Genomic DNA, 230,686 nt, shown 5'->3' on the forward strand with positions numbered 1-230,686 from the left:
ATGATCAAGCCGGACTCCTCTCGTGGCAGCTCTCGCGAGCAGTACATGCTGGCTTGGGGCTACCGCGGTCGTAGCGAGTAAAACGAGGTTTTTTGGCGGGGTGATAGGTTTTTCGTATTTCGCCCCGCGCGCATAAGCGAATATTGTGTAGAAAGTGTTTCACAAAGGGTTACAGACGGCGCCTGCCAGAGCTGTAGGTAATGTAGTAAGTTAGGCCGGTGAATATCATGCGAAGCGCGCGCCAGTAGCGGAGCTTGCTTCAGAGGGTAGTTAATTGAACGATATGGCAAAGAATCTGATCCTGTGGTTGATCATCGCGGCTGTCCTGGTGACGGTGATGAACAACTTCTCCAGCCCTAACGAGCCGCAGACCCTCAACTATTCCGACTTCATCCAGCAGGTCAAGGATGGCAAGGTCGAACGCGTGGCCGTCGACGGCTATGTGATTACCGGCAAACGCAACGATGGCGACAGCTTCAAGACCATTCGTCCGGCAATCCAGGACAATGGTTTGATCGGCGATCTGGTCGACAACCACGTTGTTGTCGAAGGCAAGCAGCCTGAGCAGCAAAGCATCTGGACCCAGCTTCTGGTGGCCAGCTTCCCGATCCTGGTGATCATCGCGGTGTTCATGTTCTTCATGCGCCAGATGCAGGGCGGTGCGGGCGGCAAGGGCGGGCCGATGAGCTTTGGCAAGAGCAAGGCGCGTCTGCTGTCCGAAGATCAGGTGAAAACCACCCTGGCTGACGTTGCCGGTTGCGACGAAGCCAAGGAAGAAGTGGGCGAGCTGGTCGAGTTCCTGCGTGATCCGGGCAAGTTCCAGCGTCTGGGCGGTCGCATTCCTCGCGGCGTGCTGATGGTCGGTCCTCCGGGTACCGGTAAAACCTTGCTGGCCAAGGCGATTGCCGGCGAAGCCAAGGTGCCGTTCTTCACCATTTCCGGTTCCGACTTCGTCGAAATGTTTGTCGGTGTCGGTGCCAGCCGCGTTCGTGACATGTTCGAACAGGCCAAGAAACACGCTCCATGCATTATCTTCATCGACGAGATCGACGCCGTGGGTCGCCATCGTGGCGCCGGTATGGGCGGTGGTCACGACGAGCGCGAACAGACTCTCAACCAGTTGCTGGTGGAGATGGACGGTTTCGAAATGAATGACGGCATCATCGTCATCGCCGCAACCAACCGTCCTGATGTACTGGACCCGGCTCTGCTGCGTCCGGGTCGTTTCGACCGTCAGGTGGTGGTCGGCTTGCCGGACATCCGTGGTCGCGAGCAGATCCTCAAGGTTCACATGCGTAAGGTGCCAATGGGTGACGATGTTGCTCCGGCCGTTATCGCGCGTGGTACTCCGGGCTTCTCCGGTGCCGATCTGGCGAACCTGGTCAACGAGGCTTCGCTGTTCGCTGCCCGTGCCGGCAAGCGAATCGTCGAAATGAAGGAATTCGAACTGGCCAAAGACAAGATCATGATGGGCGCGGAGCGCAAATCCATGGTCATGTCCGAGAAGGAAAAGCAGAACACCGCTTATCACGAGGCTGGCCACGCCATTGTTGGTCGCGTCGTGCCCGAGCATGATCCGGTCTACAAGGTGTCGATTATCCCGCGCGGTCGTGCGCTGGGTGTGACAATGTTCCTGCCGGAAGAAGATCGCTACAGCCTGTCCAAGCGTGCGCTGATCAGTCAGATCTGCTCGCTGTACGGCGGCCGTATTGCTGAAGAGATGACTTTGGGCTTCGACGGTGTGACCACGGGGGCCTCCAACGACATCATGCGTGCGAGTCAGATTGCGCGGAACATGGTGACCAAATGGGGCCTGTCGGAAAAGCTCGGTCCGTTGATGTACGCCGAAGAAGAGGGTGAAGTATTCCTCGGTCGCGGCGGTGGTGGTCAGAATGCCAGCTTCTCCGGTGAGACAGCCAAGCTGATCGACTCCGAAGTACGCAGCATCATCGATCAGTGCTACGGCACCGCCAAGCAGATCCTTACGGACAATCGCGACAAGCTCGATGCGATGGCGGATGCCCTGATGAAGTACGAGACGATCGATGCCGAGCAGATCGACGACATCATGGCCGGTCGTACACCTCGCGAGCCTCGCGACTGGTCGGGCGGTACCGGTACTGGCACGCCTCCTGTCATTCAGGGCGAGCGTCCGGAAACACCGATTGGCGGCCCGGCTGCCGACGTTTAAGGTTTGAAATGACTTCTGTACAGTCCCTGACCCGGTTGCCTTGCGGCAACCGGGTTCTTGATTTGGCCCGGACGCATGTCATGGGCATTCTCAATGTCACTCCCGATTCTTTTTCCGACGGTGGCCGATACAGCCAGCTCGATGCGGCCTTGCGTCATGCCGAAGCCATGGTTGCGGCGGGTGCAACGCTGATCGATGTGGGCGGGGAGTCAACCCGGCCCGGCGCGCGGGCGGTTTCTCCATTGGAGGAGCTGGAGCGTGTCGCTCCCGTCGTCGAGCTGATCAACCGCGAACTGGATGTGGTCATATCGGTCGATACGTCCACTCCGGCGGTCATGCGCGAAACGGCGCGGTTGGGTGCCGGTTTGATCAACGATGTTCGTTCGCTACGGCGGGATGGTGCGCTGGATGCCGCTGCTGCCACCGGGTTGCCTGTATGCCTGATGCATATGCTCGGCGAGCCTGGCGACATGCAGGATGACCCGCGTTACCAGGATGTCACCCGTGAAGTGGGTGAGTTTCTTGCCGAACGCATGGCTCAGTGTGAGTTGGCAGGTATTCCGGCCGAGCGGATCATTCTTGATCCGGGTTTCGGCTTCGCCAAAACCCTGCAGCACAATCTAAGCTTGTTCAAGCATATGGAAGCCCTGCATGCGCTGGGGCGGCCACTGTTGGTGGGCGTTTCGCGCAAAAGCATGATCGGTCATGCATTGAATCGCCCGGTGGGTGAGCGTCTATACGGTGGTTTGGCACTGGCTGCACTGGCGTCGGTGAAAGGTGCGCGTATATTGCGCGTCCATGATGTGGCGGAAACGGTGGACGTGGTGCGAATGCTCGCAGCCGTGGAATCAGCCGAATAAGAATGATGGAGCACTTATGAGCAAGAAATATTTTGGTACTGACGGCATTCGTGGTCGCGTCGGGGAATATCCGATTACTCCTGACTTCATGCTCAAACTCGGCTGGGCTGCCGGTATGGCCTTTCGCAAGATGGGTGCCTGCAAGGTGCTGGTCGGGAAGGACACGCGGATTTCCGGCTACATGTTCGAATCGGCCCTTGAAGCTGGCCTGACATCCGCAGGTGCCGATGTGATGCTGCTGGGCCCGATGCCGACTCCGGCAATTGCCTACCTGTCGCGTACATTTCAGGCCGAGGCCGGAATCGTGATCAGCGCATCGCACAACCCGCATGACGATAACGGCATCAAGTTTTTCTCCGGCAGAGGTACCAAGCTGCCGGATGAGTTGGAGTTGATGATCGAAGAGCTGCTCGACACCCCTATGACGGTCGTCGAGTCGAGCAAGATCGGCAAGGTCTCGCGAATCAACGATGCTTCCGGTCGATATATTGAATTCTGCAAAAGCAGCGTACCGACCAACACCAGTTTTGCCGGTCTCAAGATCGTCATCGACTGTGCGCATGGAGCAACCTACAAGGTCGCACCTAGCGTTTTTCGCGAGCTGGGCGCCGAAGTCGTGGTGCTGTCTGCGCAGCCTAACGGTCTGAACATCAACGATAACTGTGGCTCCACTCATATGGGGCAGTTGCAGGCGGCGGTGCTGTCCGAGCACGCTGACCTTGGGATCGCATTCGATGGCGACGGCGACCGGGTTTTGATGGTTGATCACACGGGTGCGATTGTTGACGGCGATGAGCTGATCTTCATTATTGCGCGCGATCTGCATGAGCGAGGCAAGTTGCAGGGCGGTGTGGTCGGTACGCTGATGAGTAATCTGGGGCTGGAGCTGGCTCTGGCGGATCTGGGGATTCCTTTTGTCCGGGCAAATGTCGGCGACCGCTATGTGATTGCCGAATTGCTGGAGCGCGATTGGCTGATCGGGGGCGAGAACTCCGGACATGTTGTCTGCTTCAATCACACGACGACTGGCGATGCGATCATCGCGGCGTTGCAGGTTTTGATGGCGTTGAAAGCCCGTAACGAAGGTTTGGCGCAAACTCGCCAGGCCCTGCGCAAGTGTCCTCAGGTGCTTATCAATGTGCGTTTCGGTGGTGGCGACAGCCCGCTTGAACATCCGGCTGTCAAGGAAGCCAGCAAGCGTGTGACCGAGGCGATGGCGGGTCGTGGTCGTGTGCTTTTGCGCAAGTCCGGGACAGAGCCTCTGGTGCGTGTGATGGTCGAAGGCGAGGACGAAACTCAGGTTCGTGGCTATGCCGAAGAACTGGCAAAACTGGTAACTGAAGTTTCTGCCTGATTCGGCTTGCCAGCCATGATTGTGTTGGGTAACATCTGCGCCCACTTTGACCGACGAGGTACAGCATGCGTCGCCCTATGGTAGCTGGTAACTGGAAGATGCACGGTACCCGCGCCAGCGTCGCTGAGCTGATCAACGGCCTTCGTCATCTGGCCTTGCCAAGCGGTGTTGATGTCGCGGTATTCCCGCCTTGCTTGTATATCAATCAAGTGATTGATGGCTTGAAAGGTAAATCGATTTCGGTCGGTGCGCAGAACTCTGCGGTGGAATCCATGCAAGGTGCGTTGACGGGCGAGATTGCGCCGAGTCAGTTGGTGGATGCAGGTTGTTCCCTGGTGCTTGTCGGGCACTCCGAGCGCCGCCAGATCATGGGCGAGCGAGACGGAATGCTGAATCGCAAGTTCGCAGCGGCACAGGCGTGTGGCTTGATTCCGGTGTTGTGTGTAGGGGAGACCCTGGAGCAACGTGAAGCCGGAAAAACTCTTGAAGTTGTCGGGCGTCAGCTGGGCAGCATCATCGAGGAGCTGGGTGTCGGTGCTTTTGCCAACGCAGTGATCGCTTACGAGCCGGTTTGGGCGATTGGCACCGGGCTGACTGCAACGCCGCAACAGGCTCAGGATGTGCATAAAGCCATTCGCGAGCAGTTGGCGGCAGAGAATTCTGAAGTGGCACGAGGTGTGCGGCTTCTATACGGCGGCAGCGTGAAGGCGGCCAATGCGGTCGAACTGTTCGGCATGCCGGATATCGATGGGGGGCTCATTGGTGGAGCTTCCCTGAATGCAGATGAGTTCGGTGCGATTTGTCGCGCCGCGGGAAACTGAAAAAATGCTGGAAACAGTCGTAGTCGTTTTTCATCTGCTGGGTGCATTGGGCGTAGTTGCTCTGGTTTTGCTGCAGCAGGGTAAAGGTGCGGACGCTGGCGCGTCTTTCGGAGCAGGTGCTTCAAATACTGTGTTCGGAAGCCAAGGTTCCTCTACCTTTCTTAGTAAGTTTACTGCTATACTTGCCGCCGGTTTCTTCATAACCAGCTTGGGGTTAGGATACTTTGCTAAAGAGAAGGCTCATCAGCTGACTCAAGCAGGTTTGCCAAACCCGGCAGTGTTGGAAGTTCCAAAGCAACAACCGGCTTCTGATGATGTCCCGGTGCTTCAAGAGCAAAAGTCGGCTACTCCAGCGACTGACGTACCTCCAGCTCAAGAGCAGAAGTAAGAAGGGTTTCAAACGTAGTATTGCCGAGGTGGTGGAATTGGTAGACACGCAACCTTGAGGTGGTTGTGCCCATAGGGTGTAGGGGTTCGAGTCCCCTTCTCGGTACCAATTAGTCAGGAGAGCCCGCTGTTGCGGGCTTTCTTGCAGGTGGAAGGTTACATTGACCCTATAAGGGATCGGTCGTATACTTCCGCCCCAGCTTTGTCGCGGGGTGGAGCAGTCTGGTAGCTCGTCGGGCTCATAACCCGAAGGTCGTCGGTTCAAATCCGGCCCCCGCAACCAGTTTAAGGAGCCCCTTTTAAGGGGCTTTTTGTTAGCTGGACACTTTCAACGCCGCTGTTCGACGGCGTTTCAAGGATGGGCGTTTCGCCCATTTTTTTATTTTGCATAGCATGCACATACATGCACGAGGGGGTTCAGGTGTCGAGCAAGCTAGAAGAGTTGCAGGCCTTGCTGGCCCCGGTGGTCGTGGCCCTAGGCTATGAATGCTGGGGTATTGAGTTTTCGGCTCAAGGTCGCCACTCAATGTTGCGCGTTTATATCGATAAGGAAGGCGGCGTACTGGTGGACGATTGCGCCATCGTCAGCCGTCAGATCAGCGGTGTGCTGGATGTTGAAGATCCGATCTCCGTTGAATACACCCTTGAAGTTTCCTCGCCAGGCATGGAACGCCCACTGTTCACTCTTGAGCAGTTTGCCAAATATGTCGGTGAACAAGTGAAGATCAAGCTGCGCTCGCCTTTTGAAGGTCGACGCAACTTTCAGGGCCTTCTGCGCGGTGTAGAAGAGCAGGACGTCGTGGTGCAGGTAGATGACCATGAGTTCCTGTTGCCGATCGATATGATCGACAAGGCCAACATTATTCCCAGTTTTGACTGAGACGCGGATCCCGCGGATCCAATGGCTTGCGAAAGGCGAGGCGTACGATGAGCAAAGAAGTACTGCTGGTTGTTGAGTCGGTATCCAATGAAAAGGGTGTACCGGCAAGCGTAATTTTTGAAGCGCTGGAGCTGGCTCTGGCCACTGCTACCAAAAAGCGTTTTGAAGACGAAGTTGATCTGCGTGTGGAAATCAACCGCCACACCGGTTCTTACGAAACTTTCCGTCGCTGGACGGTCGTCGAAGAGAATGATCTCGATGATCCGGCCATCGAAACCTGGCCGAGCAAGGTTGCTGAAACGCACCCTGGCGCAAAGGTTGGCGACGTCGTTGAAGAAAAGATCGAGTCCATCGAGTTCGGCCGCATCGCTGCGCAGACCGCCAAGCAGGTCATCGTGCAGAAAGTGCGCGAAGCCGAGCGCGCTCAAGTGGTTGACGCTTATCGCGAGCGCCTGGGAGAAATCATCTCCGGCACCGTGAAAAAAGTGACCCGCGACAACGTGATCGTCGACCTGGGTAATAACGCTGAAGCGTTGCTGGCCCGTGAAGACATCATCTCTCGCGAAACCTTCCGTGTTGGCGTGCGTCTGCGTGCGCTGCTCAAGGAAATCCGCACCGAGAACCGCGGCCCTCAGCTGATCCTGTCGCGTACCGCGCCGGAAATGCTGATCGAGCTGTTCCGTATCGAAGTGCCGGAAATCGCTGAAGGCCTGATCGAAGTCATGGCCGCATCCCGTGATCCGGGTTCGCGGGCCAAGATCGCTGTCCGCTCCAAGGACAAACGCATCGACCCGCAAGGCGCGTGTATCGGTATGCGCGGTTCGCGCGTCCAGGCCGTGTCGGGCGAGTTGGGTGGCGAGCGTGTCGACATCGTCCTGTGGGACGACAACCCGGCCCAGTTCGTGATCAATGCCATGTCGCCGGCAGAAGTGGCGGCCATCATCGTTGACGAAGATGCCCATGCCATGGACATCGCCGTTGGCGCAGACAATCTGGCTCAGGCCATCGGTCGTGGTGGTCAGAACGTGCGTCTGGCGAGCCAGCTGACTGGCTGGACCCTGAACGTGATGACCGAATCGGACATCCAGGCTAAGCAGCAAGCGGAAACCGGCGACATCCTGCGCAACTTCATCGACGAGCTGGAAGTCGACGAAGAACTGGCTCAGGTGCTGGTAGACGAAGGCTTCACCAGCCTGGAAGAGATTGCCTACGTACCGTTGGAAGAAATGCTCAACATCGACGGCTTTGACGAAGACATCGTCAACGAGCTTCGCGCTCGTGCCAAGGATCGCTTGTTGACCAAAGCCATCGCTACTGAGGAAAAGCTGGCAGACGCCCATCCGGCCGAAGACCTGCTCTCGCTTGAGGGTATGGACAAGGATTTGGCGATGGAACTGGCGGTGCGCGGCGTAATTACCCGCGAAGACCTGGCCGAGCAGTCTATTGACGACCTGCTCGACATCGACGGCATTGACGATGATCGTGCCGGCAAGTTGATCATGGCCGCCCGAGCCCACTGGTTCGAGTAATTAGGCGCGGCCTGAGGAGAGAAGTGCATGACGCAAGTCACGGTGAAACAACTGGCCGATGAGGTCAAAACACCGGTAGAGCGCCTGTTGCAGCAGATGCGTGAGGCAGGTCTGCCGCACACCGCCGCCGAAGAAAATGTGACTGACAGTGAGAAGCAATCCCTGCTGACCCACTTGAAAAGCAGCCACAAGGCGAAAGTGGAAGAACCACGCAAGATCACGCTGCAGCGTAAAACCACCAGCACCCTGCGTGTGGCTGGCAGCAAAAGCATCAGCGTTGAAGTCCGCAAGAAGAAAGTTTTCGTACAGCGTAGCCCGGAAGAAATCGAAGCCGAGCGCAAGCGTGAACTGGATGAACGTCGCGCAGTAGAAAATGCTGCCCGTCAGAAGGCTGAAGAAGAAGCTCGCGTTCGCGCCGAAGAAGAAGCGCGTCGCCAGCCTGCTGCGCCGTCCGCTCCTGCCGAAGCCGTCGCTGCACCTGCGCCAGTGGCCGAACCTGTGCGCGAAGCCGCGCCGGTTGTGGCTGCTGCCCCAGCTGCCGACACTCGCAAGCGTGACGAACAGCGCCGTCCGGACAAACCACGTGCCGACGACAACAACCGTCGTGGCGGTGGTGATGGCGAGCGCAAAAACGCTCCGCATCGCGCATCGGTCAAGGAAAAGGCTCCGGCTCCACGTGTGGCGCCACGCACTACCGACGAAGAAAGCGATGGCTTCCGTCGCGGCGGTCGCGGCAAGGCCAAGCTGAAGAAACGCAACGCCCACGGTTTCCAGAGCCCTACCGGCCCTGTCGTGCGTGAAGTGAAGATCGGCGAAACCATCACTGTTGGCGATCTCGCTCAGCAGATGTCGGTGAAGGCTGCCGAAATCATCAAGTTCATGTTCAAACTGGGTACTCCAGCGACCATCAACCAGGTGCTTGATCAGGAAACTGCTCAACTGGTAGCCGAAGAACTGGGCCACAAAGTGACCCTGGTCAGCGACACCGCCCTGGAAGATTCCCTGGCCGAATCCCTGAAGTTCGAAGGTGAAGCGGTTCCTCGTGCGCCGGTTGTGACCGTAATGGGCCACGTTGACCACGGTAAGACCTCGCTGCTCGACTACATCCGTCGTGCCAAGGTAGCTGCTGGCGAAGCCGGCGGTATCACCCAGCACATCGGTGCATACCACGTTGAAACCGAACGCGGCATGGTCACCTTCCTCGACACCCCTGGTCACGCCGCGTTTACCGCCATGCGTGCCCGTGGTGCCAAGGCGACCGACATCGTGATCCTCGTGGTTGCGGCGGACGACGGTGTGATGCCACAAACCATCGAAGCCGTTCAGCACGCTGTTGCTGCTGGCGTTCCGCTGGTGGTTGCGGTGAACAAGATCGACAAGCCGGGTGCAGATCTCGATCGCATCCGTAGCGAACTGTCGGCCCACGGCGTGACCTCTGAAGACTGGGGTGGCGACACTCCATTCGTTCCGGTCTCCGCGAAGATGGGTACCGGCGTCGACGAACTGCTTGAAGCTGTATTGCTGCAGGCTGAAGTTCTCGAACTGACCGCCACTCCTTCGGCTCCTGGCCGTGGTGTCGTGGTTGAATCGCGTCTGGACAAGGGCCGTGGCCCGGTGGCGACTGTTCTGGTTCAGGACGGTACGCTGCGTCAAGGCGACATGGTGCTGGTCGGCTCGAACTATGGCCGCGTGCGCGCCATGCTCGACGAGAACGGCAAGCCGATCAAGGAAGCGGGCCCGGCCATTCCGGTCGAGATCCTCGGCCTGGACGGTACGCCTGACGCTGGCGACGAGATGAGCGTGGTTGCCGACGAGAAGAAAGCCCGTGAAGTGGCTCTGTTCCGTCAAGGCAAGTTCCGCGAAGTCAAACTGGCTCGCGCTCACGCCGGCAAGCTGGAAAACATCTTCGAAAGCATGGGTCAGGAAGAGAAGAAGACGCTCAACATCGTCCTCAAATCCGACGTCCGTGGTTCGCTGGAAGCTTTGCAGGGCGCTCTAAACGGCCTGGGCAACGACGAAGTGCAAGTGCGCGTGGTCGGTGGCGGCGTCGGTGGTATCACCGAATCCGATGCCAACCTGGCACTGGCTTCCAACGCTGTACTGTTCGGCTTCAACGTGCGTGCCGATGCCGGCGCACGGAAGATCGTCGAGCAGGAAGGTCTGGACATGCGTTACTACAACGTGATCTACGACATCATCGAAGACGTCAAGAAAGCCCTGACCGGTATGCTTGGCAGCGATGTTCGCGAGAACATCCTCGGTGTGGCCGAAGTCCGTGACGTATTCCGTTCGCCTAAGTTCGGCGCCATCGCCGGCTGCATGGTGATCGAGGGTACTGTTCACCGTAACCGTCCGATCCGTGTACTGCGTGAAGACATCGTTATCTTCGAAGGCGAGCTGGAATCCCTGCGCCGCTTCAAGGATGACGCTTCCGAAGTACGTGCCGGCATGGAATGCGGTATCGGCGTGAAGAGCTACAACGACGTCAAAGTCGGCGACAAGATCGAAGTCTTCGAGAAGGTTCAGGTTGCTCGCAGCCTCTGACTCGCGCACTTCAAGGGCCACGTCGGGCCGCCGCATGCAAGTGCGCGGCACGGCGTCAGGACTCTAAACGCAACGCCCGGTCTGGCTTTTGTCAGGCCGGGCGTTTGCCGCTTTCAGACCTTGCGGGTTTCACCGCGGGGCAGTAACAGGTAACAAATCATGGCAAAAGAATACAGCCGTACCCAACGTATCGGCGATCAGATGCAGCGTGAGCTGGCCCAACTGATCCGTCGTGAAGTCAAAGACCCGCGCGTCGGCCTGGTCACCATTACCGCTGTGGAAGTCAGCCGTGACGTCGGTCACGCGAAGATCTTCATCACTGTGATGGGACAGGACAACGCCGAAGACATCGCGCAAAGCATCAAGGTGCTCAACGCAGCCGCCGGTTTCCTGCGCATGCAGCTGGCCCGCGAAATGAAGCTGCGCAGCGTGCCGCAATTGCACTTCCACTACGACGAAAGCGTCGTGCGTGGTGCGCACCTGTCGGCCCTGATCGAGCGCGCCGTGGCTGAAGACAATCAGCACGTGGCTGCGGCAGAACCCGAAGACACCAAGGAGTAACTCGGTGGCTCAGGTCAAACGTATCCGTCGTAACGTCAGCGGCATCATCCTGCTCGACAAGCCGCTGGGGTTTACCTCCAACGCCGCGCTGCAGAAGGTTCGCTGGTTGCTCAACGCCGAGAAGGCCGGTCACACCGGCAGTCTCGATCCCCTGGCCACCGGCGTTCTGCCGCTGTGCTTTGGCGAGGCGACCAAGTTCTCGCAGTACCTGCTTGATTCCGACAAGGGTTACGAAACCCTGGCGCAACTGGGCAAGACCACCACCACGGCGGACGCCGAAGGTGAGGTTTTGCAGGAGCGTCCGGTGACCGTTGGTCAGGCCGACATTGAAGCGGTTCTGCCGAAATTTCGTGGGCAAATCAGTCAGATACCGCCGATGTACTCCGCTCTCAAGCGTGATGGCCAGCCACTGTACAAGTTGGCCCGTGCAGGCGAAGTAGTGGAGCGCGAACCGCGTTCTGTTACTATTGCGCGCTTGGAATTGCTGGCCTTCGAAGGCGATACTGCGCGTCTTGCGGTGGATTGCAGCAAGGGCACCTATATTCGCACCCTGGTGGAGGATATCGGTGAGCAACTCGGTTGTGGTGCGTACGTCGCTGAACTGCGTCGTACCCAGGCCGGGCCTTTCACCCTGGCGCAGACCGTGACCCTCGAAGAGCTGGAAGCGGTACATGCCGAAGGCGGCAATGAAGCGGTCGACCGCTTCCTGATGCCATCGGACAGCGGCCTGCAGGATTGGCCGTTGCTGCAGTTCTCGGAAGCGAGCGCGTTCTACTGGCTCAACGGCCAGCCGGTACGTGCCCCGGATGCTCCGAAGTTTGGCATGGTGCGGGTACAGGATCACAACGGTCGCTTCATCGGTATCGGTGAAGTGAGCGAAGACGGGCGCATCGCGCCGCGTCGACTGATTCGGTCAGAATGACCGGAAACCGGTCTGTGTAACAGCAGGCCGGCGAGTGTGGCTGTCAACAGGCACGGTCACTACTCATTTATAGATACAGGGATTTGTCCCTGGCCTGTTGAAACTGTTTTTGAAACAGTTTCCTGATAAAAGGATTGCCTCATGGCTCTCGACGTTCAAGAAAAAGCTCAAATCGTTGCCGACTACCAGCAAGCTGTTGGTGACACTGGTTCGCCAGAAGTGCAAGTTGCACTGCTGACCGCCAACATCAACAAACTGCAAGGTCACTTCAAGGCCAACGGTAAAGACCACCACTCCCGTCGTGGTCTGATCCGCATGGTTAACCAGCGTCGCAAGCTGCTGGACTACCTGAAAGGCAAGGACGTGAGCCGTTACAGCGCTCTGATCGCTCGCCTGGGTCTGCGTCGCTAATCAGCGATTGCGCTATGAGGTTGGTTGTCTGTCAGACGTCAGCGGGTTTCCGCCGGCGTCCGGCAGGCTCCCAGCCTCAAGTTTTATCTGGATACACGTTTTACCCTGGACAGGCGTTGGGCCGATTCCCGACATTGCCCAAGAATTTCGCAAGAAACCAGTTCCCCCAAGAGCCACAAAGAAGGTAGGACACCGTGAACCCGGTAATCAAAAAATTCCAGTTCGGTCAGTCGACCGTTACCCTCGAGACTGGCCGTATCGCCCGTCAGGCCTCCGGCGCAGTATTGGTCACCGTTGACGACGACGTCAGCGTATTGGTGACCGTAGTCGGTGCCAAGCAAGCCGATCCGGGCAAGGGCTTCTTCCCTCTGTCCGTTCACTACCAGGAAAAGACTTACGCTGCCGGTAAGATCCCTGGCGGTTTCTTCAAGCGTGAAGGCCGTCCTTCCGAGAAAGAAACCCTGACTTCCCGACTGATCGACCGTCCGATCCGTCCGCTGTTCCCGGAAGGTTTCATGAACGAAGTGCAGGTTGTCTGCACCGTCGTTTCCACCAGCAAGAAGACCGATCCGGACATCGCTGCGATGATCGGTACCTCGGCTGCCCTGGCGATCTCCGGCATTCCTTTCGACGGCCCGATCGGCGCCGCTCGTGTTGCTTTCCACGAAAGCACCGGCTACCTGCTGAACCCGACCTACGAGCAGCAAGCTGCCTCGAGCCTGGACATGGTTGTTGCCGGTACTTCCGACGCCGTGCTGATGGTTGAATCGGAAGCCAAAGAGCTGACCGAAGACCAGATGCTGGGCGCGGTACTGTTTGCTCACGACGAGTTCCAGGTCGTAATCAACGCCGTTAAAGAACTGGCTGCCGAAGCGGCCAAGCCAACCTGGACCTGGGCACCTGCTCCAGAAGCCACCGAGCTGCTGGCTGCTATCCGTTCCGAGTTCGGCGAAGCGATCTCCCAGGCTTACACCATCACCATCAAGGCCGACCGTTATGCGCGTCTGGGCGAGCTGCGTGACCAGGTTGTTGCCAAGCTGTCCGGTGAAGAAGGCCAACCTTCGGCTTCCGACGTCAAAGCTGCTTTCGGCGAAATCGAATACCGCACCGTTCGCGAAAACATCGTTAACGGCAAGCCACGTATCGACGGTCGCGACACCCGCACCGTACGTCCGCTGAACATCGAAGTCGGCGTTCTGCCGAAGACCCACGGTTCGGCACTGTTCACCCGTGGCGAAACCCAGGCTCTGGTAGTCGCGACTCTGGGCACCGCCCGTGACGCACAACTGCTGGACACTCTGGAAGGCGAGAAAAAAGACCCGTTCATGCTGCACTACAACTTCCCTCCGTTCTCGGTGGGCGAGTGTGGTCGCATGGGTGGCGCCGGTCGTCGTGAAATCGGTCACGGCCGTCTGGCCCGTCGTTCGGTTTCGGCCATGCTGCCAGCCGCTGACGTGTTCCCTTACACCATCCGTGTGGTATCGGAAATCACCGAATCCAACGGTTCGAGCTCGATGGCTTCCGTTTGCGGCGCTTCCCTGGCCCTGATGGACGCTGGTGTTCCGATGAAGGCACCAGTTGCCGGTATCGCCATGGGTCTGGTTAAAGAAGGCGAGAAGTTCGCCGTCCTGACCGACATCCTGGGTGACGAAGACCACCTGGGCGACATGGACTTCAAAGTAGCCGGTACCGCCAAAGGCGTGACCGCGCTGCAGATGGACATCAAGATCAAGGGCATCACCGAAGAGATCATGGAAATCGCTCTGGGCCAAGCCCTGGAAGCGCGCCTGAACATCCTCGGCCAGATGAACCAGATCATCGGCCAGTCGCGTACCGAACTGTCGGCCAACGCTCCGACCATGATCGCGATGAAGATCGACACCGACAAGATCCGTGACGTTATCGGTAAAGGTGGCGCGACCATCCGTGCGATCTGCGAAGAAACCAAGGCTTCGATCGACATCGAAGACGACGGTTCGATCAAGATCTTCGGCGAAACCAAGGAAGCGGCTGAAGCAGCACGTCAGCGCGTTCTGGGCATCACCGCAGAGGCCGAGATCGGCAAGATCTACGTCGGCAAGGTTGAGCGCATCGTCGACTTCGGCGCATTCGTCAACATCCTGCCGGGCAAGGACGGTCTGGTTCACATCTCGATGCTGAGCGACGCTCGCGTAGAGAAAGTGACCGACATCCTGAAAGAAGGCCAGGAAGTGGAAGTGCTGGTACTGGACGTGGACAACCGCGGCCGTATCAAGCTGTCCATCAAAGACGTGGCAGCGGCCAAGGCTTCGGGCGTTTAATCACCCCGCAGCGTTAGCCCAATAAAAATGCCCCGCCGTGAAAACGGCGGGGCATTTTTTTGTCCGTGAAATATCGAGTCATTCTGCAAAGTTGCCGACCTTCAAGACCGGTGCTAGGTTTAGCCCACCGCCCGTGTAGCTCAGCCGGTAGAGCAGCGCACTCGTAACGCGAAGGTCGCAGGTTCGATTCCTGTCTCGGGCACCACTTCCCTTATTTCACCTTGCGGCTCAACTCCTCGACGGTGCGTTTGAGTTGATCCATCGCGCGATCCTGATCGTTGAGTTTCTGCTTCAGGCTGGAGATTTCGCTGTTGTTCGAGCTGGAGCTGGAACCGCTATTGCGTTTGAGGTCTTCAACCTGACGGCCGAGCGTATCGAGCTGACGATCCTGTTCCTTGACCTTGTTCTTCAGATCTTCAATCTCCCTGCCACTCGAGCTCGAGCTCGAGCTCGAACTGGAACCGCTGCTGCGCTTGAATTCTTCAATCTGACGCGACTGCTCGTTGATGGTGTCGCGCATCTTTTTCAGCTCCTCGACTCCGATGCCGCTCTTGATCACGACGTCTTTGCCGAAATCGTTGTGAATGGCGGAGATCTGGTCGCCATAGGAAGGGCTGCTGCTACTCAATTCAACTGCCATTGCGCTGGCCGGCAGGGCCAGGGTGCCCAGCAGGGCGGTCAAAGTGGTGGGGGACACAACAGAAGAAATCTTCGAAAAGCTGCGCATCACTGGGTTTCCTTGTGAACAGCGAAGGTGAGTGCCGATATGGCACATCGCTATGACTTGAAAATCCGGTTTATGTTCCGCAGGTCAACTTTTTGTGGGAGAGATGTAAAGTCCCGTGTAATTCGCTCGCCAAACGTCCTATATTCGTTGTCTGCATGAGCATCGCCCAGCAGTTTTCAGATGATCCCGAATGGTTCCGAAGGCCGGACAATCCGCGTCAGAGAGATCCTTGATGATCCACATCCATCTTCCATTCTTATGATCAGCGAGAACGCCATGACCGAGTTAACTCAAGAGCAACGCCACGAACAAGCGCTGGAAAAGTACAAACTTGATGCGCCTGAGCTGATGGACGAGATCAAGGACCTGAGTCCCGATGATCAAAAAGATCAGATCCAGTGGGCGTTCGAAGACGAAGCCGAAGCCCAGGGCCTGCAACCTTGGGAGTTGACCCTCAAGTACACCAGTACCCCTGAGGAGTTCGAGGCCAAGCGCCTGGAACTGCACAAGGAAGCGGCCGAAGTGTTGGGTGTCGAGTGGGATGAATACTGCGAGATGAACAATCTGGTGGTCTGAAACAAAAACGCCAGCCTCGAAAGGGCTGGCGTTTTTTATTGTGTGGACGACTCAGATGCTCAGGCGCATCGACAGGTCCACGGCTTTCACATCCTTGGTCATCGCGCCGATCGAGATGTAATCCACCCCGGTCTGGGCGATCGGCAGCAGCGTGCTTTCGTTGATGCCGCCACTGGCTTCCAGTTTCGCCTTGCCGCCGTTCAGGCGTACGGCTTCGCGCATGTCATCGAGGCTCAGTTCGTCGAGCATGATGATGTCGGCACCGGCGGCCAGCGCTTCTTTCAACTCCTCCAGACTTTCCACTTCGATTTCCACCGGTTTGCCCGGGGCGATCTTGTGTGCAGCGGCAATGGCCTGCGGGATGCCACCGCTGGCAGCGATGTGGTTTTCCTTGATCAGGAACGCGTCGTACAGGCCGATGCGATGGTTATGGCAACCGCCGCAAGTGACCGCATATTTCTGCGCCAGACGCAGGCCCGGCAGGGTCTTGCGGGTGTCGAGCAATTTCACCGACGTCTCGGCAACGAAGTCCGCCAGGTACTGCGCGCGGGTCGCCACGCCCGACAGCAATTGCAGGAAGTTCAGTGCGCTGCGTTCACCGGTCAGCAGTGAACGGGCAGGGCCTTCTAGATGAAACAGCGGCTGGTTCGGCGAAACCCGTTCGCCATCGCGCACCTGCCAATGCACCGCCACCCGTGGATCGAGCTGACGAAACACCGCATCGACCCAAGCCGTGCCACTGATGACGGCGGCGTCGCGGGTGATGATGGTGGCTTTGGCCAGGCGTTCGGCCGGGATCAGTTGCGCGGTGATGTCGCCGCTGCCGATGTCTTCGAGCAACGCACGGCGCACGTTGGCTTCGATTTCGGCGGTCAAATCGGCGAGACGTAGATTCGGCATAACGGGCTCCACAAACTAAGTGGCCCGATTATAGGGGCATGGCGTCGGCCAACCCAAGGCGAGAACAGCCACGCAGCGCTGCATCCGGTCGATTTTCTTTGAGCAAACCCGATTCTGTCGTGGTCACTGCAAGGTGTCGGCGCATAGGGGAAACCCTGACGGCTCTGGCGCCGGGGACATCTTTTGCAAGATAATCCGCCTTGCATTTGACGCCATGAGTTTGACGTCGGCAAATCACCGTTTCAGGAGGCTTGGATGCACAACGACGGGAATGTAGTGCCTCTGCACAAGGCCACTACCGATCAGGCGACTCACTCGCCGCTCGCCCGCCTGCCTGTGATTCTGCTTCAGGTTCGCGACAAGGCTGCCCAGCGCCTGCGCAACGGTTTGCAGGAGCTGTTCGATAACGCCGACGACACCCTGTTCGAAATGGCCGACCGGGCTCGTAACGACGTCGAGCAGAACATCTTTTTCGAAGCCATGCGCGACCTGCGCCTCAAGCGCAAGAACATCGAGCGCGGCTTTCTCGAGCAATTTTTCGATGCCTTTGTCGGCCTCACTCAATTCGATCCCGTCCCCACCGTCCTCTCTCATGCTTTGCAGAATGAGGACAGCACCGCGCGCACTGACGACATGGAGCGCAACGTCGCGGTCGAGACGATGGTCGGCCGCGTGCTGAATCGCGACGGGTTCGCCCTCGATCAACTGACCGCGCGATTCAATGCGCTGTTGGGCAAGACCCTGGACGATCAATACAACCCGCTGGGCCCGGCGATGCTTTGCGAATACTTCCTGCAAGCGGGGCGCAATCTGGGGGTGGAGATCAAGGTCAAACTGATCCTGCTCAAACTGTTCGAGCGCTATGTGCTGGCCGATACCGATCAACTCTACGCCGAAGCCAATCAACTGCTGATCGCCACGGGCGTGTTGCCCGAGCTCAAGCCGGCACCGGCCCGTCGCGCCATCGATCAGGCCGTGGCCAGCGTGCAGAGCGAATTCGAGGGCGTCGACAAAACCCAGACCGATGCCGGCGTGCAGGAGGTCTTCGCCGCGTTGCAGGAGTTGCTGCTGCACGTGCGCGGCACGGTTGCGCCGACCCTTGAACCCAGCGCCCCGGCGCAGCCGATTTCCACCCGCGACTTGCTGCGCCTGCTCTCGCACTTGCAGCAATATGTACCGGCGCTGGCGGTGCAGGACGACTTCGATCTGCGCCATCAACTTGAACAGCTGTTGACCCGAGTGAGCGTGCGCAGCGGCAAATCACGAATCGTCGGCGGGGCCGACGAGGACGTGATCAATCTGGTGGCCATGGTCTTCGACTGCATCCTCGATGATCGCAACCTGCCGGATTCGCTCAAGGCGCTGATCGCCCGGTTGCAGATCCCGATGTTGAAGGTCGCGGTGATCGACAAAAGCTTCTTCAGCCGCAGCAGCCACCCGGCGCGTCGCCTGCTCAATGAAATCGCCGAAGCGGCGATGGGCTGGGGCGAGTGCGACGGCAATGCACGCGACAGCCTGTACTTGCGCATCGAGCAAGTGGTGCAGCGCCTGCTGACAGACTTCGTCGATGACCCGGCGATTTTTTCCGAATTGCTGGCGGACTTTCTCGCGTTCACCAGTGACGAGCGCCGTCGCAGCGAATTGCTTGAACAGCGTTTGCGCGATGCCGAAGAGGGTCGGGCGAAAACCGAACTGGCCCGCCAGCGGGTCGAGCAGGCGCTGAATCAGGCGTTGCTGGGCAAAGTCCTGCCACCGTCGGTGGTGACGTTCGTGCAGGAAGCCTGGAGCAAGGTGTTGCTGCTGACCTGCCTCAAGCACGGCGATCAGTCTGCCGAATGGCAGGCCGACGTGCAGACCATGGAGCAATTGATCTGGAGCGTGCAGCGCCACGACGATGCCGAAGCCGGCCTGCGTCTGCTGGCGCTGGTGCCGGGGTTGCTCAAGTCATTGCGCGACGGCCTGAGCAGTTCGGCCTTCGATCCGTTTGCCACCAGCGGCTTTTTCAGTGAGCTGGAAGCGCTGCATGTGCGCCTGCTCGAACCGTCCACCCAGCCGGATCAGACTGCATTGCCGGAAATGATCGAAGTGTCGCAGGCGATTGTCTTGCAGATGGCCGACGACGGCCTCCAGTCTCGCACGCCGGCGCGCTTGCCGGCCGACGACGCAGGTTTGCGCCAGGTCGATCAGTTGCGCCTGGGCAGTTGGGTGGCGTTCGAAGAAGACGAAGAACACACCCTGCGCTGCAAGCTGGCGGCGATCATCGAGGCCACCAACAAGTACGTGTTCGTCGACCGCACCGGGATGAAAGTGCTGGAGCGCGACCGCACTGAACTGGCCCTGGCATTCCGTCGCGGCGCGGTGCGGACGCTGGACGACACCTTGTTGTTCGACCGTGCGCTGGAGTCGGTAATCGGCAATCTGCGGCGGCTCAATCGCGGCAAGTGATCGCGCGCCGGGGGCCGATCACGGCATACTGGTCGTCAACACAGTCGGCGTTGAAGGAATCGGTATGCAGTTGGATCCCGCAAGCGGGTGGTGTCACGGGGTGCAGGTCTGCCCTTCGCCCAACTTCAATGAACGCCCGGCGGGCGAAGTCTCCCTGTTGGTCATCCACAACATCAGCCTGCCGCCGGCGCAGTTCGCCACCGGCAAGGTGCAGGAATTTTTCCAGAATCGTCTGGATGTCACGGAACATCCCTACTTTGCCGGGATCGCCGACCTGCGCGTGTCCGCGCATTTTCTGATCGAACGTGACGGCAAGGTCACCCAGTTTGTCTCCTGTCTTGAGCGTGCCTGGCATGCCGGTGTTTCGGTGTTCGAGGGACGGGAAACCTGTAACGATTTTTCGGTGGGCATCGAGCTGGAAGGCACCGATGATCTGCCGTTCACCGATGCGCAGTATCAGGCGTTGATCCTGCTGACCCGCCATTTGCAAAAAGCGTTTCCGGCGATCACTGTCGAGCGCATCTGCGGGCACAGCGACATCGCCCCCGGACGCAAGACTGACCCCGGACCCGCATTCGACTGGGCACGCTACCGCGCCGCCCTGGCACAAGAGGAAGGACAATGAGTTTTCTGGTGTTACTGCTGGCGGTATGGATCGAGAAGTTCTCGGCCCTGCGCCAACGGGTTCAACGCGATGGCGGATGGATCCGCGAACTGCACAAGCTTGAAACCGGCGGGCTGGCCAAACAGCCGTGGCTGGTGTTGACCGTCCTGGTGCTGTTGCCGGTGGCGCTGCTGGGATTGCTGCTGGTGGTGCTGGACCCGGTGGCCTACGGTCTGCTGGCATTGCCGGTGCATTTGCTGGTGGTGATTTACAGCCTGGGGCGCGGTGATCTGCTCGGCGAACTCGGGCCGTTTCGCGACGCCTGGCGCCGCGAGGACCTGCAGGCCGCCGCCCACGTGGCCAAGCGTGATCTGAACATCTGCGCCGAAAGCGGCGAACAATTGCTGGAGCAAGTGCAACGGCATCTGTTGTGGCAGGCCTACCAGAGTTTCTTTGCGGTGATTTTCTGGTACTTCCTGCTCGGCCCGGTCGCGGCGCTGAGCTATCGCCTGCTGGCGCTGGCGGAAGAAAACGCCCAGAACCCGGCGGTGGCCGAGCGGGCAGGGCAACTGCGTCACGCCTTCGACTGGGTGCCGGTGCGCCTGCTGGCGGCGAGCCTTGCCCTGGTCGGCAATTTCGTCGCGGTCAGCCGGGTGATGCTGCACGAACTGCTGAACTGGAACATCAGCGCTGCGCAACTGATCAACAAGGTCGGGCTGGCTGCCGGAGAAATTCCGCCGGCCGCTGTCGGCCCCGAAGGCATCAACACCCTCGACTGCCTGTGGGAACTGCTGCTGCGGGCGGCGGTGCTGTGGTATGCCGGCTTCGCCCTGTGGACAGTGCTGGCGTAGGCCGTTCGCGTGACGAGGGGGGCAATCCCCCTCGTTAACCTTAAGTTACAAAACCTCCCTTCGATTTGAGCTATACAGAGATAGCGCCCGATAGTGGCTATCTGCTCTCGCCCCGCGCCTGCCAATAAAAACAAGAAAAAACCAAGGGAGACTTCCAGTGAAGAGCTTGCTCTATCCCGCCGTCTCGCTGATGAACCGCTTGAGCTTCGGCATGAAGTTCAGCCTGATCAGCGTGCTGTTCCTGGTGCCGATGCTGGTGACCAATTTCTATCTGGTGCGCGATTCCTACCGTGAATTCCAGGGCACCCGAGTGGAGCTGCAGAGCCTCGACCTGCTGGGTAGCAGCCTGACCCTGCGCCGGGATCTGGAATCCCTCAACAATCTGGTGCAGATCAACGTCACCCTCGGCCAGTCCGGCAAGGCCGGCAATGTCGAGGCGCAGATCACCAGCCTTGAGCAAAGCGTCCTGGCGCGCCTGCAAGGGCTGACGCCCATGACCGAGGATCCTGAGCAGATCAAATTCTTCGAGACCAAGCGCGATGAAATGATCGCCGCCTTCAAGGCCCAGCAAGCGGAAAACTCCCTGCAAAGCAAAAGTGCGCTGATCGGCAAACTGCTGGGCAATGCGCAGGTTTTCAGCCAGATCGTGGCCAGCCAGGCCGGATTGAGTCGCGACAATCAGGGCGACATACGCCAGCTCAGCGAGCTGATCACCGCGACCACGCCGGCCGTCACCCAGGCCTTGGGCGAAGGTCGGGCGATGGGCTCGTATTCATTGGGCCAGGGCTTTCTCAACAGCTCATCCAGCACCCGCTTCGACGAGTTGTTGGTGCAGATCGAAAAACTTCAGGCCGAATATGGCCTGAAATTGCAGGATGCGCTGGGCTCCAGCAAAGCTGCCCGTGACTCCCTGAGCACCCCGGCGGATGCCAGCAAGGCGTCGCTGAAACAGGCCAGCACCCTGATCGAAGAACAAGTGGTGATGGCCGAAACGCTCGACGCTCCATGGCAGGGTTTTTATGAGCAGGTCACCGGGTTGATGGCTCAGACCTATCAGCTCAACGACGCCACCCTGAAATTCCTCGACACCCAATTGCAGCAGCGCCTGGGGCAAAACCGTACGCACATGGTGCTGCAAGCCGTGGCGTTGTCGGTGGTGTTCGTGTTGATTTTCTATCTCTACGGCGGGTTCTACGCCTCGACTCGCGCCACCCTGAAAAACCTCGGCGCCATGATGGATAAAGTCGCGGCAGGCGACATGACAGTGAATTTCCGCGCCAACAGCCGTGATGAACTCGGCGAGTTGGGCGAAGTGTTCAACGGTACGGTGCGGAAAATCCATGATCTGATCGAGCGGGTCGGCCACACTGTTGGCGAGGTCGAGCGACAGGCGGGGCAAGTGGAAAACGTCTCGGCGCAGAGCAATCAGGCGGTGGCCGGGCAACGCACGCAGATCGAACAAGTGGCCACTGCGATGAACCAGATGTCGGCGACCTCACTGGAGGTGGCACGCAGTGCAGCGGCAGCGGTCAGCAGCGCCCACAGCGTGAACGACGAAACCATCAGTGGTCGCGGATTGGTGGAATCGCAGCAGGGCAGCATCGCGGCACTGGCGAGCGAAATCGATCAATCGGTGCTGGTGATCAACCAGTTGGCCAGCGACAGCCAGTCGATCAGCCGCGTTCTGGAAGTGATCAAGAGCATTGCCGAACAGACCAATCTGCTGGCGCTCAACGCCGCGATCGAGGCTGCGCGGGCCGGTGAGCAGGGACGCGGTTTTGCCGTGGTCGCTGATGAAGTCCGGACGCTGGCCAAACGAACCCAGCAATCGACCGAAGAAATCGAGCAGATGATCGCCAAACTCCACGGCGGCGTCGGCGCGGCAGTGAAGGCCATGGGCGTCAGCCATCAGATGGCCAACGGCACGGTGGGGCAGTCGGAAAAAGTCCAGCAGGCGCTGGAAAACATCCTCGGCGCTGTCGGCATGATCGTCGACCAGAACCAGCAGATCGCCGCTGCCGTCGAACAACAGACTGCCGTGGCCCACGACATCGACCAGAACATCGTCGAGATCAACCGTGCCGGCGAGCGCACCGCAGAAGGCGCGCATCAGACCGAGGATGCCAGCCGCGCGTTGTCGGCGCAGGTGGTCGAGTTGAAGCAGTTGATCAGCGCGTTCCGGGTTTGAATCGACCTGCCTCCTGTGAGGCAGGTTTTTTCGGAATGGTTTGTAGTACTTTTTTGCTTACATCTGTAAGCAAAATCCTGTTTTCCTCCGGGGGCTGGTTTTTCGTCTTCAATGAACCAAGCTCAGTTCATTGACCACTTGGAGGAGATCGCACATGTCCGTCGCAACCCTGGGCGTCCAGGGCCGCTGCGCCCACTGCCAGACCACGCTGCTGCTCAAACCCTGGCAGCTCAACGCCATTTCGATCCACGAAGCGTTCACCTGTGCGCACTGCCAGAAAAGCCTGGAGCTGCGCTGCCCGCAGCAGATCAAACGCTTTCGTTCGCTCGACTCACTCGGGCTACTGCGCGCTAGTGCGCTGGTGACGGTGTGCACCGCGTTGCTGGTGGCGTTGGTGATGGAATGGGTGGGTCTGCTCAGCGTTACCGAGCAGTTGAACGCGTCGCTGATCGCGATTTTCGTGTACTTCGCGGTGATTCGTTATGCCCGGCAGCGCCAGCACCTGACTCTGATTCTCGACGCGGCCAAGGCCCACGCCGACTGACTACCAGCCGAACACGTCGCAGCTGTTGGCGGTACTGGCGGCGGCGAGTTGTTGCGCACTGATGTTCATCAATGCGGCCAGTGAGTCGCAGATCGCTGGCAGATGCGCCGGCGTATTTCGAATGCCGGGGTACATGGCGGGCGCCATGTCCGGAGAGTCGGTTTCCAGCACCACCGAATCCAGCGGCAAGTCGGCCAGCACCCGGTGCATGCGCAACGCCTGCGGCCAGGTTGGCGCACCGCCAAGACCCAGTTTGAAACCGAGCTTGATGTATTCCCGCGCTTCTTCACGGCTGCCGGCGAAGGCGTGGATGATCCCGGCGCGCTTGAGCTTGAAGCGCTTGAGCGTGGCAATCACCGCCGCATGGCTGCGCCGTACATGGATCAGCGCCGGCAGTTCGAAATCCGCCGCCAGTTGCAGTTGTGCCTCGAACAGCACTTGCTGGCGTTCGCGGTCGAGGGTTTCGATGAAGTAGTCCAGGCCGATTTCGCCGACCGCGCACAGTTGCCGATGACCCTTTAGCCGTGTCAGCCAATCGCCCAGTGCAAGCAGGTCTTCAGGCCGATGCTGATCGAGATAGACCGGGTGCAATCCGAACGCCCCGTACAGATCGGCATCGCTTTGCACCAGATCCCACACCCGCTGCCAGTTCCCCTCGTAGACCCCGAGCACCACCATTCGCTGCACCCCGAGGGCGCGGCTTTCGTTCAGCAGCGCCGCGCGGTCGGCGTCGAAGTCGGGGAAGTCCAGATGGGTGTGGCTGTCGATCAGCTCCACGGCTCAGTCCCGGTGAATACGCTGCTTGAAGGTACGGGCAATGGCCTGCACGCCAGGCTGGTAGTCCGATTGCTCGACGGCTGCGAGTGCCAGTTCCAGCGCCTTGTCGGCGATCAACTGGTGCTGCTGGGCCATGGCGTTGACCGGCAGCGGCAGGAAGTCGAGCAACTGGGTGTCACCGAATGTGCCGAGGCGCAGCGGGCGGAATTTGAGCGGGAAGTCATGCAGCGCGTCGAACACGCCCTGCAGCAGCACGTAGGACGTGGTCACCAGCGCATCCGGCAAATGCCCGAGGCGTTGCAGGAGTTCTTCCATCAATTGCTTGCCGCACTCGCGGCTGAAGGATTCGGCGTGCTCGATCAGCACTTCGCCCTTGAACCCGGCCAAGGCTTGCTTGAACCCGGCCGCACGTTCCTGGCTGATGCTCAGCTCCGGACGGGCGCCCAGCAGCACGATCTGTTTCGGCTGCGGGTCGAGCAGGCTTTCGGTCAGGTGCAGGCTGGCTTCGCGGTCGTCGCTGACCACCGAGCAGAAATGCTCGGCATCCATCACCCGGTCGATGGCAATGATCGGCAAACCCTTGGCCTGCAACTGACGATAACTGTCGTCACCGGACGGAAGACAACTGGCGACGATCAACGCGTCGCAGCGTCGGGCACGGAACAGTTGCAGCAGTTGCCGCTCGCTGTCCGGCGCATCGTCGGAGCTGGCGATCAGCAGCTGATAGCCCCGCGCCCGGGCGCCTTGCTCCAGCAGTTTGGCGATCCGCGCGTAACTGGGGTTTTCCAGATCCGGCAGGATAAAACCCAGGGTCCGGGTGTGCCGACTGCGCAGCCCGGCCGCCTGTGGATTGGGGGTAAAGCCGTGCAGATCAACCACCGCCCGCACTCGCTCGACGGTCGCGGTGCTGATGCGTTGCTGTTCGGCCTTGCCGTTGATGACGTAGCTGGCGGTGGTCACGGACACTCCGGCCAACCGCGCGATATCACTGAGTTTCAACCCGGGATTTCCTTGTTTTTTCGAGCTTGCCGCGACATTTTCGCCAATCCTACCCGATTCAGGCAGGCGACCATTGTCTCAGCGCATCCGACAAGTTGGACTTCAAGGATGGGACATTATCGAGTAACGTGCCGATCAATCTAGATTAAACGTTTCAGCAAGCGTATTTTCTACGTTTTAGACGCCTTTGGCCGGTTCTGCCGTGAAACCGCCAAAACTGCCTCCTGAAAAGGATGGCCCATAGCGCCTAAGCTGCAACCATTCAAAACAATACCTGGCGCGCCACCGCGCCAAAAAGGAGATCGCATGCTCGAGCTCACTGTAGAGCAGATATCCATGGGCCAGTCGGCTGCGGATAAACCCGCCGCTTTGCAATTGCTGGCCAGTCATCTGGTCGCCGATGGTCTGGTCGCCGACGGCTACCTCGCTGGCCTGCAGGCCCGGGAGGCTCAGGGCTCGACCTTCCTCGGCCAAGGCATTGCGATCCCCCACGGCACGCCCGAAACCCGCGATCAGGTGTTCGCCACCGGCGTGCGCCTGATGCAGTTTCCCGACGGCGTGGACTGGGGCGATGGCCAGATCGTTTATCTGGCCATCGGCATCGCGGCCAAATCCGACGAACACCTGCGCCTGCTGCAACTGCTGACCCGCGCCCTCGGTGAAACCGATCTGGGTCAGGCCCTGCGCCGCGCGAGTTCGCCCGAAGCGCTGCTGAAACTGCTGCAAGGCGCGCCGCAAGAGCTGGCGCTGGATGCGCAGATGATCGGCCTTGGGGTCTCCGCCGACGATTTTGAAGAACTGGTCTGGCGTGGTGCGCGTCTGCTGCGCCAGGCCGATTGCGTGAGCAACGGTTTCGCAGGGGTGTTGCAGCAAGTTGAAGCGCTGCCGCTGGGCGATGGCCTGTGGTGGCTGCACAGCGAACAGACCGTGAAGCGCCCGGGCCTGGCGTTCGTCACGCCGGACAAACCGATGCGCTACCTCGGCCAGCCGCTCAGCGGTCTGTTCTGTCTGGCCAGCCTCGGTGAAGCGCATCAGGCGTTGCTTGAGCGTTTGTGCGCGTTGCTGATCGAAGGTCGCGGCCATGAACTGGGCCGCGCCACCAGCAGCCGCAAAGTCCTCGAGGTGCTCGGCGGTGAGTTGCCGGCCGATTGGCCGAGCGCACGTATCGCATTGGCCAACGCCCATGGTCTGCACGCGCGGCCGGCGAAGATCCTCGCGCAACTGGCGAAGAGTTTTGACGGCGAAATCCGTGTGCGCATCGTCGACGGTCAGGACAGCGCCGTATCGGTGAAGAGCCTGAGCAAACTGCTGAGCCTCGGCGCCCGTCGCGGACAGGTGCTGGAAATCATCGCCGAACCGAGCATCGCCGCTGACGCCTTACCGGCGTTGCTGGCCGCCATCGAAGAAGGCCTCGGCGAAGAAGTCGAACCACTACCCGCAGTCAGCCAACAGCGCGAAGTCATCGCCGACATCGCCGAAGTCCTGAGCGCCCCGGCCTCCGGCAGCCTGCTGCAAGCGATTCCTGCCGCCCCCGGCATCGCCATCGGCCCGGCGCACATTCAGGTCCAGCAAACCATCGATTACCCGTTGCGCGGCGAGTCTGCCGCCATCGAGCGCGAACGTCTCAAGCAAGCGCTGGCCGACGTGCGTCAGGACATTCAAGGCCTGATCGAACGCAGCAAGGCCAAGGCGATCCGCGAGATTTTCATCACCCACCAGGAAATGCTCGACGACCCGGAACTCACCGACGAAGTCGACACTCGCCTCAAGCAGGGCGAAAGCGCCGAAGCAGCCTGGATGGCCGTGATCGAGGCCGCCGCGAAACAACAGGAAGCGTTGCAGGACGCGTTGCTCGCCGAACGTGCCGCCGACCTGCGCGACATTGGCCGACGGGTGCTGGCGCAACTGTGTGGCGTGCAGACGCCCGCCGAGCCTGAGCAACCGTACATTCTGGTGATGGACGAGGTCGGTCCGTCCGACGTGGCGCGTCTGGATCCGGCGCGGGTCGCGGGGATTCTCACCGCCCGTGGTGGCGCCACCGCGCACAGCGCCATCGTGGCTCGCGCGCTGGGCATTCCGGCGCTGGTCGGTGCGGGCGCTGCGGTGTTGCTGCTGAAACCGGGCACGCCGTTGCTGCTCGACGGCCAGCGCGGTCGCCTGCATGTGGACGCGGACGCCGCGACCCTGCAACGCGCCAGCGAAGAACGTGACACCCGCGAACAACGCCTGAAAGCCGCCGCCGAACAACGCCATCAACCGGCGCACACCACCGACGGCCACGCGGTGGAAGTGTTCGCCAACATCGGCGAAAGCGCCGGTGTAATCAGCGCGGTGGAGCAGGGCGCCGAAGGCATCGGCCTGCTGCGCACCGAACTGATTTTCATGGCCCATCCGCAAGCGCCGGACGAGGCGACTCAGGAAGCCGAATACCGCCGCGTCCTCGACGGCCTCGCCGGTCGGCCGCTGGTGGTGCGCACCCTCGATGTCGGCGGCGATAAACCGCTGCCGTATTGGCCGATCGCCAAGGAAGAAAACCCGTTCCTCGGCGTGCGTGGCATTCGCCTGACCTTGCAGCGTCCGCAGATCATGGAAGCGCAGTTGCGCGCCTTGCTGCGTTCGGCGGACAACCGTCCGTTGCGGATCATGTTCCCGATGGTCGGCAGCGTCGAAGAGTGGCGTCAGGCCCGCGACATGACCGAACGCCTGCGCCTGGAAATCCCGGTGGCCGATCTGCAACTGGGGATCATGATCGAAGTGCCGTCCGCTGCCTTGCTGGCGCCAGTGCTGGCCAAGGAAGTCGACTTCTTCAGCGTCGGCACCAACGACCTGACCCAGTACACGCTGGCCATCGACCGTGGTCATCCAACCCTGTCCGCCCAGGCTGACGGCCTGCACCCGGCGGTGCTGCAACTGATCGACATCACCGTGCGCGCAGCCCATGCCCATGGCAAATGGGTCGGTGTCTGCGGCGAGCTGGCGGCGGATCCGCTGGCGGTGCCGGTGCTGGTCGGCCTCGGTGTGGATGAGCTGAGCGTCTCCGGGCGCAGCATCGCCGAAGTCAAGGCGCGCATCCGCGAACTCAGCCTGACTCAGACGCAAACCCTTGCTCAACAAGCCCTGGCCGTGGGCAGCGCCAACGAAGTGCGCGCATTAGTGGAGGCTCTGTAATGGCCAAGATTCTCACCCTGACCCTCAACCCGGCGCTGGACCTTACGGTGCAGTTGCCACGTCTTGAGGCCGGTCAGGTCAACCGCAGCGACGAGATGCACACCCACGCCGCCGGCAAGGGCGTCAACGTCGCGCAAGTGCTGGCCGACCTCGGTCATCAACTGACGGTCAGCGGCTTTCTCGGCGAAGACAATCTGCAAGCCTTCGAAACCCTGTTCGCCAAACGTGGCTTCACCGATGCGTTTATCCGGGTGCCCGGCGAGACCCGCAGCAACATCAAGGTCGCGGAACAGGACGGACGCATCACCGACATCAACGGCCCAGGGCCGGTGGTCGGCGTGGTGGCGCAACAGGCGTTGCTGGATCGTCTGGTGCAGATCGCGCCGGGGCATGACGCGGTGGTGGTCGCCGGCAGTTTGCCGCGCGGAGTCACTGCACAGTGGTTGCGCGAACTGGTCGAGCGCTTGAAGGCGTTGGGTCTGAAAGTCGCCCTGGACACCAGCGGCGATGCCTTGCGCGCGGCGCTCAAGGCCGGCCCGTGGCTGATCAAGCCGAACACCGAAGAGCTGGCCGATGCGCTGGGCTGTGAAGTGGTGTCCCACGCGTCTCAGGTTGAAGCGGCCAATCGGTTGCACACCCAAGGCATCGAGCATGTAGTGATTTCTCACGGCGCCGATGGTGTGAACTGGTTCAGCGTCGGTTCGGCGCTGCATGCCACGCCGCCGAAGGTCAGCGTCGCCAGCACGGTCGGTGCCGGCGATTCGTTGCTGGCCGGCATGCTCCACGGTTTGCTCAGCGCCGACACGCCGGAACAGACCCTGCGCACGGCCACGGCGATCGCGGCGCAGGCGGTGACCCAGATCGGTTTCGGTATTCACGATGCTGCGCAACTGGCGCAGCTCGAACAGGGCGTGCGCGTGCGCCCCCTGACAGAACAATAAGAGGGTTTGTCATGAAGTTAGCCATTGTCACGGCCTGCCCGAACGGCATGGTCACCAGTGTGCTGTGCGCCCGGCTGCTGGATGCCGCGGCCCAGCGTCAGGGCTGGAGCACCAGCGTCGAAGTGGTGGATGCGGCGCACCCGGAACGCGAGTTGTCGGCGGCCACCATCGAGGCCGCCGAGTGGGTGTTGCTGGTGGCCACGGGGCCTGTGGACATGAACCGGTTCATCGGCAAGAAAGTCTTTCGGATCGCGCCGGCGCAAGCCCTGCAGGATGTCGAAGAAGTACTGCGGCGTGGCGCCGTCGAGGCCGAGGTTTACGTCGCTGCCGAAACGTTGCCCGTGGTTGCCAGTGCTCAAGCGCCGCGACTGGTCGCAGTCACCGCCTGCCCGACCGGCGTCGCCCACACCTTCATGGCCGCCGAAGCCTTGCAGCAAGCTGCCAAGCGTCTGGGCTACGACCTGCAAGTCGAAACCCAGGGTTCGGTCGGCGCGCGAAATCCGCTGAGCGCGACAGCCATCGCCGAGGCTGACGTGGTGCTGCTGGCGGCTGACATTGAAGTCGCCACCGAGCGTTTCGCCGGCAAGAAAATCTACCGCTGCGGCACCGGCATTGCCTTGAAGCAGTCCGAAGCCACGCTGAAAAAAGCCCTGGCCGAAGGCAAGCAGGAAAGCGCTGCGAGCGACGGCAAGGCCCCGGCCAAACAAGAGAAAAGCGGCGTCTACAAACACTTGCTGACCGGTGTGTCATTCATGCTGCCGATGGTGGTGGCGGGCGGTCTGATGATCGCCTTGTCGTTCGTGTTCGGCATCACCGCGTTCAAGGAAGAAGGCACGCTGGCGGCGGCGCTGATGCAGATCGGTGGCGAGACCGCGTTCAAATTGATGGTGCCGTTGTTGGCCGGTTACATCGCCTGGTCGATTGCCGACCGTCCCGGGCTCGCGCCGGGCATGATCGGCGGTTTGCTGGCGAGCACCCTGGGTGCCGGCTTCATTGGCGGGATCGTTGCCGGGTTTATCGCAGGCTACGCGGCCAAGGCGATCAGTCGGTATGTGGCGCTGCCGCAAAGTCTGGAAGCGCTGAAACCGATTCTGATCATCCCGTTGTTCGCCAGCCTGTTCACCGGGTTAGTGATGATCTACGTGGTGGGTAAACCGGTGGCCGGGATGCTTGCGGCGCTGACGCATTTCCTCGACAGCATGGGCACCACCAACGCGATTCTGCTCGGTGTGCTGCTGGGCGGCATGATGTGCGTCGACCTTGGCGGGCCGATCAACAAGGCCGCGTATGCGTTCTCGGTGGGGCTGCTGGCCTCGCAGAGTTATGCACCGATGGCCGCGACCATGGCTGCCGGCATGGTGCCGCCGATTGGTCTGGGTATCGCCACGTTCATCGCCCGGCGCAAGTTCGCCCAGACTGAGCGCGAAGCCGGTAAAGCGGCGCTGGTGCTTGGGTTGTGCTTCATCTCCGAAGGGGCGATTCCGTTTGCTGCGAAAGACCCGTTGCGGGTGATCCCGGCGAGCATTGCCGGCGGTGCGCTGACCGGTGCGTTGTCGATGTACTTCGGTTGCAAACTGATGGCGCCCCACGGTGGCCTGTTCGTGCTGGCGATTCCGAATGCGATCAACCATGCGCTGCCGTACCTGCTGGCAATCGTCGCGGGCAGCCTGCTGACAGCGGTGGTGTATGCGCTGGTCAAGCGGCCGGAGGCCGTGGAACTGGCGCTGGAGCCCGCGAAGGCGTGACACTGCGAAAACTTGTGGGAGCGAGCTTGCTCGCGAACGCGGTTTGACCTTCAACAGATGTGTTGACTGATCCGACGCTTTCGTCGGATCGCCGCCCGGACCAAGCTCGCTCCCACAGGGAATGTGTTGTCATCCCCAATTCATGATCCCGTGCTTAAGTTTTCCTTTTTTCAGGGAGAACACCATGAGCGATTTCAATCCCGGTCGCCGGCGCGTGATGCAAGCCGTCGGCGCCGGACTGCTGATGCCGGGGCTGGCGCCGGCTGTGATCGCGTCGGTCAAGGATCGACCGCAACTCACTGACGGCGTGCAATCCGGCGACTTGCAGGGCGACCGCGCGATGATCTGGAGCCGCGCCGACCGCCCGGCGCAGATGGTGGTGGAGTGGGACACCCGCAGCCAGTTCCGCCATCCGCGCCGGGTCGTTTCCGCGCTGGCCGACGCTCGCAGCGATTTCACCGCCCGCGTCGAACTCACCGGGTTGCCCGCCGATCAGGCGATTTTCTACCGCGTGTATTTCAAGGACGCCCGCACCGGCGTCGCCAGCGAACCGTGGCTTGGCCACTTGCGCAGCGCACCGACGGCACGGCGCAATATCCGCTTCGTGTGGAGCGGCGACACCGTCGGCCAGGGCTTCGGCATCAACCCCGATATCGGCGGTATGCGCATCTATGAAGCCATGCGCATGCGCCTGCCAGACTTCTTTATCCACAGCGGCGACACCATCTACGCCGACGGCCCGGTGCCGGCGCAACTGACCACGGAAGGTGGCCGGATCTGGCGCAACCTCACCACCGAAGCCAAGAGCAAGGTCGCCCAGACCCTCGACGATTATCGCGGCAATTATCGCTACAACCTGATGGACGAAAACGTCCGCCGCTTCAACGCCGAAGTGCCGCAGATCTGGCAGTGGGACGACCATGAGGTGGTCAACAACTGGTCGCCGGGCAAGCAGCTCGACGAGCGCTATCAGGAAAAAAATATCCACACCCTGGTCGGCCGTGCGCGTCAGGCCTGGCTCGAATATTCGCCGATGCGTTTGCAGGCAGCCGATGGCGGCGGGCGGATCTATCGCAAGCTGAATTACGGGCCGATGCTCGATGTGTTCGTGCTCGACATGCGCAGCTATCGCGGCGCCAACGACGACAATCTCGGGGCGGAAAAACCGTTCCTCGGGCGCGAGCAATTGAACTGGCTCAAGCGCGGATTGAAGGCCTCGAAAGCCCAGTGGAAAGTCATCGCCGCCGACATGCCGATCGGTCTTGGCGTGCCGGATGGCGAGGTCAGTCCCGGTGTTGCGCGCTGGGAAGCGGTGGCCAACGGCGACCCAGGTCCGGCTCAGGGACGTGAACTGGAAATCGCCGAGCTGCTGGGCTTTTTGCGCGCGCAGCAGGTGCGCAATTTCGTGTTCCTGACGGCGGACGTGCATTACTGCGCGGCACATCACTACCACCCGGATCGCGCGGCGTTCCAGGATTTCGAACCGTTCTGGGAGTTTGTCGCAGGGCCGTTGAATGCCGGCAGTTTCGGCCCCAATCCGCTGGACAAGACCTTTGGCCCGCAAGTGGTGTTCGAGAAGGCGCCGGCAGTGCAGAACGCCTCGCCGTTTGCCGGATTTCAGTTTTTCGGTGAGGTGAATATCGAGGGGCAGAGCGGGGAGATGAGCGTGGTGTTACGGGATCTGGAGGGTGTTGCGGTGTTCGAGCAGAAGCTGTCACCGGCCTGAGTTCACCGCAAACAATTTGTGGGAGCGAGCTTGCTCGCGATAGCGATGTAACAGACAACGAATGTGTTGAATGTAAAACCGTCATCGCGAGCAGGCTCGCTCCCACATTTGTTGTGTGTGGTCAGTAAACGTCGCGGCGATAGCGACCCTGTTCGATCAGGCGTTCGACTTCGGCGGCGCCCAGCACTTCATTCAGCACCTGATCCACGCCTGACGCCATGCCTTGAAGGCTGCCGCAGATGTAGATCACCGCACCGTCCGCCAGCCATTTCTTCAACTCGCCGGCCGATTCGCGCAGGCGATCCTGCACGTAAATCTTTTCGGCCTGATCCCGAGAGAACGCCAGATCGAGGCGTTCCAGATCGCCATTGATCAACCACTCTTCCAGCTCTGCACGACAGAGGAAATCGTGCTCGCGATTGCGCTCGCCGAACAGCAGCCAGTGACGCTGTTGGTTGTCGGCAATCCGTGCCTTGAGCAAGCTGCGCAGGCCGGCAATGCCGGTGCCGTTGCCCAGCAGGATCATCGGCACCGGAGCGTTCGGCAGATGGAAACCGCTGTTGCGGCGTACCCGCAGGCTGATGCTGCCGCCGACCGGAGCATGCTCGGTCAGCCAGCCGGAGCCGATGCCGAGGCTGCCGTCGGCATGCTGTTCCTGACGCACGATCAGCTCCAACACACCGTCGGCGGCAATCGAGGCGATCGAGTATTCGCGCATCGCCAGCGGCACCATCGCATCGACCAACGCCTGGGCGTGCAGGCCCACCAGATGCGCGCGATGCTCGGGCAGCTGGCGGGTGGCGAGGGCGACTTCCAGCGACTCTTCCAGGCCGTTCACCTTCACGCTGGTTTCACCACGGATGCCGAGGCCGTCGAGGAAATGTTCGATCGCCCACGGGCAGTTGCGTGGCAGCACTTCCACCAGATCGCCGGCCAGCCAGCTGCGGGAGGTCGGCGCGGTTAGGCCGAGCAGGAAGACGGGGGATCCGCTGCTGTCCGGGTTCATCAGCTCGCGGCGCACCAGCGTCCAGTTCTCGTAGCTCGGCGCTTGCCAGGTGTCGACCGGCGCTTGCCCGGTGATCAGGCCGAGTTGGGTCTGCCAGTGGCGCAGGGCGTAAGGATCGCCGCTGTCGACTTCCACCGGGGCGAACAGGGTCTTGCCGCCATGCTCGCCCAGCCATTGATGCAGGCGTCGGGCGAAGCCGCAGAAGTGTTGATACTGACGGTCGCCGAGGCCGAGCACCGCGTAGTTGAGGCTGTCGAGGGTCGAGGCGTTCTTCAATACCTTGCGCTCGAAACCGCGAGCGCTGTCCGGCGCTTCGCCGTCGCCGAAGGTGCTGACCACGAACAGCGCGTTGTTCGATTCGCGCAGATCCTGCTCGCTGACATTCGCCAGCGGCTGCACCTTCACCGGCAATCCGGCTGCCTGCAACTGGCCGGCGGTCTGCCATGCCAGTTGCTCGGCAAAACCGCTCTGACTGGCGAAACCAATCAGCCACGCCGGTGTATCGCCGGCCGGTTGGTCGAGGCCTTTGCGGGCATCCTTGATCTGCTTTTTCTTGCGTCGGCGATCCAGGTACAGCAACCAGCCGGTGATGAAGAACAGCGGCATCAAGACGGCCGCGACGGTGACGATGATCCGCCCGACCAGTCCGAAATAGCTGCCTACGTGCAACGCATAAATGCTGGTCAGCAACTGCGCCTTGAAGCTTTTGTCGGCATAGCGGTCGACACGTTTGACGACGCCGGTGACTGGGTCGAGGGTGATCTGGTTCAGCGCGCGGTCGTGGGGCGAGCTGTCGAGCAGATAGAACACGGTCGCCGGTTGGCCGGCCACTGGCGGCATGCGAATGTTGTAGGAGGCGAGGCCCGGGCCTGCGGCGCTGTAGATGCTGACCCACATGGCGGCGTAATCGCCGGTCGGCGCCGGACCTTCAGGGGCCGGGCCGCGACCGCCGCGCACGCGTTCGTTTTGCGGCGCATCGGAAAGCAATCTGGTCAGGCCCTTGTTGTACCACTCGTAGGACCAGGACAGTCCGGTCAGTGCCAGCAGCAGGTAAACCAGCATGCACCAGGTGCCGAACACCGAGTGCAGGTCCCAGTTGAAGCTGCGGCCCTTTTTCTTCCAGTCGAGGGTCAGCCACACGCGCCAGCTGTTCCACTGGCGCGGCCAGCGCAGGTACAGGCCGGACAGGCAGAAGAACAGCAGCATGAGGGTGCAGGCGCCGGTGATGTTGCGGCCGGTATCGCCCATGGCGAGGAACCGGTGCAGTTGCAGCATCAGGCCGAAGAAGTCCTGGCCGGTGGCCTCGCCCTTGAACTCGGCGGTGTAGGGATCGAAGTAGCGCATCTCGCCCCGGCGCTCGCCTTTGGGCGGGGTGAACCAGACGCGCCCGGCGCTGCCGCTTTCGGTCTCGACCGAGAGCATCGAGACTTTCTTGCCCGAGGCTGCTTCGATCTGCGCCACCAGATCGGCGGGCGGCAGGACGCCGGCGACCTGTTTCTCGACCTGCAACACGGAGGGGTTGAGGGCTTTGAGAATTTCGTCCTGAAACGAATAGGCAGCGCCGGTGATGCCCATCAGGGCCAGCACCAGCCCGGCAGTGATGCCAAAAAACCAGTGCAACTGGAACAGGGTTTTCTTCAACACGTCGCTTGCCTTGTCCGTTCGGAAATTGTGTTCACGGCGTGCATTATGCCGTGGCTTATCGAGAAACGTTCTTTATTACGCACAAAAGCCCCGCTCAAATGAATGAACGGGGCTCTGTACTTCCCTCTTCGATCAGAAGTGGAAGTTGGTGCTCAGCAATGCCGTACGGCCCGCCGCCTGGTTGGCGAAGTGAGTCGAGAAGGCCTTGTCGTAGTAGGTTTCGTTGGTCAGGTTCTGCACGTTCAGTTGCAGGTCGACGTTCTTGCTCAGCTTGTACGCCGCCATTGCGTCGTAGCGAACGTAGGAATCGACCATGGTGGTGTTGGCCACGCTGCCGAACACGTCATCCACGTAGAACGCACCGCCACCGATGGTCAGCTTCGGCGTGACCTGGTAAGTGGTCCACAGGCTGGCGCTGTTTTTCGGCGTGTTAGGCAGCTCGTTACCGTTGTTGGCCTTGTTGGCCGGCAGGTCACCGCCGTCAACCTGTTCGCTGTCCATGTAGGCGTAACCGGCGAACACTTGCCACTTGTCGGTGATCTTGCCGCTGGCGGACAACTCGATACCTTGTACACGAGTCTTGCCGGCGTTTTCGTACGAGGTGGTATCAACCTGGACACGCGCGTTTTCTTTCTCGGTGCGGAAGATATCGGCGGTCAGCGACAGGCGATCGTTCAGCAGATCCCACTTGGTACCGATTTCGTAGTTCTTGGTGGTTTCCGGCTCCATGTCGCTCTTGAGCAGGTTGCCGTTACGATCTGGCGTGCCGCCCAGCGGGTTGCCTTCCTGACCTTCACCCAGGGTGTTGCCCGGCGGTGTGGCGGAGGTGGCGTAGGACGCATAGATGCTGCCGTTCTCTGCCGGTTTGTAGACGACGCCGAACTGGCCGGTGACGAACTCGCTGGCGTCCGAACCCTTGGAGGTGGTGCGGCCAGCGTTGGTGTACGTCTTGTAGCCGGTTTCGAAGTGGTCGTAACGCAGGCCCATGTTCACCAGCCATTGCTCGGACAGCTCCAGTGTGTCGAACGCATACAGCGCGTAGGTATCGGACTGGGTGTCTGTGCCGGCGTAGTTGCGCGAGATCGCGCCGTTCCACGGATCGTTCGGGGTCGGGTTCGACAGCGAGGTGCAGTTGTAGCCGCTGGCGGCGCCGATCAGGCCCGGGTTGCAGTTGGTGGTCACGGCCGAGGTACGCGGCGTGGTGTCGGTGTTGACGTTGTACGAGGATTTGCTGCTTTCCTCACGAGTGTATTCGACACCGGTGGAGAAGCTGTTCTTGAAGCCGGCGACGTAGAAGTTGCCGAACAGATCGGTCTGGTTGGTGGTGGTCTCGGTGTTGCTCACGCGAGTGTTCGCACGACGCCAGACGCTGCCGTTGTTGACGTTGCCCTTGCTGTCGTCCGGCTGGGTCAGGATGTAATCCTGCATGCTGGTGCCGTGACGCAGGGTGTTCTTGATAGTCAGCGAGTCGCTCAGGTCATGCTCGATGGCGAAGGTCGCGGTGTCGGTGCGGCCCTTGCGGAAATCGCGATCCAGACCGTAGAAGTTGCTGTGATCGCCGCCGGCGTACGGCTTGTCCGGGTTGGACTTGGTGCGCGCCGCCGAGCCACCGGCCGGAATCGTGTAAGGGATGCCCGAATCCGGCGTGTCGTTGCTTTCGAGATGGTAGTAGTCGAGGTTGACGCGGGTGTCGGTGCCCAGGCCGAAGGCCAGGGACGGCGCGATGCCCCAACGGTCATAGTCGACCTTGTCGCGACCGGCGACGTTGCTCTCGTGGCTCATCAGGTTCAGACGGCCGGCAGCGGTGTCGCTGAACTGGTAGTTGCCATCCATCGTGTAGCGCTGGGTCTGGTCGGAGCCCCAGGTGAAACCACCGTCGAAGGAGTTGCCCAGGTGGGCTTTCTTGCTCACCAGGTTGATGCTGCCGCCAGCCGCGCCGCGACCGCCGATGGCGGAGTTCGGGCCCTTGCTGACTTCGATGTTTTCCACGGCGAAGATTTCGCGGCTCTGCGAACCGGTGTCGCGCACGCCGTCGAGGTAGGTGTCGCCCTGGGCGTCGAAACCACGGATGAACGGACGGTCGCCCTGCGGGTTGCCGCCTTCACCGGCACCGAAGGTGATGCCCGGTACGGTGCGCAGCGCGTCCTGCATGTTCAGGGCGCCGGTGTCTTTCAGAACTTGTTGCGGGATAACGGTGACCGAGCGCGGCGTATCAACCAGCGGTGCGGTGTACTTGGGCGAGGAGGCTTTCTCGACCTGGTAGGACGTCGAGTCCTGGGCTTCGCCGGTGATGGCGGTGGCGTCCAGGGCGATGGCATTGCCGGTGGCTTTGCTGTCGGTTTTTTCGGCGGCGAACACCATGTGGCCTGCGGAGCCGGCGGTGATTGCCACGCCGATGGCGGAAGCGAGCAGACGTGGTGAGCTGACCGGTAATTGTGCTTGTTGACGTGCCATTTTTATTCCCCTCCCCAAGGATTTGAGGCGGCGGAATATAGGGTAAACAGGTATTCGTATCAATTGCGAAACATTGTTATTCGCACTGAATTTACATTCTTTACAATTTAACCTTACGGTTTTTGCCAGTTCATTCGTCTAGCGGGTTTTACACAGCCAATAAGAATCAATACCATTGCCGCCTCTTTGCCATCAGGTGACATTGCCATGCTGCTGCACATCCCCGGGCTGTTCGCGAAAGAAGAAGTGCAGCGCATCCGCGAGGCTCTGGAACAGGCTGACTGGGCCGATGGCAAGATCACCGCCGGCTATCAATCGGCCAAGGCCAAGCACAATCTGCAGCTGCCGGAAGGCCATCCGCTGGCCAAGGAAATCGGCGCCGCGATGCTTGAACGCCTGTGGAAAAACCCGCTGTTCATGTCGGCTGCACTGCCGCACAAAGTATTTCCGCCGTTACTCAACTGCTACACGGCGGGCGGCAGTTTCGATTTCCACATCGACAACGCGGTGCGCCAGCCAAAGGGCAGCATCGAGCGCGTACGTACGGATCTGTCGGCCACGCTGTTTTTCAGCGAGCCGGAGGACTACGACGGCGGCGAGTTGGAAATCCAGGACACCTTCGGCACCCAACGGGTGAAACTGCCCGCCGGCGACATGGTGCTGTACCCCGGCACCAGCCTGCACAAGGTCAATGCGGTCACTCGCGGGGCGCGTTATGCCTCGTTCTTCTGGACGCAAAGTCTGGTGCGCGAAGACAGCCAGCGTGCCTTGCTGTTCGAGATGGACGGTGCGATCCAGCAACTCACCCACGACATGCCCGATCACTCGTCGCTGATCCGCCTCACCGGCACCTATCACAACTTGTTGCGTCGCTGGGTCGAGGTGTAAGTGGCGGACTTTCGGTTACGCCGCGAAGAAGTCCTCGACGGTGAACGCCTCACCGCCATGCTCGAAGAAAGCCCGGCTCGCGCGGCTCAGGCAATTCTGCTGGCGGCGGGTGAGGGGGTGCTGGAAGCGCAGGCGCTGCTCGGGCAGATCCTGCTCGATGGTCACGGTATTGCTCAGGATCAGCCGCTGGCATTGCGCTGGTTTGAAATCGCCGCAGGGCAAGGTCATCTGATGGCGCGCAACATGCTCGGCCGCTGCCATGAACACGGATGGGGTTGTGTGGCCAGCGCCGAACTCGCCGCGCGCCATTACCAGACGGCCGCCGACGCGGGGCTGGATTGGGCGATGTACAACCTGGCAAACCTGCACGCCACCGGGCGTGGAATACCCGAGAATCAGGCGCAGGCCCTTGCCCTGTACCGCCGCGCTGCCGAGTCGGGACATGCCAAGTCGATGAACCTGTTGGGCCGGTATCTGGAAGAGGGGCGTCACTGTCCGCAAGATCTGCCAACGGCACGTGACTGGTATCGGCGTGCGGCCGAGGGCGGCGATTTTCGGGGGCAGTTCAGCCACGCCGCGGTGCTTGCCGACGAGGGGCGCATCGATGACGCACTTGGCTGGCTACGCAAGGCACTGGACGCGGGCAATGTGAATTTCCTGCGAGTCGCCAGTGTGTCCTTGTTGAATGCACAACATCCGCAAATCCGCGCCATGGCCGACGCTTATAAATTTCGGCTGGCAGAGTTAGTTGCTTTGTAATTATTTATTCTGCGGTTAGTTGGTTTTATCAAGTTTATATGGCTGTTCTCGGATAAGTATTCGGGTGAGTGGCTTGTTTGTCTTGATTGCTAATATTTGAATGCTTGTTGATTGTTGTCTTGCTGTCCTAAGGTTGTTTTGCGATGTCGGCGCTCAAGTTGAAATGAGTCGAAAGATGATGTCGTATCTAAAATGACTTTTATTAAATATCCGAAGAAGACAAGGAGTCTCTTATGGAATTCAAGATGGACAGCAAGATTGTCGAGGCCGCCGCAAAAGCGCCTCGGATGTTTGTAAGTGCTTCGCTCGGCGAGGGTGAAGAATACAATCGGGAAACCGGTATTCAATTAACCAAAGAGCAGATTATCAGCCTGCGCAAGTATGAGGTTCTGGGGCTGTCGCTTCCGGTTCGGCTGGCGGACGTCGTTGCTTATCTGAACTATGGCGCCGGGGATGCAGGGGGCGTTGGTCTCAAGGCAACAGACTTCCTGCGGACATTCACGTACACCTACGACCACGCGAAGCGCTGGTCCCCGCTGCGTGAAAAAATCATGCTCACGGGTACCGATCTGAAGATTTTTGCCGGCAACATCATTCGTACGGGTAAGGGCATCGTAGCAATCTACGATGACCTGAAAGCCTCCAGATACCTGGAAGAATTCGATATCAATACGCCGGAAGAGTATCTGCAGCTGAAGCGCACGATTCCGGGGCTTCCCGACCTGGGCTTGCCGTCCGGCGATGTTCCGGAAATCAAGGCCTACCTCAATGACATGCTGGACAAAGTCATGAAGTGCCACGCGAAGGCCGAGGATGTCAGGTCAGAAATCGACAGTTTCGGCGCTGACATGCGCGAGATCGTGTTGCCGGAAATCAAGCTGCGACTGGAGTTCGTGTCGCGCAATACCTATCAGGCAGACATCCAGGTCCTGCAGGGCGAAATCGATCAGCGCTCGAAAGAAATCGATGAACTGAACAAACAATATGATCAGTTGGTTCAAGAAGCGATCAGGTCGGCAGCGACCCTGAATATCGGTGGTTTGATTCTCGGTATTTATCAGGGAGTCAAGGCTGAAAAGATCCGTAAGGAGCGAAACCGGTTGAAGGCGGAACAACAGACCTCCAACCAGGTAATGGCCAGCAAAAACCAGACGCTGAGTTCCCTGAACAAAGTGCGCGATGATTTGCAGAACCTCAGCTATGTAGCGATCGAGGCTGAAGTCGCTACGCAAAACCTGATGCTGGTATGGAATGCGCTGAGCACCTATATATATGCCTCTGTCAAAGAAGTTGATCTGCTTCAGGAGGCAACGTCCCTGAGGAGGTTCAAGAACCAGATTCTCGGCATTATTGATCCGTGGGAGCAGATCAGGGCGAGTTCCGATCAACTGCTGGGCGTGTTCGCGGCGGCAGATAAAGAGTATGGAAGCAGTTTCACGATGTTCAGGAGTAAAGCAGTGATGTTCTCGCTAAATAATAATCCAGCCGTTTCGGATTTTGATGGCGCTGCGTTACGCGCTCACGCTGCGGCTGTTCAAACAAGTAATGTCACTGCTCAAATGCTGGGCGAACAGTTCAATTATCTGCCGGGTACCGTCCGCACAATGAATGGGCTGACAGTCGCTATCCAGAAAGCCACATTTGAAATTCGTAATCAGGCCCAGACGACAGGGATCAATCTGGAGCGTGCGCAGAACAAACTGAAGACAGCTCAAATCGAACTGATCGATTACCCGGAAGACGCGAATGAAATCCACGAGGAAATGGAAAGCGACCTCAAGAATGTTTCGATGAAAGTCGCCGAATACGCGGCCGATTTGAAGATGACCCACAACGGCTTGAGTACCGCCTATGACCGGTCGGCTTCGGCGCAATGGATCGTAACCCTGCAACAGGATCGGGCTTTCACGGAGGCACTGAAGGTCAAGTCTGAAGAAAAAGTCGTCGATTTCGAAAAGCAGATGAAATCGGTGTCTGAAGCGCTCGAGCTGATCGCGAAAGCCGGGGTAGAGAAAATCGGTCAGGAGGCCCGATTGACCCTGGATAACCTGAAAGCCCTGGGGCTGGCGCCACCGCAGGTCCAGATTGCACTGTTCGCCATTGATACCTTGAAAAAAATGATCTCGGGCATCGGTGAGGCCATTTCCTATCTGAACATGCTGGCGTCTTACAACAAGCTCAAGGAAAAAGCGGCTGATCTAAGGGCGCAGTTGAAGAAGCTCATCAACGAGATTGAACAGATCGATGGAAAGATTCAGCTGGTGCGAGTCCTCGACCAACTCGACGACGAGCGCTGGGGATACGTGAATGAGTTCTCGAATCTGGTAACCCGGATTGAGTCTCTCGCCCGGGACTTCAAGCAAGACATGTCGCAGCCGGTCGAGCAGCGAACAGCTGAAGCAATCACCCGAATTGCCGACTTCAGGCAGTACCTGAAAACTGTTCAGCAGTAAGGAGTCGAGGCGGTGGGCGACATGTCCACCGCTTCCCTGCCACTCATGAAAACACTTGCCTATGAATTCTCCACAGCACAACGACGCGTGCTGGATCGATACACAAGTTTCCTCGGTTCTCTTCACCCCACCTTCAACAACATTCCTTTGGTGTTTGAGCGTCGCAGAGCCAGCGGTCATCAATTGGCGGTACTGGCCAGCGATTCACGTTTGAACAACGCCAGCTTCAATGCAGGCTACTTGCAGGCGTTCTGGCAGCGCACCGAAGAGGTTCGGCGCCTGTGCAGTACTTACGTCGCGGATCTCGCTACGTTCACCGCCGAAACGCTGGAAATCACCCGCAATACTTCAAGGAACGAGCCTCTCAGTCAGGTGGATTTCAAGTTGTACAGCTTATCCAGGTCGCCGACCTGGAAGTTGTTTCCCCCAACCGATGTCCCGGACCTCGTTCACGAACTGGCGCTTCGTTTTTCCTCGCTGAGGGCGGCGATACGCCAACTGAAATACACCATCGCCGAGGTGCATGACGAGTCGTTCGGTCTCAAGTCGGTATTTGGCAGAGCAATGGATCATCGCTCGTGCCAGTGTCATACCCAGCCGACGGTGGTCGAGGAGTTGTTTCGTGAAGTGCGCACGACGCCGGTTTGGGACGTGGCTTATTCGTCAGCGGATCCGCTCGTCAGAGCCGCAGAATACAAAGTTGATATTGCCGGGTTGTTTAGCGGATTGGCTTCCGTGAGTTCGTCCATCAGCGTGTTTCTCGAAGAAACCGGCTTGCGCATAGACATGCTGTTCAATGACTTATTGAGGGCAGAGCGCGCGTCGAAACTCGGCGAGTTGAATTTCCACCTGGCCGCCACCCAAGAGGGCGCCGATGAATTCATGACAATGCTCAACCATCTTGAGATCTGGTTGCGCAAATAAAAAAGGCCCATGCACGCATGGGCCTTTTCAGTTGAAGCGTCGCTTACACGTAGAACGATTTCAGCGGCGGGAAGCCGTTGAACTCTACGGCGCTGTAACTGGTGGTGTACGCACCGGTCGACAGCCAGTACAGACGATCACCGATCGCCAGGTTCAGCGGCAGTCCGTACTTGTAGTTTTCGTACATGATGTCGGCGCTGTCGCAGGTCGGGCCGGCGATCACGACTTCTTCCATCTCGCCTTTCTTCTCGGTCCAGATCGGGAACTTGATCGCTTCGTCCATGGTTTCGATCAGGCCCGAGAATTTGCCCACATCGGTATAAACCCAACGCTCCACGGCGGTGCGGGATTTACGCGCGACCAGCACCACTTCGCTGACCAGGATGCCGGCGTTGGCGATCAGCGAACGGCCCGGCTCCAGAATGATTTCCGGCAGGTCATCACCGAAGTCTTCCTTCAGGAAGCGGATGATTTCTTCGGCGTAGGTTTCCAGGCTGTTGGTACGGGTGATGTAGTTGGCCGGGAAGCCACCGCCCATGTTGATCAGCTTGAGGTGGATGCCGTCTTCTTCCTTCAGGCGTTCGAAGATCACTTTGACCTTGGCGATCGCCGCGTCCCAGACGCTGATGTCGCGCTGTTGCGAACCAACGTGGAACGAGATGCCGTATGGCACCAGGCCCAGGTCGCGGGCGAGGATCAGCAGGTCCATGGCCATGTCGGTCTGGCAGCCGAATTTGCGCGACAGTGGCCAGTCGGCCGTGGTCGAGCCTTCGGTCAGGATGCGCACATAGACTTTGGCGCCCGGTGCGGCCTTGGCGATGTTGCGCAGGTCGGCTTCCGAGTCGGTGGCGAACAGACGCACGCCCTTCTCGTAGAAGTAGCGAATGTCCTTGGATTTCTTGATGGTATTGCCGTAGCTGATCTGGTCCGCGCTGACGCCACGGCTCAGCACTTTGTCCAGCTCATAGATCGAGGCGATGTCGAAGCTCGAACCTTTCTCTTTGAGCAGGTCGATGATCTCGACGGCCGGGTTGGCCTTGACCGCGTAGTAGACCTTGGCGAATTCGAAACCGGCGCGCAGGTCGTCATAGGCCTGGGCGATCATCGCGGTGTCGATCACCACGAAAGGGGTTTCCTGTTTGTCGGCGAACGCCTTCATTTTCTGAAAGGTTTCGCGCGCGAAATAGTCTTCGACCTGGATCGACATACTTGGGAGCTCCTATGGGCAAACTCGTGAAATCAATGGGTGCGAGGGTGTGTCATCAATGAATTCGCGAGTGCGTTGCGCCTGAGCGCGTGCCAGGCAAGGCGCAGGCCGCCGCTAATGGTCGCTCCCTTCGCAAGGCCTGCAACGCAGCATGGCGCGCGCTCAGGCACAACCCGAAGGGCCGGGCCTGCTTTTGCGCAGGGCTGCGTTGCTCGTCCCTTATTTGGAACAACCAAACTGCGGGCCTCGCGCCTTGCCCTGCGCAAAAGCAGACCCGGCGCACTCGTGAATTCATTGATGACACACCCTCCTGAACGCCCTCCGTATCCCCACTTTGGTTCGCCTACTTCCCAAGGCATGTCGCCGAAAGCAAAAAGGCCATGGGAAATGTAGTCTTTCTTTCCCTTGGCCTTGCTGTCTCGTCGTCAGTACTTGAGCCGGATGGATCGTTTCCAGCATGGACGTTCGGCGCGAACTTTAGGGCGTGAGGGGCCTGAGATCAACTAAAAATGTCGCGTTTTTGCACGCTTCTGACGTGCGTCGCGGATATCACTCTTTGTAGCCGACCGAGATGACGGTCAGATGTTCCGCAATAATTTTCAGGTGTTAAAAATACCTGCACGTTCGAAGCTGATGCGCGCCAAGTCATGGATAAGTACGATCACTTCAACATCGGCGACGTTGGCGGCGAGAAGGGGAGGTGAGGGGGAAGTTGCTGGTCAAGGCTGATATCTTCGGACGGATTCAGCCTTCTGATGTGTTGATATTTCTTGCCGGCTCATCGTCGGCAAAAAAATCACGGCTTTCAGGTCCCGGCGGTCGAAAAAAAGGGCTGTCGAACAGCCCTTTAGCTTTTGATCAGGCCACCGCCTCGGCTGGCGACACAATATTGGTCTTCATTCCGCGTGAACGACCCGAACTCAGGTACGCCGCAATCGACTCCTGGGTAACCTCGCCGAGGAACACTCGCTCTGCATCCATCACCGGCAACCAGGCGCGATTGAACTCGTACATGCGCGACAACAGGATGCGCAAATGCTCGTCATAAGCGGCCGTGGCGTTGAACTCGCGCAGGAATTGCGCACAGGTGCCGGTCTGACGATGCAGGTCACGACGGCGCACATAACCCAGCGCCTTGTTCTCCGCGTCAGTCACGACGACATAACGGCGGTCATGCTCGTCCATCAACTCCAGCGCATCGGCCACCGGGGTTTCCGGGCTCACCGACGGCGCGTTGTCCGCGGCGTCTTCGGCTTTCACCAGCAGCAGGCGTTTGAGGGTGCTGTCCTGGCCGACGAAGTTGCTGACAAAATCGTCCGCCGGATGGGCGAGCAGGGTGTCCGGATGGTCGATCTGCAACAGTTTGCCGGCGCGGAAAATCGCGATCTTGTCACCGAGCTTGATCGCTTCGTCGATGTCGTGGCTGACCATGATCACGGTCTTGTTCAGCGCTCGCTGCATCTCGAAGAATTCGTTCTGGATCATCTCGCGGTTGATCGGGTCGACCGCACCGAACGGTTCGTCCATCAGCAGCAGTGGCGCATCCGCCGCCAGTGCGCGGATCACGCCGATCCGTTGCTGCTGGCCTCCGGACAGTTCACGGGGGTAACGATGCAGATACTGCTTGGGTTCAAGCTTGATCATGCTCATCAGTTCGCGGGCGCGGTCGTGGCATTTCTGTTTGTCCCAGCCGAGCAGTTTCGGCACCACCACGATGTTTTCTTCGATGGTCATGTTCGGGAACAGACCGATCTGCTGAATCACGTAACCGATATTGCGGCGCAGGGTCACTTCGTCGAGGTCGGTGGTGTCTTCGCCGTTGATCAGGATCTTGCCCGAGGACGGCTTGATCAGGCGGTTGATCATTTTCAGCGTGGTGCTTTTGCCGCAACCCGATGGCCCGAGGAACACGCAGATTTCGCCTTCATTGACGGTCAGGCTTACCGAGTCCACGGCTTTCACATCTTTGCCGTTGCTTTGGAAGGTCTTGCTGAGGTTTTGAAGTTCGATCATTTGAGGAGTCCTTTTGGAGTCAGCGAACGTTGCAGCCACTGCAAAATGAGATCGGCGAAGATCGCCAGAAGACTGACCAGCAGCGCGCCGACGATGAGCATCGACATGTCGCTACGGCTGATGGAGGCGAGGATCAGTACACCGAGGCCGCCGGCGCCGATGGTCGCGGCGATGGTCATCACGCCGATGTTCATCACCACGGCGGTGCGTACACCGGCGAGGATCACCGGCACCGCAATCGGCAACTCGACCATGCGCAGGCGCTGGCCGAAGGTCATGCCGATGCCGCGTGCGGCTTCACGGATGCCCGGTTCGACGCCGGTCAGGGCGAGGTAGGTGTTGCGCATGATCGGCAGCAGTGAATAAAGGAACACGGCGGTGATCGCCGGCATCGGGCCGAGGCCCTGGCCGAATTTCGAATAGAACGGCAGCAACAGGCCGAACAGGGCAATCGACGGCACGGTCAGCAGCACCGTGGCGCTGGCCTGCAAGGGACCGGCGAGGCTCGGGAAGCGCGTCATCAGGATGCCCAGTGGCACGCCGATGAGGATCGCCAGGCTGACGGCGATGCCGACCAGCGTGATGTGCTGCCAGGTCAGGTGCATCACCTGCTGCCAGTCGAGGTGGGAAAAGGCGTTCAGGAATTCCATGACTTTTCCTCCTTTAATTCAGTGGATGCTGGCGCAGGAAATCGGCAGCGACTTTCGACGGGCTTTCGTGATCGACATCGACCCGCGCGTTGAGCTGGCGCATGGTTTCGTCGTCGAACAGTTCGGCCAGTGGCTTGAGTTGCTCGGCGAGTTTCGGGTGGGCATCGAGGTAGGCCTGACGCACCACCGGCGCAGCGGTGTAGTCCGGGAAGTAATGCTTGTCGTCTTCCAGCAGCTTCAGCCCGAACGCGTTGAGGCGACCGTCGGTGGTGTAGACCAGACCGGCAAACACCTGACCGTTGCGCAGGGCGGTGTAGACCAAACCTGCGTCCATCTGCCGGATGTTCTTGCGGGTCAGGTTCATGTCGTAGAGCTTGACCATGCCGTCCAGGCCGTCGGAGCGGTTGGCGAACTCGGTGTCCAGCGCCACCAGGTGATTGGTCTTGGCTTCAGCCTTCAGCACGTCGTTCAACTGGCTGATGTTGCTGATCTGCGGATATTCCTCGGCCACTTTTTTCGGCAGGGCGAGGGCGTAGGTGTTGCTGAATTTCGACGGTGTGAGCCAGACCAGGCCCTTTTTCGCGTCGAGTTCTTTCACCCGGGCGTAGGACTGTTCGCTGTCGAGTTTTTCGGTGACATGGTTGTAGGCCACCAGCGACACGCCGGTGTATTCCCAGAGCATGTCCAGCTGTCCGGTTTCGTGGGCGCTGCGGGCCAAGTTGCTGCCCAGGCCGCCGGTGATCTGCGCGTCGTAGCCTTTGCTGCGCAGGTATTGCGCGGTGATTTCCGCGAGCAGGGTCTGCTCGGTGAATACCCGGGCGCCAAGGCGAATCACCGGTTTGTCGGCGGCTTGGGCGATGCCTGCGAAGAGCAGCACGCAGCCCAGAATCAAACTAAGTCTTTTCATAAATATTCCTTCGCAAGGCCTTAAGACGGGCGCAAACCGCGTTCCAGCCAGAGGCGGCTGGCGAGGGTGACCACGCCATCGAGCAGCAGGGCCAGCAGCGCGGTGCACGCGGCGCCGAGCAGCAGTTGCGGCTGATTGTTCAGGGCGATGCCGGGGAAGATCAGGCTGCCGAGGCTGTTGGCGCCGATCAGGAAGGCCAGCGGCGCCGTACCGACGTTGATCGCCAGCGCCACCCGCACACCGCCGACGATGATCGGCACGGCGTTGGGCAATTCGACTTTCCACAGCACCTGGCGCGGCGTCATGCCGATGCCGACGGCGGCTTCTTTCAGCGAGCCCTGGACGTTTTTCAGGCCTTCATAGGTGTTGCGCACAATCGGCAAAAGCGAGGCGAGGAACAGAGCGAAGATCGCCGGACCGCTGCCGATGCCGAGAATCCCCAGGGCAATTGCGAGCACGGCCAGCGGCGGCACGGTGTTGCCGATGTTGAAGATCTGCATGAAGCGTTCGGCGCGTCCGACCATGGTCGGACGGCTCAGGAAGATACCGGCGGGGATGCCCACGACCAGGGCGGCCAGCATTGAAGCGAGGACGAGAATCAGATGAGCTTGCAGGTAAAACAACAAATCGTCGCGGTAGTGTTCGATCGTGTTGATGCCGATCCAGTGGACCAGCAGGGCCAGGAGCGCGATCACCACCGCACCTCCCATCAGCCCTTTGCCATAGCGGATAGCCACAGGCGGACTCCTTTTTTTTAGTCGGCGAGCGCTGCTCCGTGTGGCAAGGCCATTCCTGGCTGCCGAAGTCAGCGTTCGCGAGAAGCAGCTTTTTTTCAGTCCGGCAAAAGCGGTCTGAAAGCGAGCCATGAGCGCAGCCTCGTCAGGCTAACTTGCTGATTTTTCAGCCCCTGACGAATTGTCGTAACAGGGGATGGACGTCTCCGTGCTTTAAAAGGTTCCCATCTGAGGCAGCATTTGGCCACCCTTAATGTGCTCAACGGTTCGGTTATTGAATCGAGTTGGGCTATAATCGCCGCCCTTTTTTGAATCACCGCCAGGCGATTTCCCATGACCAGACAGGCCGCCGAAGTCGCGAAACGCCGCACTTTCGCCATTATTTCCCACCCCGATGCCGGTAAAACCACCATCACCGAAAAGCTCTTGCTGATGGGCAAGGCGATTGCCGTGGCCGGTACGGTGAAATCCCGTAAATCCGACCGCCACGCGACATCCGACTGGATGGAGATGGAAAAGCAGCGGGGCATCTCGATTACTACGTCGGTCATGCAGTTCCCGTATCGCGAACACATGATCAACCTGCTCGACACCCCGGGCCACGAAGACTTCTCCGAAGACACCTATCGCACCCTGACGGCGGTGGACTCGGCCCTGATGGTTCTCGACGGCGGTAAAGGTGTTGAGCCACGTACGATTGCCCTGATGGACGTCTGCCGTCTGCGTGACACGCCGATCGTCAGCTTCATCAACAAACTCGACCGTGACATCCGCGACCCGATCGAACTGCTCGACGAGATCGAAGCCGTCCTGAAGATCAAGGCTGCGCCGATCACCTGGCCGATCGGTTGCTACCGCGACTTCAAGGGCGTGTACCACCTGGCCGACGACTACATCATTGTCTACACCGCCGGTCACGGTCACGAACGCACCGAAACCAAGATCATCGAGAAGCTCGACTCCGACGAAGCCCGCGCGCATCTGGGCGACGAGTACGACCGTTTCCTCGAGCAGCTGGAACTGGTGCAGGGCGCCTGCCACGAGTTCAACCAGCAGGAGTTCCTCGACGGTCAGCTGACTCCGGTGTTCTTCGGTACGGCACTGGGCAACTTCGGTGTCGATCACGTGCTCGACGCCGTGGTCGACTGGGCGCCGCGCCCGCTGGCCCGTGTGGCCAACGAGCGCACCGTGGAGCCGGTGGAAGAGAAGTTCTCGGGCTTCATCTTCAAGATCCAGGCGAACATGGACCCGAAACACCGCGACCGCATCGCTTTCATGCGTATCTGCTCCGGCAAGTACGAGAAAGGCATGAAGATGCGCCACGTGCGTACCGGCAAGGACGTGCGCATCGGCGACGCCCTGACGTTCTTCTCCTCCGAGCGTGAACAACTGGAAGAAGCGTACGCCGGCGACATCATCGGTCTGCACAACCACGGCACGATCCAGATCGGCGACACCTTCAGCGAAGGCGAAACCCTGGGTTTCACCGGTATCCCGCACTTCGCCCCGGAACTTTTCCGCCGCGTACGCCTGCGCGATCCGTTGAAATCCAAGCAATTGCGCCAGGGCCTGCAACAGCTGGCCGAAGAAGGCGCGACCCAGGTGTTCTTCCCAGAGCGCAGCAACGACATCATCCTCGGCGCCGTCGGTGTGCTGCAGTTCGATGTGGTCGCCAGCCGCCTGAAAGAGGAATACAAGGTCGAGTGCTCCTACGAGCCGATCACCGTGTACTCCGCGCGCTGGATCGAATGCAGCGACAAGAAGAAGCTCGAGGAATTCTCCAACAAGGCCGTGGAAAACCTGGCACTGGACGGCGGCGGTCACCTGACCTACCTCGCACCGACCCGCGTCAACCTGGCCCTGATGGAAGAGCGCTGGCCGGACGTGAAATTCCGTGCCACCCGTGAGCACCACTAAGCATTGAGCTGTTCCCTCCAAAGCCCCCGTTGCGTAAGCCTCGGGGGCTTTTTAGTGGCTGCTCATCAAGCGCTCCAGATAGACGACCTCGCTTAGCCGATCCGGTTATGGGCGTTATTCGAAAGCGGTCTGTCCACGCATGGCATTTCCGGGCAGTGGTTAGCGTCCTATCTGGTGAACCCGGCGGATCGGAACTAGATTTCAATCAGCGTCAGGTCAGCATGAATTTCTCACCTGGAACAGGATGGACTCGGCTATGAAAAACAGGTTGCTACGCGTTTTGCTGCTGTTGAAAGTGATGGTGATGCTGTCCCTCGGCACCGCGACGGCCTGGGCCGAGTGCGAGGATCACGATACCCAGGCTTCCAGCGGGCAGGTGGGGCACAGCGCGCTGATGCTGGCCAAGTCCGCGTCCGAGCCGGGCGATCAGGGTCAGGGTGGCAGCGCCGACGATGACGACTCGACCACCGATGAGCCGGACACCGACGATCCGGACGAAGGCGATAGCCAGACGTAGATTCCGGGCGAAAGAAAACCCCTTCTTTCCCGATCGATGCGCAATCGGGGCAGAAGGGGTTTGGTCAACTCATCAACAACCCGCCCCGGGAAACGGGGCGGGTTTTTTCATGCCGCGCCGTCGAGGAATTGCTCGGCGTAGTGGCACGCGACCTGACGCGTGTCGAGCTGGCGCAGGGCCGGCTCTTCGCTGCTGCAACGCGCGGTGGCGTACGGGCAGCGCTTGTGGAACGCGCAGCCAGGCGGTGGGTTCAGCGGGTTGGGCAGCTCGCCGACGATCTTGATTTTCGGCTTGTCCGGATCCGGGTGGATGGTCGGAGTCGCCGACAGCAGCGCCTGGGTGTACGGGTGCAGAGGACGGGCGTAGATGTCGTGCTTCGGACCGATTTCCACCGGGCGACCGAGGTACATCACCATCACGTCATCCGCCACGTGCTGCACCACCGCCAGGTTGTGCGAGATGAACACGTAACCGGTGTTGAACTCCTGCTGCATGTCCATGAACAGGTTCAGCACCTGCGCCTGGATCGACACGTCCAGTGCGGAAGTAGGTTCGTCCGCCACCAGCACTTTCGGTTGCAACATCATGGCGCGGGCCAGCGCGATACGCTGACGCTGACCGCCGGAGAACATGTGCGGATAACGCTGGTAGTGCTCGGGACGCAAGCCGACCTGCTTCATCATCGCCTGGACTTTCTCGCGACGCTCGGCGGCCGACAGGTTGGTGTTGATCAACAGCGGTTCGGCCAGTTGATCGCCGATTTTCTGCCGTGGGTTCAACGAAGCGTACGGGCTCTGGAACACCATCTGCACGTCTTTGCGCAGTTGTTTGCGCTGAGCCTTGTCGGCGCCGGCCACTTCCTGGCCTGCGATTTTCAGGGAACCGGACGATGGCTCTTCGATCAAGGTCAGGGCGCGGGCGAGGGTGGATTTGCCGCAGCCCGATTCACCGACGACGGCGAGGGTCTTGCCGGCTTCCAGCTCGAACGACACGCCGTTCAGGGCGCGTACGGTCGCATGGCCCTTGAACAGGCCACGGGAGACTTCGTAGTGACGGGTCAGGTCGCGGGCGGTAAGTACGACGGCCATTACGCCACCTCCTGGTTCAACGGATAGAAGCAGCGGGCGAGGCTGTTGCTTTTCGGGTCAAGGGTCGGACGCTGCGCGCGGCAGCTGTCCTGCACGTACGGGCAGCGCGGCGACAGCAGACAGCCTTGCGGGCGGTCGTAACGGCCGGGAACGATGCCCGGCAGAGTGGCCAGACGCTCGGCACCCTGGCTGTGTTCCGGAATCGCCTTGAGCAGCGCTTCGCTGTACGGGTGGGCCGGGATGTCGAACAGTTGCGGCACCTGACCGACTTCAACGGCTTGACCGGCGTACATCACGCACACGCGCTGGGCGGTTTCGGCCACCACGGCGAGGTCGTGGGTGATCAGCACCAGGCCCATGTTCTGCTCTTTCTGCAACGCCAGCAGCAGGTCCATGATCTGTGCCTGAATCGTCACGTCGAGTGCGGTGGTCGGCTCGTCCGCGATCAGCAGTTTCGGCTCGCCGGCAATCGCCATGGCAATCGCCACACGCTGGCTCATACCGCCGGACAGTTGGTGCGGGTAGGCGTCCATACGGCTGGCGGCGCCCGGGATTTCGACTTTTTCCAGCAGCTCGATCGCACGTTTGCGCGCTTGCTTGCCGGACATTTTCAGGTGCAGGCGCAGCACTTCTTCGATCTGGAAACCGACGGTGTAGCTCGGGTTCAGCGCGGTCATCGGGTCCTGGAACACCATCGCCAGGTCTTTGCCGACGATCTGCCGACGCTGGCGGTTGTTCAGCTTGAGCATGTTCTTGCCGTCGAAGCTCAGCGAGTCGGCGGTGACGATCCCCGGGTGCTCGATCAGGCCCATCAGCGCCATCATGGTCACGGACTTGCCGGAACCCGACTCGCCCACGATCGCCAGAACTTCGCCCTTGTCGACTTTCAGGTCGAGGCCGTCGACGACCGGGGTGGCGTTCTTGTCGCCGAAGCGAACGTTGAGATTCTTGATTTCTAACAGTGACATGGGAATCTCCTCAGGCGGCGTTCTTGAGTTTCGGGTCCAGCGCATCGCGCAGGCCGTCGCCCATCAAGTTGATTGCCAGCACGCTGAGCAAAATGGTCAAACCAGGCAGACTCACCACCCACCAGGCGCGTTCGATGTAGTCGCGGGCCGAAGCCAGCATGGTGCCCCACTCAGGGGTTGGCGGCTGGACGCCGAGGCCGAGGAAGCCCAGGGCGGCGGCATCGAGGATCGCCGAGGAGAAGCTCAGGGTCGCCTGAACGATCAGCGGTGCCATGCAGTTCGGCAGCACGGTGATGAACATCAGGCGCGGCAGACCGGCACCGGCCAGGCGCGCGGCGGTCACGTAGTCGCGGTTCAGCTCACCCATCACGGCGGCACGGGTCAGACGCACGTAGGACGGCAGCGAAACCACGGCAATCGCGATCACGGTGTTGATCAGGCCAGGGCCGAGGATGGCGACGATCGCCACGGCCAGCAGCAGCGATGGCAGGGCCAGCATGATGTCCATCAGACGCATGATGGTCGGGCCGACCATTTTCGGGAAGAAACCGGCAAACAGACCCAGCAGGATCCCCGGGATCAGCGACATCACCACCGACGACAGACCGATCAGCAGCGACAGGCGCGAACCCTGGATCAGACGCGACAGCAGGTCGCGACCCAGTTCATCGGTGCCGAGCAGGAATTGCATCTGCCCGCCTTCGAGCCACGCCGGCGGCGTCAGCAGGAAGTCGCGGTATTGCTCGCTCGGGTTATGCGGGGCGACCCACGGCGCGAAGATCGCGCAGAAAATTACCAGCAGCATGAACAGCAGGCCGGCGACGGCGCCCTTGTTCTTGGCGAAAGCCTGCCAGAACTCTTTGTACGGTGACGGGTACAGCAGACTTTGATCCACGGCGGTGGCGGCGGTGACTACTGAGGAAGTTGGAGTGCTCATGGGTATTGACCTCAGCGCTGATGACGGATGCGTGGGTTGGCAAAGCCGTAGAGGATATCCACCACGAAGTTGACCAGAATCACCAGGCAGGCGATTAACAGGATGCCGTTTTGCACAACCGGGTAGTCCCGGGCGCCAATGGCTTCGATCAGCCATTTACCGATGCCGGGCCAGGAGAAGATGGTTTCGGTCAGGACCGCACCGGCCAGCAGGGTGCCGACTTGCAGGCCGACCACGGTCAGTACCGGGATCAGCGCGTTGCGCAGGCCGTGTACGAACACCACGCGCGACGGCGACAGGCCTTTGGCCTTGGCGGTGCGGATGTAGTCTTCACGCAGTACTTCGAGCATCGACGACCGGGTCATCCGCGCGATCACCGCCAGCGGGATGGTGCCGAGCACGATGGCCGGCAGGATCAGGTGGTGCAGGGCATCGAGGAACGCGCCCATGTCATCGGCCAGCAGGGTGTCGATCAGCATGAAGCCGGTGCGCGGCTCGATGTCGTAAAGCAGGTCGATCCGCCCGGACACCGGGGTCCAGCCCAGGCTCACCGAGAAGAACATGATGAGGATCAGGCCCCACCAGAAGATCGGCATCGAATAACCCGCGAGGGAGATGCCCATCACCCCGTGGTCGAACAGGGATCCTCGCTTGAGTGCCGCGATCACCCCGGCCAGAAGGCCCAGGATGCCGGCGAACAGCAGGGCGGCCATGGACAGTTCCAGGGTCGCCGGGAAGAGGGAGGTGAACTCGGTCCATACGCTCTCACGGGTGCGCAGGGATTCGCCGAGGTCGCCATGGGCCAGTTTGCCGATGTAGTCCAGGTACTGGGCGTACAGCGGTTTGTTCAGACCGAGGCGTTCCATTGCCTGAGCGTGCATTTCGGGGTCGACCCGACGTTCGCCCATCATCACTTCCACGGGGTCGCCGGGAATCATGCGAATCAACGCGAAAGTCAGCAAGGTGATGCCGAAAAACGTGGGGATCAATAACCCCAGTCGGCGGGCAATAAAACTAAACATCGTGTGTGGTACCTCATCAGCCGGTTAGGCGTGCCCGGCGACCCTGGGGTCAGGGGCGCCGGGAGTTTCTTATCTACTTCACCTGGGTGGTGGCGAAGTTATTGGTTGTCAGAGGGCTGATGTGATAACCCTCTACGTTGTTGCGCATTGCGGTGAACATGCGGGTGTGGGCCATGCTGATCCACGGTTGGTCCTGATTGAAGATGACTTGCGCTTCTTCATACAGTTTGGCGCGTTCGGCCGGATCTACTTTAGCCCGTGCTTCGTCGAGCAGGGCCTGGAATTTCTCGTTGCACCAGCGAGCGTAGTTTTCGCCGTTCTTGGCGGCTTCGCAACTGAGCATAGGCGTCAGGAAGTTATCCGGGTCGCCGTTGTCGCCCGCCCATCCGGCCGAAACCATGTCGTGTTCGCCGGCCTTGGCGCGTTTAAGCATCTCGCCCCATTCCATGACGCGGATGTCGATCTTGATCCCGACTTTCGCCAGGTCAGCCTGCATCATCTGCGCGCCGAGCATCGGGTTCGGGTTGGTCGGGCCGCCGCCGTTGCGGGTAAACAGGGTAAACACGGTGCCTTCCGGTACGCCGGCTTCCTTGAGCAGCTTGCGGGCGGCGTCGAGGTCACGTGGCGGGTTCTTCAGGTCGTGGTTGTAGCCCAGCAGGGTCGGCGGGTACGGGTTGACCGCGACCGAGGCGTTGCCTTTGCCGAACAGGGCGTTGACGTAGGCTTCCTTGTCGAAGGCGATGTCGATCGCTTTGCGCACCCGCACGTCGCTGATGTACTTGTGCGTGGTGTTCATGGCGATGTACGAGACGGTCATCGCGTCCATTTCATCGACTTTCAGGTTGCTGTCTTTCTTGATGCTCGGGATGTCATCCGGTTTCGGATACAGCGCGATCTGGCACTCATTGGCCTTGAGCTTCTGCAAACGCACGTTGTTGTCTGTGGCAATCGCCAGGATCAGTGCATCAGCCGGTGCCTTGCCACGGAAGTAATCCGGGTTGGCCTTGAAGCGTACCTGGGCATCCTTGGCGTAACGCTGGAAGATGAACGGGCCGGTGCCGACCGGTTTGTTGTTCAGGTCGCCAGTCTTGTTGGCCTTGAGCAACTGGTCGGCGTATTCGGCCGAATAGATCGAGGAGAAAGCCATGGCGATGTCGGCCAGGAACGGCGCTTCGCGGCGGGTCAGGGTGAACTTGACGGTATTGTCGTCGACTTTCTCGACGCTTTTCAGCAGTTCCTTGAAGCCCATGCTTTCAAAGTACGGGAAGCCCACGCTCGACAGCTTGTGCCACGGGTGATTCGGGTCCAGCTGACGCTGGAAACTCCAGACCACGTCGTCGGCATTCATGTCGCGGGTCGGCTTGAAATATTCGGTGGTGTGAAACTTGACGCCTTTGCGCAGGTGGAACGTGTAGGTCAGGCCGTCTTCGCTGATGTCCCAGGACTCGGCCAGCGCCGGAATCACTTCGGTGGTGCCGGGCTTGAAGTCCGCCAGACGGTTGAAGATGGTTTCGGCCACCGCGTCGGCAGTGACTGCAGTCGTGTACTGGACCATATCGAAGCCTTCCGGGCTGGCTTCGGTGCAGACCACCAAGGGTTTGGCCGAGACGCCGACAGCGACACTCAGCAACGCAGCCGCGATGGCCGCACGTAGGGGAAGCATTTTCATCAAGAACCCTCTGCAATCGGTTGAAGACAAAAAGCCGAACGGCCGACTCGTCACTGAGTCAGCCGTCGGCTGGCGTTTTTACAGGATGTTGAATGGAACGGTGGTTACGAGACGGAACTCGTTGATGCTGCCGTCAGCCTGGTTCTCGCTCGCACGGTGCGCGGTGTAGGTCGCACGAACGGTGGTGGCTTTCAGAGGACCGCTCTGTACCGCATAAGCGGCACCGATGCCGTATTCATAGTGGTGCTCGCCGTCCATCGACTGCACGCCGTCGTAGCCGCCACCCTTGTAGTGAGTGCCGTCGATGCCCCAGCCGCGGGCCTGGTAGATGTTGAACTTCAGGCCTGGCACGCCGTATTCGGCCATGTTCAGACCGTAGGCCACCTGGAAGGATTTCTCGTTCGGGCCGTTGAAGTCCGACAGCAGGGAGTTGGCCAGGTAGATGCCGTTGGTTTCGTGCAGGTAGTCGAAGTACTCGTTACCGTTCACTTCCTGGTAGGAGAAGGTCAGGGTATGCGCCTGGTGAGTCAGACCGAACGACAGGGAGTAGGTGTCGTTGTCGATTTCACCCAGTTTCTTCTTACCTTCGTCCACGGTCTTGTAGTAGTTCAGACCGGTGGTCAGAGCCAGAACCGAGCTGTCACCCAGCACGTGGGTGGCGCCGAAGTAGTACTGGTTCCACAGGTCTTCGGCCTGGGTGCCCCACAGGCTGGTGGTCAGGCTGGCGAACGGCTGGTACGAGATGCCGCCGGTGTGGACGTGGTCGGCTTCGGCATCGATCGCGCCGTATTCGGAGCGGAACTTGCTCAGGCTTTCTTCGGTACGCGGCGAAACGCGGTCGAACGAGGCCAGGTCGAAGGACAGGTTGTTCAGCTCTTCGCTGTGGATCGCAACACCTTCGAAGCTCGATGGCAGCGGACGGTTGCCGATCACGTCGACCTGCGGGCTGCTGAAGTTCATGCGGCCGGCGGTCAGGGTGGTGTTGGAGATGCGCGCCTTGACGTTGGCCAGGCCGACTTTGCTCCACTGGCCCTGGGCTTCGCCGCCTTCACGGGTCAGGGTACGGTTGTTGCCCGCGCCTGGACGGGTGCCCGGTGCGCCACCGTTGTTGGACGCCAGGTTCTCGCGATCACGCTCCAGCGCGATGGCATTGTACGCCGCCACTTCGGTGCTGAAACCGACGGTGCCTTCGGTGAAGCCCGAGTTGTACTTGACGATGGTGCCTTGCACCCAGTTGATACGGCGGTCGGTCGGGGTGGCCACGCCATCCTTGCGATAGGTGAACTTGCCGCCGCGTTTCAGTTGTTCGTTGGCGTACCAGTTACGGGTCGAGCCGCTGATCGACTGACCTTCGAGGAAGCCGGTGGCTTCAGCCTGGGCGCTCTTCTCGTTGACGGTCACCGGGGTGAACGCCTGGCTTTGGGTTTCCGCGTAAGCCGTGGCGGTGATGCTGCTGATGGCCAAGGCCAATATCGCGGTATTGCTCAGTTTCATGGGTGAAGCTCCTTTACTTTCTTTTTATGCCGGCTTTTTTGGGTTGGCCGGTTATTGGTTTAGAACTCATTCACACATCGCAAACGTTTGCAAAAGGTCTGATTGGCGAATTTCGGCAAAGCGCTTGCGTGAGGGGGTAGACGGCCCCCTCAGCATTGCGGCTAATCGGTTTTGTGTTTAATCGATGCTGACACCCGAAAACACGTTGCGACCAAACGGGCTCACTTTGAACCCTTCGACTTTGGTGCTCAGTGGCTGGTTGACCGTCGAGTGAGCGACAGGCGTGATCGGCACTTGCTGCTTGAGCAGTTGCTGGGCCTGTTTGTAGAGCACGGTGCGCTGGTCACGGTCGGTGACGACCTTGGCCTGTTTGATCAGCTTGTCGTAAGCCGGATCGCACCACATGGAGTAGTTGTTGCCGCCGATGGCGTCGCAGCTGTACAGCGTGCCGAGCCAGTTGTCCGGATCCCCGTTGTCACCGGTCCAGCCGATCAGGCTGATGTCGTGCTCGCCATTTTTGGTGCGCTTGATGTACTCGCCCCATTCGTAGCTGACGATCTTCACTTTCAGACCGATCTTGGCCCAGTCCGCCTGGAGCATCTCGGCCATCAGTTTGGCGTTCGGGTTGTACGGCCGTTGTACCGGCATCGCCCACAGGGTGATCTCGGTGCCTTCCTTGACGCCGGCAGCCTTGAGCAGCTCTTTGGCTTTTTCCGGGTTGTAGGCGGCGTCCTTGATGGTGTCGTCGTAGGACCATTGGGTTGGCGGCATGGCGTTGACGGCCAGTTGGCCGGCGCCTTGATAAACAGCGTTGAGAATCCCCTGTTTATTCACTGCCATGTCCAGCGCCTGACGCACTTCGAGCTGATCGAACGGCTTGTGGCGCACGTTGTAGGCGATGTAGCCGAGGTTGAAGCCCGGCTTCTCGATCAATTGCAGTGTCGGATCGTTCTTCAGTGCCGGCACATCGGCAGGGCGCGGGTGCAGGGTGATCTGGCATTCGCCGGCCTTGAGCTTCTGCACACGTACCGAAGCGTCGGTATTGATCGCGAAAATCAGGTTCTTCAGCTTCACCCGGCTCTGATCCCAGTAGTGCGGGTTGCCGGTGTAACGGATGTTCGAGTCTTTCTGGTAGCTCTTGAACACGAACGGACCAGTGCCGATCGGCTTCTGGTTGATGTCGCTCGGCTTGCCTTCGGCCAGCAGCTTGTCGGCGTATTCGGCAGACAGGATGGCGGCGAAGCTCATGGCGATGTTCTGGATGAACGCGGCGTCGACGCTGTTGAGCGTGAACTGCACGGTCAGCGGCCCGGTCTTTTCGACCTTGGCGATGTTCTTGTTGAGGCTCATCCCGTTGAAATACGGAAACTCGGTCGGATAAGCCTTACGGAAAGGCTGTTGCGGATCGAGCATGCGGTTAAACGTGAACAGCACGTCGTCGGCGTTGAGATCGCGCGTAGGTTTGAAGTACGGCGTTGTATGAAACTTCACACCTTCACGCAGGTGAAAGGTGTACTTGAGACCATCCTCGGAAATATCCCAGCTGGTTGCCAGGCCCGGTACGACATTGGTCGCGCCTTTTTCGAACTCGGCCAGTCGGTTGTACAGCGGCTCGGCGGCGTCGTTATCGGTCGCCGTCGTGTACTGCGCGGTATCGAAACCGGCCGGACTGCCTTCGGAGCAGAACACCAGGCTGTTGCTGGCGGCGTAACTGGCGGACGTGGCGGCCAACAGGCCGGCGCCCAGCAATGCGGAAAAAACCAAGGTATGGCGCATGACGCTCCCTCTTTTCTTAGTGTTTTTCAATGCGCCGCGATCCCGTCCAGGGAAGTTGTGGCGACATTGAGCTCAAACCAATACGGCAGCAAAACCGATAGCCCACGCAGTCACTGGTCAGAACCCGACGGTAGGGGCCGTGGGTCTGGCAGTAAATGCGCTGAGTCCTAAAGACTCGTAGGAAAAGGCAACACGTCCTAAACCAACCTGGTAAGACCGGTTGGAAAAGGCTGTAGGCAAATTCCTGACTTCTCGGCAAAAAAAACAGCGGCGACGCTGAAAACGTCGCCGCTGCTTCTTTATTTGCTGACGCTGACGCCGTAGAAGGAGTTCAAGCCGAATGGGCTGATCTTGAAGTCCTGCACGTTGGCGCGCATGGGTTGATACACCGTCGAGTGAGCGATAGGTGTCATAGGGACTGCATCTTTGAGGACGTGTTGCGCCTCTTTGTAGAGTTCGGTGCGCTTGGCCTGGTCAGTGGTGCGCTTGGCTTCTTTCACGAGGCCGTCGAATTTCTTGTCGCACCATTTGGAGAAGTTGTTGCCACTCAGGGAGTCGCAACCAAACAACACGTTGAGCCAGTTGTCCGGATCACCATTGTCACCGCTCCAGCCAATCAGCATGCCCTGGTTCTCGCCACCTTTGGAGCGCTTGATGTACTCGCCCCATTCGTAGCTTTGAATCTTCACTTTCAGGCCGATCTTCGCCCAGTCGGACTGAAGCATTTCAGCCATCAGTTTGGCGTTCGGGTTGTACGGACGCTGAACGGGCATCGCCCACAGGACGATCTCGGTACCTTCCTTGACGCCGGCTTCCTTGAGCAGCTGCTTGGCTTTCTCAGGATCGTACTTGGCGTCCTTGATGGTGGTGTCGTAGGACCACTGGGTCGGCGGCATGGCGTTGACAGCCAGTTGGCCTGCGCCCTGGTAAACCGAGTCGATGATCTGTGGCTTGTTCACAGCCATGTCCAGCGCCTGACGAACGCGCAGGTCGGCCAGCGGGTTAGGCTCGTTGCTGCCCTTGACCTTGTCCATCACGTTGTAGGCGATGTAGCCCAGGTTGAAACCAGCCTGGTCAGGCATCTTCAGCGTAGGATCGGCTTTCAGTGCCGCGAGGTCGGCCGGACGAGGGAACAGGGTGACCTGGCATTCGTTCTTTTTCAGCTTCTGGATACGTACCGACGGGTCGGTGGTGATGGCGAAGATCAGGTTGTCGATCTTCACGTCTTCAGGCTTCCAGTAGTCCTTGTTCCCGGTGTAGCGGATGTTGGAGTCTTTCTGGTAGCTCTTGAACACGAATGGACCAGTGCCGATCGGCTTCTGGTTGATGTCGGCAGCCTTGCCTTCCTTCAGCAGCTGGGCTGCGTACTCGGCGGACTGAACCGAAGCGAAGCTCATGGCCATGTTCTGGATGAACGCGGCGTCGACTTCTTTCAGGGTGAACTTGACGGTGTGGTCGTCGACTTTATCGATCTTGGTGATGTTTGTGTCCATCCCCATGTCGGTGAAGTACGGGAATTCGGTCGGGTACGCCTTACGGAACGGGTCATCCTTGTTAATCATGCGATTAAAGGTGAACAGCACGTCGTCGGCGTTGAACTCACGAGTCGGCTTGAAATACGGGGTGGTGTGGAACTTGACGCCTTCGCGCAGGTGGAAGGTGTAAGTCAGGCCGTCATCCGAGATGTCCCACTTGGTCGCCAGACCAGGAATCACGGCGGTACCGCCACGCTCGAACTGGGTCAGACGGTTGAACATGGTTTCGGCAGAGGCGTCGAAGTCGGTTCCGGTGGTGTATTGGCCTGGATCGAAACCGGCCGGGCTGCCTTCGGAGCAGAACACCAGGTTAGTCGCAGCGGTGGCGAAAGGTGCGGAGGCTAACAAGCCTGCGCCGACTAAAAACGGAATGACCGCGTGTTTAAGCATGTTGGCCTCATGATTTGTTGTCATTTTTTAGTTGTGAGGTACGACCTCGTGAGTCGTGCCTGCGGATACTTATGCAGGGCCCATACCCAATGCAAGATCCAGAGCGCTCGGCGGCGTCAAAGCGTGGCACGAACGTACCTTAATGTCGCATCCGTATAACTTCTGACGCATTTGACCGTTTGCGGACGGTTTTTACGGTGCAAACGAAGCCCCAAAACGGTGCACTGGTCACGTTGTGCGCGCCGGATTGGGGCCGGGTGTTACTTATTTATACCCACGCCATAGAAGGGGGTTAGACCGAATGGGCTGATCTTGAATTCAGTGACTTCCTTGCGCAGCGGCTGGAGCACCGTGGAGTTGGCGATCGGCGTGATCGGCACTTGCTGTTTAAGGATCAGTTGCGCCTGTTGATACAGTTTTACCCGTTGCGATTTATCGGTGGATACCTTGGCCTGCTGAACCAGCTTGTCGTAAACCGGATCGCACCATTTGGCGTAGTTGCTGCCCTTTACCGCCGCGCAGCTGTAAAGCACGCCCAGCCAGTTGTCCGGGTCGCCGTTGTCACCGGTCCAGCCGTAGATCATCGCGTCGTGTTCGCCGTTCTTGGCGCGCTTGATGTACTCGCCCCATTCATAGCTGACGATGTTGGCCTTGATACCGATCTTCTCCCAATCCTGCTGGATCATCTGTGCCGACATCCGCGCATTCGGGTTCGAAGCGCGCTGCACGGTCATGGCCCAGAGGTTGATGGTTGTACCGGGTGCAACCCCGGCTTCCTTGAGTAGCGCCTTGGCTTTGACAGGGTCGTGCGGCGCGTCTTTTATGTTCGGATCGAACGACCATTGCGCTGGCGGCAAGGCGTTTTGCGCCAGCTGCCCGGCACTCTGGTAAACCGCCTTGATGATCGCCGGTTTGTCGATGGCCATGTCGAGTGCCTGGCGCACTTTGAGCTGGTCCAGCGGCGGGTGGGTGGTGTTGTAGGCGAGGAAGCCGAGGTTGAAACCGGCCTGCTTCAACACTCGCAGATTCGGGTCTTTTTCCATCACTTCGATGTCGGCCGGGCGCGGGTAGCCGCTGACCTGGCATTCGCCGGTCTTGAGCTTTTGCAGGCGTACGGCGGCGTCCGGAGTGATCGAGAACACCAGGTTGTCGAGCTTCACGTCCTCGGGTTTCCAGTAATCCCTGTTTGCCGCGTAGCGGATCTGCGCGTCTTTCTGGTAGCGCTTGAACACGAACGGGCCGGTGCCGACCGGTTTCTGGTTGAGGTCGGCGGCGTGGCCTTCCTTCAACAGTTGGGCGGCGTATTCGGCCGATTGCACCGAGGCGAAGCTCATGGCGAGGTTTTGCACGAAGGCGGCGTCGACGTTGTTCAGGTTGAAGCGCACGGTGTTTTCGTCGAGCTTTTCCACGGATTTGATCGTGGTGTTGAGGCCCATGTCGGTGAAGTACGGGGATTCGGCGGGGTAGGCCTTGCGGAAGGCGTTTTCCGGGTCGAGCAGGCGCTGGAAGGTGAACAGGACGTCGTCGGCGTTGAAGGTTCGGGTCGGGGTGAAGTAGTCGGTGGTGTGGAATTTTACGTTTTGGCGCAGGTGGAAGGTGTACTGGAGGCCGTCCGGGGTTACGTCCCAATTGGTCGCCAGGCCGGGTTCGATTTCGGTGCCGCCGCGTTTGAATTGGGTTAGGCGGTTGAAGACGGTTTCGGCGGAGGCGTCGAAGTCGGTGCCGCTGGTGTATTGGCTGGGGTCGAAGCCCGCGGGGCTGGCTTCGGAGCAGTAGACCAGGGTTGTTGCTGCGTTTGCGAAGGGTGCGGTAGTTGCCAGGGCGAGGGTGATCAGGAGTGGTTTCAGGGTGGATCTATGCATGTGTGGCCCGTGGGTTTTTAGGAGGTTGTTGTTTGAGGGTAGCGGGGATTTGGGGGTGTTCGGAAATATCGTTTTTTGAGGGGATGCGTCTATCTCGGTATATCTGGGGTGGTTGGGGGCATATCCGTTGCTGCGGTAACGGCTTCTTATGGTTCCGCTCTTACAGCGGGTCACTTTGGCAAACGCCCCAAAGTAACCAAAGGTCTTGGGCCCCGGCGTTCGGCCCCTCGCTGGGGCTCGGGGTTCCTTCGTTCCGGTATTCATCCGGGGGCATCGCCTACGGTTTGCTTCGCTGCACCTCCTCTCGATGTGTTTGGCTTCGCCAAACGGTCGCTGCGCTCCCACCCCCGGACAAATCCCTCCACTCAGCCTTCCGAAGGGGCCAAAAGATCAAGAGCTTTACTCGAGCTAACGCTCATCGTGTTGAGTGGTGGGAAGCGAGAAGCGAGAAGCGAGAAGCGAGAAGCGGAAAGCGAGAAGCGGAAAGCGGAAAGCGGAAAGCGGAAGGCAACTGCGGACTGCTTGATCGTTCCCACGCTCCGCGTGGGAATGCAGCCCGGGACGCTCCGCGTTCCATTTTCGAATGTTTAAAGATGTGTGGGATTCACCGAACCTTCCCACAAGGTTTTCAGGTTGTCCGTCGGAAGCACGATCCCTAGTCTTTGGTTGTCGCAGAAAACTCTGTGATTGGGTGTGAGAACCTAGGCAAGCGAGTGTCATTCGAACGCCAGTCCGACCATAATTGCCGCCAGCATTTCTGCTGCCTGTAATTGATTTATGGCGGCCGTGTGCGGGCAGACTTCGGTCTGGCCGGAATCTCCTTGCCCGGTTTCTCACCCCGCACATAGCTGCCACCTCTTCGCCGCGTGAGAACGGCATTTGGTGGCTTCAAGTCAGCAAGGAGTTAATCAATGAACAAGGTTGTCCCCGACCCACCCCTCGAATCACCCACGCCCCTCGAAGAAGCCATGCGCGCCGAAGACCTCGCTCGCAACCGCGAAGCCATCAAACGCGCCCTCGATTTCTATCTTTGCCCCAACCCTTCCAAACCGCGCCCGAGCACGATGTATATGGTCACGCCCAACGTCGACACCGAAAGCCTGCTGGCCAATGCCTGCGAATCCCTGGCCTCGGCCAATACCATCGCCAGCAATTTCGCCAATGAGCTTTCGGGCCCGCAACGCAGTACGGCGCTCGGTATCCAGCAGATCATCATGCTGGCCGAGCTTGCAGTGAACCGCGCGCTGGATCGGGTTGATCCGCAAACCTGACGACCGCGTTATCGTTCATCGCGGGCAAGCCCGCTCCCACAGGCTCCTGCGCCCTTTCAGTAAATTTGGAGTTCCTGTGGGAGCTGGCTTGCCAGCGATGGCGGTGGATGATTCACCACAAATTCCGGGCATAAAAAAACCGGCGATCATTTTCTGATCGCCGGTTTTTCATTCAGCCGTCATTCAATCACTGCATCAACACTTCAATCGAGCCATCAGCGGTCAGGCTGACCTGGCTGGTGCCGGCTTCGACTTCAGGCGTGACCGGTGCTGCGTCCATGCCGGCGGCTTTCATCATCATCGGGGCGCGCATGTACGGTTGTGGGAAGCCGTTGCTGTTGAGGTTCAGGTTGACGATTTTGTAACCCTTGCCGCCCAGAGCGTCGGTGGCCAGTTGTGCGCGGGCCTTGAAGGCGGTGACGGCTTCTTTCAGCAGTTTGTCTTCGCTGGCCTTGCGGGTCGGGTCGGCGATGGCGAAGTCCATGCCGCCCATTTTCAGGTCGGTCAGCAGTTCGCCGGTGAGTTTGGACAGGGCGGCGAAGTCGGCGCTTTCCAGGCGCAGTTCGGCGCGTTCGCGCCAGCCGGTGATTTTCTGGCCCTTGGTGTCGTAGATCGGGTAGCTGTTGCGGCTGCCCTGGCGCAGGGTGATGTCTTTGACTTGCTTGGCCTGGGCCAGTGCCTTGTTCATGGTGGTGCTGACGTCGGCGGCGAGTTTGGCAGGGTCAGTGTTTTGTTCTTCGGTGTAGAGGGTCACGATCATCAGGTCGCGGGCCACTTCCTGGCTGACTTCGGCGCGCAGGGAAATCTGGTTGTAGTGCAGCTCATCGGCGGCCAGCGCCGGAAGGCTGGCGATGCTGCCGACGGTCAGGGCGAGAAGGGCGGCGCTGCGGCGAAATGTGTGCATGAAAGCTCCTTGATGAGGGCGCAGGTGATGGTTCGGGGGCCTGCGTGAAACCATCAGACTCTAGCTTTTATGATCCGGTTCGCCCAGTTACAACTTCTATACAGATGGGCCTTATAGCCGCCGCGAAGCTTTTTGCCATGTGGTCGTTTGCCGCACTTTCGCCTCTCGAGCCCGCGCCTTGGTTATACTCCGTGCGATCCGCCTGGAGCGCTCATCAGGAGAGCTCATGCTCGCCCCCGTACAACTGACTTCCGCCACTCGCCAGAACCTCTGGCGGCTGACTTTCATTCGCACCCTGGTGCTCGCCGCGCAGGCCGGTTCCGTGGGCCTGGCCTACTGGCTGGATCTGTTGCCGTTGCCGTGGGTGCAACTGGTGATGACCCTCGGCTGTTCGATTCTGCTGTGTGTGTTCACCGCCGTGCGCCTGCGCACTTCGTGGCCGGTCACCGAGCTCGAATACGCGCTGCAACTGGCCTGCGATCTGGTTATCCACAGTGCCTTGCTGTATTTCTCCGGTGGTTCGACCAACCCGTTCGTTTCGTATTATCTGGTGCCGCTGACCATCGCTGCGGTGACGCTGCCATGGCGTTATTCGGTGGTGCTGTCGGGCATTGCGCTGGCCTTGTACACGCTGATGCTGACGCATTTCTATCCGCTGGAGACCCTGCCGGTCGCCCGGGAGAACCTGCAGATCTACGGCATGTGGCTGAGTTTTGCCCTCGCGGCAGCGGTGATTACGTTTTTCGCCGCGCGCATGGCTGAAGAGCTGCGCCGGCAGGAAGAGTTGCGCGCGATACGCCGGGAAGAAGGCCTGCGCGATCAGCAATTGCTGGCCGTCGCGACTCAGGCCGCGGGCGCCGCACATGAATTGGGCACGCCGCTGGCGACCATGAGCGTGTTGCTCAACGAAATGCAGCAGGATCACCACGACCCGATGCTTCAGGAAGACCTGAAGGTGTTGAAAGATCAGGTGAAGCTTTGCAAGGAGACCCTGCAACAACTGGTGCGCGCTGCCGAAGCCAATCGCCGGATGGCGGTGGAGATGCAGGACGTCACCGAGTGGCTCGACGAGGCGCTCAACCGCTGGCACCTGATGCGCCCGGAGGCCAGTTATCGCTTCCTGCGTCTGGGCCAGGGCCCGCTGCCACGTGTGGCGCCGCCGCCGGATCTGACCCAGGCCTTGTTGAATCTGTTGAACAACGCCGCCGACGCCTGCCCGGAAAATCTTCAGGTGACCCTGGACTGGACCGCCGAAGACCTGACAATCAGCATCCGCGATCATGGCGCCGGTGTGCCGCTGGCCATCGCCGAGCAGATCGGCAAACCGTTTTTTACCACCAAGGGCAAAGGTTTCGGCCTGGGCCTGTTTTTGAGCAAGGCCAGCGTGACACGCGCCGGCGGCTCAGTGAAACTCTATAGTCATGAGGAAGGCGGCACGCTCACCGAGCTGCGCCTGCCCCACGGCGCCCGAGGAGAGCAACATGAGTGACGAAATCCAAGTCGAAGGCGAAGAACTGCCGCATTTGCTGCTGGTCGATGACGACGCGACCTTCACCCGGGTGATGGCCCGTGCCATGGCCCGCCGTGGTTTCCGCGTCAGCACCGCCGGTTCCGCCGAAGAAGGCCTGACCATCGCCCAGGCCGATCTGCCGGACTACGCCGCGCTGGACCTGAAAATGGACGGCGACTCCGGTCTGGTCCTGCTGCCGAAGCTGCTGGAGCTGGACCCGGAAATGCGCGTGGTGATCCTCACCGGTTACTCGAGCATTGCCACTGCGGTCGAAGCGATCAAGCGCGGCGCCTGCAATTATCTGTGTAAACCGGCCGACGCCGACGATGTGCTGGCAGCGCTGCTGTCCGAGCACGCCGACCTCGACAGCCTGGTGCCGGAAAACCCGATGTCGGTTGACCGTCTGCAATGGGAGCACATCCAGCGTGTGCTGACCGAGCACGAAGGCAACATCTCCGCCACGGCCCGCGCCCTGGGCATGCACCGTCGCACCCTGCAGCGCAAACTGCAGAAGCGCCCGGTTCGTCGCTGAACCTGCGCTGAACGACCATCGCCAGCCCTCGCGATAAAGCGCACCGATCATCTATGATCGGTGCGTGTCTGTTCTTTTCTTTATCGAGCCTTTTCCATGAATCAGAACGCTGAATATTCCGCGGTCAACGATACTGTGCGCGGGCAGTTTTTTCGCAAGGTGTGGGCCATGACCACGCCTTACTGGCGCAGCGAAGAGAAGGGCAAGGCCTGGACGTTGCTGATCGCCGTGATCGCGCTGACGTTGTTCAGCGTGGCGATCTCGGTGTGGATCAACAGTTGGTACAAGGATTTCTATAACGCCCTGCAAAAGAAGGACGAGGCGGCGTTCTGGCAGTTGATCCTGTATTTCTGCGGCATTGCGGCGGTGGCGATCCTCGGCGCGGTGTATCGCCTGTACCTGACGCAGATGCTGACCATCCGCTGGCGGGCATGGCTCACCGAGAACCATTTCAAGCGCTGGCTCGGGCACAAAAACTATTATCAGCTGGAGCAGGGCGGCTACACCGACAACCCTGACCAGCGGATTTCCGAAGACCTCAACACCTTCACCAGCAACACTTTGAGCCTCGCGTTGGGCCTGATCCGCACGGTGGTCAGCCTGGTATCGTTCTCGATCATTTTGTGGGGCGTGTCCGGCAGCATCGAGGTGTTCGGCATCGAGATTCCCGGCTACATGTTCTGGTGTGCGCTGCTGTATGCGGCGGTCGGCAGCTGGCTGACGCACCTGATCGGTCGACGCCTGATCGGCCTGAACAACCAACAACAACGTTTCGAAGCGGACCTGCGTTTCTCCATGGTGCGAGTACGTGAGAACGCCGAGAGCATTGCGTTGTACAACGGCGAACCGAACGAAAACCGTCGCCTGAGCAATCGCTTCGGTCTGGTCTGGCACAACTTCTGGGACATCATGCGGGTGTCCAAGCGCCTGACGTTCTTCACCTCGGGTTACGGCCAGATCGCAATCATCTTCCCGTTCATCGTCGCGGCCCCGCGTTATCTGACCGGCAAGATCGAACTGGGTGAGCTGATGCAGATCAACTCGGCATTCGGCAACGTGCAGGAGAACTTCAGCTGGTTCATCAACGCCTATTCGGATCTCGCCGCGTGGCGCGCCACGTGTGATCGTCTGCTGAGTTTCCGCCAGGCCATGACCGACAACGAAGAACGTGCACCGGCCATCGACGTGCAGAATCAGGGCGATGAGTTGAAGGTTCATAACCTGGGCCTAGATCTAGCCGACGGTCGTCATCTGCTGACCAGCGCCGACATGACCGTGGAGCAGGGCGACCGCGTGATGCTCAGTGGCCGCTCCGGCAGCGGTAAATCCACGCTGCTGCGGGCGATGGGCCATTTGTGGCCAGCCGGGCACGGCAGTATTCGCTTGCCGGCCTCGCGTTATCTGTTCCTGCCACAAAAACCGTATCTGCCGATCGGCACCCTGCGCGACGCCTTGAGTTATCCACAACCGGGCGACACCTACGCGCCTGAGCGTTATGCACAAGTGCTGGAAACCTGCCGTCTGCCGCATCTGGTGGCTCGACTGGACGAGGCCAACCACTGGCAGCGCATGCTCTCGCCGGGAGAACAGCAACGTCTGGCCTTCGCCCGCGCGCTGCTCTATGCACCGCAATGGCTGTACATGGACGAAGCGACATCGGCGATGGATGAAGAAGACGAAGCCACGCTGTATCAGGCGCTGATCGACCAGTTGCCGGGCCTGAGCATCGTCAGCGTCGGCCATCGCAGCAGCCTCAAGCGCTTCCATCCACGGCATGTGCGGATCGATGGCGGGCATCTGGTGGAACAGACCGTGACGGCCTGATCACACACCCTTTGTGGGAGCGAGCTTGCTCGCGAAGGCGTCATCTCAGACGACAAATCTGTTGCCTGAAAAACCGCTTCGCGAGCAAGCTCGCTCCCACAGAGATGGTGTGACAAGTGATCGTACAACCCGCTTGCGCTATGATGCCCTTCAAGCCGATATTTCGAGACAAACGCAGACCATGGAAAACCCGATCGACACCCCGCGCCTCCCTCGCAAGCGCCGCAGCCTGGCTCAGGAACTGGTGACGGTGCTGACCGAGCAGATCCGCGATGGTCTGCTCAAGCGTGGCGACAAATTGCCCACCGAGTCGGCAATCATGGAAGCTCATGGCGTCAGCCGCACCGTGGTGCGCGAGGCGATCTCCCGGCTACAGGCCGCAGGTCAGGTTGAAACCCGCCACGGCATCGGCACTTTCGTGCTCGATACACCGAGCCCGAGTGGCTTCCGGATCGACCCCGCCACCGTGGTCACCCTGCGTGACGTGCTGGCGATTCTCGAACTCCGCATCAGCCTCGAAACCGAATCCGCCGGCCTCGCCGCGCAGCGTCGCAGTGCCGAACAACTGGCCGCCATGCGTGCTGCCCTCGATGCGCTGAACGAAAGCGTCGCCCACGCCAGTGATGCGGTGGCGTCGGACTTCCAGTTCCACCTGCAAATCGCGCTGTCCACCGGCAACCGCTACTTCACCGACATCATGACCCACCTGGGCACCAGCATCATTCCGCGCACGCGCCTGAACTCGGCGCGTCTGGCCCATGACGATCAGCAGCACTACATGAATCGCCTGAGCCGCGAGCACGAGGAAATCTACGAGGCCATCGCCCGCCAGGATTCCGATGCCGCCCGCGCGGCCATGCGCCTGCACCTGACCAATAGCCGCGAACGGCTGCGTCAGGCGCATGAAGAGGCGCAGGCGCAGGGTTGAACTCTGGAAGGGCGGGAAAACGTCATGCGGTGTCGACGATAGATAACGGTAATGCCTTTGATGGTTGCGGGGGGCCGTCTATCGTTACGAGGTAGCTGATTACTACGGACCCACTTTTGAATTGATAGCCGAAAAGGCTTCTTGAATTCAGAGAGACCTGTTCCTTTCCGGCTGTCGAGGTCGTAAATCTGGTGCCCCATGGAATAGGGGGCTAAAGCGGTCGGGCTTGACTTCAATTGTTATGTCGATCTGTTGGTTTGCTGCTTTCCCCTCATAAAAGAAATCGAGCAGAAAAACGCCATTCAGTTTTTGGGTGTCCAGCACTCCATTTGGCGCCTGAGGTGCTTCCGCTGGGGCAAGTAGATTTAAAGGTGATACTTGCAGTGTCTGCATGACAAACTCTCCTTGAGTCGGGGTGAGTGCAATCTTATTGCACCCCGCCAGTTGAGCTTCTTTGTGTGCCGGTGCGCCACTGTCAGAAATGACAGTGGCGACAAACGGTCGTCATTGATCCCGTCATGCGTGACGATCAAGCTTCGATGTACAGTTTCAACGGTTCGGAACACGGCTCCAGACTGGACTCATCGGCGAACTTGTAGCGCAGCTCAACGGTACTGTTCAGGTACTTTTCCAGTTCGAATCTGGGGATGCTCAGTTCAATTCCCGTCATGCCGACCATGTCATCCAGTGCGTCATCCCAGGCGCCGGTCGGCTCCGACAAACCCTGCCATTCAGGCTCTTCCGGATCATCGCCGAGGATCGGGTACACATCCCAGTTCGGCGGTGTGTTCTGGCCATCGGGTACCTGAACGGTCAGGTCGTCATCCAGAGTCGATAACCGCAGGATGATCGAGTCGCTGGCGTGGTCGGGGAATTGCGGAAGGTGTGCAGCGGCAAACGTCATGCTTCGTTCTCCTTGAAAGATCTGCCGCGATCCTTCGCGGCAGTCGTCGCACTTTACCCGGCGAATCGGTGAGGCGCGCCGGGGCAATCTTGTCCGGGCATTTCAGCTGCGGGGCAGAATCGATCGATCCACCCTGATCGCCAGTTTGCCCGGGCCGGGCCTGACGTCGAACGTTGCCTGGCCCTGAGCATCCACCGACGCCCGGGCGATGGCCACGCCGTCACGCAGCAGTTGCAGCGGCGCACCTTTCAACGATTGGCCCGAGGCCAGTTCCAGTTTCAATTTGATAGTCATCGAATCGCTCCTTAATTCGTGTTGCCGGTTGGGTGATAGTCCTTGAGCAGCAGGTAAGTGCTCCAGCCCCACCAGTCGTCGACGGTGGCGGTGTCGTTGAGGTTGTTGACGTCCTTGCGCCGCAGGACTTTGTTGCCTTGAACGCGGAACAGTGGCGAGAAGTTGTTGGCCAGACTCATCACGAAAGTCAGGTCCGGCAGCCGTTGCAGTGCGTTGAAGGTGGCCGGCACGTTGCCGCTTGAATAGGCGGCATACACCTCGTCCGCCGAGTCCTGCACCGCCAGATTCACCTGATTTCGGTTGTCGGCGTCCGTGGCGTCGAAGTAGCGCTTGTCACCGAACGCCCGCCATTGCTCGCCATGTCCGTTACGCACCTTAAGGCCGAACTTGCTGTCTTCGTCATGCATGAAGCGAGTGATCAGCGAGCCCAGGTCGCTCGGTGTCACCGCTGCGGCCATGGCCTTGCGCGGCACCCGCAGATGCCCGGAGGAGAACAGATCGGTGAGGTAGTGGTCGGCGAACGCGTTCATCGCGTAGGCCCGTTCCAGTTGCAGTTCGTCCTGACTGGCGTGGGCGGCAGCGGCGGTTTGCAGGGCGGCGGTGTGCCCGGCGATGTAGGCCTGTCGGGCCCATTCGCCGAAGTGGTCGGCGTTGTTCGCCGCCAGTTTCAGATAGCGACCGAGCGGGAACAGCGCCGAGACAAAACTGCCGCCGCCGGTAATCTTGTTCCACTCTTCCGACAACGTATCTCCCAAAGCGTCATAAGCCTCATGGGGTTTCTTGCCGTCCTTGATCGCCTGTTTAACCGCGTCGATCTCCTTCTGCATGATCGCGAGAATCTGTGGTGCTTCGGCCTTTGAAGCGGGCAGTACGGCGAGGCTGTCGAAGGCCGCCGTGAAGCGCTGAAGGCGATCAGTCGGAGTCGCACCTTCGTTGATCGGACGGTCGACGACTCCGTAGAAATCACCGCCCAGCGCCAGCACCTGACCGTAGGTCAGCGCCAACCCGTTCGGCAGATGCAGCGCTACGTTTTGCGCAAGCACCGGCTCGGCATTTTCAACAAAGCGCAGCCGGGTGTTATCGCCGATAGCCGTGTGTTCCGCGCCCTCGAAGCGTAACTGCGGTTTGCCTTTCAAGGCTTGAGCGGGCGGAGTGGTCACGGGTTCGACATCGCTGTGCGAGTCGGCGATGTGCAGCAACAGGTGTGGATTTTCGGCGCTGAAGGTGATGCCGCCGGGAGTAAAAAGATCATCGAATCGGGCGATGACCGGTGAGGGTTTTTCAAGGCATTTTGTTTGTAGACCGGACATTTCTTTCTCCTTGATATGTCGTCGGTGGATTCTTATTTAACTGTATGCATATACAGTTAAATCGAGCCTAGTCGAGAAATCTCCTACGTCAAAAAGAAATCTTGTCCGACAAAAAATGCCCTCCAGCGATGAAATGCAGTTGACGGTTATCTTTTAAGTTGTACGATGACCTACAACTTCGGCGAAGGCTGAACGGTCCACTCACAAAAAAACGTTGCTACCAGGGTGTTCGAATAATGAATCCACAAGAACTGAAGTCCATCCTCTCCGCCGGCCTGCTGTCGTTCCCGGTGACCGATTTCAATGCCCAGGGCGATTTCAACCGCGCTGGCTACATCAAACGCCTGGAATGGCTGGCCCCGTACGGTGCTTCAGCCCTGTTCGCCGCCGGTGGCACCGGTGAATTCTTCTCCCTGGCTGCCAGCGAATACTCGGAAATCATCAAGACTGCCGTCGACACCTGCGCCAGCAGCGTGCCGATCCTCGCCGGTGTCGGCGGTTCGACCCGCCAGGCCATCGAATACGCTCAGGAAGCCGAGCGTCTGGGCGCCAAAGGTCTGTTGCTGCTGCCGCACTACCTGACCGAAGCCAGCCAGGACGGCGTTGCCGCCCACGTTGAAGCGGTGTGCAAATCGGTCAACATCGGCGTGGTGGTCTACAACCGCAACGTCTGCCGCCTGACCGCGCCGCTGCTGGAACGTTTGGCCGAGCGCTGCCCGAACCTGATCGGTTACAAGGACGGTCTGGGCGACATCGAACTGATGGTGTCGATCCGTCGTCGTCTCGGCGATCGCTTCAGCTACCTCGGTGGTCTGCCGACCGCCGAAGTCTACGCCGCGGCCTACAAGGCCCTGGGCGTGCCGGTCTACTCGTCGGCGGTGTTCAACTTCATCCCGAAAACCGCGATGGACTTCTACCACGCGATTGCCCGCGAAGATCACGCCACTGTCGGCAAGATCATCGACGACTTCTTCCTGCCGTACCTGGACATCCGCAACCGCAAGGCCGGTTACGCCGTGAGCATCGTCAAGGCAGGCGCCAAGATCGCCGGCTATGACGCAGGCCCGGTGCGGGCGCCGCTGACCGACCTGACCCGCGAAGAGTACGAAATGCTCGCCGCGCTGATCGACAAGCAAGGTGCGCAGTAACACAACTCTATAAACAAGGCCGCTGAGCGATCAGCGGCCTTTTGCGTCAGGAGAATGATTCGTGACCAAGCGCTATGACAACTACATCAACGGTGAATGGGTCGCCGGCAACGATTACTCGGTCAACATCAACCCGTCCGAGCTGAGCGACACCATCGGCGATTACGCCAAGGCTGACCTGGCTCAGGTCAACGCCGCCATCGACGCCGCGCGCGCCGCGTTCCCGGCGTGGTCGACTTCGGGCATTCAGGCCCGTCACGACTCGCTGGACAAAGTCGGTACTGAAATCCTCGCCCGCCGCGAAGAACTCGGCACCCTGCTGGCCCGGGAAGAGGGCAAGACCCTGCCCGAAGCCATCGGCGAAGTGACCCGCGCCGGCAACATCTTCAAGTTCTTCGCCGGTGAATGCCTGCGTCTGTCCGGCGACTACGTGCCGTCGGTGCGCCCGGGCGTCAACGTTGAAGTCACTCGCGAAGCGCTCGGTGTGGTCGGCTTGATCACCCCGTGGAACTTCCCGATTGCCATCCCGTCGTGGAAAATCGCTCCGGCCCTGGCCTACGGCAACTGCGTGGTGTTGAAGCCGGCGGATCTGGTGCCGGGTTGCGCCTGGGCGCTGGCCGAAATCATCTCCCGCGCAGGCTTCCCGGCCGGCGTGTTCAACCTGGTGATGGGCAGTGGCCGCGTGGTCGGTGAAGCGCTGGTCAACAGCCCGAAAGTCGACGGCATCAGCTTCACCGGCTCCGTCGGTGTGGGCCGTCAGATCGCGGTCAACTGTGTGTCGCGCCAGGCCAAGGTTCAGCTGGAAATGGGCGGCAAGAACCCGCAGATCATTCTCGACGACGCCGACCTCAAGCAGGCGGTGGAGCTGTCGGTGCAGAGTGCGTTCTACTCCACCGGCCAGCGTTGCACCGCGTCGAGCCGCTTGATCGTTACCGCCGGGATTCACGACAAGTTCGTCGAAGCCATGGCCGAGCGCATGAAGTCGATCAAGGTCGGCCACGCGCTGAAGGCCGGTACCGACATCGGTCCGGTGGTCTCGCAAGCGCAGCTTGAACAGGACCTGAAATACATCGACATCGGTCAGTCCGAAGGTGCACGTGTTGTCAGCGGCGGCGGTCTGGTGACCTGTGACACCGAGGGTTACTTCCTCGCGCCGACCCTGTTTGCCGACAGCGAGGCGTCGATGCGCATCAGCCGCGAAGAGATCTTCGGCCCGGTGGCCAACATCGTCCGCGTAGCCGATTACGACGCTGCACTGGCCATGGCCAATGACACCGAATTCGGTCTGTCGGCGGGTATCGCCACCACGTCGCTGAAGTACGCCAACCACTTCAAGCGTCATTCCCAGGCCGGGATGGTGATGGTCAACCTGCCGACCGCCGGTGTCGATTACCACGTTCCGTTCGGTGGCCGTAAGGGTTCATCCTATGGCTCACGTGAGCAAGGCCGCTATGCGCAAGAGTTCTACACGGTCGTGAAGACCAGCTACATCGGTTCGTAAATCGCTGCACCCGCGCCGGGCCTTCGCCTGAGGCCCTGCGCGGCACAAGACCAAAGAATGTTTTACCCGCATAAAAATAATCAGTGGGAGTACATCTACATGCAATCGTCCAAGCCGACTCACGTCCGCTATTTGATCCTGCTCATGCTGTTTTTGGTGACCACGATCAACTACGCCGACCGCGCCACCATCGCGATCGCCGGTTCCAGTTTGCAAAAAGACCTCGGCATCGACGCGGTCACCCTCGGCTACATCTTCTCTGCTTTCGGTTGGGCCTACGTGGCCGGGCAAATTCCCGGCGGCTGGCTGCTCGATCGCTTCGGCTCGAAAAAAGTCTATGCCCTGAGCATTTTCACCTGGTCGCTGTTCACCGTGCTGCAAGGCTTCGTCGGTGAGTTCGGCATGTCCACGGCCATCGTCGCGCTGTTCATGTTGCGCTTCCTGGTCGGTCTGGCCGAGGCGCCATCGTTCCCCGGCAACGCCCGTATCGTCGCGGCATGGTTCCCGACCGCTGAACGCGGTACCGCTTCGGCGATCTTCAACTCCGCGCAATACTTCGCGACCGTGCTGTTCGCACCGCTGATGGGCTGGATCGTGTTCTCCTTTGGCTGGGAGCACGTGTTCATCGTCATGGGTATCCTCGGCATCATCTTCTCGCTGGTCTGGCTGAAAGTGATCTACAGCCCGCGTGAACACCCGCGCATCAACGATGCCGAGTTCAAGCACATCGCTGACAACGGCGGCATGGTCGACATGGACCAGAAAGGCAAAAAATCCGACGGGCCGAAATGGGATTACATCCGCCAGTTGCTGACCAACCGCATGATGCTCGGCGTGTACCTGGGCCAGTACTGCATCAACGGCATCACTTATTTCTTCCTGACCTGGTTCCCGGTGTACCTGGTGCAAGATCGCGGCATGACCATCCTCAAGGCCGGTTTCATTGCCTCGTTGCCGGCGATCTGCGGCTTTATCGGCGGTGTCCTCGGCGGGGTGATTTCCGATTACCTGCTGCGCAAGGGCCATTCGCTGACCTTCGCCCGCAAGGCGCCGATCATTGCCGGTCTGCTGGTTTCGAGCAGCATCGTGGCCTGCAACTATGTCGACGTTGAATGGATGGTGGTCGGCTTTATGGCCCTGGCGTTCTTCGGCAAAGGCGTGGGCGCGTTGGGCTGGGCGGTGGTGTCCGACACCTCGCCGAAACAGATCGCCGGTCTGAGCGGCGGCCTGTTCAACACCTTCGGCAACATCGCGTCGATCACCACCCCGATCGTCATCGGCTACATCATCAGCTCCACCGGTTCGTTCAAATGGGCGCTGGTGTTCGTCGGCGCCAACGCGCTGGTGGCGGTGTTCAGCTATCTGGTGATCGTCGGCCCGATCAAGCGTGTGGTCCTGAAAGAGCCGCCAACCAACGGTGGTTCCGAAGCAGCTGGTAAATTGTCTCAAGCGCATTCCTGAGGAGCGGCGTCATGCAGTTGATTGAACATTCTGACTCGCCGCGCTACATCCGCCTGCACGAGCGGGACAACGTAGTGGTTGTGGTCAATGACCAGGGCGTGCCGGCCGGCACCGCATTTGCCGATGGCCTGGTGACGGTGGATTTTGTGCCGCAAAGTCACAAGGTCAGCCTCGTGGATATTCCCGAGGGCGGCACGGTGATTCGCTACGGCCAGATCATTGGCTACGCGTTGCAGCCGATTCCCCGTGGCAGTTGGGTCAAGGAAGATCAACTGCGCATGCCGACCGCGCCGCCGCTGGACAGCCTGCCGCTGTCTACCGATGTGCCGGCCGCGCAGGCACCGCTGGAAGGCTTCACGTTCGAGGGTTATCGCAACGCCGACGGCACCGTCGGCACGCGCAACATCCTCGGGATCACCACCACCGTGCAATGCGTCACCGGGGTGCTGGATCACGCGGTGAAGCGGATCAAGGACGAGCTCTTGCCCAGGTACCCGCACGTCGATGACGTGGTGGCGCTGACCCACAGTTACGGTTGCGGCGTGGCCATCACGGCCACCGACGCCTACATCCCGATCCGCACCGTGCGCAATCTGGCGCGCAACCCGAACCTCGGTGGCGAGGCGCTGGTCATCGGTCTGGGCTGCGAGAAATTGCAGGCCGGGCAGGTGATGCACGAGGACGATGCCTCGGTGGATCTGAGCGAGCCGTGGCTGTATCGCTTGCAGGATTCCAGTCACGGTTTCACCGAGATGATCGAGCAGATCATGGAACTGGCCGAAGTCCGCCTGAAGAAACTCGACCAGCGTCGCCGCGAAACCGTGCCGGCGTCGGAGCTGATCCTCGGCATGCAGTGCGGTGGCAGCGATGCGTTTTCCGGCATTACCGCCAACCCCGCGCTGGGTTACGCCTCGGACTTGCTGCTGCGGGCGGGCGCGACGGTGATGTTTTCCGAAGTCACCGAAGTGCGCGATGCGATTTACCTGCTGACTTCACGGGCGCAGTCCAAAACCGTTGCCGAGGAACTGGTGCGCGAGATGGACTGGTACGACCGTTATCTGGCCAAGGGTGAAGCGGATCGCAGCGCCAACACCACGCCGGGCAACAAGAAGGGCGGGTTGTCGAACATTGTCGAAAAGTCGTTGGGCTCGATCGTGAAGTCCGGTAGCAGCGCGATCAGCGGTGTGCTCGGCCCGGGTGAGCGGTTCAAGCAGAAGGGTTTGATTTTCTGTGCAACGCCGGCGAGTGATTTTGTCTGCGGTACGTTGCAACTGGCGGCGGGGATGAACCTGCATGTGTTCACTACCGGTCGTGGCACGCCTTACGGCTTGGCCATGGCGCCGGTGGTGAAGGTTTCGACCCGTACGGAGCTGGCGCAGCGCTGGCCGGATCTGATCGACATCGATGCCGGGCGGATTGCTACCGGGCGTGCGTCCATCGAGGAACTGGGCTGGGAGTTGTTCCACTACTACCTGGATGTGGCGAGCGGCAAGCAGCAGACGTGGGCGGAGAAGCACAAGCTGCATAACGACATTACGTTGTTCAATCCGGCGCCGATTACTTGATCGTTGAGTGTTTGATCGTTCCCACGCTCTGCGTGGGAACGCCTCCTGTGACGCTCCGCGTCACGACTTTGGACGCGGAGCGTCCCGGGCTGCATTCCCACGCAGACGGTTCGACGCTTCGACGTGGGAACGATCAGGGTGAAAGTGGCTTATCATTAGCCCCCTAACGACGCTCACCTCCAAGGCTCCCCGGCATGCTGGCAATTTTCCTCGAAACCCTGAACATCACCGCGCCGGTGTTTGCCATGCTGTTTCTCGGTGTGCTGCTCAAGCGCATCGACTGGATCAACGACAACTTCATCCACACGGCATCGTCGCTGGTGTTCAACGTCACCATGCCGGCGCTGCTGTTTCTCGGCATTCTGCACGCTGACCTGCACGCCGCGCTGCAACCGGCGCTGCTGATCTATTTCGCACTGGCCACGCTGGTCAGTTTTGCCGTGGCCTGGGGCTGGGCGATTTTCCGTTGTCCGCGTGAAGATCGCGGTATCTACACCCAGGGCGCGTTTCGCGGCAACAACGGGGTGATCGGCCTGGCGCTGGCGGCGAGCATGTATGGCGACTACGGGATTTCCCTCGGGGCGATTCTCGCGGCGCTGGTGATCCTCTTCTACAACACCCTGTCGACCATCGTGTTGGCGGTCTACAGCCCGGTGATCAAGTCCGACCCGTGGAGCATCTGCAAAAGCGTGGTCAGCAATCCATTGATCATCAGCGTGATCGCGGCAGCGCCGTTCGCTTATTTCAAGATCGGTCTGCCGGGCTGGCTGGAAACCTCCGGTCAGTACCTGGCGCAGACCACGTTGCCGCTGGCCCTGATTTGCATTGGCGGCACGCTGTCGCTGGCGGCACTGCGCAAGAGCGGCAACATGGCGCTCAGTTCGAGTCTGGTGAAGATGGTCGGCCTGCCGGTGATCGCCACGCTGGGCGCATGGCTGTGGGGCTTTCGCGGGGCGGAGCTGGGGATTCTGTTTCTGTACTTCGGCAGCCCGACCGCCGCCGCCAGTTTTGTCATGGCCCGTGCGGCCCAGGGCAATCATGAACTGGCGGCGGCGATCATCGTGCTGACCACGTTGATGGCGGCGATCACCACCAACATCGGGATCTTTTTCTTGCAATGGGGCGGGTGGATCTAGGGCCGGCGGTTACTCGGGCTTCTGGTAACTGTCGATCACTTCCTGCGCCGCGCGGAACGCATCGATCGCCGCCGGCACGCCGGCATACACCGCGCAATGCAGCAGCGCTTCGCGGATCTCATCGATCGTGCAGCCATTGTTCAACGCACCGCGCACGTGACCTTTCAATTCCTGCGGGCACTTCAGTGCTGTCAATGCGGCGAGGGTGATCAGGCTGCGGGTCTTCAGTGGCAGACCTTCGCGATTCCACACGCCGCCCCAGGCGTGTTCGTTGACGAAATCCTGCAACGGTTGGGTGAACTCGGTAGCGTTGCCCAGCGCGCGGTCGACAAACGCGTCGCCCATTACCTGACGGCGGACTTCAACCCCGGATTTCTTCGATTCGGTCATGGCACATCCTTCTTGTGGTGTTGGCGGCGCCAGGCGCGCACGGACGTGAAAAACAGAAACGTCAGCAGCGTCGGCAGTACATAAAACAGCATCAATCGCTCGAGTTTGCCGGCCAGTGGCATGCCGGTGGTGAACGACACCACATGCAGCCCGTACGCCAGATACAAACCCAACAGCAGCAAACCTTCGGCCCGTGTCACGCGATAACCGGAATAGAACACCGGCAGGCACAGCGCAGCGACGCCGAGCATCACCGGCAGGTCGAAATCCAGCGCGTTCGGCGAGACCGACAACGGCGTCGGCGCGATCAGTGCGGTGAGGCCCAGCACCCCGAGCAGGTTGAACAGGTTGGCGCCGATCACGTTGCCGACTGCAATGTCCCGCTGACCGCGCAGCGCTGCGATCAGTGAGGTGGCGAGCTCCGGCAGCGAGGTGCCGACCGCGACCACGGTCAGGCCGATCACCCGTTCGGAGAATCCCAGGTCAGTGGCGACGACCACGGCTGCACCCAGCAGCAAGTGCCCGGCGAACACCAGCATGCCCAGACCGCCGACAATCATCAGCAGGCTGGTGAACCACGGCGCCTGCGGATCATGCGGTTGATCGGAATGCGGGCGGGCCGAGTGCCGCGACTGGCGCAGCAACAATCCGAGGTAAAGCGTCAGGGCACCGATCAACAGAATGCCGTCGAAGCGCCCGAGCTCTTCATTCCACGCCAGCACGAACACCAGCAGGCTGGCGCCGATCATCAACGGGATGTCGAGACGCACCAGTTGCCGCGACACCCGCAGCGGAATGATCAGCGCCGACAGGCCGAGGGTGACGAGAATGTTGAAAATGCTGCTGCCGATCACGCTGCTGACGGCGATGTCCGGCGTGTGCGCCTGCACGGCTTGCAGGCTGACGGCCATTTGCGGGGCGCTGCTGCCGAGGCCGACGATGGTCAGGCCGATGATCAGCGGTCGTACATGCAGGCGCGCGGCCAGGCGCACCGCGGCGCGCACCATCAGCTCGGCGCCGGCGATCAGCAGGAACAGCCCGCTGAGCAATTCGATCACGCTGATCAGGGGTAAGTCGGTCAGTCCGAAAATGGTGGACGCTCCATCAGTCGTCGAGGGCCTGGATCCTGACCCGTGCGGTTCCACTGCGCAGCATACCGAGCTGTTCGGCCGCCGCACGTGAAACATCGATCAGGCGGCCACGGGTGTGCGGGCCGCGGTCGTTGATGCGGACCACGACGGATTCATCGTTTTTCAGGTTGGTGACCTTCACCCGCGTGCCGAACGGCAACTGGCGGTGGGCGGCGGTCAGGGAATTCTGGTTGAACGCTTCGCCGCTGGCGGTGCGTTTACCGTGGTGCTTGGCACCGTAATAGGAGGCGACGCCGGTCTGGTCGTAACCGTGCGGGTCGATGACATCGGTGCTGGCGCAACCGGCCAGCAAAGAGAGCAGGGCGCAGGCGCCGAGCAGACGTTTCATTCAAAAGCTCCCAAATAACAATGTGGGAGCGGGCTTGCTCGCGAAGGGGGACTCACATTCAACATATCTGCTGACTGTTACGCCGCTTTCGCGAGCAAGCCCGCTCCCACAGGGAATGGAGCCAGGCTTTGGATCTGGCTCCATTGTGGTCAGCCTTCGAGCTTGCTTTTCAGCAGTTCGTTCACTTGCTGCGGGTTGGCCTTGCCTTTGGAGGCTTTCATGGCCTGGCCGACGAAGAAGCCGAACATCTTGCCGCGCTTGGCTTCGTCTGCCGCGCGGTATTGCTCGACCTGCTCGGCGTTGGCCGCGAGCATTTCGTCCAGCACCGCCGAAATCGCACCGGTGTCGGTAACCTGCTTCAGGCCGCGCTTTTCGATGATCTCGTCTGCGCTGCCTTCGCCGTTGGCCATCGCTTCGAACACCACCTTGGCGATCTTGCCGGAGATGGTGTTGTCCTTGATGCGCTGCAGCATGCCGCCCAGTTGCTCGGCCGAAACCGGCGAATCCTCGATGTCCAGGTTCTGCTTGTTGAGCAGGCTGCCCAACTCGACCATCACCCAGTTCGCCGCCAGTTTGGCGTCGCCGCCGATGGCTGCGACTTTCTCGAAGTAATCCGCCTGCTCACGGCTGGTAGCCAGCACGTTGGCGTCGTAGGCCGACAGACCGAAAGCACTCTGGAAGCGCTCGCGTTTTTGCGGTGGTAGTTCCGGCAGGGTGGCGCGCACGTCATTAAGGAACGAGTCCTCGATGACCACCGGCAGCAGGTCCGGATCGGGGAAGTAACGGTAGTCGTTGGCTTCCTCTTTGCTGCGCATCGGACGGGTTTCGTCCTTGTTCGGATCGTACAGACGGGTCTGCTGGATCACTTTGCCGCCGTCTTCGATCAGGTCGATCTGACGCTGGATTTCGGAGTTGATCGCCTTCTCGATGAAACGGAACGAGTTGACGTTCTTGATCTCGCAGCGGGTGCCGAATTCAACCTGGCCTTTCGGACGGATCGACACGTTGCAGTCGCAACGCAGCGAGCCTTCGGCCATGTTGCCGTCGCAGATGCCCAGGTAACGTACCAGCGCGTGGATCGCCTTGACGTAAGCCACGGCTTCCTTGGCGCTGCGCATGTCAGGCTCGGAAACGATTTCCAGCAGCGGCGTGCCGGCACGGTTCAGGTCGATGCCGGTGGCACCGCTGAATTCCTCGTGCAGGCTCTTGCCGGCGTCTTCTTCCAGGTGCGCGCGGGTAATGCCGACGCGTTTGACCGTGCCGTCTTCCAGCGCGATGTCCAGGTGGCCCTTGCCGACGATCGGCAATTCCATCTGGCTGATCTGGTAGCCCTTCGGCAGATCCGGGTAGAAATAGTTTTTACGCGCGAACACGTTGTGCTGACCGATCTCGGCGTCAATCGCCAGACCGAACATCACCGCCATGCGCACCGCTTCCTGGTTCAGCACCGGCAACACGCCGGGCATGCCCAGGTCGATCAGGCTGGCCTGGGTGTTCGGCTCGGAGCCGAACGTGGTGGAACTACCGGAAAAGATTTTCGACCGGGTGGTGAGCTGGGTGTGAATCTCCAGCCCGATCACGACTTCCCATTGCATGTGTGTCTCCTCAGAAGCCGGTTGGGGTGCGGGTGTGCCAGTCAGTGTGTAACTGATACTGGTGGGCAACGTTCAACAGGCGACCTTCCTGGAAATACGGAGCGAGCAGTTGCACGCCAACCGGCAGACCATCGACAAAACCGGCTGGCATCGACAGGCCCGGCAGGCCCGCGAGGTTGGCGGTGATGGTGTAGACGTCTTCCAGGTAGGCAGCGACCGGGTCGCTGTTCTTGGCGCCGAGTTTCCAGGCCGGGTTTGGCGTGGTCGGGCCGAGGATGATGTCGACTTCATTAAAGGCAGCCATGAAGTCGTTCTTCACCAGGCGACGGATCTTCTGCGCTTTCAGGTAGTAGGCGTCGTAGTAACCGGCGGACAGTGCGTAGGCACCGACCATGATCCGGCGCTGCACTTCGGCACCAAAGCCTTCGCCACGGGAGCGCTTGTACAGGTCTTCCAGGTTCTTCGGATCTTCGCAGCGGTGGCCGAAGCGCACGCCGTCGAAACGCGACAGGTTGGAGGAGGCTTCTGCCGGGGCGATCACGTAGTACGCAGGAATCGCGTGCTGCATGTTCGGCAGGCTGATTTCCTTGATCACGGCACCGAGCTTCTGCAGCTCTTTGATGCTGTTCTGGATCAGGTCGGCGATGCGCGGGTCAAGACCGGCGCCGAAGTATTCCTTCGGCACGCCGATGCGCAGGCCTTGCAGCGAGCCATTCAGACCGGCGGCGTAGTCCGGCACCGGTTCATCGATGCTGGTGGAGTCGTTCGGATCGAAGCCGGCCATGCCTTGCAACAAAATCGCGCAGTCTTCGGCAGTGCGAGCCAGTGGGCCGCCCTGATCGAGGCTGGAGGCGTAAGCAATCATGCCCCAGCGCGACACGCGACCGTAGGTCGGTTTCAGGCCTGTGAGGTTGGTGAACGCGGCCGGCTGACGGATCGAACCACCGGTGTCGGTGGCCGTTGCGGCAGGCAACAGACGAGCGGCAACCGCTGCCGCCGAACCACCGGACGAACCGCCCGGTACGTGTTCCAGGTTCCACGGGTTTTTCACCGCGCCGTACCAGCTCGACTCGTTGGCCGAACCCATGGCGAATTCGTCCATGTTGGTCTTGCCCAGGGTCACGGTGCCGGCGGCGGCCAGCTTCGACACCACCGTGGCGTCGTACGGGGCCTTGAAATTGTCGAGCATCTTCGAGCCGCAGCTGGTGCGGATGCCCTGGGTGCAGAACAGGTCTTTGTGGGCGATCGGGGCACCGAGCAGCGCGCCGCTCTCACCATTGGCCCGGCGCACGTCGGCGGCTTTCGCCTGCTCGAGGGCCAGCTCTTCGGTGAGGCTGATGAAACTGTTGAGCTGCGGATCGAGCTGGGTAATGCGCGCCAGCAGGACTTTGGTCAGCTCTTCGGAAGAAAACTTTTTATCGGCGAGACCGCGGGCGATCTCGGCCAGAGTCAATTGATGCATTGCAGGCTCTTTCCCTTTAGTCGATGACTTTCGGAACCAGGTACAGGCCGTTTTCGACCGCTGGTGCGATGGACTGATAAGCCTCGCGGTTATTGCTTTCGGTCACGACGTCGGCGCGCAGGCGCTGACTGGCTTCCAGCGGGTGGGCCAGCGGCTCGATACCGTCGGTATTGACCGCCTGCATTTCGTCGACCAGCCCGAGAATGCTGTTGAGGGCCGAAGTGATGTGTGGAAGATCGGCGTCATTCAGGCCAAGGCTGGCCAGATGAGCGATTTTTTCCACGTCGGAGCGTTCTAGCGCCATCGGGTTTCTCCAGTGGAAAACAGGACGGACGGCGTCCGTGTGTTAGATTGTCGGAACACTACCGCACTTCTACGGTCATAAGGCCGCGATTGTGGGGCTTGGTGCACAGAAAAGCGGCCAATTTAACATATTGGCGCCTTGCCCAAAATCCCTGTCGTTGTTAGAGTTTGCCGCACTTTTTTACCCACGCGTTGCCTAGGGTCCCTTTCCCATGTTCAAGAAACTGCGTGGCATGTTTTCCAGCGATCTTTCCATTGACCTGGGCACTGCCAACACCCTTATTTACGTGCGCGAGCGCGGTATCGTCCTGAATGAGCCATCGGTTGTGGCCATTCGGACACACGGTAACCAGAAAAGTGTCGTCGCTGTCGGCACCGAGGCCAAGCGCATGCTTGGCCGTACGCCGGGCAACATTGCTGCCATTCGTCCGATGAAGGACGGCGTGATCGCCGACTTCAGCGTCTGCGAAAAGATGCTGCAATACTTTATTAACAAGGTTCACGAAAACAGCTTTCTGCAGCCCAGCCCTCGTGTGCTGATCTGCGTTCCATGCAAATCCACCCAGGTTGAGCGTCGTGCCATCCGTGAATCGGCCCTTGGTGCCGGTGCCCGTGAAGTGTTCCTGATCGAAGAGCCGATGGCCGCTGCGATCGGTGCCGGCCTGCCGGTTGAAGAAGCACGCGGCTCGATGGTCGTGGATATCGGTGGTGGTACTACCGAAATCGCGCTGATCTCCCTGAACGGTGTGGTCTATGCCGAATCCGTACGCGTTGGCGGCGACCGCTTCGACGAAGCGATCATCACCTACGTGCGCCGCAACTACGGCAGCCTGATCGGCGAATCCACCGCCGAGCGCATCAAGCAGGAAATCGGTACGGCCTACCCGGGCGGCGAAGTTCGCGAAGTCGACGTTCGCGGTCGCAACCTGGCCGAAGGCGTTCCACGCGCATTCACCCTGAACTCCAACGAAGTGCTGGAAGCTCTGCAAGAGTCCCTGGCAACCATCGTTCAGGCCGTGAAAAGCGCCTTGGAGCAATCGCCGCCGGAACTGGCTTCCGACATCGCCGAGCGTGGACTGGTGCTGACCGGTGGTGGCGCGCTGCTGCGTGACCTCGACAAGCTGCTGGCCCAGGAAACCGGTCTGCCGGTGATCGTTGCCGAAGATCCGCTGACCTGCGTCGCTCGCGGCGGTGGCCGTGCATTGGAAATGATGGACAAGCACACCATGGACCTGCTCTCCAGCGAATAATCGCCGGGTGCAATACGTGGGTGAGCGCACAGGCAGCACTTTGCAGTGCTGCCTGTTGGCGTTTATCTTCTGTCAGTCTTCATCCAGGCCGGTTTGATGCCGTATGAATAAACAGAACATTTGCCTGGGAGGAGCGGCTTATTAAACCGCTTTTCGCCAAGGGCCCCTCACTGGGCGTGCGCTTGTTGGTGCTGGCCGTACTGTCGGTCGCGCTGATGGTCGTTGACGCGCGCTTCAGCCTGCTTAAACCCGTACGCAGCCAGGCCTCGCTGGTGCTGATGGACGCCTACTGGATCACTGACCTGCCCGGACGGTTGTGGGAAGGTATCGCCAGCCAGTTCGGCAGTCGCACCGAGCTCGTCGCCGAAAATGAAAAACTCAAGTCGGAGAACCTGCTGTTGCAGGGTCGCATGCAGAAGCTTGCCGCCCTCACCGAGCAGAACGTCCGTCTGCGAGAGTTGCTCAATTCTTCCGCGCTGGTCAACGAGAAGGTCGAAGTGGCCGAGCTGATCGGCATGGACCCCAACCCCTTCACCCATCGCATCATCATCAATAAAGGTGAGCGTGATGGCGTGGTGCTCGGTCAGCCGGTGCTCGATGCTCGCGGCCTGATGGGGCAGGTGGTCGAACTGATGCCGTACACCTCTCGTGTGTTGCTGCTGACCGACTCTACCCACAGCATTCCTGTGCAGGTGAACCGTAACGGTCTGCGGGCGATTGCCAGCGGCACCGGTAACCCCGAGCGTCTGGAACTGCGCCACGTGGCGGACACCGCCGACGTCAAGGAAGGTGATCTGCTGGTCAGCTCCGGTCTCGGTCAGCGTTTCCCGGCCGGTTATCCGGTGGCGACGGTCAAGGAAGTGATCCACGATTCCGGCCAGCCATTCGCCATTGTTCGCGCCGTGCCGACCGCCGCACTGAACCGCAGCCGTTACCTGCTGCTGGTGTTCAGCGATAACCGCACCGCCGAAGAACGTGCCAATGATGCCGCGCAGGCTCAGGAAAACCTTGATGCCTTTGGTGGTGGTCCGGTGATTCCGTCCACGGTACCGAAAATCGTCACCCCGCCTGCCGCAGCAGCAACTCCAGCGACGGCGACGCCGCCGGCTGCGCCTGCCGCCAGCACCACGCCGGCCAAACCCGCTGCAAGCAAACCGCCTGCAGCCACACCAGCGGCCAGCAAGCCACCGGCGAATCAGCCGGCGGCTCGACCAGCGGTCAAACCGCCAGTCACTGCGCCGGCGACCACCGGGAGGCAAGAATAATGGTCGGGGCTACCGCAACGCGTAATGGCTGGATTGTATGGCTGACGTTTATCGTCGGCATTCTGCTCAGTGTGTCGCCATTGCCCATTTTCATGGAAATCCTGCGCCCGCTGTGGCTGGCCTTGCTCCTGACTTTCTGGGCGTTGTATCTGCCGCACACCGTCGGCATGGTCACGGCCTTCTGCCTGGGGCTGGCCGAAGACGTGCTGCAGGGCGATCTGCTCGGTCAGAATGCCTTGATTCTGACACTGATCACGTTCCTGGTGCTGTCGTTGCAGCAACGCCTGCGAATGTTCCCGATGTGGCAGCAGAGCCTGGTCGTCCTGGTGATCTTCGGCCTCGCCCAGCTCGTACAGCTTTGGCTCAGTGCCTTGACCGGCAACCGTCAGCCGACCCTCGCGTTGGTACTGCCGGCACTGGTCAGTGCCTTGCTCTGGCCATGGGTCAGCTTCGCTTTGCGTGGATTGCGCCGGCGCTACAAAATCAACTGATTCGGTCAGGCATTTGCCCAAACCAGTGCCTTGCCTCGCAAATGAAGTTCTTTTTGGGCGAGTGGCTGTTGTTGCCAGACAAGGCGCCGTGACGAGTCATAGCGTGCTATGGCGAGGAACGGCAACGCAGTATGGCAACACCAGACGCCGACCAAAGGGAACAGCATTTGTGAGGCAGGGCACCAAACAGGGAGATGTCTTGATGGAAAAGCTTTACCTCGCCTCAGGATCGCCGCGTCGGCGTGAGTTGCTCACGCAGATCGGCATCCCGTTTACCGCCATCAGCGCGGATATCGATGAAACCCCTCTCGCCAATGAATCCCCATCGGCCTACGTCGAGCGCCTGGCGCGCGGCAAGGCCGAGGCCGGGCGGCGCACCGTCGTTTGCGACGTAGCGTTTTGCGTACTGGGCGCCGACACCGCTGTGGTGCTGGACGGCAAAATTCTTGGCAAACCGGTGGACGAAGCCGACGCATGCGCCATGCTGATGATGTTGTCCGGCAAGGAGCATGAAGTGCTGACAGCAATTGCCGTGCTCGACGGCGAGCGCTGCGAGTCGCGGGTGGTGCGCAGTCTGGTGCGGTTCCGGTCGATCAGCCGTGAAGAAGCCGCCGCCTACTGGGCCAGCGGCGAACCCCGGGACAAGGCGGGTGGCTACGGCATTCAGGGGCTCGGCGCGGTGTTCGTCGCCGGCCTCAATGGCAGTTACTCGGCGGTCGTCGGCTTGCCGGTGTGCGAAAGCGCAGAACTGCTCGGCCATTTCGGCATACCCTGTTGGCAAACCCTGAACGCGCAATAAGCGTCGAACGGACAAGATGCGGCCATTATCGTGAACATGCCTGAACGAGACCCTGCCATGAGTGAAGAGATTCTGATCAACATCACGCCGATGGAATCGCGCGTGGCGGTGGTCGAAAACGGTGTGCTGCAAGAAGTGCACGTCGAGCGTACGCAAAAACGCGGGATCGTCGGCAACATCTATAAAGGCAAGGTGGTGCGAGTCCTGCCGGGCATGCAGGCGGCATTCGTCGACATCGGTCTGGATCGCGCAGCCTTCATTCATGCTTCGGAAATCTCCCTGCGCGAAGGCCCGGCGGTAGAAAGCATCAGCGCTCTGGTGCACGAAGGCCAGAGCCTGGTGGTGCAGGTCACCAAGGATCCGATCGGTTCCAAAGGTGCGCGGCTGACCACGCAACTGTCGATCCCGTCGCGCTATCTGGTGTACATGCCACGCACCGCCCACGTCGGTATTTCCCTGAAGATCGAAGACGAAGCCGAGCGCGAACGCCTCAAGCAGGTGGTCAGCGATTGCGTGGCCAAAGAAGGCATCAAGGAGGCTGGCGGCTTCATTTTGCGTACCGCCGCCGAAGGTGCCGGGGCCGATGAGATCCTGATGGACATCCGCTACCTGCGCCGCCTGTGGGATCAGATCAACGAACAGATCAAAACCATCGGTGCACCGAGCGTGATCTACGAAGACTTAGGCCTGGCGCTGCGCACCCTGCGCGATCTGGTCAGCCCGAAGATCGAGAAAATCCGTATCGACTCCCGGGAAACCTTCCAGAAAACCACGCAGTTCGTCGCCGAACTGATGCCGGAAATCGCCGACCGTCTGGAACACTACCCGGGTGAGCGACCGATTTTTGACCTGTACGGCGTCGAAGACGAAATCCAGAAAGCCCTGGAGCGCAAGGTGCCGCTGAAGTCCGGCGGCTATCTGGTGATCGATCCAGCGGAAGCCATGACCACCATCGATGTGAACACCGGGGCGTTCGTCGGTCATCGCAACCTCGAAGAAACCATCTTCAAGACCAACCTCGAAGCCGCGACCGCAATTGCCCGGCAGATGCGCCTGCGCAATCTGGGCGGGATCATCATCATCGACTTCATCGACATGGAAGACGAAGAGCACCAGCGTCAGGTGCTGCGTACCCTGGAGAAACAGCTGGAGCGCGATCACGCCAAGACCAACATCATCGGCATTACCGAGTTGGGCCTGGTGCAGATGACGCGCAAGCGCACCCGCGAAAGCCTCGAGCAGGTGCTGTGCGAACCGTGCAGCAGTTGTCAGGGCCGGGGCAAGCTGAAAACCCCGGAAACCATTTGCTACGAGATTTTCCGCGAGATCCTGCGTGAAGCCCGGGCCTATCAGGCCGAGGGTTATCGGGTGCTGGCGAACCAGAAAGTGGTGGATCGCCTGCTCGATGAAGAGTCCGGTAACGTGGCCGAACTTGAAGGTTTCATCGGGCGCACCATACGCTTCCAGGTAGAAACCATGTATTCCCAGGAACAATATGACGTGGTGCTGCTCTGAACCCCTGCGTCACCCTTTTCCTGAAACGGCTGGCCTCAGCTTTTTGCAGTATTTTTGCCATGGGAGCCAACTGACATGGAACGTCTGACACGCATTTTGGCCGCACTGACCCGCTGGGGTCTGGGCCTGTGCGCGTTGGTTCTGGTATTGATGGCGTTGTACGTCAGTCTCGGCCGGGAACTCACGCCACTGGTGGCCGAATACCGCACCGATATCGAAGACAAGGCCAGTGCCGCCTTGGGCATGCCGCTGCAGATCGGCGAGCTGGAAGGCAACTGGAGTGGATTCGCGCCGATCCTGCTGGCCCATGACGTGATGGTCGGCAGCGGCGCCAATGCCTTGCGCCTGGATCGGGTGCGTGCGGTGCCGGATCTGTGGGCCAGCCTGATTGCCCGCGAAGTGCGCATCGCCCACCTTGAACTCAACGGTCTGAAGATCAGCCTCAAGGAAGGCGAAGACGGAAAGTGGGCGCTGGAAGGCTTGCCGGTGCAGCAGGATCAGCCCATGGATCCCGAGCAACTGTTCAACCGCATGCAAATGATTCAGCAACTGTCGGTGCTCGACAGTCAGGTGACCTTGCAACCGCGGGAACAGGCACCGCTAACCCTCACGTATGTCGGCCTCAATCTCAAGACCGGCACCAGCCGTCAGCGCCTCGATGCACGACTGACACTGCCTGACGGCCAGCCCGTGGCGCTGAGCCTGCGCACGCGGATTCGTCCGAGTCAGTGGCAGGGCAGCGAAGTGGAAGGTTACGTCAGCCTGCCGCAGAGCGACTGGTCGAAATGGCTGCCCGAGCGCGTGACCCAGCAATGGAATTTCTCCGAGATCAAGGCCGGTGGCGAGCTGTGGGTCAACTGGCGCGAGGGGGCGTTGCAGAGTGCTGCGATTCGTCTCAACGCGCCGCAACTGACCGGTGCCTACGCCGAACGCAAGCCGATCCAGATCAACAATCTGGCGCTCAATGGCTACTTCCAGCGCGGTCCCGAGGGGGCCACTGTCACGCTTGATTCGCTGGCGATGAATTTCGGCGAAACCCGTTGGGAATCGCATGTGCAGATCAAACAGACTGCCGCCACCGACAAGAACGAAGAACTCTGGCATCTGCAGGCCGATCGGCTCGACCTGACGCCAATCACCCCTTTGCTCAATGCCCTCGGCCCGTTACCCCAAGGCTTCGCGACCGTGGTCGAGCGCCTGAAAGTGACCGGCGGGCTGCGTAACGTGCTGCTGGATTTCCGGCCGAACGCCACCGATGACAGCAAATTTGGCTTCGCCGCCAACCTTGACCAGGTCGGTTTCTACGCCTATCACGGCGCGCCGGCCGCGCGGAATGTCAGCGGCAGTCTCAGCGGCAACCTCGGCGGCGGCGAGCTGCGTATGGACAGCAAGGATTTCGTCCTGCACCTCGATCCGATTTTCGCCAAGCCGTGGCAATACATTCAGGCCAACGCGCGGTTGACCTGGAAGCTCGATAAAGAAGGTTTCACCCTGATCGCACCGTACCTGAAGGTGCTCGGCGAGGAAGGCAAGATTGCCGGCGACTTTCTGATCCGCCTGCATTTCGATCACAGCCAGGAAGACTACATGGACCTGCGGGTCGGCCTGGTGGACGGCGACGGTCGTTACACCGCCAAGTACCTGCCGGAAGTCCTGAGCCCGGCCCTCGACGAATGGCTGCGCACGGCGATTCTCAAGGGCGCGGTGGATCAAGGCTTCTTCCAGTATCAGGGCTCGCTGAACAAGAACGCCGGGGAAGCAGATCGCAGCATCAGTCTGTTCTTCAAGGTGCACGACGCCGAGCTGGCGTTCCAGCCGGGCTGGCCGCACGTGAGCAAGGTCAGCGGTGACGTGTTCATCGAAGACAGCGGCGTGCGGATTCTCGCCAGCAAGGGTCAGTTGCTCGACACGCAGGTCAGCGATGTCTTCGTCAATATTCCCCATGTGCCGAGCGGCGAGCACAGCCATATGTTCCTCGACGGCAGTTTTGCCGGCGGGCTGGGCGATGGCTTGAAGATTCTTCAGGAGGCGCCGATCGGTACCGCCGACACCTTCGCCGGCTGGGAAGGCGAGGGTGATCTGCAAGGCAAGCTCAAACTCGATGTGCCGTTGGCCAAGGGCGATCAGCCGAAAATCCTCGTCGACTTCAAAACTGCCAATGCGCGATTGAAGCTGGCGGAGCCGAAGCTCGAACTGAGCCAGCTCAAGGGCGATTTCCGCTTCGACAGCGCCAAGGGCCTGAGCGGGCAGAACATCAGTGCCCGGGCCTTCGACAAACCGGTCACTGCGCAGATCTTCGCCGACGGCGGCCCCGGCAAGCTCAAGACAAGAGTGGCAGCGTCGGGGCAGGTCGAAGTCAAGAAGCTCACCGACTGGCTGGGCGTGACCCAGCCGTTGCCGGTGTCCGGAACCATCCCTTATCAGCTGCAAGTGAATCTGGACGGCGCCGACAGCCAGTTGATGGTCAGCTCAAGCCTGAAGGGCGTGGCGGTGGATCTGCCGGCGCCGTTCGGCATGGCGGCCGATGTCGGGCGTGACACGGTGTTCCGCATGACCTTGCAGGGACAGGAGCGGCGTTACTGGGTCAATTACGATCAACTGGCCAACTTCACCTTCGCTGCGCCACCGGGCAATTTTGCCGATGGCCGGGGCGAGTTGTTCCTCGGCGCTGGCGAAGCCGTATTGCCGGGTAACAAAGGCCTGCGGATACGCGGCGTGTTGTCCGAGCTGGACGTCAAACCCTGGCAGGATCTGCTGGACAAGTATGCTGGTCAGGACCCGGGCGGCAACGCCAAGCAGTTGCTCAGCAGCGCGGACTTCAAGATCGGCAAGCTCACGGCCTTCGGCACCACGCTGGATCAGGCGGCAGTGCAGGTCAATCGCAAGCCCGGCGCCTGGGCTCTGGCCCTCGACAGTCAGCAGGCCAAAGGCACGGCCGGCATTCCCGACGCCAAGGGCGCGCCGATTGCGGTGAACCTGCAATACGTGCGGTTGCCGGCACCGGACCCGACGGTGCAGGCCGACGAGAACGCGCCGGATCCGCTGGCCTCGGTCGATCCGAGCAAAATTCCGGCGCTGGATATCACGATCAATCAATTGTTCCAGGGCCAGGATCTGGTCGGCGGCTGGTCGCTCAAGGTTCGGCCGACCGCCAAGGGCATCGCCCTGAACAACCTCGATCTGGGCCTCAAGGGCATCCTCCTGCAGGGCAGCGGCGGCTGGGAAGGCACACCCGGTGCCACGACCAGTTGGTACAAGGGGCGGATCGGCGGCAAGAACCTCGCCGATGTGCTCAAGGGCTGGGGTTTTGCACCGAGCGTCACCAGCGAAGAATTCCACATGGATGTCGACGGCCGCTGGCCGGGCTCGCCGGCGTGGCTGGCGACCAAGCGCTTCTCCGGCACCCTCGATGCGTCCCTCAACAAAGGCCAATTTGTTGAAGTGGAGGGCGGCGCTCAGGCATTGCGCGTGTTTGGTCTGCTCAACTTCAACTCGATTGGCCGGCGTTTGCGCCTCGACTTCTCCGACCTGTTCGGCAAGGGCCTCAGCTATGACCGGGTCAAGGGATTGCTGGAGGCGACCAACGGCGTTTATGTGACGAAAGAACCGATCAAGTTGACCGGTCCTTCGAGCAACCTGGAACTGGACGGCACGCTGGATCTGGTGGGCGACAAGGTGGATGCCAAATTGCTGGTGACTTTGCCGGTGACCAACAACCTGCCAATTGCCGCGCTGATTGTCGGCGCGCCGGCAGTCGGCGGTGCATTGTTCCTGATCGACAAGCTGATCGGCGATCGCGTGGCGCGGTTCGCCAGCGTCAAATACACCGTCAAAGGCCCATGGAAAGAGCCGAAAATCACCTTCGACAAGCCTTTTTGAACAGCCAGCCCCTGAACCGATGGAGTAGCATGGCCGCATACCTCTTGCGGAGTGCGCCATGTCTTTAGCGGTGATTCAAATGGTCAGCCAGAGCGATGTGCTGGCCAATCTGCGCGATGCCCGACGTTTGCTCGAACAAGCAGCCAGCGCCGGTGCGAAGCTGGCCGTGCTGCCGGAAAACTTCGCCGCCATGGGCCGTCGCGACATCGCCGATATCGGCCGCGCCGAAGCGCTCGGCGAAGGCCCGATCCTGCCGTGGTTGAAACAGACCGCCCGCGACCTCAGGTTATGGATTGTGGCCGGCACCTTGCCGTTACCGCCGGTGGGGCAGCCCGAGGCGAAGTCCCATGCCTGCTCGTTGCTGGTGAACGATCAGGGCGAAATCGTTGCACGCTATGACAAGTTGCACCTGTTCGATGTCGACGTAGCAGACAATCGCGGCCGTTACCGCGAATCCGATGACTATGCTTATGGCAGCGGCGTGGTGGTCGCAGACACGCCTGTGGGGCGATTGGGCCTGACAGTGTGTTACGACCTGCGCTTCCCGGAGCTGTACAGCGAATTGCGCGCAGCCGGGGCTGAACTGATTACCGCACCGTCGGCCTTCACCGCAGTGACGGGGGCGGCGCACTGGGATGTACTGATCCGCGCGCGGGCCATTGAAACCCAGTGTTACGTGCTGGCGGCAGCCCAGGGCGGGACGCATCCAGGGCCGCGTGAAACCTTTGGCCACGGGGCGATTGTCGACCCGTGGGGCCGCGTGCTGGCGCAGCAGGAACAAGGCGAAGCCGTGTTGCTGGCCGAACGCGACAGCAATGAACAAGCGTCCATTCGGGCGCGAATGCCGGTGACGGGTCATCGGCGGTTTTTTTCGCAGGGCGCACAGCGACCTGCTTCAGAACACGAATTTAAGGCGTAAAACCTATGAGCGAGTTGTTGTCCTCAGTCAGTGATCACCTGTTGGCGCCCGGCGGCGTGACGATCGAGAGCCTGCAGGGCGTACTCGGTGATCTGGCGGGTCCAGGCATCGATGCGGCCGACCTGTATTTCCAGGGGCAGATTTCCGAGTCCTGGTCGCTGGAAGACGGCATCGTCAAGGAAGGCAGTTTCAACCTCGACCAGGGTGTCGGCGTGCGTGCGCAGTCCGGTGAGAAAACCGGTTTCGCCTACAGCAACGCGATCACCCTCGAAGCCCTCGGCGCAGCGGCCCGTGCGGCCCGTTCGATTTCCCGCGCCGGGCAGAACGGCACGGTACAGGCGTTCAGCACCCAGGACGTCGCCCAGTTGTACGCGCCGGATAATCCGCTGGAAGTCCTGAGCCGCGCTGAAAAAGTCGAACTGCTCAAGCGCATCGACGTAGCGACCCGCGCCCTCGATCCGCGTATCCAGCAGGTCAGCGTAAGCATGGCCGGGGTCTGGGAACGGATTCTGGTGGCCTCGACCGACGGCGGCCTGGCTGCCGATGTGCGTCCGCTGGTGCGCTTCAACGTCAGCGTAATCGTCGAGCAGAACGGCCGTCGCGAGCGTGGTGGCCATGGCGGCGGCGGGCGTACCGACTACCGTTATTTCCTCGCTGAAGACCGCGCCATGGGTTATGCCCGTGAAGCGCTGCGTCAGGCGCTGGTGAATCTGGAAGCGATTCCGGCACCGGCCGGCACCTTGCCGGTTGTTCTGGGTTCGGGCTGGTCCGGCGTGCTGCTGCACGAAGCGGTCGGCCACGGTCTGGAAGGCGATTTCAACCGCAAGGGCAGTTCCGCCTACAGCGGTCGCATGGGCGAAATGGTTGCATCCAAGCTTTGCACTATCGTCGATGACGGCACCCTGAGCGGTCGTCGCGGTTCCCTGAGCGTCGACGACGAAGGCACCCCGACCGAGTGCACTACGCTGATCGAAAACGGCGTGCTCAAGGGTTACATGCAGGACAAGCTCAATGCGCGGCTGATGGGCGTGGCCCGCACAGGCAACGGTCGTCGCGAATCCTACGCACACTTGCCGATGCCTCGGATGACCAACACTTACATGCTCGGCGGCCAGAGCGATCCGGCGGAAATCATCGCCTCGGTGAAAAAGGGCATCTACTGCGCCAACCTCGGCGGCGGTCAGGTCGACATCACCAGCGGCAAGTTCGTGTTCTCCACCAGCGAGGCTTATCTGATCGAAGACGGCAAGATCACTGCGCCGGTCAAAGGCGCAACGTTGATCGGCAACGGTCCGGAAGCGATGAGCCGGGTGTCGATGGTCGGTAACGACCTGGCGCTGGACAGCGGTGTGGGGACTTGCGGCAAGGACGGGCAGTCGGTGCCGGTGGGTGTCGGTCAGCCGACCCTGAAAATCGATGCGATCACCGTGGGTGGCACGGGCGCGTAAGAAGGGATGGAGCTTCGGGTGGCGCGCGGTGCGGCCACCCGGTGGCGAATATCAACGCAGACCGCGTTGAGTCTCGTCCAGCTCACGGATGTACTTGAAGATCTTGCGGCTTGAGGCAGGAGGTTTGTTTTGCGCAACCTCGTGCTGGGCCTGACGGATCAGGGAACGCAGTTGCTGGCGGTCGGCGTCCGGGTAATCGACGACGAATTTCTCCAGCACGGCATCGTCACCGGCGATCAGGCGGTCACGCCAGCGTTCGAGGTTGTGGAAACGCTCGTTGTACTGACGGGTAGAGGCATCGAGTTGATCGAGCAAGGTGAGAATCGCGTCAGTGTCCTGATCGCGCATCAGTTTGCCGATGAACTGCAAATGCCGTTTACGCGCGATGTTCGCGGTGTGCTTGGGCGCATCGGCCAGGGCCCGGCGCAAAGCGTCGGTCAATGGCAGTTTTGCCTGCAAGTCGGGCTTGAGCGTTGTAAGGCGCTCGCCAAGGTCAACCAGAGCATGTAGCTCGCGTTTGACCTGGGATTTGCTTTTTTCTCCCGTATCGAGGGAGTCGTCGTAAGAATCAACCATGGTGGCAGTCCGCAAAGAAACGCCGCCATGATAACCAGTCGGGGGCCGCTTGTCCGGCCCGGTCGCTCGAAGGCCCCAGCCGAAAGCAGAATTTGAGTGGAGATGAGCATGAGTGCAGTTGAAAGCGTCGGCCCACAGGCATTGCCGGCACTGCAGGAACAGGTCGAGCAGATCATCGCCGAAGCCAAGCGTCAGGGTGCCAGTGCCTGCGAAGTAGCGGTGTCGCTGGAGCAGGGCCTGTCGACGTCGGTGCGTCAACGTGAAGTCGAAACGGTCGAGTTCAACCGCGATCAAGGTTTTGGCATCACGTTGTACGTCGGCCAGCGCAAGGGTTCGGCCAGTACGTCCGCCACCGGGCCGGATGCGATTCGCGAAACCGTCGCTGCGGCGCTGGCGATTGCCAAGCACACCTCCGAAGACGAAGCCTCGGGGTTGGCCGATGCCGCGCTGATGGCCCGGGATATTCAGGATTTCGACCTGTTCCACCAATGGGACATCACTCCGGAACAGGCCATCGAGAAGGCACTCCTCTGCGAAGCCGCCGCGTTCGACGCCGATGCGCGCATCAAGAATGCCGATGGCACCACGTTGAGCACCCATCAGGGCTGCCGCGTGTACGGCAACAGCCACGGTTTCATCGGTGGTTACGCTTCGACCCGACACAGCCTGAGCTGCGTGATGATTGCAGAAGCCGATGGCCAGATGCAGCGCGATTACTGGTATGACGTGAACCGTCAGGGCAGCTTGCTGGCGGATCCGGTGAGCATTGGTCAGCGTGCGGCACAGCGGGCGGCGAGCCGTCTGGGTGCGCGTCCGGTGCCGACCTGCGAAGTGCCGGTTTTGTTTTCGGCGGAACTGGCGGGTGGGTTGTTCGGTAGTTTCCTGTCGGCGATTTCCGGCGGCAGTCTCTATCGCAAATCGTCGTTCCTCGAAGGCACCCTGGGGCAGAAGCTGTTCCCGGAATGGCTGACCATCGACGAGCGTCCGCACCTGATGCGTGCCATGGGCAGTGCTTCCTACGATGGTGACGGCTTGGCGACCTATGCCAAACCGTTCGTCGAGAAAGGCGAGTTGGTCTCTTACATCCTTGGCACTTATTCCGGTCGCAAACTCGGCATGCCGAGCACCGCTAACGCGGGCGGCGTGCATAACCTGTTCGTCACCCATGGCGATGAAGACCAGGCTGCCTTGCTGCGGCGTATGGGGCGTGGCCTGTTGGTCACCGAGTTGATGGGCCATGGCCTGAACATGGTGACCGGTGATTACTCGCGCGGTGCGGCGGGTTTCTGGGTCGAGAACGGTGAAATCCAGTTCGCGGTGCAGGAAGTGACCATCGCCGGCAACATGCGTGACATGTTCAAGCAGATCGTCGCGGTGGGTAACGATCTGGAGCTTCGCAGCAACATTCGCACCGGTTCGGTGTTGATCGAGAAGATGACGGTCGCGGGCAGCTAAGCCGCAGGCAGTTACAAAAAAGGCGCGCCACCCGATTGGGTGGCGCGCCTTTTTTTGTGTTCGCAAATTTTTCGGGTTGGTGAAGGCAGCAAAAAAGCCGCTCTTGTTTTGGTTCTCATTATCATCTAATAATAAATCTCATTATCGGATGAGCCCAGGATCATGAGTTCTGCCTTGCACGAGCAGCCGTATCTCGAAAGCTGGCGCTGGATGAGTCGCCAGATCCGTTGCGCGATGGATCCCGACGAACCGCGCCTGATCGAACACTACCTGGCCGAAGGTCGATACCTGGCCTGCTGCACGGCGACCTCGCCCTGGACGGTCGCCGAAACCTCTTTCCGTCTGCTGCTCGACACGGCCACCGACATCGCGTTGCCGTGGCACTGGCGCAGCCTCTGCCTCGATCAGGCCTGGCGCCCGCTGCGTGAAATGGAGCGCCTGTCGTTGTGCAAATGCCGGCTCAAACGCTGGCAAAGCTACACCTGGCAGCTCGCCACCTGCGAGTTGCAACCCTCGATTCCTCTCATTGAATTAGTCCAAGGATTTACCGATGACCAAGACACGTATTGAGCGCGACAGCATGGGCGAACTGCAGGTGCCGGTGGACGCTCTCTACGGCGCGCAGACCCAGCGCGCAGTGGATAACTTCCCGATCAGCGGCAAACCGATGCCGACCCAGTTCATCCGCGCCCTGATTCTGGCGAAAGCGGCCGCCGCCCGCGCCAACGTCGAACTCAACCAGCTCAGCGCCGCGCAAGGCAAAGCCATCAGCGATGCCGCCCAAGGTCTGCTGGAAGGCGACTTCATGCAGCATTTTCCGGTGGATATATTCCAGACCGGCTCCGGCACCAGCTCCAACATGAACGCCAACGAAGTGATCGCCACCCTGGCCAGCCGTCTGCTCGAAGAGCCGGTGAACGCCAACGACCATGTCAACTGCGGGCAGAGCAGCAACGACATCATTCCGACCACCATCCACGTCAGCGCCGCGCTGGCCTTGCATGAACAACTGCTGCCAGCGCTGCTGCATCTGGTGCAAGTGATCGAACGCAAGTCCGAGCAAGTCCATCACCACGTCAAGACCGGCCGCACCCACTTGATGGACGCCATGCCGGTGCGCATGAGCCAGGTGCTCAACGGTTGGGCGCAGCAGCTCAAGGCCAATATCGGTCACCTGCAGGATTTGCTGCCAAGCCTGCAATCCCTGGCCCAGGGCGGCACGGCGGTCGGCACCGGGATCAATGCGCATCCGGAATTCGCTGCGCGTTTCAGCCGCCAATTGAGCCAGTTGACCAACGTCCAGTTCACACCGGGCAAGGATCTGTTCGCCCTGATCGGCTCACAAGACACTGCTGTAGCCGTGTCGGGGCAGCTCAAGGCCACTGCCGTTTCGCTGATGAAAATCGCCAACGACCTGCGCTGGATGAACTCCGGCCCGCTTGCCGGTCTCGGTGAAATCGAACTGGAAGGCCTGCAACCGGGCTCGTCGATCATGCCGGGCAAGGTCAATCCGGTGATTCCGGAAGCCACCGCCATGGTCGCCGCGCAAGTGATCGGCAATGACTCGGTGATCACCATCGCCGGGCAGTCGGGCAATTTCGAACTGAACGTAATGCTGCCGATCATCGCCCAGAACCTGTTGAGCAGCATCGAGTTGCTGGCCAACTCCAGCCGTCTTCTGGGTGACAAGGCGATTGCCAGCTTCAAGGTCAACGAGTCGCGCCTCAAGGAAGCGCTGTCGCGCAACCCGATTCTGGTCACTGCGCTCAACCCGATCATCGGTTACCAGAAAGCCGCCGAAATCGCCAAGCAGGCCTACAAACAGGGTCGCCCGGTGATCGACGTTGCGCTGGAACACACCGACCTGTCGCGCAGCCAGCTGGAAGAGTTGCTCAATCCCGAGAAGCTCACCGCCGGCGGCGTGTAAGCACCGCAACCGCTTTGGAGGTTCACCATGGAGCACTGGAAACGCACGATCGAACGGGCCAATCGCTGCTTCATGCTGGGCGAGCTGATCGATGCCCGCGAGGCCTACCTGCAAGCATTGGCCCTGGCACAGGTGTTGTTCGAGCGCTGGGCCGATGCCGACGAAGCGGTGGCGGCCTGCGTCATCTCCCACCACAACCTGGCGGATCTGCATCTGCGCCTGAATCAGCCGGAGGAGAGCGCCGAATACCTCTGCGCGATCCACCAGCGCCTGTTGCAGACCATGCAGGACGAGCGCCTGCGCCCGGCGCTGCGTGAAGCAGCCCTTCGCCAGAGCAGCAAAACCTACGTCGAGCTGCTCAATTTCATCAGCGAACACGGCGAATACCCGCGCACCCAGCGTTTGCTGCACCCGGATACCGGCAATGCGCGCCGCGCGCCTGCCCCACATCACCATGGAGTCCATTGAAATGGCTTTTACCCTGCCAGCCTTGCCTTACGCCTATGACGCACTGGAGCCGCACATTGATGCGCAAACCATGGAGATCCACTACACCAAGCATCACCAGACCTACATCAATAACCTGAACGCTGCGGTCGAGGGCACCGAGTTCGCGGAATGGCCGGTGGAGAAACTGGTTGCCAGTGTCCAGCAACTGCCGGAAAAACTCCGCGCGGCGGTGATCAATCAGGGCGGCGGTCACGCCAACCATTCGCTGTTCTGGGAAGTGATGGTGCCCGGCGGTGGCGGTAAGCCGGACGGCGCGCTGGCCAAGGCGATCGATGAGCAACTGGGTGGCCTCGACAGCTTCAAAGAGGCCTTCACCAAAGCCGCACTGACCCGCTTCGGCAGTGGCTGGGCCTGGCTCAGCGTCACCCCGGAAAAGAAACTGGTGGTGGAAAGCAGCGGTAACCAGGATAGCCCACTGATGAACGGCAACACGCCGATTCTCGGCCTCGACGTGTGGGAGCACGCCTACTATCTGCGCTATCAGAACCGTCGGCCGGAATACATCAGCGCGTTCTACAACGTGATCAACTGGCCAGAAGTCGCTGCGCGCTATCAGGCCGCGCTGGTTTAAGTCTCCTATAAAAACAATCCAAGGCTGACTATGGGCACTGAAACACTGGCGATCGGAAGTGGGCGTATGTTTCGTTACGCAATTGGATCGCTGCTGCTGTTGGCGGGCATGACCTTGCTGGTCGCCCACGGACTGGAATGGCTGAATCTGGAACCGAGGCTGTCGCGAGCGTTACAGGGCGGCGCGATCTGCGCCCTCGGCACCGCCCTCGGCGCGGTTCCGGTGCTGGTGATCCGCAACATGCCCCAGGCGCTGGGCGATACGCTGCTGGGTTTTGGCGCCGGCGTGATGCTGGCGGCAACCGCGTTTTCGCTGATCGTGCCGGGAATCGCCGCCGCCGAAAGTCTGGGTCTGAGCCCGTGGGGCGCCAGCGGCCTGATCTGTTTCGGCATCATGCTCGGGGCGTTCGGCCTGTATCTGGTTGATCGCCGGGTGTCGGGTGCCTCGCCGGAAATGCTCATCGGCACTGTCGAGCATCCGGTGATTCCGCCACGGATCTGGTTGTTCGTGTTCGCCATCATTGCCCATAACATCCCGGAAGGCATGGCGGTCGGCGTCTCGGCGGGTGGTGGGATGCCGGACGCAGACAGTCTGGCGATGGGCATTGCCTTGCAGGATGTGCCGGAAGGGCTGGTGATTGCACTGGTACTGGCCGGTGCCGGGATGTCGCGGGTCAAGGCGTTTTTGATTGGTGCCGCGTCAGGTCTGGTCGAGCCGGTGTTCGCGCTGCTATGCGCTTGGCTGGTCAGTCTTGCCGAGTTGTTGCTGCCTTTGGGATTGGCGTTGGCGGCAGGCGCTATGCTGCTGGTGGTGACTCACGAGGTCATTCCGGAGTCGCGACGCAATGGTCACGAGAAGCTGGCAAGCCTGGGATTGCTGATCGGCTTCTGTCTGATGATGGTGATGGATACCGCGTTGGGATGAACCGGGAGGAGGGAGCATGCTCCCTCGCTTCAAGCGTTTTCAACCACCTTCGTCGAAGTAGTTGTTGATCAGGGTCACCAGCGCGTCCATGGCTTCCTGTTCCTGGTGGCCATCGGTACTCAGGTGGATCTTGGTGCCCTTGCCGGCTGCGAGCATCATCATCGCCATGATGCTTTTACCGTCAACCGTGGTTTCCGGGGTGCGGCCCACTCTGATCGTGCAATCGGGAAACTGGCCCGCCACTCCGACGAATTTTGCCGATGCGCGGGCATGCAGGCCCAGCTTGTTGATGATTTCGATTTCACGAGCAGGCATCGCGGTGTGAATCCTTTAGCTGAGGTCGCGGTGGCGAACCTGGACGTTCTTCAGGGTCTTCTGCAGCGCCTGGCCAAGACGTTCGGTCAGGTAAACGGAACGGTGATGCCCGCCGGTGCAGCCGATGGCAATGGTGACGTAAGCGCGGTTGCTCGCCGCAAAGCGTGGCAACCATTTGTACAGATACGCGTAAATGTCCTGGTACATCTCCTCGACCTCCGGCTGCGCCGCCAGATATTCGGCGACCGGCTGATCGAGACCGGATTGCGCGCGCAGCTCCGGTTTCCAGTACGGGTTCGGCAGGCAGCGTACATCGAACACCAGATCCGCATCCACCGGCATGCCGCGTTTGAAACCGAACGACTCCACCAGAAACGCCGTGCCCGGCTCCGGCTGGTTCAACAGGCGCAGTTTGATGGTGTCGCGCAGCTGATAGAGATTGAGGTTGGTGGTGTTGATTTTCAGGTCGGCAAGATCGGCAATGGGGCCGAGCAGGGCGCTTTCATCCTGAATGGCCTCTGCCAGCGAACGATTGGCGTTGCTCAGTGGGTGGCGGCGACGAGTTTCAGAGAAACGCTTGAGCAGCGTTTCTTCGTCGGCATCCAGGTACAGGACATCGCATTGAATATGCTTGGCACGTGCGTCCTCAAGCAATTCCGGAAATCGGGTCAGATGGCTCGGCAGATTGCGTGCATCGATCGAGACCGCCACCAGTGGCTGCGCCAGCTCGGTGTGAATCAGGGCGCGTTCGGCCAGCTCCGGCAGTAGACCGGCCGGCAGGTTATCGATGCAGTAGTAACCGTTGTCCTCAAGGACATCCAGGGCGGTACTTTTACCCGAGCCGGAACGGCCACTGACAATGATCAAGCGCATGGTTACGGCCTGTTCTGTTCTTCCAGTACAACCTGGTACAACGCTTCGTTGCTTGGCGCGCTACGCAGTCTGTCGCGCACGTCCTTGCGGTCGAGCATGCTGGCGATCTGGCGTAACAGTTCCAGGTGCGCATCGGTGGCGGCTTCCGGCACCAGCAGGACGAACAGCAGGTCCACAGGCGCACCGTCGATAGCGTCGAAATCGATAGGAGCATCAAGGTGCATCAGCGCACTGATCGGCGCTTCACAGCCCTTGAGGCGGCAGTGAGGAATGGCGATGCCGTTGCCAAAACCGGTGGAACCCAGTTTTTCACGGGCAATCAATGCCTCGAAGACATCTTGCATCTCCAGATCCGGGACTTCCCGGGCGATCAGGTTGGCAATTTGTTCGAGGGCTTTCTTTTTACTGCCGCCCGGCACGTTCACCAGGGAACGGCCGGGGGTCAGGATACTTTCAAGTCGGATCATGGGGGTGGGGGTTATCGACCGGTAGCGCCCTGAAGCAGGCTCTGGGTCTTTTCCTTATGCTTTTTGAGTTGTTTATCAAGCTTGTCGGTCAGCGCGTCGATCGCAGCGTACATATCGGTATGTTCCGCGTTTGCGACGACCTCGTTGCCGGGAATATGCAGCGTGGCTTCGATTTTCTGCTTCAGCTTTTCGACGCACATCGTGACTTGCACGTTGGTGATCTTGTCGAAATGTCCCTCAAGCCTCTTGAGCTTTTGCTCAACGTACTCACGGAGAGGTTGGGTAACTTCCAGTTGGTGTCCACTGATGTTGACTTGCATACAGCTTCTCCTTCGTTGCCAGTGCATAAAGCGGCAGGCCGAAGAGCCTGCCACTGGAACGCTGTAACGTGGCTTACATCAACCGCTTGCGTTCGCTCGAAGGCGCGATCCCGAGGGATTCGCGGTACTTGGCGACGGTGCGGCGAGCCACCTGAATGCCTTGTGCCTCCAGTAAACCAGCGATCTTGCTGTCACTCAACGGCTTTTTCTGATTTTCCGCGGCAACCAGTTTCTTGATGATCGCGCGGATCGCCGTGGACGAGCATTCACCGCCTTCGGAGGTGCTCACATGGCTGGAGAAAAAGTATTTCAGTTCATATATGCCCCGTGGGGTATGCATGAATTTTTGCGTGGTCACGCGGGAAATCGTCGACTCGTGCATGCCCACGGCTTCAGCGATGTCATGCAGCACCAGCGGCTTCATGGCTTCGTCGCCGTACTCCAGAAAGCCGCGCTGGTGCTCGACGATCTGGGTGGCCACTTTCATCAGGGTTTCGTTGCGGCTCTGCAGGCTCTTGATGAACCAGCGGGCTTCCTGCAACTGATTGCGCATGAAGGTGTTATCGGCACTGGTGTCGGCGCGGCGCACGAAACCGGCGTACTGGGCGTTGACTCGCAGACGCGGCACCGACTCCTGATTCAGCTCGACCAGCCAGCGCTCGTTGTCCTTGCGCACGATGACGTCAGGCACCACGTACTCGGCTTCGGTGGATTCAATTTGCGAACCGGGGCGCGGGTTGAGGCTCTGCACCAGTTCGATGACCTGGCGCAGCTCGTCTTCCTTGAGCTTCATGCGGCGCATCAGCTGGCTGTAATCGCGGCTGCCGAGCAGGTCGATGTAATCGGTGACCAGGCGCTTGGCCTCGGCCAGCCAAGGGGTCTTGGCCGACAGCTGGCGCAATTGCAGCAGCAGGCATTCGCCCAGGTTGCGTGCGCCGATGCCGGCCGGTTCGAATTGCTGAATGCGGTGAAGGACGGCTTCGATCTCGTCCAGCTCGATGTCGAGCTCCGGATCAAAGGCGTCGAGGATTTCTTCGAGGGTTTCGTCGAGGTAGCCCTGATTGTTGATGCAATCGATCAGGGTGACGGCGATCAGGCGATCGGTGTCGGACATCGGTGCCAGGTTCAACTGCCACAGCAGGTGGCTTTGCAGGCTCTCGCCGGCGGAGGTGCGGGTGGTGAAGTCCCACTCGTCATCGTCGCTGCTGGGCAGGCTGCTGGCGCTGGTCTGGTAGACGTCTTCCCAGGCGGTGTCGACGGGCAGTTCGTTGGGGATTCGCTCGTTCCATTCGCCGTCTTCGAGGTTATCGACTGTCGGCGCGGTCTCCTGATAGGAGGGTTCCTGGATCTCGGTGTTGGGCTTCTGTTCGGCGTTGTCGGCCATGGGATCGGAGTTGTCGAAGTCGTCGCCGTCTTCCTGGCGTTCGAGCATCGGATTGGATTCCAGAGCCTCCTGGATTTCCTGTTGCAGATCCAGGGTCGACAATTGGAGCAGGCGGATGGCCTGTTGCAGCTGCGGTGTCATCGTCAGCTGCTGGCCCATTCTCAAGACTAGCGATGGTTTCATGGCAGGGGCTTAACACCTTATTCGCCGGCGCTATGCGCCATCCACTACAGGGCGCCGGAGCGCCAAACTTAAGCAAATTATATGCCTGAAACTGTCGTGTTTGCCTAGAGCGCTGTAACAATAAAAGCGTATAAAAAGGCGCTTCAACGTTACAGCACCCGGACGGCTGGTCGAATGCCGTCGTGCTTACAGGCGGAACTCGTGACCCAGATAGACTTCCTTCACCAGATCGTTGGCGAGGATGGTCGCGGAGTCGCCTTCGGCGATCAACTGGCCGTCGTTGACGATGTAGGCGGTTTCGCAGATATCCAGCGTCTCACGGACGTTGTGGTCGGTGATAAGAACGCCGATGCCCTTGGCCTTGAGGTGATGGATGATCTGCTTGATGTCGCCCACGGAGATCGGGTCGACACCGGCGAACGGTTCGTCGAGCAGGATGAACTTCGGTGCCGTGGCCAGTGCGCGGGCGATTTCCACGCGGCGGCGCTCACCACCGGACAGGCTCATGCCGAGGTTGTCGCGGATGTGGCTGATGTGGAATTCCTGCAGCAGGCTTTCCAGCTCCTTGCGACGGCCGGCCTTGTCGAGCTCCTGACGAGTCTCGAGGATGGCCATGATGTTGTCGGCCACCGACAGTTTGCGGAAGATCGACGCTTCTTGCGGCAGATAGCCGATACCGGCCTTGGCGCGACCGTGCATCGGCTGGTGGCTGACGTCCAGGTCGTCGATCAGTACGCGACCCTGATCGGCCTGGACCAGGCCAACGATCATGTAGAAGCAGGTGGTCTTGCCGGCGCCGTTCGGGCCGAGCAGGCCAACGATCTGACCGCTGTCGATCGACAGGCTGACGTCGCGCACGACCTGGCGGCTTTTATAGGCCTTGGCCAGGTGCTGAGCTTTCAGAGTTGCCATTACTGGGTTTTCTCGTCGGTTTTCTTCTTCGGCTGGATCACCATGTCGATGCGCGGACGCGCTTCGGTGACCTTGCTGCCAGTGGCTCGACCGGCGCTGGCCAGTTTCTTCACCGTGTCATAGACGATTTTCTCGCCCTGAGTGGTGTTGTTGTCCTTGTCGACGACTTTTGCCTTGTCGATCAATACAACGCGGTTTTGCGCCGCGTGATACTGAATGGTCACACCCCAGCCCTGAACGGGTTTGGTGTCGCCAGCAGTCTGCAACTGTTCGAAGTAGGCGAGGTTGCCCACCGAAGTCACGACGTCGATATCGCCGTTAGGCGCACGGGTCATGGTCACGGTGTTGCCTTTGACGATCATCGAACCCTGGGTGATGATCACGTCGCCTTTGTAGGTGGCAACGCCGTTCTTGTCGTCCAGCTGGGCATCGTCGGCCTGAATGCGGATTGGCTGCTCTTGATCGTTCGGCAGAGCCCAGGCGCTCACGCTTCCCAGTGCTGCGCCCAGACTGAGCAAAATAGGGAGGGTTTTAACGAGCCTCATACTGTCCTCTTACGTTCGATAGCAGGTGTATCCTGCTTTCCTTCAAATACGCTTTCATTCCTACGCCAGTCGATACACCGCCAGCGCCGTCGATTCTAACGGGTTGCTGGGTCTGCGCATATTGCTGCTGCGGGAACACCGTCATGCGAGTGGAGGTGATCAGGGTGTCGCGGTTCTTTTCGTCGGTGCGCTTGACGCGTACCGAGTCGATCAGCTCGACCTCGGTGCCACCGGAGTTCACTTCACCGCGCTCGCTGGTCACGTGCCATGGGAAATCGGTGCCACGGAACATGTTCAGATCGGGTTTGGTGACCAGTGTAATGTCGGTCGCCTTGACGTGCTCAGCCTTGTCGGACGTCATTTCGTATTGCACTTTGCCGTCTTCGAGGTACTGGATCGTGTGGGTATTGGTCGCATACCAGTCGATCGGGCTTTCCTCTGCCGAAACCGGCGGCTTGTCGAGGAAGCGTTCCGGGCTGATGTTCCAGTAGCCGACCGCACCGAAAATCGCTGCGATGCAACCGAACAGCAGGATGTTGCGAAACTTTTTGCTAAACATGGTTGGACTCACAGGTACGCGTTGTTGGCGGCGTCGAGGCTGCCTTGGGCGCGCAGGATCAGTTCGCAGAATTCGCGGGCGGCACCTTCGCCGCCACGGGCCAGGGTCACGCCGTGAGCGTGCTCGCGTACAAAAGCGGCGGCGTTGGCTACGGCCATGCCCAGCCCCACGCGACGGATCACCGGCAGATCCGGCAGGTCGTCGCCGAGATAGGCCACTTGTTCATAGCTTAGGCCCAGTTGCTCCAGAAGACCGTCGAGAACGACGAGTTTGTCTTCGCGACCCTGAAACAGGTGCGGGATGCCCAGGTTTTTTGCCCGACGCTCGACCACCGGGGTCTTGCGACCGCTGATGATGGCGGTCTGGACGCCGGCGTTCATCAGCATCTTGATGCCCTGACCGTCGAGTGTATTGAAAGTCTTGAACTCGCTGCCGTCTTCAAGGAAGTACAGGCGCCCGTCGGTGAGGACGCCGTCGACGTCGAAAACCGCCAGTTTGATGGCTTTGCCGCGTTGCAGCAGATCGTTGCTCATTTACATCACTCCTGCGCGCAGCAGGTCGGAGAGGTTGAAGGCGCCGACCGGGCGATCTTCTTCATCCACGACAACCAGTGCGTTGATTCGGTGGTCTTCCATGATTTTCAGGGCTTCGGCAGCGAGCATTTCGGCGCGGGCGGTCTTGCCGTGCACGGTCATCACCTGGTCGATGGTGGCGCTGTGGATATCGATGCTGCGATCCAGGGTGCGGCGCAGGTCGCCGTCAGTGAAGATTCCGGCCAGTTTGCCGTCCGCTTCAAGAATGACGGTCATGCCCAGACCCTTGCGGGTCATCTCCATCAACGCGTCCTTGAGCAGGGTGCCGCGCTGTACTTGCGGCAGTTCCTGGCCGGCGTGCATGACATTTTCCACTTTCAGCAGCAGGCGTCGGCCCAGTGCGCCGCCCGGGTGGGAAAAGGCGAAGTCTTCGGCGGTGAAACCGCGCGCTTCCAGCAGCGCCACGGCCAAGGCATCGCCCATGACCAGCGCGGCGGTGGTCGAAGAGGTCGGTGCCAGGTTCAGCGGGCAGGCTTCGTGCTCGACGTGAACGTTCAGGTTGACCTCGGCGGCCTTGGCCAGCGGCGATTGCGGGTTGCCGGTGACGCTGATCAGCTGGATGCCCAGGCGCTTGATCAGTGGCAGCAGGGTGACGATTTCGTTGGTGGAACCGGAGTTCGACAGGGCCAGAATCACGTCGTCACGGGTAATCATGCCCATGTCGCCGTGGCTGGCCTCGGCCGGATGCACGAAAAACGCCGGGGTGCCGGTGCTGGCCAGGGTCGCGGCAATCTTGTTGCCGATGTGCCCGGACTTGCCCATGCCGACTACGACAACACGGCCCTTGCTGGCCAGAATCATCTCGCAAGCGCGTACGAAATCGGCGTCGATATGGGGCAACAAGCCTTGTACGGCTTCCACTTCGAGGCGGATGGTGCGTTGTGCCGATTGAATCAGGTCGCTGGTTTGGCTCATGTCAGAAATCGTATAGCCCGATGAAAAGGCGGCGATTATAGCGGTTATGTTGAAAAGCCTCACGCAAGTTCGTCGTGCTTTGTCATTCCTCGTTACCAAAACTCTGTAAATAAGGCTTCAAGCCCTTCAGCTCGCCGAATGCGGACCGGTGCAGGCCTTGGGCGCTTGCCCTTTGCAGTGATATAGTTCGCCGCCAGTTCGGCCTGCCCGGGATGTAGGGGCTTTCTTCCAGGAAGCCAGGCGTCCGAGTGAGAGGCTGCATCGCAAGGAGTTTAGATGAGTGCCGATAACGCCTACGCGGTCGAGCTGAAGGGAGTCTCCTTCAAGCGCGGTGCGCGGAGCATTTTCAATAACGTCGATATCCGCATCCCGCGCGGCAAGGTCACCGGCATCATGGGGCCTTCCGGGTGTGGCAAGACCACGCTGTTGCGCCTGATGGGCGCCCAGTTGCGGCCATCCAAGGGCGAGGTCTGGGTCAACGGCCAGAACCTGCCGAAGCTGTCGCGCAGCGATCTGTTCGATGCGCGCAAGCACATGGGCGTACTGTTTCAGAGCGGTGCGCTGTTCACCGATCTCGATGTGTTCGAGAACGTCGCCTTTCCGCTGCGCGTTCATACCGACCTGCCGGACGAGATGATCCGCGACATCGTGCTGCTCAAATTGCAGGCGGTGGGGCTGCGCGGTGCGATCGAACTGATGCCTGACGAGCTGTCCGGCGGCATGAAACGCCGTGTCGCACTGGCCCGGGCCATTGCCCTCGATCCGCAGATCCTCATGTACGACGAACCGTTCGTCGGCCAGGATCCGATCGCCATGGGCGTTCTGGTTCGCCTGATCCGTCTGCTCAACGATGCCCTGGGGATTACCAGCATCGTGGTCTCCCACGACCTCGCCGAAACCGCGAGCATCGCCGACTACATCTATGTGGTCGGTGATGGCCAGGTATTGGGGCAGGGCACGCCGGACGAACTGATGAGCTCGGACGATCCGCGTATCCGCCAGTTCATGACCGGTGAACCCGACGGCCCGGTGCCGTATCACTTTCCAGCGCCGGATTACCGCGCCGATCTTCTGGGGAAGCGCCGCTGATGCGCAGAATTACATTAATGGAGCGTGTGCGTCGTTTCGGTCTCGCCGGAATCGACAGCGTCGCAGTGTTCGGGCGTTCGACCCTGTTCCTGTTTCATGCCTTGCTCGGGCGTGGTGGCATCGGCGGCGGTTTCGGCCTGCTGGTCAAGCAGCTGCATTCCGTCGGCGTGATGTCGCTGGTGATCATCGTGGTGTCCGGGATCTTCATCGGCATGGTGCTGGCGCTGCAGGGCTTCAACATCCTTTCGAGCTATGGCTCGGAGCAGGCTGTCGGCCAGATGGTGGCACTGACCCTGTTGCGTGAGCTGGGGCCGGTGGTGACTGCGCTGCTGTTCGCCGGGCGTGCAGGTTCGGCGCTGACGGCGGAAATCGGCAACATGAAATCCACCGAACAGTTGTCCAGCCTGGAAATGATCGGGGTCGACCCGCTCAAGTACATCATTGCCCCGCGTCTGTGGGCCGGCTTCATTTCCCTGCCAGTGCTGGCGATGATCTTCAGCGTGGTCGGCATCTGGGGCGGTTCGTGGGTCGCCGTCGACTGGCTGGGCGTCTACGAAGGTTCCTACTGGTCGAACATGCAGAACAGCGTGAGCTTCGGTGACGATGTGCTCAACGGCATCATCAAAAGTGCAGTATTCGCTTTTGTCGTCACCTGGATCGCCGTATTTCAAGGCTATGACTGCGAACCCACTTCCGAGGGGATCAGCCGTGCCACCACCAAGACCGTGGTTTACGCCTCGCTGGCAGTACTCGGCCTGGACTTTATTCTGACCGCTTTGATGTTTGGAGATTTCTGATGCAAAACCGCACCCTGGAAATCGGTGTCGGCCTGTTCCTGCTGGCAGGGATCCTGGCCTTGTTGCTGCTCGCCCTGCGGGTCAGTGGCCTGTCTCCGACTTCGACCACCGATACCTACAAGCTTTACGCCTATTTCGACAATATCGCCGGTTTGACGGTCAGAGCCAAAGTGACCATGGCGGGTGTGACCATCGGCAAGGTCACCGCGATCGATCTGGACCGCGACAGCTTCACCGGTCGGGTGACCCTGCAAGTGGATAAAAGCGTCGACAACCTGCCGACCGACTCCACAGCATCTATCCTGACAGCGGGTCTGCTGGGCGAGAAATACATCGGTATCAGCGTGGGCGGGGAAGACACCCGCCTGAAGGATGGTGGAACCATCCACGACACACAGTCGTCTCTGGTACTGGAAGACCTGATCGGTAAATTCCTGCTCAATACCGTTAGCAAAGACGCCAAATGAGGAGCTTTTGAATGATCTCTACCTTGCGACGTGGCCTGTTGGTGTTGCTTGCGGCACTGCCGCTGGTGGCTAACGCCGTGGCGGCACAATCGGCGCACGATCTGGTTCAGGACACCACAAACCGGATGCTCGCCGATCTGTCGGCCAACAAAGAGAAGTACAAGCAGGATCCGCAGGACTTCTACACCGCGTTGAACACCATCGTCGGGCCGGTCGTGGATGCCGAGGGCATTTCCAAGAGCATCATGACGGTCAAGTATTCGCGCAAGGCAACCCCGGCGCAGATGAAGACCTTCGAGGAAAACTTCAAGCGCGGCCTGTTCCAGTTCTACGGCAACGCGCTGCTCGAGTACAACAACCAGGGCATCACCGTTGATGCTCCCAAGGATGAGTCGGGCGACCGCACCAGCGTCGGCATGACCGTCAAGGGCAACAACGGCGCGATCTATCCGGTGTCGTACACCCTGGAGAAGATCAACGGCGAGTGGAAACTGCGTAACGTGATCATCAACGGCATCAACATCGGCAAGCTGTTCCGTGACCAGTTCGCCGACGCCATGCAGCGCAATGGCAACGACCTGGACAAGACCATCAATGGCTGGGCCGGTGAAGTCGCCAAGGCCAAGCAGTCGGCCGAGCAGAACGAGAAGCCAGCCCAATGACCGAGTCGGCCATTCGTCTGGACGAAGCCAGTGAGCTGCAGCTCAGTGGCGTGCTGGATTACCGCACCGGCCCTGATCTGCGCGAGCAGGGCCGGGCGCTGATCAAGTCGTGCAATGCCCCGGCATTGGTGATCGATTGCTCGGCGGTGGAGAAGTCCAGCAGCGTCGGTCTGTCGCTGCTGCTGTGCTTCATTCGCGATGCAAAGGCCGCCGGCAAGGCGGTCAGCATTCGCGGGATGCCCGAAGACATGCGCGAAATTGCTCAGGTCAGCGAACTGACCGAGCTGTTGGCGCAACCCTGAACCCGCATCTATAGAGAAGCCCCCCGTCAGAGTCCTGCGCAGCGGGGTTCGCAGGCGCGGGGCTTTTTTGTATGATGTCCGACCCGTGCGCACAGGGCGCCGATTGAGGTTGAGCATGCAGGCCGTAGAAGTGAAGAGCTTCCTTGAAGGAAAGCTGCCAGGAACGCTGGTGGAAGTTGAAGGCGAAGGCTGCAACTTTCAGCTGAACGTGATTAGTGATGAACTGGCGGCGTTGAGCCCGGTCAAGCGTCAGCAAAGCATCTATGCCCATTTGAACCCTTGGATCGCCGATGGCAGCATCCACGCGGTCACTATGAAATTTTTCAGCAGCGCGGCCTGGGCCGAGCGCACCTGAGCCCTAGGGCGTCGAGATTCTTATGGATAAATTGATTATTACCGGTGGCGCTCGTCTTGATGGCGAGATCCGCATCTCCGGGGCGAAGAACTCCGCCCTGCCGATCCTGGCTGCCACCCTGCTGTGCGATGGCCCGGTTACCGTTGGCAACTTGCCGCACCTGCACGACATCACCACCATGATCGAGCTGTTCGGTCGCATGGGCATCGAGCCTGTGATCGACGAGAAGCTCAGCGTCGAAATCGACCCGCGCACCATCAAGACCCTGATCGCTCCGTACGAACTGGTGAAAACCATGCGTGCCTCGATCCTGGTGCTGGGCCCGATGGTCGCGCGTTTCGGTGAAGCCGAAGTCGCACTGCCTGGCGGTTGCGCCATCGGTTCGCGTCCGGTCGACCTGCACATCCGTGGCCTGGAAGCCATGGGCGCGGTCATCGACGTCGAAGGCGGCTACATCAAGGCCAAGGCGCCTGAAGGCGGCCTGCGCGGCGCGCACTTCTTCTTCGATACCGTCAGCGTGACCGGTACCGAGAACATCATGATGGCTGCCGCTCTGGCCAAGGGCCGCAGCGTGTTGCAGAACGCCGCCCGTGAACCTGAAGTGGTCGACCTGGCGAACTTCCTCAACGCCATGGGCGCCAAGGTGTCCGGTGCTGGCACCGACACCATCACCATCGATGGCGTCGAGCGTCTGGGTTCGGCTTTCTACAAAGTCATGCCTGACCGCATCGAAACCGGTACCTACCTGGTGGCCGCTGCGGTCACCGGTGGCCGCGTGAAGGTCAAGGACACCGATCCGACCATTCTCGAAGCCGTTCTGGAAAAACTCCGTGAAGCCGGCGCAGAAATCACCTGTGGTGAAGACTGGATCGAGCTGAACATGCACGGCAAGCGCCCGAAAGCGGTCAACGTGCGCACTGCGCCGTACCCGGCGTTCCCGACCGACATGCAGGCGCAGTTCATTTCGCTCAACGCCATTGCCGAAGGCACTGGCGCGGTCATCGAGACGATCTTCGAAAACCGCTTCATGCACGTGTACGAACTGCACCGCATGGGCGCGCACATCCAGGTCGAAGGCAACACCGCTATCGTGACCGGCATCGAAACACTCAAGGGCGCGCCAGTGATGGCAACCGACCTGCGTGCTTCGGCGAGCCTGGTGATTTCGGCGCTGGTGGCACAGGGCGATACCCTGATCGACCGCATCTACCACATCGACCGTGGTTACGAGTGCATCGAGGAAAAACTGCAGATGCTGGGCGCCAAGATCCGTCGCGTTCCGGGCTGATCGCTGCATCTGGACACAGGGAAGTGTCCGTTGAATTCGTTTTGATCGGGGGTGGCAACGCCCTCGATGTATGTCCGGCGCCGATTGCGACCGGACATGAGTACCTTGATAAGGACTGACGTTTCCCATGTTGACCATCGCACTGTCCAAGGGCCGCATCCTTGACGACACCCTGCCGCTTCTCGCCGAAGCGGGCATCGTGCCGACCGAGAATCCGGACAAGAGCCGCAAGCTGATCATCCCCACGACCCAGGAAGACGTTCGCCTGCTGATCGTGCGGGCCACCGACGTGCCGACCTATGTCGAGCATGGCGCGGCCGACCTCGGCGTTGCCGGTAAAGACGTGCTGATGGAATACACAGGGCAAGGCCTGTACGAGCCGCTGGATCTGCAGATTGCCCAGTGCAAGCTGATGACCGCCGGCAAGGTCGGCGCGGTCGAGCCCAAGGGCCGCCTGCGCGTCGCCACCAAATTCGTCAACGTCGCCAAGCGTTACTACGCCGAGCAGGGTCGTCAGGTCGACATCATCAAGCTGTACGGCTCGATGGAGCTGGCACCGCTGATCGGCCTGGCCGACAAGATCATCGACGTGGTCGACACCGGCAACACCCTGCGCGCCAACGGCCTGGAGCCTCAGGAACTGATCGCCACGATCAGCTCGCGTCTGGTGGTCAACAAGGCTTCGATGAAAATGCAACACGCCCGAATCCAGGCGTTGATCGACACCCTGCGCAAGGCAGTGGAGTCTCGACACCGCGGCTGATGTACCTGCGCGACGTTAAGTCGCGCCCGTCTATCCGCCTCATAGCCAGAATCTCAGGTGCCCAAGCGGATCGAATGGTAGTTTCGGGCGCCTGAGTTTTTGCCATTCCTATGAGGCTCTCGCTATGACCGCACCGACTGCAATTCGCCGACTCAACGCTGCTGACCCGGATTTCGCGCATCATCTGGATCATCTGCTGAGCTGGGAAAGTGTGTCTGACGACTCGGTCAATCAGCGGGTGCTGGACATCATCAAGGCTGTGCGCGAGCGCGGTGACGCGGCACTGGTCGAGTTCACCCAGAAGTTCGACGGCCTCGAAGTCGCTTCGATGGCGGACCTGATCCTGCCGCGCGAGCGTCTGGAGCTGGCCCTGACCCGCATCAGTGTCCCACAACGCGAAGCGCTGGAAAAAGCCGCCGCCCGCGTGCGCAGCTATCACGAGAAACAGAAGCAGGACTCCTGGAGCTACACCGAAGCCGACGGCACGGTGCTGGGCCAGAAAGTCACGCCACTGGATCGCGCCGGTCTGTACGTGCCGGGCGGCAAGGCGTCGTACCCGTCATCGGTGTTGATGAACGCGATTCCGGCCAAGGTCGCCGGCGTGACCGAAGTGGTCATGGTGGTGCCGACCCCGCGCGGTGAAGTCAACGAGCTGGTGCTGGCGGCGGCGTGCATCGCCGGCGTCGACCGCGTTTTCACCATCGGTGGTGCGCAAGCCGTTGCCGCATTGGCCTATGGCACCGAAAGCGTGCCGCAGGTGGACAAGGTCGTCGGCCCGGGCAACATCTATGTCGCCACTGCCAAACGTCACGTATTCGGTCAGGTCGGCATCGACATGATCGCCGGCCCGTCGGAAATCCTCGTGGTGTGCGACGGCCAGACCGATCCGGACTGGATCGCCATGGACCTGTTCTCCCAGGCCGAACACGACGAAGACGCCCAGGCGATTCTGGTCAGCCCGGACGCCGAGTTCCTCGACAAGGTCGCCGCCAGCATCGACAAACTGCTGCCGACCATGGATCGCGCGACCATCATCGAAACCTCGATTAATGGCCGTGGTGCACTGATCCACGTGCGCGACATGGCCCAGGCCATCGAAGTCGCCAACCGCATCGCCCCGGAGCACCTTGAGCTGTCGGTCGCCGACCCGCAGGCCTGGCTGCCGCAGATCCGCCACGCCGGCGCGATCTTCATGGGTCGCCACACCTCCGAAGCGCTGGGTGACTACTGCGCCGGTCCGAACCACGTGTTGCCGACCTCCGGCACCGCGCGTTTCTCCTCGCCGCTGGGCGTGTATGACTTCCAGAAACGTTCGTCGATCATCTTCTGCTCCGAAGCCGGTGCGTCCGAGCTGGGCAAGACGGCATCGATCCTGGCCCGTGGCGAATCGCTGAGCGCCCACGCTCGCAGCGCCGAATACCGCATCAAAGACGAAGTGAAGGGGAACTGAACATGAGTAAATTCTGGAGCCCGTTCGTCAAGGATCTGGTGCCGTATGTGCCGGGCGAGCAGCCGAAGCTGACCCGTCTGGTCAAACTCAATACCAACGAAAACCCGTACGGCCCGTCGCCGAAAGCTTTGGCGGCGATGCAGACCGAACTCAATGACAACCTGCGCCTGTACCCGGATCCGAACAGTGACCTGCTGAAGAATGCCGTCGCCAACTACTACGGCGTACAAAGCAATGAGGTGTTCCTCGGCAACGGTTCGGACGAAGTGCTGGCGCACATCTTCCACGGCCTGCTACAACACGATCAGCCGATCCTGTTCCCGGACATCAGCTACAGCTTTTATCCGGTCTACTGTGGCCTCTACGGCATCGATTTCGATGCGGTGCCGCTGGATGCGCAGTTCCAGATCAACCCGGCGGACTACGCCAAGCCGAACGGCGGGATCATCTTCCCCAACCCGAACGCACCGACCGGTTGCCTGCTGGCACTGGAAGCGGTCGAGCAGATCCTCAAGGCCAGCCCGGATTCGGTGGTGGTGGTCGACGAGGCCTACATCGACTTCGGCGGCGAGACCGCGATCAGCCTGGTGGACCGTTATCCGAACCTGCTGGTCACCCAGACTCTGTCCAAGTCCCGTTCGCTGGCGGGCCTGCGGGTCGGTCTGGCGGTCGGCCATCCGGACCTGGTCGAGGCGCTGGAGCGGATCAAGAACAGCTTCAACTCCTACCCGATCGATCGCATGGCGAATGTCGGCGCGGCGGCGGCGTTCGAAGATCGCGAGTACTTCGACAAGACCTGCGCACTGGTGATCGAGAGTCGCGAATGGGTGGTTGCGCAGTTGCAGGCCAAGGGCTTTGAAGTGCTGCCGTCGGCCGCGAACTTCATTTTCGCCCGGCATCCGCAACACGATGCGGCAGGGCTGGCAGCCAAACTGCGTGAACAGGGCGTGATCGTGCGCCACTTCAAGCAGGAGCGGATTGCCCAGTTCCTGCGGATCTCGATCGGCACGCCGGAGCAGAATCAGGCGTTGATCGACGGTCTGGGCGAACTCTGAAACGACACTGATCCCTGTGGGTTTCGTCCCGCAGGGATCAGCGTTGGTTTATTCGTGATGCGGTTCGCCCAGGAACGTCAACGAACTGAACAACCCTCTGCTGCTCACTTCTGAACTGTCCTTCACCGGCACTTCCACCTGCGCCGCAATCACATTCAATCCCTCATTACGCACCAGCACCTGCGCGCGGCCTTCCTTGTCGGTTTCAGTGCTCAAGGTATTCGGCGCGCTGCGGTAGTCACCGATCAACTTCACGCCCGCTGCCGGTTTGCCATCCAGCAACACCCGCACCGGCAATGATTTCCCCGGCCCGACGGTCAGCGGATCGACCTCCGGCAGAATCAGCAATTTGATCTGATCCAGTTTGGGCAGCTTCGCTCCCGGCTGATAAATCGCCAGGCTGTACTTGAGGGTCTCGGTCGACTCGATGGCGCCCGGGACTTTGCTGCGCCCCTCGTTGATCCATTTCTTGTCGGCGGTTTGCGACCACATGCCGTTGTTCAGGGCCACGGCCAACACCGCCGGCGGTTTCAACGGTTGCAGGCGGGCGTGATCTGCCAGGCGCTGCACACTGACGGGAATCATCTTGCCGCTCGCGTCAAAGGCCCACGCCCCGCTGACTTTCTGCGGTTTGAACGCATTGTCCTCGGCACCGTGGCCGTAGACGACTTCGATATTGCCGCGTCGTTGTTCGGTCCACAAACCGTGGGCCGAGGCGTGAGTGGCGAACAGCGCGGCGATGAGCAGCAGGGATTTGCCGTATTGCATGGTGACGTCCTTTTACAGGTTGAGTGTCAGGCTGACCGTGAAATTGCGCGGCTCGCCGGGGTTGACCCAGTAGTTGCTGTACGAGCGCTCGTAATATTTTTCGTCGAACAGGTTGTTCAGGTTCAGGCCGAGAGTGACGGTGTCGCTGGCCTTGTAATGGGCCAGCAGGTCGACGGTGTGATAGGCCGGCAGCTCGAAATCGCTGCCGGACTCACCTGAGCGGTCACCGACGTAGGTGAGCGCCGCGCCGATATCCGAGCCGCGCAACCGGCCGTCCTGAAACTCGTAGACACCCAGCAGGCTGCCGCTGCGTTTGGCCACCCCGAGGATGCGGCTACCGGCAGGAATCGCGGCATCACCCTTGGTGACTTCGGCGTCGATCCAGGCGAATGCGCCGATCACCCTGACGGCGTCGGTGACTTGCCCGGTGACTTGCAGATCGAAACCCCGGCTGCGGGCCTTGCCCATGGCGCGGCTGGTGTCGGTGCCCGGGTCGAGGGCGAGGACGTTTTCCTTGTCGATATGGAAGAAGGCGAGGGTGCTGCTTAACCGTTCGTCGAACAGCTCGTTCTTGATGCCGATTTCGTAACCCATGCCTTCTTCCGGATCGAAGGATTTGCCAGCCGCATCGAGGCCGTTGTTCGGTTTGAATGAGGTCGAGGCGTTGGCGAACAGGCCGGTGTCCGGTGTCAGTTGATAGAGCAGGCCGGCACGTTGGGTGAGCGCATCGTGGGTTTGGCGGCTGGTGGTGTTGCGGCTGTGGTCATCGATGTTTTGGTCGAAATGCTCGAAGCGCGCACCGATCATCCCGCGCAGTTTTTCGCTGAAGACGATTTGATCCTGCAGGTTCAGCGCATGGCTTTCGACGTGTTCGAAGAAGTCTGTGCCGGAGCGTGCACCGTTGGGCTTGGGCTGGCCGTACACCGGGTTATAGATATCGATGGCGTAAGGTCCGCCGGCGATGGTGGTGACGCGCTCGTTCTTGCGGAAGTTCTCGTACTCGCTGCCGATAAGCAGTTCGTGCTGCCAGGTACCGAGGTCGAACAGGCCGCGCAGTTCCAGCTGGGTGATGCTGTCGTGCCAGTTGGTATCGCGCTCGCGATAGCGGCGGTTGATTGTGTGGCCATCGGCATTCAAAGGACGGTTTTCGGAGGCGAATCCCCACAGTTTGCCTTCCTTGTAATGGCTGGCCAGGCGCAGTTTCCAGGCATCGTTGAGGTGGTGCTCAAGCGTGGCTTGCAGTCTGTTGTTGTGGTTGTCGATGTTGCCGTCGTTCGGCTCACCCAGGAATGTCGAGCGCGAGACGCCGCTCCATTTATTGTTTGGCGCAACGATGCCGCGGTCGAAGGTCGAGCTATGACGCACGAATTCGCTCTCCACCAGCAGGCTGGTGTCCGGGTTCAACTGCCAACTGAAAGAGGGGGCGACGAAGACGCGTTTGCTGTCGACGTGATCGCGAAAGCTGTTGTTGTCCTCGACCGCGAGGTTGATTCGCGACAGCACATCACCCTGATCATCCAGCGGCGTGTTGACGTCCAGCGCGGTGCGATAACGATCCCAACTGCCGGCACTGGTCTGCAGGGTAGTGAACGCTTCGGGCTGCGGTTTCTTGGTGACGATGTTGACCGTGCCACCCGGATCGCCTCGGCCGTACAGGCTGGCGGCCGGTCCTTTGAGCACTTCGATGCGCTCGATGTTGGCGGCGTCGGGTGTGCTCGGGTAACCACGGTTGGCGCTGAAGCCGTCCTGGTAAAACTCGGAGGTGGTGAAGCCGCGCACGCTGTATTCGTAAAGCGTCAGGCCGCCGAAGTTGTTTTGCTTCGACACGCCACCGGCGAAATCCAGCGCACGTTCGACGCTGGTGCTGCCCAGATCCTTCAGTACGCTGGCGGGCACCACGCTGATGGCCTGCGGAATATCGCGGATTGCGGTGTCGGTTTTGGTGGCGCTGGACGAGCGCGTGGCGCGGTAGCCATTGACCGGACCGGTAGGGGATTCGTAATCGGAGGTGACGCTGATGGCGTCGAGTTCGAGCGTTTGCGGTTCATCGGCAAATGCGGGATCGCCAAGCAGGCCAAGGGTCAGGCCGAGGAGGGAGGCCTTTTTTCGAGACGACATGTTATGTTGTTCCAATGTGCTAATTGAAACAATATAACATGCCCGTTGAGAATGTCTGTTATTCGCGCCATTGGCGCGAACAAAGTCTTACTCTTCTTTTTCTTTCACCGGCGCCGGCGGCGGACGCAGACCGATTTCAGCGGTCAGCTTCAACTCCTTGCCATTGCGCATCACCTGAATCGTGACCTTGTCGGTCGGCTTGATCCGCGCCACCTGGTTCATCGATTTGCGGCCATCACCGGCCGGTTCGCCGTCAATGCTCAGGATCACGTCACCCAGTTGCAGGCCGGCCTTCTGGGCCGGGCCGTCGCGGAAAATCCCCGCCACCACGATTCCCGGACGTCCGGACAGGCCAAACGATTCGGCCAGTTCCTGAGTCAGCGGTTGCACTTCAATGCCCAGCCAGCCGCGAATGACCTGACCGTGCTCGATGATCGACTTCATCACTTCCATCGCCAGTTTCACCGGAATCGCGAAGCCGATGCCTTGCGAGCCGCCGGACTTGGAGAAAATCGCGGTGTTGATGCCGGTGAGGTTGCCGTTGGCGTCGACCAGCGCACCGCCGGAGTTGCCCGGGTTGATCGCCGCGTCGGTCTGGATGAAGTCTTCGTAGTTGTTCAGCCCCAGTTGGTTGCGGCCGGTGGCGCTGATGATGCCCATGGTCACGGTCTGGCCGACGCCGAACGGGTTGCCGATGGCCAGTGCGACGTCGCCGATGCGGATGTTGTCGGAACGGCCGACGGTGATCGAAGGCAGGGTTTTCAGGTCGATCTTCAGGACTGCGAGGTCGGTTTCCGGGTCGCTGCCGATCACTCGGGCCAGGGTTTCGCGACCGTCCTTGAGCGCCACGACGATCTGGTCGGCGCCGCTGGTGACGTGGTTGTTGGTCAGGATGTAGCCTTCCGGGCTCATGATCACGCCGGAGCCGAGGCTCGATTCCATGCGCTTCTGCTTCGGCGAGTTGTCACCGAAGAAGCGGCGGAACTGCGGGTCTTCGAACAGCGGATGGCTTGGTTTATTGATGACTTTGGTGGTGTAGAGGTTCACCACCGACGGCGCGGCGATGCTCACCGCGTCGGCATAGGACACCGGCCCCTGCTGCACGCTGGTGGTCTGCGGGGCCTGTTGCAGGTTGACGTCGAGGCTCGGAAGCCCGACCCACTGCGGGTAACGCTGAATAATCAACAGAGCGATAAGCACGCCGGCCAACAGCGGCCAGCCGAAAAAACGCAGCGCCTTGAGCATTAAGCACGTCCTGGAAAAGTTGCAGGCGGGGTCAGACCGCCCATAATGTCGCGCATTATACGAGGCCGCGCGTGCCTCTGAACGGGATATTTAGGAGTCTTTCATGGCCGTCGCCCTGAGCACCCTGGTCGAAGAAGCCGACCGTTACCTCGGCAGTGCGAAAATTGCCGATTATTGCCCCAACGGCCTGCAGGTCGAAGGCCGTCCGCAGGTGATGCGCATCGTCAGCGGCGTCACCGCCAGCCAGGCGCTGCTCGATGCCGCTGTCGAGGCCGAAGCCGATCTGGTGCTGGTGCATCACGGTTATTTCTGGAAGGGCGAGAACCCGTGCATCACCGGCATGAAGCAGCGCCGTCTGAAGACGCTGCTCAAGCACGATATCAGTCTGCTCGGTTATCACCTGCCGCTGGATCTGCACCCGGACGTCGGCAACAACGTGCAACTGGCCCGTCAGCTGGAAATCACCGTCGAAGGGCCGCTGGATCCGGACAATCTTAAGATTGTCGGTCTGGTCGGTTCGCTGAGCGAGCCGATGACCCCGCGTGACTTCGCCCGCAAAGTGCAGGAAGTCATGGGCCGCGAGCCACTGCTGGTCGAAGGCAGCGCGATGATCCGCCGGGTCGGCTGGTGCACCGGTGGCGGTCAGGGTTACATCGACAACGCCATCGCCGCCGGCGTCGATCTGTTCCTCAGCGGCGAAGCCTCCGAGCAGACGTTCCACAGCGCCCGTGAAAACGACATCAGCTTCATCGCCGCCGGCCACCACGCCACCGAACGCTATGGCGTACAGGCGCTGGGCGACTATCTGGCGAAGCGTTTTGCCCTTGAGCACATCTTCATCGACTGCCCGAATCCGATCTGACTTTTGCCTGAAAGCACCCGAACGGGCGGGCATATTCATATACCCTTTCGATCTAGTTGGCGTCCTGATTAGAAGAGGTCGCTGTGCTAGGATTCCTCGCTCGAACACGGCCCGCTGGCCGTTCATAAGAAAGCTTTCGTGAGTAGCCATGGTCGACAAACTGACGCATCTGAAACAGCTGGAGGCGGAAAGCATCCACATCATCCGCGAGGTGGCCGCCGAGTTCGACAACCCGGTGATGCTGTACTCCATCGGTAAAGACTCCGCCGTGATGCTGCATCTGGCACGCAAGGCGTTCTTCCCGGGCAAACTGCCGTTTCCGGTGATGCACGTCGACACCCGCTGGAAATTCCAGGAGATGTACAAGTTCCGCGACAAGATGGTCGAAGAACTGGGCCTGGACCTGATCACCCACGTCAACCCGGATGGCGTTGCGCAGGGCATCAACCCGTTCACCCACGGCAGCGCCAAGCACACCGACATCATGAAAACCGAGGGCCTGAAGCAGGCGCTCGACAAGCATGGTTTCGACGCCGCTTTCGGCGGTGCCCGTCGCGATGAAGAGAAGTCCCGCGCCAAGGAGCGCGTCTACTCGTTCCGTGACAGCAAACACCGCTGGGACCCGAAGAACCAGCGTCCGGAGCTGTGGAACGTCTACAACGGCAAGGTCAACAAGGGCGAATCCATTCGTGTGTTCCCGTTGTCGAACTGGACCGAGCTGGACATCTGGCAGTACATCTACCTCGAAGGCATCCCGATCGTACCGCTGTACTTCGCGGCTGAACGCGAAGTGATCGAGAAGAACGGCACGCTGATCATGATCGATGACGAGCGCATCCTCGAGCACCTGTCCGACGAGGACAAGGCGCGCATCGTCAAAAAGAAAGTGCGTTTCCGTACCCTTGGCTGCTACCCGTTGACGGGCGCGGTGGAGTCCGAGGCCGAAAGCCTGACGGACATCATTCAGGAAATGCTCCTGACGCGAACTTCCGAGCGCCAGGGCCGGGTCATCGACCACGATGGCGCAGGCTCGATGGAAGACAAGAAACGTCAGGGTTATTTCTAAGGGGTTGTCATGTCGCACGCATCTGATTTGATCAGCGAGGACATCCTCGCCTACCTGGGCCAGCACGAACGTAAAGAGCTGCTGCGCTTTTTGACCTGCGGTAACGTCGATGACGGCAAGAGCACCCTGATCGGGCGCCTGCTGCACGACTCGAAGATGATCTACGAAGATCACCTCGAAGCCATCACCCGCGATTCGAAGAAAGTCGGCACCACCGGTGACGACATCGACCTGGCATTGCTGGTCGACGGCCTGCAGGCCGAGCGCGAGCAGGGCATCACCATCGATGTCGCCTACCGCTATTTCTCCACCGCCAAGCGCAAATTCATCATCGCCGACACCCCCGGCCATGAGCAGTACACCCGCAACATGGCCACCGGTGCGTCCACCTGTGACCTGGCGATCATCCTGGTCGACGCCCGTTACGGCGTGCAGACCCAGACCCGCCGCCACAGCTTTATCGCATCCCTGCTGGGCATCAAGCACATCGTTGTCGCCATCAACAAGATGGACCTCAAAGGCTTCGATCAGGGCGTGTTCGAGTCGATCAAGGCCGACTACCTGAAGTTCGCCGAAGGCTTGAAGATGAAGCCGACGAGCATGCACTTCGTGCCGATGTCCGCTCTGAAGGGCGACAACGTGGTGAACAAGTCCGAGCGCTCGCCGTGGTACACCGGCCAGTCGCTGATGGAAATTCTCGAGACCGTGGAAGTGGCGGGCGATCGCAACTTCACCGATCTGCGTTTCCCGGTGCAGTACGTCAACCGTCCGAACCTGAATTTCCGCGGTTTCGCCGGCACCCTGGCCAGCGGCATCGTCAAGAAGGGCGACGAAGTCGTGGTCCTGCCGTCGGGCAAGAGCAGCCGCGTGAAATCCATCGTCACTTTCGAAGGTGAGCTGGAACACGCAGGCCCGGGTCAGGCGGTAACGCTGACCATGGAAGACGAAATCGACATCTCCCGTGGCGACCTGCTGGTCCATGCCGACAACGTTCCGCCAGTGACCGACAGCTTCGAAGCGATGCTGGTGTGGATGGCTGAAGAGCCGATGCTGCCGGGCAAGAAATACGACATCAAGCGCGCCACCAGTTACGTGCCGGGCTCGATTGCCAGCATCGTCAACAAGGTCGACGTCAACACCCTCGAAGAAGGCCCGGCGAGCGCGTTGCAGCTCAACGAAATCGGCAAGGTGAAGATCGCGCTCGACGCGCCGATCGCCCTCGACGGTTACGACAGCAACCGCACCACTGGCGCGTTCATCGTCATTGACCGTTTGACCAACGGCACCGTCGGCGCCGGCATGATCGTCGCTCAGCCGGTGACCCACGGTACGGCTACGCATCACGGCAAACTGGCCCATGTAGCGACCGAAGAGCGCGCTCAGCGTTTCGGTCAGCAACCGGCTACCGTGCTGTTCAGCGGTCTGTCGGGCGCAGGCAAGAGCACCTTAGCGTATGCAGTCGAGCGCAAGCTGTTCGATCTGGGTCGTGCGGTGTTTGTGCTGGATGGTCAGAATCTGCGTCATGACCTCAACAAGGGTCTGCCGCAGGACCGCGCGGGTCGCACCGAGAACTGGCGTCGTGCCGCGCATGTGGCGCGTCAGTTCAACGAGGCGGGTCTGCTGACGCTTGCGGCGTTTGTGGCGCCGAGTGCTGAAGGTCGTGAGCAGGCGAAGGATTTGATTGGCAAGGAGCGTTTGCTGACGGTTTATGTTCAGGCTTCGCCGACTGTTTGCGCCGAGCGTGATCCGCAAGGGTTGTATGCTGCGGGTGGCGATAACATTCCGGGTGAGTCGTTCCCGTATGACGTGCCGCTGGATGCTGATCTTGTGATCGACACTCAATCATTGTCGCTGGATGAAAGTGTGAAGCAGGTGTTGGATCTGTTGCGTAAGCGTGGCGCGATTTAAGCGTTAGCTGCGAATGAAAAAGCCCGCCGATGAGTGATTATCGTCGGGTTTTTTTTTGAGTTGTTTGGGGTGAATATCCGTTTCTGCGGGTGTTGCCGCTGGCGGTTCCGCTCTTACAACGGGTCACTTTTTCAAACGCCAAAAAGTAACCAAAAGGCTGGGCCCCGGCGTTCGGCCCCTCGCTTGGGCTCGGGGTTCCTTCGCTCCGGGATTCATCCGGGGGCATCGCCTACGGTTTGCTTCGCTGCACCTCCTCTCGATGCATGCGGCTTCGCCGCACGGTCGCTGCGCTCCCACCCCCGGATGAATCCCTCCACTCAGCCGGCCGAAGGGGCCGGCACGTCAAGAGCGGTACTCGAGCTAACGCTCATTGTGTTGAGTGGTGAAGAGCAGGTGCGGGAAGGGGGGCTTTGCTCTTCCGGGGGAGCACCTGACAGCCAACCACCGTCAGGCGCTCCCACACGGAAGATCAGCGTCGGTTGGGATATTCGCGGTGCATCTGCTCGAGCAGCGCATCCTTGTCTTGCCACAGCTGGTTGATCCAGCCCTGGAATTGCAGGCGGTATTCGCCGTCCTGGTCGTAGTTTTTGCCGATGAACTGCGGTGGGATTTTCAGTTTTTCGAAGTGCACCACTACGTCTCGGACGTTGCCGCACAGCAGGTCCCAGAAGCCAGGGCGGCCGCCCGGGTAGTGGATGGTGACGTTGACGATCGATTCCAGTTGTTCGCCCATCGCATCCAGTACGAACGCGATGCCGCCGGCCTTGGGCTTGAGCAGGTATTTGAACGGTGATTGCTGCTGCGCGTGTTTGCCTTCGGTGAAGCGTGTGCCTTCGACGAAGTTGAAGATGCCTACCGGGTTGTCGCGGAATTTCGCGCAGGTCTTGCGGGTGGTTTCGAGGTCTTTGCCTTTCTTTTCCGGGTGTTTTTCCAGATAGGCTTTTGAATAGCGTTTCATGAACGGGAAGCCCAGGGTCCACCACGCCAGGCCGATGATTGGCACCCAGATCAGTTCCTGTTTGAGGAAGAACTTCAGCGGCTGAATGCGTCGGTTGAGTACGTATTGCAGTACCAGGATGTCGACCCAGCTTTGGTGGTTGCTGGTGATCAGGTACGAGTGTTGATAGTCCAGGCCTTGCAGGCCGCTGAGGTGCCAGCGGGTGCGGCGGACCAGGTTCATCCAGCCTTTGTTGTTGCTGATCCAGGCTTCGTGGGTGTGGCTCATCAGCCAGCGCGAGGCGCGGCGTGCGAGGTCGAACGGCAGCACTTTGATCAGTGCCACGAGAAACAGGAACGAGCACAGCAGGATCGTGTTCAGCGCCAGCAGCAGCGCGGCGATTACGCCGCGCAGGGTGGCAGGGAGAAAAGCCAGCATCGGGTCAGATATCCAGAGGTCGGTTGGCAGCCTGAATCGCGGTCAGGGCGATGGTGTAGACGATGTCGTCGACCTGCGCGCCGCGCGGCAGATCGTTCACCGGTTTGCGCAGGCCTTGCAGCATCGGGCCGAGGCTGACGCAATCGGCGCTGCGCTGCACGGCTTTGTGCGTGGTGTTGCCGGTGTTGAGGTCGGGGAATACGAACACCGTGGCGCGACCGGCCACCTGGCTGTTCGGCGCCAGTTGCCGGGCGACGGTTTCGTTGGCGGCGGCGTCGTATTGCAGCGGGCCGTCGATCAGCAGTGAGTGCTGTTGTTCGTGGGCGAGCAGGGTGGCTTCGCGGACTTTTTCGACTTCCTCGCCGGTGGCCGATTCGCCGCTGGAGTAGCTGATCATCGCCACGCGTGGGGTGATGCCGAATGCGGCGGCCGAGTCGGCGCTTTGCAGGGCGATCTCCGCCAGTTCGCTGGCGCTCGGGTGTGGGTTCATCACGCAGTCGCCGTAGACCAGCACTTCCTCGGGAAACAGCATGAAGAACACCGATGACACCAGCGTGCAGCCTGGCGCCGTCTTGATCAGCTGAAGCGCAGGGCGGATGGTGTTGGCGGTGGTGTTGATGATGCCGGAGACCAGGCCGTCGACTTCATCCAGCGCCAGCATCATGGTGCCGATCACCACAGTGTCTTCCAGTTGCTGCTCGGCCATCGGCGCGTTGAGGCTTTTGCTCTTGCGCAGGGCGACCATCGGCTCGACGTAGCGCTCGCGGATCAGATCCGGGTCGAGAATTTCCAGCCCCGGTGGCAAGACGATGCCCTGGGCTCGGGCGACGGCTTCGACGTCTGCCGGTTTGGCCAGCAGCACGCAACGGGCAATCCCGCGTTCCTGACAGATCGCCGCCGCTTGCACGGTGAACGGCTCGCTGCCTTCGGGCAGGACGATGCGTTTGTTGGCAGCCTGGGCGCGTTGAATCAATTGATAACGGAACACCGCCGGCGACAGGCGCATTTCCCGTGGCGTACCGCAGCGCTGATGCAGCCAGTTGGCATCCAGATGACTGGCGACGAAATCGGTGATGATCTCCGCGCGCTCGCGGTCGTCGACGGGAATTTCCTTGTTCAGGCCGTTGAGCAGGTTGGCGGTGTCGTAGGAGCCGGTGCTCACCGACAGCACCGGCAAGCCAGCCTGCAACGCGCCACGGCACAGATCCATGATGCGCGGATCGGGCAGGGTGTCGCTGGTCAGTAGCAGGCCGGCCAGCGGTACGCCGTTGATGGCGGCTAGGCTGACGGCGAGGATGATGTCGTCGCGATCGCCGGGGGTCACCACCAGCACGCCGGGCTTGAGCAGGTCCACGGTGTTGCGCATGGTGCGCGCGCAAATGATGGTCTTGGTCATGCGCCGGGTTTCGTAGTCGCCGGCGTTGAGCACCTGGGCGCCCATCAGGTCGGCGACGTCGCGGGTGCGCGGAGCGTTGAGTTCGGGCTGGAACGGAATGCAGCCGAGCAGACGGAAATCACCGGTGCGCAGCAAGGGCGAATGTTCTTTCAGGCGCGCGGCGAAGGCGTCCATGCTTTCGTCGGTCTTGACCTTGTTGAGGATCACGCCGAGGACTTTCGGGTCTTTCGGTCCGCCGAACAGTTGCGCCTGCAACTCGACGCGGCCGGACAGTTCAGTCAGCACTTCGTTTTCCGGGGCCGAGACCAGAATCACCTCGGCATCCAGGCTCTTGGCCAGGTGCAGATTGACCCGCGCGGCGTAGCTGGCGCTGCGGGTCGGCACCATGCCTTCGACGACCAGCACGTCTTTGCCGATGGCGGCCTGCTGGTAGAGGGTGATGATTTCTTCGAGCAACTCGTCGAGCTGACCATCGCCGAGCATCCGCTCGACGTGGGCCAGGCCCAAGGGTTGCGGCGGTTTCAGGCCGTGGGTGCGGGCCACCAGTTCGGTTGAACGCTCAGGGCCGGTGTCGCCCGGATGCGGCTGGGCAATCGGTTTGAAGAAGCCGACTTTCAGCCCGGCCCGCTCCAGCGTACGCACCAGCCCGAGGCTGATGGAGGTCAGACCCACACCAAAGTCGGTGGGCGCGATAAAAAAAGTTTGCATGCGGATTCTCTAAGGGTGCATGGCAATGGCGATCGTCTCTGTGTGCCGATCTGCCGAATTTCAGTCGTCAAGGTTATCGCTAACCGAGCCTTGAGCGCACCAACCGCAAGCAAAGGGTTGGCCTATTTTTTCAATACGTTGCGCAGCGTCCAGGACCCAGGCCCGGGACTGCCAGGGCGGGAGGTGGCGCAGGTGCTGGGTGTGGCCGCAGGACAGCTCGGCGACCCAGTGGCCGTCCTCGTCCTGATGGAATCCGGTGACGGTCACGGGAGCCAATCGATCCCGTCTGTCCGGGTTCTGTTCGCTTTCGGGCAAATCCTTGTTTAGACTTGTCCGTTCTTCATTCTTATGCAAAAGGTCTCGCCCCATGCTGATCGCCGCCAATAAGGCTGTCTCCATCGACTATACCCTGACCAACGACGCTGGTGAGGTCATCGACAGCTCCGCCGGCGGCGCTCCGCTGGTCTACCTGCATGGCGCAGGCAACATCATCCCGGGCCTGGAAAAAGCCCTGGAAGGTAAAGAAGTCGGCAACGAGCTGGACGTTTCCGTCGAGCCGGAAGATGCCTACGGCGAATACGCCGCTGAACTGGTCAGCACCCTGAGCCGCAGCATGTTCGAAGGCGTTGACGAGCTGGAAGTCGGCATGCAGTTCCACGCTTCGGCGCCGGATGGCCAGATGCAGATCGTCACCATCCGTGACCTGGACGGCGACGACGTCACTGTCGACGGCAACCACCCGCTGGCCGGTCAGCGCCTGAACTTCAAAGTGAAGGTCGTTGCCATCCGTGACGCCAGCCAGGAAGAAATCGCTCATGGTCACGTCCATGGCGAAGGTGGCCATCACCACTGATTTTCTGCGCTAAGCTTCGAGTACTGGAGAGGCGCCCGAGGGCGCCTTTTTAGTCCGCGGCTGTCCTTGGTGGCCTCGCCAAGTGGCTGTTTCGAGTAGAAAACGGGAATCTGGAGTTCGTCATGAGTGCTTTTCACGACCTTAAGTTGACAGCCCTGGATGGTCAGGAGCTACCGCTGGCACCCTTCAAGGGCCAAGTCGTGCTGGTGGTCAACGTCGCCTCCAAATGCGGCTTGACCCCACAGTACGCGGCGCTGGAAAACCTTTATCAGCAATACAAAGGCAAAGGCTTCAGTGTGCTGGGCCTGCCGTGCAACCAGTTTGCCGGTCAGGAACCGGGCAGTGAGCAGGAGATCCAGGAATTCTGCAGCCTCAACTATGGCGTGAGTTTTCCGTTGTCGAAAAAGCTCGAAGTCAACGGTCACGACCGTCATCAGCTCTACCGTCTGCTGGCGGGAGAGGGTGCGGAGTTTCCCGGTGACATCACCTGGAATTTCGAGAAATTCCTGCTCGGCAAGGACGGTCGGGTACTGGCCCGATTCTCGCCGCGCACGGCGCCGGATGATCCTTCGGTGATTACGGCGATTGAAAAAGCCCTGAGCTGAAACACAAAAATCGCAGCCCTCGAGCTGCGATTTTTTTCGCCTGCCTTTTGACCCTTAATCATTCAGATCAATAGTGCTATCGCACGGTTGGAACTCCGCATATTATCGCCGTCATATGAATCGCATGCCCGTCGATCAATTTTTCGTGGAGCCTCCCATGCCCGTGCAAGCCCTGTTCAAACCGTTCCAGCTCGGTGCCCTCGAACTGCCGACCCGCGTGGTCATGGCGCCGATGACCCGTTCGTTTTCCCCGGGCGGCGTACCCAATTCCAAAGTGATCGAGTACTACCGTCGTCGTGCAGCGGCCGGTGTCGGCCTGATCATCACCGAGGGCACCACCGTCGGCCACCAGGCTTCCAACGGTTATCCGAACGTGCCGCACTTCTACGGTGAAGCTGCGCTCGCTGGCTGGAAGAAAGTCGTGGACGCGGTGCACGCCGAAGGCGGCAAGATCGTTCCGCAACTGTGGCACGTCGGCAATGTGCGCCGTTTGGGTACCGAACCGGACGCGAGCGTGCCGGGTTACGGTCCGTCGGAAAAACTCAAGGACGGTCAGGTCGTCGTACACGGCATGACCAAACAGGACATCCAGGACGTGATCGCTGCGTTTGCCCAAGCCGCCAAAGATGCCCAGAGCATCGGCATGGACGGCGTGGAAATCCACGGCGCCCACGGTTACCTGATCGACCAGTTCTTCTGGGAAGGCAGCAACCAGCGCACCGACGAATACGGTGGCAGCCTGGCCAACCGTTCGCGTTTCGCTATCGAGCTGATTCAGGCCGTCCGCGCAGCTGTTGGCGAAGGCTTCCCGATCATCTTCCGTTTCTCGCAGTGGAAACAGCAGGACTACACCGCGCGTCTGGTGCAAACCGCCGAAGCGCTGGGCGAATTTCTCAAGCCGTTGTCCGACGCTGGCGTGGACATTTTCCACTGCTCGACGCGCCGTTTCTGGGAGCCGGAATTCGACGGTTCCGACCTGAACCTGGCCGGCTGGACACGCAAACTGACCGGCAAACCGACCATCACCGTCGGCAGCGTCGGCCTCGATGGCGAGTTCCTGCAATTCATGGTCAACACCGACAAGGTCGCGCAACCGGCCAGTCTGGAAAAACTGCTGGAGCGTCTGAACAACGACGAGTTCGATCTGGTGGCGGTGGGTCGTGCGCTGCTGGTCGATCCGGACTGGGCGCAGAAAGTGCGCGAAGGCCGCGAGCAGGACATTCTGCCCTTCAGCCGTGAGGCGTTGATGACGCTGGTTTGATCGCCGTGGGTGGCTTGTCGCGCAGGTCGCGGCAAGCTCCCAACAAATGGTTTTCAAACTGTTCGACGATAGCCGCCCAACCCTGGCGGCTGGCGTGTTGGCGTGCGTTCAGGCGAACGCAGCGCAACCTTTCGTCTTCTTCCAGCAGCCATGCCGCTGCCTCGCAGAACGCCTCTTCATCCCCGGGCATCGCCAGCACGCCGTTGTAGCCATGGCGAATATGCTGGGCCGCTGCGGCCTGATCGTAAGCCACCACCCCAAGGCCTGAGGCCAGCGCTTCGAGCACGACGTTGCCGAAGGTTTCAGTCAGACTCGGAAACAGAAACACATCCCCCGACGCATAGTGCGCCGCCAGTGCTTCGCCCCGTTGCGAGCCGCAGAAAATCGCCTCGGGCAGTTCCTTTTCCAGTGCCATTCGTTGCGGCCCGTCGCCGACCACGATCAACTTCAGGTTGCGCTGTGGATAAGTGCCGGCGAGCTTTTCGAAACTGCGCTTGAGCAGGCCGAGGTTTTTCTCTGGCGCCAGGCGTCCTACGTGAATGACCGCAATGTCCCGCTCGCCAAGACCCCATTGTTCACGCAAGGCATTCAGGCGTTTGGCCGGGTGAAACAACTGACTGTCGACACCCCGCGACAGCAGCGCCAGGCGTTCGAAGTGCCGACGCTCCAGCTCCAGGCGCTGGCTGACACTCGGCACCAGGGTCAGGGCCGAACGATTGTGAAACCAGCGCAGATAATGGGTGAGCAAACGGGTCAGCAAACCCAGTCCGTACTGGTGGGTGTATTGCTGAAAGTTGGTGTGAAAGCCGCTGACCACGGCAATCCCCAGACGACGCGCCGCGCGCAATGCCGACAACCCTAGCGGACCTTCGGTGGCGATGTAGAGCACGTCCGGGCGCTGACGCGTCCAGCGCCTCAGCAACTTGTGCATCGACGACTGACCCCATTGCAGCCCCGGATAACCCGGCAACGGCCAGCCCCGGCACAGCAGCAACGAGTCGTCTTCAGTGCGCTGCGGATCGTCAGCCTGACGCGGTCGCACCAGTTCAACCCGATGCCCGCGTGCGCGCAAGCCGTCGCACAAGCGGCCAAGGGTATTGGCCACGCCGTTGATTTCCGGTGGGAAGGTTTCGCTGATGAGGGTGATATGTAGAGCTGTCGTCATGACCTCAGTGTCGGCTGAGGCCATGTCGTGGTTGTGACGTTCGGATGATGGATTTGTGACGCGGCCTCAGTGTTGGGTCACCAGATTCTCGGCCCCGCGCTCACGCACCCAGAACAGCGTCGCGCCAGCCACGGCGGCCGGCATCATCAGGATGTTGACCACCGGAATCAGCAACACCAGATAAACGATCCCGCCAAAGCTCATGCTCTGCCAGCGCTTCTGGCGCAGCCAGGCGAGCATCTCGTTCCAGCCCAGCTTGTGGTTGTCCGCCGGGTAGTCGATGTACTGGATCGCCATCATCCACACCCCGAACAGCAGCCACAGCGGCGCGGCGACGATGTTCACCACCGGGATGAACGAGAGAATGAACAGGCCGATCGCCCGGGGCAGGAAATAACCGAGCTTGCGCATTTCCCGGGCCAGGGTGCGCGGGATCATGGCGATCAGTTCGCCCCAGCTGAAGGCCGGAAAGTCGTCGGTGCCGCGCACCACCACTTCAACCTTTTCCGCGAGGAAACCGTTGAACGGCGCGGCGATCACGTTGGCCAGCATGGTGAAGGTGAAGAACACCATCAACGCCACCAGCACCACGAACAGCGGCCACAGGACGTAGCTGAGAAAACTCAGCCATTCGGGCAGCGACGGCATCAGCGTGTCGACCCACAGGCTGAACTGGTGGCCGGCCAGATAGATCAATCCGACGAACAGCACCAGGTTGATGGCCAGCGGCAGCAGCACGAACAGGCGCAGGCCAGGGCTCAAGACCAATTTGAGGCCTTCGCGCAGGTATTGCGGGCCGGACAGAACAGGGGCGGGCATAAGGTGCTCCGAGCAAGGGAAAACGCGCCGACCTTACCGACTTTGCAGAACCTGTGAAAGCGCGGCAGCGGGATCGACATTCACTGTAACAAAGACGTCCATCTCGTCAGTGTGTCGGCATAGAGACCACCTATGAGCTGGATTGTTAAACCGTATTTCCTTAATCTTGCCCCCCTCGATACGCTGCACCCAACTTTTTACAGGACTGTCGAGCTCACGCCTTCCCCAAGGTTATCCACAGTCCTTTTTTATTCCCGCCGGCAGTCCGGCGTCCGGCCAGGTGTCTTGGCCGGTCAACAGGAGCAGGTTCATGTCTGAAGTCCGTCATTCGCGAGTGATCATCCTCGGTTCCGGCCCTGCCGGTTACAGCGCTGCCGTCTACGCTGCCCGTGCCAACCTCAAGCCGCTGCTGATCACCGGCATGCAGGCCGGCGGTCAACTGACCACCACCACCGAAGTCGACAACTGGCCGGGCGACGTCCACGGTCTGACCGGCCCGGTGCTGATGGAGCGCATGCGCGAGCACGCCGAGCGTTTTGAAACCGAGATCGTGTTCGATCACATCAACGCTGTGGACTTCGCTTCCAAGCCATACAGCCTGACCGGCGACAGCGGCACCTACACCTGCGACGCGCTGATCATCGCCACCGGCGCCAGCGCTCGTTACCTGGGCCTGCCGTCGGAAGAAGCGTTCATGGGCAAAGGCGTTTCGGCCTGCGCGACCTGTGACGGTTTCTTCTATCGCAACAAGCCGGTGGCTGTGGTCGGTGGCGGCAACACCGCTGTCGAAGAAGCGCTGTACCTGGCCAACATCGCCAGCAAGGTCACCCTGATCCACCGTCGCGAAACCTTCCGCGCCGAGAAGATCCTGATCGACAAGCTCAACGCCCGTGTGGCCGAAGGTAAGATCGAGCTGAAACTGAACGCGACCCTGGACGAAGTGCTGGGCGACAACATGGGCGTGACCGGCGCGCGCCTGAAGAACAACGACGGCAGCTTCGACGAAATCAAGGTCGACGGCGTGTTCATCGCGATCGGCCACACCCCGAACACCTCGTTGTTCGAAGGTCAGCTGGAATTGAAGGACGGCTACCTCGTGGTTCAGGGCGGCCGTGAAGGCAACGCCACCGCGACCAGCGTCGAAGGCATCTTCGCTGCCGGCGACGTGGCCGACCACGTTTACCGTCAAGCCATCACCTCGGCCGGCGCCGGTTGTATGGCGGCACTGGACACCGAGCGTTACCTGGACGATCTGCAGAACGTTTCGTTCTAAGATTGCAGGTACAAAAAAACCGGCCAATTGGCCGGTTTTTTCATGCCCGTTATTCACAGCCACCACGACGGTGATCGTTCCCACGCTCTGCGTGGGAATGCCTCATCTGGACGCTCTGCGTCCTTGGGACGCGGAGCGTCCCCGGCTGCATTCCCACGCGGAGCGTGGGAACGATCTGACGTGAAGAATCAGCGGCGGGTCAGCGGTTGCGCTTCGAATTTCACGCCTGCCAGACCGTGTTGGATCAGCGCACGGATATTGCCGTGATCGCTGCCTTCAGGGGTTGCCACGACCGAGCGGTAGTGTTCGCCGAACGCCAGCAGCGCTTCTTCATCGCTCAAGCCTTCCAGCAGCGCCAGACCCAGGGTCTTGCACGAACCTTCGTTCTGCCCGGCCGCGTTTTCCACGCCGCCGTTGTTGAACGCCTGAGGCTGGTAGTCGTAACCGGCGGCGATGAAGGACAGGGTGTCGGCAAAAACGTGTTCGCCGCTCTTGAGGCTGGCGCGCAGGGTGTTCAGATCACTCATTGGGTTTTCCTTTGGCGAACGCCGCTTGTTGTTCGGCGCTGGCTTCTTGCTGATATTGGGCTTTCCAGTCGGCGTACGGCATGCCGTAAACCACTTCACGGGCATCGTCGAGGCTGACCTCGATCCGGCGCTCGTCGGCCTCGGCCTTGTACCACTTGGACAGGCAGTTGCGGCAGAACCCGGCGAGGTTCATCAGGTCGATGTTCTGCACGTCCTTGCGGCTGTCCAGGTGGGCGACCAGCCGGCGGAAGGCGGCGGCTTCGAGTTCGAGGCGTTGTTGCTCGGTCATGATGGGCTCTGTGCAGTCAAATCGTGGCGCGGATGATAAAAGTCTGACGCCCGGAGCGCCAGACACGTTCAGCGGCTGGCGGCGAGGGTGATCGACACCGACTCGGCAAAACGCAAGGCATGGGGCTTGTCGACTTCGACTTCGGCGTACAGCACCGATTCGTTGGCCATCACCAGATCCAGCAGCTCTTGGGTCAGGCGTTCGAGCAGCGCGAAGCGGTTGCCTTCCACGTGGGCGATGATCGCCTTGGTGATGGTGCGGTAGTTCAGCGCGTGGTCGATGTCGTTGTCACGCACCGCTTCCTGCGCGGCGTACAGGATGGTCAGGTTGATCAGCACATCCTGCTTGTTGAGGATTTCGTCCTCGTTGATCCCGATAAAGGTGCGCAGGCGCAGATCCTTGACCCGGATGCGCGCCATTCCCGGTTGAAGTTGTGGCATTTACTTGCTCCGTCCAATCAATTGCAGGAACTCCTGGCGGGTGTTGCTCGACTCGCGGAAGGCGCCGAGCATGACCGAAGTGTTCATGGTCGAATTCTGTTTCTCGACACCGCGCATCATCATGCACATGTGCCGGGCTTCGATGACCACCGCGACACCAGCGGCATCGGTGACTTGCTGGACCGCCTCGGCGATCTGGCGGGTGAGGTTTTCCTGGATCTGCAGGCGGCAGGCGAACATGTCCACCAGCCTTGCGATCTTCGACAGCCCCAGCACCTTGCCCGTCGGAATATAAGCCACATGGGCCTTGCCGATGAAGGGCAGCAGGTGATGTTCGCACAACGAATAGAGCTCGATGTCGGCGACGATGATCATCTCGTCGGTGTCGGAGGCAAACAGCGCGCCATTGACGATCTCGTCGACGCTCTGTTCATAGCCGTGACACAGATACTGCATGGCCTTGGCCGCCCGCACAGGGGTGTCGAGCAGTCCTTCGCGGTCGGGGTTTTCACCGAGACCGATCAGGATCTCGCGGTAATTCTCGGGCAGGGAACGGGTCATGGAGCATCCTCGCGGGGGCGTATTACTTGACGTGCCGCCCGCCGTTGACGGTCAGGGTCGTGCCGGTGACATACGGGTTGTCGAGCAGATAGCGCAGGCTCTGATAGATCACTTCGCTGCCGGGTTCGATGCCCAGCGCGGACTTGGCCAGGGCCTTGGCGCGGTACGCCGCGTCGTCGTCGGGATTGAACAATAGCAGGGCTGGCGCGATGCCGTTGACCTTGATTGACGGCGCGTAGCGCGCGGCGAAGGACAGCGTGAGACTGTCGAGCCCGGCCTTGCTGGCGCAATAGCCGATGTGTTTGCTGCTGCCCTTACGGGTGACGTCATCGCTGATGTGGATGATGTCGGCAGGACTCGAACGCTGCAGTAATTCGGCGCAATGCAGGTTGATCAGGTACGGCGCCAGCATGTGAATGTTGAACATCCGGCTGAAGGCTTCGGCTTCGCCGTTACCGGTTTCCGCCAGCCACTCCGAGGCGTTGTGCACGATGGCACGCAGGCTGTCGGTGTGGGTCTTCAGTTCGGTGATGAACGCGAGGATCGAGGCTTCGCTGGAAAAGTCCGCGTGCAGCCCGTGGGCGCCCAGATCTCGCAATGCCTTCACACCCGGTCGTTCGCTGCGATAGGTGAAGATCACCCGATGACCGTCTTCCAGCAGACGCTGCGCACAATGCAGGCCGACCCGCTGGCCGGCGCCGGTGATGAGGATGGGAGCTGTGGGAGAAGTCATGTACGGCTCGCGTCGAAGTCAGAGCAAAAACTATAACAGCGACGCGAGCGACGGCTTCAGCGATTTTGCGTGGAGGGTGCGGCAGGCAGTGGGCGCGCAGGCGCCGGGTTGAGCCAGCCGGCCAGCAGGCGGGTCGACAGCGGAATGAAGAAATAGACCATCAACGGGGTCAGGCACAGCGTGCTGATGAAGACCCTCGGCAACAGGCTCATTTCAGCGAGCAGCGGGCCCAGCACGAAATTGAACAGCAGCGACACCGGGAAGAACGCCAGCCAGATCGCCACGGCCTGCTTCCAGCGTGGAGGACGCACGCCGGCTGCACCGAACCAGCCTTCGATTCCGCTGACCCGATGTTCCGTCGGGTGAGCAAACAGATCGCTGCCACGAGCCAGCCATGCAGTGCGCGATGCCGAGTGTTCCCAGGCGTGCAGGGTCTGTTCGTCGACGAAGCGGAAAATGATCTGGAATTCATCGTCGCCGGGAGGCGGGGCCAGTACGCCGGAGCCGAGGTAACCGGGGAAGTCGGTGGCCAGTTGTTCGCCTTCTCGCAACCAGGCGATCAGATCCTGATAACGACCATTGGCGACACGACGCGCGACCATCAGCGTGACGGGGGAAGTAGACATTGTGTATCTCCGTATTGCATTTGCGTCGCTCCGGGTAGGAGTTTCGCCTGACGCAGCGCCGGGGTGGAGGGCTGCGTTTTTCGACAAGCAAGGATTATTCCTGATTATCGTGACAAAACCAGAGACTTTCGTCTCATTTTGTCGGTTGAACCGGGGAGGGGCATCCGGAGTAGAATGGGATCCAACTTCGCCAACAAGGACGTGTCCGCCCAAATGCCTGTCATTACAGACGTTCGCCCTGCTTCGCAGGCATCTGTTGCGCTGGAGCGCGAAGAACTTTTCCCGATACGAGAAGTGTCGCGCCTGACCGGAGTCAACCCGGTCACGCTGCGCGCATGGGAGCGACGTTATGGTTTGATCCAGCCGACACGCACCGAAAGTGGGCACCGGCTGTATTCAATGACCGATATCGAGCGCGTTCGCAGTATCGTCGACTGGATCGATCGCGGTGTTGCCGTGAGCAAGATCGGCAAAATCCTGGCCAAGACCGAGCCGATGAAGGTGCTGGCTCACTTCATTCCCGATGATCTGGTGCAGGCTGACTATATCCAGTGGCAGGAGCAGGTCCGGCAGGCAGTCAGCTCGTTCGACGATCAGTTGCTCGACCGGGTCTACGGACAGATTTTCTCCTCCTATGCGTTGCCCGTGGTGTTTCAGGACATCCTGATGCCGCTGTGGCTGCAAATGCTGCAACGGCAGGACGCGTTCGGGCAGACCAGCGAGTGGCTGTTCTTCGATGGTTTTCTGCGAGCGAAGGTGCTGCAGCGCATCGTCGTGCTGCGCGGCTCGCAACCGCGCAAAGTGATTGTCAGCGCGCTGGCCGGTCAATGTCGTGAGCTTGAATTATTGGTGGCGGCGCTGTTTCTCAGTGGCAATGACGCGGGCGTTCGTGTGCTCACGACCGGTCAGCCGTTCGATGAACTGACGCTGGTTTGTGAAAAGATCAGACCCCAGGCGCTGGTGCTGTTTTCCAATCACGCGCCGACCGCAGAGCTGCCGCGACGTCTGAATCGTCTGGCCTTGAGTCTGGATTGTCAGTTGATGCTGGCAGGCGATGCTGCCGATCTGGCGCAGGACAGCCTGGCCGGATCATCGGTTGGCTGTCTGGGTAACGAAGGGGCGACCATGCGCCAGCGCATGAATCAGTTCCTGGCGGGGACGCTGGATACCTGAGAATCAGGTGTGCAGGGCAGGGTGGGTCAGACGATGCTGTTGCAGGATGAACTGGCGTAGACGCTCGGTTTCGTCGGCATCGCTCTGGCTTAGCTCGTAAGCATAAAAGCCACTTTCGGTTTCCCGCTCGAACGTCCCGCGCAGGGAAATCCGCTCGTAGCCCGACGGGCTGAACCACAAGGCAAAATGCTTCGGCGGTTTGGTCTTGTTGCGCACTTCCAGCAGCACACCCTTGTGCGAAACCTCATGCACCCACAACGTACCGGGCTGGCCCTTGGCATTTTCCAGTGCCACGGGTTCTTCCAGAGTCAGGCGCCATGGGCGCACCATCGGCCCGTCTTCATAGATGCTCGGTACGCCCAGGCGCAGGTGCAGGGCGTGGAACTCGTCTTCCACCAGATGCAGCGGGAAGGTCATCTGCTGATTTTCGAAGCTGGCCTGGATGGTGACTTGCTCATGGGCTGCCAGGCGCGTGAGCAGATCACGGATCTGCGAACCACCATTGACCAGCAGGCTCGACGTCGCATCCCGCACATTGAGTTGCGGGTTGTGTTGCATGGTCTGGATGAAATCCAGCTCATCCTGGGTCAGGAGGGCGTCACGCTGCATGGCTAACTCGAAATGAATAATTACAAAGTATTTGGTGATTGTAGTTAATGACAATTAGTTCGCGGTTTTGTTTGCGCCGTTCGTCGCTTTCAGTTCTGCGAGTTCGGCTTCCAGCGCCGCAACCCGGGCTTCCAGTTGCACAACCCGCTGCTGGGCCTTGACCTGAACGGTGACGTCTTTTTGCACGCCCACGAAATAGGTCATTCCGTCATCGGCATTTTTAATCGTGGACAGGGACAGCTCGTTCCAGAACGGCGTGCCGTCCTTGCGGTAGTTGCGCAGGATTTCCCGGCATGAGCCACCGTTTTGCAGTGCCTCGCGAATCAAGGCGAGACTGGCCTGGTCTCGATCTCCGGCCTGCAGGAAGCGACAGTCCTGATAGAGAATTTCTTCGCGGGTGTAGCCGGTCATCTTTTCGAAAGCCGGGTTCACGTAGATCAGGATGTTGTCCTGATCGCCTTCCTTTTCTGCCACCACGATCCCTTCGTTCGACGCGTTGATCACCATTTGCAGCAGACTGGCATTGATCATCTATGAATCCCTTCAGTGTTATCGACCGCAGGCATTCTAGAAGATCGACCGGCGCTGTCTACTGGCCATCAGCGCTTATCGAGAGCCAATCGCAACATGTCGTCGCTGGCTGTTACTATCGCCGCTCTTTTTTTCAGTTTCAGGATCAGATTGATGAAAGTCGCCATCCTCTCCGGCTCGGTGTACGGCACGGCCGAAGAAGTCGCTCGCCACGCTCAGAGCCTGTTGAACGCCGCCGGTTTTGAAACCTTCTACAACGCCCGCGCCAGCCTTGCCGATCTCCAGGCGTTCGGCCCTGAAGCCTTGCTCGGCGTGACTTCGACCACCGGCATGGGTGAGCTGCCGGACAACCTGCAACCGTTGTATTCGGCGATTCGCGACCAATTGCCGGCGGCCTGGCGTGGTTTGCCTGGCGCCGTGATCGCCTTGGGTGACGCGAGCTACGGCGACACGTTCTGCGGCGGCGGCGAGCAATTGCGCGAGTTGTTCGGCGAACTGGGTGTGCGCGAAGTGCAGGACATGCTGCGCATCGACGCCAGCGAAAGCGTTACCCCGGAAACCGACGCCGAGCCTTGGCTGGAACAGTTGATCGCCACGCTCAAGGGCTGATCCCGCGTTCACGCAACAGCGCCAGCCAGGCCTGTGCAGCCTTTGAAAGATAGGCACCCCGGCGCCAGATGAAAGCGATATCCCAGCGCAAGTAATCCGGCGCGTTCAAGGTCAGGCGTACTACGCCTGGCCGCACCAGTCCGCGCGCCACCACGCTGGGCAGCAACACCACGCCTTGCCCGGCGGCCACTAGCGCTGCGAGAAAATCCGCCTGCCCGCTGCGCCCGCCTTCCTTCGGGGTGAAACCCATCTGCTGGCACGCCTGAAGCAAGCGATCGTTGAGCACGAAACTGCGCTGATACAAAAGAAACGGTGTCTCGGCCAACTCTTCCAGACCGATTTCAGATTTTGCCGCCAGTGGATGATCCACCGGTAGCAGCGCATCGAGCGGTTCATCGCAGAACGGCTGGAAGTCGAACTGCGGATCTTTCGGCAGCAGACTGCCGCCCAACTCCAGCTCCCCGCTGAGCACCGCCTGTTCGATGTTGCGACTGCCGCCTTCAAGCAACTGCACGCTGATGTTCGGGTAGCGCCGTCGGTACTCGGCGAACAGCCCGGCAAACAACGCATCGCTGCCGAGCAATGGCAGCCCGAGACGCAACTCGCCGCGTGCCAGATGGCTGAGGTCATCCAGTTCGCTGAGCAGTTCATTGCGCAACCGCAGCATGCCTTCGGCCCGTTGCAGCACCACGCTGCCGGCGGCGGTCAGGCGTATCTGCGAACCCAGCCGTTCGAGCAGAGGCGTGCCGAGGCTCTGTTCGAGCTGGGCGATCTGCTTGCTCACGGCGGACTGACTGATGTGCAGGGTCTTCGCGGCTTGAGTGAAGCCGCCCTGATGCATGACTTCGACAAAGCTTTTGAGCTGTTTGAATTCCATGGCCTGATTCCAGATTGGAATGGCTTTGAGTCTAACAATTCGCTTCGGAGATGGCAGTCGGGTTCGTAAAATAGGCACCTGAAAGGAGCCCCCCGATGAAAACCTCGACCGTTAAATACCTCTCCCGCCTGCTGGCCGAACTGGCCGTGCTGCTCGCTCTCTACCTGCTCGGCTGCCAGATCGCAGCGTGGCTGGCCTGGCCGATTCCCGGCGGCGTGATCGGCATGGCCCTGTTGCTGCTGGGTTTTGCGTTCGGCTGGGTCAAACCGGCGGCGTTGCAAATGGGCTCTGGGTTATTAATGGCCGAGATGCTGCTGTTCTTCATCCCGGCGCTGATGAGCCTGCTGGATTACGGCGCATTGCTGCGCGATGACGGCTGGCGGATCTTGTTGGTGATCGCGGCCAGCACATTGATGGTGATGCTGGTGACCGCGTTCACCGTGGAACTGGCCGTGCGCCTGAGGCGGTCCCATGAAGCTTGAGCTGATGCCGATGTTCTGGCTGGCGTTTACGTTGCTGGCCTATCTGTTCAGTCGCTGGCTGTATCGCCGGACCGGGCGCTACGTGTTGTCGCCGCTGATTTTGGTCCCCGCGTTGCTGCTGGCGGTTGCCGTGCCGCTGCACACCGCTTACGCCGAATATTCGAGTAACACCCATTGGCTGATGCTGGTGCTCGGTCCGGTCACCGTGGCGTTTGCAGTGCCGATCTGGCAGCAGCGGCGATTGCTCGTGCGCCATTGGTCGGCGTTGTTGTTGGGCATGCTGGCTGGCAGCGCCGCGTCGATCGCCACTTCGTTCGGCCTCGCGAAAGCACTGGCGCTGGACAGTTCGGTGACGCTGTCGCTGGTGCCGCGTTCGATCACCACGCCGTTTGCCATGCCGCTGGCGCAGGACCTTGGTGGTGTGCCGGAGCTGACAGCGGTGTTCGTGATGTTCACCGGTGTGTTCGGCGCGATGCTCGGTGGCGTGCTGCTCAAGTGGCTGCCGTTGCGCAGTGCCTTGGCGCGCGGTGCGTTGTTCGGCGTCGGGGCGCACGGTGCCGGGGTCAGCCGGGCCCATGAAGTGGGCGGTGAGGAAGGCTCGGTCGCGGGGTTGGTGATGGTGCTCACCGGGCTGCTCAATCTGTTCGCCGCGCCTTTGTTGGCGTCGTTGCTTTGACATGGATCCAAGCTGTTTGCGTAGCTGACTCGTTCAGTCATCAAGCTGGCTGCCAATGCAACTACGCGACTGTCCGGGGCTGACTAGACTGCTGACACACGCAAAAACAATAAGAACGCAGAGGTGCATACAGTGAGCGTAGCCCCCGTCCCTTCATCCGTGAACGTCAAAGACCAGGTCAGTGCCGCGGAATGGCAGACCCGGGTCGATCTGGCCGCCTGTTATCGTCTGGTCGCGCTGCATGGCTGGGACGATCTGATCTTTACCCACATTTCCGCCAAGGTGCCCGGCACCGAAGATTTCCTGATCAACCCGTTCGGCCTGATGTTCCATGAGATCACCGCCTCGAGTCTGGTGAAGGTCGACCAGGCCGGCAACAAACTCATGGACAGCCCATACGAAATCAATCCCGCCGGCTACACCATCCACAGCGCCGTGCATGAAGTGCGGCACGATGTGGCCTGCGTGCTGCACACCCACACCGCCTCCGGTGTCGCGGTTTCGGCGCAGAAGCAGGGCGTGTTGCCGATCAGTCAGCAATCGCTGTTCGTGCTGTCGAGCCTGGCCTTTCACGCCTATGAAGGTGTGGCGCTCAACCATGAAGAGAAAGCGCGGTTGCAGGCGGATCTCGGTGACAGCAATTTTCTGATGCTGCACAACCACGGTCTGCTGACCTGTGGCGGCACCATCGCCGACACGTTCCTGATGATGTTCACCTTTCAGCGTGCGTGCGACATCCAGGTCATGGCGCAGACTGGCGGTGCCGAACTGATCGCCATCGAACCGCAGATTCTGGCGGGCGCCAAGGCGATGATCGCCGGCGTCACCAAAAGTGCTCAAGGCATGGGTGGCGCGCTGGCCTGGCCGGCGCTGCTGCGCAAACTCGATAAACAAGACCCCGGGTATAAACTCTAATGCCTCTCGCCGAGATCCCTCTGAGTGCCTGGCGCAAACGCAGCCAGACGTTTGTCTTCCGTGGTCAGCCGATCCGCTACTGGACGGCCGGGCAGGGAGAACCGCTGCTGCTGATCCATGGTTTCCCGACGGCCAGTTGGGACTGGCATTACCTGTGGCAGCCGCTGTCCCAGCGCTACCGGGTGATTGCCTGCGACATGCTCGGCTTCGGCGACTCGGCCAAACCCCTGAATCACACCTACAGCCTGCTGGAGCAGGCCGATCTGCAACAGGCCTTGCTGGCGCATCTGCAGGTCGAACAACCGGTGCACGTTCTGGCCCACGACTACGGCGACAGTGTTGCCCAGGAACTGCTGGCCCGGCATTACGAAGACCGGAGCGAGGTCGCCAGTTGCGTGTTCCTCAACGGTGGTCTGTTCCCGGAAACCCATCGGCCGTTGCTGACGCAAAAACTGCTGCTCAGCCCGTTGGGCTGGATGATTGGCCGGGCGTTTACTCGCGATGCGCTGGTGAAAAATTTCCGGCAGATCTTCGGCCCTGACACCCGGCCCAGCGAAAGCGAGATGGATGATTTCTGGAGCCTGATCGAATGCAATCGCGGGCCGCGGGTCATGCACAAGCTGATTCACTACATTCCCGAGCGCCGGGTTCAGCGTGATCGCTGGGTCGCGGCGATGCAGCGCGGCGAGGTGCCGCTGCGGGTGATCGATGGCGAAGTCGATCCGATTTCCGGCGCGCACATGGTCGAGCGTTATCGCGCGCTGATTCCCGACGCTGACACCGTGCTGTTGCCGGGCATCGGACACTACCCGCAAACCGAAGCGCCGGTGCAGGTGCTCAAGCACTACCTCGAGTTTCGCGATCACTTCGTGTTGCCGCCGCGCAAGGTGGCGTGTTCCTGAATTCGTGCCGCAGGCGCCTGGCGCCTCGGCACGTTTTCATCATCCCCCAGCCTTATCGCGCACCATTCAGCCCCAGCCGTGTTCGTTGTGACCGAACGCGTCGTGCCTGACACTCCGGGACACTGTCCCTCAGGCCTGCTGGAGTTGCCCCGATGAATGAGTCTGTGCGTTTCGAAGATAAAGTCGTGATCGTCACCGGAGCCGGTGGTGGCCTGGGACGCGCTCACGCTTTGCTGTTCGCCAAACAGGGCGCCAAAGTGCTGGTCAACGACCTCGGCGGCTCGACCCAGGGCGAAGGCGCCAACGCTTCGGCCGCTGATCGCGTGGTAGCGGAAATCCGTGATGCCGGCGGCATCGCCGAGGCCAACCATGATTCCGTCACCGACGGCGACAAACTGGTGCAGAACGCGCTCGATGTGTTCGGCCACGTCGACGTGGTGGTGAACAACGCCGGGATCCTGCGCGACAAGACCTTCCATAAAATGGAAGACGCCGACTGGGATCTGGTCTACCGCGTCCACGTCGAAGGCGCCTACAAGGTGACCCGTGCCGCATGGCCGCATCTGCGTGAGCAAAACTACGGGCGAGTGATCTTCACCGCATCGACCTCGGGCATCTACGGCAACTTCGGCCAGTCCAACTACGGCATGGCCAAGCTCGGCCTCTACGGCCTGACCCGCACCCTGGCCATTGAAGGTCGCAAGAACAACATCCTGGTCAACGCCATCGCCCCCACCGGCGGCACCCGCATGACCGAAGGCCTGATCCCGCCGCAAGTGTTCGAACAACTCAAACCGGAGCTGGTCAGCCCGCTGGTGGTGTACCTGGCCAGCGAACAATGCCAGGAAACTTCCGGCCTGTTCGAAGTCGGCGGCGGCTGGATGGGCAAGGTACGCTGGGAGCGCAGCCTGGGCGCCGGGTTCGATCCTCGCGTCGGGTTTTCCCCGGAAGACGTCGCGGCGCACTGGCAGCAGATCTGTGATTTCGAAGGTGCGGCGCATCCGAAGGACAACATCGAGGCGCTGAAGGAAATGATGGGGAATCTGCAGAAGTATTCGTTGTAACCTGAAGTGGCCACCAGGTGAGAGCCTGGTGGCCGATTTGCCGATCAGGTGTATCTGTTTTCGATCATGAATTTTGGAGGGGACCAGTTCGGGCCTTTGATCGCCAGGCCGTGCTCTCCGAGAGCAAGTACCCCGGCGGCGAAGAGGCGGGAGTAGGCGTTTTCGAGTGCGCCATACTCTTTGAGGATGTCACGGTTGTAGAGTCTGATCATCCTGTCCAGATGTGGATTTGCTTTGATCAGCGCGAATACCGCAACGATGTCATCCAGAGGCTCGTTTTTTACGATCTGTTCGACGGTGTTCATTTCCACATCTCCTTCAACAACTGCTGGTATGCGCGTTCTGCTTGTTCTGCGTCTGCTGCCAGCGCTTCAGGTGTATAGAGCAGAGAAGCGTCATCCTTCAATTTGAAGTCTTCCAATGTTGCTGTGTGCACATTGTTCCAAACAGGTGAATCTGGATCAGGCCGCTCGGTATCGCCATACCCCAAGGCCCTGAATCTTTCCAGCTCCCTTAACTCGTGAGTATAGAAGCGCTTGTCTGTGTCCGTTATTTCAAGCTCTCCGCTGATGATTTTTTCCAGGCGGTCAAGCATTACCTTATTGGCGGCCGATTCAGGAAATCTGGATATGTGCAGTTTCACGATAGTTGCTCCTTCTGATGTTGCAGTTACAGGTGTCCATGCCAAATCAAGAATTGAGCCGCCGATTTCTTTGGGGTTGAATGCGCGGCCACTGTGCTCGCCATCTTCGACGCCTCCGTCATAAGGACTGCTGAAAACCACATACAGAGGCGGTATCCCCGACTCAATCGGAAAGACCGTGATAAACCCACCCAACTCATACCGATCCAGTTCAGGAAACGGGTCGATCCGCCCCTCTCCAGGAACTACTTCAGCACCGTCGTAAATCGGCAGTTCCGAATCGGCCTGCGGCAAGTCCGTCGAGGGATTCAGCTGATCTACCAATGGCGTCCAGGTCAGCGTGGGGCCGTTGGTGTCGCTGGCAGTGGAAACGTAGGTGTTTGTGCGAGCGTCGAAGTGTGCGGCCCTGACGGGTACATTGGCGGGGACAGTCAGACCGTCCGTGGTGACTACAACGAACTCGATTTTGTCGCCCATCGTCGATGAACCGAGCCTGACCGGCAGATCGACATCTCCTCCAATGGCGGCTGACTGATACAGCTCATCGCTGCTCAAGTCGGGTGCCAGGTCTGACAGTGGAACGCTGGCAGAGTAAAGATCGCCGTTGCCCAGTCTCGAGGGTGCAAGCAAAGCGGCGAACCCGACAATTACCGGCGCAGCCGCTGTGTATATACCCGTCAGCGCCAGGGACACCGCCGTTCGCAGCGATGTTCTGAGTGCCAGCGTAGTTGCCGGGTTGTTGCCAAAGACGCCAAGCGGCCCGCTGAAGGTGGGGCCGAATGCGGCCATTGATCCGGCATTGGCAACGACGGGGGATTGTCCGTTCGGGGCGTTTTTCGCTTGCAGACGTGCCTGCTCGGCAGCCATCTGCTGTGCGATGGCTTCGGCGGCGATTCGCGCCTGCTCGGCGGCAAGCCGTTGCACCTCAGCCAGCGCTGCAAGGCGCGCCTCTTCACGGGCCTGGATTTCCTTTTGCACCTTTTGCTGCCGTGCCGCCTCTGCGAGTGCTCGCTGACGGTGTTGTTCAGCAGCGATTCGGGCTCGTTCGGCTGTTTGCCTGGCCAGCTCCCGGTCGTTGGCTTGGGAGGCGGCAAGCCAGGTGTAATAGTTGGTGTTCTGTCGACTCAGAATGTCGATGGTCTGGGACAGCAGCCTCACTTCATGAGCCGCGCGGTACGAAACGGTCCAAGCTTGTATGGCTATGCCATAGGGCTTGATCTGCGGCTCCATCTGCGAAGCCTTTTGGATAAATTCGGGCAGCGTTTTATTGGCAGGGTCACTGCCGAAGAACTGGTTAGCGATGGCGCTTTGTTGCTGAAGTACTACCGTCTTGCGCGCTATCAATCTGTTGCGAATGTCCAGTTCGCGAATAACCGCTTGCGTGGGAGGTAGATAATGATTGGAGCCCTCCTGCCGAATCGTCGCTAATTCATGTTCAATTGTTTGTGGTAATTGAGTCGTACGGGTTTGATATTCACTCTCCAGAACACTGATATTTGATTGCATGGCGTGTGCGATCATATGAGCGGAGTGGGCGGTCATTTGCATGCCATGCCCATGGCCAAACATCCCGCTGCCGTGAGGAATTCTGGGCGAATGGGATGGCGGCATAATGAATGTGTCGCGTGGTGCAATGCCTCGTATATGGACGGCGTCGTTAATGCCTATTTCCAATCTTCCTGATGGAGGGGTTGCCATATCCATATCCTTTTGAATAAGCAGGTTTGTAATAAGCCGGCAAAAAGTCGTAGCGCCGACAAGCGTTTGCATGGAATCAAGTTACAGCAAGATGTGTTGGCCTGATTCTGATTAGGCTGTAGTTGATGGCGAATTAATCTGTATGAAATTTGAGCGGGTATTAAAAAGAGTGGGTATTTCCCGTTTTAAAATGGAAATATCTGACGAGCTATTCGGAATCTTCCATAAGTGAACGATGTGATCTTTTTCGCAGGCATAAAAAAGGCCGCTGCAAACGCAGCGGCCAAGGTAAGACGTTGGATCAAGGAGCTACAAATCAACGTCAGTGAACACCGGGGCGAGGGATCGAAAACGCTTCGGTCCATCAGAAATCGGTTGCCGACGACTCGGTCGCGGACTTCGTGCTTGCTGGCGGTCTGCCGTGAAAGCCCGCTCAGAATAAGGGCTGGCGCCTCAGGGAAAAATAGCGATTCCGGACATGCACTGTTACGGAGCATGTAACAGTGGGGCGCACCGCAGTCGTCATTATCCGTTGCGTTGATAGTGGTGCATCCAGCCTGTTCATGGCGGGCGCAAAGCCTTGTCGCAGGCGGGGATTCATCCTTTCGAGCGACAGCGTGAATACCTCCTTGGTGCGCTTATCGTCCCCGTGTGGCGGCAGTAGGGTGAGGCCTTCTGTCACTCACCGGGGAAGACGCATGACAAAAACAACAATGCGCGCCATCTTCACACCGCACGCGCTCGCCGCTGCGGTGGCCTTGGGTTGCTGTGCCCAGGCGCACGCGGTCGCTTTCAATATCGGGGAAATCGAAGGCACCTTCGATTCGTCGCTGTCGGTGGGTGCGAGCTGGGGCATGCGCGATGCCGACAAGTCGCTGGTGGGTACGGTCAACGGCGGGACCGGCCAGTCTTCCACCGGTGATGACGGGCGTTTGAACTTCAAGAAGGGCGAGACCTTTTCCAAGATCTTCAAGGGCATCCACGACCTCGAACTGAAGTACGGCGACACCGGTGTGTTCGTGCGCGGCAAGTACTGGTACGACTTCGAACTCAAGGACGAAGACCGCGAGTTCAAACAGATCAGCGACAAGGGCCGCAAGGAGGGCGCGAAGTCTTCGGGCGCGCAGATTCTCGATGCGTTCGTCTATCACAACTATTCCATCGCCGATCTGCCGGGCACCGTGCGTGCCGGCAAGCAGGTGGTGAGCTGGGGCGAAAGCACCTTCATCGGCAACTCGATCAACAGCATCAACCCGATCGACGTCTCGGCGTTCCGCCGGCCAGGTGCGGAGATCAAGGAAGGGCTGATTCCGGTGAACATGCTGTTCGCCTCTCAGGGGTTGACCGATCAACTGACGGTCGAGGGCTTCTATCAACTGGAATGGGATCAGACCGTCCTCGACAACTGCGGCACCTTCTTCGGTGTCGACGTGGCGGCGGACGGTTGCAACAACGGCTACACCGTCGGTAGCCCGGCGATCGCCCCGTTGGCGCCGCTGGCTGCAGCCTTTGGCCAGCCGATCCAGGTCACCCGCGAAGGCGTGATCGTGCCCCGTGGCGGCGACCGCGATGCGCGGGATTCCGGGCAATGGGGCACGGCGTTGCGCTGGCTCGGCGATGACACCGAGTACGGCCTCTACTTCATGAACTATCACAGCCGCACGCCGACGGTTGGCACCAGCACCGCCGGGCTGTCGACCCTCGCGGCGCTGCCGGGCATGGTCGGGATCGCCAACCGGCTGGCGCCCGGCAGCGGTTCGGGGCTGGCGCAAAGCGTGATGCTCGGGCGCGGTCAGTACTACCTCGAATACCCGGAAGACATCCGCCTGTACGGCGCGAGTTTCTCCACCACACTGCCGACCGGCACCGCCTGGACCGGCGAGATCAGCTACCGGCCCAACGCGCCGGTGCAGGTCAACACCAACGACTTGACTCTGGCCCTGCTCAATCCGATTGCCGGTGGTGCCGCGTCGCCGCTGGTTACCTCGCCGGGTGCCGACAACAAGGGCTACCGGCGCAAGGAAGTGACGCAGATCCAGAGCACGCTGACGCACTTTTTCGATCAGGTCTGGGGCGCTCAGCGTCTGACCCTGGTCGGCGAAGCGGCGGTGGTGCGGGTCGGTGGCCTGGAGTCGCGCAGCAAACTGCGTTACGGCCGTGACTCGGTCTACGGCCAGTACGGTTTCGGCGGTGACACCGACGGTTTCGTCACCTCCACCTCTTGGGGCTATCGCGCCCGGGCGATCCTCGATTACGCCAACGTGATCGGCGGGATCAACCTCAAGCCCAACCTGTCCTGGTCCCACGACGTCGCCGGTTATGGCCCTAACGGTCTGTTCAACGAAGGCGCCAAGGCTGTCAGCGTCGGGGTCGATGCCGACTACCGCAACACCTATACCGCGAGCCTGAGTTACACCGATTTTTTCGGTGGTGACTACAACACCCTCGAAGACCGTGACTTCGTGGCCCTGAGCTTCGGTGTGAACTTCTGATCTGCCCGAGAAGGATGAATGCAATGCGCAAGATGATTCTGCAATGCGGTGTCCTGGCCCTGAGCCTGCTGGCCGCCAACGTGATCGCGGCGGTGTCGCCGGACGAAGCCAACAAGCTCGGCACCAGCCTGACGCCGCTGGGCGCCGAGAAGGCCGGCAACGCCGACGGCTCGATTCCGGCCTGGACCGGCGGTATCCCGAAAAACGCCGGTGCGGTCGACAGCAAGGGCTTCCTGGCTGACCCGTTCGCCAGCGAAAAACCGCTGTTCACCATCACCGCCGCCAACGTCGACAAGTACAAGGACAAGCTGTCCGACGGTCAGGTCGCGATGTTCAAGCGCTACCCTGAAACCTACAAGATTCCGGTCTACCCGACCCATCGCACCGTAGCCGTGCCGCCGGAAATCTACGAGTCGGCCAAGCGCAGCGCGCTCAACGTCACCACGATCAACGACGGTAACGGTCTGGCCAACTTCACCGGCAATCGCTACTACGCGTTCCCGATTCCCAAGAACGGGGTCGAGGTGTTGTGGAACCACATCACCCGTTATCACGGCGGCAACCTGCGGCGGATCATCACGCAGGTTACCCCGCAAACCAATGGCAGCTACACGCCGATCCGCTTTGAAGAAGAGATCGCCGTGCCGCAACTGATGAAGGATCTCGATCCGGAAAAAGCCGCCAACGTTCTGACTTTCTTCAAACAGTCGGTGACAGCGCCGGCGCGTCTGGCCGGTAACGTGCTGCTGGTGCACGAGACCCTCGATCAGGTGAAGGAACCTCGCCTGGCATGGATCTACAACGCCGGGCAGCGCCGGGTGCGGCGTGCGCCGCAGGTCGCCTATGACGGGCCGGGCACCGCTGCCGACGGCCTGCGCACCTCGGACAACTTCGACATGTTCTCCGGCGCGCCGGACCGCTACGACTGGAAACTGATCGGCAAGAAGGAAATGTACATTCCGTACAACAGCTACAAACTCGATTCGCCAAGCCTCAAGTACGACGACATCGTCAAGGCCGGACACATCAACCAGGACCTGACCCGCTATGAACTGCACCGGGTCTGGGAAGTGGTCGGCACGGTGAAACCGAACGAGCGGCACATCTACGCCAAGCGCCACATGTACATCGACGAGGACAGCTGGCAAGTGGCGCTGGCCGATCACTACGACGGTCGCGGGCAACTGTGGCGAGTGGCCGAAGGGCACGCTCAGTACTACTACGATCACCAGGCCCAGGCCTACACCCTCGAAGCGCTCTACGACATCATCGCCGGCCGCTACATTGCCCTAGGGATGAAGAACGAAGAGAAGCACAGCTTCGAATTCGGCTTCGAAGCCAAGGCCGCCGACTACACCCCGTCGGCCCTGCGCGCCGAGGGCGTACGGTAAGGGTTTCGATACATGGGCAAGGCAAAAGGCGACCGTACGGTCGCCTTTTTTATGGGCGCCAATCAGCGTACTGAATACTCGTCAACAAGCGCCGGGGAGAGGGCTAGGGTGAGCGTACAACGATAAAAAGGCGTACCCGATGACCGCCATGACCCACGCTCCGGATCGAGCGGGTTTTCTCCCGAGACTGTCTTCCCATCACCTTGCGCGTCCGCGTCTTTGCGGGGCTCTGCTGGAGTCAGCGGCGCGGGTCAAACTGGTCTGCGCACCGGCCGGCAGCGGCAAGACCGCGCTGCTCACCGAATGCCTGCTTCAGGCGCCCGTCAATTGCACGCTGTGTTGGTTGCCGCTGGCGGGCTCGTCCTTGAGCGTTGGCGAATTTTGCGAACGGCTGGCGCGCACTATGGGACTGACAGGCGCAGACGAGACATCACTGCTGTATGAACTGGCGCGGCGTACTTCGACAACGTGGGTGCTGATCGATGATTACTGCCGATATCCGGAGCCTGCACTGGATGCCTTTCTCGACCGGATGCTGGCGGTCAGCAGTCCGGCCCTGACGTGGTGGATCGGCACGCGGCGTCGTCCGTCCTGCAACTGGCCCCGCTTGTTGCTCGATGATGCCCTGTACGAATGTGAAGGGGCGGCGTTGGCGCTGACCCTGGACGAAATCGCACAAGCGTTGCGACACTTGCCTCCCGCCCAGGCCGACAGCGTGGCGGGGCGCATCTTCCAGCGCAGCGGCGGCTGGTGCGCCGGGGTGCGGATGCTGTTGATGCAAAAATGCGACTGGTCGCAAAAGACCTTGCCGCAGCAACGCATGGACACCTTGCTGGACTACCTGCAACACGAACTCTTCAGTGGTCTTAGCCCGGAACTCGCCGAGGCCTGGCGTGTGCTGGCGCATTTGCCGCGGTTCAATGCCGAGCTCTGTGAACACCTGTTTGGTGCCGGAGAGGGCGCGCAGTACTTGCGCACGCTGCAAGTACTCGGCTGCTTTATCGAGCCCTGGAACGATTCGGCCGACTGGCTGCAGGTTTGCCCGTCACTGTCGCACGTCATTCGCGAAGAGCAGTGGCCATCGGGGCGTTCCTGGCATCGTCGGGCATGCCAGTGGTTCGCTGCCGCGAATGACTGGCGCTCGGCTTTTGAACAGGCTCTCCTGGCCGAAGAACATGAGGCGGCCATCAGTCTGTTGCAGCACTTCAGCTTCGAGCATCTGTTCGAAGAGCAAACGGTGGTGCTGTTGTTACGGCTGCATGAAATCCGCGGCGGTGAGCTGACAATGAGTTCGCCACAGCTGGTCGGACTGATGACGGCGGCGTTGCTGTTTGCCGGTCGCTTTGAACAGGCGGGGCAATGCATTGCGCGTCTTTCGTGTTTCCTGCCGCAATCCTCTGCACAGGGTGAGTGTCAGCTGATTGCACGCTGGCAGGCGTTGAGCGGTTGGCTCGCGCATCTCGAGGGGCGGATGGGGGCTGCCCAAGAGCACTTCTCTCAAGCATTGGAAGTACTGGATGCGGACAGCTGGATCGCTCGGGCAATGTGTTTGTCCGGATTGACCCAGCAAGCACTTTTAAGAGGCGAACTCGACGTTGCGCATGCCTGTAACCGCCAGGCGCTGTGTCTGGCACGCGCGCAAGGTTCGCTGGTGTTCGAGGCACTGCTTGAGCTCGATCATGCGCAATTGCTGGAGCAGCGCGGCACAGCGTCCCGGGCTGAAAGCCTTCTGGCCAATGTCCACGATTTGCTTGGCAAGCAATCGAATCGGCCGACACCGTTGATGGGAAGAATCGCGTTACGCCGAGGGCGGCTGGCTTTGAGTCAGGGGTTGGACGCCCGCGCCGCAGGGTTTTTCCAGGCCGGCCTGGAGGACTGCAAACGCAATCATGACAAGCGCGTGCTGTATGGCTTCATCGGACTGGCGCAATTGGCCGCCAACCAGGCGGATTACGAACAGGCTTTCGTGTGCCTGCGCGATGCCGAGCGGCTGATGCAACTGCGGCAGATTCCGGACACGGTCTATCGCGGTGCCTTGTTGCACGCCAGCAGCCTTTTCTGGCTGCAGCAAGGACGTAACGAACTGGTTTGCGAGGCGATGACCCGCCTGCTGCGACACTATCAGGGACCCGGTGCATTGCAGGCTCCACCTGCGACGCTGGAGCTGATTCCACGTATCGAGTATTTGCTGATCCTGGCCGAGGTTGAATTACACAAGGCTCACTGCCCGATCGCGCGCCTCCAGCAGCTTCTGGAAACCGCCCGGCATTGCAGAATGCTTTCTCTGGAAACCGACCTCCACCTGGCATTGGCCGAGGTCGCGTTCGCGCTGGGTGACGAATTGTTGGCCAGATCTCATTTGCAGGCGGGTTGTGAAATGGCCAGCCTGCATGGACTGCATCAGGCGCTGCATGAACTGAAAATGCGCCGTCCCGAACTGATTGACGGGGTTGCCGAGACACCTTGTGCAGTCAGTTCGAGCGGTGGCGCATTGCTCAGTCAGCGAGAACTGGAAGTTTTGAGACTGATTGCCAAAGGGTATTCCAATCAACAGATTGCAGATCAGCTGTTTATTTCCTTACATACGGTAAAGACTCATGCCAGGCGTATACATGGAAAGTTGGGTGTCGAGCGCAGAACGCAAGCAGTGGCCAGTGCAAAGATACTGGGTCTGGATGTATAGCGGCGTTACAGCGGGAGAATGATTTATTTGTTCGGTTTCTTCTCGGAGATAATTATTAAATATTCAAAATGTGAAGTAACGGGTCGCTTGTTTTAGTCGGGGTTGTTGAGCGTTAGTTTTGTTGCATTGAATAAATGGCGTTGTGTCATTTAGTTTTTGATGCTGCAAGGAACTCGCAATGAACGATTTAAAAGATACCCTCGGCGTTCGTCCGCAATGGCTCGCTGGCACCAGCTCGTACAATCAACAGAAGTATGAATACCTGATGCAGCAAATGGCTGGCCAGGAAGCGGAGCTCAGGCAAATGCTGGGCAAATCGGCATCCTTGAAGACCTATGCATCCGCACGTGTTCAGGAATGGACGAACAGCGCATTGGGTGCTCGAATTGATCCGGAAAGTGTCAGTGTCGTTTCCCGCTTCAGCATTCAAATGGCTGGTCGCACGCTGGTTCAAGAGGATAAGCGTTCGTTACTGGAGCTGGCATTGTTCGGTCTGCATGATCAGAACCACCGGTCTGAAATGAAGTTCGAAGGTCAGATTCCTTCAGGCTTGACTCAAGCACGCGTGGAAAACTGGTTGTCCGGGGTCGATATCCGATCGGATTACTTCGAAGCGCTTCGAAAGTCCTTTGATGATTACGGCGTGCAAATCGCATTGTTGGGAGCCTTGGGAACTCGCATTGCTTTCAGCGCGTTCTCGGCGACTTTGCAGGGACACCTCAATCAGTCGAGCATGCAGATGGTCGAGCGCTTCCTGCAGGGGGACCGCAGCATTTCGGCATCGGCGTTCGTGTTGAAGGGATACCGATATGGTTTCAGGGACCTGACGGCTTTCCAGCAAAAGAGCAATCCCTATGGCGCCTGCGCCTTGTACGCTCCAGGCTCGCCTGGCGGGCGGGACTGGTACGCGTTCCCCAATATTCGCGAGCTCGAGTTTCAGGTGGCCGGCTGGGTCAGGACTGACGAGGGCGTGAGCTATCTGACGTCCCAGGCGCATCCTCAGGAGAGGGGCGCATTGACGAAGTATGCGAAACAGCTTCAGCAACTTCCGAGTGCCTGGAAAGGCGCAAACTTCTACGAATGGCCCGAGGCACCCGAAGGGATTCTTGCAGAGGCGGTTTTCTATCAAGTGTCCTGGGACCTGGCCCAGGAGAGTCTTGTCCAGCCGGTTGGCTATCGAAACTCGTCTGCCGATCTTCGTCAGCGTTACGCTCGATTGAACACTGAGTTGAAGGCCCTCTATACCGTCAACGCTCGCGAAGCCGGCATCGTTCCCTATGAGACTTTTTGCCGTGATCTCATAAAAAATAAAATAGAAGACCTGCTGAAAGCATCCGGGGAAATCGTCGTAGTCAATCCTGATGAGATTATTGTCGAGCTGGAGCAGGGTGAAGAAATTTCGTTGTCGCGGATCATTATCAAAGAGACGCCGTTCACTGTGCGTGAAGTGGAGGGCAAGCTGCCAGGTATTTATCCGCGCTTTCGCGTGAGTGCAGGTCATCCAACGCTGCACAATCTTGATATTCGTCAATTGGCAAGCTGGTCCCGAACATTGCGCCCGGGAGAAAAGTACATTGCCATGTTGCGTTCGGTTTATCTGAACAATAAACATCCAGACTATGAGCTTAAGCGGGAAATACATTTTAGAGCGCAGCAAGCCGAGATGTACCGGGCGGTATTGTCCAGCCAGTTTTCCGGCGAGATGTCCCCAGGGTTGGCTGAACAGTTGAATCGTTTGATCGCAGGGCTGGACAAGGCCTCGGATCCATCGTTTCCTCCTTATGGAGAAACCGTCACCAACGTGCAATACAGTGCGGTGTTCAAACTGCATTTGAAGCGTTGCCTGATTGAAGGCGTCTACGTTTTCAGATTGGTAGAGGGCGGAAAAATCACCGAGATTCTCTACACGCCCAACGCACCCGATGGTATCCATTACCGCCCGATGAATCAGCTCTTTGCGTCGATCAGGGAAAACGCTCTCGGCCAGTATTTCTATGAACGGGTCAAATACATCGAGCAGCCGATCATCGGGACTTTCGTCAATAACATCGAGTTCAAGAACATCTCCGAAAGCCCGCCCGTGCTTGAGATGAACAGCCGTGTGCAGTCGTTGCGGGCGAGTTACAACGCCCGCATAGAACGGATTATTTCCGATGTGGACGCACAAACGACCAGCCTTGGTGAAATCATCGGGAAATTGGTTTATGACACGTCAGTTCTGGCTGCAACGGTGGTCAGCATGGTTATTCCACCGGTGGGGCTGGCGCTTTCGGCGGTGCAGATCACCAGGAATGTTCTCGAGGGTGCCCAGGCTTACAAGTACGGAGATCGGGAAACAGCGTTCAACCATTTCAAGGATGCGTTGCTGGACCTGGCCTCTCTGGTTCCCGGAGGGAAAGAAGCGACCAAGGCTCAGAAGACCCTGATCCAGCTTCTGGGTGACGCCAACACCGTCGTCGGTCTGGTGGCTTCGGCCACTGGCCAGAGTCTCGGCTACGAGCGTTTTCAGGAACTGCTCGAGGAGATCCTGAAAGAAGAGTCGGCCAGCGATAGCCAGACGTTGTTGCTGTAACCGGCTGAAGTCATCTGACTAGCGGGCGTCAAACCCCATCCGCCAGCTCACGGCCCGCGTCGCCGCCAGCAACCGCTGCGCCGCCGGGCCGTTTTCGTCGGCATGAAACAGCGAGGTCGGGCCGACGATGGTCAATACCGCAGCGACCTGCCCGAGAGCGTTGAACACCGGTGCCGACAAGGCATCGACGCCGGGCATCAGCAAGCCGTGAACATGATGCAGACCGCGTTCGCGGATCTGTTCGCACAACGCCGCATAAGCTTTTTCGTCTGCCAGCGGATGGCCGCCGCTGGCGATTTCCTGCTCGCGCAATTCATCGGTTTCCCGATGCGGCAGGAACGCGCCGAAGACCAGGCCGGTGGAGGAACTGAGCAACGGTAATACCGAGCCCAGTTGCGTCACTACCGTCACCGCGCGCACCGCCGGTTCGATGTGCACCACGGTCGCGCCCTGATTGCCCCATACCGCGAGGAAACAGGTTTCGTTGAGTTCGTCGCGCAACTCGGCCAGCGGCAGGGCGGCGACTTTCAGCACGTCCATACTGTTGAGTGCGGCCAGGCCCACGCGCAGCGCTTCACGGCCGAGACCGTAGTGATTGGTGGCGGTGTTCTGTTCGGCAAAACCGCTGGCGATCAAGGCCTGCAGATAACGGTGAACCTTGCTCGCCGGCATCTGCACATGTTCGGCCAGACGCGACAGCGAAGTGGACGGCGACAACTCGGCCAGGGCCTTGAGGATGTCGGTGCCGACTTCGGCGGAGCGGACTTTCTGTTTGCCGTTGCTGTCGCTGGTTTTTTCCATGGTGCTGCCGTGTCCCGGAACGAATGGGCGTCTTTATAGCTTGACGCTGGATAGCGAGCAAATTACGTTATGCGTAATTGAATTACGATAAAAATAACCCCGGCGTGCCAAGACCTCCGACCCAGAGCGTCCGGCCATGCCGACTCCCTGTTCAGGAGGCTCCATGAACCTCGATTCAGCCCTGGCTTACCAGTCCGGTTTCGGCAACGAATTCAGCTCCGAAGCGTTGCTCGGCGCACTGCCCGTCGGCCAGAACTCCCCGCAGAAAGCCCCTTACGGTCTGTACACCGAACTGTTCTCCGGCACCGCGTTCACCATGACCCGCAGTGAAGCGCGGCGTACGTGGATGTACCGGATCCAGCCGTCGGCCAATCACCCGGCATTCGTCAAACTCGAGCGGCAACTGGCGGGCGGCCCGTTGGGTGAAGTCACCCCCAATCGCCTGCGCTGGAACCCGCTGGAGATCCCGGCCGAACCGACCGATTTCATCGACGGTCTGGTGAGCATGGCGGCCAATTCCGCTGCCGAAAAACCGGCCGGCATCAGCATCTATCACTATGGCGCCAACCGTTCGATGGAGCGCGTGTTCTTCAACGCCGACGGCGAGCTGCTGCTGGTGCCGCAACTCGGGCGCCTGCGCATCGCCACCGAACTGGGTGTGCTGGAAGTGGCGCCGCTGGAAATCGCCGTGCTGCCACGGGGTTTGAAATTCCGCGTCGAATTGCTCGATCCGCAGGCTCGCGGCTATGTCGCCGAGAACCATGGCGCGCCGCTGCGCCTGCCGGATCTGGGGCCGATCGGCAGCAACGGTCTGGCCAATCCACGGGATTTCCTGACCCCGGTCGCCGCGTACGAAAACCTGCAACAACCGACCACCCTGGTGCAGAAATTCCTCGGCCAGTTGTGGGGTACCGAGCTCAATCACTCGCCGCTGAACGTGGTCGCCTGGCATGGCAACAACGTGCCGTACAAATATGACCTGCGCCGCTTCAACACCATCGGCACCGTCAGTTTCGATCACCCGGATCCGTCGATCTTCACCGTGCTGACCTCGCCGACCAGCGTCCACGGTCTGGCCAACCTCGACTTCGTGATCTTCCCGCCGCGCTGGATGGTGGCGGAGAACACCTTCCGTCCGCCGTGGTTCCACCGCAACCTGATGAACGAATTCATGGGCCTGATCCAGGGCGAATACGACGCCAAGGCTGAAGGTTTCGTGCCCGGCGGTGCATCCCTGCACAGCTGCATGAGCGCCCACGGCCCGGACGGCGAGACCTGCACCAAAGCCATCAATGCGGACCTGAAACCGGCGAAGATCGACAACACCATGGCCTTCATGTTCGAGACCAGCCAGGTGCTGCGCCCAAGCCGCTTTGCCCTCGACTGCCCGCAACTGCAATCCACTTATGACGCCTGCTGGGCCACGCTGCCCGCCACGTTCGACCCGACCCGGAGATAACCCATGACTCAGAATTCCATCACCCGCAGTTGGGTCGCTTCGGCCAACGGCCACACCGAATTCCCGCTGCAGAACCTGCCGCTGGGTGTGTTCAGCATCGACGGCTCGGCACCGCGCGCGGGCGTGGCGATTGGCGAGCACATCTTCGATCTGCAAGTGGCGCTGGAGGCTGGTCTGTTCGACGGCGTTGCGCGCGGTGCTGTCGAGGCCATGCGCGGCGGTCAGTTGAACGCCTTCTTCGAGCTCGGTCGCGACGCCCGCGTTGCCCTGCGCGAGCGTCTGCTGGAACTGTTCAGCGAAGGCAGCACTCACCGCGGCAACATCGAAGCCCAAGGCGCGAAACTGCTGCCACTGGCCGCCGATTGCCAGCTGCACCTGCCGGCGCGCATCAGCGATTACACCGACTTCTACGTCGGCATCGAGCACGCGCAGAACGTTGGCAAACTGTTCCGTCCGGACAACCCGCTGCTGCCGAACTACAAACACGTACCGATCGGCTACCACGGTCGTGCGTCTACCGTGCGCGCCTCCGGTGCCGACGTGCGCCGTCCGAAAGGTCAGACCTTGCCAGCCGGCGCGACCGAGCCGACCTTCGGCCCGTGCGCGCGCTTGGACTATGAGCTGGAACTGGGGATCTGGATCGGTCAGGGCAACGAGATGGGCGAGTCGATCGCCATTGGTGACGCCGCTGAACACATCGCCGGTTTCTGCCTGCTCAACGACTGGTCGGCCCGTGATATCCAGGCCTGGGAATACCAGCCGCTCGGCCCGTTCCTGTCCAAGAGCTTCATCACCAGTGTTTCGCCATGGGTGGTGACTGCCGAAGCGCTGGCGCCATTCCGCACTGCGCAACCAGCGCGCCCGGAAGGTGATCCGCAGCCATTGCCGTACCTGCTCGACAAGCGCGATCAGGATGGCGGTGGTTTCGACATCGAGCTGGAAGTGCTGCTGCTCACCGAGAAAATGCGCGAACAGAATCTGCCGGCCCATCGCCTGACCCTGAGCAACACCCGCTACATGTACTGGACCGTTGCGCAAATGGTCGCGCACCACAGCGTCAACGGCTGCCAGTTGCAGGCTGGTGACCTGTTCGGTTCGGGCACTTTGTCCGGCCCTGAAAACGGTCAGTTCGGCAGCCTGCTGGAAATCACCGAGGGCGGTAAAAAGCCGATCGAACTGGCGTCCGGTGAAGTGCGCAAATTCCTTGAAGACGGCGACGAAATCATCCTGCGCGCCCGCTGCGCCCGCGAAGGTTTTGCCTCGATCGGCTTCGGCGAATGCCGTGGCACCGTGCTGGCGGCGCGCTGACAGGAGCGGCTCATGGATCTCTATACCTATTACCGCTCCACCTCGTCGTACCGGGTGCGGATCGCGCTGGCCCTCAAGGGCCTCGACTACCAGGCGTTGCCGGTCAATTTGATCGCACCGCCGGGCGGCGAGCATCGGCAACCGGCGTATCTGGCGATCAATCCTCAGGGCCGGGTGCCGGCCTTGCGCACTGATGACGACAAGTTGCTGATTCAGTCGCCGGCGATCATCGAGTACCTGGAGGAACGTTATCCACAGGTGCCGCTGCTGCCCGAAGACCTCGTTGCCCGTGCACAGGTGCGCGGCGTGGCGGCGGTGATCGGCTGCGATGTGCACCCGCTGCATAACGTCAGTGTGCTCAACCGCTTGCGCGGGTTGGGGCATGACGAGCCGCAAGTCAACGAGTGGATCGGTCACTGGATCAGTCAGGGGCTGACGACGGTGGAGCAGTTGATCGGCGACAGCGGCTTCTGTTTCGGCGAGTGGCCGTGCGTGGCGGACGTGTACCTGATTCCGCAGTTGTACGCGGCCGAGCGGTTCAACGTTTCGCTGGAGGCGTTTCCACGGATTCGTCGGGTGGCCGCGTTGGCTGCTGAACATCCGGCGTTCATTGCGGCGCATCCGGCGAATCAGCCGGATACCCCGAAGTAGCATTTGATGGCTCCCGTGCAGCGCACGGGAGCCATTCCGGTTACCCGCAAAAAATCATAAAAACAAAACAGGTACCTTGCGATGCACAACCAGATTGCCAGCTTTCGGGCGGCACTCGACGCCCGTCCTGTGTCCCGCTTTCAGTGGTTGCTCCTGATTCTTCTCGCCTTGCTGCTGGTCACCGACGGCTATGACGCCCAGGTGCTCGGTTACGTGGTGCCGGCGCTGGCGCAGGACTGGGGCCTGGAGAAATCCGCGTTCGGCCCGGTGTTCAGCGCCAACCTGTTGGGTCTGACGCTTGGCTCGCTCGCTGTCACCCCGCTGGCCGACCGCTTCGGCGTTCGACGGATTCTGCTCGCCTGCGTGCTGATCTACGCCAGCCTCACCGTGCTGATGGTGTTCGCCGATTCCCTGAATACCCTGATGATCGCGCGCTTCATCTGCGGCATCGGCATGGGCGGCGCGATGCCCAGCGCCATGGCGTTGATGTCGGAATATTCACCACCGCGCCTGCGCACGTTGATGGTGACGCTGGCGGCCTGCGGCTTCTCGTTCGGCGGTGCGGCGGGTGGTTTTGTCGCGGCGGGTTTCATCGACCGTTTCGGTTGGCAAGCGGTGTTCCTCGCGGGCGGTGTCACGCCGTTGCTGCTGTTCCCGTTTCTCTGGTGGATGCTGCCGGAATCCTTGCCACGACTGCTGCGTGACGCGCCGCCCTATGCACGCCTGCGCAAAGTCACCGCGCGGATGCTGCCGGACTGGCAACCGCCGGCCGCCTCGGTCGAACAGAACGAACGCGAGCAGGGCAGCAAACTGACCGTGGTGGAGTTGTTCCGCAACGGTTACGCACGCCCGACCTTGCTGATCTGGGCGACGTTTTTCGTCAGCCTGATCCTGCTGTATTTCATGATCAGCTGGCTGCCGTCGCTGCTGCTGGAAAGTGGCCTGAAACTCAACGAAGCGAACCTGGTGACGTCGATGTTCCTGTTCGCCGGCACGCTCGGCGCAATCTGCATGGCGTGGTTCGCCGACCGGTTGAAAAGCAAGGTGCGGCTGCTGTCCGGCGTGCTGGCTGGCGCGGCGGTGTGCACGATCCTGCTGGGCCTGAATCACGACAACCCGCGCTATCTGGTGGCCTGTGTGTTTGCGGCGGGCTTCTGCATCATTGGCGGGCAACTGACGCTCAATGCGTTCGCCAGCAATTTCTATCCGGCGCATGTGCGTGCCACCGGCACCGGCTGGGCATTGGGAGTAGGGCGGTTCGGCTCGATTCTCGGGCCGCTGTTCGGCAGCCTGTTGCTGGCGATGCACATTCCGGTGGAGCAGATTTTCTTCTTCTGCGCGATTCCGGCGGTGATTGCGGCGTTGCTGATTATTCAGGTGCGTTCGCCAGCCGCTGCGCTGTTCAGTGGACAACCGCGTTCGGCGGCAGATGCCCCAGCCGTTCCGTCAGGCGAAGTCGCTGAATCGGGTCGTCACTGAGCAATAGCGCGTGCTCCAGATCGAAACGCTCGGCGTTCGGGCAATCGAGGCGCTGGTACAGACTGGCCCGGGCCAGATAGTCGGCGGCGCTGGCGTTGCCCAGCTCGAGCACGCGCTCGGCATCGATCAGCGCCGCGATGAAGTCGTCGTGGGTCAGGTGCAGCTGGCGCAGGTTGCGTGACAGACGCTGAAGCATCTGCACCGGTTCGGCAGTCAGCAGGTGGTCGGCGTTGAGTTTCATCTGATGGCCGTACTGGCGATGCAGCAGTTCGCGGCAATCGTTCGGATACAGACGCCGCCCGCCGCACGGATCGAGCAGGTGATCAGCCCCGGGAACCTTCAGCAGGAAATGCCCGGGGAAGTTCACGCCAACCAGCGGGATCTCCAGGCCACGGGCCAGTTCCAGAGCGATCAGTGCCAGCGCCAGCGGCTGGCCGCGTTTGGTCTGCATGACTTTGTGCACCATTGCAGCCTGCGGGCGCAGCGGTACGAAATCATCCTGGGCAAAACCGAGGTCGGTCATCCGTCGCAGCAGCGGTTGCGCCAGCTCGCTGACCGGCAGCAACGGCAAGCCATAGCTGACCCGCTGCTGCAGTTCCTTGAATTCCTGCAACAGCGCTTCGGGGTCGGCTTGTTTGTCATGTTCGGCGGCCATCCACAACGCGGCTTCGAACAGCGCGGGCGGTGAACGGTGCAGACAATCGAAGAAGCGTTGGCGCGGACTCATCTAAATCTCCGGGGCATGCCTCGTTTTAGCCCCGTCTTTGCCATTCGTCCAGTACCGGGCCGCTCTGCCACCGGGTTATGCCACAACCCTCCGATCGGTGGCGGCGCTTATTCCGGCGCGCTTCAGCAATTTTCAGGCGCAAGCCTATACTGGCGTCTACCAGAAGTGATTCGGGAGCCTGCCGATGTTCGCTCTCATGCAAAGCACTCGCCTGGAATCGCTGCACCTTAGCGTTGATCCGGTGTCCGGATTGAAGGCGGTCATTGCCATCCATAACAGTCGCCTGGGGCCAGCCCTGGGCGGGTGTCGTTATCTTGCCTACCCGAACGACGAATCCGCAGTCGAGGACGCCATACGCCTGGCCCAGGGCATGAGCTACAAGGCCGCGCTGGCCGGCCTCGCCCAGGGCGGCGGTGTCGCCGTGATCGTGCGGCCGGCCCATGTGGAAAATCGTGGCGCGCTGTTCGAAGCCTTCGGCCGTTGCATCGACCAACTCGACGGGCGCTACATCACTGCCATCGACAGCGGCACCTCAGTGGCGGACATGGATTGCATCGCCCAGCAGACCCAGCATGTCACCAGCACCACCTCGGCCGGCGACCCGGCGCCGCATGCGGCGATGGGCGTGTTCACCGGAATTCGCGCCACGGCCATGGCGCGCCTGGGCAGCGACAATCTCGAAGGCTTGCGCGTGGCGATTCAGGGGCTGGGTAATGTCGGTTACGCACTGGCCGAACAACTGCATGCCGCCGGTGCCGAGCTGTTGGTCAGCGACATCGACCACGGCAAGGTGCAACTGGCGATGGAACAGCTCAACGCCCATCCGATTGCCAACGACGCATTGCTCAGTACGCCGTGCGACATCCTCGCGCCGTGCGGCCTCGGCGGGGTGCTCAACAGTCATTCGGTCACCCAGTTGCGCTGCTCGGCAGTGGCGGGTTCGGCCAACAATCAGCTGACGCATCTGGACGTCGCCGATCAACTGGAACGGCGCGGCATCCTGTACGCGCCGGATTACGTGATCAATGCTGGCGGGCTGATCTACGTTTCCCTCAAGCATCGGGGCGAAGAACTGACGACCATTACCGCGCACCTGTCGAAGATCAGTTCGCGCCTGACAGAAGTCTTCGCCCACGCCCAGGCGGAAAAACGTTCACCCGCGCGGGTGGCGGACGAGTTGGCGGAAAAGGTTTTGTACCGCTGAGATTTGTCCGGGCATGAAAAAGCCCCTGAGTCTTTCAACTCAGGGGCTATTCAATTCAGAGGCTCCAATTCAGGTGCCGATTACTTCGCAGCCTTTGCCGCCTTGGCAGGTTTGGCTGGCGCTTCTGCCGGTTCAGCCACGTCTGCTGGCTCGGTTGCCACAACCGGTGCCGCCGGTGCGTTGATCAGCTCCGACAGTGCGTCAGGCTGGCTCTTGAACGCCCGGGCGAACACATCGCGGTTCTTCGCCATGAAGATCCCGACTTCTTCCACTTGCTGCTCGCTCAACGAAGGAACGGCTTTTTCCAGCACCTCGGCCAACAGTTCGGCCAGTTCGAGCATTTTGTCATGACGGTCAGCTTCGGCTTTATCCATGAACAAGCGCTCCAGATCTCGGCTGCTGCGGTATACCACTTCGACGGCCATTCACCACCTCACATGCCTTCACATTAAGTTGTCTTTGCGACTACTGTATCTATATACAGCGAAAAGGATAAGCGAATCCCTGCGCTTTGGGTAGTGGCTTTTCAATGTAGACCGGATTCGGATTTTGTCAGCCTGACGGTTACGCACAGGTGCGACCAAACGCCACGGCGCGGGTTTCGCGGCGGCTCGCCATGATGTCGTGGCCTCTTTTCTGCATGCATCTGCGTACGTGTGCAATAACCGTCACGTCCAGCAAGCAACATCCGCTCGAACCGGGCTAAGGAACCTTCATCGTGAAAATCAACTGGGCCGAGAAACTGCGGCAAAACGTGCACCAACTGGCCGAGTCCCTGGGCAACCTGTTCGTCGAGACCTTCCACTACCTGGCGCTGTTCGCCATTGGTGCGGTGACCGCGTGGGCGGCGGTGATGGAATTTCTCGGGATGCTCGAGGAAGGGCACATCAAGATCGATGACATTCTGTTGCTGTTCATCTATCTGGAACTGGGGGCGATGGTCGGGATTTATTTCAAGACCAACCACATGCCGGTGCGCTTCCTGATCTACGTGGCGATCACCGCACTGACGCGCCTGCTGATCTCCAACGTCTCGCACCACAATCCGCCGGACATGGGCATCATTTACCTGTGCGGCGGGATTCTGCTGCTGGCGTTCTCGATCCTGGTGGTGCGTTACGCCTCATCGCAATTCCCTTCGGTGAAAATCGAGAACCCGCACCGCAAGATCGGCACGGGTTCCAGTGAACATCCTGAAGTGGAGAAGGGCGAGCTTTAAAGGCCGGCAGTTGGCCGGGGCTGATGTTTGGCCTGACGCGGTGGTGGAGCGATTCCGTCGCCGCGGGTCATGGCATCGAGGATCGCCATGGCGCTGTGGCCCTGTTCGATGGCGATGCCGAACTGAATGCTTTGCACCAGGCGTTTGAGGCGCTTGGGGTCATTGCGCTGTTCGGCGCTGATCATCCGTTTGGCGACGATCCGGCCGCCATTGGAGAGGGTCAGCATGATGCTGCCGTCGAGCCCCTGAATGCTCAGGTTGATCTGATAGTCCGGCGCGAAGGCATCGGTAATGATCTGAAAAGGATTGTCCATGATGCGTCACCGCCTGATTGAACGTGCAGTTGTTGACCGGCCTTGATCGGGTTGGTTCGCCAAACCTGACCATCGGCCCTTCCGTGGTCCTGTCTCCTTCAGCGATGTAGCAAGGGACATGCCGGGAATATTGTCGAACAATGAAACCGGCCAAAAAGAAGGCGAGCCCATGGCTCGCCTTCTTCGTTTGCGGCCCGTTTCAGGGCAGAACCGAGTAGATGATCGCTGACAGTGCAATCAGGCCGATCAGCACCACGAACACGTTGGACACCTGGCCCGAATACTGGCGCAAGGCCGGCACGCGGCGGATCGCGTACATCGGCATCAGGAACAGCAGGCAGGCAATCACCGGCCCGCCGAGGGTTTCGATCATGCCGAGGATGCTCGGGTTGAAGGTCGCCACGGCCCAGCAGCTGAGGATCATGAACAGCGCAGTCGCACGGTTCAGCCAGCTCGCCGACATCACCCGGCCACGGCTGCGCAGGCTTTTGACGATCATGCCCTGGAAGCCTTCGCTGGCGCCGATGTAGTGGCCGAGGAAGGATTTGGTGATCGCCACCAGCGCAATCAGCGGCGCGGCGTAAGCGATGACCGGGGTCTGGAAGTGGTTGGCCAGGTACGACAGTATCGAAATGTTCTGCGCCTTGGCCGCTGCCAGATCCGCCGGCGACAGCGCCAGCACGCAGCTGAAGCAGAAGAACATCACCGTCACCACCATCATGCCGTGGGCCATGGCGAGAATGCCGCTGCTCTTGCGTTCGGCCTGCTCGCCGTAGCGTTGTTTCTGCTCGACGGCGAAGGCGGAAATGATCGGCGAATGGTTGAACGAGAACACCATCACCGGGATCGCCAGCCATAGGGTCTTGAGGAGCACCGACATTTCCATCGGTTCTTGGGCACTGGCGAAGAATGCGCCGTTCCAGTTCGGAATCAGGCTGAAGCCAAGCAACAGCAGCGCGGCGACGAACGGATAGACCAGCACGCTCATGGCTTTGACGATCACGCTCTGACCGCAACGCACGATGGCCATCAGACCGAGGATCAGCGCCAGCGACAGCACCGCGCGCGGCGGCGGGGCGATGTGCAATTGATGTTCGAGGAAGCTGCTCAGGGTGTTGGTCAGCGCCACGCTGTACACCAGCAGGATCGGAAAGATCGCGAAGAAATACAGCAGCGTGATCAGTTTGCCGGCGCCGATGCCGAAGTGTTCTTCCACCACTTCGGTGATGTCACCGGAGCGGCCCGACAGCACGAAGCGGGTCAGACCCCGGTGCGCAAAGAAGGTCATCGGGAACGCCAGCAACGCCAGGATCAGCAACGGCCAGAAGCCGCCGACACCGGCGTTGATCGGCAGAAACAAGGTGCCGGCACCGATGGCCGTGCCGTACAGGCCGAGCATCCAGGTGGTGTCGAATTTGCTCCAGCCCTTGTGGGCGATTTCGTTATTGCGTGTGCGGTCTACAGCGGGATTTTCGGCAGCAGGTGTGCGTACATCGGTCATCGTTTTTGCCTCGTTATTATTCTTGCTCGGGCTCACGTGTTACGGGCGGTCAGGGAGTGCTCCTCAGCACTCCACCCAGCTCACGGCCAGGCCGCCCCGTGAAGTCTCTTTGTATTTGTCATGCATGTCGGCGCCGGTATCGCGCATGGTGCGGATCACCCGGTCGAGGGAAATGAAGTGTTTGCCGTCACCGCGCAGGGCCATTTGCGTGGCGTTGATCGCCTTCACCGCAGCGATGGCGTTGCGCTCGATGCACGGCACCTGCACGAGCCCGCCGACCGGGTCGCAGGTCAGGCCGAGGTTGTGTTCCAGGCCGATTTCGGCGGCGTTTTCCAGTTGCTCAGGCGTGGCGCCCAGCACATCGGCCAGACCCGCAGCGGCCATCGCACAAGCGGAGCCGACTTCGCCCTGGCAGCCGACTTCGGCGCCGGAGATCGAAGCGTTTTTCTTGCACAGGATGCCAACGGCAGCTGCGCCCAGAAAGAACGCGACCACGTCATCGTCGGACGCGTCCGGATTGAACTTCATGTAGTAGTGCAGGACGGCCGGAATGATCCCGGCGGCACCGTTGGTCGGCGCGGTCACCATGCGCCCGCCGGCGGCGTTCTCTTCGTTGACGGCGAGGGCGAACAGGTTGACCCACTCCATCGCCGACAGGGTTGAACTGATGACGTTCGGCTTGCCGATTTCCAGCAGGCTGCGGTGCAGTTTCGCCGCACGACGCGGCACATTCAGACCGCCGGGCAGGATGCCTTCGTGACGCAGGCCTTGCTCGACGCATTCGCGCATCACCGACCAGATGTGCAGCAGACCCTTGCGGATCTCGGCGTCGCTGCGCCAGGCCCGTTCGTTGGCCATCATCAGTTCGGAAACCCGCAGGTTGTGTTTGTTGCACAGCGACAGCAGTTCAGCGGCGCTAGAAAAGTCGTAGGGCAACTCGACGTCACCGGTCGGCGCCACACCCGATTCGGCTTCGGCCGCTTCGATGATGAAACCGCCGCCGACCGAGTAGTACGTTTGCTCGAACAGTTGGCCGGATGCACCGAAGGCTGTCAGCGACATGGCGTTGGGGTGGTAGGGCAGGCTCTCGTCCAGCAGCAGGAGATCGTGCTGCCAGTTGAAGGCAATCGAGCGTTCACCGGCGAGGGACAGTTGGCCGGTCTCGCGCAGTTGCTGGATGCGTGGCTCGATGGTCGACGGATCGATGCTGTCCGGCCATTCGCCCATCAGGCCCATGACCGTCGCGCGGTCAGTGGCGTGGCCGACACCGGTGGCCGAAAGCGAACCGTACAAACGGATTTCCACCCGCTGCACATCGTTCAGCAAATGCTGCTCGATCAGGGCCTGGGCGAAGGTCGCGGCGGCGCGCATCGGGCCGACGGTGTGGGAACTGGACGGGCCGATGCCGACTTTGAATAGATCGAAAACACTGATAGCCATGCTAAACCCTTACAAGCAATGGAGTAGGAATCGCTGCCATTTTTTGTAGGACAAGCGCAATGTCGGCGATACTGCCTACCTCGCTTCAACGTGACTAACGAAACTTCCTAAGTAAGCCTTTAGCAGGACTAAACCATGAGTCGTCAATTGCACGCCCAGACTTACGTCTGGCTGCAGGTGTTTTCCTGTGCCGCGCGGCACCTGTCATTCACCCGTTGTGCCGAAGAACTGCACATCACGCCGGGGGCGGTGAGTCAGCAAATCCGACAGCTGGAAGAGCGGCTGGGGTTTCGCCTGTTTCACCGCCGCGCGCGCGGTGTGGAGCTGAGCGCGGAAGGGCAGCGACTGGCGATCACGGTCAACGAGGCTTACGGCAGCATCGACGCGGAATTGCGTCGGCTGGATGCGGGGATGATCAGTGGGATTTTGCGGGTGCGCTCGATTCCGTCGTTCCTCAGCAAGTGGCTGACCCCGCGCCTGCCACGCCTGCAACAGCGTTACCCGGACATCCAGTTGCGGCTGGTGGCCGAGGACAGCAGCGTGCCGTTGCATGAAGGGGATTTCGACTTGGCCATCGACCTGAACGACGGCAGTTATCCGGGGTTGTTATCCACAGCCTTGCTCGACGAGCAGATTTTCCCGGTGTGCGCCCCGGGCCTGCTGCGCGGGCGGCCGCCGCTGCACGGGCCGGCGGACCTAGTGCATTTCCCGCTGCTGCACGACATCACTGCCTGGCGCGGCAGTTATGAATACGCGGAGTGGGAGTTTTATCTGAATGCCATCGGTTTCGAGGGCGCCGATGTGCGGCGCGGGCACACGTTCAATCGCAACCACCTGACCATCGAAGCGGCGATTGCCGGCATGGGCGTGGCGATTGCCCGGCGAACGTTGCTCAATGACGAGCTGGAGCGGGGGACGTTGATCGTGCCGTTCGGGATTTCTGTGCCCAATCACAAGCGCTATGTCCTGCTGTATGCGCCGGGGGCGTTGAGCCATCCGGGTGTGCGGGCGGTGCATGACTGGCTGGTGGAAGAGGCGGGGATTTTCCGCAGCCTGCACCCGTTGGGTGATGGCCAATTGTGAGCAGATTTTTCGCGGTGGCGGGGCGACCCAACTCCCGACCTTACCAGCGCTTTACTCGGTTGTCCGGCTTTTTTTGCGTATGAATATTTATCTTTTTTAAGGGGTTGAAATGTTCGTCCGGCGGGCCGATTGTTGTAATCAAGAGGTCACGAAATCCTGTTCCAGGCCTCTTGCGAGCTAGCTGAAATAAGGGATGAACTATGCAAATCCAAGTCAACAGCGACAACCATATTCAAAGCAGCAAACGACTGGAGGAGTGGGTACGCACCACAATTGAGAGCACGCTCGACCGTTATGAGGAAGACCTGACCCGTGTCGAAGTCCATCTGAGCGACGAGAACGGTGAAAAGCCGGGTCCCCATGACTTGCGCTGCCAACTGGAAGCGCGGCCGAAAGGCCATCAACCGATTTCCGTCACCCACAAAGCCGATTCGCTGGAACAGGCGATCGATGGTGCAGCCGAAAAACTGGAGCACGCGCTGGAGCACCTGTTTGGCAAACTGCGCGGCAAACCGCGAGCCGCTGTGGTGCCATTCACAAGCAAAGCCAATGACAAGCTATTGGCGGAAGAGTTTGACGAGAACGAACAGGCAGCGATCAACAGTTGATACGCTGATTTTCCAAGCCACCCAATGAGAAAGGGCCTGCAATTGCAGGCCCTTTCTGTTTTCAGCAGGGATCAGAAAGCGACGGAGGTCTGCACGTACACCGTGCGCGGCTCACCGACATACTTGCCCTTGTTGTTGTCATCGAACGAACGGGTGAAGTACTGGGTGTTGAAGATGTTCTTCACCCCCACCGCGACATTCAGGTCCGACAGCTGCGGGCCGAAGTCATAACCGGCACGGCTGCTGAACAGCATGTAGCCCGGGATCTTGCCGGTGCTGCCGTCGGCGCTTTCTTTCGAGGTGTTGGCGTTGTCGGCGAACTGGTCGCTCTGGAAGCTGCTGTCCAGATTCAGTTTCCACGGCCCTTCGGTGTAACCGACGCCGATTGTGCCTTTGTGTTTCGACGAGAACGGCACACGATTGCCCTTGTTCGGCCCGTCTTCGCGGATGGTCGCGTCGACATAGGCGTAAGTGGCGTACACGTCGAAACCAGCCAGTGCCGGGCTCAGGTCGTCGAGAGCGTAGTTGAAGCTGGTCTCGATGCCCTGATGCCGGGTTTCGCCACGGGCGATCACCGAGTCGTTGGTCTGGTTACTTTCATACTGGTTGTCGAAGTTGATCAGGAACGCGCCGATCTCCGCTCGCAGCGCGCCGTTGTCGTAGCGGGTGCCGACTTCCCAGGTGCGGGCCTTCTCCGGTTTCACTTCGCCGCTGCTGACGCGGTTGGGCATCTGACTGTATTGCACGCTGCCGAAGGAGCCTTCGGTGTTGGCATACAGATTCCAGCTGTCGGTCAGGTGATACAGCACGTTCAACGCCGGCAGCGCGGTGTTGTAGTCGCCCTTGTATTTGACGTTGGTCAGGTTGTTGGTCTGCTGCGACTCGATCATCTCGTAGCGCACGCCCGGCGTGATCGTCCACTTGCCGATGTCGATCCGGTCATCGACGAAAAACGCATTGGCCTCGGTGCCGCCGCGCGTGTCGCGGTCATTGCGGCTGTTGGTGGTCGGGTACTCGTTGCTGGCGATCGGCGTGCGATAGCGCAGTTCGTGGCCGGCTTCGTTGATGTAGCGATAGCCGACGCCGACTTCATGGCTGGTGGCGCCGAGGTCGAAGCCCTGGGCGAAGCGGGTTTCCAGACCGCGAACCCAATATTCGCGCGGTGACAGCGACAGGAACGTGCCCTGATCCAGATAACCGCTGCGCAGGGTCTTGGTGAAGAAGGTGTTGGCGGTGAATTCACGGCGATCTTCCTGATAGCGATAGCCGAAATTGAACATGGTGCGACGGCCCCAGAACTGGTCCTTCGGCCGGGTCGACTGATACGGGTCGGCATCGTAGTCGGCGACATTCAGGCCGCCGGGCATGTCGGCCTTGCCTTCGTAATACTGGGCCATGGCGTTGAAACTGTTGGCCTCGTCGAGCTGGTATTTGCCCTTGAGGATCAGGTCGTCGATTTCCGTATCGCTGTGCTCGCGCCAGTCGCCACCGCGAGTGCCGGAATACAGCAACGCGCCGCCCAGACCGTTGGCATTGGTGCCGCCGGCCAGCAGGTTGGCGCTGGTCTTGAAGCCGTCATGGCTGGACGATGGGCTGGTTTCGGTCTGGAAACCGCCTTTCACGGTCGGCTCGTCCGGAATCGCCCGGGTCACGAAGTTGACCACGCCGCCGACGTTCTGCGGGCCGTAACGCACGGCGCCGCCACCACGCACCACGTCCACCGCATCCATGTTGCCCATGCTGATCGGCGCGAACGACAACTGCGGCTGACCGTAAGGCGCGAACGGCACCGGAATGCCGTCCATCAATACGGTCGAACGTGCAGCCAGACGCGGGTTGAGACCGCGAATGCCGAAGTTCAGCGCCATGTCGTGGCTGCCGGTGCCGTTGTTTTCCGGGGCGTTGACCCCGGGAATGCGATTGAGCACATCACGGGCCTGGGTCGCGCCCTGGCGTTCGAATTCTTCGCGGCGGATCACGTCACGGGCGCCGGGATGTTCGAAGACGTTGACCTGCGCGGCCTCGCCCAACCAGTCACCGACCACTTTCGAGGTGTCCAGCTCCAGTGCGCTGTCGTTCGACGGTTGCAGGCTGAAGGCATTGCCGCCCTCGGCGCGGGCTTGCAGACCAGTGCCTTCAAGCAGCGCGTTCAAACCTTGCTCCGCTGTGTAATTACCTTCGAGGCCACGGCTTTGCACGCCACTGGTGACTTGCGAGCCAAAGGAGATCAGCACGCCGGCTTCACGGCCGAACTGGTTGAGGGCGTTTTCCAGCGACGACGGGGCGATGTGATAAGCCTTGGTGTCGGCAGCCTGTGCAAGGGGCAGGGCGCTGAAGCTCAGGCTGGCGCCGAGGACGAGGTTGCGCAGGGTTCGGGCCAGCGGCGTGAGGCGGGTGGAGTGCATGGAGGACGGTCCTGAGAAGGTTAAATCAAGGGGGCTTTCCTTCTCTGTCACGCCAGATCTGAAAAACGGCTCATTTATTTTTGCAGGGGACGCGGAGCGTCCGGGGCTGCATTCCCACGCGGACGGTTCGACGCCTCGACGTGGGAACGATCAGGCTTTAGCTTCGACCGTCACCCAATAGCGAGTAAAACGCTTCACTTTCACCGGCAGGCTGATTTCCAGCAGGTCGAGAATCCGCTCGCTGTCGTCCAGTGGATAAGTCCCGGAGATCAGCAGGTCAGCGACTTTCGCATCGCAATTGAGCTGCCCGCGACGGTAGCGGCCGAGTTCGTCGAGGAAGTCGCCCAGGCGCATGTGCGCGGCCACTAGCATGCCGTCAGCCCAGGCACCGCTGTTGGCGTCCAGCGGTTTTGCCGCGCTGACGCCGGTGGTGTTGAAACTCAGTTGTCGGGCGACCGGCAGCAGCATCGGCGCGCGACCTTGCGCGTTCAATTCGACCCGACCTTCAAACAGTGCGATCTGCGTGCGGTCGGCAAACTGCCGCACGTTTATTCGCGCACCCTGGGTTTTCAGCACGCCTTGGGCGGTTTGTACTTCGAAGGATTGAGTGGCGGTCAGCAGCATTTCGCCTTCGAGCAGACGGATCAAGCCGTCGCCCCGGACATCCGCCGCACTCGCGGTGTTGAGCTGCAATTGGCCGCCAGCGCCGAGCGAGATCTTACGGCGTTGACCAACCGGGCTGCGGTAATCGGCCAGCAGCGATGGCAACGGATTGTGCTCGCGCATCCCCCAAGTGACTGCCGAACCGGCGCCGAGAATCAGCAACAACTTCAGCGCCTGACGACGGCTGCCGGACTTCGGCGCATTCAACGCGGCGTGGGCCAGTGGCGACGACAGCCCGCGCAACCGAGAATTGACCCGCTGAATGTGCTCCCACGCGCGGCGGTGTTCGCTGTGAGCGTCGATCCATTGTTGCCAGGCCTGTTGTTGGCGCGGGCTCAATTGGCCCTGCTGCATTTCCAGCAACCAGTGCACCGCCTGTTCGGCAACCTGCGCGGAAAAATCCATCGGCGGATTCATAGGGCGAAGTAGCAGCGCATCGCCGCTTTATTCAGATGACGTTTGACCGTGGCCACGGAAATGCCCAGTTCGGCGGCGATCTGCGGATACGTCAGGCCATCGACCTGTGCCAGCAGAAATGCGCGTTTGACGGCGCGCGGCAGACCGTCGAGCAACTGATCCAGCTCCATCAGGGTTTGCAGGATGATGGCTTTCTCTTCCTCCGAAGGCGCAACCATTTCCGGCATCTGCGCGAGGGTGTCGAGGTAGGCGCGCTCCAGATCCTGGCGGCGGTAATGATTGAACAGCACGCGCTTGGCCAGGGTGGTGAGGAATGCGCGCGGCTCGATGATCACCGGCGGCTCGCGGGCGGTCAGTACCCGGATGAAGGTGTCCTGGGCCAGATCGGCGGCGCTGTCCGGGCAGCCTAGTTTGCGCCGCAGCCAGCCGGTGAGCCAGCTGTGGTGGGCCTGATACAGCGATTCGACAGGATGGGCGGACGACAACGGCATCACTCCGGGCGCATGCGGGATGCGTTAGAGAACAAGAATGGTTCGCATTGTAGGGCTGTCAGTGATGCCCGGCAATCAGACTCTTTTGCGTATGAGAATATTTATCATTAATATTGCTCGCCTGTCGTTCGGCGTGTTGGCCGGGCGTTAACCGTTTCAGGGTCGAAACATGAAAGCCAAACTCGCCGCACTTCCCCTGTCCTATCGTCTGGCCGTCACTTCGCGGGTGCTCGCGGCGGTGTTTGGCGGCTATCTGGTCGCGGCGCTGGCTAGCGTCACGCTGACCCTTTGGCTGCCGCTGAACCGCGCCGAAGCGGTGGTGACCGGCATGACCGTTTCGTTTCTGGTCTATCTGGTGGCGGTGCTCTGGTGTTTCGCCTGTCGCACGGCTTGGTCTGCGTGGGTCGGTCTGCTGGTGCCGAGCGTGATTCTGGCCACCGTTTCCGGCGCTGCGCGCGGTCTGGGGCTGGCATGAAAGAGGGTTTCCGGCAGGCGATGGCCTGGCTGCATACGTGGACCGGGCTGGTTTTCGGCTGGCTGTTGTTCGCGATTTTTCTGACCGGAACCCTGGCCTATTTCAAGGATGAAACCACTCACTGGATGCAGCCGGAAATCACCGCCCATCCATTGGATGCCGAGAAAAGCCTGACGCTGGCCCAGCAGTATCTGCAACAAAACGCCCCCAACGCTTCGCGCTGGATCATTGGCCTGCCCGACGCCCGCGATCCCGGCCTCAGCGTGGGCTGGCAGCAGACGCCAGCCAAGCCCGGCGAACGCGGCGCATTCACTCGCAAGACCCTCGACGCGCAGACCGGCGCCGAAGTGCAGCCCCGGGAAAGCATGGGCGGGGAGTTCTTCTACCGCTTCCACTTCCAGCTGCAAATGCCCTACCCGTGGGGCCGCTGGCTCTCGACCATCGCCGCGATGGTGATGTTCGTCGCGCTGATCACCGGGATCATCACCCACAAGAAAATCTTCAAGGACTTCTTCACCTTCCGCCCGCGCAAGGGCCAGCGTTCGTGGCTTGACGGGCACAACGCGGTGGGCGTGCTGGTGCTGCCGTTTCATCTGATGATCACCTACAGCAGCCTGGTGATTTTCATGTCGATGGTGATGCCGGCGAGCATTCTGGCGTCGTACGGCAACAACGTCCGGGCGTTTTACGACGAGGTATTTCCCGAAACCAGTATTCCTGAACGGGCCAATCAACCGGCGACACTGGCACCGCTGGCGCCCCTGTTGCTGGCGGCCAGCGAGCAATGGTCGGGCGGGCGCGTGGGGCGTATCAGCGTGATCAATCCGGGCGATGCCAACGCCGCGGTGGTGATGTCCCGCGCGGGCTCCGACCGTGTGGTGAATGATTCCGGTAGCGCCCTGACCTTCAGTGGTGTCAGCGGACAAGTCATCGGCACAACGCCCGATCAGCCAATGGCGATGGCGGTTGCTGGCAGTTTCTACGGTTTGCACATGGGCCACTTTGCCGGGCCGGTGTTGCGCTGGCTGTATTTCATCTGTGGTCTGGCGGGCACGGCGATGATCGGCACCGGGCTGGTGATCTGGCTCGGCAAGCGTCAGCTCAAACATGCCAAAACCGGTGTGATGCCCTTCGAGTTGCGGCTGGTGGAAGTGCTGAACATTGCCAGCATGGCCGGGCTGGTGGCAGCGGTCGCCGTGTTCTTCTGGGCCAATCGTCTGCTGCCGGTGAGTCTGGCCGGGCGTGACGACTGGGAAGTGGACGCGTTCTTCATCACCTGGGGCTTGAGCGTGGTGCACGCGATGTTGCGGCCGGGGCGCAAGGCCTGGGTCGAACAGCTGTCGCTGGGCGCCGCACTGTTTGTCGCAGTGCCGCTTCTTAACGGTTTGACCTCCCCGTATCACCTCGGCGTGACAGTGCCCGAAGGCGACTGGGCCCTGGCCGGTTTCGACTTTACGTGTCTGGGTAGCGGCCTATTCCTCGCCTGGGCCGCCCGGAAAATGCAGCGCGCCGGACATACCGTCAACGTGAAAAAACCAGCCCGCGAAAAGGCCCGGCCGATCACCCTTGAGCAAGGGGCGAACTGAATGCTGTTGGCGCTATTGCTCTGCTATTCCGCATTCACGGCTCTGTGCCTGGCGATGCCTCGGCATCACGAGGAACTGCTGGGCCACAAACCTTCGGCTCGCCGTCGGCAAGGTTTGAAACTTGTGGGCTGGCTGTTGCTGGGGCTGTCGCTCTGGGCGGCGGTTTCCATGAAGGGCTGGAGCTTCGGTCTGGTCGACTGGTGCGCGGTGTTGATGCTCAGCGCGCTGACTCTGGTGCTGTTGTTACCCTATCGACCACGCCTGGTATTGACCATGGCCGGACTGAGCCTGCTCGCCAGCCCGGTCGCTGCGTGGGCCTTGAACTGACATGTTGATCGGCCATCCTCCCGAGCACCGCGACGACGAACCCCATGGCGCCCGTGCGCATTTTCTTCAGGTGTTCCTGTCCCAGCGCTCGCAGATGGAAGCGCTGGTGAGCCGGCGCGTCGGTTGCCGGGCGACGGCGGCGGATCTGGTGCAGGATCTGTTCCTGCGGTTCTGGCGTCGGCCGCTGGTGCAGGTCGAAGAACTCAGCACTTATCTGTTGCGCTGCGCCGGCAACATCGCCATCGATCATTTGCGCAGCGAAGGCGCGCGAGTGCGGGTCAACGAAGGCTGGCAACCGGACGAGCCGGACAGCAGCGCCAGCGAACCGCAGGCGGCGCTCGAAGCGGGCAACGATTTGCGCCATGTCGAAGCGGCGTTGCGCGCGCTGCCCGAGCGCACGCGGCAGATTTTTTTGCTCAATCGCATCCACGGGCGCAAGTACGCCGAGATCGCCAAAGCCATGGGCTTGTCCCAAAGCGCCGTGGAAAAACATATGATGCGCGCCCTCGAGGCCTGCAAGGCCAGCCTGCGCGAGCCCGCGCCACGCCTGCCAGGGAAAGCACCGTGAACAACACCGACCGCGTCATCCCGACGCCCGCTCAGGAACAGGCCGCTTTCGCCTGGCTGAGCCTGCTGCACGACCGCCCGAGCACCGGTGATCAACTGACGTTCAGTCAATGGCTGCACGCTGACCCGGCCCACGCCGAGGCCTACGCCCAGGCGCAAGTGGTGTGGGAATTGAGCGAAGGGCCGGCGCGCACCTTGGCCGACGAAGACGCGCTGGCGTTGCAGGGATTGCTCAATGCGATGGACCGACCGCGTCGTCCACAGATCCGGCGTTGGGCCGGCGCGCTGGCCATGGCGGCCTGCCTGTTGTTGATGATCAGCCTCGGCAGTGGTTGGCAGCCGCAGCGCTGGATCGATGATCTAGGCGCTGATTACGTGTCGGCACCGGGCGAGATCCGCACCGTGACCCTGGCCGATCAATCGCAGGTGACGCTGGACGCCGACAGCGCCATCGCCGTGGATTTCAGTCACGGCGAGCGACATGTGCAATTGCGCCGCGGCGCCGGATTTTTCAGCGTGACTCATACGGGTGATCCCTTTGTGGTCGAGGCCGAGAAAGGCCAGGCGCGAGTGCTCGGCACGCAGTTCGAAGTGCGCCTGCAACCTCATGGCGCACAAGTCACCGTGTTGTCCGGGCGCGTTGGCGTGACGGCGGCGCGTGATGCCGAGCAGCAGATTCTCACCGCCGGCCAGCAAGTGGCGTACGGCGCAGGCACTGCGGAAAAACTGCATGCCGTGGACAGCGAAGCGCAACTGGCGTGGCGCCAGGGCTGGCTGACTTACTACAAGTCGACACTGGCCGATGTGGTGCAGGATCTGCGGCGTTATTACCCGGGACGGATCGTGTTGCTCAACGACGAACTGGGCGCGCGCAAGGTCAGCGGCAGCTTTCCGAGCAAGGATCCGCAAGCGGTGTTGAATTCCCTGCAAGGGGTGCTGGGATTCGAGCAGCATCAGGTGCTAGGACATCTGATAATTCTTCGCTGACCTCACTGGCCCTTTCGCGAGCAAGCTCGCTCCCACAGGTAGTGCATTCCAAGGTGGGAGCGAGCTTGCTCGCGAAGGCGTCGGCAGCGACAACGAAAATATTTTCAACTTTGTGGTGAGGTAAACCCGGACGCCATCCGTGTAGTGACTGAAACTGCGAGTCATTCGCATCCGTTGCGGTTCTACACAGGTCATGAGCAATGAAGTCCAGGGCAAAATCGGGTTCGGTCAAACAGTGGTTAGGCGTTTCGGCCTTGAGTTTTTCGGCATTGGCCCTGTTGCCGATGAGCGTGTCGCTGGGCGCTGAATCCGTCAGCAGTCAGCCACAAAAGCAGTTCAGTTTTTCCCTGGCCGCCAAGCCGTTGCCACAGGCCCTGAGTGATTTCAGTCGTGTCACCGGGCAGAGCGTGGTCTACACCGATGAAGCGCCTTACGGCCTGACCGCTCCAGCGATCAACGGCCAGATGAGTGCCGAACAGGCGCTGCAACGTCTGCTCACAGGCTCGGGCCTGACCTTCCGCCGCACCGACAGCCATACCCTGGCGCTAGAACCGCAACCGACTGCAGGCGCTCTGAACCTCGGCGCGACCACCATCACTTCGGTGGTCAACCAGTCGATGAGCTACCAGCCACCGGAAACCAGTTCGGTGATGCGCTCCTCCGCTTCGCTTCAGGAAATCCCCCAGACCGTCAATGTGATTCCGGCCCAGGTCATTCGCGATCAGGCACCGCGCAATCTTGATGATGCGCTGGCCAACGTCAGCGGTATCACCCAGGGCAACACCTTGGGCAGCACCCAGGATTCGGTGATGACCCGCGGCTTCGGTGACAACCGCAACGGCTCGATCATGCGCGACGGCATGCCGGTGGTGCAGGGCCGTGGCATGAACGCCACCGTGGATCGCGTCGAAGTGCTCAAGGGCCCGGCCTCGCTGCTCTACGGGATTCAGGACCCGGGCGGCGTGGTCAACATGGTCAGCAAGAAGCCTGAGTTGACCCAGTACAACGCGCTGACCCTGCGCGGCTCGACCTACGGCGACGGCAAGAATGGCAGCGGCGGCTCCTTCGACAGCACCGGTGCGCTGGGGGATTCCGGCCTCGCGTATCGCATGGTGCTGGACCATGAAGACGAAGATTACTGGCGCAACTTCGGCACGCATCGTGAAACACTGATCGCGCCGTCGCTGGCCTGGTACGGCCAGCGCACCAAGCTGTTGTTTGCCTATGAGCATCGCGAATTCCTCACCCCATTCGATCGTGGAACCCTGATCGATCCTCGCACCAACCATCCGCTGGACATCTCGCGCAACGAGCGTCTCGACGAGAAATTCAACGACATGGAAGGGCGCTCGGACCTCTATCACTTCGAGGCCGACCATGAACTCAACGATGACTGGAAAGCCCATTTCGGCTACAGCTGGAACCGCGAAACCTACGATGCCAGCCAGGTCCGCGTAACCGCGATCGACACCAAAAAAGGCACCCTGACCCGCAGCATGGACGGCACCCAGGGCGCGATCAGCACCGACCGTTTCACCACCGCCAGCCTCGAAGGCAAGGTCAACGTGCTGGGCATGCAGCATGATCTGGTGTTCGGCGTCGACGACGAGTACCGCAAGATCTACCGCGCCGACCTGATCCGCCAGAAAAGCCTGAGCACCTTCAGCTACGTCAACCCGGTCTACGGCCGCGAAGTCGAAGGCACCACCGTCAGCCCGGCGGACAGTGCGCAGACCGACGAACTGCGCAGCGATTCGGTGTTCCTTCAGGACTCGATCCACCTCAACGACCAGTGGATTCTGGTGGCTGGCGGGCGCTTCCAGGAGTACGACCAGTACGCCGGCAAAGGCGTGCCGTTCAAGGCCAACACCGACAGCAACGGCCAGAAGTGGGTACCGCGCGCCGGTCTGGTGTATCGCTACACCGACGCGTTGTCGTTCTACGGCAGCTACACCGAATCGTTCAAACCGAACTCGACCATCGCCCCGCTCAGCGGCAGCAGCACCGTGCTCGACGGCAGCATCGCACCGGAAGAGGCCAAGTCTTGGGAGCTGGGCGCACGCCTCGACATTCCGGGGCGTGTTACCGGCAACATCGCGCTGTTCGACATCAAGAAACGCAACGTGCTGGTGGCCAACGCCGAAGGCCCGACCACGATCTACAGCGCCGCCGGCGAAGTGCGTTCCCGTGGTCTGGAAGTCGATCTGACCGGCCAGCTCAGCGACCGCTGGAGCATGATCGGCAGCTACGCCTACACCGACGCCGAGGTCACGGAAGATCCCGACTACAGAGGCAACAAGCTGCAAAACGTGGCGAAGAACACCGGCTCGCTGTCGGCGGTCTACGACTTCGGCAGCGTGATCGGCGGCGATCAGCTTCGAGTCGGTGCCGGCGCGCGGTATGTCGGTGAACGAGCGGGTAACGCGGTGAATGATTTCGATCTGCCGAGCTACACCGTGGCCGATGCGTTCGCCACTTACGACACCAAGGTTGAAGGGCAGAAGGTCAAGTTCCAGCTCAACGTGAAGAACCTGTTCGACCGCACCTACTACACCTCGGCGGCGAGCCGGTTCTTCGTGTCGATGGGCGACTCGCGGCAGATTTCGTTGTCGAGCACGCTGGAGTTCTGATCAGCGCAAAAACGCCTGGCGATACTCGCCGGGCGTTCCACCCAGCACCTGGCGAAAGCGGTTGGTGAAGTGGCTGGCACTGGCAAATCCGCACGCCAGGGCAATCTCCCCCAACGGCAACGCCGTCCCCCGCAACAACTCCCGCGCCCGGCTCAAACGCCGCGCCAGCACATACTGATGCGGCGGCAAGCCGAAGCTCACCCGGAACATCCGCGCAAAGTGGTATTCCGACAACGCACACAACCCGGCCAGTTGCCCGAGACTGATCGGCTCGGCCAGTTGGCTGTCGATGAACTCCACCAGTTGCCGGCGCTGGTGCGGCGCCAATCCACCTTTCAGACGCAAGCCCTGACGCACGCCGACCTGGCTCAACAGGGTATGGCTGATCAATTCGTGCGCCAAGCTGCTGGTCAGCAAGCGCTCAGCAGGCTCGTCCCAGTTCAAGGTCAGTAGCTGGCGAAACCGTTGGGCCTGCTGCGGATCTTCGAGAAAAGTCTGTTCGCGCAGCTGCATTTCCCGAGGCTCGCGATCCAGCAGCGTGACGCAACCCAAGGCAAATTGTTCGGCGCTGAAGTACAGGTGAGCGAGGCGAATATCACCGTTGATGACCCAACCCGATTCGTGGTCGGCCGGCAGGATGCACAACTTGTCCGGGCCGCCCTTGTGGCCGGGTTCGCCACGGCGGAAGGTGCCGGTGCCGCCGGCGATGTAGCAGGAGAGGGTGTGATGGCTCGGCGCTTCGTATTCCTGGGCGTCGTGATGATTGGTCCACAAAGCTGCAGACAAGCCGTCACCCAACTCGGCGCTGTGCACAAGGCGTGCATTGGGCGAATTGTTGAGGGCTTGGAAGACTTGCAGGGTATCGATGGCGGCCATGGTCGGTTCTCTTCAACGCCTTGCATCCTACTCCGTAGATTTCGCGCTGCCAGCCTGCGCGCCGACAAAAGCGCAAGTTTATGCAAGCGAGGGGCGAGGGCGCAGGCGGACACTGAAAACCAATCGAGGAGTGTCTGCCATGAACCTGTCGTTGTATTTGTTGACCGTGCTGATCTGGGGCACCACCTGGATCGCCCTTAAATGGCAATTGGGTGTGGTGGCGATTCCGGTGTCGATCGTCTATCGCTTCGGTCTCGCGGCGCTGGTGTTGTTTGCGCTGTTGCTGCTCAGCCGTCGCCTGCAACCGATGAACCGGCGCGGGCATTTGATCTGCGTGGCGCAGGGTTTGTGCCTGTTTTGCGTCAACTTCATGTGTTTCCTGACCGCCAGCCAATGGATTCCCAGCGGTCTGGTGGCGGTGGTGTTTTCTACCGCAACGTTGTGGAACGCGCTGAATGCGCGGGTGTTCTTCGGCCAACGCATCGCGCGCAATGTGCTGATGGGCGGGGCGCTGGGGCTGGGCGGTCTGGGGCTGTTGTTCTGGCCGGAGCTGGCCGGGCATCACGCCACTCCGCAAACCCTGCTTGGCCTTGGTTTGGCACTTTGCGGCACCTTGTGTTTCTCGGCGGGCAACATGCTCTCGAGCCTGCAACAGAAGGCCGGTCTCAAACCGTTGACCACTAATGCGTGGGGCATGGCTTACGGCGCGGCGATGTTGTCGGTGTGGTGCCTGGTCAAAGGTATTCCGTTCGAGATGGAATGGACGTCACGTTACATCGGCGCGCTGCTGTATCTGGTCATCCCCGGTTCGGTGATCGGCTTCACCGCGTACCTGACGCTGGTCGGCCGCATGGGGCCGGAGCGCGCGGCTTATTGCACAGTGCTGTTCCCGGTGGTGGCGCTGAACGTATCGGCCTTTGCCGAAGGCTATCAATGGACAGCGCCGGCGCTGGCGGGGCTTGTGCTGGTGATGCTGGGCAATGTGTTGGTATTTCGTAAACCTAAACCCGTTATTGAAATGACCGCTAAACCCGCACATTGAATACTCAATTGTCGATTTTCATGACCAGAAATATTAGTGCCGGGAGTAAAAAGTCGACAATGCTTTGTGCCCAGGACATGGCGTTCCATTCTTTTGACTGGTCCATGTCGAACCATTCATTGCCTACGACTTGCAGGCAGAAATAATAAACAAACAGTGCTACCAGAAAACCCAGTACGGCGTATTTCTTGGCTTCGTGAAATTGCTGTTCCGATGAATTTATGTTTTTGGCAAGTTGATAGCCACCTAGCAGGCAGGCAGAAGTAAAAATCGTCTCGAGTGTCATGATCATCCAGTAGATCCGGTGATGCATGATTTCCGAGTTGATGGAGCGATATGTCAAATGACTGCCTGTCGTGTCCATGCTGAGGATATGGCCAAGGTAGATATAGTTGGAGTTGTAGTCGGTTGCATTGCTGTAAACGATCAGTGTGCCCAAAACACCCACCATGAGAACTATTGCTACTTTGCTTCTTCGAATCAATTGAGCTGTTGTCAGATTCGTCATTTGTTTTCTCCGTCAATTAAACCTGTCTCTTGGCAGGTTGTGACGGGATTCTATAGCTCGCGGAAGATAAACGGGCAAAGAGTCATTTTCAATTTGTGTAGCTTTTGAATGTGTGGCAATTAATTTGCTTGTTGGGTCGCTTATATAAAACAACTAAGGCTGGACAAACTTGTGTCCAGCCTTAGTTGTATTCAGTCTTTCCAGACTTGCGGATTGACCAGATCCTGCGGGCGCTCGCCGAGCAGGGCGCTGCGCAAGTTGGCCAGCGCACGGTTGGCCATGGCTTCGCGGGTTTCATTCGTAGCCGAGCCGATGTGCGGCAAAGTCACGGCGTTTTTCAGCTGAAACAGCGGAGATTCGCTCAGCGGTTCTTTTTCGTAGACGTCGAGGCCTGCACCGCGAATGCGGTTTTTCTGCAACGCTTCGATCAATGCCGGCTCGTCGACCACCGGGCCACGGGAGATGTTCACCAGAATGGCGTCAGGCTTCATCAGTGCCAGTTCGCGGTGGCTGATCAAGTGGCGGGTCTTTTCGCTGAGCGGTACTACCAGGCAGACGAAATCGGCTTCGGCCAGCAGTTGGTCAAGGCTGCGAAATTGCGCGCCGAGTTCCTGTTCCAGCTCGGTCTTGCGGCTGTTGCCACTGTAGATAATCGGCATGTTGAAGCCCAAGCGTCCGCGACGGGCGACAGCAGCGCCGATGTTGCCCATGCCGACGATGCCCAGGGTCTTGCCATGTACGTCGCAACCGAACAGTGGTGCGCCGACGCTGGCCTGCCATTGGCCGGCCTTGGTCCAGGCGTCCAGTTCGGCGACGCGGCGGGCGCTGCTCATGATGAGGGCGAAGGCCAGGTCCGCGGTGCTTTCGGTGAGGACGTCCGGGGTGTTGGTGAGCATGATCCCGCGTTCGTTGAAGTAGGCAAGGTCGTAGTTGTCGTAGCCGACGGAGACGCTGGAGACGACTTCAAGTTTTGCGGCGTTTTCCAGTTGGGCCTTGCCGAGTTTGCGACCGACGCCGATCAGGCCGTGGGCGTGGGGCAGGGCTTCGTTGAACTGGGTGTTGATGTCGCCGTTCTTTGGGTTGGGGACGATGACGTCGAAGTCCTGTTGCAGGCGTTCGATCATGGGGGGGGTGATGCGGCTGAAGGCGAGGACGGTTTTTTTCATTGAAGGAGAGCTCGTCGGGCGGCTGGATGCCAAGCAAGCTAACATTCTTGTCGAGGGTTAGGCGAGTGCCACTGAACCCCACCGCATCGTCAAAAGCGTTTTGAGAGAGCGGTGGGGTTCATTGGTTTGTGCTTCACTTACTTGGTCACATCACTCCATTGCGTGACTTTTGCGTTCCCGATCATTTGATGGGATTTACCTTCGCTCAAGATTGTGAAATTAAAACCTGCTTCAAAAATTCCGACTTCGATGTCGAAAGCTTCAACGGTCACATAGCCGATATTTTTGTCAGTGGCAAAATTTTTGGAGTAGGTTTCTCCGGTGTCATCCACCCATGTTTTTCTTAAGCTCAATGAAAGAGGAAATGCTGGATTCGGCAATTCGTAGCGTTTCACCTGAATGTCGCTCAGAAAAACGGTACTTAGTTCGTACCATTCCGTATCGCTGATTTTATGCTTGGCGAGTAAATAAATATTATTCATCGCGGATGCATGAAAAAAGAACGTAACGGGGCCCTTAAAATCTGCTAGTTCGAAATTATTGTGAATCTTAGCCGCCACTGTGCCAACGTCTGCAACTGTTTTGATATCAGCGAACATGGTAGTGCTCCTTCGAATGAGCTGTGAAATGACGTCACAGAGTTTCGATTCAAAGGAGTTTCTAGGCAACTGTCATAAATGACAGTTTTTTAGAATGAATTGCTATAGTCGGGCTACCATTTCAAGCCGTGTGGCCATGAATCAGTTGGCCACCCGCACCCCCGCCAGACTCCCACTCATCTCATAAGCCGCCAATTCCGCCTGATGCCCCGCCAATATTTCCGGCAACGACCCACGCAGGTATTCAACCCAGGTCTTGATCTTCGCATCCAGATACTGCCGCGACGGGTAGATCGCATAGAGGTTCAGTTCCTGCGAGCGGTAGTTGGGCATGACCCGTACCAGCGAGCCGTTGCGCAAGCCTTCAATCGCGGCGTACACCGGCAACACGCCCACACCCATCCCACTGGTGATCGCGCTTTTCATCGCGTCGGCGGAGTTCACCAGGAAGGGGGAGCTGTTGATGGTGACCATTTCCTGGCCGTCAGGGCCGTCGAAGGCCCATTTTTCCAAGGGGATCACCGGGCTCACCAGACGCAGGCAGGCGTGGTTCAGCAGGTCGCTGGGTTTTTGTGCGCAGCCGTTGGCTTTTACGTAGGCCGGGGAGGCGCAGACGATGCTGTAGGTGATGCCCAGGCGTTGCGAGACGAAGCCCGAGTCCGGCAGTTCGCGGGCCAGGACGATGGACACATCGTAGCCTTCGTCAAGCAGGTCCGGCACGCGGTTGGCCATGGTCAGGTCGAAGGTCACGTCCGGGTGGGTCTTGCGGTAGCGGGCGATGGCGTCGATCACGAAGTGCTGGCCGATGCCGGTCATGGTGTGCACTTTCAACTGTCCGGCCGGGCGGGCGTGGGCTTCGCTGGCTTCGGCTTCGGCCTCTTCGACGTAGGCGAGGATCTGCTCGCAGCGCAGCAGATAGCGCTTGCCGGCTTCGGTGAGGGCGATGCGCCGGGTCGTGCGGTTGAGCAGGCGGGTTTGCAGGTGGGCCTCAAGGTTGGAGACCGCGCGCGAGACGTTGGCGGTGGTGGTGTCGAGTTGCACGGCGGCGGCGGTGAAGCTGCCGGCTTCGGCCACACAACTGAAGGCGCGCATGTTTTGCAAAGTGTCCATGGGGTGCTCTCAAGGGAGATGGCAAATTGTGACACGAAGTTTCAGGGGCTGAGACCCCCGACCAAGGGATTATCTCGTTAACGGTAACAAAGATTCACAGGATTCCCAGCTTATCGCCGTAATGGCGCCCCCCTAGAATTGCGCCCACCTCGAAACATCTCCCACCTCAGGAATTCGCAGCAGTGCCGCGTCGCATCAACAGAGCGCTTTTGCCGCTCAGTGTTCTGGCTTTTACGTTAGTTCTCAGCGGCTGCATCGGAACCGGAGGGATTGCCCCGCAGGGCAAGGCTCTGGAGGCCAATGAACTGGCCACCGACGAGGCCATCGCCCACGCCGCCCGTGACGCAAACTGGCCCACCGCCCAATGGTGGCAAGCCTACGGCGACCCGCAACTCAACCGCTGGATCGACCTTGCCGTGCAAGGCAGTCCGACCCTGGCCATGGCTGCCGCGCGAGTGCGTCAGGCCCGGTCCATGGCCGGTGTCGCCGAAGCCGCCGAGTCGTTGCAGATCAATGGCGAGTCGACGCTCAAGCGTCACAACTGGCCGACCGATCAGTTCTACGGTCCCGGTGAGCTGGCCAACAGCACCACCTGGGACAACAATGCCGCGCTGGGTTTCAGTTACGCCCTCGACCTCTGGGGCCGTGAAAGCAACAGCACCGAACGGGCCGTCGATCTGGCGCACATGAGCGCTGCCGAGGCGCGTCAGGCGCAGCTCGAATTGCAGAACAACATCGTGCGCGCCTACATCGAGTTGTCGCTGCACTACGCGCAGCGCGACATCGTGGCGGCGACGCTCAAGCAGCAACAGCAGATTCTCGAGCTGGCGCAGAAACGCCTGAACGGCGGAATCGGCACGCACTTCGAAGTCAGCCAGGCCGAAACGCCGCTGCCGGAAACCCATCGGCAACTGGATGCGCTGGACGAAGAAATCGCCCTGAGCCGCAACCAGATCGCGGCATTGGCCGGCAAAGGCCCGGGCGCTGGCGCGCAGTTGCAGCGTCCGACCCTGTCATTGGGCGCGGCACTGAAGCTGCCTTCGGCATTGCCCGCCGAACTGCTCGGCCAGCGTCCCGACGTGGTCGCCAGTCGCTGGCAAGTGGCGGCGCAGGCGCGCGGGATCGAGGTCGCGCATGCCGGGTTCTATCCCAACGTCGATCTGGTCGGCAGCCTCGGCTACATGGCCACCGGCGGCGGGGCGCTGGAGTTTCTGACCGGCAAGAAGCTCAACTACAACGTCGGGCCGGCGATCTCCCTGCCGATCTTCGACGGCGGGCGACTGCGTGCCGAACTGGGTGAAGCTTCGGCGGGTTATGACATTGCCGTCGCGCATTACAACCAGACCCTGGTCAATGCGCTGAAGAACATCTCGGACCAGTTGATCCGCCGCGAGTCGATGGACAAGCAGCAGACGTTCGCCGCCGAGTCCGTGGCTACCGCGCAGAAGACTTACGACATCGCGATGATCGCCTACCAGCGCGGCCTCACCGATTACCTCAACGTGCTCAACGCCCAGACCCTGCTGTTCAAGCAGCAGCAGGTCGAGCAGCAGGTGCAGGCGGCGCGCTTGAGTGCCCATGCGGAGCTGGTGACAGCATTGGGCGGTGGCCTTGGCGCGGGTAAAGACGTACCAACGGCACAACAAACCCAGGCACCAAAAAAACCGGTTCTCCTTCGTTGAACACACAATCCCTGTGGGAGCGAGCTTGCTCGCGAAGCGGGAGTGTCAGCCAGCACACATGTCGGCTGATACACCGCATTCGCGAGCAGGCTCGCTCCCACAGGGGATGGGTCCGACCTGAAACTCATTGAGCACAATTGAATGACTCCCTTGCCCGCACCTTTGCGCTGGCTCTACTCCCTGGAATGGCGCCGGGGTTTCTTCGACTGGGCGCGCAGCGACGGCGTGACCTGGGTCTACATCTTCAAGGTGTTGATCGCCGCGTTCCTGACCCTGTGGCTGGCGATGCGCCTGGAACTGCCGCAACCGCGCACGGCGATGATCACCGTGTTCATCGTCATGCAGCCGCAGAGCGGCCAGGTGTTCGCCAAGAGTTTCTATCGCTTCCTCGGCACCCTGGCCGGGTCGGCGATGATGGTCACGCTGATTTCCCTGTTCGCCCAGAACACCGAACTGTTCCTCGGTTCGCTGGCAATCTGGGTCGGCATCTGCTCTGCCGGCGCCGCCCGCTGCCGCAACTTCCGCGCCTACGGTTTTGTGCTGGCCGGGTACACCGCCGCGATGGTCGGTCTGCCGGCGCTGGCGCATCCCGACGGCGCGTTCATGGCAGCGGTGTGGCGAGTGCTGGAAATTTCGCTGGGGATTCTCTGCTCGACCCTGGTCAGCGCCGCGATCCTGCCGCAAACCGCCAGCGCCGCGATGCGCAACGCCTTGTATCAGCGCTTCGGTGTGTTCGCGTTGTTTGTCACCGATGGCCTGCGCGGGCGCAGCAAACCGGAGTCGTTCGAGGCCAGCAACGTACGCTTCATCGCCGAAGCGGTGGGCCTGGAAGGGCTGCGCAGCGTGACCGTGTTCGAAGACCCGCACATGCGTCGGCGCAACGGTCGGCTCAGTCGCCTGAACAGCGAGTTCATGGGCATCACCACCCGTTTCAACGCCTTGCACCAGTTGCTCGAACGCCTGCGTCGCAATGGCGCCGACCATGTGGAAGCTGCGATCAAACCGGGCCTGCAGGACCTGGCCGAAGTGCTCGACGGCTTCAGCGGTCGCGCCCTGACCAGCCCGGACGCGGCGCGTCTGGTGCTGGCGCTGGCGGCGTACAAGGAAGGCTTGCCGGCGCGGGTGCGCAGCCTGCGGGCGCTCTTTCAGGAGAGCGAGCCGAGCGACGCCGAGCAGCTGGATTTCCACACCGCGTATGAGCTGCTTTATCGCTTCGTCGATGACTTGCACAGTTATGCACAGACCCACGCCTCGCTGGCCGATCACAGCCACGAACGCGAGCGCTGGGACGAACCGTTCACCCCGCAAACCAGTTGGTGGGCGGCGGCAGCTTCGGGGATTCGTGCTGCGTTCATTCTGGTCGTGCTTGGCAGTTACTGGGTCGCCACCGCGTGGCCGAGCGGCGCGACCATGACCCTGATCGCTGCCGCCACCGTGGGCCTGTCGGCGGCGACGCCAAACCCGAAACGCATGGCCTTCCAGATGGCTTGCGGCACATTCCTCGGGGCGTTGATCGGCTTCGTCGAGATGTTTTTCATCTTCCCGTGGATAGATGGTTTTCCGTTGCTGTGCATGATGCTCGCGCCGGTGATCGTGCTCGGCTCGTTCCTCGCTTCGCGACCGCAATACGCCGGCGTCGGCCTCGGTCTGCTGATCTTCTTCAGCACCGGTTCGGTGCCGGACAACCTGACGATCTACAACCCTTACACCTTCATCAACGACTACATCGCCATGGTCATGGGCATGCTGGTCTGCGCGGCGGCCGGCGCGATCATTCTGCCGCCGAACAGCCGCTGGTTGTGGCAGCGGCTTGAACAGGATTTGCGCGGGCAAGTGGTGTACGCGATCAGCGGCAAACTCAAGGGCCTGGCGTCGAGTTTCGAAAGCCGTACCCGCGACCTGATGCATCAGGCTTATGGCCTGGCGGCCGGTCAACCTCTGGTGCAGAAAAACCTGCTGCGCTGGATGTTCGTGGTGCTGGAAGTCGGTCACGCGATCATCGAGTTGCGCAAGGAACAGGCAATCCTGCCGGTGCATCCGGCGTATGCCGAATCGCAGCCATGGCGTCAGGCGATCCGGGTCATGGGGCGTTCGCTGGTGCGACTGTTCCTGCAACCGAATTCGAGCAATCTGGAACGCGCACTGGTCGCCGTCGATCACGCGATCAGCCGGGTCGCCGCCACTGACGAGCCGTTCGCACCGCACTTCGATACCTCGGCCCTGCGTCGGGTGAAAAGCTACCTGCACTTCATCCGCACCTCGTTGCTCGACCCGCAATCGCCACTCGCTGCCTACGCCATCGCCAAGCCCGAAGGACTTGCCCATGCCTCGTGAAATCGCCTTCCACGGCGTGTACATGCCGACCATGACCCTGATGTTTTTCGTCGCCGCGGCACTGGCCTGGGCGCTGGACCGGTTCCTCTCGGGGTTCGATCTGTACCGCTTCTTCTGGCACCCGGCGCTGCTGCGCCTGAGTCTGTTTACCTGTCTATTCGGCGCGATGGCGCTGACTGTCTACCGTTGAGAACGTTCTGATGAAAAAGTTTTTCAGCCTGCTCGCGACCCTGCTGGTGCTGGCCCTGGCGCTGTGGATCGGCCGCACGTTGTGGGAGCACTACATGAACACCCCGTGGACCCGCGACGGCCGGGTCCGTGCCGACATCATCAACGTCGCGGCCGACGTCACCGGTGAAGTGGTCGACGTGCCGGTCCGTGACAACCAGTTGGTGAAGAAAGGTGATCTGCTGATGCAGATCGACCCCGAGCACTATCGCCTCGCGGTGAAACAGGCGCAGTCGCTGGTGGCTTCGCGCAAGGCCACGTGGGAGATGCGCAAGGTCAACGCCCATCGCCGCGCCGACCTCGACAACCTGGTGATCTCCAAGGAAAACCGCGACGACGCCAGCAACATCGCCGACTCGGCACTGGCCGATTACCAACAGGCTCAGGCGCAACTGGAAGCCGCCGAACTCAACCTCAAACGTACCGAAGTGCGGGCGGCGGTGGACGGCTACGTGACCAACCTCAACGTCCATCGCGGCGATTACGCGCGCATCGGCGAAGCGAAAATGGCCGTGGTCGATATGAACTCGTTCTGGGTCTACGGCTTCTTCGAAGAAACCAAACTGCCCCACGTTCGTGTCGGCGATAAAGCCGACATGCAACTGATGAGCGGCGAAGTTCTGAAGGGCCACGTGGAGAGCATTTCCCGCGGCATCTACGACCGTGACAACCCGGAAAGCCGCGAGCTGATCGCCGATGTGAACCCGACCTTCAACTGGGTGCGGCTGGCGCAACGGGTGCCGGTGCGGATTCACATTGATGAAGTGCCGGAAGGTGTGCTGCTGGCGGCGGGGATTACCTGCACCGTGGTGGTGAAGCAGGACGCTGTGGATAACTGACAGACCGAGTCGCTGCAAATCGCGAGCAGGCTCGCTCCCACAGATATCACGGCGCCTGAACATCTTGAACGCGCCTCAATACCTGTGGGAGCGGGCATGCCCGCGATGGGGCCGACTCGGTCTCAGAGTTTCCCGCGCAAGCCGAAGCGCTTCATCAACGTCGACTCGAGCAGCCCTTTCGGCAGCAACGTCGCCAGCAACGGCAACGCCCGGCTGCCATTGCCGATGCGGATCAGCCGTGGTGGTTTGTTCTGCTGTACCGCCTTGAGCAACTCGGCGGCAAATTCGCTGGCCGGCGTTGGTTTGTCCTGCGAAGCCTTGGCCCGCGCCCGGATGCCTTCACGCAACGGAAACCACGGTGATTGTTCGTTGATCAGTTGTTCGGCCTCATGGCCGGCATTCTTGGCGAAGCTCGATTGAATCGCCCCCGGCTGCACTTCCAGCACGCGAATCCCGAACGGCGCCAGTTCCATGCGCAACGCATCGCTCAACGCGTGCACCGCGGCTTTCGACGCGCAATAGGCGCCGGCAAATGGCGTGACCAGCACCCCGGAAACACTACCAACATTCACCACCAGGCCCTTGGCCCGACGCAGTACCGGGAACAGCGCACGGGTCACGCCGACAATCGAAAACACGTTGGTTTCGAACTGGCGCTGCATGGCCGGAACACCGCCATCGAGCAGCGGCCCCATGGCGCCGTAACCGGCGTTGTTGATCAATACGTCGAGGCCGCCATGTTGCTGGTTGATCCGCTCGGCGAGTTGTTCCAGCGCTGCATTGTCATTGACGTCGAGCTGCACGGCCGTGAACCCGGCAGCGGCGAGTGCCGCGACATCTTCAGCCTTGCGCGCACTGGCCCAGACCTCGTAGCCGGCGCTTTTGAAGGCATCGGCGAGGGCGCGGCCGATGCCGCTGGAACAACCGGTAATCAACGCGACGGGCATGGCGCATTCCTTGTGCAAAAGAGTGGGAGAGGGGATCAGTCGGAGAAACTACCCTGCAATCGCTCGGCGCGAAACTCCAGGGTTTGCGGGCGATAACCGGGACGCAACGGCGGCATCGGCAGGCAGTCTTCCCAGTTGCCGCCGGGCTGCAGTTCGCCTGGGCCGCGATAGCGTGGGGCGGCGTATTGATTGTCGGCCAGGTTCACGGTGTCGCCCGGCGCGTACGCCGCAATGCGCCAGCGCAGTTCGGTCAGCGGCACGTCGTTGCCGTTGTTCATCTTGAGCAGCAGCGGGCGGTCGGCAGGGCAGTGTTCGGGGGCATAGACGATGCGCAGTTCCAGGCGCGCCAGTTGCTTGACTTCGCGGTTGTCCAGCCACACCACCCACATCGCCACCAGCCCGAGGCCGACGGCGGCGGCCATGGACACCGGCAAGGCCTTGGCCGGGTAGCGCAACAGCAGGATCAGCCAGGTGATGACCAGCAAGACGCCGATGAACATGTTCGAACGCTCCTTGAACTCGTGATGACCATCCTACCGAAGGGGCGCGGGAATGGACATTCACGGATTGAGCGCAGTGCCGTTGGTCGGGACTGTAATTTCTGACAGTAGCCGGATCAGCGCTGAGCCTGCTCAGATGCCAGAGCTACAAAGAACGCCGGTCGCGCGAGGATGCACGGTTAATGAGCTTGCATATCAATACGCCGAGGATGTCTGTGTTCGAGCCGCGCGGCTTAGAGGTTCGCACGGTCGACTATCATCGAGCCATCGAGAGCGGGACGGTAGAGTCCCGGATCAACCGCATCCTGCATGATTCTGCGGGGCGTGCGGTAAAACACTGGGACCCGCGGCTTTGGCTGTCGCAAGCCGGCGACCCGCTGACGCCGGCCAATCTGACGCAGGTGTTTGCTCTGGACGCCACGGTGATTCGTTCGGACAGTGTCGATGCCGGTACGCAAATCGAGTTGAAGGGACTCGCTGCACAAACGATGTTCAGTTGGGACAGCCGTCAGACGCAGCGCGAGATCGAGCACGACAATCTGTTGCGCCCCGTCGCGATATTCGAAGAGGGAAAGGGCGAGCCTCGGCGTTGTGTCGAGCGCCTGACCTACGGTCATCCCGGCAGCGGGGATCAGTCGCGTAACCAGTTCGGTCAACTGATTCGTCATGACCATCCAGCCGGCAGCGTGCTGTTCAGCGCGTTTGCAATCATCGGCTCATGCACTGAAGACACCCGCCACTTTACGCAGGAACCGCTGACACCCGACTGGCCGGAGCAGGAGGCGGATCGCCCGCAACTGTTGGAGCCTGGCGCTGGTGCGACATCGCAGTGGCGCCATGGTGCGCTGGGCGATGTGCTGGAGCAGACGGATGCCCGAGAGAACCGGCATACATTTGCGCTGACCGTCGATGGCCACTTGCACGAGCGCCGCTTGCGGTTGAAGGGGAAGCCTGAGCAGATCCTGGTTACTGACATTCGCTACAACGCGCAAGGCAATGTCACGCAGGAAACTGGTGGTAACGGTGTGCGCACCACCCGGATCTATCGCCCCGAAGACGATCGCCTGTTGGGCCTTCGGTCCGAAGATGCTAACGGTCTCGTGTTGCAACACCTGAGTTATGGATACGACAGGATGGGCAATGTCCTGAGTATCGAAGACAAGGCACTGCCGATCCGTTACTTTGCCAACCAGCGCATCGAGCCGGTCAGCCGCTTTGTCTACGACAGTCTTTACCAGTTGATCATGGCTTTCGGCTGGGAAGCCGGCACTGTCAGTCAGGGCCCGCAATCGATGGGGCGCATCGACCCTTCGGCGATCAGCAACTATCAGCAGACTTACGAATATGATCCCGGCGGCAACCTGCGCAACCTGATTCATGTCGGCCCGCAAAGTCATGGGCGCAAACTGCAACCGGCGAGTTTCAGCAACCGCTCTTTGCCCTACGTGAACGCCATTCCCGGCGATTCGGAAATCGAAGCTGCCTACGACCGCAGGGGCAACCTGTTGCAGCTGGAACCGGGGCGGATGCTGAGCTGGAACCTGCGTAACCAACTGCAATCGGTCAGCCCGGTGGAACGCGCCTCCGGGCTCAACGACCAGGAGGTCTATCTCTACGAGTCTGGCAGTCAGCGAGTACGCAAGATCCGCTCATTACGAACCAACGCCCGCACCCTGATTGCCGATGTGCGCTATTTGCCTGGACTGGAATTGCGCACCGTCAACGGTACCGGTGAACGGTTGCAGGTCATCATTGCCGACAACGCTCGAGTACAGCACTGGGAGAGCCCGCCGCCTTCGGGACTCAACGATCGGTATCGATACCAGCATGTCGATCACCTGGGGTCGGTCAGTCTGGAAACCGCCGATGACGGTGCGGTGATCAGCCGGGAAAGGTTTCACCCATACGGTACCAGTGCCTGGCAGGACGGCGAATTCAGCTACAAATACATCCGTTACTCGGGCAAGGAGCGTGATGCCAGCGGGCTTGATTACTACGGTTACCGCTACTACATCCCGTGGTTGCAGAAATGGAGCAATCCGGATCCGGCAGGTGTGGAGGCAGATGGCATCAATCTTTTCCGAATGGTGAGAAATAATCCGTTGACGTTTTTTGACGAGCAAGGCGAGGAATCAAAGTCCCATTCGGCGGTACGCACGGCCATCGAGATTTTTGAATCGTACAAGGACAATTACAGCGATACGGACAGAGTGAAGCCCTACACGATGATGAATGACATAACCGAAGGCAAGCTCAAGTTCAAAACTACAAAGGCACCACCTGCGGTGCTCGAAAAGACCAAAGACTTGAAATTTACCTTGCGTCATTACTCATACAACTTCGCGACGAAGGGCGCGGCACCGTCACATATGGACATCAAGTCAAACTTTTCTCTGGTCAACAGCAAATTGAAGGCGTTGGGTGGAAAAGGTGGCAATACCAGCGAAAAGGATTGGACCAAGGCTGGGAATATGGGATTCACCTTCTTTCTTTTATCCATAAACGGAGAAGTGAACGAGCGCAGATTTCTAGCGGGCATGACGCATTTTGCAGAGTATGACCTTGAGGACGACAATGCACTCAGGAGCGCCTTTGGTGACAGCTACGACAGCCTGGAGTTTTTTGCTTCTCCGGATGTACTAGATCCGAAGCACTCATCCGACTTGAGCGCAGTTCCGATGATCAAAGGCCGATTGAAAGAGTTGAAGGCATTGCTGATAGGCAATTCGGGAATCAGTCCCGTGCAGGTGGGAAGAATGAATGCACGGACAATGCTGGACAGTCTCGACAAGTCATTCCACGGAACGCTTGAAATCAAAACTCCTGGATCGGTAAAAGTCAGTACCTGGCATAAAAAAGTACAGGCCGGGGCTTCCAAGGCTGCATGAGCGTCAGCAAGAAGCCCCCGCCCAACCCGCTGCGGATAGGGGACGCAGCGGGCTGGACGGGGGCTTCTTGTTTTACGGAACGCTTACTGCGCGATGGTTTTCACCGACACGCCGCGTTCGATCGGGGTCGAGCGACCGTAGATGTCCTCGAAGCGCTCGATATCGTCTTCACCCAGGTACGAGCCCGACTGCACTTCGATGATTTCCAGCGGGATCTTGCCCGGGTTGCGCAGGCGATGCACCGAGGCGATCGGGATGTAGGTCGACTGGTTCTCGCAGAGCAGGAACACGTTCTCGTCGCAGGTCACTTCGGCGGTGCCGCTGACCACGATCCAGTGTTCGGCGCGGTGGTGGTGCATCTGCAGCGACAGGCACGCGCCCGGCTTGACCGTGATGTGCTTGACTTGGAAGCGACCGCCCATGTCCACCGAATCGTAGGAACCCCACGGACGGTAGACCTCGCAGTGGTTCTGGGTTTCGCTGCGGCCCTGCTCGTTGAGGGTGTTGACCATCTGCTTGACGCCTTGGACCTTGTCCTTGTGGGCGATCATCATGGCGTCCTTGGTTTCGACCACCACGATGTTTTCCAGACCGATCACCGACACCAGTTTGCCGTTGCCGTGGATCATGCAGTTCTTGCTGTCCTGGATCACCACGTCGCCCTTGCTGACGTTGCCGTTGGCGTCCTTCTCGTTGACTTCCCACAGCGACGACCAGCAACCGACATCGCTCCAGCCGGCAGTCAGCGGCACCACGCAGGCGCGCTGGGTTTTTTCCATCACCGAGTAGTCGATGGAGTTGTCCGGGCAGCAGGCGAAGGTGGCTTCGTCGAAGGTGATGGTGTCGTTGTCCTGAGCGCTGCGCTCAAGGGTCAGCAGGCAGGTGTCGTAGATGTCCGGATCGTGCTTTTTCAGCTCTTCGAGGAAGCGGCTGGCGCGGAACAGGAACATGCCGCTGTTCCAGTAGTAACCGCCGGACTCGACGTATTCGGTGGCGCGTTTGACGTCGGGTTTTTCGACGAAGTGCGAGACACGGCTGACGCCTTCCGGCAGCAGCGAATCGCCGGTGGACTTGATGTAGCCGTAACCGGTTTCCGGTTTGGTGGCCGGCACGCCGAACAGCACCATCTCGCCGTTTTCGGCGGCGACGGTGGCCAGGGCGAGGGCGCGTTGCAGGGCTTTCTGGTCTTCGAGAACGTGGTCCGCCGGCAGCACCAGCATCAGTTCGTCGCGACCTTCATTGACCAGCATCATCGCGGTCAGCGCCACAGCCGGCGCGGTGTTGCGGCCGAACGGTTCCATCAGGATGCGCTGGCATTCGAGGTTCCGGGTGCTCAACTGCTCGTTGACGATGAAGCGGTGATCCTTGTTGCAGACCACGATCGGGGTGTCCATGCCTTCGAACACCAGACGCTCGAGGGTTTGCTGGAACAGCGTGTGTTCGCCGGTCAGGGCGAGGAATTGCTTGGGAAACTGCTTGCGCGAAAGCGGCCAAAGACGTGAGCCGCTACCACCTGACAAGATCACCGGAATCATATTGTTTACTCCATAAAATCGATTGGGTCAGAGCCACGAACGTTGTGTCGTTTCACTCTTGTTGTTATTCCGTGCCGGGCAGCGACGGCTGCCCGGTTTCATGTGCTTAGCGGGTCGACACCGGGCGTTTCACCCAGACTGGCGACAGGTTGCTGCCGTTGCCGGTGACGTACAGCACGGCTGCTTCACCGCGCTCCAGGGCAACCGGCTTCACGTCGCCGACTTTCTTGTCGCCTTCGTACAGCGCGAGGCTGACTTTGACCGGGTTGATTTCACGCTCGCCACGGCCCTTGGCGGCCACGTTAGGCACCACGTCGGTCTTGCCGTCGGCGGTCTTCAGGGTCAGCGGCTTGTCGCTGAGGTTCTGCACGCGCACCAGGGATTTCTGCTTGTTCTTGAACGGTGGTTCTTCGATCAGCTGCGGCGCGCCGGAAGCGTTGTTGACCAGGGTGTAGTAGTGGTCACCGGCGAGTTTCACCGGCAGGGTCTGGCTGCCGACCTTGGCGCTGTAGTCGCCGCCCGGCATGAAGCTGAAGTCGCTGCTGGCCAGCGGCGCGACGTCGCTCAGATTGGTGCTGCCGACGGTGGCGCTGACTTCAGCGTTGCTGGCGTTGTAGACGCGCACGAAGGTCGAGCCTTTCGGTGCGGTCGGGCCGTACAGTGCAGCGTCGCCACCGGCGAAGGCCTGGACCGACAGTACGCTCAGGCCAGCAACCAGTGCGAAGCGTTTAGCGAGACGACGAGGAGTTGTAGTGAAAGTCATGGTGTACCTCTCTTTCAGTTTTGCGCCCGATCGGGCGTCTCGGATTTAGTGTTGATTGCTACGTTTTGTTGGCGCGCGCCGGCTTGTTTAAGCTCTGCGACCCACTGCGGGTCGGCGTCGCCGATTTCGTTGTTCACAGGCAGATATCGTTCAGGAAACTCCCAGATCAGCACCTGTGGCGGGCTGTTCTTGAAGTCGTCGCTTTTCAGGTAGCTGAGCATCGGCAGGATCGGGCCGTGGCCGTCTTCTGCGTAGTTGACGACGTCGCTGTGCAGCGCTTGCTTGAGCGCACCGACGAAGTTCCAGTTGGGGTTGGCGCTGTAGCTGGTGCCGATCAGCGCGACCGGCACTTCGCTGTTGGCGAACAATGCGTCGTCACCGGCAGGCTGCTCGGCGGCGGCCACGGTGTTGCGCTTTTGCAGCGGCTCTTGCGCCGGCATCAGGTTTTCGAACAGCGGATCCAGCGGCAGGAACAGACGCAAGTCGCCCTTGTGCGTGACCTTCTCCGCCGGGGTGGTGACGAAACGCTGCGGCTCGCCGCTGAGCGGGAACTTGTCAGCGATGGTCTTGGCCAGGGTGTTGGCGGCGATTTCCGCGCCTTCCGGGGTCCAGTGGGTGTCGGTGCGCAGGAACACTTGTTGACCGTTCTGCTTGGCGGCTTGCAGTGGGCCGAGCAGGTCGGGGGCGAGGATCTTGTCCGCCGCGACGCGAGCGTGGAAGTCCTGATAGAGGTTGGCGTGAATGCTCGCCGGTTTCACTTCACCCAGGTGCTCGGGGTACAGGCGAACCTTGGCCGGCACGATCGCCATCACCAGTTTCACGCCTTTCTCTTTCAGGGTCTGCCGCACGCCTTCGACCAGCGCGTAATTGCCTTGCAGGTTCAGCTCTTCGTTGACGATCGGGTTGAATTCCTCATCGCTGTACAACCACTGATCGCGACCGAGCACCACGCCCGGACGACCTTCGTTGAACAGTTTGAAATCCAGCGCGGCCCAGAGATTGGTGCCCAGGCGCTTGATCGGGAATTCATCGTCGTAGTGGGTTTCCACGGCTTTGGTCCAGCGGCCGTTGAGCACCGTCGCGTCGGCGTTGGTGCTGAAGCCGAAGAAGCTGCGCACCGACCACAGACCGAGCACCAGCAGGGTCACCAGAAACAGCGCGATGTAGAAGATGCGTAATGAGCGGGTCATGTCAGATCCCTCAGAACTGGAAGTAAAGGAACGGCGAGAAGCTTTGCGCCGAGAGTTTGAGAATCGAGGCGATGAACAGCAGCAGGATCAGTCCGCGCATCACGTAGCGCGACCAGTCCGCCGTCCAGTACGCCGGTTGCACCTGGGCGTCGACGCCGACGGTGTAGCCAGGCTCGTGGATGCTCGCCGGGTTTTCGCCCGGGGCTGCCTTGATCAGGCCCGGTTGCGCGCCGGCAGGGCCGTCGCTCTCGACGTTGACCGCAGGTTTGGTCTTCACCGGAGGCTGGTTGGTGTACAGATCACGCAGGCCGAAGAACGCCAGGGTCACGTAAGCCACCACCAGAGTCGCCACTTGCAGACCGGTGAGGCTGGCCTGGTTGAGTTCCGACAGCGACCAGTCGCCGAAGCTGAACATCGCGCTGTACATGCGGCCGGCAACGTGCAGGTTTTCGGCGCGGAAGATCACCCAGCCCATGACTACCAGCAGGAAGGTCAGCGCCCAGCGGATCGGGTTGAGGCTGCGCGGCGAAGTGTTGAGGCCCAGCGCTTTTTCAATCGCCAGCCACATGCCGTGCCACGCACCCCAGACGATGTAGGTGATGTTCGCGCCGTGCCACAGACCACCGAGCAGCATGGTCAGGAACAGGTTGCGATAGGTCATCAGCGTGCCTTTACGGTTACCGCCGAGGGTGATGTAGAGATAGTCACGCAGCCAGGTCGACAGGCTGATGTGCCAGCGGCGCCAGAACTCGGTGATCGACTGGCTGATGTACGGCTGCTTGAAGTTTTCCATGAAGCGGAAACCCATCATCAAGCCCAGGCCGATGGCCATGTCGCTGTAGCCGGAGAAGTCGAAATACAGCTGCGCGGTGTAGGCCAGCGCGCCGAGCCAGGCATCGCCCGTGGTCGGGTTTTGCAGGGCGAAGCAATGGTCGGCCACCACGGCGAGGGTGTCGGCGATGAAGACCTTCTTGATGAAACCCTGCATGAACCGCGTGCAGCCCTCGGAGAACTTGTCGAGGGTGTGGGTGCGGTTGTTGAACTGGTCGGCCAGGTCACGGAAACGCAGCACGGGACCGGCGATCAGGTGCGGGAAGATCGCCACGAACGCCGCGAAGTCGATCAGGTTGCGGGTGGCCGGGGTGTCGCCGCGGTAGACGTCAATGATGTAGCTGATCGACTCGAAGATGTAGAACGAGATACCGATCGGCAACAGCACGTGGGTCAGGATGAACGGCTCGAGACCGACCGACGTCATCATCGCGTTGATGCTGTCGACGCCGAAGTTGGCGTACTTGAAGTAGCCGAGGATGCACAGGTCCACCGCCACGCCGAGCAACAGCCAGCGCTGGGCCGGTTTGGTGCGCACGCCGGCGGCGCCGACTTTCAGGCCGATCCAGTAGTTCCACAGGGTGACGCCGGCGAACAGCGCCAGGAAGTCCACCCGCCACCACGCGTAGAACACGTAGCTGGCGATCAGCAGCAGCAGGTTGCGATAGCGTTGCCCGCTCAGGTAGTACAAGCCGAGAAAGATCGGCAAGAACAGAAACAGGAACACGTTGGATGAAAATACCATCCCGATCTCTCCATGTTTGAACCAACAGTCAAGGGCCAAAGCCCCCCCAAACCCCCCACAAAAATTCAGAGGGCGACATCACTTCACTGTGGGAGCGGGCTTGCTCGCGAAAGCGGAGTGTCAGTCGACATATTTTTTGAATGTCAGACCGCATTCGCGAGCAAGCCCGCTCCCACAGGGTTTATCGGTGTACTCAAGAGCCTTTGTTGCCCTTTTCATGGGATGGGTCATAAACCTTGGTCAAATCCCCGCCGAGGCGAAAGGTCTTGAACGGCTGCATCCCGTGCTTCTTCTCGATCACATCCGGCGAACAGGTGTAGAGGGTGCAGAACGGTTCGAGCCAGGCGAATTTCATGTCCTCTTTCAAATCGGTCATGTCCTGCTCTTTGCCGTTCTTCTTCTCGAAGTCCTCGGGATCTTTCACCCCGGCCAGCACCCGGTCACCCAGGCGTTTCAGTGCGCCGTTGTTTTCCTGACGCAGATCCACGCCGTTGACCTGGGCGAAACTGGCGATCATCGCCAGCGGCGGCAGGGCGTAGTTGTGATAGGCGAGGGCGCGTTGCTGGCGCTTGAGTTCGTTCGGCAGGTAACCGTCGGCATCGACCTGATTGACCCCGACCTTGTATTCCTTGACCGCCCAATCAAACAGGTCGCGGCGGTTGGTGGCGACCGATGTCGCCATCACCGACCACGCGGCCCAGTACGAGTGATTGTTGGTTTTTTCCAGTGGCAGGTTGTCCCAGTCGCTGACCACCTGATCGGCCATCTTGCTGAACCAGGCCTCGATCAACTGCGCTTCCTGCTGGTGCTGGGCCAGCGGATGGGAGTCGGAGAACTTCAGGCGAATGTACGAAGAGGCCATGCTGCCCAGCGCCCATTTGCGCATCGACTTGCCGGTGTGGTTGAAGTCTTTCGACATCAACGCATCGGCCTTGGCCCAGGTGGTGAGCCAGTTGAGCGTGCAATCGAGTTGTTCCGGACGACCGTCGCGCATGAACTGCATCACCCGTTTGGCGGTGCCGCGCTCCAGGGTGGTGATGTCTTTGGTGGTGTCGCGGAAGGCCTTTTCCGACTGCACGTTCAGCGTCGCGCGGGCCTTGTCCGAGCCTTCGTATTTGCTGCGAAATTGCAGCGGCCCGGTGTAGGGCGCCGGCATCGCGTCGCAGCCTTCGCTCTTGTCACCGGTCTTGAATTTATCCACAGGCGCAAAGTAGCCCTGAGGGGGACGCAGCGGCGCGGCGGCCTGCGCGGTGCCGGCGAAGATCGCCAGCCCGAGCAGCGTCGGCGCCAAAAGAGTTTTCAGTTTCGGATTTCGCATAGCAGACCTCATTGCCCGACCTGAGCGGTTTGTGGCCCAGCGCCCGGGAATACGTTGCGTTTGCAGATTTTCGCTTCGACTTTCTGTGGCGCGGTGCCCGCTTCCGGGCCCTGGACTTCGACCGCCAGCAGGTTTTGCGAGGCCCAGTCTTCGTCCGTGCGCAGCTCAAAGGCGAAACGACCGTCGGTGTCGGAGGTTTCCGGTTTCTCGATCTTGATGTCCTCGTGGCGACCGTTCATGTACCAGAGGGTGGCTTGCAGGGTTTTCACCGAGGTGTCGGCGAAGCGGATGTCGACCTGATGGCTGCTGTTCTGCAGGTTCAGGTTCTTGCTGTTGACCAGCAGTTCTTGTTTGCTGCCCGGCTTGAGCGTGGTGCTCGCGGACATTTGCGCGTCTTTGCCTTCGCAGCCGTTGTCGAGCAGGGACATCATTTGGCGATAGATGGTTTCCTGGTCGAGGCGGTACAGCGGCGAGAATTCCCAGATGAGAATCTTCGGTGGCGTCTTCTGGAATTCGTCGCTGCCCAGGTACTGCAACATCGAACCTTCCAGACCGCCGCCGGGGAACGCGACGTTGAGAATGTCGGCGCCGATGGCTTCTTCAAGGAAACCGGCGAAGTTGTAGTTCTTGCCACTGTGCGAAGTACCCACGAGGGTGATCTGCGGATTGCCGGAATCACCGAACAGGTCGCCGTCACCGGCCTCGCCTTTCGGCTCGGTGGTGAACTGGTCCATGTACTGGATCGCGTAACTGGTGCCGCACAGTTGCCCGGCCATGTTGTGCAGGGTGCCGGTCTTGCCCATGCGTCCGGAGCGTTTGGTTTCGAACTCACGCTTGGGAATGTCGGCGAAGGCCGGGATCTGCTTGACCTTCTCGGCGACGATTTTCGCCGTGCGCTGGGCACCGTACGGCGTCCAGTGCTGGTCACCGCGGAAGTAGAAGTCGTGGGCGGGCAGAGTGTCCGGCAGCGATTCGTTGGTCAGCGGCGACAGGTCCGGCACCACGTAACCCATCTTCGCGAAACGGCCGAGCATGGTCTTGTAGTTGCCCAGTGCTTTCTCGTAATCGAACGCGGCTTTTTCTGCCGGGTTGAGCTTGTTGCGGTTCACCAGGCCACGGGTCGGCTGGTAGACGATCACCAGTTCGACGCCTTTGGCCTTGAACGCATCGTGCAGCTGTTGCAGGCGTTTGTAGCCGGCCGGGGTGGTGTTGAACTCGGTGCGCAAATCTTCCTGGGTCCGGAACAGCCAGTCGCCCTGCGCCTGCACCAGAGTGGTGAAGTTCTGCTGATAGCGGGTGGTGTAGTTCTTCGCGTCGTGGGCGGCCGGGCACAGGCTGCAGCAAGGTTCGGCCGTGAATTTCGGCGGCTGGACTTCATCGGCGCGGGCGCCGTTGCTGGCCGCCAGGATGCCCACGGTCAGGGCCGACAGGCTGAGTAATTTGATCAGGTGTGGGTGCATAAAATTATCCTCAGTCCTGCAATTCGGTCTGGCGTTCGACAGGGTCGATCAGCACGGCTTTCTGCTGGCGCACCAGCAGGTCGAGAATTTCATCCTGGCGCTCGCCGAGGATGCCGTTGAAGCTGATGCCGCTGGATTTGGTCGGCGCCAGCATCGACACGCGATACAGCTCGACACTCAGGGGCGAATCGATCGACAGCGGGCCGCTGCCGTTGGCCGCCAGTTCACCGCCGACCACGATCAGCGAGACCTGGGCGTCGAACGGGTCGAGCTTGATGTCACGGTCGGTGTCGGTCAGGTCCTTGATGTGCCCGTAGACGCCGGTCAGGCCGTTGGCCATGGCGACGTTTTCGTAGAGGCGGATGTTCACGCTGTTACGAATGCGGATGCCGTGGCGCTTGTTGCTGATGACCTTGTTGCCCCACAGCAGGTTGTCGGCGGACTCGTAGAGGGTGATGCCGTCCGTGTGGTTCTTGTAGATCTCGTTGTAGGCAATGATGTTGTTGACGCTGTTACGGTCGATCACCAGCCCCGAGAGGTGGTTGTCGTAGCTTTTGTTGTTGAAGATGAAGCTGTCGTTGACCTCACGGGAAATGATGATCCCGTGCTTCTTCTTCGTGCCGTACACCGTGTTCTCGGCAATGATCAGACCGTGGGAACGGTCGTGCGGGTCGATGCCGTAGACGATGTTGTCCTTGTAGGTGTTGCCCTTGACCACGAAGTCGCGGGTCTCGTAGCAGTAGAAGCCGTACCACATGTCCGAGAACTCGGAGCCGACGATCCAGCCGGTCGGCTCGGGACGCTTGAGCACCTTGGCCATGTTCGGCGTGTACTGGGAAATACTCACGCCGTAGGACTTACTGTTGGCGTAGCCGAAGCTGGCCATCTTGCTGTTGACGATGTAGGTCTCGGTGCCACCCCAGGCCAGCAGGAACGGGCGGAATTCCTTCGGCGAACGGAAGGTTGCCGGGCCGTTTTCCTTCTCGCGCCAGCCGGTGACCTTGGTGTCACGCACGAACAGCTGGCCGTCGTTGACCAGGAACGAACCGGCCTCCTGGGACAGGCGCAATTCCTGGGTCTGGCCGTCGATTTCGAGGATGCCTTTGCGGCCGACCACGATAGGCAACTTCGCCAGATACACGCCCGGCGAGGTTTCGCTGAAGTACTGCTTGGGCAGTTTCTTCGCCAGTTCTTTCAGGTTCATGTAGCCGTCGTCGACGAAGATCGCCTGCGGGATGCCGTGCTGACGCACCACCCATTCGGCCATCTTGTTGTCGCCGCCGATGAAGTCCTTCAGGGCGTCTTCCTGCATCATCCGGCGCACGCTGATCTTGCCCGGTTTGCTGCGCACGATTTTCGCGGCGGCGGCTTCGGCGGTGTAGCCGGAGAGGTCGGGCAATTTCGGCTTGGCCAGTTCCAGCGCTTCGGTCGGCGCGCTGCTGACGGTGTAGGTCTTGGCCTGTTGCAGCTCCTTCGCGGTGGTCACCGGCTTGGCCGGTTCCACGTTGGCGAAGGCGCCAGCCGAGGCCAGCAGCATCGCGCCGGCCAGCAGGCTGAGTGAGCCTTTGCGGGCACTGTTCATGTCGGGCACTCCCTTGGCGGTCAGCATCAGAAGCGCCAGATCACGTCGATGAACGCGCGGTGCATGTACGAATCGACCTGGCTGCCATAGGCATCACCCGGCTTGAACACGCCGCCACGGAAACGCACCAGCGCCGAAGGCTCGTCGATCGACTGGCTCAGCGCCGCCGGCAGCAAGCCTTGCTTGAAGTACTTGGTGACCACCAGATCCATTTCCTGGCCCAGATCCTTGTTGCCGTCCTGCAGTGGCAGCGAGGTGCTGGAGAGGATCGCGCCGGTGACGTCGTCGGTGTTGTTTTCCACGGCGTTGATGCCGTTGCTGCCCACCGGCTTGTTGCCGTCCACACGCCAGAACTTGTGGTAGATCAGGCTGGCGTCGTACTGGTCGTTGAGCATCCACGAACCGAACAGGGTGGCGGTCTGCATGTTGTTCATTTCGCCACGGAAGGCTTCGCCGAAACGGTGAACCCGCGAGCGTGTACCGGTGTAGTTCGAGCGGTTGCTTTCCAGGCCGTTCTGTTCGTAATCGGCGCTGGCACGGGCGTACGCCGCACCGACCTGCCATTGCGGATCGAGGCGCAGACGCACACCGATGTCGGTGGCCCAGCCGTCGACGTTGTCGCTGCGCTTGGCCTGCGCCGGGCGGGTGCCATCGGCGTTGAGGGCGTTGACCGTGTCGCGGTCGCCGCTCATGCCGGTGATGCTGCCCCAGTAATTGACGGTGTTGGTGTTGCGCCAGTTGTAGGCGTCGCTGTCGGCGGTCAGGCCGAGCCAGCTGATGTCGCCGTTTTCTTTCTTGTCCAGCGAGTCGCCAGCCACGCCCGGCTCCGGATAGTCGAGCTTGCCGTCGTCATGGGTGTGGTGGCCGCGAATGCCGACCCAGTTGCCCGGCGTCCACTGGTAAGCGGCATCGGCGTAGGCGTGCAGGCGATCCTTGTCTTTCGGCGCCAGCTCCTTGAGGTCGGTGCGGTATTCGCTGAAGCGTTCGGCAACACCGGCGTTGGCGCGCAGCAGGGTGGTGTCGAAGGTCCAGTTCAGGGCTTCGATGTTGGTGTCGCGCCACTGGCCGTCGTCATTGCGCAGGCGCTGGCGACCGAACTTGAGGATCTCGCCGGGGTAGGGCGTCAGGCCGCTGTAGCCGACCCAGAATTCGCGCATCGCCAGGTAGTTTTTCTTGGTCTTGCGGTCGCCGTTGTCGGTGGTCTGGGTGCCTTCGCTGTCGGACTGCTGCAGGGTGTCGGTCTCGATGATGTCGGTCGAGGTCACGGCCTGGCCCATGGCGTAGGCGCTCCACGCACCGCTTTCGCCGTAGACCCAGGGACGCAGATCGAGGCCGACACCGTTGACGTCGCCGCCACTGGCGGTGCCGAGGTCTCGGTCGTCTTCGGACTGGCCGGTGATTTTCACTTCGAGGCCGAAGTTCTTCGATTCAGTCATCGCGGCCAGGGTCGGGCAAGACCAGATCAGCGCGAACGTGAGGCCAATGCCGGCCTTCACAAAGGGATTCAATTTCATAATTTTTCCTCGCCGTCTTCTTCTTGCAGGGCGTGCAGTTGCAGCGTGTTCTGGCTCAGGGCGCCACGGGTCGCCTGTTCCTGTTGCAGCAGGCGCTGGGCTTCGGCCAGGCGCTCGGGCGGCAGTTGCGCGGCTAGGGCGGTCGCCAGCTCATCGGCTTGCGGAGTGTTTTGCGCCTTGGCCAACTGGCTGAACACGTAGGCGTTGAGCGGGTCGGGCTTGGTGCCCTTGCCTTGGGAAAACAGCTGGGCGATGGCGAAGTCGGCGCTGTTCTGGCCGTTGCGCGCAGCGGTCAGCAGATGGTCGAGGGCCTTCTGCGGATAGACCTTGCCCAGGTAGCCACGGCGGTAGATCTGGCCGAGGTAGTAATCGGCGGCAACTTCACGGCCGACGGCTTTCTGGAAATGTTCCTCGGCAACTTTCGCGTCGGCCGGAACCAGTTTGCCTTCGTAGTAGAGCTTGCCCAGCAACAGTTCGGCGCGCGGCTGGTCGGCGGCGCGGCCGTTGTCCAGGTACTTCATCATCTGGTCGGTGTCGCCCAGTTCCGGGAAGTCATACAGCAGTTGTGCGAGGGTGACCCACGACGCCGGGTAGCCCGGCGCGATCGGTTCGAGCAGCGACTGCGCGGTTTTTTCGTCGGTCTTGCCCAGGGTCGAATCGGCCAGCACACGGGCCACCGAATCCACCCGCTGAGCACTGACGGTGCCGCGGCTGTAACCGGCCTGCAGCTGCTTGATCAGCTCGGCCTGTTGCTCCGGCGCGCCACGTTTCTGGTAGACCGTGGCCAGCTCGACGTAGCAGATGTCGGTGGTGTTGAGCGCGGCCTTGCAGATCTTTTCCACGTCATCCAGATGCTGGTCGTAAGTGCCCTGGGTGCGATACAGCAGCACCTGGGCGAGACCGGCTTCCGGGTAACCGGATTTGCGCCACTGATCGATCTGCTGCTGAGCGTTGATGTTCGGGAAGCTGTGCGGGTATTGCAGGTACAGCATCGCGAGCGGGATCAGCGTGTTGCCTTCGCCACTGGCGGCGGCTTTCTTCAGCAGGCTTTCGGCTTCCTGATGCTCGGCCTCGGTGGAGCCGGGCTTGGCCACCAGCAGACGACCGAGTCGGGCCTGGGCACGCGGCGAAACACTGGCGGCGGCGCGGTAGGTGGCTTCGGCCTGTTTCATTTGTTCCGGGTCGCGGCTGTCGACCTGGATATCGGCGAGGCCCACCTGGGCTTCGCTGTAACCCAGGTCGGCCAGCGCACGGTAGTTCTGCGCGGCGGTCGCGGTGTCACCGCGCTTGAGCGCTTCGTTGGCCAGACGCTGGTCGGGCAGGCCGGCGCAACCGGCCAGGGCGATTGCCATGGCCAGCGTCAGCGGGACCGGCAGGATTCTGATAGGGCTCGTCACGGGCATGTCCTCGACTTAAAGACCGGCAGCCATGGCTTTGTCGATCAGCCAGTTCAGGTTCGGACCACGGTCGCTGTTCACTTCCACCGGGCGGCCGGCGAAGCGGCTGTCCAGCGGTTCGTCAGGCTGGATCTGCACGCGGATGTCGGAGGACAGGTCGGCGCTTTTCAGGCTGGTGCTGCTGACGATCTTGCCGGTGCGGGTCTTGTCTTCGCCGGCGATCTGGAAGCTCACCGGAGTGCCCGGACGCACATCGCCGAATTGGCGATAGGAGAAGCGTGCATCGACGGTGGCCTGGGTGTTGCGCGGTACCAGCGAGAAGATCACGTCACCTTTGCTCGCGTATTGACCGTCAGCCACCAGTTGCTGGGCCACGGTGCAATCGCACGGCGAGGTCAGGGTGCCGGTCATTTGCTTGCCGAACAGTTCTTCAACCTTGGCCGGAGACAGTTGATCTTCTTCCAGATGGCCCTTGAGTACGTCGAGCATGCTGGTGCTGAACGTCGCCAGCGGTGCGCCCTTGGCGGCAACGCCGTCGGACTTCACCAGGCTCTGCACGGTGCCGTCGCGCGGCATGGTGATGTTCATGCCCGGCACGCTGACCAGACCGGCCTGTGCATGGCTGACGAAGTACATGCTGTACACCGATTTGAAAATGAACCCCGCCGCCACCAGGCCGACCGCGAACACACCGGCGCTGAAGGTCACGGCTTTCAGGCGACCGAACGGGGTCATGCCGTGGCCGCCGTCCTTGACCTTGCGCGCCTTGGTGAAGTTGTCGCGCTGCAGGGTCGCCAGTACTTCGCCGATGCTGACGATGTCGCCGGCCAGGTGCGAAGTGATCAGGTGGCGCAGGGTCGAAATGTCCTGCGGTTCGAGGTTCTGGAACTGGCAACCGGCACGACCGGTCTGGCGGTCGAAGGAGCGCACCTGCAACTCCACGTCCATGGCCAGGCCGAGGTTGTCGATGACGAATTGCAGACGCGCCTTGTACACCTCGCCGACGGTCAGCGGCAGTTGACCGGCATTGAACGCCAGGCCACCGGCAGACAGGTCGATGACCCGCGCCTCGACGGGCGTCCGGTCAGGGCCGAAGAACCGCAGCTTGGCCGGGATTTTGACCCGGGCGTGCTGGCGCTGGGCTTCGGATTCATGCACTACGTTGACGTTGACGGCGGTATTCATAGGGGCGATTTCCTTGTTAATTCAAGAGGGGGCGGGTCAGACCATCATCAGCAGCACGGCGACGAAAATGCTGCCGGCGGAGAAGGTCATGGTCCGAGACGACCAGGTGTTGAACCAACGTTGAAAGCTGGCGAGATCACGGGTCAGGGAAGTGGGTTGTCGGGTCCAGGATTGTTGGTCGAGGCGGAAGAACACGTAGATCTTCACCAGCGCGCCGACGATCTGGTTGTAATAGAGAATCGCAGGGTAAGCCGGTCCGATCCGGTGGCCCGAGCAGGACAGCAGCAGCGTCAGAATCAGCCGGGTGATGCCGATCCACAGCAGGTAAACCAGGATGAACGCGGTGCCGTACTTGAAGCTGGCGATGATCGCCACGGTCAGGCCGAGCAAGGATGTCCACATCGAAACGCGCTGGTCGAACAGCACCACCGAGGTGAAGGCACCGAGGCGTTTCACGCCCAGGCCCAGAGCCCGGGAGTTCTGCCGCAGGTTGTTGCCGTACCAGCGGAACATCAGTTTGCGGCTGGCCTTGATGAAGCTCTTTTCCGGCGGGTGTTCAACGGTGTTGATCGCCGCGTCCGGTACGTAGAAGGTGTCGTAGCCCAGGCGCATCAGGCTGAACCAGCTCGACTTGTCGTCGCCGGTCAGGAACTTGAAACGGCCCAGACGCCAGTGTTGCAGCGAGTCGCTCTCGACGTCGGCGATGAATTCCGGGTTGGTGACCACGGTGGCGCGGAACACCGACATGCGCCCGGTCATGGTCAGCACGCGCTTGGACAGGGCCATCGAGCACATGTTGATGTGGCGCTGGGCGAAACGCAGCTTGTGCCATTCGCTCATGATGTAGCCGCCGCGCACTTCGCAGAACTCGTTGGTGGTCAGGCCGCCGACGTTGCCGAACAGCTGGAACCACGGCACGGTCTTGCGCACGGTGCCTTCGCCGAGCACGGTATCGCCGTCGATCACGGCCACCACGGCGCGGTCGTCCGGCAGGTGGCGGGAGATCGCGCGGAAACCAAACGCCAGACCATCGCGCTTGCCGGTGCCGGGGATGCGCACGAAGTCGAGCTTCACGCGTTCTGGCGGATTCATCCGTGCCCACAGTGCCTTGACCAGCAGCTCATCGGACATTTCGACGATGGAGCAGACCACGGTGGTCGGCAGTTCGCAGTCGATGGCTTCGCGGATCACCGAGCTGTAAACCTGCGCGGTGGTCAACGCGTCGATGCGAAAACTGGTGACCATCAGAAACACATGCGACGGGTCCGCCGCTTTACCCAGCTTGCGAACCTTGCGGCGCAGGTGCGGGTAGACGATGTAGAGAAAAATCATGCCGCGCACAAAGTGCGTGGCACCCATCGAGTAGCGCCAGATACCTACGGCGCCAATCAGGAAAATGAAGTCCTTCGACTCGGAGTCGAACGTGGACGTGGGCAGCATCAGGGCCAGGCCCATCAGCAGGCTCAGAAACAAAAGCCAGCCGGCGGATTGCAGAAAAAAATGTTTGAGCTTGGACATGACCGTCATCCGAAGGTGATGGGGGCTTCAAGCCGCCCGCCGATTCACGGCGTGCGGCCTGAAGCTCGAGGCTTGCTGCTGCGTTACCAGCAGATCCCTTCGGTGCGGCTACCGGCGCTGGTGGCCTTGGACATGAAGCCCACCAGGTCGATCACCTGCTTGCCGTGCGGCGCCTCTTCGGCGAGGGCGCGGAACTTCTCGTCGCGGTTGCCGAGGATGATCACGTCGGAGTTGTCGATCACCGAATCGAAGTCCGCGTTGAGCAGGGACGACACGTGCGGGATCTTCGACTCGATGTAGTCCTTGTTCGCGCCGTGGACACGGGCGTACTGGACGTTGCTGTCGTAGATGCTCAGGTCGTAACCCTTGCCGATCAGCATTTCGGCCAGTTCCACCAGCGGGCTTTCGCGCAGGTCGTCGGTGCCGGCCTTGAAGCTCAGACCGAGCAGGGCGACTTTGCGTTTGTCGTGGCTTTCAACGATGTCGAAGGCGTTCTGCACTTGCGATTCGTTGCTGCGCATCAGCGAGTTGAGCAGCGGCGCTTCGACGTCCAGGGAACCGGCGCGGTAGGTCAGGGCGCGCACGTCTTTCGGCAGGCACGAGCCGCCGAAGGCGAAGCCAGGGCGCATGTAGTACTGGGACAGGTTGAGGGTCTTGTCCTGGCAGACCACGTCCATCACTTCGCGGCCATCGACGCCGACCGCTTTGGCGATGTTGCCGATCTCGTTGGCGAAGGTCACTTTGGTCGCGTGCCAGACGTTGCAGGTGTACTTGATCATCTCGGCGACAGCGATGTCCTTGCGGATGATCGGTGCGTCGAGTTCTTCGTACAGCGATTGCAGAACGTCGCCCGACGCCTTGTCGAACTCGCCGATGACGGTCATCGGTGGCAGGTCGTAGTCGGCGATCGCGGTGGATTCACGCAGGAACTCAGGGTTCACGGCGACACCGAAATCAACGCCGGCTTTTTTGCCGGAGCAGTCTTCGAGGATCGGGATGACAACGTTTGCCACGGTGCCCGGCAGAACGGTGCTGCGTACGACGATGGTGTGACGGGTGGTTTTTTCACGCAGGACAAAACCGATCTCGCGGCACACCGCTTCGATGTAGTTCAGTTCCAGGTCGCCGTTCTTCTTGCTCGGCGTGCCGACGCAGATCATCGACAGGTCAGTGTCGCGAATCGCCTCGGCGAAGTTGGTTGTGCCGCGCAGACGACCGGTCTGGATACCTTGTGCCAGCAACTCGCCCAGACCCGGTTCGACAATGGGAGATTTGCCAGCGTTGATCATGTCGATCTTGTCTTTGGCAACATCGACGCCAACCACGTCATGGCCCCGTGCAGACAGGCAACCGGCACATACTGCGCCAACGTAACCCAAACCAAATATGCTGATGCGCATCGCAATTACCTCTGTATATATCAGGCCTTAGAGGGCCGGAGTTAATGGTGTTCAGCGTTCATTAGTGCACTCGAAAGTGCGGCATACAGGCGCCACAATGCCGTGTGCAGGCATACTAAGTTTCGAGTGTCTAAATAAGTGCACTCAAGATGTGCGTAACCAGGCCTTGTTGTTATGACGTGCCCTGTTATGCAGCCGATCTTCTTTGGAGAAGACTCTTGTGCAATCGTCTTGCGCGCTCGATGTCAGGATTAAAGTCCCGTAAATCAAGCGGTTGGGTGCTCAGGCGAGCACGTTTATAAGGGCGCGGCCATGGCCTTTGTAGGGGATATTAATGGTGCGTATCTCCTGTCCATCGTCTGATTTGAGACTAGTTAGTCATCTAGGCAAGTTGCTGTGACAACTTGGTTACATGGCTATCTGCTCCGCGTAAGTTATCTCGTACAAACTCGGCGAGAATCGTTACCGGTGGTATGAGCTATGCATTCGGACGAAGTTCCTGTCCGCTCATCGCGAAATCTGAAATTTCTTGAAATATTGTCAGAGATGGCACCAGTATCAATTTGATAGCAATTTCGTTTTCGACCTTTAATAACAGGCGAAAAATCACGTTAGATAGTTTTGTGCCACTACGGTGAAAAAATTTAGGTGCCACTACTGAAAAAAATGATCAGTGTCGAGTGAAACTAATCTTAGAAAAGGCAGGGAGGTTTTTCTGGCGCCAGTAAAATGGCGAAATGTGGCGAGGGATTTTTGACATCGTGCGAGCTGCACGACTCTTCATATAAAGAGTCGTGCATTAGGCATGCTTTATTCGGGAGCGTGATCGCGTAGAAACACCAGATTATCCGGTTTCGATTGCTCGGCGCTGAAGCGATAACCCTGCACATCGAACTGTTTGAGCAGGGCCGGATCGTTGATTTTTTCCTGGATCACGAAACGGCTCATCAGGCCTCGGGCCTTTTTCGCGTAGAAGCTGATGATCTTGTATTGGCCGTTCTTCTGATCCTTGAATTCGGTGTTGATGATCCGCGCGTTCAGGGCCGTGCGCTTGACCGCCGAGAAGTACTCGTTGGATGCCAGGTTCAACAGCACGTCATCGCCCTGATCGGCCAGCGCTTCGCTCAGCCACTCGCTGATGCGCGTGCCCCAGAAGGCGTACAAGTCTTTGCCCCGGGCGTTGGCCAGTTTGGTGCCCATTTCCAGGCGATACGGCTGCATCAGGTCGAGCGGACGCAGCAGGCCGTAGAGGCCGGAGAGCATGCGCAGGTGCTGTTGCGCGTAATCGAAATCGGCTTCGCTGAAGCTCTGGGCGTCGAGTCCGGTGTAGACGTCGCCCTTGAAAGCCAGCAGTGCCTGTTTGGCGTTTTCCGGCGTGAACGCTGGTGTCCAGCTGCCGAAACGCGCGGCGTTGAGGCCGCCGATCTTGTCGGACACGTGCATCAGTTCGCTGATCTGCGCCGGGCTCAGCTCGCGCAGTTGCTGGATCAGTTCCTGGGAATGGTCGAGGTATTGCGGCTGGGTGAAGCGCTGGGTCGCCGGCGGTGTTTCGTAGTCGAGGGTCTTGGCGGGGGAAATCACCATCAGCATGAAGTCGTCTCCTTTAATCGTGGGGGCGATTCTAGGGGGTTGGGGCGGATGACTCCAGCTATCGCGTCCATAGGTGATCGGCGGTTTGCCAGCCGGATCGGCTATAGTGCGGCGCGGGTTTTGTTATGGAGACACCCTTTGCGCATTGTTCTTTTTTTCACCGCGTGGCTGTTGAGCGTCGGTGCCATTGCGGCGCCGGGCGATATCGCGACGCTGGATCGCAGCACCTGGCCGGAAAAACTCGACAATCCGACCCTGTTCGACGTCGCCTCGCGGGCGGAAATCCTGATGTTCGCCCGCGGCCTGCTCGGCACCGAAGCGCTGGACGAAGCGGCGCTGGCCCAGCGTCTGGGGCTGCGCACGGTCAATCTGGATGCGATCAACAGCCTGCGCGGGCGCCTGTGGCAGCGTCTGCTCGCCAATTACAACTTCGCCCAGCAAAGCTGCGATCAGGACGCTTCGTTCTGCTTCCTCGTCGAAGACTTGCCGACCCTGCGCGAGCAGGCGGCCAAATTCGTGGTCAGCGACGAAAGCTATTACACCAAGTGGGCCGAACCGAGCCGGATCTTTCATCTGCAATACCTCGATGAACTGATGCGCAAGGCTGCGCTGTCGCCGCAGACCAGCAGCGAACTCGATCATTTCGGAGACTACGAGCGCAACGGCGACGACATGCACGATCGCTTGTTTCTGCTGAGTTTCGACAGTGCCGCCAACCTGCAACCGGACAACACCGATTGGCTTACCGAGTACCTGCGCAAGTCGAACCTGAGCGGTACCTTCTTCATGTTGGGCAAGGATGTTCAGGCGCGGCTGGCCGACCGTTCCGTCAGCAGTCTGCAAGCGGCGTTTTCGCAACAGTGCGTCGGCGTGCAGGGCTGGGAGTTCCGCTCCCACAGCCACTGGCAGGACTGGCAGGATTCGGTGCGGCGCAGTGCCGATCTGGTCCGCAACAAGCTGCCGGAAAACTACGTGCCGCTGTTCCGTCCGCCGGAAGGCCAACGTCGCAGCGATGCCCGGGGTTTCTTCAACAGTCAGGGCCTGCAAGTGGCGCTGTGGGACATCGATGCCCAGGACGGCGCCGGCAAGCTCAAGGGCGCTCCGAGCGCGCAGCGGGTGCTGACCCTGATGCTGCTGTGGCGGCACGGGGTGATCAATTTCAACATGAAGCAGGATGCGGTGAAGACCGCGTTGCCGTGGCTGATCACGCAAACCGCGCAAAGCGGCATCGGCTGGGAAGACTGTCAGGACGCGTTTCGCTGAAAAACGGCAAGAGCCCGGAAACATTGGGCTTGGGGTGAATTTTTTGCAGAATTCGATGCAGGCGGACTTCCGACTCTAACGGGGGCAGGGCAGTCCGCCAAGGGCTTTTCGTCACTTTGCAAAATAAACTTCAAAAAAGCGTCAAAGTGCTTTTTTCTGTCACGGGTTTTGGAGTATTACGAAGTCAGACCGCCGAAACCTGCAACACAGGTGGCGTCTTCCAAGACCCATTTTGTGTGCGGTTCACCTGCTATCCCGACAAAAGCTGTGCAGGTGGATTCGGCAGTCACTTCGAGGCGCAGCACCGCCGAGGTATTGCGTCGAATGGCTCCCACAAAGGTGACCGAGTATGGATGATCACGGACGTAGCCCTTCCTCCAACCAGCCAATCCTTTATGTACTCGATACCAACGTACTGATTCACGATCCGAACGCCCTGCTGAATTTCGAAGAACACCACGTCGCGATCCCGATGACCGTGCTTGAAGAGCTGGACAAGCTCAAGAGCGGGCATCACAGCGTGGCCGCCGAATGCCGTCAGGCTATCCGGCTGATCGACAAGACCCTGGGCGATGCTTCACCCGATGACGTCGAACAGGGCGTGCCGATCCAGCGCGGCAAGGGCGGCCCGAAGGGCTTGCTGTCGATTCTGATGAGCAAGCAGGCCGAATCGAACCTGATTCTGCCCGAGCATCTGAACGACAACAAAATCATCAACCAGCTGATCGATCTGCACACCCGCGACCCGAAAAAACCGGTTGTGCTCGTTACCAAAGACATCAACATGCGCCTCAAGGCGCGCGCCTGCGGGATCGACGCCGAGGACTACAGCACCGACCAGTTGGTCGACGACGTGTCCCTGCTGCCCAACGGCTATCACAACATGACCGGCTCCTTCTGGGACCGCGTGAGCAAGGTCGAAACCCGTCAGGACCACGGCCGCACCTGGCATCAGGTGCAATTGATCGACAACCTGCCAGCCGTGCACATCAACGAGTTCATCATTGATGAGCAGGGCTTCGTCGGCTGGATCAAGGAGATCGAAGAGGACAAGCTGCTGATCCTCGACCTGCACCAGGAACCGCTGCTGCACCAGGAAGCCTGGGGCCTCAAACCACGGGACATCTATCAGAGCCTGGCGCTGTATGCGTTGCTGGATCCGGACATTCACCTGGTCAACCTGTCTGGTGCCGCCGGCTCGGGTAAGACCATTCTGGCGCTGGCCGCTGCGATCGAGCAGACCATGGTCAGCAAGCGCTATCGCCGCATCATCGCCACCCGCAGCGTGCAGGGCCTGGACCAGGAAATCGGCTTCCTGCCCGGTACCGAGGCGGAAAAAATGGAGCCTTGGCTCGGCGCCATCACCGACAACCTCGAAGCCTTGCACATGGATGACGAAAACACCCATGGCAGCGTCGACTACATCCTCAGCAAAGTGCCGTTGCAGTTCAAATCGCTCAACTACATTCGCGGTCGCAGCTTCCAGCAGAGTCTGATCCTGATCGACGAATGCCAGAACCTCACGCCGCACCAGATGAAAACCATCATCACCCGGGCCGGCGCCGGTTCCAAAGTGGTGTGCCTGGGCAACCTGGCACAGATCGACACCCCTTACCTGTCCGCGACCAGCTCCGGGCTGACTTACCTGACCGAACGCTTCAAGGATTTCCCCAACGGTGTGCACATCACCCTGCAAGGGGTGCCTCGCTCGATCCTGGCCGAATACGCCGAATCGCATCTGTAACCGTCAAACCGAACCGGGCGACTGCAAAGTCGCCCGGTTTTTTATGTGCGCAATTCTGACCCCCAGGTTTACAATCGACGCTCCTGATCAGGAGTAATCCCGTGCTGACTCATCTCGATTCCCAAGGTCGCGCCAACATGGTCGACGTCACCGAAAAAGCCGTGACGTTCCGTGAAGCGACAGCCCAAGCGCTGGTGCGCATGCTGCCCGACACTCTGCAGATGATTGTCAGCGGCGGCCATCCCAAGGGCGACGTGTTCGCCGTGGCGCGCATTGCCGGCATTCAGGCGGCGAAGAAAACCAGTGACCTGATTCCCCTGTGCCATCCGCTGATGCTGACCGGCGTCAAGGTCGAACTCAGTGCCGAAGGCGATGACGCGGTGCGCATCGTGGCTCGCTGCAAATTGTCCGGGCAGACCGGCGTCGAGATGGAAGCGCTGACCGCCGCCAGCGTCGCCGCCCTGACCATCTACGACATGTGCAAGGCCGTGGACCGTGGCATGACCATCGAAAGCGTACGCCTGCTGGAAAAGGTCGGCGGCAAGAGCGGGCATTTCCAGGCGGAGCAGCCATGAACCTGACCGTGAAGTTTTTCGCCCGTTACCGTGAGGCGCTGGGCGTTGACTCGGTGAAGGTCGAGGGTGATTTCGCCACCGTCGATGACGTTCGTGCGTTGCTGGCGCAGCGTGAGGGCGCCGATGTGTTGAGCGAGCAGAACCTGATGTGCGCGCGCAACGAAGACCTCTGCCAGCTCGACGAGCCGGTGGTCGATGGCGACGAAGTGGCGTTTTTTCCTACCGTGACCGGAGGCTGAGCCATGCGCATTCGGGTGCAGTCCGAACCGTTCGATCCTGGCGCAGAAGTCAACGCGATGCACGCGGCCAATGTCGGGGTCGGCGCGGTGGTGAGTTTTGTCGGCTATGTGCGCGACTTCAACGACGGCTTGGATGTCGCCGGGATGTTCCTCGAACACTATCCGGGCATGACCGAAAAGGCCCTCGACAAGATTGCGGTCGAGGCCGAGGAGCGCTGGCCGCTGTTGAAGCTGGAAGTGCTGCACCGCATCGGCGCGCTGGAACCGGGTGAGCCGATCGTGTTTGTCGCCGCCGCCAGTGCCCATCGCCAGGCGGCGTTCGACGCCTGCGCCTTCGTCATGGATTACCTGAAAACCCGCGCACCGTTCTGGAAGAAAGAGAACACCAGCGACGGCCCGCGCTGGGTCGAAGGCCGTGACAGCGATCATGCGGCGGCGGATCGCTGGAAGCAGTAGATTCTGCGCTGCTCTCCCGGCCCTCTTCGCGAGCAAGCCCGCTCCCACAGGGAAATGCATTCCAATGTGGGAGCGGGCTTGCTCGCGAAGGCGCCATCCGCAACACCGAAAATGCTATGGATTACCCAACTGACCAACAGCAGGAAGCAATCTCTTTTGCCCAATTGACGGTTTGTACGTAAAAGTCCAGTATGGATTTACAAGTACAAAAAAGGTCTTTCCCCGTTTCAGCTTTTTCTTCTGTCTTGCCAAACCAACAACAACCCGCGAGAGAACGAACATGAAGAAATTCCCCCTCATCACCGGTCTGGCATTGAGCCTGTTGGCGTGCAGCAGTGCGTTCGCCGCCGAGAAAACCCTGCGCATCGGTATCGAAGCAGCCTATCCGCCTTTCGCCTCGAAGACCGACAAGGGTGAAATCGTCGGTTTCGACTACGACATCGGCAATGCCCTGTGCGCGCAGATGCAGGTCAAGTGCGTGTGGGTCGAGGGCGAGTTCGATGGTCTGATTCCTTCCCTGAAAGTGAAGAAAATCGACATGGCGCTGTCGTCCATGACTATCAACGAAGACCGCAAGAAGTCGGTGGACTTCACCCACAAGTACTATTTCACCTCGTCGCGGCTGGTGATGAAGGACGGCGCGAGCGTCGATGACCAGTACGCCAGCCTCAAGGGCAAGACCGTTGGCGTGCAGCGTGCGACCACCACCGACCGTTACGCGACCGAGGTGTTCGAGCCCAAGGGCATCAACGTCAAGCGTTACGGCAACAACGAAGAAATCTACATGGACCTGGCGGCCGGGCGTCTCGACGCGATCTTCGCCGACACCATCCCGCTGACCGACTTCCTGTCGATGCCGCGCGGCAAGGGTTACGCCTTCGTCGGGCCTGAGCTGAAGGATCCGAAATACGTGGGCGAGGGCGCGGGGATTGCGGTGCGCAAGGGCAACACCGAACTGGTCAGCCAGTTGAACACTGCCATCGACGGTATTCGCGCCAGTGGCGAATATCAGAAGATTTCCGAGAAGTATTTCAAGTCGGACATCTACGGCGACTAAATCTGAAGACCGTGCAGCCTTCGCGGGCTGCACGGTTTCAGCCCTTCAATTCCTTCAAATGCTTGTAAACCGTCGCCCGCCCCATGTTCAGCACATTGGCCACATAGTTCGAGGCGCTCTTGCCCTTGAACGCCCCTTCGGCGTGCAGCGCCAGCACCAGTTCGCGTTTGTGATCGCGGGTCAGCAGGTTCAGGCTCAGTTGCCGTTCCCGTAGCCAGGCGTGCAGGAAAGTGTTGATGCGCTCCTGCCAGTCATCGCGAAACAGCGAGTCCGGTTGCGGAATCAGTTTGCTCGGCGAGAGGAACAGGTCCAGCGCAGCCTTGGCGTTCTCGAACAGCGAAATATTCAGGTTGATGCACAGCACCGCCAGCGGGTGCCCTTCGCTGTCGCGCAGCACGGTGCTCAGGCTGCGAATTTTCTGGCCGTCCCAATTGAGCTTTTCGTACGGGCCGATGTTCCGTTCGCTGACGTCGTCGCTGAGCATGTCTTCCAGCGACGATTCATCGCCGATCACCCGTTTCGACAGGTTGTTGGCGATGTAGTCGACTTTCTGCGTGCGCAGGTCATGCAAAACCACTTCGGCGTGGGGAAAGAACAGCGCGGCGATGGCGTCGGCGATGGCGTGGTAGTTGTCCAGCGCGGCGTCATGCAGCTCGGGCGTGTGTTCGGGGGCGGTCATGGCTGTGGAGCTCCAGGCAACGTCAACGCCCCCGTGATCCGGGGGCGTTGCGAGTGTGCCGCAATCCGTCGGGCGCGTCATCCGGGCGGACGGTCAGGCCAGGCGGGCAGGGGCGAGCATGGCGGCGGTCAGGCCGAATTGCTTGAGGTGGTCGGGCAGCGATTCGCCACGTACCAGCGCGGCACTGGCCTGGCCCATCGCCGGTGAAGTCTGGATGCCGTAACCGCCCTGGGCCGCGACCCAGAACAACCCCGGCACCTGCGGATCGAACCCGGAAAGCAAATCACCGTCGGCGACGAAACTGCGCAGACCGGCCCAGGTGCGGGTCGGTCGGCGGATGGTCAGGGTGGTCGCTTCCTCGATCTGGTAGATGCCCATGGCGATGTCCAGTTCTTCCGGTTGCACATCGTGGGGTTCAACCGGGTCGGCATTGGCCGGTGAGCCGAGGAACATCCCGGCGTCGGGCTTCATGTAGAACGATTCGTCGAGACTGACCAGCATCGGCCAGTGGTGGATGTCGACGCCTTCAGGGCCAGCGAAGATGAACGCCGCACGGCGTTTCGGTTGCAGGCCCAGCGGCCGGGCGCCGGCCAGGGCAGCGATCTTGTCGGCCCAGGCGCCGGCGGCGTTGATCACGACGGGAGCGCTGAAGGTCTGGCCGTTGGTCTGCACGTGCCAGATGCCGTCGGCATCGCGGCTCAGGCCGAGCACTTCGCAATCGGTCTGCACCTGGCCGTTGTTGCGGCGGATACCGCGCAGATAGCCCTGATGCAGGGCGTCGGTGTCGATGTCGCTGGCGGTCGGGTCGTAGATTGCGCCATGCACTTTCTCCCGGCGCAGGATCGGCAGCCGCGCGCAGGCTTCATCCGCGCTGAGCAACTGCATCTCCGGCACTGTGGCCTTGGCGCTGAGGTATTGATTGTTCAGCTCGGCGGCGTCGCCGGTGAAGTCCACGGTCATTTCGCCGCGTGGAGTCAGCAGCGGATGCTCGCAGAAGCCGCTGGGCGGATGGTCGAAGAATTCGCGGCTGGCCTGGGTCAGCGCCCGGACCTGCGGAGTGCCGTAAGCGGCGGTGAACAGCGCAGCCGAACGCCCGGTGGAGTGATAGGCCGGGTGCGACTCGCGCTCCAGCACCACAACCTTGCCGTGCTGCGATAGCCAGAAACCGGTGGACGCGCCGGCAATCCCGCCGCCGATGATGATGAAATCTGCATGACTCATGAAAATCTCCGGTGTCAGCGCTGCAATTGATAGACGGCGTTGGCCAGGGCGATGTCTTCCAGGCCCAGACCGATGGAGCGGAAAAACACGTGACGGTTGTAATCGGGGCGATGCACTTTTTCGCTGAGCAGATCCGCCAGGTCACCGATGATCGCGTTGTTGTCCCAGCCATGTCGTTCGCTGGCGATCAGCATCTCGCCGGCCGAGCCCGGGGTGGTCAGACGATAGTCGCAGAACACCTGCATGTCGTTGAGGCTTTGCGGCGGCACTTCGTGGGCGCGCGGTGCGTTGGTGCTGATCGAGGTGATCAGCGCCGGTTTGCTCAAGGTTGCCGGGTCGATCACGGGGCCTGCGGACGAGGTGCAGAGCATGATCACGTCGGCCTCGGCGATGGCGGTTTCTCGGCTGTCGGCGATGTTCACCCGTGGATCGAGGGCTTGCAGTTGGCGGGCGGTGGCCGGGTCTTCGCTCAAGGTCGGCGAGTACACACTGATGCTCTGCCAGTCGCGCAACGTCTTGACGTAATGCAGGTGCGCCTGGGCGACCTTGCCGCTGCCGATGATTGCCAGACGCGTGGCGTTCAACGGGGCGAGGGCATCGACCGCCACGGCGGTGGTCGCAGCGGTGCGGGCGGTGGTCAGTTCGCCGGCATCGCAGAGCATCAGCGGTTGACCGGTCTGCATCGACATCAACAGCGTCCACGCGGTCACCAGCGGGCCTTGTTCGCGAACGATATACGGCGAGGTTTTAACCCCGTACACGCCGTCTTCGGCCAATACGCCGAGATAGTTGATGAAGTCCCCGGCACCCTGGGGGAATTCCACCAGTTGCTGCGCCGGTTGCACCGCATGCCCGGCCGCCAGATCGCGGAACAGCTTGCGCAGGGTCTGCGGCACATCGATCCGGGCCAGCAGCTCGCGGGCCTGGGTTTGGTCGATCACGTAAGGCGTACTGGACATGTCGGACTCCGGAGGTTGTTTCTAAACTAATTTGTCCATTATGGACTTTTAGTGTTGTTGAACAATATACGGGCGAAAAAAAAGCGCAGTCCGTTGCCGGCTGCGCTTCTCTTTATAGTGTCGCTTACTGTGGACGCTTGCGCTCAACCGCCCGCAATAGATGGGTCGGCGGCGTTTCACAGCTGATCTTGCGACCGAGTTTTTCTTCGATGGACGGCAACTGATAGGAGTCATCTTCACCGGCGAAGCTGATCGACACGCCGTCGGCGCCAGCACGACCGGTACGGCCGATACGGTGCACGTAGTCGTCCGGGACTTCCGGCAGGGTGAAGTTGATCACGTGGCTGATGCCGTCGATGTGGATACCGCGACCGGCCACGTCGGTGGCGACCAGCACCCGGATCTTGCCTTCGCGGAAGCCTTCGAGCGTCTTGATCCGCTTGTGCTGCGGCACGTCGCCGGACAGCTGCGCGGCGTTGATGCCGTCACGCACCAGGCGTTCTTCGATACGACGCACTTCGTCCTTGCGGTTGGCGAACACGATCACACGCTCCCAACCGTTGTCGTTGACCAGGTTGAAGAGCAGTTTGTATTTGTCGGCACCGGCCACCGCGTAGATGTGCTGCTCGACGTTTTCGTTGGCCACGTTGGTGACCTCGATTTCGACGATCGCAGGATCAGTGGTCCACTGCTTGGCGAGGTTCATCACGTCATCGGTGAAGGTCGCGGAGAACAGCAGGGTCTGGCGTTCGCTTTTCGGCGGGGTCTGGCGAATGATCTGCCGGACCTGCGGGATGAAACCCATGTCGAGCATGCGGTCGGCTTCGTCCAGCACCATCACTTCGACCATGTCCAGATGCACGTCACCGCGCTGGTTGAAGTCGAGCAGGCGGCCCGGGGTCGCGACGAGGATGTCGCAATGGCGCGCTTCGAGGTGCTTGAGCTGCTTGTCGAAGTCCATCCCGCCGACGAACGTCATGACGTTGAGGCCGGTGTACTTGGTCAGGTCGGCGGCGTCCTTGGCGATCTGCACCACCAGCTCGCGGGTCGGCGCGATGATCAGCGCCCGTGGCTCGCCCATGTAGCGCTCTTTCGGCGGCGGGGTCTGCAACAGCTGGGTGATGATCGAGATCAGGAACGCGGCGGTCTTGCCGGTGCCGGTCTGGGCGCGGCCGATGGCGTCTTTGCCGGCGAGGGTGAAACCCAGCACCTGGGCCTGGATCGGCGTGCAATACGGGAAACCCAGGTCCTGAATGGCGTGCATCAGTTCCGGGGAGAGTTTGAAATCGTGGAAACGGGTCTTGCCTTCCTGCGGCTCGACGACGAAGTCTTCGAGTTTCCAGGGAATCACCGGCGCCTTGGGCTTGGGTTCGCGACGTGGTCTGGCCGGTTTCGGTGCTTCGCTGCGGGCAGGCTCGGTGGCGGGCCCGGCAGCTGGAGCGGGTTTTGGTTCGCGTTGCGACGTCGTGGCGGGCGTCTGGCGGTCGGCCTGGCTGGCATCGCTGCGATGACCGGGGGCGTGCGACGGCGCAGTGGGGACTGGCGCGAGCTGCTCAGCCTCGCTTTTACCGAACATTTTCTTGAGTGCTTTGAGCACGGTCATCTCATCAATTGGTTAAGGAATGTACGCCGGCCAGTGTAATGCAAGAAACGGGCGCGGCGTAGTGGGATGATCAAAGGGCGACCCTTGTCGGAATTGTCAGCGCAGGCGTTCGCTCAACCATGTGCCGATGTCGCGAATTTCTTCGGGTAACACTTCGTGCTCCATTGGGTATTCCTGCCATGTCACGGTGACACCATGGGCCTTGAGATACTCATAAGCCGTGCGTCCCATCGAGTTCTGCACCACGTTGTCGAACTGGCCGTGCAGCGACAGCACCGGAATCCGCTGCTGGCTGGCGGACAACTCCAGTTCATCGCTGAAGGTCGGCGCGTATGTCGATAATGCCAGCACCCCGCCCAACGGTCCCTGCCATTTCAGAAACGCGGTGTGATAGACCACGGCGCCGCCCTGGGAAAAACCGGCGAGGAAAATTCGCGAGGCGTCTATTCCGCTGCTTCGCTGTTCTTCGATCAATTCGATGATGCGGTCGGCGGACGCTTCCAGCTCGTCGCGGTCGATCGCCCGGGCCGGGCTCATGGCTTTGATGTCGTACCAGCTCGGCATGGCATATCCGCCATTTATCGTCACCGGACGGGTCGGCGCCTGGGGCAGGACGAAACGCGTGCTCAGCAGGATTTCCTGAAGCGCTTCGGCCACCGGCAGAAAGTCGTAGCGGTCGGCGCCGAGGCCGTGCAGCCAGATCACGCAGGCGTCTGCGGGCTTAACAGGCTGAAGAATCAAGGGCTCGGTCATGGCTGCTCCAATTGTGTGCGGGCGCTCTCATTGAGTGCGTGATTTGCGTGCGCGCCCGGTTGATCCGTTAAGAAGATGTCGCAAGGCTGCAAGTTTTGCTATTGACCTGTCACTCAATCGCTTCAGCTGCCGGTGTGGTACGGGCTTTGCTATGAGGTAGTCGTGCAATCGATCTCGCGCCTGGCGGTAACACTATCAGTGAACGCCTGGCGACGGGATAGCAAAGAATCCGGTGATGGATGTTCGCCAATGGCCGCAACGGGCTTAGCGAACGTGAAAGGGCTACCGCCCGTTCGGCCGACTGGTGAGAAGTGAGTTGTCCATGATGTGGATTTTCTCCTACTAGACTCATAGCGAAGGTCCTGCGTCGGTTGACCCCAAAAAAAGCCAACACGGGTCAACAACGCCTCAAAAGGGTGCGACTGGACTCAAGCTCCGACACAACAAGAGCAAAACTGGAGGTTTGAATGAAGATGTTGAAATCCACTCTGGCGATCGTGACTGCTGCTGCAGTACTGGGTGTCAGCGGGTTCGCTCAGGCGGGTGCAACCCTGGATGCAGTGAAGAAGAAAGGATTCGTGCAGTGCGGCGTCAGCGATGGCTTGCCAGGCTTCTCGGTTCCGGATTCCACCGGCAAGATCGTGGGTATCGATGCTGACGTCTGCCGCGCCGTGGCCGCTGCCGTGTTCGGCGACGCGACCAAGGTCAAGTTCAGTCAGTTGAACGCCAAGGAGCGTTTCACCGCTCTGCAGTCCGGCGAGATTGACATCCTGTCGCGTAACACCACCATGACCAGCTCCCGTGACGCGGGCATGGGCCTGAAATTCCCGGGCTTCATTACCTACTACGACGGCATCGGCTTCCTGGTAAACAACAAGCTGGGCGTAAAGAGTGCCAAAGAGCTGGACGGTGCAACCATCTGCATCCAGGCCGGTACCACCACCGAGCTGAACGTTTCCGACTACTTCCGCGGCAACGGTCTGAAATACACCCCGATCACTTTCGACACCTCCGATGAGAGCGCCAAGTCGCTGGAGTCCGGTCGTTGCGACGTGCTGACCTCCGACAAATCCCAGCTGTTCGCCCAGCGCAGCAAGCTGGCTTCGCCGAAGGATTATGTAGTTCTGCCGGAAACCATTTCCAAGGAGCCTCTGGGCCCGGTCGTGCGTAACGGCGACGACGAGTGGCTGGCCATCGTGCGTTGGGTTGGCTACGCGCTGCTGAACACCGAAGAAGCCGGCATCTCTTCGAAGAACGTCGAAGCTGAAGCCAAAGCGACCAAGAACCCGGATGTCGCTCGTATGCTCGGTGCAGACGGCGAATACGGCAAAGACCTGAAACTGCCGAAGGACTGGGTCGTACAGATCGTCAAGCAAGTCGGCAACTACGGCGAAATCTTCGAGAAAAACCTCGGCAAGAGCACTCCGCTGGAAATCGACCGCGGCCTGAACGCGCTGTGGAACAACGGCGGCATTCAATACGCACCACCAGTGCGCTGATGGTTCTGTCACCCGGCAGGCCAACTGCCGGGTGACGTTCTGTTCCATTATTTCCGGGGCACTTCATGCAAAATTCAATCGGCGCACCAAAGCAGAGGCTCAGCCTCAGCGATCCACGAGTGCGTGCGTGGGTATTTCAGATCATCACCATCGTGGCGGTGGTCTCCCTGGGCTGGTATCTGTTCGATAACACCCAGACCAACCTGCAACACCGGGGTATCACTTCGGGGTTCGACTTTCTCGAGCGCAGTGCCGGGTTCGGCATCGCTCAACACCTGATCTCCTACACCGAAGCGGACAGTTATGCCCGGGTGTTTGTCATCGGCCTGCTAAACACGCTGCTGGTGACCTTCATCGGTGTGATCCTGGCCACGATCCTCGGCTTCATCGTCGGCGTGGCGCGCCTGTCGAAGAACTGGATCATCGCCAAACTGGCAACGGTGTACGTGGAGGTTTTCCGTAACATCCCGCCACTGCTGCAGATCCTGTTCTGGTACTTCGCGGTGTTTCTGACCATGCCAGGGCCGCGCAACAGCCACAACTTCGGCGATACCTTCTTCGTCAGCAGCCGTGGCCTGAACATGCCGGCTGCGTTGATGGCCGACGGTTTCTGGGCATTCGTGATCAGCATCGTGGTGGCCATCGTCGCCATCGTGCTGATGAGCCGTTGGGCCAACAAGCGATTTGAAGCCACTGGCGAGCCGTTCCACAAGTTCTGGGCCGGTCTGGCCTTGTTCCTGGTGATCCCGGCGGTGTGCGCGCTGATCTTCGGTGCCCCCGTGCACTGGGAAATGCCGAAGCTGCAAGGCTTCAACTTCGTCGGTGGCTGGGTGCTGATTCCGGAACTGCTGGCCTTGACCCTGGCGCTGACGGTGTACACCGCGGCGTTCATCGCCGAGATCGTGCGTTCGGGCATCAAGTCGGTCAGCCACGGCCAGACCGAGGCGGCGCATTCGCTCGGCCTGCGCAACGGCCCGACCCTGCGCAAGGTGATCATTCCGCAAGCGCTGCGGGTCATCATCCCGCCGCTGACCAGCCAATACCTGAACCTGGCGAAGAACTCTTCGCTGGCGGCCGGTATCGGTTATCCGGAAATGGTTTCGCTGTTCGCCGGCACCGTGCTGAACCAGACCGGTCAGGCGATCGAAGTCATTGCCATCACCATGAGCGTGTACCTGGCGATCAGCATCAGCATTTCCCTGCTGATGAACTGGTACAACAAGCGCATCGCGCTGATCGAGCGGTAAGGAATAGCGCATGAGTACTCATACTTTCAAACCCGACATGCCACCGCCGGCCAAGGTCTTCGGCCCGATGGCGTGGATCCGCGCGAACATGTTCTCCAGCTGGCTCAACACCCTGCTGACCCTGTTCGCGTTCTACCTGATCTACCTGGTGATTCCGCCGATCCTCAGCTGGGCGATCATCGATGCCAACTGGGTCGGCACCACCCGCGCCGACTGCACCAAGGACGGCGCCTGCTGGGTCTTCATCCAGCAGCGTTTCGGCCAGTTCATGTACGGCTACTACCCACCGGAACTGCGCTGGCGCGTGGACCTGACCGTGTGGCTGGCGGTCATCGGCGTGGCACCGCTGTTCATCAAGCGCGTGGCGCACAAGGCGGTGTACGGCCTGAGCTTCCTGGTGGTCTACCCGATTGTTGCCTGGTGCCTGCTGCATGGCGGCGTCTTCGGCCTCGACACCGTGGCGACCAGCCAGTGGGGCGGTCTCATGCTGACCCTGGTGATCGCCACTGTCGGCATCGCCGGTGCGTTGCCGCTGGGGATTGTCCTGGCGCTGGGTCGACGCTCGAACATGCCGGCGATCCGTGTGGTCTGCGTGACCTTCATCGAGTTCTGGCGCGGCGTGCCGTTGATCACGGTGCTGTTCATGTCCTCGGTGATGCTGCCGCTGTTCCTGCCTGAAGGCATGAACTTCGACAAGCTGCTGCGGGCGCTGATCGGCGTGATCCTGTTCCAGTCGGCGTACGTCGCCGAGGTGGTGCGCGGCGGTCTGCAAGCGATCCCCAAGGGCCAGTACGAAGCCGCGGCCGCGATGGGTCTCGGTTACTGGCGCGCCATGGGCCTGGTGATTCTGCCGCAAGCCCTGAAGCTGGTGATTCCCGGCATCGTCAACACCTTCATCGCGCTGTTCAAGGACACCAGCCTGGTGATCATCATCGGCCTCTTTGACCTGCTCAACAGCGTCAAGCAAGCCGCTGCCGATCCGAAATGGCTGGGCATGGCCACCGAAGGCTACGTGTTCGCCGCCCTGGTGTTCTGGATTTTCTGTTTTGGTATGTCGCGCTATTCCATGCACCTGGAACGCAAGCTCGACACTGGCCACAAGCGTTAGGAGTTTTTTCGATGAGCGAAGCAATCAAAAAGCCAGTGGGCCCTGAAGGCATCATTCAGATGCAGGGCGTGAACAAGTGGTACGGCCAGTTCCACGTGCTGAAAGACATCAACCTCAACGTGCGTCAGGGCGAGCGTATCGTGCTGTGCGGCCCGTCGGGTTCCGGCAAGTCCACCACCATCCGCTGCCTCAACCGTCTGGAAGAGCACCAGCAGGGCCGCATCGTGGTCGATGGCGTGGAGCTGACCAACGACCTCAAGCAGATCGAAGCGATCCGCCGTGAAGTCGGCATGGTGTTCCAGCACTTCAACCTGTTCCCGCACCTGACCATCCTGCAGAACTGCACCCTGGCGCCGATGTGGGTACGCAAGATGCCCAAGCGCAAGGCCGAGGAAATCGCCATGCATTACCTGGAACGCGTACGCATTCCGGAGCAGGCGCACAAGTACCCGGGGCAATTGTCCGGCGGTCAGCAGCAGCGTGTGGCGATCGCCCGCGCGTTGTGCATGAAACCGAAAATCATGCTGTTCGACGAACCGACCTCGGCACTCGACCCGGAGATGGTGAAAGAGGTGCTCGACACCATGATCGGCCTGGCCGAAGACGGCATGACCATGCTCTGCGTGACCCACGAAATGGGCTTCGCCCGCACCGTGGCCAACCGCGTGATCTTCATGGACAAGGGCGAAATCGTTGAGCAGGCGGCGCCGAACGACTTCTTCGACAATCCACAGAATGATCGGACCAAGTTGTTCCTGAGTCAGATCCTGCATTGATATCTGATGCATAAAACAAACCCGGCCTTGTGCCGGGTTTGTTTTTTGGGAGTCAGGAAACGGTGAGGGTTTCGTGCTCTTTGTGCTCGGTATACTTGAAGGCGCTCCTCAGATCCGCCCCTTCACCCAAGGCTTTCGCATCGGCGAGCAAGTGCGGATAGCGATCGAGCAGGCGCATCAGCAGCATCAACGCCTTCGGCGGAAGCACTTCGCCGCGCTCATAGCGGGAAAATGCGTTGTGTCCGCCACCAGACAGCAGTTGCACCGTTTCTTTTTGCGTCAGGTGCAATTTGCGCCGGATGCGCTTCATCTCGTTACCGATCATTTGTCGGGCAGCAATCACCAGATCATCACCGGCTTGCGTGTAGCGTTCTGCACTATCGGTATCGGCGTCCCAC

General features: G+C 60.4%; 206 protein-coding genes, 3 tRNA genes and 1 pseudogene (2 of these 210 cut by a window edge). 114 read left to right on the forward strand and 96 right to left on the reverse strand.

Annotated features, from left to right (window positions below):
• From rlmE to LOY31_RS04050, 16 genes are all read left to right on the forward strand, one after another.
• Positions 1-81: the final stretch of a 23S rRNA (uridine(2552)-2'-O)-methyltransferase RlmE gene (gene rlmE / locus LOY31_RS03975; protein WP_007953751.1), read on the forward strand. 549 nt of this gene lie to the left of the window's left edge; the window shows 81 of its 630 coding nt (coding positions 550-630); the start codon falls outside the window, past its left edge; the stop codon is at positions 79-81.
• 202 nt (positions 82-283) lie between these two features.
• Positions 284-2,191, forward strand: a complete 1,908-nt coding sequence (ftsH, locus tag LOY31_RS03980) for an ATP-dependent zinc metalloprotease FtsH (protein WP_011332403.1) — start codon at positions 284-286, stop codon at positions 2,189-2,191.
• Positions 2,192-2,199: 8 nt separating this feature from the next.
• A complete protein-coding gene (gene folP / locus LOY31_RS03985) occupies positions 2,200-3,051 on the forward strand; it encodes a dihydropteroate synthase (protein ID WP_045121717.1) in 852 nt (283 codons plus the stop codon).
• Positions 3,052-3,067: 16 nt separating this feature from the next.
• Positions 3,068-4,405 carry a phosphoglucosamine mutase gene (glmM, locus tag LOY31_RS03990; protein ID WP_258712890.1) on the forward strand — a complete coding sequence of 446 codons (1,338 nt, stop codon included), beginning with the start codon at positions 3,068-3,070 and terminating at the stop codon, positions 4,403-4,405.
• A gap of 65 nt (positions 4,406-4,470) precedes the next feature.
• Positions 4,471-5,226 carry a triose-phosphate isomerase gene (tpiA, locus tag LOY31_RS03995; protein ID WP_007953744.1) on the forward strand — a complete coding sequence of 252 codons (756 nt, stop codon included), beginning with the start codon at positions 4,471-4,473 and terminating at the stop codon, positions 5,224-5,226.
• A gap of 4 nt (positions 5,227-5,230) precedes the next feature.
• Positions 5,231-5,614, forward strand: coding sequence for a preprotein translocase subunit SecG (secG, locus tag LOY31_RS04000; protein WP_011332406.1), 384 nt, complete (start codon positions 5,231-5,233; stop codon positions 5,612-5,614).
• 22 nt (positions 5,615-5,636) lie between these two features.
• Positions 5,637-5,722: transfer RNA gene (locus tag LOY31_RS04005), tRNA-Leu, on the forward strand.
• A gap of 97 nt (positions 5,723-5,819) precedes the next feature.
• A tRNA-Met gene (locus LOY31_RS04010) sits at positions 5,820-5,896 on the forward strand.
• A gap of 138 nt (positions 5,897-6,034) precedes the next feature.
• A complete protein-coding gene (rimP, locus tag LOY31_RS04015) occupies positions 6,035-6,493 on the forward strand; it encodes a ribosome maturation factor RimP (protein ID WP_039769696.1) in 459 nt (152 codons plus the stop codon).
• Between the two features lie 47 nt (positions 6,494-6,540).
• On the forward strand, positions 6,541-8,022 hold the full coding sequence (gene nusA, locus LOY31_RS04020) for a transcription termination factor NusA (protein WP_003221546.1): 1,482 nt from the start codon (positions 6,541-6,543) through the stop codon (positions 8,020-8,022).
• A gap of 27 nt (positions 8,023-8,049) precedes the next feature.
• Entirely contained in the window at positions 8,050-10,566 is a 2,517-nt protein-coding gene (gene infB, locus LOY31_RS04025; protein ID WP_007953742.1) for a translation initiation factor IF-2, read from the forward strand.
• A 159-nt stretch (positions 10,567-10,725) separates the two neighbouring features.
• Entirely contained in the window at positions 10,726-11,127 is a 402-nt protein-coding gene (rbfA, locus tag LOY31_RS04030; protein ID WP_007953741.1) for a 30S ribosome-binding factor RbfA, read from the forward strand.
• 4 nt (positions 11,128-11,131) lie between these two features.
• Positions 11,132-12,049, forward strand: a complete 918-nt coding sequence (gene truB, locus LOY31_RS04035) for a tRNA pseudouridine(55) synthase TruB (RefSeq protein ID WP_007953739.1) — start codon at positions 11,132-11,134, stop codon at positions 12,047-12,049.
• A gap of 141 nt (positions 12,050-12,190) precedes the next feature.
• Positions 12,191-12,460, forward strand: a complete 270-nt coding sequence (gene rpsO / locus LOY31_RS04040; RefSeq protein WP_011332409.1) for a 30S ribosomal protein S15 — start codon at positions 12,191-12,193, stop codon at positions 12,458-12,460.
• 194 nt (positions 12,461-12,654) lie between these two features.
• Positions 12,655-14,760 carry a polyribonucleotide nucleotidyltransferase gene (pnp, locus tag LOY31_RS04045; protein WP_007953735.1) on the forward strand — a complete coding sequence of 702 codons (2,106 nt, stop codon included), beginning with the start codon at positions 12,655-12,657 and terminating at the stop codon, positions 14,758-14,760.
• Positions 14,761-14,889: 129 nt separating this feature from the next.
• Positions 14,890-14,965, forward strand: a tRNA-Thr gene (locus tag LOY31_RS04050).
• Between the two features lie 6 nt (positions 14,966-14,971).
• On the opposite strand, the gene LOY31_RS04055 is transcribed toward LOY31_RS04050, so the two are convergent.
• The gene (locus LOY31_RS04055) at positions 14,972-15,487 is read right to left on the reverse strand and encodes a hypothetical protein (protein WP_258712891.1); all 516 of its coding nucleotides are present in this window, start codon (positions 15,485-15,487) and stop codon (positions 14,972-14,974) included.
• 276 nt (positions 15,488-15,763) lie between these two features.
• Between LOY31_RS04055 and LOY31_RS04060 the strand changes: the two genes are divergently transcribed.
• Complete coding sequence (locus LOY31_RS04060) at positions 15,764-16,063, forward strand: DUF6388 family protein (RefSeq protein WP_085685841.1); 300 nt, start codon at positions 15,764-15,766, stop codon at positions 16,061-16,063.
• Between the two features lie 51 nt (positions 16,064-16,114).
• Here the strand turns inward: LOY31_RS04060 and nadC are convergent, their stop codons facing one another.
• A complete protein-coding gene (gene nadC / locus LOY31_RS04065) occupies positions 16,115-16,963 on the reverse strand; it encodes a carboxylating nicotinate-nucleotide diphosphorylase (RefSeq protein ID WP_007953729.1) in 849 nt (282 codons plus the stop codon).
• A 255-nt stretch (positions 16,964-17,218) separates the two neighbouring features.
• On the opposite strand from nadC, the gene LOY31_RS04070 reads away from it, so the two are divergent.
• The 5 genes from LOY31_RS04070 to LOY31_RS04090 all read left to right on the forward strand — a co-directional run bounded on the left by LOY31_RS04070 (position 17,219) and on the right by LOY31_RS04090 (position 23,595).
• Positions 17,219-19,408: a DUF1631 domain-containing protein gene (locus LOY31_RS04070; RefSeq protein WP_258712892.1), complete on the forward strand. Its 2,190-nt coding sequence runs from the start codon at positions 17,219-17,221 to the stop codon at positions 19,406-19,408.
• A gap of 64 nt (positions 19,409-19,472) precedes the next feature.
• On the forward strand, positions 19,473-20,033 hold the full coding sequence (ampD, locus tag LOY31_RS04075; protein ID WP_085608039.1) for a 1,6-anhydro-N-acetylmuramyl-L-alanine amidase AmpD: 561 nt from the start codon (positions 19,473-19,475) through the stop codon (positions 20,031-20,033).
• Positions 20,030-20,863, forward strand: a complete 834-nt coding sequence (gene ampE, locus LOY31_RS04080; protein ID WP_085608040.1) for a regulatory signaling modulator protein AmpE — start codon at positions 20,030-20,032, stop codon at positions 20,861-20,863. Before ampD ends, ampE begins: the two co-directional genes overlap by 4 nt.
• A gap of 157 nt (positions 20,864-21,020) precedes the next feature.
• Positions 21,021-23,051 (forward strand): methyl-accepting chemotaxis protein, encoded by a 2,031-nt coding sequence (locus tag LOY31_RS04085; RefSeq protein ID WP_258712893.1) that lies wholly within the window; start codon positions 21,021-21,023, stop codon positions 23,049-23,051.
• Between the two features lie 154 nt (positions 23,052-23,205).
• Positions 23,206-23,595, forward strand: a complete 390-nt coding sequence (locus tag LOY31_RS04090; protein WP_258712894.1) for a hypothetical protein — start codon at positions 23,206-23,208, stop codon at positions 23,593-23,595.
• On the opposite strand, the gene LOY31_RS04095 is transcribed toward LOY31_RS04090, so the two are convergent.
• The gene (locus LOY31_RS04095) at positions 23,596-24,372 is read right to left on the reverse strand and encodes a TatD family hydrolase (protein WP_258712895.1); all 777 of its coding nucleotides are present in this window, start codon (positions 24,370-24,372) and stop codon (positions 23,596-23,598) included. It lies immediately after the preceding gene.
• A 3-nt stretch (positions 24,373-24,375) separates the two neighbouring features.
• A complete protein-coding gene (gene cra, locus LOY31_RS04100) occupies positions 24,376-25,371 on the reverse strand; it encodes a catabolite repressor/activator (protein ID WP_007953710.1) in 996 nt (331 codons plus the stop codon).
• Between the two features lie 306 nt (positions 25,372-25,677).
• Here cra and ptsP point away from each other — a divergent pair, with 306 nt between their 5' ends.
• From ptsP to LOY31_RS04120, 4 genes are all read left to right on the forward strand, one after another.
• Positions 25,678-28,539, forward strand: a complete 2,862-nt coding sequence (ptsP, locus tag LOY31_RS04105; protein WP_258712896.1) for a phosphoenolpyruvate--protein phosphotransferase — start codon at positions 25,678-25,680, stop codon at positions 28,537-28,539.
• The gene (gene pfkB, locus LOY31_RS04110; RefSeq protein WP_258712897.1) at positions 28,539-29,480 is read left to right on the forward strand and encodes a 1-phosphofructokinase; all 942 of its coding nucleotides are present in this window, start codon (positions 28,539-28,541) and stop codon (positions 29,478-29,480) included. The genes ptsP and pfkB overlap by 1 nt, the downstream gene beginning before the upstream one ends.
• Positions 29,481-29,491: 11 nt before the next feature.
• Positions 29,492-31,225 (forward strand): PTS fructose-like transporter subunit IIB, encoded by a 1,734-nt coding sequence (locus LOY31_RS04115; protein WP_258712898.1) that lies wholly within the window; start codon positions 29,492-29,494, stop codon positions 31,223-31,225.
• A gap of 184 nt (positions 31,226-31,409) precedes the next feature.
• Entirely contained in the window at positions 31,410-32,951 is a 1,542-nt protein-coding gene (locus LOY31_RS04120; RefSeq protein ID WP_258712899.1) for an alkaline phosphatase, read from the forward strand.
• Positions 32,952-33,072: 121 nt separating this feature from the next.
• On the opposite strand, the gene LOY31_RS04125 is transcribed toward LOY31_RS04120, so the two are convergent.
• Both LOY31_RS04125 and LOY31_RS04130 read right to left on the reverse strand, forming a co-directional pair.
• A complete protein-coding gene (locus LOY31_RS04125) occupies positions 33,073-35,601 on the reverse strand; it encodes a sulfite reductase flavoprotein subunit alpha (protein ID WP_258712900.1) in 2,529 nt (842 codons plus the stop codon).
• A 132-nt stretch (positions 35,602-35,733) separates the two neighbouring features.
• Positions 35,734-38,055: a TonB-dependent siderophore receptor gene (locus LOY31_RS04130; protein ID WP_258712901.1), complete on the reverse strand. Its 2,322-nt coding sequence runs from the start codon at positions 38,053-38,055 to the stop codon at positions 35,734-35,736.
• Positions 38,056-38,262: 207 nt separating this feature from the next.
• On the opposite strand from LOY31_RS04130, the gene LOY31_RS04135 reads away from it, so the two are divergent.
• From LOY31_RS04135 to LOY31_RS04150, 4 genes are all read left to right on the forward strand, one after another.
• Complete coding sequence (locus tag LOY31_RS04135) at positions 38,263-38,943, forward strand: Fe2+-dependent dioxygenase (RefSeq protein ID WP_085608049.1); 681 nt, start codon at positions 38,263-38,265, stop codon at positions 38,941-38,943.
• On the forward strand, positions 38,944-39,702 hold the full coding sequence (locus tag LOY31_RS04140; protein ID WP_258712902.1) for a tetratricopeptide repeat protein: 759 nt from the start codon (positions 38,944-38,946) through the stop codon (positions 39,700-39,702).
• A gap of 233 nt (positions 39,703-39,935) precedes the next feature.
• The gene (locus LOY31_RS04145) at positions 39,936-42,155 is read left to right on the forward strand and encodes an alpha-xenorhabdolysin family binary toxin subunit A (protein WP_258712903.1); all 2,220 of its coding nucleotides are present in this window, start codon (positions 39,936-39,938) and stop codon (positions 42,153-42,155) included.
• Between the two features lie 21 nt (positions 42,156-42,176).
• Complete coding sequence (locus tag LOY31_RS04150; protein ID WP_258712904.1) at positions 42,177-43,079, forward strand: hypothetical protein; 903 nt, start codon at positions 42,177-42,179, stop codon at positions 43,077-43,079.
• 43 nt (positions 43,080-43,122) lie between these two features.
• On the opposite strand, the gene LOY31_RS04155 is transcribed toward LOY31_RS04150, so the two are convergent.
• The 5 genes from LOY31_RS04155 to LOY31_RS04175 form a co-directional block, all read right to left on the reverse strand.
• Positions 43,123-44,286, reverse strand: a complete 1,164-nt coding sequence (locus LOY31_RS04155) for a type III PLP-dependent enzyme (protein ID WP_007953693.1) — start codon at positions 44,284-44,286, stop codon at positions 43,123-43,125.
• 858 nt (positions 44,287-45,144) lie between these two features.
• Positions 45,145-46,299, reverse strand: coding sequence for a betaine/proline/choline family ABC transporter ATP-binding protein (locus LOY31_RS04160; protein WP_258712905.1), 1,155 nt, complete (start codon positions 46,297-46,299; stop codon positions 45,145-45,147).
• The gene (locus LOY31_RS04165) at positions 46,296-46,949 is read right to left on the reverse strand and encodes an ABC transporter permease (protein ID WP_007953690.1); all 654 of its coding nucleotides are present in this window, start codon (positions 46,947-46,949) and stop codon (positions 46,296-46,298) included. The genes LOY31_RS04160 and LOY31_RS04165 overlap by 4 nt, the downstream gene beginning before the upstream one ends.
• Before the next feature lie 13 nt (positions 46,950-46,962).
• On the reverse strand, positions 46,963-47,856 hold the full coding sequence (locus LOY31_RS04170) for a glycine betaine ABC transporter substrate-binding protein (protein WP_258712906.1): 894 nt from the start codon (positions 47,854-47,856) through the stop codon (positions 46,963-46,965).
• Positions 47,857-47,876: 20 nt separating this feature from the next.
• The gene (locus LOY31_RS04175) at positions 47,877-48,566 is read right to left on the reverse strand and encodes an ABC transporter permease (protein WP_172667905.1); all 690 of its coding nucleotides are present in this window, start codon (positions 48,564-48,566) and stop codon (positions 47,877-47,879) included.
• 357 nt (positions 48,567-48,923) lie between these two features.
• Between LOY31_RS04175 and LOY31_RS04180 the strand changes: the two genes are divergently transcribed.
• Together LOY31_RS04180 and LOY31_RS04185 are read left to right on the forward strand one after the other, a co-directional pair.
• Positions 48,924-50,507: a peptide chain release factor 3 gene (locus LOY31_RS04180; protein ID WP_221534388.1), complete on the forward strand. Its 1,584-nt coding sequence runs from the start codon at positions 48,924-48,926 to the stop codon at positions 50,505-50,507.
• A gap of 256 nt (positions 50,508-50,763) precedes the next feature.
• On the forward strand, positions 50,764-51,024 hold the full coding sequence (locus tag LOY31_RS04185) for a hypothetical protein (RefSeq protein ID WP_221534387.1): 261 nt from the start codon (positions 50,764-50,766) through the stop codon (positions 51,022-51,024).
• A gap of 107 nt (positions 51,025-51,131) precedes the next feature.
• On the opposite strand, the gene LOY31_RS04190 is transcribed toward LOY31_RS04185, so the two are convergent.
• The 9 genes from LOY31_RS04190 to LOY31_RS04230 form a co-directional block, all read right to left on the reverse strand.
• Complete coding sequence (locus tag LOY31_RS04190; protein WP_007953682.1) at positions 51,132-52,112, reverse strand: peptide ABC transporter ATP-binding protein; 981 nt, start codon at positions 52,110-52,112, stop codon at positions 51,132-51,134.
• Positions 52,112-53,080 carry an ABC transporter ATP-binding protein gene (locus LOY31_RS04195; RefSeq protein WP_007953667.1) on the reverse strand — a complete coding sequence of 323 codons (969 nt, stop codon included), beginning with the start codon at positions 53,078-53,080 and terminating at the stop codon, positions 52,112-52,114. Before LOY31_RS04195 ends, LOY31_RS04190 begins: the two co-directional genes overlap by 1 nt.
• 10 nt (positions 53,081-53,090) lie before the next feature.
• Positions 53,091-54,017: an ABC transporter permease subunit gene (locus tag LOY31_RS04200; RefSeq protein ID WP_085608057.1), complete on the reverse strand. Its 927-nt coding sequence runs from the start codon at positions 54,015-54,017 to the stop codon at positions 53,091-53,093.
• Positions 54,018-54,028: 11 nt separating this feature from the next.
• Positions 54,029-55,039: an ABC transporter permease subunit gene (locus LOY31_RS04205; protein ID WP_007953665.1), complete on the reverse strand. Its 1,011-nt coding sequence runs from the start codon at positions 55,037-55,039 to the stop codon at positions 54,029-54,031.
• 73 nt (positions 55,040-55,112) lie between these two features.
• On the reverse strand, positions 55,113-56,708 hold the full coding sequence (locus LOY31_RS04210; RefSeq protein ID WP_258712907.1) for an ABC transporter substrate-binding protein: 1,596 nt from the start codon (positions 56,706-56,708) through the stop codon (positions 55,113-55,115).
• A gap of 78 nt (positions 56,709-56,786) precedes the next feature.
• Positions 56,787-58,202, reverse strand: coding sequence for an OprD family porin (locus tag LOY31_RS04215; RefSeq protein ID WP_007953663.1), 1,416 nt, complete (start codon positions 58,200-58,202; stop codon positions 56,787-56,789).
• 177 nt (positions 58,203-58,379) lie between these two features.
• Positions 58,380-59,978, reverse strand: coding sequence for an ABC transporter substrate-binding protein (locus LOY31_RS04220; RefSeq protein ID WP_085608058.1), 1,599 nt, complete (start codon positions 59,976-59,978; stop codon positions 58,380-58,382).
• Between the two features lie 299 nt (positions 59,979-60,277).
• Entirely contained in the window at positions 60,278-61,903 is a 1,626-nt protein-coding gene (locus LOY31_RS04225; protein ID WP_221534386.1) for an ABC transporter substrate-binding protein, read from the reverse strand.
• Positions 61,904-62,163: 260 nt separating this feature from the next.
• Positions 62,164-63,765 carry an ABC transporter substrate-binding protein gene (locus LOY31_RS04230; protein WP_258712908.1) on the reverse strand — a complete coding sequence of 534 codons (1,602 nt, stop codon included), beginning with the start codon at positions 63,763-63,765 and terminating at the stop codon, positions 62,164-62,166.
• Between the two features lie 911 nt (positions 63,766-64,676).
• Between LOY31_RS04230 and LOY31_RS04235 the strand changes: the two genes are divergently transcribed.
• Complete coding sequence (locus LOY31_RS04235; RefSeq protein WP_258712909.1) at positions 64,677-65,036, forward strand: DUF6124 family protein; 360 nt, start codon at positions 64,677-64,679, stop codon at positions 65,034-65,036.
• A gap of 187 nt (positions 65,037-65,223) precedes the next feature.
• On the opposite strand, the gene LOY31_RS04240 is transcribed toward LOY31_RS04235, so the two are convergent.
• Entirely contained in the window at positions 65,224-65,940 is a 717-nt protein-coding gene (locus LOY31_RS04240) for an SIMPL domain-containing protein (RefSeq protein ID WP_085608062.1), read from the reverse strand.
• Positions 65,941-66,166: 226 nt separating this feature from the next.
• Between LOY31_RS04240 and LOY31_RS04245 the strand changes: the two genes are divergently transcribed.
• The 4 genes from LOY31_RS04245 to LOY31_RS04260 all read left to right on the forward strand — a co-directional run bounded on the left by LOY31_RS04245 (position 66,167) and on the right by LOY31_RS04260 (position 70,734).
• Positions 66,167-67,429, forward strand: coding sequence for an ATP-binding protein (locus LOY31_RS04245; RefSeq protein WP_085608063.1), 1,263 nt, complete (start codon positions 66,167-66,169; stop codon positions 67,427-67,429).
• Positions 67,422-67,982 (forward strand): response regulator transcription factor, encoded by a 561-nt coding sequence (locus tag LOY31_RS04250; RefSeq protein ID WP_003221630.1) that lies wholly within the window; start codon positions 67,422-67,424, stop codon positions 67,980-67,982. Before LOY31_RS04245 ends, LOY31_RS04250 begins: the two co-directional genes overlap by 8 nt.
• Before the next feature lie 96 nt (positions 67,983-68,078).
• On the forward strand, positions 68,079-69,806 hold the full coding sequence (locus LOY31_RS04255; RefSeq protein ID WP_007953641.1) for an ABC transporter ATP-binding protein/permease: 1,728 nt from the start codon (positions 68,079-68,081) through the stop codon (positions 69,804-69,806).
• Between the two features lie 181 nt (positions 69,807-69,987).
• Complete coding sequence (locus LOY31_RS04260) at positions 69,988-70,734, forward strand: FadR/GntR family transcriptional regulator (protein ID WP_085608064.1); 747 nt, start codon at positions 69,988-69,990, stop codon at positions 70,732-70,734.
• A 147-nt stretch (positions 70,735-70,881) separates the two neighbouring features.
• Here the strand turns inward: LOY31_RS04260 and LOY31_RS04265 are convergent, their stop codons facing one another.
• From LOY31_RS04265 to LOY31_RS04280, 4 genes are all read right to left on the reverse strand, one after another.
• Positions 70,882-71,127: a hypothetical protein gene (locus LOY31_RS04265; RefSeq protein ID WP_258712910.1), complete on the reverse strand. Its 246-nt coding sequence runs from the start codon at positions 71,125-71,127 to the stop codon at positions 70,882-70,884.
• 136 nt (positions 71,128-71,263) lie between these two features.
• A complete protein-coding gene (locus LOY31_RS04270; RefSeq protein WP_085608066.1) occupies positions 71,264-71,638 on the reverse strand; it encodes a hypothetical protein in 375 nt (124 codons plus the stop codon).
• Positions 71,639-71,740: 102 nt separating this feature from the next.
• Positions 71,741-71,932, reverse strand: coding sequence for a hypothetical protein (locus LOY31_RS04275; protein WP_085608067.1), 192 nt, complete (start codon positions 71,930-71,932; stop codon positions 71,741-71,743).
• An 11-nt stretch (positions 71,933-71,943) separates the two neighbouring features.
• Positions 71,944-73,242 carry a phospholipase gene (locus LOY31_RS04280; RefSeq protein WP_258712911.1) on the reverse strand — a complete coding sequence of 433 codons (1,299 nt, stop codon included), beginning with the start codon at positions 73,240-73,242 and terminating at the stop codon, positions 71,944-71,946.
• 236 nt (positions 73,243-73,478) lie between these two features.
• Here LOY31_RS04280 and kdgD point away from each other — a divergent pair, with 236 nt between their 5' ends.
• From kdgD to LOY31_RS04305, 5 genes are all read left to right on the forward strand, one after another.
• The gene (kdgD, locus tag LOY31_RS04285; protein WP_007953624.1) at positions 73,479-74,390 is read left to right on the forward strand and encodes a 5-dehydro-4-deoxyglucarate dehydratase; all 912 of its coding nucleotides are present in this window, start codon (positions 73,479-73,481) and stop codon (positions 74,388-74,390) included.
• Between the two features lie 61 nt (positions 74,391-74,451).
• Positions 74,452-75,891, forward strand: a complete 1,440-nt coding sequence (locus LOY31_RS04290; RefSeq protein ID WP_221534374.1) for an aldehyde dehydrogenase family protein — start codon at positions 74,452-74,454, stop codon at positions 75,889-75,891.
• Between the two features lie 99 nt (positions 75,892-75,990).
• Positions 75,991-77,352 (forward strand): MFS transporter, encoded by a 1,362-nt coding sequence (locus tag LOY31_RS04295; protein ID WP_221534373.1) that lies wholly within the window; start codon positions 75,991-75,993, stop codon positions 77,350-77,352.
• Between the two features lie 11 nt (positions 77,353-77,363).
• Positions 77,364-78,917, forward strand: a complete 1,554-nt coding sequence (garD, locus tag LOY31_RS04300) for a galactarate dehydratase (RefSeq protein WP_221534372.1) — start codon at positions 77,364-77,366, stop codon at positions 78,915-78,917.
• Between the two features lie 194 nt (positions 78,918-79,111).
• Positions 79,112-80,053 (forward strand): AEC family transporter, encoded by a 942-nt coding sequence (locus tag LOY31_RS04305; RefSeq protein WP_007953620.1) that lies wholly within the window; start codon positions 79,112-79,114, stop codon positions 80,051-80,053.
• Between the two features lie 9 nt (positions 80,054-80,062).
• On the opposite strand, the gene LOY31_RS04310 is transcribed toward LOY31_RS04305, so the two are convergent.
• The 6 genes from LOY31_RS04310 to gatC form a co-directional block, all read right to left on the reverse strand.
• Positions 80,063-80,443 carry a carboxymuconolactone decarboxylase family protein gene (locus tag LOY31_RS04310; RefSeq protein WP_007953619.1) on the reverse strand — a complete coding sequence of 127 codons (381 nt, stop codon included), beginning with the start codon at positions 80,441-80,443 and terminating at the stop codon, positions 80,063-80,065.
• A complete protein-coding gene (locus tag LOY31_RS04315; RefSeq protein WP_258712912.1) occupies positions 80,440-81,501 on the reverse strand; it encodes a calcium/sodium antiporter in 1,062 nt (353 codons plus the stop codon). Before LOY31_RS04315 ends, LOY31_RS04310 begins: the two co-directional genes overlap by 4 nt.
• A 46-nt stretch (positions 81,502-81,547) precedes the next feature.
• Complete coding sequence (locus LOY31_RS04320) at positions 81,548-81,922, reverse strand: septal ring lytic transglycosylase RlpA family protein (protein ID WP_201819026.1); 375 nt, start codon at positions 81,920-81,922, stop codon at positions 81,548-81,550.
• 149 nt (positions 81,923-82,071) lie between these two features.
• On the reverse strand, positions 82,072-83,517 hold the full coding sequence (gatB, locus tag LOY31_RS04325; RefSeq protein WP_102686864.1) for an Asp-tRNA(Asn)/Glu-tRNA(Gln) amidotransferase subunit GatB: 1,446 nt from the start codon (positions 83,515-83,517) through the stop codon (positions 82,072-82,074).
• 10 nt (positions 83,518-83,527) lie between these two features.
• A complete protein-coding gene (gene gatA, locus LOY31_RS04330) occupies positions 83,528-84,979 on the reverse strand; it encodes an Asp-tRNA(Asn)/Glu-tRNA(Gln) amidotransferase subunit GatA (protein WP_221533394.1) in 1,452 nt (483 codons plus the stop codon).
• Positions 84,980-84,995: 16 nt separating this feature from the next.
• Positions 84,996-85,283 carry an Asp-tRNA(Asn)/Glu-tRNA(Gln) amidotransferase subunit GatC gene (gene gatC / locus LOY31_RS04335; protein ID WP_007953612.1) on the reverse strand — a complete coding sequence of 96 codons (288 nt, stop codon included), beginning with the start codon at positions 85,281-85,283 and terminating at the stop codon, positions 84,996-84,998.
• Between the two features lie 211 nt (positions 85,284-85,494).
• Between gatC and mreB the strand changes: the two genes are divergently transcribed.
• The 8 genes from mreB (at position 85,495) to tldD (ending at position 96,848) form a co-directional block, all read left to right on the forward strand.
• The gene (mreB, locus tag LOY31_RS04340) at positions 85,495-86,532 is read left to right on the forward strand and encodes a rod shape-determining protein MreB (protein ID WP_002555108.1); all 1,038 of its coding nucleotides are present in this window, start codon (positions 85,495-85,497) and stop codon (positions 86,530-86,532) included.
• Between the two features lie 140 nt (positions 86,533-86,672).
• Entirely contained in the window at positions 86,673-87,797 is a 1,125-nt protein-coding gene (gene mreC / locus LOY31_RS04345) for a rod shape-determining protein MreC (RefSeq protein WP_258713587.1), read from the forward strand.
• Entirely contained in the window at positions 87,797-88,288 is a 492-nt protein-coding gene (mreD, locus tag LOY31_RS04350) for a rod shape-determining protein MreD (protein WP_258712913.1), read from the forward strand. Before mreC ends, mreD begins: the two co-directional genes overlap by 1 nt.
• A gap of 202 nt (positions 88,289-88,490) precedes the next feature.
• Positions 88,491-89,087, forward strand: a complete 597-nt coding sequence (locus tag LOY31_RS04355; RefSeq protein ID WP_085608074.1) for a nucleoside triphosphate pyrophosphatase — start codon at positions 88,491-88,493, stop codon at positions 89,085-89,087.
• A 57-nt stretch (positions 89,088-89,144) separates the two neighbouring features.
• Complete coding sequence (rng, locus tag LOY31_RS04360) at positions 89,145-90,602, forward strand: ribonuclease G (RefSeq protein ID WP_007953605.1); 1,458 nt, start codon at positions 89,145-89,147, stop codon at positions 90,600-90,602.
• 75 nt (positions 90,603-90,677) lie between these two features.
• The gene (locus tag LOY31_RS04365; protein ID WP_258712914.1) at positions 90,678-94,481 is read left to right on the forward strand and encodes a YhdP family protein; all 3,804 of its coding nucleotides are present in this window, start codon (positions 90,678-90,680) and stop codon (positions 94,479-94,481) included.
• A gap of 58 nt (positions 94,482-94,539) precedes the next feature.
• Positions 94,540-95,400 (forward strand): carbon-nitrogen hydrolase family protein, encoded by an 861-nt coding sequence (locus LOY31_RS04370; protein WP_007953603.1) that lies wholly within the window; start codon positions 94,540-94,542, stop codon positions 95,398-95,400.
• A gap of 5 nt (positions 95,401-95,405) precedes the next feature.
• Positions 95,406-96,848, forward strand: a complete 1,443-nt coding sequence (gene tldD, locus LOY31_RS04375; RefSeq protein ID WP_007953601.1) for a metalloprotease TldD — start codon at positions 95,406-95,408, stop codon at positions 96,846-96,848.
• Positions 96,849-96,899: 51 nt separating this feature from the next.
• On the opposite strand, the gene yjgA is transcribed toward tldD, so the two are convergent.
• Positions 96,900-97,424 (reverse strand): ribosome biogenesis factor YjgA, encoded by a 525-nt coding sequence (gene yjgA, locus LOY31_RS04380; RefSeq protein WP_007953598.1) that lies wholly within the window; start codon positions 97,422-97,424, stop codon positions 96,900-96,902.
• Positions 97,425-97,532: 108 nt separating this feature from the next.
• On the opposite strand from yjgA, the gene pmbA reads away from it, so the two are divergent.
• The 6 genes from pmbA to LOY31_RS04410 all read left to right on the forward strand — a co-directional run bounded on the left by pmbA (position 97,533) and on the right by LOY31_RS04410 (position 102,811).
• The gene (gene pmbA, locus LOY31_RS04385; protein ID WP_039769277.1) at positions 97,533-98,879 is read left to right on the forward strand and encodes a metalloprotease PmbA; all 1,347 of its coding nucleotides are present in this window, start codon (positions 97,533-97,535) and stop codon (positions 98,877-98,879) included.
• A gap of 162 nt (positions 98,880-99,041) precedes the next feature.
• The gene (locus tag LOY31_RS04390) at positions 99,042-99,449 is read left to right on the forward strand and encodes a FagA protein (RefSeq protein ID WP_085608076.1); all 408 of its coding nucleotides are present in this window, start codon (positions 99,042-99,044) and stop codon (positions 99,447-99,449) included.
• Positions 99,430-100,806, forward strand: coding sequence for a lyase family protein (locus LOY31_RS04395; protein WP_007953592.1), 1,377 nt, complete (start codon positions 99,430-99,432; stop codon positions 100,804-100,806). Before LOY31_RS04390 ends, LOY31_RS04395 begins: the two co-directional genes overlap by 20 nt.
• A gap of 27 nt (positions 100,807-100,833) precedes the next feature.
• Complete coding sequence (locus tag LOY31_RS04400) at positions 100,834-101,274, forward strand: hypothetical protein (protein ID WP_007953590.1); 441 nt, start codon at positions 100,834-100,836, stop codon at positions 101,272-101,274.
• Position 101,275: 1 nt separating this feature from the next.
• Entirely contained in the window at positions 101,276-101,887 is a 612-nt protein-coding gene (locus tag LOY31_RS04405) for a superoxide dismutase (RefSeq protein ID WP_045121714.1), read from the forward strand.
• Between the two features lie 30 nt (positions 101,888-101,917).
• A complete protein-coding gene (locus LOY31_RS04410) occupies positions 101,918-102,811 on the forward strand; it encodes a ZIP family metal transporter (RefSeq protein ID WP_085608078.1) in 894 nt (297 codons plus the stop codon).
• Between the two features lie 39 nt (positions 102,812-102,850).
• On the opposite strand, the gene LOY31_RS04415 is transcribed toward LOY31_RS04410, so the two are convergent.
• The 10 genes from LOY31_RS04415 to LOY31_RS04460 form a co-directional block, all read right to left on the reverse strand.
• Positions 102,851-103,126, reverse strand: a complete 276-nt coding sequence (locus tag LOY31_RS04415; protein ID WP_007953585.1) for an HPr family phosphocarrier protein — start codon at positions 103,124-103,126, stop codon at positions 102,851-102,853.
• A gap of 15 nt (positions 103,127-103,141) precedes the next feature.
• A complete protein-coding gene (gene rapZ / locus LOY31_RS04420) occupies positions 103,142-103,999 on the reverse strand; it encodes an RNase adapter RapZ (protein ID WP_221533396.1) in 858 nt (285 codons plus the stop codon).
• Positions 104,000-104,001: 2 nt separating this feature from the next.
• A complete protein-coding gene (ptsN, locus tag LOY31_RS04425; RefSeq protein WP_007953580.1) occupies positions 104,002-104,466 on the reverse strand; it encodes a PTS IIA-like nitrogen regulatory protein PtsN in 465 nt (154 codons plus the stop codon).
• Positions 104,467-104,477: 11 nt separating this feature from the next.
• Positions 104,478-104,786 (reverse strand): ribosome hibernation-promoting factor, HPF/YfiA family, encoded by a 309-nt coding sequence (hpf, locus tag LOY31_RS04430; protein ID WP_007953578.1) that lies wholly within the window; start codon positions 104,784-104,786, stop codon positions 104,478-104,480.
• 73 nt (positions 104,787-104,859) lie between these two features.
• Positions 104,860-106,353, reverse strand: coding sequence for an RNA polymerase factor sigma-54 (locus LOY31_RS04435; protein WP_011332472.1), 1,494 nt, complete (start codon positions 106,351-106,353; stop codon positions 104,860-104,862).
• A gap of 186 nt (positions 106,354-106,539) precedes the next feature.
• Positions 106,540-107,265: an LPS export ABC transporter ATP-binding protein gene (gene lptB / locus LOY31_RS04440; protein ID WP_007953572.1), complete on the reverse strand. Its 726-nt coding sequence runs from the start codon at positions 107,263-107,265 to the stop codon at positions 106,540-106,542.
• Positions 107,265-107,810: a lipopolysaccharide transport periplasmic protein LptA gene (gene lptA, locus LOY31_RS04445; protein WP_007953570.1), complete on the reverse strand. Its 546-nt coding sequence runs from the start codon at positions 107,808-107,810 to the stop codon at positions 107,265-107,267. Before lptA ends, lptB begins: the two co-directional genes overlap by 1 nt.
• Complete coding sequence (lptC, locus tag LOY31_RS04450) at positions 107,797-108,369, reverse strand: LPS export ABC transporter periplasmic protein LptC (RefSeq protein WP_007953568.1); 573 nt, start codon at positions 108,367-108,369, stop codon at positions 107,797-107,799. Before lptC ends, lptA begins: the two co-directional genes overlap by 14 nt.
• Positions 108,370-108,377: 8 nt before the next feature.
• Entirely contained in the window at positions 108,378-108,902 is a 525-nt protein-coding gene (locus tag LOY31_RS04455; RefSeq protein WP_258712915.1) for an HAD family hydrolase, read from the reverse strand.
• Positions 108,903-109,877 carry a KpsF/GutQ family sugar-phosphate isomerase gene (locus LOY31_RS04460; RefSeq protein WP_007953565.1) on the reverse strand — a complete coding sequence of 325 codons (975 nt, stop codon included), beginning with the start codon at positions 109,875-109,877 and terminating at the stop codon, positions 108,903-108,905.
• A 276-nt stretch (positions 109,878-110,153) separates the two neighbouring features.
• On the opposite strand from LOY31_RS04460, the gene LOY31_RS04465 reads away from it, so the two are divergent.
• The 10 genes from LOY31_RS04465 to hisC all read left to right on the forward strand — a co-directional run bounded on the left by LOY31_RS04465 (position 110,154) and on the right by hisC (position 118,105).
• The gene (locus LOY31_RS04465) at positions 110,154-110,966 is read left to right on the forward strand and encodes an ATP-binding cassette domain-containing protein (RefSeq protein ID WP_007953564.1); all 813 of its coding nucleotides are present in this window, start codon (positions 110,154-110,156) and stop codon (positions 110,964-110,966) included.
• Complete coding sequence (gene mlaE, locus LOY31_RS04470; RefSeq protein WP_007953561.1) at positions 110,966-111,763, forward strand: lipid asymmetry maintenance ABC transporter permease subunit MlaE; 798 nt, start codon at positions 110,966-110,968, stop codon at positions 111,761-111,763. Before LOY31_RS04465 ends, mlaE begins: the two co-directional genes overlap by 1 nt.
• Entirely contained in the window at positions 111,763-112,230 is a 468-nt protein-coding gene (gene mlaD / locus LOY31_RS04475; protein ID WP_007953559.1) for an outer membrane lipid asymmetry maintenance protein MlaD, read from the forward strand. Before mlaE ends, mlaD begins: the two co-directional genes overlap by 1 nt.
• Before the next feature lie 11 nt (positions 112,231-112,241).
• Positions 112,242-112,892: a phospholipid-binding protein MlaC gene (locus LOY31_RS04480; protein WP_085608079.1), complete on the forward strand. Its 651-nt coding sequence runs from the start codon at positions 112,242-112,244 to the stop codon at positions 112,890-112,892.
• A complete protein-coding gene (locus tag LOY31_RS04485) occupies positions 112,889-113,194 on the forward strand; it encodes a lipid asymmetry maintenance protein MlaB (protein WP_007953557.1) in 306 nt (101 codons plus the stop codon). The genes LOY31_RS04480 and LOY31_RS04485 overlap by 4 nt, the downstream gene beginning before the upstream one ends.
• 115 nt (positions 113,195-113,309) lie before the next feature.
• The gene (locus tag LOY31_RS04490; protein ID WP_039769303.1) at positions 113,310-113,549 is read left to right on the forward strand and encodes a BolA family protein; all 240 of its coding nucleotides are present in this window, start codon (positions 113,310-113,312) and stop codon (positions 113,547-113,549) included.
• Between the two features lie 22 nt (positions 113,550-113,571).
• Positions 113,572-114,837 carry a UDP-N-acetylglucosamine 1-carboxyvinyltransferase gene (gene murA, locus LOY31_RS04495; protein WP_007953555.1) on the forward strand — a complete coding sequence of 422 codons (1,266 nt, stop codon included), beginning with the start codon at positions 113,572-113,574 and terminating at the stop codon, positions 114,835-114,837.
• A 127-nt stretch (positions 114,838-114,964) separates the two neighbouring features.
• Positions 114,965-115,600, forward strand: a complete 636-nt coding sequence (hisG, locus tag LOY31_RS04500) for an ATP phosphoribosyltransferase (RefSeq protein ID WP_007953554.1) — start codon at positions 114,965-114,967, stop codon at positions 115,598-115,600.
• A gap of 124 nt (positions 115,601-115,724) precedes the next feature.
• Complete coding sequence (gene hisD / locus LOY31_RS04505) at positions 115,725-117,050, forward strand: histidinol dehydrogenase (protein ID WP_221533399.1); 1,326 nt, start codon at positions 115,725-115,727, stop codon at positions 117,048-117,050.
• A 2-nt stretch (positions 117,051-117,052) separates the two neighbouring features.
• Positions 117,053-118,105 (forward strand): histidinol-phosphate transaminase, encoded by a 1,053-nt coding sequence (gene hisC / locus LOY31_RS04510; protein ID WP_221533400.1) that lies wholly within the window; start codon positions 117,053-117,055, stop codon positions 118,103-118,105.
• 48 nt (positions 118,106-118,153) lie between these two features.
• On the opposite strand, the gene LOY31_RS04515 is transcribed toward hisC, so the two are convergent.
• The 3 genes from LOY31_RS04515 to algW all read right to left on the reverse strand — a co-directional run bounded on the left by LOY31_RS04515 (position 118,154) and on the right by algW (position 122,236).
• On the reverse strand, positions 118,154-118,873 hold the full coding sequence (locus LOY31_RS04515; protein ID WP_085608082.1) for a DUF4198 domain-containing protein: 720 nt from the start codon (positions 118,871-118,873) through the stop codon (positions 118,154-118,156).
• 12 nt (positions 118,874-118,885) lie between these two features.
• Positions 118,886-120,991: a TonB-dependent siderophore receptor gene (locus LOY31_RS04520; protein WP_221533401.1), complete on the reverse strand. Its 2,106-nt coding sequence runs from the start codon at positions 120,989-120,991 to the stop codon at positions 118,886-118,888.
• Between the two features lie 87 nt (positions 120,992-121,078).
• Positions 121,079-122,236, reverse strand: a complete 1,158-nt coding sequence (algW, locus tag LOY31_RS04525; RefSeq protein WP_085608084.1) for a Do family serine endopeptidase AlgW — start codon at positions 122,234-122,236, stop codon at positions 121,079-121,081.
• Between the two features lie 103 nt (positions 122,237-122,339).
• On the opposite strand from algW, the gene LOY31_RS04530 reads away from it, so the two are divergent.
• The 3 genes from LOY31_RS04530 to cysN all read left to right on the forward strand — a co-directional run bounded on the left by LOY31_RS04530 (position 122,340) and on the right by cysN (position 126,072).
• Positions 122,340-123,098 carry a Nif3-like dinuclear metal center hexameric protein gene (locus LOY31_RS04530; protein ID WP_085608085.1) on the forward strand — a complete coding sequence of 253 codons (759 nt, stop codon included), beginning with the start codon at positions 122,340-122,342 and terminating at the stop codon, positions 123,096-123,098.
• A gap of 148 nt (positions 123,099-123,246) precedes the next feature.
• Complete coding sequence (cysD, locus tag LOY31_RS04535) at positions 123,247-124,164, forward strand: sulfate adenylyltransferase subunit CysD (RefSeq protein WP_007953546.1); 918 nt, start codon at positions 123,247-123,249, stop codon at positions 124,162-124,164.
• A 9-nt stretch (positions 124,165-124,173) separates the two neighbouring features.
• Positions 124,174-126,072, forward strand: a complete 1,899-nt coding sequence (cysN, locus tag LOY31_RS04540; protein WP_085666894.1) for a sulfate adenylyltransferase subunit CysN — start codon at positions 124,174-124,176, stop codon at positions 126,070-126,072.
• 469 nt (positions 126,073-126,541) lie between these two features.
• Here the strand turns inward: cysN and LOY31_RS04545 are convergent, their stop codons facing one another.
• The 3 genes from LOY31_RS04545 to LOY31_RS04555 are packed head-to-tail and all read right to left on the reverse strand — an operon-like array spanning position 126,542 to position 129,920.
• A complete protein-coding gene (locus LOY31_RS04545) occupies positions 126,542-127,447 on the reverse strand; it encodes an acyltransferase (protein ID WP_221533402.1) in 906 nt (301 codons plus the stop codon).
• 4 nt (positions 127,448-127,451) lie between these two features.
• Positions 127,452-129,551: a phosphate acetyltransferase gene (pta, locus tag LOY31_RS04550; RefSeq protein WP_007959085.1), complete on the reverse strand. Its 2,100-nt coding sequence runs from the start codon at positions 129,549-129,551 to the stop codon at positions 127,452-127,454.
• A gap of 60 nt (positions 129,552-129,611) precedes the next feature.
• Complete coding sequence (locus LOY31_RS04555; RefSeq protein WP_085608179.1) at positions 129,612-129,920, reverse strand: DUF3565 domain-containing protein; 309 nt, start codon at positions 129,918-129,920, stop codon at positions 129,612-129,614.
• Between LOY31_RS04555 and LOY31_RS04560 the strand changes: the two genes are divergently transcribed.
• The 3 genes from LOY31_RS04560 to LOY31_RS04570 all read left to right on the forward strand — a co-directional run bounded on the left by LOY31_RS04560 (position 129,919) and on the right by LOY31_RS04570 (position 132,270).
• Complete coding sequence (locus LOY31_RS04560) at positions 129,919-130,404, forward strand: peptidylprolyl isomerase (RefSeq protein WP_007959084.1); 486 nt, start codon at positions 129,919-129,921, stop codon at positions 130,402-130,404. The two genes, LOY31_RS04555 and LOY31_RS04560, sit on opposite strands and share 2 nt — an antisense overlap.
• Before the next feature lie 122 nt (positions 130,405-130,526).
• A complete protein-coding gene (locus tag LOY31_RS04565) occupies positions 130,527-131,009 on the forward strand; it encodes a glutathione peroxidase (protein WP_007959082.1) in 483 nt (160 codons plus the stop codon).
• A gap of 157 nt (positions 131,010-131,166) precedes the next feature.
• Entirely contained in the window at positions 131,167-132,270 is a 1,104-nt protein-coding gene (locus LOY31_RS04570) for an NADH:flavin oxidoreductase (protein ID WP_064600676.1), read from the forward strand.
• Here the strand turns inward: LOY31_RS04570 and LOY31_RS04575 are convergent.
• Together LOY31_RS04575 and cysZ are read right to left on the reverse strand one after the other, a co-directional pair.
• Positions 132,239-133,459 carry a glycosyltransferase family 1 protein gene (locus LOY31_RS04575; protein ID WP_085685755.1) on the reverse strand — a complete coding sequence of 407 codons (1,221 nt, stop codon included), beginning with the start codon at positions 133,457-133,459 and terminating at the stop codon, positions 132,239-132,241. The two genes, LOY31_RS04570 and LOY31_RS04575, sit on opposite strands and share 32 nt — an antisense overlap.
• A 42-nt stretch (positions 133,460-133,501) precedes the next feature.
• Entirely contained in the window at positions 133,502-134,254 is a 753-nt protein-coding gene (gene cysZ, locus LOY31_RS04580; protein ID WP_221533403.1) for a sulfate transporter CysZ, read from the reverse strand.
• 310 nt (positions 134,255-134,564) lie between these two features.
• Here cysZ and trxB point away from each other — a divergent pair, with 310 nt between their 5' ends.
• Positions 134,565-135,527, forward strand: coding sequence for a thioredoxin-disulfide reductase (gene trxB / locus LOY31_RS04585; protein ID WP_007957204.1), 963 nt, complete (start codon positions 134,565-134,567; stop codon positions 135,525-135,527).
• A gap of 188 nt (positions 135,528-135,715) precedes the next feature.
• Here the strand turns inward: trxB and LOY31_RS04590 are convergent, their stop codons facing one another.
• From LOY31_RS04590 to LOY31_RS04615, 6 genes are all read right to left on the reverse strand, one after another.
• Entirely contained in the window at positions 135,716-136,054 is a 339-nt protein-coding gene (locus LOY31_RS04590) for a HopJ type III effector protein (protein ID WP_011332495.1), read from the reverse strand.
• Entirely contained in the window at positions 136,047-136,343 is a 297-nt protein-coding gene (locus tag LOY31_RS04595) for a DUF1244 domain-containing protein (protein ID WP_007957206.1), read from the reverse strand. The genes LOY31_RS04590 and LOY31_RS04595 overlap by 8 nt, the downstream gene beginning before the upstream one ends.
• 68 nt (positions 136,344-136,411) lie before the next feature.
• On the reverse strand, positions 136,412-136,783 hold the full coding sequence (gene folX, locus LOY31_RS04600) for a dihydroneopterin triphosphate 2'-epimerase (protein WP_007957207.1): 372 nt from the start codon (positions 136,781-136,783) through the stop codon (positions 136,412-136,414).
• Entirely contained in the window at positions 136,784-137,344 is a 561-nt protein-coding gene (folE, locus tag LOY31_RS04605; protein ID WP_221533404.1) for a GTP cyclohydrolase I FolE, read from the reverse strand.
• Positions 137,345-137,366: 22 nt separating this feature from the next.
• Positions 137,367-138,077 carry a dihydromonapterin reductase gene (gene folM / locus LOY31_RS04610; protein ID WP_221533405.1) on the reverse strand — a complete coding sequence of 237 codons (711 nt, stop codon included), beginning with the start codon at positions 138,075-138,077 and terminating at the stop codon, positions 137,367-137,369.
• A 56-nt stretch (positions 138,078-138,133) separates the two neighbouring features.
• A complete protein-coding gene (locus LOY31_RS04615) occupies positions 138,134-138,703 on the reverse strand; it encodes an antibiotic biosynthesis monooxygenase (protein ID WP_085608094.1) in 570 nt (189 codons plus the stop codon).
• Positions 138,704-138,916: 213 nt separating this feature from the next.
• Between LOY31_RS04615 and LOY31_RS04620 the strand changes: the two genes are divergently transcribed.
• Entirely contained in the window at positions 138,917-139,876 is a 960-nt protein-coding gene (locus tag LOY31_RS04620; RefSeq protein ID WP_221533443.1) for a MerR family transcriptional regulator, read from the forward strand.
• 3 nt (positions 139,877-139,879) lie between these two features.
• Here LOY31_RS04620 and LOY31_RS04625 read toward each other — a convergent pair whose 3' ends face one another.
• Entirely contained in the window at positions 139,880-140,485 is a 606-nt protein-coding gene (locus tag LOY31_RS04625; RefSeq protein ID WP_221533406.1) for a hypothetical protein, read from the reverse strand.
• A 54-nt stretch (positions 140,486-140,539) separates the two neighbouring features.
• Positions 140,540-141,016, reverse strand: a complete 477-nt coding sequence (locus LOY31_RS04630) for a PAS domain-containing protein (protein ID WP_221533407.1) — start codon at positions 141,014-141,016, stop codon at positions 140,540-140,542.
• A gap of 153 nt (positions 141,017-141,169) precedes the next feature.
• On the opposite strand from LOY31_RS04630, the gene LOY31_RS04635 reads away from it, so the two are divergent.
• A complete protein-coding gene (locus LOY31_RS04635; protein ID WP_085746948.1) occupies positions 141,170-141,625 on the forward strand; it encodes a flavodoxin in 456 nt (151 codons plus the stop codon).
• Here the strand turns inward: LOY31_RS04635 and LOY31_RS04640 are convergent.
• Positions 141,615-142,502: a LysR family transcriptional regulator gene (locus LOY31_RS04640; RefSeq protein ID WP_221533408.1), complete on the reverse strand. Its 888-nt coding sequence runs from the start codon at positions 142,500-142,502 to the stop codon at positions 141,615-141,617. The genes LOY31_RS04635 and LOY31_RS04640 overlap by 11 nt on opposite strands.
• A gap of 95 nt (positions 142,503-142,597) precedes the next feature.
• Between LOY31_RS04640 and LOY31_RS04645 the strand changes: the two genes are divergently transcribed.
• From LOY31_RS04645 to LOY31_RS04665, 5 genes are all read left to right on the forward strand, one after another.
• The gene (locus LOY31_RS04645) at positions 142,598-142,984 is read left to right on the forward strand and encodes a CidA/LrgA family protein (RefSeq protein WP_221533409.1); all 387 of its coding nucleotides are present in this window, start codon (positions 142,598-142,600) and stop codon (positions 142,982-142,984) included.
• Positions 142,974-143,660 (forward strand): LrgB family protein, encoded by a 687-nt coding sequence (locus LOY31_RS04650; protein WP_221533410.1) that lies wholly within the window; start codon positions 142,974-142,976, stop codon positions 143,658-143,660. The genes LOY31_RS04645 and LOY31_RS04650 overlap by 11 nt, the downstream gene beginning before the upstream one ends.
• A gap of 132 nt (positions 143,661-143,792) precedes the next feature.
• Positions 143,793-144,575 (forward strand): class II aldolase/adducin family protein, encoded by a 783-nt coding sequence (locus LOY31_RS04655; RefSeq protein ID WP_007957227.1) that lies wholly within the window; start codon positions 143,793-143,795, stop codon positions 144,573-144,575.
• A complete protein-coding gene (locus tag LOY31_RS04660) occupies positions 144,575-145,477 on the forward strand; it encodes an alpha/beta fold hydrolase (RefSeq protein WP_221533411.1) in 903 nt (300 codons plus the stop codon). The genes LOY31_RS04655 and LOY31_RS04660 overlap by 1 nt, the downstream gene beginning before the upstream one ends.
• 152 nt (positions 145,478-145,629) lie before the next feature.
• Entirely contained in the window at positions 145,630-146,541 is a 912-nt protein-coding gene (locus LOY31_RS04665) for an SDR family oxidoreductase (RefSeq protein ID WP_221533412.1), read from the forward strand.
• A 44-nt stretch (positions 146,542-146,585) separates the two neighbouring features.
• Here the strand turns inward: LOY31_RS04665 and LOY31_RS04670 are convergent, their stop codons facing one another.
• Entirely contained in the window at positions 146,586-146,846 is a 261-nt protein-coding gene (locus tag LOY31_RS04670; protein ID WP_221533413.1) for a hypothetical protein, read from the reverse strand.
• Positions 146,843-148,954: an S-type pyocin domain-containing protein gene (locus LOY31_RS04675; protein WP_258712916.1), complete on the reverse strand. Its 2,112-nt coding sequence runs from the start codon at positions 148,952-148,954 to the stop codon at positions 146,843-146,845. The genes LOY31_RS04670 and LOY31_RS04675 overlap by 4 nt, the downstream gene beginning before the upstream one ends.
• A 626-nt stretch (positions 148,955-149,580) precedes the next feature.
• Here LOY31_RS04675 and LOY31_RS04680 point away from each other — a divergent pair.
• The 4 genes from LOY31_RS04680 (at position 149,581) to LOY31_RS04695 (ending at position 158,020) form a co-directional block, all read left to right on the forward strand.
• Entirely contained in the window at positions 149,581-151,374 is a 1,794-nt protein-coding gene (locus tag LOY31_RS04680; RefSeq protein ID WP_085746956.1) for a DUF1302 domain-containing protein, read from the forward strand.
• A gap of 23 nt (positions 151,375-151,397) precedes the next feature.
• Complete coding sequence (locus tag LOY31_RS04685) at positions 151,398-152,765, forward strand: DUF1329 domain-containing protein (RefSeq protein WP_011332510.1); 1,368 nt, start codon at positions 151,398-151,400, stop codon at positions 152,763-152,765.
• Between the two features lie 139 nt (positions 152,766-152,904).
• Positions 152,905-155,448: a LuxR C-terminal-related transcriptional regulator gene (locus LOY31_RS04690; RefSeq protein WP_258712917.1), complete on the forward strand. Its 2,544-nt coding sequence runs from the start codon at positions 152,905-152,907 to the stop codon at positions 155,446-155,448.
• 178 nt (positions 155,449-155,626) lie between these two features.
• Positions 155,627-158,020: a dermonecrotic toxin domain-containing protein gene (locus LOY31_RS04695; RefSeq protein WP_221533415.1), complete on the forward strand. Its 2,394-nt coding sequence runs from the start codon at positions 155,627-155,629 to the stop codon at positions 158,018-158,020.
• Between the two features lie 18 nt (positions 158,021-158,038).
• Here LOY31_RS04695 and LOY31_RS04700 read toward each other — a convergent pair whose 3' ends face one another.
• Positions 158,039-158,821, reverse strand: a complete 783-nt coding sequence (locus tag LOY31_RS04700) for an IclR family transcriptional regulator (RefSeq protein WP_007957247.1) — start codon at positions 158,819-158,821, stop codon at positions 158,039-158,041.
• Between the two features lie 163 nt (positions 158,822-158,984).
• Between LOY31_RS04700 and hmgA the strand changes: the two genes are divergently transcribed.
• The 4 genes from hmgA (at position 158,985) to LOY31_RS04720 (ending at position 163,718) form a co-directional block, all read left to right on the forward strand.
• Positions 158,985-160,280 (forward strand): homogentisate 1,2-dioxygenase, encoded by a 1,296-nt coding sequence (gene hmgA / locus LOY31_RS04705; protein WP_221533416.1) that lies wholly within the window; start codon positions 158,985-158,987, stop codon positions 160,278-160,280.
• A gap of 3 nt (positions 160,281-160,283) precedes the next feature.
• Positions 160,284-161,588: a fumarylacetoacetase gene (fahA, locus tag LOY31_RS04710; protein WP_221533417.1), complete on the forward strand. Its 1,305-nt coding sequence runs from the start codon at positions 160,284-160,286 to the stop codon at positions 161,586-161,588.
• Between the two features lie 12 nt (positions 161,589-161,600).
• Positions 161,601-162,239, forward strand: a complete 639-nt coding sequence (gene maiA, locus LOY31_RS04715) for a maleylacetoacetate isomerase (protein ID WP_221533418.1) — start codon at positions 161,601-161,603, stop codon at positions 162,237-162,239.
• Between the two features lie 81 nt (positions 162,240-162,320).
• Positions 162,321-163,718: an aromatic acid/H+ symport family MFS transporter gene (locus tag LOY31_RS04720; protein WP_221533419.1), complete on the forward strand. Its 1,398-nt coding sequence runs from the start codon at positions 162,321-162,323 to the stop codon at positions 163,716-163,718.
• On the opposite strand, the gene LOY31_RS04725 is transcribed toward LOY31_RS04720, so the two are convergent.
• Positions 163,642-164,445, reverse strand: a complete 804-nt coding sequence (locus LOY31_RS04725; protein ID WP_085729665.1) for a SirB1 family protein — start codon at positions 164,443-164,445, stop codon at positions 163,642-163,644. The genes LOY31_RS04720 and LOY31_RS04725 overlap by 77 nt on opposite strands.
• 184 nt (positions 164,446-164,629) lie before the next feature.
• Here LOY31_RS04725 and LOY31_RS04730 point away from each other — a divergent pair, with 184 nt between their 5' ends.
• Positions 164,630-165,649, forward strand: coding sequence for a Glu/Leu/Phe/Val dehydrogenase dimerization domain-containing protein (locus LOY31_RS04730; protein WP_007957253.1), 1,020 nt, complete (start codon positions 164,630-164,632; stop codon positions 165,647-165,649).
• Between the two features lie 167 nt (positions 165,650-165,816).
• Here LOY31_RS04730 and LOY31_RS04735 read toward each other — a convergent pair.
• Positions 165,817-166,074, reverse strand: a pseudogene (locus tag LOY31_RS04735) (YebG family protein); the annotation flags it as partial.
• 293 nt (positions 166,075-166,367) lie between these two features.
• Here LOY31_RS04735 and LOY31_RS04740 point away from each other — a divergent pair.
• Complete coding sequence (locus tag LOY31_RS04740) at positions 166,368-166,868, forward strand: phosphate-starvation-inducible protein PsiE (protein ID WP_007957255.1); 501 nt, start codon at positions 166,368-166,370, stop codon at positions 166,866-166,868.
• On the opposite strand, the gene LOY31_RS04745 is transcribed toward LOY31_RS04740, so the two are convergent.
• From LOY31_RS04745 to LOY31_RS04755, 3 genes are all read right to left on the reverse strand, one after another.
• Positions 166,865-167,182, reverse strand: a complete 318-nt coding sequence (locus LOY31_RS04745; protein WP_007957256.1) for a DUF3509 domain-containing protein — start codon at positions 167,180-167,182, stop codon at positions 166,865-166,867. The two genes, LOY31_RS04740 and LOY31_RS04745, sit on opposite strands and share 4 nt — an antisense overlap.
• Before the next feature lie 199 nt (positions 167,183-167,381).
• Positions 167,382-168,683 carry an HAAAP family serine/threonine permease gene (locus tag LOY31_RS04750; RefSeq protein ID WP_085608115.1) on the reverse strand — a complete coding sequence of 434 codons (1,302 nt, stop codon included), beginning with the start codon at positions 168,681-168,683 and terminating at the stop codon, positions 167,382-167,384.
• A 63-nt stretch (positions 168,684-168,746) separates the two neighbouring features.
• Positions 168,747-170,123, reverse strand: a complete 1,377-nt coding sequence (locus LOY31_RS04755; RefSeq protein ID WP_127796960.1) for an L-serine ammonia-lyase — start codon at positions 170,121-170,123, stop codon at positions 168,747-168,749.
• Between the two features lie 135 nt (positions 170,124-170,258).
• On the opposite strand from LOY31_RS04755, the gene LOY31_RS04760 reads away from it, so the two are divergent.
• Both LOY31_RS04760 and LOY31_RS04765 read left to right on the forward strand, forming a co-directional pair.
• The gene (locus LOY31_RS04760; protein ID WP_011332523.1) at positions 170,259-171,206 is read left to right on the forward strand and encodes a LysR substrate-binding domain-containing protein; all 948 of its coding nucleotides are present in this window, start codon (positions 170,259-170,261) and stop codon (positions 171,204-171,206) included.
• A 200-nt stretch (positions 171,207-171,406) separates the two neighbouring features.
• The gene (locus tag LOY31_RS04765) at positions 171,407-171,814 is read left to right on the forward strand and encodes an HPF/RaiA family ribosome-associated protein (RefSeq protein WP_007957262.1); all 408 of its coding nucleotides are present in this window, start codon (positions 171,407-171,409) and stop codon (positions 171,812-171,814) included.
• 71 nt (positions 171,815-171,885) lie between these two features.
• Here the strand turns inward: LOY31_RS04765 and fecA are convergent, their stop codons facing one another.
• From fecA to LOY31_RS04780, 3 genes are all read right to left on the reverse strand, one after another.
• Positions 171,886-174,219: a TonB-dependent Fe(3+) dicitrate receptor FecA gene (fecA, locus tag LOY31_RS04770; protein WP_085608117.1), complete on the reverse strand. Its 2,334-nt coding sequence runs from the start codon at positions 174,217-174,219 to the stop codon at positions 171,886-171,888.
• Positions 174,220-174,369: 150 nt separating this feature from the next.
• Positions 174,370-175,299, reverse strand: a complete 930-nt coding sequence (locus tag LOY31_RS04775; RefSeq protein ID WP_085608118.1) for a DUF4880 domain-containing protein — start codon at positions 175,297-175,299, stop codon at positions 174,370-174,372.
• Entirely contained in the window at positions 175,296-175,784 is a 489-nt protein-coding gene (locus tag LOY31_RS04780) for a sigma-70 family RNA polymerase sigma factor (protein ID WP_007957265.1), read from the reverse strand. The genes LOY31_RS04775 and LOY31_RS04780 overlap by 4 nt, the downstream gene beginning before the upstream one ends.
• A 175-nt stretch (positions 175,785-175,959) precedes the next feature.
• Here LOY31_RS04780 and LOY31_RS04785 point away from each other — a divergent pair, with 175 nt between their 5' ends.
• The 6 genes from LOY31_RS04785 to LOY31_RS04810 all read left to right on the forward strand — a co-directional run bounded on the left by LOY31_RS04785 (position 175,960) and on the right by LOY31_RS04810 (position 182,362).
• Entirely contained in the window at positions 175,960-176,265 is a 306-nt protein-coding gene (locus tag LOY31_RS04785; protein WP_085608119.1) for a DUF3649 domain-containing protein, read from the forward strand.
• Complete coding sequence (locus tag LOY31_RS04790; protein ID WP_221533420.1) at positions 176,262-177,851, forward strand: PepSY domain-containing protein; 1,590 nt, start codon at positions 176,262-176,264, stop codon at positions 177,849-177,851. Before LOY31_RS04785 ends, LOY31_RS04790 begins: the two co-directional genes overlap by 4 nt.
• Complete coding sequence (locus LOY31_RS04795) at positions 177,852-178,178, forward strand: DUF3325 domain-containing protein (RefSeq protein WP_085608121.1); 327 nt, start codon at positions 177,852-177,854, stop codon at positions 178,176-178,178.
• A gap of 1 nt (position 178,179) precedes the next feature.
• Complete coding sequence (locus tag LOY31_RS04800; RefSeq protein ID WP_074691725.1) at positions 178,180-178,746, forward strand: RNA polymerase sigma factor; 567 nt, start codon at positions 178,180-178,182, stop codon at positions 178,744-178,746.
• Positions 178,743-179,732 (forward strand): FecR family protein, encoded by a 990-nt coding sequence (locus LOY31_RS04805; RefSeq protein ID WP_085608122.1) that lies wholly within the window; start codon positions 178,743-178,745, stop codon positions 179,730-179,732. The genes LOY31_RS04800 and LOY31_RS04805 overlap by 4 nt, the downstream gene beginning before the upstream one ends.
• Positions 179,733-179,932: 200 nt before the next feature.
• Complete coding sequence (locus LOY31_RS04810; RefSeq protein ID WP_085608123.1) at positions 179,933-182,362, forward strand: TonB-dependent receptor; 2,430 nt, start codon at positions 179,933-179,935, stop codon at positions 182,360-182,362.
• Here the strand turns inward: LOY31_RS04810 and LOY31_RS04815 are convergent, their stop codons facing one another.
• On the reverse strand, positions 182,363-183,238 hold the full coding sequence (locus tag LOY31_RS04815) for an AraC family transcriptional regulator (RefSeq protein WP_007957281.1): 876 nt from the start codon (positions 183,236-183,238) through the stop codon (positions 182,363-182,365).
• A 139-nt stretch (positions 183,239-183,377) separates the two neighbouring features.
• Here LOY31_RS04815 and LOY31_RS04820 point away from each other — a divergent pair, with 139 nt between their 5' ends.
• Positions 183,378-184,280 (forward strand): DMT family transporter, encoded by a 903-nt coding sequence (locus LOY31_RS04820; protein WP_221533421.1) that lies wholly within the window; start codon positions 183,378-183,380, stop codon positions 184,278-184,280.
• A 4-nt stretch (positions 184,281-184,284) separates the two neighbouring features.
• Here the strand turns inward: LOY31_RS04820 and LOY31_RS04825 are convergent, their stop codons facing one another.
• From LOY31_RS04825 to LOY31_RS04840, 4 genes are all read right to left on the reverse strand, one after another.
• Positions 184,285-184,788: a DUF2165 domain-containing protein gene (locus tag LOY31_RS04825; protein WP_007957290.1), complete on the reverse strand. Its 504-nt coding sequence runs from the start codon at positions 184,786-184,788 to the stop codon at positions 184,285-184,287.
• A 191-nt stretch (positions 184,789-184,979) separates the two neighbouring features.
• Positions 184,980-185,954 (reverse strand): D-glycerate dehydrogenase, encoded by a 975-nt coding sequence (locus LOY31_RS04830; protein ID WP_085608125.1) that lies wholly within the window; start codon positions 185,952-185,954, stop codon positions 184,980-184,982.
• 137 nt (positions 185,955-186,091) lie between these two features.
• Positions 186,092-186,553, reverse strand: a complete 462-nt coding sequence (locus LOY31_RS04835; protein WP_085608126.1) for a hypothetical protein — start codon at positions 186,551-186,553, stop codon at positions 186,092-186,094.
• Between the two features lie 141 nt (positions 186,554-186,694).
• Positions 186,695-187,663: a LysR family transcriptional regulator gene (locus LOY31_RS04840; RefSeq protein WP_085608127.1), complete on the reverse strand. Its 969-nt coding sequence runs from the start codon at positions 187,661-187,663 to the stop codon at positions 186,695-186,697.
• A gap of 182 nt (positions 187,664-187,845) precedes the next feature.
• Between LOY31_RS04840 and LOY31_RS04845 the strand changes: the two genes are divergently transcribed.
• The 4 genes from LOY31_RS04845 (at position 187,846) to LOY31_RS04860 (ending at position 192,746) form a co-directional block, all read left to right on the forward strand.
• Positions 187,846-189,345: an efflux transporter outer membrane subunit gene (locus tag LOY31_RS04845; protein ID WP_221533423.1), complete on the forward strand. Its 1,500-nt coding sequence runs from the start codon at positions 187,846-187,848 to the stop codon at positions 189,343-189,345.
• Positions 189,346-189,486: 141 nt separating this feature from the next.
• Complete coding sequence (locus LOY31_RS04850; RefSeq protein ID WP_221533424.1) at positions 189,487-191,679, forward strand: FUSC family protein; 2,193 nt, start codon at positions 189,487-189,489, stop codon at positions 191,677-191,679.
• A complete protein-coding gene (locus LOY31_RS04855) occupies positions 191,669-191,869 on the forward strand; it encodes a DUF1656 domain-containing protein (protein WP_003221811.1) in 201 nt (66 codons plus the stop codon). Before LOY31_RS04850 ends, LOY31_RS04855 begins: the two co-directional genes overlap by 11 nt.
• Before the next feature lie 10 nt (positions 191,870-191,879).
• The gene (locus tag LOY31_RS04860) at positions 191,880-192,746 is read left to right on the forward strand and encodes an HlyD family secretion protein (protein ID WP_085611394.1); all 867 of its coding nucleotides are present in this window, start codon (positions 191,880-191,882) and stop codon (positions 192,744-192,746) included.
• Between the two features lie 122 nt (positions 192,747-192,868).
• Here the strand turns inward: LOY31_RS04860 and LOY31_RS04865 are convergent, their stop codons facing one another.
• Together LOY31_RS04865 and LOY31_RS04870 are read right to left on the reverse strand one after the other, a co-directional pair.
• A complete protein-coding gene (locus tag LOY31_RS04865; protein WP_085608131.1) occupies positions 192,869-193,693 on the reverse strand; it encodes an SDR family oxidoreductase in 825 nt (274 codons plus the stop codon).
• Between the two features lie 35 nt (positions 193,694-193,728).
• A complete protein-coding gene (locus LOY31_RS04870; protein ID WP_007957299.1) occupies positions 193,729-194,193 on the reverse strand; it encodes a hypothetical protein in 465 nt (154 codons plus the stop codon).
• Positions 194,194-194,375: 182 nt separating this feature from the next.
• Here LOY31_RS04870 and LOY31_RS04875 point away from each other — a divergent pair, with 182 nt between their 5' ends.
• A complete protein-coding gene (locus LOY31_RS04875) occupies positions 194,376-197,081 on the forward strand; it encodes an RHS repeat domain-containing protein (protein ID WP_085608132.1) in 2,706 nt (901 codons plus the stop codon).
• Between the two features lie 83 nt (positions 197,082-197,164).
• Here LOY31_RS04875 and LOY31_RS04880 read toward each other — a convergent pair whose 3' ends face one another.
• The 13 genes from LOY31_RS04880 to yaaA all read right to left on the reverse strand — a co-directional run bounded on the left by LOY31_RS04880 (position 197,165) and on the right by yaaA (position 215,109).
• Positions 197,165-198,616 carry a mannose-1-phosphate guanylyltransferase/mannose-6-phosphate isomerase gene (locus LOY31_RS04880; protein WP_085608133.1) on the reverse strand — a complete coding sequence of 484 codons (1,452 nt, stop codon included), beginning with the start codon at positions 198,614-198,616 and terminating at the stop codon, positions 197,165-197,167.
• A 106-nt stretch (positions 198,617-198,722) separates the two neighbouring features.
• Positions 198,723-199,379 carry an alginate O-acetyltransferase AlgF gene (locus LOY31_RS04885; RefSeq protein WP_085608134.1) on the reverse strand — a complete coding sequence of 219 codons (657 nt, stop codon included), beginning with the start codon at positions 199,377-199,379 and terminating at the stop codon, positions 198,723-198,725.
• A gap of 14 nt (positions 199,380-199,393) precedes the next feature.
• Complete coding sequence (locus LOY31_RS04890) at positions 199,394-200,569, reverse strand: alginate O-acetyltransferase (protein WP_007957303.1); 1,176 nt, start codon at positions 200,567-200,569, stop codon at positions 199,394-199,396.
• A gap of 10 nt (positions 200,570-200,579) precedes the next feature.
• Entirely contained in the window at positions 200,580-202,145 is a 1,566-nt protein-coding gene (locus LOY31_RS04895; RefSeq protein WP_258712918.1) for an MBOAT family protein, read from the reverse strand.
• 193 nt (positions 202,146-202,338) lie between these two features.
• On the reverse strand, positions 202,339-203,463 hold the full coding sequence (locus LOY31_RS04900; protein WP_085608136.1) for a mannuronate-specific alginate lyase: 1,125 nt from the start codon (positions 203,461-203,463) through the stop codon (positions 202,339-202,341).
• A gap of 8 nt (positions 203,464-203,471) precedes the next feature.
• Positions 203,472-204,923 (reverse strand): alginate O-acetyltransferase, encoded by a 1,452-nt coding sequence (locus LOY31_RS04905; protein WP_127796980.1) that lies wholly within the window; start codon positions 204,921-204,923, stop codon positions 203,472-203,474.
• Positions 204,924-204,933: 10 nt separating this feature from the next.
• The gene (algG, locus tag LOY31_RS04910) at positions 204,934-206,505 is read right to left on the reverse strand and encodes a mannuronan 5-epimerase AlgG (protein ID WP_258712919.1); all 1,572 of its coding nucleotides are present in this window, start codon (positions 206,503-206,505) and stop codon (positions 204,934-204,936) included.
• 26 nt (positions 206,506-206,531) lie between these two features.
• Positions 206,532-208,019, reverse strand: coding sequence for an alginate export family protein (locus LOY31_RS04915; RefSeq protein WP_085608137.1), 1,488 nt, complete (start codon positions 208,017-208,019; stop codon positions 206,532-206,534).
• Positions 208,016-209,422, reverse strand: coding sequence for an alginate biosynthesis TPR repeat lipoprotein AlgK (algK, locus tag LOY31_RS04920; RefSeq protein WP_221533429.1), 1,407 nt, complete (start codon positions 209,420-209,422; stop codon positions 208,016-208,018). Before algK ends, LOY31_RS04915 begins: the two co-directional genes overlap by 4 nt.
• Positions 209,423-209,431: 9 nt before the next feature.
• Positions 209,432-210,601: an alginate biosynthesis protein Alg44 gene (locus LOY31_RS04925; RefSeq protein WP_007957311.1), complete on the reverse strand. Its 1,170-nt coding sequence runs from the start codon at positions 210,599-210,601 to the stop codon at positions 209,432-209,434.
• Between the two features lie 36 nt (positions 210,602-210,637).
• Positions 210,638-212,119 carry a mannuronan synthase gene (gene alg8, locus LOY31_RS04930; protein WP_007957312.1) on the reverse strand — a complete coding sequence of 494 codons (1,482 nt, stop codon included), beginning with the start codon at positions 212,117-212,119 and terminating at the stop codon, positions 210,638-210,640.
• Positions 212,120-212,202: 83 nt separating this feature from the next.
• Positions 212,203-213,519, reverse strand: coding sequence for a nucleotide sugar dehydrogenase (locus LOY31_RS04935; RefSeq protein ID WP_221533432.1), 1,317 nt, complete (start codon positions 213,517-213,519; stop codon positions 212,203-212,205).
• Between the two features lie 810 nt (positions 213,520-214,329).
• On the reverse strand, positions 214,330-215,109 hold the full coding sequence (gene yaaA, locus LOY31_RS04940) for a peroxide stress protein YaaA (RefSeq protein WP_221533433.1): 780 nt from the start codon (positions 215,107-215,109) through the stop codon (positions 214,330-214,332).
• Between the two features lie 138 nt (positions 215,110-215,247).
• Between yaaA and LOY31_RS04945 the strand changes: the two genes are divergently transcribed.
• The 6 genes from LOY31_RS04945 to LOY31_RS04970 all read left to right on the forward strand — a co-directional run bounded on the left by LOY31_RS04945 (position 215,248) and on the right by LOY31_RS04970 (position 220,443).
• Positions 215,248-216,372, forward strand: coding sequence for a polysaccharide deacetylase family protein (locus tag LOY31_RS04945; RefSeq protein ID WP_258712920.1), 1,125 nt, complete (start codon positions 215,248-215,250; stop codon positions 216,370-216,372).
• A 349-nt stretch (positions 216,373-216,721) separates the two neighbouring features.
• The gene (locus LOY31_RS04950; protein WP_007957320.1) at positions 216,722-218,116 is read left to right on the forward strand and encodes a PhoH family protein; all 1,395 of its coding nucleotides are present in this window, start codon (positions 216,722-216,724) and stop codon (positions 218,114-218,116) included.
• Positions 218,117-218,217: 101 nt separating this feature from the next.
• Positions 218,218-218,691, forward strand: coding sequence for a cyclic pyranopterin monophosphate synthase MoaC (gene moaC / locus LOY31_RS04955; protein WP_007957321.1), 474 nt, complete (start codon positions 218,218-218,220; stop codon positions 218,689-218,691).
• The gene (locus LOY31_RS04960; RefSeq protein WP_064382453.1) at positions 218,688-218,930 is read left to right on the forward strand and encodes a MoaD/ThiS family protein; all 243 of its coding nucleotides are present in this window, start codon (positions 218,688-218,690) and stop codon (positions 218,928-218,930) included. Before moaC ends, LOY31_RS04960 begins: the two co-directional genes overlap by 4 nt.
• Positions 218,931-218,933: 3 nt before the next feature.
• A complete protein-coding gene (moaE, locus tag LOY31_RS04965) occupies positions 218,934-219,386 on the forward strand; it encodes a molybdopterin synthase catalytic subunit MoaE (protein ID WP_258712921.1) in 453 nt (150 codons plus the stop codon).
• Positions 219,387-219,666: 280 nt separating this feature from the next.
• Positions 219,667-220,443 carry an ABC transporter substrate-binding protein gene (locus LOY31_RS04970; RefSeq protein WP_085608145.1) on the forward strand — a complete coding sequence of 259 codons (777 nt, stop codon included), beginning with the start codon at positions 219,667-219,669 and terminating at the stop codon, positions 220,441-220,443.
• 37 nt (positions 220,444-220,480) lie between these two features.
• On the opposite strand, the gene LOY31_RS04975 is transcribed toward LOY31_RS04970, so the two are convergent.
• The 5 genes from LOY31_RS04975 to LOY31_RS04995 form a co-directional block, all read right to left on the reverse strand.
• A complete protein-coding gene (locus tag LOY31_RS04975; protein ID WP_258712922.1) occupies positions 220,481-221,122 on the reverse strand; it encodes a transcriptional regulator in 642 nt (213 codons plus the stop codon).
• Between the two features lie 93 nt (positions 221,123-221,215).
• Entirely contained in the window at positions 221,216-222,343 is a 1,128-nt protein-coding gene (locus tag LOY31_RS04980) for an FAD-binding oxidoreductase (RefSeq protein WP_258712923.1), read from the reverse strand.
• Positions 222,344-222,357: 14 nt separating this feature from the next.
• A complete protein-coding gene (locus tag LOY31_RS04985; RefSeq protein WP_258712924.1) occupies positions 222,358-223,302 on the reverse strand; it encodes an ornithine cyclodeaminase family protein in 945 nt (314 codons plus the stop codon).
• Between the two features lie 124 nt (positions 223,303-223,426).
• Positions 223,427-224,905 carry an ATP-dependent RNA helicase RhlB gene (rhlB, locus tag LOY31_RS04990; RefSeq protein WP_221533438.1) on the reverse strand — a complete coding sequence of 493 codons (1,479 nt, stop codon included), beginning with the start codon at positions 224,903-224,905 and terminating at the stop codon, positions 223,427-223,429.
• A gap of 96 nt (positions 224,906-225,001) precedes the next feature.
• Positions 225,002-225,658, reverse strand: a complete 657-nt coding sequence (locus tag LOY31_RS04995) for an alpha/beta hydrolase (RefSeq protein ID WP_085608149.1) — start codon at positions 225,656-225,658, stop codon at positions 225,002-225,004.
• Between the two features lie 467 nt (positions 225,659-226,125).
• Between LOY31_RS04995 and LOY31_RS05000 the strand changes: the two genes are divergently transcribed.
• The 4 genes from LOY31_RS05000 to LOY31_RS05015 all read left to right on the forward strand — a co-directional run bounded on the left by LOY31_RS05000 (position 226,126) and on the right by LOY31_RS05015 (position 230,288).
• Positions 226,126-227,157: an amino acid ABC transporter substrate-binding protein gene (locus tag LOY31_RS05000; protein WP_007957332.1), complete on the forward strand. Its 1,032-nt coding sequence runs from the start codon at positions 226,126-226,128 to the stop codon at positions 227,155-227,157.
• Between the two features lie 65 nt (positions 227,158-227,222).
• A complete protein-coding gene (locus LOY31_RS05005; RefSeq protein ID WP_258712925.1) occupies positions 227,223-228,404 on the forward strand; it encodes an amino acid ABC transporter permease in 1,182 nt (393 codons plus the stop codon).
• A gap of 10 nt (positions 228,405-228,414) precedes the next feature.
• On the forward strand, positions 228,415-229,512 hold the full coding sequence (locus LOY31_RS05010) for an amino acid ABC transporter permease (protein ID WP_007957335.1): 1,098 nt from the start codon (positions 228,415-228,417) through the stop codon (positions 229,510-229,512).
• A gap of 11 nt (positions 229,513-229,523) precedes the next feature.
• The gene (locus LOY31_RS05015; RefSeq protein ID WP_007957337.1) at positions 229,524-230,288 is read left to right on the forward strand and encodes an amino acid ABC transporter ATP-binding protein; all 765 of its coding nucleotides are present in this window, start codon (positions 229,524-229,526) and stop codon (positions 230,286-230,288) included.
• A gap of 52 nt (positions 230,289-230,340) precedes the next feature.
• Here LOY31_RS05015 and LOY31_RS05020 read toward each other — a convergent pair whose 3' ends face one another.
• Positions 230,341-230,686: the 3' portion of a type II TA system antitoxin MqsA family protein gene (locus tag LOY31_RS05020; protein ID WP_085608151.1), read on the reverse strand. Its footprint extends 146 nt past the window's final position; the window shows 346 of its 492 coding nt (coding positions 147-492); its start codon lies beyond the right edge, outside the window; it ends in the stop codon at positions 230,341-230,343.

The sequence above is a fragment of the Pseudomonas sp. B21-021 genome (assembly GCF_024749205.1).
GTDB lineage: Bacteria > Pseudomonadota > Gammaproteobacteria > Pseudomonadales > Pseudomonadaceae > Aquipseudomonas > Aquipseudomonas paraglycinae.

Coding starts and splice junctions, on each gene's coding strand:
- ftsH (WP_011332403.1), top strand. CDS start 284: ATGGCAAAGAATCTGATCCTGTGGTTGATCATCGCGGCTGTCCTGGTG.
- folP (WP_045121717.1), top strand. CDS start 2,200: ATGACTTCTGTACAGTCCCTGACCCGGTTGCCTTGCGGCAACCGGGTT.
- glmM (WP_258712890.1), top strand. CDS start 3,068: ATGAGCAAGAAATATTTTGGTACTGACGGCATTCGTGGTCGCGTCGGG.
- tpiA (WP_007953744.1), top strand. CDS start 4,471: ATGCGTCGCCCTATGGTAGCTGGTAACTGGAAGATGCACGGTACCCGC.
- secG (WP_011332406.1), top strand. CDS start 5,231: ATGCTGGAAACAGTCGTAGTCGTTTTTCATCTGCTGGGTGCATTGGGC.
- nusA (WP_003221546.1), top strand. CDS start 6,541: ATGAGCAAAGAAGTACTGCTGGTTGTTGAGTCGGTATCCAATGAAAAG.
- infB (WP_007953742.1), top strand. CDS start 8,050: ATGACGCAAGTCACGGTGAAACAACTGGCCGATGAGGTCAAAACACCG.
- rbfA (WP_007953741.1), top strand. CDS start 10,726: ATGGCAAAAGAATACAGCCGTACCCAACGTATCGGCGATCAGATGCAG.
- rpsO (WP_011332409.1), top strand. CDS start 12,191: ATGGCTCTCGACGTTCAAGAAAAAGCTCAAATCGTTGCCGACTACCAG.
- LOY31_RS04055 (WP_258712891.1), bottom strand. CDS start 15,487: ATGCGCAGCTTTTCGAAGATTTCTTCTGTTGTGTCCCCCACCACTTTG.
- LOY31_RS04060 (WP_085685841.1), top strand. CDS start 15,764: ATGACCGAGTTAACTCAAGAGCAACGCCACGAACAAGCGCTGGAAAAG.
- nadC (WP_007953729.1), bottom strand. CDS start 16,963: ATGCCGAATCTACGTCTCGCCGATTTGACCGCCGAAATCGAAGCCAAC.
- LOY31_RS04070 (WP_258712892.1), top strand. CDS start 17,219: ATGCACAACGACGGGAATGTAGTGCCTCTGCACAAGGCCACTACCGAT.
- ampD (WP_085608039.1), top strand. CDS start 19,473: ATGCAGTTGGATCCCGCAAGCGGGTGGTGTCACGGGGTGCAGGTCTGC.
- ampE (WP_085608040.1), top strand. CDS start 20,030: ATGAGTTTTCTGGTGTTACTGCTGGCGGTATGGATCGAGAAGTTCTCG.
- LOY31_RS04090 (WP_258712894.1), top strand. CDS start 23,206: ATGTCCGTCGCAACCCTGGGCGTCCAGGGCCGCTGCGCCCACTGCCAG.
- ptsP (WP_258712896.1), top strand. CDS start 25,678: ATGCTCGAGCTCACTGTAGAGCAGATATCCATGGGCCAGTCGGCTGCG.
- pfkB (WP_258712897.1), top strand. CDS start 28,539: ATGGCCAAGATTCTCACCCTGACCCTCAACCCGGCGCTGGACCTTACG.
- LOY31_RS04115 (WP_258712898.1), top strand. CDS start 29,492: ATGAAGTTAGCCATTGTCACGGCCTGCCCGAACGGCATGGTCACCAGT.
- LOY31_RS04120 (WP_258712899.1), top strand. CDS start 31,410: ATGAGCGATTTCAATCCCGGTCGCCGGCGCGTGATGCAAGCCGTCGGC.
- LOY31_RS04130 (WP_258712901.1), bottom strand. CDS start 38,055: ATGGCACGTCAACAAGCACAATTACCGGTCAGCTCACCACGTCTGCTC.
- LOY31_RS04135 (WP_085608049.1), top strand. CDS start 38,263: ATGCTGCTGCACATCCCCGGGCTGTTCGCGAAAGAAGAAGTGCAGCGC.
- LOY31_RS04145 (WP_258712903.1), top strand. CDS start 39,936: ATGGAATTCAAGATGGACAGCAAGATTGTCGAGGCCGCCGCAAAAGCG.
- LOY31_RS04150 (WP_258712904.1), top strand. CDS start 42,177: ATGTCCACCGCTTCCCTGCCACTCATGAAAACACTTGCCTATGAATTC.
- LOY31_RS04155 (WP_007953693.1), bottom strand. CDS start 44,286: ATGTCGATCCAGGTCGAAGACTATTTCGCGCGCGAAACCTTTCAGAAA.
- LOY31_RS04160 (WP_258712905.1), bottom strand. CDS start 46,299: ATGATCGAACTTCAAAACCTCAGCAAGACCTTCCAAAGCAACGGCAAA.
- LOY31_RS04165 (WP_007953690.1), bottom strand. CDS start 46,949: ATGGAATTCCTGAACGCCTTTTCCCACCTCGACTGGCAGCAGGTGATG.
- LOY31_RS04170 (WP_258712906.1), bottom strand. CDS start 47,856: ATGAAAAGACTTAGTTTGATTCTGGGCTGCGTGCTGCTCTTCGCAGGC.
- LOY31_RS04175 (WP_172667905.1), bottom strand. CDS start 48,566: ATGGGAGGTGCGGTGGTGATCGCGCTCCTGGCCCTGCTGGTCCACTGG.
- LOY31_RS04180 (WP_221534388.1), top strand. CDS start 48,924: ATGACCAGACAGGCCGCCGAAGTCGCGAAACGCCGCACTTTCGCCATT.
- LOY31_RS04185 (WP_221534387.1), top strand. CDS start 50,764: ATGAAAAACAGGTTGCTACGCGTTTTGCTGCTGTTGAAAGTGATGGTG.
- LOY31_RS04190 (WP_007953682.1), bottom strand. CDS start 52,112: ATGGCCGTCGTACTTACCGCCCGCGACCTGACCCGTCACTACGAAGTC.
- LOY31_RS04195 (WP_007953667.1), bottom strand. CDS start 53,080: ATGTCACTGTTAGAAATCAAGAATCTCAACGTTCGCTTCGGCGACAAG.
- LOY31_RS04200 (WP_085608057.1), bottom strand. CDS start 54,017: ATGAGCACTCCAACTTCCTCAGTAGTCACCGCCGCCACCGCCGTGGAT.
- LOY31_RS04205 (WP_007953665.1), bottom strand. CDS start 55,039: ATGTTTAGTTTTATTGCCCGCCGACTGGGGTTATTGATCCCCACGTTT.
- LOY31_RS04210 (WP_258712907.1), bottom strand. CDS start 56,708: ATGAAAATGCTTCCCCTACGTGCGGCCATCGCGGCTGCGTTGCTGAGT.
- LOY31_RS04215 (WP_007953663.1), bottom strand. CDS start 58,202: ATGAAACTGAGCAATACCGCGATATTGGCCTTGGCCATCAGCAGCATC.
- LOY31_RS04220 (WP_085608058.1), bottom strand. CDS start 59,978: ATGCGCCATACCTTGGTTTTTTCCGCATTGCTGGGCGCCGGCCTGTTG.
- LOY31_RS04225 (WP_221534386.1), bottom strand. CDS start 61,903: ATGCTTAAACACGCGGTCATTCCGTTTTTAGTCGGCGCAGGCTTGTTA.
- LOY31_RS04230 (WP_258712908.1), bottom strand. CDS start 63,765: ATGCATAGATCCACCCTGAAACCACTCCTGATCACCCTCGCCCTGGCA.
- LOY31_RS04235 (WP_258712909.1), top strand. CDS start 64,677: ATGAACAAGGTTGTCCCCGACCCACCCCTCGAATCACCCACGCCCCTC.
- LOY31_RS04240 (WP_085608062.1), bottom strand. CDS start 65,940: ATGCACACATTTCGCCGCAGCGCCGCCCTTCTCGCCCTGACCGTCGGC.
- LOY31_RS04245 (WP_085608063.1), top strand. CDS start 66,167: ATGCTCGCCCCCGTACAACTGACTTCCGCCACTCGCCAGAACCTCTGG.
- LOY31_RS04250 (WP_003221630.1), top strand. CDS start 67,422: ATGAGTGACGAAATCCAAGTCGAAGGCGAAGAACTGCCGCATTTGCTG.
- LOY31_RS04255 (WP_007953641.1), top strand. CDS start 68,079: ATGAATCAGAACGCTGAATATTCCGCGGTCAACGATACTGTGCGCGGG.
- LOY31_RS04260 (WP_085608064.1), top strand. CDS start 69,988: ATGGAAAACCCGATCGACACCCCGCGCCTCCCTCGCAAGCGCCGCAGC.
- LOY31_RS04265 (WP_258712910.1), bottom strand. CDS start 71,127: ATGCAGACACTGCAAGTATCACCTTTAAATCTACTTGCCCCAGCGGAA.
- LOY31_RS04270 (WP_085608066.1), bottom strand. CDS start 71,638: ATGACGTTTGCCGCTGCACACCTTCCGCAATTCCCCGACCACGCCAGC.
- LOY31_RS04275 (WP_085608067.1), bottom strand. CDS start 71,932: ATGACTATCAAATTGAAACTGGAACTGGCCTCGGGCCAATCGTTGAAA.
- LOY31_RS04280 (WP_258712911.1), bottom strand. CDS start 73,242: ATGTCCGGTCTACAAACAAAATGCCTTGAAAAACCCTCACCGGTCATC.
- kdgD (WP_007953624.1), top strand. CDS start 73,479: ATGAATCCACAAGAACTGAAGTCCATCCTCTCCGCCGGCCTGCTGTCG.
- LOY31_RS04295 (WP_221534373.1), top strand. CDS start 75,991: ATGCAATCGTCCAAGCCGACTCACGTCCGCTATTTGATCCTGCTCATG.
- garD (WP_221534372.1), top strand. CDS start 77,364: ATGCAGTTGATTGAACATTCTGACTCGCCGCGCTACATCCGCCTGCAC.
- LOY31_RS04305 (WP_007953620.1), top strand. CDS start 79,112: ATGCTGGCAATTTTCCTCGAAACCCTGAACATCACCGCGCCGGTGTTT.
- LOY31_RS04310 (WP_007953619.1), bottom strand. CDS start 80,443: ATGACCGAATCGAAGAAATCCGGGGTTGAAGTCCGCCGTCAGGTAATG.
- LOY31_RS04320 (WP_201819026.1), bottom strand. CDS start 81,922: ATGAAACGTCTGCTCGGCGCCTGCGCCCTGCTCTCTTTGCTGGCCGGT.
- gatB (WP_102686864.1), bottom strand. CDS start 83,517: ATGCAATGGGAAGTCGTGATCGGGCTGGAGATTCACACCCAGCTCACC.
- gatA (WP_221533394.1), bottom strand. CDS start 84,979: ATGCATCAATTGACTCTGGCCGAGATCGCCCGCGGTCTCGCCGATAAA.
- gatC (WP_007953612.1), bottom strand. CDS start 85,283: ATGGCGCTAGAACGCTCCGACGTGGAAAAAATCGCTCATCTGGCCAGC.
- mreB (WP_002555108.1), top strand. CDS start 85,495: ATGTTCAAGAAACTGCGTGGCATGTTTTCCAGCGATCTTTCCATTGAC.
- mreD (WP_258712913.1), top strand. CDS start 87,797: ATGGTCGGGGCTACCGCAACGCGTAATGGCTGGATTGTATGGCTGACG.
- LOY31_RS04355 (WP_085608074.1), top strand. CDS start 88,491: ATGGAAAAGCTTTACCTCGCCTCAGGATCGCCGCGTCGGCGTGAGTTG.
- rng (WP_007953605.1), top strand. CDS start 89,145: ATGAGTGAAGAGATTCTGATCAACATCACGCCGATGGAATCGCGCGTG.
- LOY31_RS04365 (WP_258712914.1), top strand. CDS start 90,678: ATGGAACGTCTGACACGCATTTTGGCCGCACTGACCCGCTGGGGTCTG.
- LOY31_RS04370 (WP_007953603.1), top strand. CDS start 94,540: ATGTCTTTAGCGGTGATTCAAATGGTCAGCCAGAGCGATGTGCTGGCC.
- tldD (WP_007953601.1), top strand. CDS start 95,406: ATGAGCGAGTTGTTGTCCTCAGTCAGTGATCACCTGTTGGCGCCCGGC.
- yjgA (WP_007953598.1), bottom strand. CDS start 97,424: ATGGTTGATTCTTACGACGACTCCCTCGATACGGGAGAAAAAAGCAAA.
- pmbA (WP_039769277.1), top strand. CDS start 97,533: ATGAGTGCAGTTGAAAGCGTCGGCCCACAGGCATTGCCGGCACTGCAG.
- LOY31_RS04390 (WP_085608076.1), top strand. CDS start 99,042: ATGAGTTCTGCCTTGCACGAGCAGCCGTATCTCGAAAGCTGGCGCTGG.
- LOY31_RS04395 (WP_007953592.1), top strand. CDS start 99,430: ATGACCAAGACACGTATTGAGCGCGACAGCATGGGCGAACTGCAGGTG.
- LOY31_RS04400 (WP_007953590.1), top strand. CDS start 100,834: ATGGAGCACTGGAAACGCACGATCGAACGGGCCAATCGCTGCTTCATG.
- LOY31_RS04405 (WP_045121714.1), top strand. CDS start 101,276: ATGGCTTTTACCCTGCCAGCCTTGCCTTACGCCTATGACGCACTGGAG.
- LOY31_RS04410 (WP_085608078.1), top strand. CDS start 101,918: ATGGGCACTGAAACACTGGCGATCGGAAGTGGGCGTATGTTTCGTTAC.
- LOY31_RS04415 (WP_007953585.1), bottom strand. CDS start 103,126: ATGCCTGCTCGTGAAATCGAAATCATCAACAAGCTGGGCCTGCATGCC.
- rapZ (WP_221533396.1), bottom strand. CDS start 103,999: ATGCGCTTGATCATTGTCAGTGGCCGTTCCGGCTCGGGTAAAAGTACC.
- ptsN (WP_007953580.1), bottom strand. CDS start 104,466: ATGATCCGACTTGAAAGTATCCTGACCCCCGGCCGTTCCCTGGTGAAC.
- hpf (WP_007953578.1), bottom strand. CDS start 104,786: ATGCAAGTCAACATCAGTGGACACCAACTGGAAGTTACCCAACCTCTC.
- LOY31_RS04435 (WP_011332472.1), bottom strand. CDS start 106,353: ATGAAACCATCGCTAGTCTTGAGAATGGGCCAGCAGCTGACGATGACA.
- lptB (WP_007953572.1), bottom strand. CDS start 107,265: ATGGCAACTCTGAAAGCTCAGCACCTGGCCAAGGCCTATAAAAGCCGC.
- lptA (WP_007953570.1), bottom strand. CDS start 107,810: ATGAGGCTCGTTAAAACCCTCCCTATTTTGCTCAGTCTGGGCGCAGCA.
- lptC (WP_007953568.1), bottom strand. CDS start 108,369: ATGTTTAGCAAAAAGTTTCGCAACATCCTGCTGTTCGGTTGCATCGCA.
- LOY31_RS04455 (WP_258712915.1), bottom strand. CDS start 108,902: ATGAGCAACGATCTGCTGCAACGCGGCAAAGCCATCAAACTGGCGGTT.
- LOY31_RS04460 (WP_007953565.1), bottom strand. CDS start 109,877: ATGAGCCAAACCAGCGACCTGATTCAATCGGCACAACGCACCATCCGC.
- LOY31_RS04465 (WP_007953564.1), top strand. CDS start 110,154: ATGAGTGCCGATAACGCCTACGCGGTCGAGCTGAAGGGAGTCTCCTTC.
- mlaE (WP_007953561.1), top strand. CDS start 110,966: ATGCGCAGAATTACATTAATGGAGCGTGTGCGTCGTTTCGGTCTCGCC.
- mlaD (WP_007953559.1), top strand. CDS start 111,763: ATGCAAAACCGCACCCTGGAAATCGGTGTCGGCCTGTTCCTGCTGGCA.
- LOY31_RS04480 (WP_085608079.1), top strand. CDS start 112,242: ATGATCTCTACCTTGCGACGTGGCCTGTTGGTGTTGCTTGCGGCACTG.
- LOY31_RS04485 (WP_007953557.1), top strand. CDS start 112,889: ATGACCGAGTCGGCCATTCGTCTGGACGAAGCCAGTGAGCTGCAGCTC.
- LOY31_RS04490 (WP_039769303.1), top strand. CDS start 113,310: ATGCAGGCCGTAGAAGTGAAGAGCTTCCTTGAAGGAAAGCTGCCAGGA.
- murA (WP_007953555.1), top strand. CDS start 113,572: ATGGATAAATTGATTATTACCGGTGGCGCTCGTCTTGATGGCGAGATC.
- hisG (WP_007953554.1), top strand. CDS start 114,965: ATGTTGACCATCGCACTGTCCAAGGGCCGCATCCTTGACGACACCCTG.
- hisD (WP_221533399.1), top strand. CDS start 115,725: ATGACCGCACCGACTGCAATTCGCCGACTCAACGCTGCTGACCCGGAT.
- hisC (WP_221533400.1), top strand. CDS start 117,053: ATGAGTAAATTCTGGAGCCCGTTCGTCAAGGATCTGGTGCCGTATGTG.
- LOY31_RS04515 (WP_085608082.1), bottom strand. CDS start 118,873: ATGCAATACGGCAAATCCCTGCTGCTCATCGCCGCGCTGTTCGCCACT.
- LOY31_RS04520 (WP_221533401.1), bottom strand. CDS start 120,991: ATGTCGTCTCGAAAAAAGGCCTCCCTCCTCGGCCTGACCCTTGGCCTG.
- algW (WP_085608084.1), bottom strand. CDS start 122,236: ATGCTCAAGGCGCTGCGTTTTTTCGGCTGGCCGCTGTTGGCCGGCGTG.
- LOY31_RS04530 (WP_085608085.1), top strand. CDS start 122,340: ATGGCCGTCGCCCTGAGCACCCTGGTCGAAGAAGCCGACCGTTACCTC.
- cysD (WP_007953546.1), top strand. CDS start 123,247: ATGGTCGACAAACTGACGCATCTGAAACAGCTGGAGGCGGAAAGCATC.
- cysN (WP_085666894.1), top strand. CDS start 124,174: ATGTCGCACGCATCTGATTTGATCAGCGAGGACATCCTCGCCTACCTG.
- LOY31_RS04545 (WP_221533402.1), bottom strand. CDS start 127,447: ATGCTGGCTTTTCTCCCTGCCACCCTGCGCGGCGTAATCGCCGCGCTG.
- pta (WP_007959085.1), bottom strand. CDS start 129,551: ATGCAAACTTTTTTTATCGCGCCCACCGACTTTGGTGTGGGTCTGACC.
- LOY31_RS04560 (WP_007959084.1), top strand. CDS start 129,919: ATGCTGATCGCCGCCAATAAGGCTGTCTCCATCGACTATACCCTGACC.
- LOY31_RS04555 (WP_085608179.1), bottom strand. CDS start 129,920: ATGGGGCGAGACCTTTTGCATAAGAATGAAGAACGGACAAGTCTAAAC.
- LOY31_RS04565 (WP_007959082.1), top strand. CDS start 130,527: ATGAGTGCTTTTCACGACCTTAAGTTGACAGCCCTGGATGGTCAGGAG.
- LOY31_RS04570 (WP_064600676.1), top strand. CDS start 131,167: ATGCCCGTGCAAGCCCTGTTCAAACCGTTCCAGCTCGGTGCCCTCGAA.
- LOY31_RS04575 (WP_085685755.1), bottom strand. CDS start 133,459: ATGGCCTCAGCCGACACTGAGGTCATGACGACAGCTCTACATATCACC.
- cysZ (WP_221533403.1), bottom strand. CDS start 134,254: ATGCCCGCCCCTGTTCTGTCCGGCCCGCAATACCTGCGCGAAGGCCTC.
- trxB (WP_007957204.1), top strand. CDS start 134,565: ATGTCTGAAGTCCGTCATTCGCGAGTGATCATCCTCGGTTCCGGCCCT.
- LOY31_RS04590 (WP_011332495.1), bottom strand. CDS start 136,054: ATGAGTGATCTGAACACCCTGCGCGCCAGCCTCAAGAGCGGCGAACAC.
- LOY31_RS04595 (WP_007957206.1), bottom strand. CDS start 136,343: ATGACCGAGCAACAACGCCTCGAACTCGAAGCCGCCGCCTTCCGCCGG.
- folX (WP_007957207.1), bottom strand. CDS start 136,783: ATGCCACAACTTCAACCGGGAATGGCGCGCATCCGGGTCAAGGATCTG.
- folE (WP_221533404.1), bottom strand. CDS start 137,344: ATGACCCGTTCCCTGCCCGAGAATTACCGCGAGATCCTGATCGGTCTC.
- folM (WP_221533405.1), bottom strand. CDS start 138,077: ATGACTTCTCCCACAGCTCCCATCCTCATCACCGGCGCCGGCCAGCGG.
- LOY31_RS04615 (WP_085608094.1), bottom strand. CDS start 138,703: ATGTCTACTTCCCCCGTCACGCTGATGGTCGCGCGTCGTGTCGCCAAT.
- LOY31_RS04620 (WP_221533443.1), top strand. CDS start 138,917: ATGCCTGTCATTACAGACGTTCGCCCTGCTTCGCAGGCATCTGTTGCG.
- LOY31_RS04625 (WP_221533406.1), bottom strand. CDS start 140,485: ATGCAGCGTGACGCCCTCCTGACCCAGGATGAGCTGGATTTCATCCAG.
- LOY31_RS04630 (WP_221533407.1), bottom strand. CDS start 141,016: ATGATCAATGCCAGTCTGCTGCAAATGGTGATCAACGCGTCGAACGAA.
- LOY31_RS04635 (WP_085746948.1), top strand. CDS start 141,170: ATGAAAGTCGCCATCCTCTCCGGCTCGGTGTACGGCACGGCCGAAGAA.
- LOY31_RS04640 (WP_221533408.1), bottom strand. CDS start 142,502: ATGGAATTCAAACAGCTCAAAAGCTTTGTCGAAGTCATGCATCAGGGC.
- LOY31_RS04645 (WP_221533409.1), top strand. CDS start 142,598: ATGAAAACCTCGACCGTTAAATACCTCTCCCGCCTGCTGGCCGAACTG.
- LOY31_RS04650 (WP_221533410.1), top strand. CDS start 142,974: ATGAAGCTTGAGCTGATGCCGATGTTCTGGCTGGCGTTTACGTTGCTG.
- LOY31_RS04660 (WP_221533411.1), top strand. CDS start 144,575: ATGCCTCTCGCCGAGATCCCTCTGAGTGCCTGGCGCAAACGCAGCCAG.
- LOY31_RS04665 (WP_221533412.1), top strand. CDS start 145,630: ATGAATGAGTCTGTGCGTTTCGAAGATAAAGTCGTGATCGTCACCGGA.
- LOY31_RS04670 (WP_221533413.1), bottom strand. CDS start 146,846: ATGAACACCGTCGAACAGATCGTAAAAAACGAGCCTCTGGATGACATC.
- LOY31_RS04675 (WP_258712916.1), bottom strand. CDS start 148,954: ATGCAAACGCTTGTCGGCGCTACGACTTTTTGCCGGCTTATTACAAAC.
- LOY31_RS04680 (WP_085746956.1), top strand. CDS start 149,581: ATGACAAAAACAACAATGCGCGCCATCTTCACACCGCACGCGCTCGCC.
- LOY31_RS04685 (WP_011332510.1), top strand. CDS start 151,398: ATGCGCAAGATGATTCTGCAATGCGGTGTCCTGGCCCTGAGCCTGCTG.
- LOY31_RS04690 (WP_258712917.1), top strand. CDS start 152,905: ATGACCGCCATGACCCACGCTCCGGATCGAGCGGGTTTTCTCCCGAGA.
- LOY31_RS04695 (WP_221533415.1), top strand. CDS start 155,627: ATGAACGATTTAAAAGATACCCTCGGCGTTCGTCCGCAATGGCTCGCT.
- LOY31_RS04700 (WP_007957247.1), bottom strand. CDS start 158,821: ATGGAAAAAACCAGCGACAGCAACGGCAAACAGAAAGTCCGCTCCGCC.
- hmgA (WP_221533416.1), top strand. CDS start 158,985: ATGAACCTCGATTCAGCCCTGGCTTACCAGTCCGGTTTCGGCAACGAA.
- fahA (WP_221533417.1), top strand. CDS start 160,284: ATGACTCAGAATTCCATCACCCGCAGTTGGGTCGCTTCGGCCAACGGC.
- maiA (WP_221533418.1), top strand. CDS start 161,601: ATGGATCTCTATACCTATTACCGCTCCACCTCGTCGTACCGGGTGCGG.
- LOY31_RS04720 (WP_221533419.1), top strand. CDS start 162,321: ATGCACAACCAGATTGCCAGCTTTCGGGCGGCACTCGACGCCCGTCCT.
- LOY31_RS04725 (WP_085729665.1), bottom strand. CDS start 164,445: ATGAGTCCGCGCCAACGCTTCTTCGATTGTCTGCACCGTTCACCGCCC.
- LOY31_RS04730 (WP_007957253.1), top strand. CDS start 164,630: ATGTTCGCTCTCATGCAAAGCACTCGCCTGGAATCGCTGCACCTTAGC.
- LOY31_RS04745 (WP_007957256.1), bottom strand. CDS start 167,182: ATGGACAATCCTTTTCAGATCATTACCGATGCCTTCGCGCCGGACTAT.
- LOY31_RS04750 (WP_085608115.1), bottom strand. CDS start 168,683: ATGACCGATGTACGCACACCTGCTGCCGAAAATCCCGCTGTAGACCGC.
- LOY31_RS04755 (WP_127796960.1), bottom strand. CDS start 170,123: ATGGCTATCAGTGTTTTCGATCTATTCAAAGTCGGCATCGGCCCGTCC.
- LOY31_RS04760 (WP_011332523.1), top strand. CDS start 170,259: ATGAGTCGTCAATTGCACGCCCAGACTTACGTCTGGCTGCAGGTGTTT.
- LOY31_RS04765 (WP_007957262.1), top strand. CDS start 171,407: ATGCAAATCCAAGTCAACAGCGACAACCATATTCAAAGCAGCAAACGA.
- fecA (WP_085608117.1), bottom strand. CDS start 174,219: ATGCACTCCACCCGCCTCACGCCGCTGGCCCGAACCCTGCGCAACCTC.
- LOY31_RS04775 (WP_085608118.1), bottom strand. CDS start 175,299: ATGAATCCGCCGATGGATTTTTCCGCGCAGGTTGCCGAACAGGCGGTG.
- LOY31_RS04785 (WP_085608119.1), top strand. CDS start 175,960: ATGAAAGCCAAACTCGCCGCACTTCCCCTGTCCTATCGTCTGGCCGTC.
- LOY31_RS04790 (WP_221533420.1), top strand. CDS start 176,262: ATGAAAGAGGGTTTCCGGCAGGCGATGGCCTGGCTGCATACGTGGACC.
- LOY31_RS04795 (WP_085608121.1), top strand. CDS start 177,852: ATGCTGTTGGCGCTATTGCTCTGCTATTCCGCATTCACGGCTCTGTGC.
- LOY31_RS04800 (WP_074691725.1), top strand. CDS start 178,180: ATGTTGATCGGCCATCCTCCCGAGCACCGCGACGACGAACCCCATGGC.
- LOY31_RS04810 (WP_085608123.1), top strand. CDS start 179,933: ATGAAGTCCAGGGCAAAATCGGGTTCGGTCAAACAGTGGTTAGGCGTT.
- LOY31_RS04815 (WP_007957281.1), bottom strand. CDS start 183,238: ATGGCCGCCATCGATACCCTGCAAGTCTTCCAAGCCCTCAACAATTCG.
- LOY31_RS04820 (WP_221533421.1), top strand. CDS start 183,378: ATGAACCTGTCGTTGTATTTGTTGACCGTGCTGATCTGGGGCACCACC.
- LOY31_RS04825 (WP_007957290.1), bottom strand. CDS start 184,788: ATGACGAATCTGACAACAGCTCAATTGATTCGAAGAAGCAAAGTAGCA.
- LOY31_RS04830 (WP_085608125.1), bottom strand. CDS start 185,954: ATGAAAAAAACCGTCCTCGCCTTCAGCCGCATCACCCCCCCCATGATC.
- LOY31_RS04835 (WP_085608126.1), bottom strand. CDS start 186,553: ATGTTCGCTGATATCAAAACAGTTGCAGACGTTGGCACAGTGGCGGCT.
- LOY31_RS04840 (WP_085608127.1), bottom strand. CDS start 187,663: ATGGACACTTTGCAAAACATGCGCGCCTTCAGTTGTGTGGCCGAAGCC.
- LOY31_RS04850 (WP_221533424.1), top strand. CDS start 189,487: ATGACTCCCTTGCCCGCACCTTTGCGCTGGCTCTACTCCCTGGAATGG.
- LOY31_RS04855 (WP_003221811.1), top strand. CDS start 191,669: ATGCCTCGTGAAATCGCCTTCCACGGCGTGTACATGCCGACCATGACC.
- LOY31_RS04860 (WP_085611394.1), top strand. CDS start 191,880: ATGAAAAAGTTTTTCAGCCTGCTCGCGACCCTGCTGGTGCTGGCCCTG.
- LOY31_RS04865 (WP_085608131.1), bottom strand. CDS start 193,693: ATGCCCGTCGCGTTGATTACCGGTTGTTCCAGCGGCATCGGCCGCGCC.
- LOY31_RS04870 (WP_007957299.1), bottom strand. CDS start 194,193: ATGTTCATCGGCGTCTTGCTGGTCATCACCTGGCTGATCCTGCTGTTG.
- LOY31_RS04875 (WP_085608132.1), top strand. CDS start 194,376: ATGAGCTTGCATATCAATACGCCGAGGATGTCTGTGTTCGAGCCGCGC.
- LOY31_RS04880 (WP_085608133.1), bottom strand. CDS start 198,616: ATGATTCCGGTGATCTTGTCAGGTGGTAGCGGCTCACGTCTTTGGCCG.
- LOY31_RS04885 (WP_085608134.1), bottom strand. CDS start 199,379: ATGACTTTCACTACAACTCCTCGTCGTCTCGCTAAACGCTTCGCACTG.
- LOY31_RS04890 (WP_007957303.1), bottom strand. CDS start 200,569: ATGACCCGCTCATTACGCATCTTCTACATCGCGCTGTTTCTGGTGACC.
- LOY31_RS04895 (WP_258712918.1), bottom strand. CDS start 202,145: ATGGTATTTTCATCCAACGTGTTCCTGTTTCTGTTCTTGCCGATCTTT.
- LOY31_RS04900 (WP_085608136.1), bottom strand. CDS start 203,463: ATGCGAAATCCGAAACTGAAAACTCTTTTGGCGCCGACGCTGCTCGGG.
- LOY31_RS04905 (WP_127796980.1), bottom strand. CDS start 204,923: ATGCACCCACACCTGATCAAATTACTCAGCCTGTCGGCCCTGACCGTG.
- algG (WP_258712919.1), bottom strand. CDS start 206,505: ATGAACAGTGCCCGCAAAGGCTCACTCAGCCTGCTGGCCGGCGCGATG.
- LOY31_RS04915 (WP_085608137.1), bottom strand. CDS start 208,019: ATGAAATTGAATCCCTTTGTGAAGGCCGGCATTGGCCTCACGTTCGCG.
- algK (WP_221533429.1), bottom strand. CDS start 209,422: ATGCCCGTGACGAGCCCTATCAGAATCCTGCCGGTCCCGCTGACGCTG.
- LOY31_RS04925 (WP_007957311.1), bottom strand. CDS start 210,601: ATGAATACCGCCGTCAACGTCAACGTAGTGCATGAATCCGAAGCCCAG.
- alg8 (WP_007957312.1), bottom strand. CDS start 212,119: ATGTCCAAGCTCAAACATTTTTTTCTGCAATCCGCCGGCTGGCTTTTG.
- LOY31_RS04935 (WP_221533432.1), bottom strand. CDS start 213,519: ATGCGCATCAGCATATTTGGTTTGGGTTACGTTGGCGCAGTATGTGCC.
- yaaA (WP_221533433.1), bottom strand. CDS start 215,109: ATGCTGATGGTGATTTCCCCCGCCAAGACCCTCGACTACGAAACACCG.
- LOY31_RS04950 (WP_007957320.1), top strand. CDS start 216,722: ATGGATGATCACGGACGTAGCCCTTCCTCCAACCAGCCAATCCTTTAT.
- LOY31_RS04960 (WP_064382453.1), top strand. CDS start 218,688: ATGAACCTGACCGTGAAGTTTTTCGCCCGTTACCGTGAGGCGCTGGGC.
- moaE (WP_258712921.1), top strand. CDS start 218,934: ATGCGCATTCGGGTGCAGTCCGAACCGTTCGATCCTGGCGCAGAAGTC.
- LOY31_RS04970 (WP_085608145.1), top strand. CDS start 219,667: ATGAAGAAATTCCCCCTCATCACCGGTCTGGCATTGAGCCTGTTGGCG.
- LOY31_RS04975 (WP_258712922.1), bottom strand. CDS start 221,122: ATGACCGCCCCCGAACACACGCCCGAGCTGCATGACGCCGCGCTGGAC.
- LOY31_RS04980 (WP_258712923.1), bottom strand. CDS start 222,343: ATGAGTCATGCAGATTTCATCATCATCGGCGGCGGGATTGCCGGCGCG.
- LOY31_RS04985 (WP_258712924.1), bottom strand. CDS start 223,302: ATGTCCAGTACGCCTTACGTGATCGACCAAACCCAGGCCCGCGAGCTG.
- rhlB (WP_221533438.1), bottom strand. CDS start 224,905: ATGACCGTGCTCAAAGCACTCAAGAAAATGTTCGGTAAAAGCGAGGCT.
- LOY31_RS04995 (WP_085608149.1), bottom strand. CDS start 225,658: ATGACCGAGCCCTTGATTCTTCAGCCTGTTAAGCCCGCAGACGCCTGC.
- LOY31_RS05000 (WP_007957332.1), top strand. CDS start 226,126: ATGAAGATGTTGAAATCCACTCTGGCGATCGTGACTGCTGCTGCAGTA.
- LOY31_RS05005 (WP_258712925.1), top strand. CDS start 227,223: ATGCAAAATTCAATCGGCGCACCAAAGCAGAGGCTCAGCCTCAGCGAT.
- LOY31_RS05010 (WP_007957335.1), top strand. CDS start 228,415: ATGAGTACTCATACTTTCAAACCCGACATGCCACCGCCGGCCAAGGTC.
- LOY31_RS05015 (WP_007957337.1), top strand. CDS start 229,524: ATGAGCGAAGCAATCAAAAAGCCAGTGGGCCCTGAAGGCATCATTCAG.